Source organism: Paraburkholderia sp. A3BS-1L (assembly GCF_051125215.1).
Taxonomy (GTDB): domain Bacteria; phylum Pseudomonadota; class Gammaproteobacteria; order Burkholderiales; family Burkholderiaceae; genus Paraburkholderia.
Genome location: NZ_CP120443.1, coordinates 1,996,386 through 2,177,893 on the forward strand (window position 1 = coordinate 1,996,386; position 181,508 = coordinate 2,177,893).

General features: G+C 63.7%; 186 protein-coding genes, 1 tRNA gene and 7 pseudogenes (1 of these 194 only partly in view). 55 read left to right on the forward strand and 139 right to left on the reverse strand.

Features of this window, described 5'->3' with window-relative positions; all coding sequences use genetic code 11:
• The 7 genes and pseudogenes from P5W99_RS24155 to P5W99_RS24185 all read right to left on the reverse strand — a co-directional run.
• Positions 1–1,271, reverse strand: the 5' portion of a protein-coding gene (locus P5W99_RS24155; RefSeq protein WP_421025901.1) for a purine-cytosine permease family protein. 88 nt of this gene lie to the left of the window's left edge; the window shows 1,271 of its 1,359 coding nt (coding positions 1–1,271); its start codon is at positions 1,269–1,271; the stop codon falls past the left edge of the window.
• Positions 1,272–1,373: 102 nt separating this feature from the next.
• Entirely contained in the window at positions 1,374–3,473 is a 2,100-nt protein-coding gene (gene capA, locus P5W99_RS24160) for a caprolactamase subunit alpha (protein WP_421025902.1), read from the reverse strand.
• 21 nt (positions 3,474–3,494) lie between these two features.
• A complete protein-coding gene (gene capB / locus P5W99_RS24165; protein WP_434663363.1) occupies positions 3,495–5,246 on the reverse strand; it encodes a caprolactamase subunit beta in 1,752 nt (583 codons plus the stop codon).
• Between the two features lie 254 nt (positions 5,247–5,500).
• Complete coding sequence (glaH, locus tag P5W99_RS24170; RefSeq protein WP_434663365.1) at positions 5,501–6,445, reverse strand: glutarate dioxygenase GlaH; 945 nt, start codon at positions 6,443–6,445, stop codon at positions 5,501–5,503.
• Between the two features lie 245 nt (positions 6,446–6,690).
• Positions 6,691–7,053 (reverse strand): DUF3870 domain-containing protein, encoded by a 363-nt coding sequence (locus tag P5W99_RS24175; RefSeq protein ID WP_421025905.1) that lies wholly within the window; start codon positions 7,051–7,053, stop codon positions 6,691–6,693.
• Positions 7,054–7,261: 208 nt separating this feature from the next.
• Positions 7,262–7,669 carry a chemotaxis protein CheB gene (locus P5W99_RS24180; RefSeq protein ID WP_421025906.1) on the reverse strand — a complete coding sequence of 136 codons (408 nt, stop codon included), beginning with the start codon at positions 7,667–7,669 and terminating at the stop codon, positions 7,262–7,264.
• Between the two features lie 44 nt (positions 7,670–7,713).
• A pseudogene (locus P5W99_RS24185) lies at positions 7,714–8,118 on the reverse strand (chemotaxis protein CheB); the annotation flags it as partial.
• A 404-nt stretch (positions 8,119–8,522) separates the two neighbouring features.
• Here P5W99_RS24185 and P5W99_RS24190 point away from each other — a divergent pair.
• The 7 genes from P5W99_RS24190 to P5W99_RS24220 all read left to right on the forward strand — a co-directional run bounded on the left by P5W99_RS24190 (position 8,523) and on the right by P5W99_RS24220 (position 15,086).
• On the forward strand, positions 8,523–10,028 hold the full coding sequence (locus P5W99_RS24190; protein ID WP_421025907.1) for a toluene monooxygenase: 1,506 nt from the start codon (positions 8,523–8,525) through the stop codon (positions 10,026–10,028).
• 24 nt (positions 10,029–10,052) lie between these two features.
• Positions 10,053–10,313 carry a toluene-4-monooxygenase system B family protein gene (locus P5W99_RS24195; protein ID WP_421025908.1) on the forward strand — a complete coding sequence of 87 codons (261 nt, stop codon included), beginning with the start codon at positions 10,053–10,055 and terminating at the stop codon, positions 10,311–10,313.
• 7 nt (positions 10,314–10,320) lie between these two features.
• Positions 10,321–10,656 (forward strand): Rieske 2Fe-2S domain-containing protein, encoded by a 336-nt coding sequence (locus P5W99_RS24200; protein WP_421025909.1) that lies wholly within the window; start codon positions 10,321–10,323, stop codon positions 10,654–10,656.
• Between the two features lie 19 nt (positions 10,657–10,675).
• A complete protein-coding gene (locus P5W99_RS24205) occupies positions 10,676–10,990 on the forward strand; it encodes an MmoB/DmpM family protein (protein WP_421025910.1) in 315 nt (104 codons plus the stop codon).
• A gap of 12 nt (positions 10,991–11,002) precedes the next feature.
• The gene (locus P5W99_RS24210; RefSeq protein WP_434663369.1) at positions 11,003–11,989 is read left to right on the forward strand and encodes an aromatic/alkene monooxygenase hydroxylase subunit beta; all 987 of its coding nucleotides are present in this window, start codon (positions 11,003–11,005) and stop codon (positions 11,987–11,989) included.
• Positions 11,990–12,063: 74 nt separating this feature from the next.
• On the forward strand, positions 12,064–13,065 hold the full coding sequence (locus P5W99_RS24215; RefSeq protein ID WP_434663371.1) for a 2Fe-2S iron-sulfur cluster-binding protein: 1,002 nt from the start codon (positions 12,064–12,066) through the stop codon (positions 13,063–13,065).
• 242 nt (positions 13,066–13,307) lie between these two features.
• The gene (locus P5W99_RS24220) at positions 13,308–15,086 is read left to right on the forward strand and encodes a sigma 54-interacting transcriptional regulator (RefSeq protein WP_421025913.1); all 1,779 of its coding nucleotides are present in this window, start codon (positions 13,308–13,310) and stop codon (positions 15,084–15,086) included.
• 71 nt (positions 15,087–15,157) lie between these two features.
• On the opposite strand, the gene P5W99_RS24225 is transcribed toward P5W99_RS24220, so the two are convergent.
• The 20 genes and pseudogenes from P5W99_RS24225 to P5W99_RS24320 form a co-directional block, all read right to left on the reverse strand.
• On the reverse strand, positions 15,158–16,537 hold the full coding sequence (locus P5W99_RS24225; protein WP_421025914.1) for an OmpP1/FadL family transporter: 1,380 nt from the start codon (positions 16,535–16,537) through the stop codon (positions 15,158–15,160).
• A 129-nt stretch (positions 16,538–16,666) separates the two neighbouring features.
• A pseudogene (locus P5W99_RS24230) lies at positions 16,667–17,189 on the reverse strand (alpha/beta fold hydrolase).
• 59 nt (positions 17,190–17,248) lie between these two features.
• Positions 17,249–17,440: a 2-hydroxymuconate tautomerase gene (locus tag P5W99_RS24235; protein WP_421025915.1), complete on the reverse strand. Its 192-nt coding sequence runs from the start codon at positions 17,438–17,440 to the stop codon at positions 17,249–17,251.
• A 13-nt stretch (positions 17,441–17,453) separates the two neighbouring features.
• Positions 17,454–18,242: a 2-oxo-3-hexenedioate decarboxylase gene (gene dmpH, locus P5W99_RS24240; RefSeq protein WP_434663375.1), complete on the reverse strand. Its 789-nt coding sequence runs from the start codon at positions 18,240–18,242 to the stop codon at positions 17,454–17,456.
• Positions 18,239–19,285: a 4-hydroxy-2-oxovalerate aldolase gene (dmpG, locus tag P5W99_RS24245; protein ID WP_421025917.1), complete on the reverse strand. Its 1,047-nt coding sequence runs from the start codon at positions 19,283–19,285 to the stop codon at positions 18,239–18,241. The genes dmpH and dmpG overlap by 4 nt, the downstream gene beginning before the upstream one ends.
• A 58-nt stretch (positions 19,286–19,343) precedes the next feature.
• Positions 19,344–20,267: an acetaldehyde dehydrogenase (acetylating) gene (locus P5W99_RS24250; RefSeq protein ID WP_421025918.1), complete on the reverse strand. Its 924-nt coding sequence runs from the start codon at positions 20,265–20,267 to the stop codon at positions 19,344–19,346.
• Between the two features lie 31 nt (positions 20,268–20,298).
• Positions 20,299–21,081: a 2-oxopent-4-enoate hydratase gene (gene dmpE / locus P5W99_RS24255; protein ID WP_421025919.1), complete on the reverse strand. Its 783-nt coding sequence runs from the start codon at positions 21,079–21,081 to the stop codon at positions 20,299–20,301.
• Between the two features lie 38 nt (positions 21,082–21,119).
• Positions 21,120–21,380, reverse strand: a pseudogene (locus tag P5W99_RS24260) (aldehyde dehydrogenase family protein); the annotation flags it as partial.
• Positions 21,340–21,666 carry an aldehyde dehydrogenase family protein gene (locus P5W99_RS24265; RefSeq protein WP_421025920.1) on the reverse strand — a complete coding sequence of 109 codons (327 nt, stop codon included), beginning with the start codon at positions 21,664–21,666 and terminating at the stop codon, positions 21,340–21,342. The pseudogene P5W99_RS24260 and the gene P5W99_RS24265, both read right to left, overlap by 41 nt.
• A 41-nt stretch (positions 21,667–21,707) precedes the next feature.
• Positions 21,708–22,162 (reverse strand): annotated as a pseudogene (locus P5W99_RS24270) (GlcG/HbpS family heme-binding protein).
• 40 nt (positions 22,163–22,202) lie between these two features.
• A complete protein-coding gene (locus P5W99_RS24275) occupies positions 22,203–23,147 on the reverse strand; it encodes a catechol 2,3-dioxygenase (RefSeq protein ID WP_421025921.1) in 945 nt (314 codons plus the stop codon).
• An 18-nt stretch (positions 23,148–23,165) separates the two neighbouring features.
• A complete protein-coding gene (locus P5W99_RS24280; RefSeq protein WP_421025922.1) occupies positions 23,166–23,522 on the reverse strand; it encodes a 2Fe-2S iron-sulfur cluster-binding protein in 357 nt (118 codons plus the stop codon).
• A gap of 1 nt (position 23,523) precedes the next feature.
• Positions 23,524–24,606 (reverse strand): NADH:ubiquinone reductase (Na(+)-transporting) subunit F, encoded by a 1,083-nt coding sequence (locus P5W99_RS24285; protein ID WP_434663379.1) that lies wholly within the window; start codon positions 24,604–24,606, stop codon positions 23,524–23,526.
• A gap of 92 nt (positions 24,607–24,698) precedes the next feature.
• Positions 24,699–25,055, reverse strand: coding sequence for a phenol hydroxylase subunit P4 (locus P5W99_RS24290; protein WP_434663382.1), 357 nt, complete (start codon positions 25,053–25,055; stop codon positions 24,699–24,701).
• A gap of 27 nt (positions 25,056–25,082) precedes the next feature.
• Entirely contained in the window at positions 25,083–26,630 is a 1,548-nt protein-coding gene (locus tag P5W99_RS24295; protein ID WP_434663385.1) for an aromatic/alkene/methane monooxygenase hydroxylase/oxygenase subunit alpha, read from the reverse strand.
• A 37-nt stretch (positions 26,631–26,667) separates the two neighbouring features.
• A complete protein-coding gene (locus P5W99_RS24300; protein WP_434663388.1) occupies positions 26,668–26,937 on the reverse strand; it encodes an MmoB/DmpM family protein in 270 nt (89 codons plus the stop codon).
• A 40-nt stretch (positions 26,938–26,977) separates the two neighbouring features.
• Positions 26,978–27,973 (reverse strand): aromatic/alkene monooxygenase hydroxylase subunit beta, encoded by a 996-nt coding sequence (locus tag P5W99_RS24305; protein WP_434663389.1) that lies wholly within the window; start codon positions 27,971–27,973, stop codon positions 26,978–26,980.
• Complete coding sequence (locus P5W99_RS24310) at positions 27,970–28,221, reverse strand: phenol hydroxylase subunit (protein ID WP_434663391.1); 252 nt, start codon at positions 28,219–28,221, stop codon at positions 27,970–27,972. The genes P5W99_RS24305 and P5W99_RS24310 overlap by 4 nt, the downstream gene beginning before the upstream one ends.
• A gap of 337 nt (positions 28,222–28,558) precedes the next feature.
• Entirely contained in the window at positions 28,559–28,705 is a 147-nt protein-coding gene (locus P5W99_RS24315; protein ID WP_434663394.1) for a hypothetical protein, read from the reverse strand.
• A 500-nt stretch (positions 28,706–29,205) separates the two neighbouring features.
• A pseudogene (locus tag P5W99_RS24320) lies at positions 29,206–29,769 on the reverse strand (IS6 family transposase); the annotation flags it as partial.
• Between the two features lie 359 nt (positions 29,770–30,128).
• Between P5W99_RS24320 and P5W99_RS24325 the strand changes: the two are divergent.
• The 4 genes and pseudogenes from P5W99_RS24325 to P5W99_RS24340 all read left to right on the forward strand — a co-directional run bounded on the left by P5W99_RS24325 (position 30,129) and on the right by P5W99_RS24340 (position 33,342).
• Positions 30,129–30,558 (forward strand): annotated as a pseudogene (locus tag P5W99_RS24325) (hypothetical protein).
• A 60-nt stretch (positions 30,559–30,618) separates the two neighbouring features.
• Entirely contained in the window at positions 30,619–30,864 is a 246-nt protein-coding gene (locus tag P5W99_RS24330; protein ID WP_434663397.1) for a hypothetical protein, read from the forward strand.
• Between the two features lie 90 nt (positions 30,865–30,954).
• A complete protein-coding gene (gene narL, locus P5W99_RS24335) occupies positions 30,955–31,614 on the forward strand; it encodes a two-component system response regulator NarL (protein ID WP_434663399.1) in 660 nt (219 codons plus the stop codon).
• Between the two features lie 1,044 nt (positions 31,615–32,658).
• The gene (locus P5W99_RS24340) at positions 32,659–33,342 is read left to right on the forward strand and encodes a DUF4145 domain-containing protein (protein WP_434663400.1); all 684 of its coding nucleotides are present in this window, start codon (positions 32,659–32,661) and stop codon (positions 33,340–33,342) included.
• Positions 33,343–33,368: 26 nt separating this feature from the next.
• Here the strand turns inward: P5W99_RS24340 and P5W99_RS24345 are convergent, their stop codons facing one another.
• The 10 genes from P5W99_RS24345 to P5W99_RS24390 form a co-directional block, all read right to left on the reverse strand.
• The gene (locus tag P5W99_RS24345; RefSeq protein ID WP_434663402.1) at positions 33,369–34,049 is read right to left on the reverse strand and encodes an SOS response-associated peptidase; all 681 of its coding nucleotides are present in this window, start codon (positions 34,047–34,049) and stop codon (positions 33,369–33,371) included.
• Between the two features lie 623 nt (positions 34,050–34,672).
• A complete protein-coding gene (locus P5W99_RS24350; RefSeq protein WP_434663405.1) occupies positions 34,673–35,254 on the reverse strand; it encodes a lipase family protein in 582 nt (193 codons plus the stop codon).
• A complete protein-coding gene (locus P5W99_RS24355) occupies positions 35,251–35,709 on the reverse strand; it encodes a hypothetical protein (RefSeq protein ID WP_434663407.1) in 459 nt (152 codons plus the stop codon). Before P5W99_RS24355 ends, P5W99_RS24350 begins: the two co-directional genes overlap by 4 nt.
• A gap of 8 nt (positions 35,710–35,717) precedes the next feature.
• Positions 35,718–36,026, reverse strand: a complete 309-nt coding sequence (locus tag P5W99_RS24360; RefSeq protein WP_434663410.1) for a hypothetical protein — start codon at positions 36,024–36,026, stop codon at positions 35,718–35,720.
• A complete protein-coding gene (locus P5W99_RS24365) occupies positions 36,023–36,238 on the reverse strand; it encodes a hypothetical protein (protein ID WP_434663412.1) in 216 nt (71 codons plus the stop codon). Before P5W99_RS24365 ends, P5W99_RS24360 begins: the two co-directional genes overlap by 4 nt.
• Positions 36,235–36,783, reverse strand: a complete 549-nt coding sequence (locus P5W99_RS24370; protein ID WP_434663415.1) for a hypothetical protein — start codon at positions 36,781–36,783, stop codon at positions 36,235–36,237. Before P5W99_RS24370 ends, P5W99_RS24365 begins: the two co-directional genes overlap by 4 nt.
• Positions 36,784–36,843: 60 nt before the next feature.
• Entirely contained in the window at positions 36,844–37,395 is a 552-nt protein-coding gene (locus tag P5W99_RS24375) for a glycoside hydrolase family 19 protein (protein ID WP_434663417.1), read from the reverse strand.
• Complete coding sequence (locus P5W99_RS24380; RefSeq protein WP_434663420.1) at positions 37,392–37,793, reverse strand: hypothetical protein; 402 nt, start codon at positions 37,791–37,793, stop codon at positions 37,392–37,394. Before P5W99_RS24380 ends, P5W99_RS24375 begins: the two co-directional genes overlap by 4 nt.
• 62 nt (positions 37,794–37,855) lie before the next feature.
• Positions 37,856–38,740: a phage antirepressor N-terminal domain-containing protein gene (locus tag P5W99_RS24385; protein WP_434663421.1), complete on the reverse strand. Its 885-nt coding sequence runs from the start codon at positions 38,738–38,740 to the stop codon at positions 37,856–37,858.
• A 23-nt stretch (positions 38,741–38,763) separates the two neighbouring features.
• Positions 38,764–38,958, reverse strand: coding sequence for an Arc family DNA-binding protein (locus P5W99_RS24390; protein WP_434663424.1), 195 nt, complete (start codon positions 38,956–38,958; stop codon positions 38,764–38,766).
• A gap of 80 nt (positions 38,959–39,038) precedes the next feature.
• On the opposite strand from P5W99_RS24390, the gene P5W99_RS24395 reads away from it, so the two are divergent.
• The 4 genes from P5W99_RS24395 (at position 39,039) to P5W99_RS24410 (ending at position 41,626) form a co-directional block, all read left to right on the forward strand.
• Positions 39,039–39,290, forward strand: a complete 252-nt coding sequence (locus tag P5W99_RS24395; RefSeq protein WP_434663427.1) for an Arc family DNA-binding protein — start codon at positions 39,039–39,041, stop codon at positions 39,288–39,290.
• 140 nt (positions 39,291–39,430) lie between these two features.
• Complete coding sequence (locus P5W99_RS24400) at positions 39,431–39,724, forward strand: XRE family transcriptional regulator (RefSeq protein ID WP_434663429.1); 294 nt, start codon at positions 39,431–39,433, stop codon at positions 39,722–39,724.
• A gap of 2 nt (positions 39,725–39,726) precedes the next feature.
• Positions 39,727–40,374, forward strand: coding sequence for a hypothetical protein (locus tag P5W99_RS24405; protein WP_434663431.1), 648 nt, complete (start codon positions 39,727–39,729; stop codon positions 40,372–40,374).
• 76 nt (positions 40,375–40,450) lie between these two features.
• Positions 40,451–41,626, forward strand: coding sequence for an acyltransferase family protein (locus P5W99_RS24410; RefSeq protein ID WP_434663433.1), 1,176 nt, complete (start codon positions 40,451–40,453; stop codon positions 41,624–41,626).
• Positions 41,627–41,668: 42 nt separating this feature from the next.
• Here the strand turns inward: P5W99_RS24410 and P5W99_RS24415 are convergent, their stop codons facing one another.
• The 40 genes from P5W99_RS24415 to P5W99_RS24610 form a co-directional block, all read right to left on the reverse strand.
• Positions 41,669–42,181, reverse strand: a complete 513-nt coding sequence (locus P5W99_RS24415; protein WP_434663435.1) for a DUF4376 domain-containing protein — start codon at positions 42,179–42,181, stop codon at positions 41,669–41,671.
• 8 nt (positions 42,182–42,189) lie between these two features.
• Positions 42,190–43,155, reverse strand: a complete 966-nt coding sequence (locus P5W99_RS24420) for a hypothetical protein (RefSeq protein WP_434663437.1) — start codon at positions 43,153–43,155, stop codon at positions 42,190–42,192.
• A gap of 8 nt (positions 43,156–43,163) precedes the next feature.
• A complete protein-coding gene (locus tag P5W99_RS24425) occupies positions 43,164–43,760 on the reverse strand; it encodes a YmfQ family protein (RefSeq protein WP_434663440.1) in 597 nt (198 codons plus the stop codon).
• Between the two features lie 6 nt (positions 43,761–43,766).
• Positions 43,767–44,888 carry a baseplate J/gp47 family protein gene (locus tag P5W99_RS24430; RefSeq protein WP_434663443.1) on the reverse strand — a complete coding sequence of 374 codons (1,122 nt, stop codon included), beginning with the start codon at positions 44,886–44,888 and terminating at the stop codon, positions 43,767–43,769.
• Between the two features lie 43 nt (positions 44,889–44,931).
• Positions 44,932–46,164: a phage GP46 family protein gene (locus P5W99_RS24435; RefSeq protein WP_434663446.1), complete on the reverse strand. Its 1,233-nt coding sequence runs from the start codon at positions 46,162–46,164 to the stop codon at positions 44,932–44,934.
• 3 nt (positions 46,165–46,167) lie between these two features.
• Positions 46,168–46,731 carry a phage baseplate assembly protein V gene (locus P5W99_RS24440; RefSeq protein ID WP_434663448.1) on the reverse strand — a complete coding sequence of 188 codons (564 nt, stop codon included), beginning with the start codon at positions 46,729–46,731 and terminating at the stop codon, positions 46,168–46,170.
• On the reverse strand, positions 46,731–47,882 hold the full coding sequence (locus tag P5W99_RS24445; protein WP_434663450.1) for a phage baseplate assembly protein: 1,152 nt from the start codon (positions 47,880–47,882) through the stop codon (positions 46,731–46,733). The genes P5W99_RS24440 and P5W99_RS24445 overlap by 1 nt, the downstream gene beginning before the upstream one ends.
• Positions 47,882–49,579 (reverse strand): phage tail tip lysozyme, encoded by a 1,698-nt coding sequence (locus tag P5W99_RS24450; protein ID WP_434663453.1) that lies wholly within the window; start codon positions 49,577–49,579, stop codon positions 47,882–47,884. The genes P5W99_RS24445 and P5W99_RS24450 overlap by 1 nt, the downstream gene beginning before the upstream one ends.
• Positions 49,580–49,594: 15 nt before the next feature.
• Complete coding sequence (locus P5W99_RS24455) at positions 49,595–51,019, reverse strand: DNA circularization protein (protein WP_434663455.1); 1,425 nt, start codon at positions 51,017–51,019, stop codon at positions 49,595–49,597.
• Positions 51,020–51,182: 163 nt separating this feature from the next.
• Entirely contained in the window at positions 51,183–51,743 is a 561-nt protein-coding gene (locus P5W99_RS24460; RefSeq protein WP_434663457.1) for a phage tail assembly protein, read from the reverse strand.
• 3 nt (positions 51,744–51,746) lie between these two features.
• A complete protein-coding gene (locus P5W99_RS24465) occupies positions 51,747–52,121 on the reverse strand; it encodes a phage tail tube protein (protein WP_434663458.1) in 375 nt (124 codons plus the stop codon).
• A gap of 67 nt (positions 52,122–52,188) precedes the next feature.
• Positions 52,189–53,679, reverse strand: a complete 1,491-nt coding sequence (locus P5W99_RS24470; RefSeq protein WP_434663461.1) for a phage tail sheath subtilisin-like domain-containing protein — start codon at positions 53,677–53,679, stop codon at positions 52,189–52,191.
• Positions 53,676–53,864, reverse strand: a complete 189-nt coding sequence (locus P5W99_RS24475; RefSeq protein WP_434663464.1) for a DUF2635 domain-containing protein — start codon at positions 53,862–53,864, stop codon at positions 53,676–53,678. The genes P5W99_RS24470 and P5W99_RS24475 overlap by 4 nt, the downstream gene beginning before the upstream one ends.
• A gap of 11 nt (positions 53,865–53,875) precedes the next feature.
• The gene (locus tag P5W99_RS24480; RefSeq protein ID WP_434663466.1) at positions 53,876–54,475 is read right to left on the reverse strand and encodes a hypothetical protein; all 600 of its coding nucleotides are present in this window, start codon (positions 54,473–54,475) and stop codon (positions 53,876–53,878) included.
• On the reverse strand, positions 54,468–54,806 hold the full coding sequence (locus P5W99_RS24485) for a head-tail joining protein (RefSeq protein ID WP_434663469.1): 339 nt from the start codon (positions 54,804–54,806) through the stop codon (positions 54,468–54,470). Before P5W99_RS24485 ends, P5W99_RS24480 begins: the two co-directional genes overlap by 8 nt.
• Positions 54,806–55,870: a major capsid protein gene (locus P5W99_RS24490; protein WP_434663471.1), complete on the reverse strand. Its 1,065-nt coding sequence runs from the start codon at positions 55,868–55,870 to the stop codon at positions 54,806–54,808. The genes P5W99_RS24485 and P5W99_RS24490 overlap by 1 nt, the downstream gene beginning before the upstream one ends.
• Before the next feature lie 92 nt (positions 55,871–55,962).
• Positions 55,963–56,892 carry a head decoration protein gene (locus tag P5W99_RS24495; RefSeq protein WP_434663474.1) on the reverse strand — a complete coding sequence of 310 codons (930 nt, stop codon included), beginning with the start codon at positions 56,890–56,892 and terminating at the stop codon, positions 55,963–55,965.
• A 29-nt stretch (positions 56,893–56,921) separates the two neighbouring features.
• A complete protein-coding gene (locus P5W99_RS24500) occupies positions 56,922–57,593 on the reverse strand; it encodes a hypothetical protein (protein ID WP_434663477.1) in 672 nt (223 codons plus the stop codon).
• 28 nt (positions 57,594–57,621) lie between these two features.
• Positions 57,622–58,410: a S49 family peptidase gene (locus P5W99_RS24505; RefSeq protein WP_434663479.1), complete on the reverse strand. Its 789-nt coding sequence runs from the start codon at positions 58,408–58,410 to the stop codon at positions 57,622–57,624.
• 74 nt (positions 58,411–58,484) lie between these two features.
• Positions 58,485–60,173, reverse strand: coding sequence for a phage portal protein (locus P5W99_RS24510; protein ID WP_434663482.1), 1,689 nt, complete (start codon positions 60,171–60,173; stop codon positions 58,485–58,487).
• Entirely contained in the window at positions 60,173–60,418 is a 246-nt protein-coding gene (gene gpW / locus P5W99_RS24515; RefSeq protein ID WP_434663484.1) for a gpW family head-tail joining protein, read from the reverse strand. Before gpW ends, P5W99_RS24510 begins: the two co-directional genes overlap by 1 nt.
• A 7-nt stretch (positions 60,419–60,425) precedes the next feature.
• Complete coding sequence (locus P5W99_RS24520) at positions 60,426–62,585, reverse strand: phage terminase large subunit family protein (RefSeq protein WP_434663485.1); 2,160 nt, start codon at positions 62,583–62,585, stop codon at positions 60,426–60,428.
• The gene (locus tag P5W99_RS24525; RefSeq protein ID WP_434663487.1) at positions 62,521–63,114 is read right to left on the reverse strand and encodes a hypothetical protein; all 594 of its coding nucleotides are present in this window, start codon (positions 63,112–63,114) and stop codon (positions 62,521–62,523) included. Before P5W99_RS24525 ends, P5W99_RS24520 begins: the two co-directional genes overlap by 65 nt.
• Positions 63,115–63,290: 176 nt before the next feature.
• Complete coding sequence (locus tag P5W99_RS24530; protein WP_434663488.1) at positions 63,291–63,968, reverse strand: hypothetical protein; 678 nt, start codon at positions 63,966–63,968, stop codon at positions 63,291–63,293.
• A gap of 7 nt (positions 63,969–63,975) precedes the next feature.
• Complete coding sequence (locus P5W99_RS24535) at positions 63,976–64,362, reverse strand: hypothetical protein (RefSeq protein WP_434663491.1); 387 nt, start codon at positions 64,360–64,362, stop codon at positions 63,976–63,978.
• A gap of 351 nt (positions 64,363–64,713) precedes the next feature.
• A complete protein-coding gene (locus tag P5W99_RS24540) occupies positions 64,714–65,814 on the reverse strand; it encodes a tyrosine-type recombinase/integrase (RefSeq protein ID WP_434663493.1) in 1,101 nt (366 codons plus the stop codon).
• Positions 65,815–65,824: 10 nt separating this feature from the next.
• Entirely contained in the window at positions 65,825–66,385 is a 561-nt protein-coding gene (locus tag P5W99_RS24545; protein ID WP_434663496.1) for a hypothetical protein, read from the reverse strand.
• Between the two features lie 29 nt (positions 66,386–66,414).
• Positions 66,415–66,669 carry a hypothetical protein gene (locus tag P5W99_RS24550; RefSeq protein WP_434663498.1) on the reverse strand — a complete coding sequence of 85 codons (255 nt, stop codon included), beginning with the start codon at positions 66,667–66,669 and terminating at the stop codon, positions 66,415–66,417.
• Entirely contained in the window at positions 66,669–66,920 is a 252-nt protein-coding gene (locus tag P5W99_RS24555) for a phage portal protein (RefSeq protein WP_434663501.1), read from the reverse strand. The genes P5W99_RS24550 and P5W99_RS24555 overlap by 1 nt, the downstream gene beginning before the upstream one ends.
• Positions 66,917–67,240, reverse strand: coding sequence for a hypothetical protein (locus P5W99_RS24560; RefSeq protein ID WP_434663504.1), 324 nt, complete (start codon positions 67,238–67,240; stop codon positions 66,917–66,919). Before P5W99_RS24560 ends, P5W99_RS24555 begins: the two co-directional genes overlap by 4 nt.
• Positions 67,237–67,572: a hypothetical protein gene (locus P5W99_RS24565; protein WP_434663505.1), complete on the reverse strand. Its 336-nt coding sequence runs from the start codon at positions 67,570–67,572 to the stop codon at positions 67,237–67,239. Before P5W99_RS24565 ends, P5W99_RS24560 begins: the two co-directional genes overlap by 4 nt.
• Positions 67,560–67,997 (reverse strand): hypothetical protein, encoded by a 438-nt coding sequence (locus P5W99_RS24570; RefSeq protein ID WP_434664482.1) that lies wholly within the window; start codon positions 67,995–67,997, stop codon positions 67,560–67,562. The genes P5W99_RS24565 and P5W99_RS24570 overlap by 13 nt, the downstream gene beginning before the upstream one ends.
• On the reverse strand, positions 67,994–68,530 hold the full coding sequence (locus P5W99_RS24575) for a hypothetical protein (RefSeq protein WP_434663507.1): 537 nt from the start codon (positions 68,528–68,530) through the stop codon (positions 67,994–67,996). Before P5W99_RS24575 ends, P5W99_RS24570 begins: the two co-directional genes overlap by 4 nt.
• Positions 68,531–68,556: 26 nt before the next feature.
• On the reverse strand, positions 68,557–68,970 hold the full coding sequence (locus P5W99_RS24580) for a DUF1064 domain-containing protein (protein ID WP_434663510.1): 414 nt from the start codon (positions 68,968–68,970) through the stop codon (positions 68,557–68,559).
• 139 nt (positions 68,971–69,109) lie between these two features.
• Positions 69,110–70,165, reverse strand: a complete 1,056-nt coding sequence (locus P5W99_RS24585) for a helix-turn-helix domain-containing protein (RefSeq protein WP_434663513.1) — start codon at positions 70,163–70,165, stop codon at positions 69,110–69,112.
• Positions 70,122–70,283, reverse strand: a complete 162-nt coding sequence (locus tag P5W99_RS24590) for a hypothetical protein (RefSeq protein WP_434663516.1) — start codon at positions 70,281–70,283, stop codon at positions 70,122–70,124. Before P5W99_RS24590 ends, P5W99_RS24585 begins: the two co-directional genes overlap by 44 nt.
• Positions 70,280–70,552 (reverse strand): hypothetical protein, encoded by a 273-nt coding sequence (locus tag P5W99_RS24595; RefSeq protein WP_434663517.1) that lies wholly within the window; start codon positions 70,550–70,552, stop codon positions 70,280–70,282. Before P5W99_RS24595 ends, P5W99_RS24590 begins: the two co-directional genes overlap by 4 nt.
• A 109-nt stretch (positions 70,553–70,661) precedes the next feature.
• Positions 70,662–70,862 (reverse strand): hypothetical protein, encoded by a 201-nt coding sequence (locus P5W99_RS24600; protein ID WP_434663518.1) that lies wholly within the window; start codon positions 70,860–70,862, stop codon positions 70,662–70,664.
• Positions 70,859–71,083, reverse strand: a complete 225-nt coding sequence (locus tag P5W99_RS24605) for a hypothetical protein (RefSeq protein ID WP_434663520.1) — start codon at positions 71,081–71,083, stop codon at positions 70,859–70,861. The genes P5W99_RS24600 and P5W99_RS24605 overlap by 4 nt, the downstream gene beginning before the upstream one ends.
• An 82-nt stretch (positions 71,084–71,165) precedes the next feature.
• Complete coding sequence (locus P5W99_RS24610) at positions 71,166–71,489, reverse strand: transcriptional regulator (RefSeq protein ID WP_434663523.1); 324 nt, start codon at positions 71,487–71,489, stop codon at positions 71,166–71,168.
• A 114-nt stretch (positions 71,490–71,603) separates the two neighbouring features.
• Between P5W99_RS24610 and P5W99_RS24615 the strand changes: the two genes are divergently transcribed.
• Positions 71,604–72,524, forward strand: a complete 921-nt coding sequence (locus P5W99_RS24615) for a helix-turn-helix domain-containing protein (RefSeq protein WP_434663526.1) — start codon at positions 71,604–71,606, stop codon at positions 72,522–72,524.
• Positions 72,525–72,955: 431 nt separating this feature from the next.
• A complete protein-coding gene (locus P5W99_RS24620) occupies positions 72,956–73,414 on the forward strand; it encodes a hypothetical protein (RefSeq protein WP_434663528.1) in 459 nt (152 codons plus the stop codon).
• A 97-nt stretch (positions 73,415–73,511) separates the two neighbouring features.
• On the opposite strand, the gene P5W99_RS24625 is transcribed toward P5W99_RS24620, so the two are convergent.
• Complete coding sequence (locus tag P5W99_RS24625; protein ID WP_434663530.1) at positions 73,512–73,700, reverse strand: hypothetical protein; 189 nt, start codon at positions 73,698–73,700, stop codon at positions 73,512–73,514.
• 39 nt (positions 73,701–73,739) lie between these two features.
• Here P5W99_RS24625 and P5W99_RS24630 point away from each other — a divergent pair, with 39 nt between their 5' ends.
• On the forward strand, positions 73,740–73,904 hold the full coding sequence (locus tag P5W99_RS24630; protein WP_434663531.1) for a hypothetical protein: 165 nt from the start codon (positions 73,740–73,742) through the stop codon (positions 73,902–73,904).
• A 5-nt stretch (positions 73,905–73,909) separates the two neighbouring features.
• Positions 73,910–74,200, forward strand: a complete 291-nt coding sequence (locus P5W99_RS24635; RefSeq protein ID WP_434663533.1) for a hypothetical protein — start codon at positions 73,910–73,912, stop codon at positions 74,198–74,200.
• Positions 74,201–74,337: 137 nt separating this feature from the next.
• Here P5W99_RS24635 and P5W99_RS24640 read toward each other — a convergent pair whose 3' ends face one another.
• Entirely contained in the window at positions 74,338–74,571 is a 234-nt protein-coding gene (locus P5W99_RS24640) for a hypothetical protein (RefSeq protein ID WP_434663534.1), read from the reverse strand.
• A gap of 1,010 nt (positions 74,572–75,581) precedes the next feature.
• On the opposite strand from P5W99_RS24640, the gene P5W99_RS24645 reads away from it, so the two are divergent.
• From P5W99_RS24645 to P5W99_RS24680, 8 genes are all read left to right on the forward strand, one after another.
• The gene (locus P5W99_RS24645) at positions 75,582–76,505 is read left to right on the forward strand and encodes a hypothetical protein (RefSeq protein WP_434663537.1); all 924 of its coding nucleotides are present in this window, start codon (positions 75,582–75,584) and stop codon (positions 76,503–76,505) included.
• Between the two features lie 449 nt (positions 76,506–76,954).
• Complete coding sequence (locus tag P5W99_RS24650; protein WP_434663539.1) at positions 76,955–78,127, forward strand: hypothetical protein; 1,173 nt, start codon at positions 76,955–76,957, stop codon at positions 78,125–78,127.
• Positions 78,127–78,390, forward strand: coding sequence for a hypothetical protein (locus P5W99_RS24655; RefSeq protein ID WP_434663541.1), 264 nt, complete (start codon positions 78,127–78,129; stop codon positions 78,388–78,390). The genes P5W99_RS24650 and P5W99_RS24655 overlap by 1 nt, the downstream gene beginning before the upstream one ends.
• A gap of 224 nt (positions 78,391–78,614) precedes the next feature.
• Positions 78,615–78,980: a hypothetical protein gene (locus tag P5W99_RS24660; RefSeq protein WP_434663544.1), complete on the forward strand. Its 366-nt coding sequence runs from the start codon at positions 78,615–78,617 to the stop codon at positions 78,978–78,980.
• 230 nt (positions 78,981–79,210) lie between these two features.
• A complete protein-coding gene (locus P5W99_RS24665) occupies positions 79,211–79,333 on the forward strand; it encodes a hypothetical protein (protein ID WP_434663546.1) in 123 nt (40 codons plus the stop codon).
• The gene (locus P5W99_RS24670; protein ID WP_434663549.1) at positions 79,330–79,872 is read left to right on the forward strand and encodes a DUF1643 domain-containing protein; all 543 of its coding nucleotides are present in this window, start codon (positions 79,330–79,332) and stop codon (positions 79,870–79,872) included. The genes P5W99_RS24665 and P5W99_RS24670 overlap by 4 nt, the downstream gene beginning before the upstream one ends.
• Positions 79,872–80,108 carry a DUF4224 domain-containing protein gene (locus P5W99_RS24675; protein WP_434663552.1) on the forward strand — a complete coding sequence of 79 codons (237 nt, stop codon included), beginning with the start codon at positions 79,872–79,874 and terminating at the stop codon, positions 80,106–80,108. Before P5W99_RS24670 ends, P5W99_RS24675 begins: the two co-directional genes overlap by 1 nt.
• A 21-nt stretch (positions 80,109–80,129) precedes the next feature.
• Positions 80,130–81,182 carry a tyrosine-type recombinase/integrase gene (locus P5W99_RS24680; RefSeq protein WP_434663555.1) on the forward strand — a complete coding sequence of 351 codons (1,053 nt, stop codon included), beginning with the start codon at positions 80,130–80,132 and terminating at the stop codon, positions 81,180–81,182.
• Positions 81,183–81,235: 53 nt separating this feature from the next.
• On the opposite strand, the gene P5W99_RS24685 is transcribed toward P5W99_RS24680, so the two are convergent.
• The 3 genes from P5W99_RS24685 to rpoD form a co-directional block, all read right to left on the reverse strand.
• Positions 81,236–81,994 (reverse strand): hypothetical protein, encoded by a 759-nt coding sequence (locus tag P5W99_RS24685; RefSeq protein ID WP_434663558.1) that lies wholly within the window; start codon positions 81,992–81,994, stop codon positions 81,236–81,238.
• 321 nt (positions 81,995–82,315) lie between these two features.
• Positions 82,316–82,403, reverse strand: a tRNA-Ile gene (locus tag P5W99_RS24690).
• 126 nt (positions 82,404–82,529) lie between these two features.
• Positions 82,530–84,788 carry an RNA polymerase sigma factor RpoD gene (gene rpoD / locus P5W99_RS24695; protein WP_421025948.1) on the reverse strand — a complete coding sequence of 753 codons (2,259 nt, stop codon included), beginning with the start codon at positions 84,786–84,788 and terminating at the stop codon, positions 82,530–82,532.
• A 46-nt stretch (positions 84,789–84,834) separates the two neighbouring features.
• On the opposite strand from rpoD, the gene P5W99_RS24700 reads away from it, so the two are divergent.
• A complete protein-coding gene (locus P5W99_RS24700; RefSeq protein WP_421025949.1) occupies positions 84,835–85,023 on the forward strand; it encodes a hypothetical protein in 189 nt (62 codons plus the stop codon).
• Between the two features lie 36 nt (positions 85,024–85,059).
• On the opposite strand, the gene dnaG is transcribed toward P5W99_RS24700, so the two are convergent.
• The 5 genes from dnaG to P5W99_RS24725 form a co-directional block, all read right to left on the reverse strand.
• Entirely contained in the window at positions 85,060–86,958 is a 1,899-nt protein-coding gene (dnaG, locus tag P5W99_RS24705) for a DNA primase (protein ID WP_421025950.1), read from the reverse strand.
• Between the two features lie 109 nt (positions 86,959–87,067).
• Entirely contained in the window at positions 87,068–87,514 is a 447-nt protein-coding gene (locus tag P5W99_RS24710; protein ID WP_413188047.1) for a GatB/YqeY domain-containing protein, read from the reverse strand.
• Between the two features lie 286 nt (positions 87,515–87,800).
• A complete protein-coding gene (gene rpsU / locus P5W99_RS24715) occupies positions 87,801–88,013 on the reverse strand; it encodes a 30S ribosomal protein S21 (protein ID WP_035531398.1) in 213 nt (70 codons plus the stop codon).
• 216 nt (positions 88,014–88,229) lie between these two features.
• Entirely contained in the window at positions 88,230–89,213 is a 984-nt protein-coding gene (locus tag P5W99_RS24720; RefSeq protein WP_421025951.1) for a universal stress protein, read from the reverse strand.
• Between the two features lie 136 nt (positions 89,214–89,349).
• Positions 89,350–90,576 (reverse strand): NAD(P)/FAD-dependent oxidoreductase, encoded by a 1,227-nt coding sequence (locus P5W99_RS24725; protein WP_421025952.1) that lies wholly within the window; start codon positions 90,574–90,576, stop codon positions 89,350–89,352.
• A gap of 202 nt (positions 90,577–90,778) precedes the next feature.
• Between P5W99_RS24725 and tsaD the strand changes: the two genes are divergently transcribed.
• Positions 90,779–91,807, forward strand: a complete 1,029-nt coding sequence (gene tsaD, locus P5W99_RS24730; RefSeq protein WP_421025953.1) for a tRNA (adenosine(37)-N6)-threonylcarbamoyltransferase complex transferase subunit TsaD — start codon at positions 90,779–90,781, stop codon at positions 91,805–91,807.
• Positions 91,808–91,822: 15 nt separating this feature from the next.
• Here the strand turns inward: tsaD and P5W99_RS24735 are convergent, their stop codons facing one another.
• The 5 genes from P5W99_RS24735 to P5W99_RS24755 all read right to left on the reverse strand — a co-directional run bounded on the left by P5W99_RS24735 (position 91,823) and on the right by P5W99_RS24755 (position 97,437).
• Entirely contained in the window at positions 91,823–92,938 is a 1,116-nt protein-coding gene (locus tag P5W99_RS24735) for a porin (protein ID WP_421025954.1), read from the reverse strand.
• A 300-nt stretch (positions 92,939–93,238) separates the two neighbouring features.
• Positions 93,239–94,039: a GTP cyclohydrolase FolE2 gene (gene folE2 / locus P5W99_RS24740; RefSeq protein WP_421025955.1), complete on the reverse strand. Its 801-nt coding sequence runs from the start codon at positions 94,037–94,039 to the stop codon at positions 93,239–93,241.
• A 187-nt stretch (positions 94,040–94,226) separates the two neighbouring features.
• The gene (dxs, locus tag P5W99_RS24745; RefSeq protein WP_421025956.1) at positions 94,227–96,134 is read right to left on the reverse strand and encodes a 1-deoxy-D-xylulose-5-phosphate synthase; all 1,908 of its coding nucleotides are present in this window, start codon (positions 96,132–96,134) and stop codon (positions 94,227–94,229) included.
• Between the two features lie 86 nt (positions 96,135–96,220).
• Positions 96,221–97,102 (reverse strand): polyprenyl synthetase family protein, encoded by an 882-nt coding sequence (locus P5W99_RS24750; protein ID WP_421025957.1) that lies wholly within the window; start codon positions 97,100–97,102, stop codon positions 96,221–96,223.
• The gene (locus P5W99_RS24755) at positions 97,099–97,437 is read right to left on the reverse strand and encodes an exodeoxyribonuclease VII small subunit (RefSeq protein ID WP_421025958.1); all 339 of its coding nucleotides are present in this window, start codon (positions 97,435–97,437) and stop codon (positions 97,099–97,101) included. The genes P5W99_RS24750 and P5W99_RS24755 overlap by 4 nt, the downstream gene beginning before the upstream one ends.
• A 309-nt stretch (positions 97,438–97,746) precedes the next feature.
• On the opposite strand from P5W99_RS24755, the gene P5W99_RS24760 reads away from it, so the two are divergent.
• On the forward strand, positions 97,747–98,853 hold the full coding sequence (locus tag P5W99_RS24760) for an aromatic ring-hydroxylating oxygenase subunit alpha (RefSeq protein WP_421025959.1): 1,107 nt from the start codon (positions 97,747–97,749) through the stop codon (positions 98,851–98,853).
• Between the two features lie 171 nt (positions 98,854–99,024).
• Positions 99,025–99,894 (forward strand): sulfurtransferase, encoded by an 870-nt coding sequence (locus tag P5W99_RS24765; RefSeq protein WP_421025960.1) that lies wholly within the window; start codon positions 99,025–99,027, stop codon positions 99,892–99,894.
• Positions 99,895–99,918: 24 nt separating this feature from the next.
• Here the strand turns inward: P5W99_RS24765 and P5W99_RS24770 are convergent, their stop codons facing one another.
• The 3 genes from P5W99_RS24770 to polA form a co-directional block, all read right to left on the reverse strand.
• On the reverse strand, positions 99,919–100,791 hold the full coding sequence (locus tag P5W99_RS24770) for a dienelactone hydrolase family protein (RefSeq protein ID WP_421025961.1): 873 nt from the start codon (positions 100,789–100,791) through the stop codon (positions 99,919–99,921).
• Between the two features lie 75 nt (positions 100,792–100,866).
• The gene (locus tag P5W99_RS24775) at positions 100,867–102,213 is read right to left on the reverse strand and encodes an NAD(P)/FAD-dependent oxidoreductase (protein WP_421025962.1); all 1,347 of its coding nucleotides are present in this window, start codon (positions 102,211–102,213) and stop codon (positions 100,867–100,869) included.
• Positions 102,214–102,480: 267 nt separating this feature from the next.
• Complete coding sequence (gene polA / locus P5W99_RS24780) at positions 102,481–105,273, reverse strand: DNA polymerase I (RefSeq protein WP_421025963.1); 2,793 nt, start codon at positions 105,271–105,273, stop codon at positions 102,481–102,483.
• Between the two features lies 1 nt (position 105,274).
• Here polA and P5W99_RS24785 point away from each other — a divergent pair, with 1 nt between their 5' ends.
• Complete coding sequence (locus P5W99_RS24785; RefSeq protein ID WP_175194496.1) at positions 105,275–106,030, forward strand: TIGR00730 family Rossman fold protein; 756 nt, start codon at positions 105,275–105,277, stop codon at positions 106,028–106,030.
• Here the strand turns inward: P5W99_RS24785 and P5W99_RS24790 are convergent.
• Entirely contained in the window at positions 106,021–106,953 is a 933-nt protein-coding gene (locus P5W99_RS24790; protein WP_434663569.1) for a transcriptional regulator GcvA, read from the reverse strand. The two genes, P5W99_RS24785 and P5W99_RS24790, sit on opposite strands and share 10 nt — an antisense overlap.
• 95 nt (positions 106,954–107,048) lie before the next feature.
• Between P5W99_RS24790 and P5W99_RS24795 the strand changes: the two genes are divergently transcribed.
• Together P5W99_RS24795 and P5W99_RS24800 are read left to right on the forward strand one after the other, a co-directional pair.
• Positions 107,049–107,660, forward strand: a complete 612-nt coding sequence (locus P5W99_RS24795) for a chromate transporter (RefSeq protein WP_421025965.1) — start codon at positions 107,049–107,051, stop codon at positions 107,658–107,660.
• Positions 107,657–108,184, forward strand: a complete 528-nt coding sequence (locus tag P5W99_RS24800; protein ID WP_421025966.1) for a chromate transporter — start codon at positions 107,657–107,659, stop codon at positions 108,182–108,184. Before P5W99_RS24795 ends, P5W99_RS24800 begins: the two co-directional genes overlap by 4 nt.
• A gap of 39 nt (positions 108,185–108,223) precedes the next feature.
• Here the strand turns inward: P5W99_RS24800 and P5W99_RS24805 are convergent, their stop codons facing one another.
• Complete coding sequence (locus tag P5W99_RS24805; protein ID WP_421025967.1) at positions 108,224–109,750, reverse strand: AMP nucleosidase; 1,527 nt, start codon at positions 109,748–109,750, stop codon at positions 108,224–108,226.
• A 182-nt stretch (positions 109,751–109,932) separates the two neighbouring features.
• Between P5W99_RS24805 and P5W99_RS24810 the strand changes: the two genes are divergently transcribed.
• The 3 genes from P5W99_RS24810 to P5W99_RS24820 all read left to right on the forward strand — a co-directional run bounded on the left by P5W99_RS24810 (position 109,933) and on the right by P5W99_RS24820 (position 112,303).
• The gene (locus tag P5W99_RS24810; RefSeq protein ID WP_421025968.1) at positions 109,933–110,340 is read left to right on the forward strand and encodes a hypothetical protein; all 408 of its coding nucleotides are present in this window, start codon (positions 109,933–109,935) and stop codon (positions 110,338–110,340) included.
• Positions 110,341–110,486: 146 nt separating this feature from the next.
• Positions 110,487–111,509 (forward strand): homoserine kinase, encoded by a 1,023-nt coding sequence (locus P5W99_RS24815; protein ID WP_421025969.1) that lies wholly within the window; start codon positions 110,487–110,489, stop codon positions 111,507–111,509.
• On the forward strand, positions 111,500–112,303 hold the full coding sequence (locus P5W99_RS24820; protein WP_421025970.1) for a BPSS1780 family membrane protein: 804 nt from the start codon (positions 111,500–111,502) through the stop codon (positions 112,301–112,303). The genes P5W99_RS24815 and P5W99_RS24820 overlap by 10 nt, the downstream gene beginning before the upstream one ends.
• A 104-nt stretch (positions 112,304–112,407) precedes the next feature.
• Here P5W99_RS24820 and P5W99_RS24825 read toward each other — a convergent pair whose 3' ends face one another.
• Both P5W99_RS24825 and P5W99_RS24830 read right to left on the reverse strand, forming a co-directional pair.
• Complete coding sequence (locus P5W99_RS24825) at positions 112,408–112,587, reverse strand: DUF3563 family protein (protein WP_434663573.1); 180 nt, start codon at positions 112,585–112,587, stop codon at positions 112,408–112,410.
• Between the two features lie 104 nt (positions 112,588–112,691).
• Complete coding sequence (locus tag P5W99_RS24830) at positions 112,692–113,906, reverse strand: extracellular catalytic domain type 1 short-chain-length polyhydroxyalkanoate depolymerase (protein ID WP_434663575.1); 1,215 nt, start codon at positions 113,904–113,906, stop codon at positions 112,692–112,694.
• A gap of 275 nt (positions 113,907–114,181) precedes the next feature.
• Between P5W99_RS24830 and P5W99_RS24835 the strand changes: the two genes are divergently transcribed.
• On the forward strand, positions 114,182–114,892 hold the full coding sequence (locus P5W99_RS24835; protein ID WP_421025972.1) for a phosphatase PAP2 family protein: 711 nt from the start codon (positions 114,182–114,184) through the stop codon (positions 114,890–114,892).
• A 62-nt stretch (positions 114,893–114,954) separates the two neighbouring features.
• On the opposite strand, the gene P5W99_RS24840 is transcribed toward P5W99_RS24835, so the two are convergent.
• Both P5W99_RS24840 and P5W99_RS24845 read right to left on the reverse strand, forming a co-directional pair.
• Positions 114,955–115,899 (reverse strand): TOBE domain-containing protein, encoded by a 945-nt coding sequence (locus P5W99_RS24840; protein WP_434663578.1) that lies wholly within the window; start codon positions 115,897–115,899, stop codon positions 114,955–114,957.
• 83 nt (positions 115,900–115,982) lie between these two features.
• Positions 115,983–117,584: a CHAD domain-containing protein gene (locus P5W99_RS24845; protein ID WP_421025974.1), complete on the reverse strand. Its 1,602-nt coding sequence runs from the start codon at positions 117,582–117,584 to the stop codon at positions 115,983–115,985.
• Between the two features lie 289 nt (positions 117,585–117,873).
• On the opposite strand from P5W99_RS24845, the gene P5W99_RS24850 reads away from it, so the two are divergent.
• Complete coding sequence (locus P5W99_RS24850; RefSeq protein WP_421025975.1) at positions 117,874–118,092, forward strand: YdcH family protein; 219 nt, start codon at positions 117,874–117,876, stop codon at positions 118,090–118,092.
• Between the two features lie 122 nt (positions 118,093–118,214).
• Positions 118,215–119,333, forward strand: a complete 1,119-nt coding sequence (gene ppk2 / locus P5W99_RS24855) for a polyphosphate kinase 2 (RefSeq protein ID WP_421027034.1) — start codon at positions 118,215–118,217, stop codon at positions 119,331–119,333.
• A 6-nt stretch (positions 119,334–119,339) separates the two neighbouring features.
• Here ppk2 and P5W99_RS24860 read toward each other — a convergent pair whose 3' ends face one another.
• Positions 119,340–119,723, reverse strand: coding sequence for a tautomerase family protein (locus P5W99_RS24860; protein ID WP_421025976.1), 384 nt, complete (start codon positions 119,721–119,723; stop codon positions 119,340–119,342).
• 117 nt (positions 119,724–119,840) lie between these two features.
• Between P5W99_RS24860 and P5W99_RS24865 the strand changes: the two genes are divergently transcribed.
• Entirely contained in the window at positions 119,841–120,704 is an 864-nt protein-coding gene (locus tag P5W99_RS24865) for a LysR family transcriptional regulator (protein WP_421025977.1), read from the forward strand.
• A gap of 41 nt (positions 120,705–120,745) precedes the next feature.
• Here P5W99_RS24865 and P5W99_RS24870 read toward each other — a convergent pair whose 3' ends face one another.
• The 5 genes from P5W99_RS24870 to P5W99_RS24890 form a co-directional block, all read right to left on the reverse strand.
• The gene (locus P5W99_RS24870; protein ID WP_421025978.1) at positions 120,746–121,225 is read right to left on the reverse strand and encodes a hypothetical protein; all 480 of its coding nucleotides are present in this window, start codon (positions 121,223–121,225) and stop codon (positions 120,746–120,748) included.
• Between the two features lie 132 nt (positions 121,226–121,357).
• The gene (locus P5W99_RS24875) at positions 121,358–122,101 is read right to left on the reverse strand and encodes a metallophosphoesterase (RefSeq protein WP_421025979.1); all 744 of its coding nucleotides are present in this window, start codon (positions 122,099–122,101) and stop codon (positions 121,358–121,360) included.
• Between the two features lie 82 nt (positions 122,102–122,183).
• On the reverse strand, positions 122,184–123,605 hold the full coding sequence (locus P5W99_RS24880; protein WP_421027035.1) for a c-type cytochrome: 1,422 nt from the start codon (positions 123,603–123,605) through the stop codon (positions 122,184–122,186).
• Positions 123,606–123,622: 17 nt separating this feature from the next.
• On the reverse strand, positions 123,623–125,227 hold the full coding sequence (locus tag P5W99_RS24885) for a GMC family oxidoreductase (RefSeq protein ID WP_434663585.1): 1,605 nt from the start codon (positions 125,225–125,227) through the stop codon (positions 123,623–123,625).
• A gap of 16 nt (positions 125,228–125,243) precedes the next feature.
• On the reverse strand, positions 125,244–125,930 hold the full coding sequence (locus tag P5W99_RS24890) for a sugar dehydrogenase complex small subunit (protein ID WP_421025981.1): 687 nt from the start codon (positions 125,928–125,930) through the stop codon (positions 125,244–125,246).
• A gap of 482 nt (positions 125,931–126,412) precedes the next feature.
• Between P5W99_RS24890 and P5W99_RS24895 the strand changes: the two genes are divergently transcribed.
• From P5W99_RS24895 to treY, 7 genes are all read left to right on the forward strand, one after another.
• Positions 126,413–129,949 (forward strand): maltotransferase domain-containing protein, encoded by a 3,537-nt coding sequence (locus tag P5W99_RS24895; RefSeq protein WP_434663588.1) that lies wholly within the window; start codon positions 126,413–126,415, stop codon positions 129,947–129,949.
• Positions 129,946–133,422, forward strand: coding sequence for a maltose alpha-D-glucosyltransferase (gene treS / locus P5W99_RS24900; protein WP_421025983.1), 3,477 nt, complete (start codon positions 129,946–129,948; stop codon positions 133,420–133,422). Before P5W99_RS24895 ends, treS begins: the two co-directional genes overlap by 4 nt.
• Entirely contained in the window at positions 133,415–135,637 is a 2,223-nt protein-coding gene (gene glgB / locus P5W99_RS24905; RefSeq protein ID WP_421025984.1) for a 1,4-alpha-glucan branching protein GlgB, read from the forward strand. The genes treS and glgB overlap by 8 nt, the downstream gene beginning before the upstream one ends.
• A 78-nt stretch (positions 135,638–135,715) precedes the next feature.
• Positions 135,716–137,974, forward strand: a complete 2,259-nt coding sequence (gene glgX / locus P5W99_RS24910) for a glycogen debranching protein GlgX (RefSeq protein WP_434663591.1) — start codon at positions 135,716–135,718, stop codon at positions 137,972–137,974.
• A gap of 13 nt (positions 137,975–137,987) precedes the next feature.
• Positions 137,988–139,886 (forward strand): malto-oligosyltrehalose trehalohydrolase, encoded by a 1,899-nt coding sequence (gene treZ, locus P5W99_RS24915; RefSeq protein ID WP_421025986.1) that lies wholly within the window; start codon positions 137,988–137,990, stop codon positions 139,884–139,886.
• On the forward strand, positions 139,883–142,123 hold the full coding sequence (malQ, locus tag P5W99_RS24920; protein WP_421025987.1) for a 4-alpha-glucanotransferase: 2,241 nt from the start codon (positions 139,883–139,885) through the stop codon (positions 142,121–142,123). Before treZ ends, malQ begins: the two co-directional genes overlap by 4 nt.
• A complete protein-coding gene (gene treY, locus P5W99_RS24925; RefSeq protein WP_421025988.1) occupies positions 142,120–145,002 on the forward strand; it encodes a malto-oligosyltrehalose synthase in 2,883 nt (960 codons plus the stop codon). Before malQ ends, treY begins: the two co-directional genes overlap by 4 nt.
• A gap of 18 nt (positions 145,003–145,020) precedes the next feature.
• Here the strand turns inward: treY and P5W99_RS24930 are convergent, their stop codons facing one another.
• Both P5W99_RS24930 and P5W99_RS24935 read right to left on the reverse strand, forming a co-directional pair.
• Entirely contained in the window at positions 145,021–146,460 is a 1,440-nt protein-coding gene (locus tag P5W99_RS24930; RefSeq protein ID WP_421025989.1) for a hemolysin family protein, read from the reverse strand.
• 272 nt (positions 146,461–146,732) lie between these two features.
• Positions 146,733–147,494 carry a sensor histidine kinase gene (locus P5W99_RS24935; protein WP_421025990.1) on the reverse strand — a complete coding sequence of 254 codons (762 nt, stop codon included), beginning with the start codon at positions 147,492–147,494 and terminating at the stop codon, positions 146,733–146,735.
• 254 nt (positions 147,495–147,748) lie between these two features.
• On the opposite strand from P5W99_RS24935, the gene P5W99_RS24940 reads away from it, so the two are divergent.
• Entirely contained in the window at positions 147,749–148,090 is a 342-nt protein-coding gene (locus P5W99_RS24940; RefSeq protein ID WP_035531324.1) for an FKBP-type peptidyl-prolyl cis-trans isomerase, read from the forward strand.
• A gap of 26 nt (positions 148,091–148,116) precedes the next feature.
• Positions 148,117–148,914, forward strand: coding sequence for an AraC family transcriptional regulator (locus tag P5W99_RS24945; RefSeq protein WP_421025991.1), 798 nt, complete (start codon positions 148,117–148,119; stop codon positions 148,912–148,914).
• 49 nt (positions 148,915–148,963) lie between these two features.
• Here the strand turns inward: P5W99_RS24945 and P5W99_RS24950 are convergent, their stop codons facing one another.
• The 19 genes and pseudogenes from P5W99_RS24950 to leuC all read right to left on the reverse strand — a co-directional run bounded on the left by P5W99_RS24950 (position 148,964) and on the right by leuC (position 167,850).
• A complete protein-coding gene (locus P5W99_RS24950; RefSeq protein WP_434663595.1) occupies positions 148,964–149,824 on the reverse strand; it encodes an MOSC domain-containing protein in 861 nt (286 codons plus the stop codon).
• Between the two features lie 42 nt (positions 149,825–149,866).
• A pseudogene (locus tag P5W99_RS24955) lies at positions 149,867–150,242 on the reverse strand (PLP-dependent transferase); the annotation flags it as partial.
• 175 nt (positions 150,243–150,417) lie between these two features.
• Positions 150,418–151,962 carry an amidophosphoribosyltransferase gene (gene purF / locus P5W99_RS24960; protein ID WP_421025993.1) on the reverse strand — a complete coding sequence of 515 codons (1,545 nt, stop codon included), beginning with the start codon at positions 151,960–151,962 and terminating at the stop codon, positions 150,418–150,420.
• 72 nt (positions 151,963–152,034) lie between these two features.
• A complete protein-coding gene (locus tag P5W99_RS24965) occupies positions 152,035–152,529 on the reverse strand; it encodes a CvpA family protein (RefSeq protein ID WP_421025994.1) in 495 nt (164 codons plus the stop codon).
• Between the two features lie 6 nt (positions 152,530–152,535).
• Complete coding sequence (locus P5W99_RS24970; RefSeq protein WP_421025995.1) at positions 152,536–153,465, reverse strand: SPOR domain-containing protein; 930 nt, start codon at positions 153,463–153,465, stop codon at positions 152,536–152,538.
• Between the two features lie 48 nt (positions 153,466–153,513).
• On the reverse strand, positions 153,514–154,824 hold the full coding sequence (folC, locus tag P5W99_RS24975; RefSeq protein WP_421025996.1) for a bifunctional tetrahydrofolate synthase/dihydrofolate synthase: 1,311 nt from the start codon (positions 154,822–154,824) through the stop codon (positions 153,514–153,516).
• Positions 154,825–155,012: 188 nt separating this feature from the next.
• Complete coding sequence (accD, locus tag P5W99_RS24980; protein ID WP_421025997.1) at positions 155,013–155,885, reverse strand: acetyl-CoA carboxylase, carboxyltransferase subunit beta; 873 nt, start codon at positions 155,883–155,885, stop codon at positions 155,013–155,015.
• Between the two features lie 116 nt (positions 155,886–156,001).
• Positions 156,002–156,817: a tryptophan synthase subunit alpha gene (gene trpA, locus P5W99_RS24985; RefSeq protein ID WP_421025998.1), complete on the reverse strand. Its 816-nt coding sequence runs from the start codon at positions 156,815–156,817 to the stop codon at positions 156,002–156,004.
• Between the two features lie 60 nt (positions 156,818–156,877).
• Entirely contained in the window at positions 156,878–157,804 is a 927-nt protein-coding gene (locus P5W99_RS24990) for a DNA-methyltransferase (RefSeq protein ID WP_421025999.1), read from the reverse strand.
• A gap of 21 nt (positions 157,805–157,825) precedes the next feature.
• Positions 157,826–159,019 carry a tryptophan synthase subunit beta gene (trpB, locus tag P5W99_RS24995; protein WP_421026000.1) on the reverse strand — a complete coding sequence of 398 codons (1,194 nt, stop codon included), beginning with the start codon at positions 159,017–159,019 and terminating at the stop codon, positions 157,826–157,828.
• Positions 159,020–159,080: 61 nt separating this feature from the next.
• Positions 159,081–159,767, reverse strand: a complete 687-nt coding sequence (locus P5W99_RS25000; RefSeq protein ID WP_421026001.1) for a phosphoribosylanthranilate isomerase — start codon at positions 159,765–159,767, stop codon at positions 159,081–159,083.
• A 46-nt stretch (positions 159,768–159,813) separates the two neighbouring features.
• On the reverse strand, positions 159,814–160,623 hold the full coding sequence (gene truA / locus P5W99_RS25005) for a tRNA pseudouridine(38-40) synthase TruA (protein WP_421026002.1): 810 nt from the start codon (positions 160,621–160,623) through the stop codon (positions 159,814–159,816).
• Between the two features lie 10 nt (positions 160,624–160,633).
• On the reverse strand, positions 160,634–162,715 hold the full coding sequence (locus tag P5W99_RS25010; RefSeq protein WP_434663601.1) for a FimV/HubP family polar landmark protein: 2,082 nt from the start codon (positions 162,713–162,715) through the stop codon (positions 160,634–160,636).
• Positions 162,716–162,954: 239 nt separating this feature from the next.
• Positions 162,955–164,076, reverse strand: coding sequence for an aspartate-semialdehyde dehydrogenase (gene asd / locus P5W99_RS25015; protein ID WP_421045229.1), 1,122 nt, complete (start codon positions 164,074–164,076; stop codon positions 162,955–162,957).
• A gap of 82 nt (positions 164,077–164,158) precedes the next feature.
• Positions 164,159–164,332 (reverse strand): hypothetical protein, encoded by a 174-nt coding sequence (locus tag P5W99_RS25020; protein ID WP_421026005.1) that lies wholly within the window; start codon positions 164,330–164,332, stop codon positions 164,159–164,161.
• Between the two features lie 104 nt (positions 164,333–164,436).
• Positions 164,437–165,504: a 3-isopropylmalate dehydrogenase gene (gene leuB, locus P5W99_RS25025; protein ID WP_421026006.1), complete on the reverse strand. Its 1,068-nt coding sequence runs from the start codon at positions 165,502–165,504 to the stop codon at positions 164,437–164,439.
• A gap of 35 nt (positions 165,505–165,539) precedes the next feature.
• Positions 165,540–166,190 (reverse strand): 3-isopropylmalate dehydratase small subunit, encoded by a 651-nt coding sequence (gene leuD / locus P5W99_RS25030; RefSeq protein WP_434663604.1) that lies wholly within the window; start codon positions 166,188–166,190, stop codon positions 165,540–165,542.
• Positions 166,191–166,270: 80 nt separating this feature from the next.
• A complete protein-coding gene (locus P5W99_RS25035) occupies positions 166,271–166,411 on the reverse strand; it encodes an entericidin (RefSeq protein WP_421026008.1) in 141 nt (46 codons plus the stop codon).
• Between the two features lie 29 nt (positions 166,412–166,440).
• Positions 166,441–167,850: a 3-isopropylmalate dehydratase large subunit gene (gene leuC, locus P5W99_RS25040; protein WP_421026009.1), complete on the reverse strand. Its 1,410-nt coding sequence runs from the start codon at positions 167,848–167,850 to the stop codon at positions 166,441–166,443.
• A gap of 481 nt (positions 167,851–168,331) precedes the next feature.
• Between leuC and P5W99_RS25045 the strand changes: the two genes are divergently transcribed.
• Positions 168,332–169,138: a MipA/OmpV family protein gene (locus tag P5W99_RS25045; RefSeq protein WP_421026010.1), complete on the forward strand. Its 807-nt coding sequence runs from the start codon at positions 168,332–168,334 to the stop codon at positions 169,136–169,138.
• A gap of 9 nt (positions 169,139–169,147) precedes the next feature.
• On the opposite strand, the gene P5W99_RS25050 is transcribed toward P5W99_RS25045, so the two are convergent.
• Both P5W99_RS25050 and P5W99_RS25055 read right to left on the reverse strand, forming a co-directional pair.
• A complete protein-coding gene (locus P5W99_RS25050; protein ID WP_434663607.1) occupies positions 169,148–169,504 on the reverse strand; it encodes a hypothetical protein in 357 nt (118 codons plus the stop codon).
• A 100-nt stretch (positions 169,505–169,604) separates the two neighbouring features.
• Entirely contained in the window at positions 169,605–170,369 is a 765-nt protein-coding gene (locus P5W99_RS25055) for a M48 family metalloprotease (RefSeq protein ID WP_421026012.1), read from the reverse strand.
• 245 nt (positions 170,370–170,614) lie between these two features.
• On the opposite strand from P5W99_RS25055, the gene P5W99_RS25060 reads away from it, so the two are divergent.
• The 3 genes from P5W99_RS25060 to P5W99_RS25070 all read left to right on the forward strand — a co-directional run bounded on the left by P5W99_RS25060 (position 170,615) and on the right by P5W99_RS25070 (position 172,523).
• On the forward strand, positions 170,615–171,634 hold the full coding sequence (locus P5W99_RS25060; RefSeq protein ID WP_421026013.1) for a TerC family protein: 1,020 nt from the start codon (positions 170,615–170,617) through the stop codon (positions 171,632–171,634).
• 132 nt (positions 171,635–171,766) lie between these two features.
• Positions 171,767–172,066 carry a zf-TFIIB domain-containing protein gene (locus P5W99_RS25065; RefSeq protein ID WP_421026014.1) on the forward strand — a complete coding sequence of 100 codons (300 nt, stop codon included), beginning with the start codon at positions 171,767–171,769 and terminating at the stop codon, positions 172,064–172,066.
• A gap of 46 nt (positions 172,067–172,112) precedes the next feature.
• Complete coding sequence (locus P5W99_RS25070) at positions 172,113–172,523, forward strand: TerB family tellurite resistance protein (protein ID WP_421026015.1); 411 nt, start codon at positions 172,113–172,115, stop codon at positions 172,521–172,523.
• Between the two features lie 153 nt (positions 172,524–172,676).
• Here the strand turns inward: P5W99_RS25070 and P5W99_RS25075 are convergent, their stop codons facing one another.
• From P5W99_RS25075 to P5W99_RS25085, 3 genes are all read right to left on the reverse strand, one after another.
• The gene (locus P5W99_RS25075) at positions 172,677–173,333 is read right to left on the reverse strand and encodes a response regulator transcription factor (protein ID WP_421026016.1); all 657 of its coding nucleotides are present in this window, start codon (positions 173,331–173,333) and stop codon (positions 172,677–172,679) included.
• Between the two features lie 3 nt (positions 173,334–173,336).
• Entirely contained in the window at positions 173,337–174,710 is a 1,374-nt protein-coding gene (locus tag P5W99_RS25080) for a sensor histidine kinase (protein ID WP_421026017.1), read from the reverse strand.
• Between the two features lie 105 nt (positions 174,711–174,815).
• The gene (locus P5W99_RS25085) at positions 174,816–175,664 is read right to left on the reverse strand and encodes an alpha/beta fold hydrolase (RefSeq protein WP_434663613.1); all 849 of its coding nucleotides are present in this window, start codon (positions 175,662–175,664) and stop codon (positions 174,816–174,818) included.
• A 281-nt stretch (positions 175,665–175,945) separates the two neighbouring features.
• Between P5W99_RS25085 and P5W99_RS25090 the strand changes: the two genes are divergently transcribed.
• Complete coding sequence (locus P5W99_RS25090) at positions 175,946–176,410, forward strand: VOC family protein (RefSeq protein ID WP_421026019.1); 465 nt, start codon at positions 175,946–175,948, stop codon at positions 176,408–176,410.
• Positions 176,411–176,517: 107 nt separating this feature from the next.
• Here P5W99_RS25090 and gltA read toward each other — a convergent pair whose 3' ends face one another.
• The 6 genes from gltA to sdhC all read right to left on the reverse strand — a co-directional run bounded on the left by gltA (position 176,518) and on the right by sdhC (position 181,497).
• On the reverse strand, positions 176,518–177,819 hold the full coding sequence (gene gltA / locus P5W99_RS25095) for a citrate synthase (RefSeq protein WP_421026020.1): 1,302 nt from the start codon (positions 177,817–177,819) through the stop codon (positions 176,518–176,520).
• 88 nt (positions 177,820–177,907) lie between these two features.
• On the reverse strand, positions 177,908–178,174 hold the full coding sequence (locus P5W99_RS25100) for a succinate dehydrogenase assembly factor 2 (RefSeq protein WP_027797784.1): 267 nt from the start codon (positions 178,172–178,174) through the stop codon (positions 177,908–177,910).
• 24 nt (positions 178,175–178,198) lie between these two features.
• Positions 178,199–178,900 carry a succinate dehydrogenase iron-sulfur subunit gene (locus tag P5W99_RS25105; protein ID WP_035531265.1) on the reverse strand — a complete coding sequence of 234 codons (702 nt, stop codon included), beginning with the start codon at positions 178,898–178,900 and terminating at the stop codon, positions 178,199–178,201.
• Between the two features lie 29 nt (positions 178,901–178,929).
• On the reverse strand, positions 178,930–180,705 hold the full coding sequence (gene sdhA, locus P5W99_RS25110) for a succinate dehydrogenase flavoprotein subunit (RefSeq protein WP_035531261.1): 1,776 nt from the start codon (positions 180,703–180,705) through the stop codon (positions 178,930–178,932).
• A 4-nt stretch (positions 180,706–180,709) separates the two neighbouring features.
• A complete protein-coding gene (gene sdhD, locus P5W99_RS25115) occupies positions 180,710–181,078 on the reverse strand; it encodes a succinate dehydrogenase, hydrophobic membrane anchor protein (RefSeq protein WP_035531259.1) in 369 nt (122 codons plus the stop codon).
• A 2-nt stretch (positions 181,079–181,080) separates the two neighbouring features.
• Complete coding sequence (gene sdhC / locus P5W99_RS25120) at positions 181,081–181,497, reverse strand: succinate dehydrogenase, cytochrome b556 subunit (protein ID WP_421026021.1); 417 nt, start codon at positions 181,495–181,497, stop codon at positions 181,081–181,083.
• Positions 181,498–181,508: the final 11 nt, after the last annotated feature.

A 181,508-nucleotide genomic window follows, 5' to 3' on the forward strand; every position in this document is an offset into this window, starting at 1 on the left:
GGAGCAGAGAATGTCGCGACGGCGCCGCCGCATTCGAGCAGCGCGATGCCGATCGCGGTTGCTGCGAGCCACGCGCCGAGCCCGCACAGATTGAGCGCGACCACGCGCTCGCGCCGATATTCGATCGCTCCACCGAAAATCGCGTTGTAGTGCGGCGACACGATATGCGTGACGGAGATCGCAACCCACGCAACGACGAAGATCCCCTGATACGCGAGCGCCTGCAGGATGAAGCTGAAGACGTTCGTGAGCATGAGCGCGTAGACGAGCGCGCCAACTATGATTGACCAGACGAATTCCGGCAAATGCAGCCCGATCGCACTTTGAAAAAATGCGTGCATGTTCGTCGACGCGAGATAGAAGTTCGCCGTGTTAATGCGCGTCTGGGTGACCCAGACGAACAGCAGCCCGCCGAAACCCATGAGTTTGAGCAACGCCATGACAACCGACACTTCGCTCAACGCGCCTTGGGTCGCAAGCGTGCCAGCGAGAAAGATGCCCGCCACGCCGTTGCAGAGGAACGTGAACGTGTAGAAGATCCAACCGAAGTTCAGGTTCGCGTGATAGGCGGCGTCCTGCTTCTTGCCGAAGCGCGCGTAGTCCCACGTGTACATCATGAGAATCCAAACCCCCATGAATGCGGTGAAGCAGTTCCACCACCCATTTGCCGGCGCGCCGCCGGACGGCCCCAGATGCAGCCAGGCGCTGTGGTCGCCGCTCGCGGAGAATGCGGCGATCAGCGCTGCCACGAGACCGATCAGGTAAAACGGCAGCAGCACGCCGTTGAACTTGTCGAGCCAGCGCTGCACGCTGCCGAACACGAGCAGCACACTATAGGTCACGACAAACAGGTAGGCCAGATGCAGCGAGATGGACGGAAAGTAGGCGTTGATCGCAATGGCGATCACCGAGCCTTCGAATAGCGCATAGTAGATCGCCGTTGCGAAGAAAATCAGGGTCGCCAGCGGCGCGCCGAAACTGCCGAACACGACGCGCGAAAACAGCGCAACCGACAATCCGCTCGAGATCGCGAAGCGCACGATCACCCGATTGATCACACTGTAGACGGCGACCGAAAGCGCAAGCCCGATCAGCGCATTGACAGTGCCGAAATGGATAGCGAGCGTAGCGGATACCACCAGCCAGAACATCGCGCTGCAGATCGCCCACCACGCCATGGTCAATGAGCCCCGCGACATGCGTGCGTCGTCAGGAACCGGGCTTGCGGCATAGCTGCTGTCGTGCTTGTCCGCATTGGCATCAATCTCCATAAGTCCTCCGAAATAATTTTGGTGTAATCAAGCGCCAGGAATCCTGCCTGCTTCATCGTCGGGCGAGCCGTGCGACGCACGGCCCGCCACACCGATTCAGCGTCAGGCCGCTTCGCCTTCGTCCGTCAGCACGTAGACGCCCGTTGCGTCAAGGCGCGCGCTCCATTGCGGCGGCAACACGATCGAGGTCGTCACCTCCTCAATGACCGCAGGGCCGGCAACCACGTCGCCCGCACCCAGCAACGTGCCGTCGTATACCGGCGCATGCACCGTCTCGACGTCCTGCCCTCGCCCGAAGATCATGTTGCGCCGCTCCTTGATCGCAATCTCCACTTCGCCAGATCCCGCGTCGATGGTCTGCGCGGGCGGCTGCTCGAGCACGCCGTACACGGTGCTTTCGATGTTCACGATCTCCACCTGGCTTTCCGGCTCCGCGTACGTGAAAAGCTGCTTGTGGCGCTCGTCGAACAACTCGCGAATTTGGCCGATGGTCTCCCTGCTGACCTCCATGGCGCCGATGTTCACCGAGCACTCATGCACTTGGCCGCAATAGCGCATGTCGAGCTGGCGCTCGACCTGGATGCGCTCGCGCGGGAAGCCCTCGCGTTCGAGCGCCGCCACCGCGTCGGCCTCGAGCCGGTCGAACTGCCGCTGCACGCGCTCGAACGACGTGTGCGGCTCGATGCGCATCGGGCACGCGGCCATGTAGTTATACTTGACATCGGAAAGCAGTTGCCCGAACGCACACAGCCCCGAGGCCAGCTTGGGCACCAGCACCGTCTTCACGCCAATCTCGCGCGCGAGGCCCGCGATGTGCAGCGAGGTTGCGCCACCGGCAGCGATCAGGACAAAGTCGCGAGGATCGTAGCCGCGCTCGATCGAAACCCGCCGGATGCCGTTGATCATGTTCACGTTGACGATGTTGTAAATGCCGTATGCCGCCTTGCCAACACCAAGCCCGAGCGGCTTCGCGATGTGCGTTTCGATCGCAGCCTGCGAAGCCTTTCCGTCAATCTTCACCCGGCCGCCGAGCAACGACTCCGGATTCAGGTAGCCGAGCACGACGTTTGCGTCGGTCACCGTCGGCTCCGTACCGCCGCGCATATAGCACACCGGCCCTGGCACGGCGCCGGCGCTCTGCGGCCCGACCTTCAGCAGCCCCATCGCGTCGATCCACGCGATCGAGCCGCCGCCCGCACCAAGGGTCTCCACCTGGATCATCGGCGTGCCGATCCGGTAGCGCAGGAAGTCGATATCCTTGTTCACGTTCGTCACGCCGTCCTTGGTCAGCGTGATATCGAACGACGTCCCGCCCATGTCGACGGTAATCAGATTGCGATAGCCAAACGGCTTTGCGACGAACAGCGCCGCGCGCGGCGCGGACGCCGGCCCCGAGTTGATCGCATTGACGGCGCGCGAGGCCATCGCGGCAGGCGACGCCATGCCGCCGTTCGACTGATAGAAGCGCACCGGCGACTCGACCCCGTTGTCGAGGTAGAAGCGTTCGATACGGCTCACGTAGCGTGAGAGCACGGGGCCGAGATACGCGTTCACAACGGTCGTCGAGGTGCGCGTGTATTCGCGCATCTGCGGAAACACTTCGAGACCCACTGACACATACACATGCGGCAGCATCTCGCGCACGATCTCTGCGGCGCGCCGCTCGTGAGCGCCGTTGGCAACGGACCACACGAACGAGACCGCGACGGCCTCCACGCCTTCGCGGCGGAACAGTTCGCACGCGGCGCGCACGTCGTCCTCGTTCAGCGGCGTGTGCACCGTGCCGTCGGCCAGAATGCGCTCGCGGATCGGTCTGCGCAAATAGCGCTCGACGAGCATTTTCGCGGCCGGATAGCAGGCGTCGTAGCGGTGTCCTTCTTCCTTGTGCCCGAGGCGGATTTCGAGCGAATCCTCGTGGCCGGCCGTGCAGATGAGGCCTGTCTTCACACCCTTGTGCTGGATCAGCGCGTTCAGCGCGACAGTCGTGCCATTGACGCACAAGTCCAGATTCGAAAGGATTTGCCCGACCGGCTGGCCAAGCGCCTGCGCAATCTGTCCAAGCCCGTCCGCGATGGCGCGGGTGCCGTCCTCGGGCGTCGAAGTGGCCTTGAAGAGGCGCATCTGGCCTGCGCCGTCCGCGAGAACGAAATCGGTAAATGTGCCGCCTGCGTCAACGCCCAGGCGATATTGCTTGCTGTTCATGGTGTCTCCTTCGTCTTGCGGTTAGCGGCGGCTGGCGCGCAGCACATCGGTAGCGGCGCGGTCCACGCGCAGGCTTTCTTCGTCGATTACCACCCCATACTCGGCGTGCGCCGCACCGATTGAAACAATGCCGTTGCGCACGTCTCTCGCCACCTGCTCAGGATCGCGCAACAGTGGCGATCCCCAACCTCCGCCGCCTGGGTTGTACGTGGCGAGGCAATAGCCGTCGCGCACCGTCATAACCGAGTTTTCCTGATGCGATTCGATCACCTTGCCGTGGCGCTTCAGGTCGACGCGGCCGAGTTTCGTCTCCGGCAAGGCGCTCGACGCGCCGTTGGCGCCGATCGCGGGCAGCTTGCGTCCCTCTCCGAAACTCACGACCGTCATTTCATGGCCGATTGGCTCGACTTCCCAGACCGTGCCGCTGCCACCGCGATACTGGCCCGCTCCTGCACTGTCCGTGACCAGCCCGTAACGATGGATCAGGATCGGATACGAATATTCGAGCGTCTCGATGTCGCCCGAATACAGCGCTCCGAAACAGGACTGTGGCCCGCACGCATGCCAGCCATCCATGTAGCCGGTTGCGCCCGCGCCCGATACGAGCGACGCCAGCACCATCGTGACGTATTCCTCATCGTTTCTTTGATCGTGTCCTGCGATATTCACCCCGCTCGAGTGGCCCCATGAGCCGACTGCACGCTCGGGCTGCGCCTTTTCCAGTGCGAGGCGCACCGCGTCGGCGAGCGTTTCCATCGGTGTCGTCGTGCAGTTCACGTGCGGCGCGGGCTCGCGCGCGTTGCACAGTGTCCCCTTCGGGCCAAGGTCGACGCTCACACAGCGGTACAAGCCCTCGTTATACGGTGGATCGAGCTGGGCGAACATCATCAGGCCGAGGTAGACGCCCGAGATCGAATTGCCTTCGTAGGAGTTAATGAAGTAGGGAATCTGCGGCGGACTCTCGATACGGATGCGGCACGAATCCGCTGCGATGTCCACGGTCGCCTTGATCTCGATCTCGCCGAAGCCGTGGCCCGAATCCTCCAGTATCGCGCTCGCCTCATAGGTGCCGTCCGGTACCGCGCGGATGATCTGGCGCATATGTCGATCGGCCATGTCCATCAGCTCGTCGATACATGCACGCACCGTCTCGACACCGTATTTGTCGAGCAGCGCGATCAGGTTGCGCGCGCCAACGTTGACCGCGCCAAGCTGCGCCTTCAGATCGCCCTCCTGGTCGCGGCGCGAGCGCATGTTGCTCAACATGAAGTTGACCATGTCGTAACGCTCGACGCCACGGTCCCAGAGCTTCACAGGCGGAATGCGAAGACCCTCTGCGTAGATCTCCTTCGCATCCGGGTTATAGCCCGCGGGTACCGGGCCACCAATGTCGGTCACGTGGCCCTTGCACACCGTCCAGAACGCCAACTCGCCCTTGTAAAACACCGGCTTGTACATGCAGCAGTCGACGATATGGCTGCCTTTGTAGACCGGGTCGTTGTGGTAAATGATGTCGCCGTCGTGGAGATCATCGCCGAAGAAACGTGCGACCTCTTTCATGGCCGGAATCAGCCCGCCCAGGTGGATAGGAATATCCTGGCCTTGCAGGACCATCTCAGGCCGTTCGTTGAAGATCGCATTGCTGTAGTCGTGCGCAACGTTGAATACACTCGAGCGTGCGGTCTTCTCCAGCGTCATGGTCATCTCGCGCTGCGTGGTTTCGAGCACGCCGCGCACGACGGCAAGCGTAATCGGATCAACATCTCGTGCCATTGCTGTCTCCATCTGATAAGTGTTTTTCCGGGCTCCCGATGAGGAGCCCGATCCGAAGCGGATAGAACGAGAGTAGAAAGGCAAAATTGGCCCAACAATGCACAGCAGAGCGGCTTCGCACCCATGCTGTGTTGCCGCTGCGAGCCATACACGCGCACTGTGCGGCTAGCGCATCCCGTACGCCCCACGGGCGCGCTCAGGCACGGCGCCGCCCCCGATCGCAAGCTCGTATGTGGTGGCCGTCGCCACCTTCTTCACCGCGATGAAAAGCGGCCACGCTGGCGCATCAATTCCCGATGCAGTTGCGCATCGGGTTCGAACGGCGCCCGGCCATGCAGCCAGAACTGATTGTTCAGCACAATCAGGTCCCCCGCCGGCAACGGCAGTGCCGAGGTGCCAGCAGACGCCTCCATCGAATCGGAAAGCGCCTGCAGCCACGCGGCATGCTCGATGCTTTCTGGACAAACGAACTGGTCGATATAGCAGATGCACTCGCGGTCATTGACCTTGAAAAACGTCGGCCGCGCCACGCATTGCGTGATGTTCTTGCTCGCAGGTGAGCGGTAGGTAAACGGATACGCGCCGAGCGGATGCTCGCTGAAACGTTTGAGCTCCTCCCAGTCGTCGAGATGCAGCAGTCTCGATTCGCCACCGCGTGCGTGATGCTCGGAGAACTTCATCATCAGCAGCCAGTCCGTTGCTTCGTCGACGAACGTACCGTCCGTATGCAGCGTGAAGCGACGATACGCCTGACGCAGATACGAATCGCTGGCATCGGTGGCCTCGACCACGAAGCGCGCATAAAACGCCCCGGACATTGCGTCGTGGTTCGCTGGCCCGATGAGATGGCCGATGGCCGTGCCGAATTTCACGTAATCCTCATGATCCGATGTGACGCCCTGAACCCCAATCGTAAAGCCGCCACTATCGCGCTCATGCAGGATCGCGCGCAGCGTCTGCCTGAAGCCGGCACCCAGGCGCTCGTCCAGCGCCTTGGCGAGCATGAAGCGCGCGGTCGGCACATATTCCAGATGCTGGCTGCTCATCGAGCGGAGCGATTTGAAGAAGTCGGCAAGCGCGTGCTCGTCGAGCTCGATGTGATAAAGCCGCTGATGGTCCACGTGCGGCTGGACGCGAAACCCGGCGTCGCCGGCAACATTAGTGAACGCGGGACGTGCGAAAAGCTGCTCTCGTTGCATGATCTGTCCTTGAGTGACTGTGCTGGATGAGAGCGGGCGCCTTGGCGCCCTCGACGGCGTGTCGGTCCTGCCGGCCCACGCCGCATGGCGCGTCGCGACAGCTCGCAGCGAATGGCAATCGGGGAACCTGTGCTGTCGCTGCAGGCGTCATCCTGCGCGGAGCAAGGTGTAGAGGCGGCGCCGACCCGTTTCGCATGGGTGCGAAACGAGCCGGCGCGGCACAGGCCTGCGCCTGGTGAACCGCGTTACATCCCTCTGCGCGAAATATTGCCCGGGCGCGTGTCTGGCGCTTCGGACAGACTGCGTTCGTACTGGAGATGCAAGTCCTTGAGCGCCGCAACGAGCGCGAGCCCGGCGCGGCCAATGTAGCAACGCTGCACACGGTCGATGACCGGCGCCGCGCCGTCGCGCAGGCTGTGTCCTCGCAGCAGGTCGCCAATGAAGGTCCGCCCATGCTCCGTGACCAGTGTGCATGAAGCCTCGAGGATAACCGCGTATTTCGCGTCGATCTCCACGGTGACCGCCAACGACTCGAACAGATGCTGAGCAGCCATGCCCTGGGGCAGCCGCGCGTGTCCCGCCACGAACAGCGTTTGAGCGCGGTTCATGATCGGGTGCACCACGTCGCGGCGGCAAGGCTGCGCAGTTGATGGGTCTGCATCGTTCGCTCCCGTTCGATATCTGGAGTCCAGTTTAGGAACGGCGATATCACGCGGCAATGTACAGCCCACTGCGAGCGATCCACGTACTGTCCTGCTTCCGCCGGCAGTACACTGGCGGCCCATCATTGAAAGAATTTTGCCGCGGGAAGGCTGATCAGACCGATAAATTGGGCTGTGAATGGACCCACGCGGCGCGGGCCTTAAAAGCGCTCCGTTTCGGAGGAGGTGCATGACTACCCTGGCCCAATTGATTCCTCCAGGCGCCGAGCCAGGCGAATTTCGCGTCATTCGGCTCCTGTGCGATCGTTATCCCGCCGCGCTCCTTGATGCGGCCAAATCCCAGCGCGCCGTCCGTCCCCGTCCCCGACAAACCAATGCCCACGGCGCGCGTCGTTTGTGCAGCCGCGAGCGTGCGGAAGAACTCGTCGATAACCGGAAAGGCTTCGTTCGGCGCTTCGATCTCGCCCGCGTACAGACGACCATCCGATATGCACAGATGCTGATCATGCGAAAGCAGATAGACATGGTCTTTCTGAATCGCCGTTGTGCCAACGTCCGGCATACGGGCATTGCAGTCGCGCGTTGCAATACCTGGACTGCGTGGCTGTCGTCCGTTGCGCACTGATGCAGAATGACCACGAACGCCATATCCATTGAAGCCGGCGCGTTCTCGATGAAGTTCACCAGTGCCTGCAAGCCACCCGCGGATGCGCCGACACCCAGCACCAAAAATGGCAATGTCCCATCCGTCGCGCAAACGCCGATTTCCGCGCAGGTGCCCTGCGAAGCGCTAATAGTCATTGCAAAGCCCTCGGTTCTGGCTCTCCGTTGCGCGGACGGCAGGCATGTGTTCATACGAAACCATGCGGCACGTCGACCATCGCGACAGCACGCCAAGCCGGCGAGGCCCACGTTCGTGTGGATATGAAGCTCATCCTGGTGAGCAACCCCACGGCCCAATTGATACGGATCAACGGAACCCATCGGCCGGCTTTGTCGAGCGCGAAGCATTTCATTCGATATCCAAACTAATTGCCAATTTTTTACGCCGGTTATCGATTCACGACAGACGATTCCGCACCGCACGTCTAACTCATTCTGGAATTTACGTTTTTAGTGCTCACTGAATAAATATCGATATTTTCACCAATTGATCAAGTGCTGCCCGTTCACGATTACCGCCCGGATTTCAGCAGAACATCAAAACAATGCCGCAGTCATTGGAAAAACGGCCGGATCGTGTACCACAACCACGTCTAACCCAATGTCCGGCGCCACAAAATCTCGGGATTTTCCCTCATCAACACGACAACGCCCTGCTCCCTGGCATCGACCTTGCTCTGAGAGGAACCGCCCGGTGCGACAGATGTTGTGCCGGGGCAGGCGCAATTCCCATCCCAACAAGGAGACATCACATGGCGTTACTGGAACGCGCGGCCTGGTACGACATCGCCCGTGCCACCAACTGGACCCCGACCTACGTCACCGAGTCCGAGCTCTTCCCCGATCTCATGTCCGGCGCTCAGGGCATTCCCATGGCGAGTTGGGAAACCTATGACGAGCCGTACAAGACGTCATATCCCGAGTACGTCCGCGTTCAGCGCGAAAAAGACGCCGGAGCCTATTCCGTGAAGGCGGCGCTGGAGCGCAGCCGCATGTTCGAGGACGCCGATCCCGGCTGGCTTTCCATCCTGAAGTCCCACTACGGCGCCATTGCGCTCGGCGAGTACGCTGCCATGAGCGCCGAAGCACGCATGGCGCGCTTCGGCCGTGCACCCGGCATGCGCAACATGGCCACCTTCGGCATGCTCGACGAGAACCGTCACGGCCAACTGCAACTCTATTTCCCGCACGATTACTGCGCGAAGGACCGCCAGTTCGACTGGGCGCACAAGGCCTATCACACGAACGAGTGGGGTGCGATTGCCGCTCGCAGCACGTTCGACGATCTGTTCATGTCGCGCAGCGCGATCGAGATCGCCGTCATGCTCACGTTCGCGTTCGAAACCGGCTTCACCAACATGCAGTTCCTCGGCCTCGCGGCCGACGCGGCCGAAGCGGGCGACTTTACCTTCGCAAGCCTGATTTCCAGCATCCAGACCGACGAGTCGCGCCATGCGCAAATCGGCGGCCCGGCGTTGCAGATCCTGATCGCCAATGGCCGCAAGGAAGAAGCCCAGAAGCTCGTGGACATCGCCATCGCACGCGCGTGGCGCCTCTTCTGTCTGCTCACGGGCTCGTCGATGGACTACGCGACGCCGCTCGAGCATCGCAAGCAGTCGTTCAAGGAGTTCATGTGCGAGTGGATCGTCGGCCAGTTCGAACGCACGCTGATCGATTTGGGCCTGGATCTGCCGTGGTACTGGGACCAGATGATCAACGAGTTCGACTACCAGCACCACGCGTACCAGCTCGGCATCTGGTTCTGGCGCCCCACGGTCTGGTGGAACCCCGCCGCCGGCATGACGCCCGAGTGCCGCGATTGGCTCGAAGAAAAGTACCCCGGCTGGAATGACACGTTCGGCAAGGCATGGGACGTCATCATCGAGAGCCTGCTCGCGGGCAAGCCCGAGCTCACCGTGCCCGAGACGCTGCCGATCGTCTGCAACATGAGCCAGTTGCCCATCTGCGCCATTCCGGGCAACGGCTGGAACGTGAAGGATTATCCGCTCGATTACAACGGACGCACGTATCACTTCAACTCCGAAATCGACCGCTGGGTATTCCAGCAAGACCCAGTGCGCTACCGCGATCACCTCACGCTCGTCGATCGCTTCCTCGCGGGCCACATCCAGCCGCCCAATCTGCAGGGCGCACTGCAGTACATGGGTTTGGCACCGGGCGAGATCGGAGACGATGCGCACAAGTATGCGTGGGTCGAGGCATACCGCAACACCCGTTACGGCCAAAAGGCCGCCTGAGGCGGCCAGCAGAAGGAGGACGACATGGCACTTTTCCCTGTGATTTCCAATTTTCAGTACGACTTCGTATTGCAGCTCGTGGCAGTGGACAGCGGCAACACGATGGACGAGGTTGCCGCCGCTGCGGCTCACCATTCGGTGGGGCGGCGCGTGGCGCCGCGCCCCGGCAAGGTCGTGCGGGTGCGCCGCCAGGGCGGCGAGCAGTTCTATGCACGTAGTGCGAAGCTCGAAGAGACCGACATCAAGCCGATGGAAACACTCGAGTTTATCTTTTGCGACGAATGAGGCGGTTATGAAGTACCAGAAAGTTTGCACGCTCGACGAGCTGTGGGAAGGCGAGATGACCGAGGTGGAAGTGGACGGCCACGTGATCGTGCTGGTGCGCCCCGAAGGCGGCGAGCCGCGCGCGTTTCAGGGCATTTGTCCGCACCAGGACATTCCGCTCGTGGAAGGCAAGTTCGACGGCCGCGTGCTGATGTGCCGCGCGCACCAGTGGACCTTCGACGCGAATACCGGTGAAGGGATCAACCCCGGCAATTGCCGTCTCGCGGAGTACGCCGTGAAGATCGAAGGCGACGATGTCTTCGTTGCCGTGGGCGATGTCGAACCGCTCTTTGCCCAATCCTGAAGTTACCGGAGAACACACCATGACCATCGACAACACCGCCGAGGCCTACCGCAACAACCGCGTGGGGCCCGTGCTTCGTGCGGGCAGCATTACAGCCGGCGTCATCGAAGCCGCGCACGAGGACAACCCGGGCAAGGCGATTCGCGTCGACGACAAACTGGCGTACGTGCGCATCGACACGGACGGCGAGTTGATCCTGCGCCGCACCACGCTGGAGGAGACGCTGGGCCGGCCGTTCAGGATGTCCGAGCTCGAAGTCAACCTCAGCTCGTTTGCGGGCCGCATCGAGACGACCGACGACTATGTGCGCTTTTACTACGAAAAAACGCTTTAACCGGAGACGAGCATGACCCAACCCGAAGTCCTCAAGCCACTGAAAACGTGGAGCCATCTGGCCGCCCGGCGGCGCAAGCCGAGCGAGTACGAGATCGTCTCGACCAATCTGCATTACACGACCGACAACCCCAACGCGCCCTTCGAGCTCGACCCGAACTTCGAAATGGCGCAATGGTTCAAGCGCAACCGCAACGCATCGCCGTTGGTGCACCCCGACTGGAACGCGTTTCGCGACCCGGACGAGCTCGTCTATCGCACCTACAACATGTTGCAGGATGGTCAGGAAACCTATGTTTTTGGGCTGCTCGACCAGTTTTCCACACGCGGCCACGACACCATGCTCTCACCGGCATGGGCAGGCACGCTCGCACGTCTCTATACGCCTGCGCGCTTTCTGTTTCATGCACTGCAAATGGGATCGGCCTATCTGACCCAGATGGCGCCCGCTTCCACGATCTCGAACTGTGCCGCGTACCAGACTGCGGACTCGCTGCGCTGGCTCACCCACACGGCGTATCGCACCAAGGAGCTGTCACAGACCTTCGCCGACCTGGGTTTCGGCAGTGAAGAACGCGGCGGCTGGGAGCGCGACCCGGCATGGCAAGGCTGGCGCAAGCTCGTCGAGCAGGCGCTCACCGCGTGGGACTGGGCGGAATGCTTCGTAGCGCTGAACCTCGTCGTGCGCCCCGCCGTGGAAGAAACCCTCTTGCGCGGGCTCGGAGTCGCGGCGCGTCAGAACGACGACACCCTGCTCGGGCTCATCACCGACGCCCAGCTCATCGACGCGCAGCGGCACCGGCGTTGGGCCAGCGCGCTGGTCCGGATGGCGCTCGAGCAGGAGGGCAATCACGCCGTGCTGAGCGCGTGGGTGAGCAAGTGGGAGCCGCTCGCCGACGACGCCATCGAGGCCTGGTGCGCCGCCCTGCCCGACGCCCCCGCTGCAAGCGCTAGCGCGAAGGAGGCCACGCGCGAGTTCAGGCGCGCGATCGGTCTCTGAAACCCAACCTGCGAAGCATCGAGCAGTAAAGCAAGTGCCGGCGCAAGCCGGCCACGAAACTTTGGACGCATGAAATGGAACATCGGATTACGATCGAGGGCGGCGCGCAGTTCCGCGTTTGCGCGGAGGAAGACACCCTGCTGCGTGGGGCGTTGCGCGCCGATGTCGGCCTGCCGCACGAATGCAGTGTCGGCGGATGTGGCGCGTGCCGCTTCGAGCTAGTCGAAGGCGAGATGCAGACGCTCTGGGCGCAAGCACCGGGGCTCAACGAACGCGAGCGCAAGCGCGGCAAACGCCTCGCCTGCCAGTCGCGGCCGCTGGGCGACTGCACGATACGCGTGCGCTGCGACGACAGTTATCTTCCTGTCGTGGCGCCCACCCGCTTGCGCGCAAGACTCGAGGCCCGCCGGGCGCTCACGCCGGACCTGAGCGAATTCACGTTTCGCATTCCCTCGCAAGCGCAGTTCCGCGCGGGACAATACGCGCTGCTCTACCCCTCCCAGACGCAAGGCGCCCGGGCCTATTCGATGTCCAACCTGCCCAACGGCGAGGGGCTGTGGCAGTTCATCATCCGGCGCGTGCCTGGCGGCTCGGGCAGCAACGCGCTCTTCGACGCCCTCCGGGTCGGTGACCAGATCGCGTTGGACGGGCCCTACGGCCATGCCTGGCTACGCGACGACAACGCGCGCGACGTCGTATGCATTGCGGGCGGCTCGGGTTTCGCACCCATGCTCTCCGTCGCACGCGGTGCGCTTGCGCAGGCCGACGAGCGGCGCGTGTACTTCTTCTATGGTGCGCGCACGCAGGCCGATCTCGGCGCAGCCGCGGAACTCGACGAGCTTGCGCAAGAGCGTCTGAGCACTTCGATCGTGCTTTCGTCCCCGGAGGCCTCGCTACCCTGGTCGGGCGCGACCGGCTTCGTGCACGCGGAGGTTGAACGCGCGCTCGACGTACCACTCGATCAGTATGAATTCTATTTTGCAGGGCCGCCGCCCATGATAGAGGCCGTGCAGGAAATGCTGATGCAAAAATATCGCGTGCCGTACAACCAGATTCACTTCGACCGATTCGTTTGAACCTGTCCATCCGACCGTCCAGCCGACAGCCCAGCCGCGCGAGCCGGGCGGTCGGGAGATATGCCGCCGCGGCGCTCAGGATCGCGTATTAACACCAATCGCCACTGCAAAAGTGGTGGAGTAACCTGATCCGGTTATTGCCCAATTTTCAGCTCCCGGCGCAGGCAGCGCATCCTCCGCGCGGCGATTCCGCCACTTCGCGCGTGGCCTCGGGCGCCACTCCGGTAGCCATCGAGGTCAGCATGCCCAAGAGAAGCACGCGCGGAGCCACCCGGGCTCCCGCTCGCACGGATACCCACGGCCGGCTGGCAGAGCGCCAGCGGTCCAGGGAGATCCGCGTTCCCGCCATCCACGATCTGGCCAAGCGGCTGCGCTTCGCGCCGCAGCAGGGCCGCATCTGGCTCGACGACCAGCGCATGATGCTCATGCACATCAGCTCGCTTGGCGCCCTGCGCCAGGAGCTGATCGAGAGCCTCGGCAAGGAAACAGCTCGCGGGCTCGTGACGCGCATCGGCTATCAGGCCGGTTCGCATGACGCCGCGATGACGCGCAAGGTACGCGCGGGCTCCAACCGCTACGACGATTTTCTCGCGGGTCCGCAACTCGTATCGCTCGAAGGCATCGTACATTGCGAGCCGATTGCGCTCGATATCGATGTCGAGCGCGGCCACTACTTCGGCGACTTCTATCTGATCGACTGTGCCGAAGCCGAAGCCCACATCGCGAGCTACGGCATCGGCAACGAATCGGTATGCTGGATGCTGATCGGCTATGCCTGCGGCTATACGAGCGCTTTCATGGGGCGCCCGATTCTCTGGCGCGAAATCGAATGCCGGGGAATGGGCCACGCGAAATGCCGGGTGGTTGGCAAGCCGGTGGAAGATTGGGACGACCCGCAGGACGACCTGCGCTTCCTGCAGATCGGCGACTTCGTCAAATGGTCGCTCGCGCCGCAGGCGGTGCTGCCCGCCACGAGCCGCATTGCCCAGCGGCTCGCAAACGCCCCGGAAAACAGCTTTGGCGTCGTGGGCATCTCAGCGGGTTTCAACACGGTCTGCCACATGGTCAACAAGGTCGCCCCTACCGAGGCAACGGTGCTTTTTCTCGGTGAAAGCGGCGTGGGCAAGGAAGTCTTCGCCAACAACCTGCATCGCCTCAGCAGGCGCGCGGACGGGCCGTTCGTGGCCGTCAACTGCGCGGCGATTCCCGAGCATCTCATGGAATCCGAATTATTCGGCGTGGAGCGCGGCGGCTATACAGGCGCGACGTCTTCGCGCCCGGGGCGCTTCGAGCGCGCCAACGGCGGCACACTCTTTCTCGACGAGGTCGGCACGCTGAGCTTCACGGCCCAGGGCAAGCTGCTGCGCGCGCTGCAACAGGGCGAACTGGAACGGGTAGGCGACACGCGCACGCGCAAGATCGACGTGAGAGTCGTGGCGGCGACCAATGTGAATCTGCGCGAGGCCGTGAAGGCGGGACAGTTCCGAGAGGACCTGTTCTTCCGCCTGAACGTCTTCCCGATTCAGGTGCCGCCGCTGCGCGACCGGCGCGACGACATTCCGTTGATGATGAACTGGTTTTTGCAGCGCCTCGCCAAGAAACACGGCAAGCAGATCACGGGCTTTCGCGAGCGCGCGGTGGACGCCCTCTTCAACTATGAATGGCCCGGCAACGTGCGCGAACTCGAAAACATGATCGAGCGCGCCGTGATTCTTGCCGAAGACGGCGGTGCGCTCGACCTGTGCCACCTGTTCACCACGGGCGAGGAAATCGACGTTTCGTCGTTCATGCTCAAGCGTAGCGGCAATATCGCGCCGCTTGGCGAACCGGCCGAGGCGAACCCGCCCCCCACCCTTGGCGCCGGAATTCCGGGGCTCGCCGAAACCGAAGCCGCCATGCTGCGCGCGGCCGTTGCCGAAGCCAACGGCAATCTTTCGCTTGCCGCCCGCGTGCTCGGCATCAGCCGGCCCAAGCTGGCCTACCGCTTGCGCAAATACGGCATCCCCATCGAGCGCGGCTGATCCGGGCCGTTCGCAGCCCCAGGGTAACGAGGCAGGCACTCGCGCGCCGCGCCTCGCCCCTGCCGAACGCCTTAGAAGCGCTTCTGATACGAGATCGCCGCGTTCAATTGGGAATGGGTCACCTTGATAGGCACAGAAGTGTTCGGCAGGCTCGTGTTGGTCAGTGCCTTCTGGAGTGCGTACGATACGCCCAGGTCGATCACATCGTTCTTGCTGAACGCGTACGAGACACCGCCGGTGACCGTCGTGGTCGGAATGCCTGGAATGACCGCGAACAGCATGTTGTTCGGCACGGCTTCCTGTGCGTAGTGGAAACCCGCGCGCAAAGCCAGGCTGGAGTTGTAGCGATACTCCGCGCCAATGGCAAACACGTTGATGTCCCGGTAGTTCTGCGGCAGAGACAGATTGAGGTTCGCGCCAGTGCCCGATTGCACGAAGCTCACGTTGATATCCCTGAACACGCTCGCCAGAAATACGCGCTGATAATCCGCCGAGACGCTCCAATGCTCATTGAACGTGTGGCTGATCCCCACCGTGAACTGCGCGGGCATCTCGAAGCTATGGACGGTAATGTTGCCATTGAGCGGAATGTTGCCCGCCACGGAGCTCACTGCGGTCAAGCTCGCGTGCCCGCCCAGGTCGCCCACGTGCGTCTTGAAGTTATACGCGAGACCGACGCGCGTGTTCGGCGTGAGCTGGTAAGTCAGGCCAAGCTTGCCGCCGATTCCCCAGGCATCCGCCCCTCCGCCCACCATGCCATTGTGCGCGAAGTTGACGTATCCGCCGGAGAGGCCGGGCACGCTCACCAGCGTGGGAACTAATGAGCCGGACACACGGTGCTGGCTCGCTAGCGAGCCGATCTGCGACGCATCCAGCAACATGCCCAGATTCAGGGAGGTCCAGACGGCATCGAGGGAGCCACCCACCGTCAGCTTGTCGGTCACGTTATAGGCAACGGCGAACGGGATACGCAGCACCAGGAGTCTAGAGAAATTGTCGAGGCCGGTGTCGATGCTGTTGGTGGTCGTACGCGAAAGAGAGCTGCTGCCGCCGTACTGCGTGCCGAGTCCGCCTTCGGCAAACGCGCCCACCCCAAAGGCGTACTTGCCCTGCCGATAGACGAATGCCGCTTCGGGCGCGAAGTACGGGCCATTGTTGTTGCCGTGATTCCCCGAGCTCACCGACTCGCCGCTTGCCGTATTGGTCACCCGGATATCCGTGGTTACGACATCGAGTCCGAAATTGACGTATTTCCCGTCGCTCATCAGCCCGAGTGTAGCCGGGTTCAGCATCATCGCCGCCGGCCCGACGTTATAGGCAACCCCGCTTCCCCCCATCGCGCGGGAGATCGGCCCGTATCCCTCGAGATTGAACACGTCGGTCGCGTATGCCTGCCCCCCCCATACCGCCGCGCAAAGCGCCACCGCCCCACGAATGCAATTGCCTTTCACATCTGTCTCCTGACATGTGTTTAATACTACTTATTGATGTACTCAATGCATGAATTCGAATACCGAAAGCCCCGTTGTGTCGATGCGCAAAAAAGCACGCTCTTGCGCGTCCACCCAGCTTGCGCTCGACTAGCCGTTCGTCTCGCCGAAATCCTCCGTCGCCAGCTTGTTGAAGCGAGCGGCGTGCTCGATCTGCGTCCAGTGCCCACATTGGCCGAAGACGTGAAACTGCGCCCGCGGAATCAACTCCAGCAGCCGGAGCGAACCTGAAAGCGGAATCACCCGGTCTTCACGCCCATGCACGATCAGCGTATCGTGCGGGATCGCGCGAATCGCCTCGTCTGGGCTCGCCAGCGAATCGACCCAGCGTTGCCGCGGCGCCGGACACATCTTTGCGAACGCTTCCTGGTAGCCCGGGCGCACGCTCGCGTCATAGCGCAGCTTCGCTAGCTCATCGTTCACCAGCGTGCGGTCGAACGCGAATACATCGAGCAGCCAGTTCCGGCATGGTGAGCCGCCAGTTCGCCGACGCCGTCACGCGCGGCCCCGAGCCGTGGATCAGCAATACGGGCGGTCCTTCGCCAAGATCGTGATAGTTGGTCCGGATGCCATTGGCAAGAATGCTCCTGCCGATTTCGGGATTGGTCTGCACGATTCGATGTTTACCTGGTTAGACAATCTATCGGGTTCTCCACGGCTTTCACACAAGCACTACCGTCCACGCTTTTTCGCGCTTTGTCCGGCAATGCCGAAATGCGCCTTCGGCATCTCGGTGATGATCACGCGCACCGAGTCGATCGGTGCGTCGATGGCGCGATGAATCGCTTCGCTAACCTCAGCGATCAAGCGCTCTTTCTTCTCGTCGTCTCGACCTTCCAGGATATAAAGATGAGCAATCGGCACGGCGTTCTCCTCGTCAAATGAAGCGCAACCCAGTGGACCCCATGCCCTGGACGCGCAACGTGATGCTGTCCCCGGCTTCGACGGCAACCGCTTCCGTGATGCCGCCCGAGAGAATCAGGCTGCCGGCAGGAATCGACTCGCCGCGCTCGCCAAGATGGTTGGCCAGCATCGCCACCGCCGCCGCCGGATGCCCGAGCACGGCGGCGCCCGCACCGAACGAAACCGGCTGGCCGCTCTTCTCCATGACAATGCCGATCGTGCGCAGGTCCACGCCGTCCACCGACATCGGCTGGCCGCCCACCACGAAGCGCGCTGCCGAGGTGTTATCGGCCACCACGCTCTTCAGGTCGAACTTGAAATCGCGGTAGCGGCTGTCGATCACTTCGATGCCTGGGATGACGAAGTCCGTCGCGGCCAGCACGCTGCCGATATGGCAGCCCGGCCCCTTCAATTCGGCTTTGGTGACGAACGCGATCTCGGGCTCCACTTTCGGGTGGATGAGCTCGCTGGAACGGCAAGCACCGCCGTCTTCGAGCGAGTACGCATCGACGAGATAGCCGAACACGGGCGTATCCACGCCCATCTGGCGCATCTTTGCGTGCGAGGTCAACCCAGCCTTGTAGCCGACGAGCCGTGCCCCGCGCCGCAACTGCCGCGCGCGGATCGCGTCCTGCACGGCATATGCGTCGTCCCAGTCCATCTCAGGCCACGTGTCGGTGATCTTCACGGTGTCGCGCGCGTGCAGCGCGCACGCATCGAGCTGCTCGGCAAGCGAGTGGATGATTTCAGTGGAAAGGTTCATGCTGCTTCCTTGCTGACGATCTGCTGGCGCGCCTTCTTCAAGGTGAGCGCGGTGTCTTCGATCATGTCTTCCTGGCCACCCACCATGCCGCGCCGGCCGAGCTCGACGAGAATGTCGCGTGCAGGCACGCCGTACTTTTCGCCGGCGCGCTTGGCGAACAGCAGGAACGAGCCGTAAACGCCGGCATAGCCGAGCGTGAGCGAGTCGCGGTCAATGCGGATCGGGAAATCCATCATCGGCACCACGAGGTCTTCGGCCACGTCCTGGATCTTCCACACGTCCACGCCCGTCTCTATGCCCATGCGATCGCACACCGCGATGAACACTTCGAGCGGCGTGTTGCCCGCGCCGGCGCCCAGGCCCGCGGCCGCGCCGTCGATGCGGTTGGCGCCGCACTCGATTGCGGCAAGCGAGTTCGCCACGCCCATCGCGAGGTTGTGGTGGCCGTGAAAGCCCAGCTCCGTTTCGGGCTGCAGCGCTTCACGCACCGCGCTCAGGCGCGCCCTCACATCCTCGGGCAGCATGTAGCCTGCCGAGTCGGTGATATAGATGCAGTTAGCGCCATAGCCCTCCATGAGCTTCGCCTGCTTCACGAGACCCTGCGGGCTGTTCATGTGGCTCATCATCAGGAAGCCCACCGTGTCCATCTCCAGCTTGCGTGCGAGCGTGATGTGCTGCTCGGACACGTCGGCCTCGGTGCAATGGGTCGCCACGCGAATCGTATGAACGCCCAGTTCGTGGGCCATCTTCAGGTGGTCGACGGTGCCGATGCCGGGCAGCAGCAACGCCGATACCTTCGCGCGCTTGAGCAGCGGAATCACGGCGCCGAGATATTCCTCATCGGTGTGAGCCGGAAAGCCGTAGTTGACCGACGAGCCGCCGAGGCCGTCGCCGTGCGTGACTTCGATAAGCGGCACCCCGGCTTCGTCGAGGCCCTGGGCGATGCTGCGCATCTGGTCGAGCGTCATCTGGTGGCGCTTCGGATGCATGCCGTCGCGCAAGGTCATGTCGTGGACGGTAATGCGTTTGCCTGGAAGATTCATGATGTTTCCTTCGATATTCGGGTAAATCGGCAGCAGGCCCACACGGCGGCCACGCTCCTCAAGCCGTTGCGCTCTCAACTGGCGCGAGCGAGATGCGGCCCGCAAGCAGCTCCTCGGCAAACATCTCGGCCGTGCGCGCGGCCGCGGCGGTCATGATGTCCAGATTTCCCGCGTAGCGCGGCAAGTAGTCGCCCAGGCCCTCCACTTCGAGATAGACAGTCACACGCTTGCCGTCGAACACGGGGCCGTTCACGAGCTTGTAGCCCGGCACGTAGCGCTGCACCTCGGCGATCATCGCGTGAATGGATTCGGTAATGCGTGCTTCGTCGGGCTCGCCCTCGGTCAGGCAGTGGACGGTGTCGCGCATGATGAGCGGCGGATCGGCGGGATTGATGACAATGATCGCCTTGCCCGCTTTCGCGCCGCCCACCTTCGCCACGGCCGCCGAGGTGGTGCGCGTGAACTCGTCGATGTTCTTGCGCGTGCCGGGCCCTGCCGAGCGCGACGAAACCGCCGCGATGATTTCCGCGTAATCCACCGGCTGCACGCGCGAGACGGCATGCACCATCGGAATCGTTGCCTGACCGCCGCAGGTGACCATGTTGACGTTCATCTCGCGCTTGCCGATGTGCTCCTTGAGGTTCACCGGCGGCACACAATACGGCCCGATAGCGGCGGGCGTGAGGTCGATCATCATCACGCCCAACTCGTTGAGCTTGCGGCTGTTTTCCGCGTGAACGTAGGCACTCGTCGCATCGAAGGCGATCTGCACGTTGTCGGCCTTCACATGGGGCACGAGGCCGTCCACACCTTCGGCCGTCGTCTTGATGCCCAGCTCGCGAGCGCGCTTGAGGCCGTCCGATTCGGGGTCGATGCCCACCATCCAGACGGGCTCCAGCACCGGGCTGCGCAGCAGTTTGGCGAGCAGGTCGGTGCCGATGTTGCCGGGCCCGATCAACGCGCAACGAATTTTCTGTGTCATGGTGAAATGTCCTTCTGAATGTCGATGATGTTCAACCAAAGCGCACCGAGCACGCGCCGATGCCGCCGATGGCGACGCGGAAGCTGTCGCCGGCCTTCACCGCCGCCATGGCCGCGAGCGCGCCGGAGAGCACCACTTCGCCAGCCTTCAGGCCAATGCCGAGACGCCCGAGCGTGTTGGCTAGCCTGGCCACCGCGTTGACGGGCGAGCCCAGCGCCGCCGCGCCCGCGCCACTGCCGATCACTTCGCCGTTTCGCTCGAGCACCATGCCGCAGGTGTTCAGGTCCACGTTGCGCGGGCTCACCGCACGATCGCCCAGCACGAACACACCACACGAGGCGTTATCCGCTACGGTGTCTTGAATCTTGATCTTCCAGTCGCGGATGCGCGAATCGACAATCTCGAAGCACGGCATCACGCATTCGGTCGCGGCAAGCACCATGGCGTTGGTGATGCCGGGGCCCATCAGGTCCTTCTTGAGCACGAAGGCGATCTCGCCTTCGGCTTTGGGCTGGATCAGCGTATCGAGCGCGATGCTCTCGCCTTCGCCGTACACCATGCCCGAGAGCAGATAGCCGAAATCGGGCTGATAGACGCCCAGCATGTCCATCACCGCCTTCGACGTCACGCCGATCTTCTTGCCCATGACCGTCTCGCCGGCGTCGAGCCGGCGCTGCACCATGCGCTGCTGGATGTGGTACGCATCGTCGATCGACATTCCCGGGTGGCTGTCGGTCAGCGGCGCCAGCGTCTCGCGCGCAGTGAGTGCGCCGTAGAGTCTGTCGCCCAGTTCAGTAATCAAGGTGGATTCCATGAAGCTTCCCAATGGCAAAATTGAATCGATGCGGTCATTCAAAGCTTGACGCACACGTTCTTGAGCTCCGTGTAGAACTCGAGCGAATGCACGCCGCCTTCCGGGCGGATGCCCGACTGCTTCGCGCCGCCGAACGGCGCGCGCAAGTCACGCAGGAACCACGAGTTGACCCAGGCGAGGCCGACTTCGATGGCCGCGGCCACCCGATGTGCTCGCGAAAGGTTCGTTGTCCATACCGCCATGGCGAGACCGCAGTCGTTATCGTTGCCGCGGCGAATGACTTCCTCTTCGGTGTCGAACCACGCGCTGCGGCACGGTCATCGTCCCCCAAGGGCCTTTGAGCGCCGCCCTTGCGGCACGCACCGCCGCATCGACTTCTTCGCGGCCCGCTTCGGCCACCTGAGCGATAACGGCGTTGTTCAGTGGCGAGCGTTTTTCGAACCAGCGCTGGCCGTCGAGGTATTCGCCGTCGATGAAGTTTCTGACCAGCCGGATGCCGCTGCCGGGTGCATGGGCGGCGCCGAGCGGCCCGCCGTTGGGTTCTGTCTTCAGCATGATGGTCTCGACGATGTGTTCGTGTTCCATGAAATGTGTGGTGCCGCATTGCGATGCCGCGCTTGCGGACCTCACGTATCGGCTAGGCCGAGTACGCGCAATCCGGCCTGGGCGCAGGGCCGTCCTGCTCTTCGCTGCCGCCCGATACGCCTATGCCGCCAATGCGCTGCCGGTCCTCGGCGAACGGCAAACCGCCACCAAAAGCGATAAAGCGAGGGCGCAGCGCGATGCCTTGCCGCACCGCCTCCGAATGCGCTTGCAGCGCTTCACCCCAGCGTCCCGTGGGCAAGCCGAAGCTGACCGCGGTGTACGCCTTGTCGATCGCGATCTCGATCGAGTGCAACGGCGCGCCCGGCATCCGCACAAACGCCGCGAGGTTCCCGCCCGCGTCGACCACGGCAACGTTTACGCACACGCCTAGCTGCTGCGCTTTGCGGGCGGCGGCTTCGGCTGCGCGACTGGCCGCGGGCCAGTCGATCGTGCGCGCCTCGACGCTATTGGATGCGGCATTGAGTGCGCTATTCATGCCCTCGCTGGCCGCCGGCGCGCGGGATTCGGCTGCCATGTCAGGTGTACACCGTGGTGAAGGCTTCGTTGATCTCACCCGAGTGGAAGAAGATGCCGCGCCCCAGGTGGTCTTCGGTCCAGGTGGTCACGGGCCGGTCCGGCTGCGCCATGTATCCCAGGCCCGCGAACGTCTCGTTGCGGTTGCCGCTCGGATCGAAGAAGTAGATGGTCGTGCCGCGCGTGATGCCGTGACGCGTAGGCGCGACGTCGATCTTCACCTTGTTCTTGGCCATCACGTCGGCCGACTTCAGCACGTCGGCCCAGTCGTCGAGGAAGAACGCGATGTGGTGCAGGCCGTTCTTCGCGCCGCCGACGAATGCAATGTCATGCGGCGTCGAGCTGCGGAACATCCACGTGGCGGCCTGAATGCTGTTGCCCGGTCCCACCATCACCTGCTCGGCAAGATGAAAATCCATGCACTCCTGCATGAAGCGTGTGTTCTCGGCCACGCGATTGACGCCGGTTTCCGGATTGAGCTCGCACATCAGCAGGCAATGGTCGAGCCAGTGAACCGCCGAGCCCTTCACGTCGTCGGGCCACGGATCGGGATTGAGCGTGCCGACGTCGGTACCCAGTTGCTCCTTGTACGCATACAGGCGCATCTCGTGTCCGCTCGGCAGATTGAATTTCAGCATACGGCCGGTTGCGGGCAGGGTGCCTGGCGGCAGCATCTGCGTGCTTATGCCGTAGGCCTCGATGCGTTCCTGCAAGGCGTCGAGATCGGCGTCCTTCTCCACCTTGTACGCGACGTGGTTCAATCCTGCCTGATCCGCCGGGCTCAGGATGAGCGAGTACTTGTCCCACTCGTCCCAGCATTTCAGATAGACGTTGCCTTCGCTGTCGCGCAGCGTTTCCTTCAAGCCCAGAACATTTTTGTAATGCTTGAGCGCCGCATCCATGTCCATTACCCTCAGATTGGCATGGCCGATTCGCATCACACCCATGATTGCTCTCCTCCTTCTCTATTCGGTATAAGTTAGGGATGCATGGCAGGCGAATCCCTTGAAAAACGGCTTTTGCATCCTGCCGGCCACTTCCAGCGCCACATCGCCTTGCGGGGCGACCCGGCACGCGAGCGAATAGCCAGCCGCTTCTTCCTCCACGCTCACGTGCGCGCGGCTCACCGGCCCGAGCTTGCGAACCTCGCCCTCCAGCACACGTACCTTGCACACACCACAGCCGCCGTTCAGGCAGCCGACGGGAATGCCCCGGCGCCCAAGCCGCGCCATGCCGGCAAGCAATGACTCCTCGATCGAGCAGCGATAGCGCTCGCCGGTCTGCGTGATCGTCACACTCACGCTGCGCTCACTCGCGTCCACGTCAAACCCTTCTGAAGAGCGGGCTGCGCACCTGCTGAACGTCCGCCGCCGAGATGAACTTCTCGTGGTAGATGTCGCTTTCGAAAAGCCGCCCCTGCATCAGCGTGGTGATGCACGCGTCGATCATCGCGGGCGGCCCGCACAGGTACGCCTTGTGCCCGGCAAAGTTGTTGTCGAAATGGGCCTTAGCGGCTTCGTGAACGAAGCCGTGTGCGACGGGCTCGCTCGTGCCGTTGGTGCCATTGGTGTCGTTGGCGCGCTCAGACAAGGCGGGCACGTAGGTGAAGTTCGGATACTCGCGGCTCAGCTCGCGAAACGCCTTGTCGTAGTACAGCTCCGCCGCGTTGCGCTGGCCGTAGACCAGCGTGATCGGCTGCTTGCAGCCGCTTCGCAGCAGATCGAGGATCATCGAGCGTGGGCTCGAGAGCCCCGAGCCGCCGGCCATGAAGATCATCGGCGCCTGCGCCGACTTGCGCACGAAGAACCGCCCGTAAGGGCCGGACAGGTTCACCTTGTCGCCCACCGCGAGCTTCTCGTGCAGGTAGCCCGTGCCCGTACCGCCGGGCACCTGCCGCACGTTGAGCTCGATCTCTCCCGTGGCCGCCGCATCGGCCGGGGCATTGGCGATGGAAAACGCCCGGCGTTCGTGCATGCCCGGAATCTCGAGCTGCACATACTGGCCTGCCTGGAAATGCAATGGCTCGGCCAGCCGCAGGTGTATCGCCTTGATCGTGGGCGTGAGTTGCTCGATGCGCGCAACCTCCGCCGTGAAATCCTTCACCGGAATGATTTCGGCGTCCGGGTCTTCTTCCACGTCCGCTTCGATTGCCGTATCCGCAATGAGCGTCGCGCAGCAGGCGAGCGCCTTGCGCTCCTCGCGCTCGAAGTCCATTAGCGCGAACGGATTGGCGTCGCCCAGATCGACCTCGCCTTCGAGGATCTCGATCTTGCAGGTCCCGCACAGGCCGTGACAGCACGCGTGCGGAATATAGATGCCCTGGCGCAGCGCCGCATCGAGAATGGTCTGTCCTTCCTCGACTTCGATGGTGGCGCCCAGGGGCTCGATGGTCAGTTGATGGCTCATGGTCGATCCGTGCTTCAAACGTCAATTTCTGCCGCAATGGCTTTTCGCAAACCGGGCCGCTGCAAGCGGCCCGCAAAAACGTAAGCTGCCGCTCAGCTAAAGGATCCTTTTATGCCGGTCAGGCCCGGCGTACGAAAGCGGATCAGGTCCTTGTGGCCAATGCCGTTTTCGGCGAGCGTTTTCGCGAATTCGGGCTGAAACGGCTTGCCGGACTTGAACCACTGCACCGCGCTCCAGTCGATCTTCGCGAAGTCGGGGTGATAGCCGTAGATGCCCGGCAGGATCTCCCCGGCCAGCGCGCCGAAAGGCGTCTGCGGCGGCAGCGGCAGGCAGAACGGCGCCGGGAACATCAGGTGGTCTTCCCAGCCGACATAAAGCAGCGGAGCGGGAAACTTCTCCGCCGTGTCCTGCAGCGGGAAGCGGTAGGGTTGGGTTGCAATGACGGTCACGGTTCTCTCCTGCAATGCGTCGTCAAATCAGTTGCTCGTGGCCTGGCCACGCCAGGCTGCAAAGTTCTTCTGGTCTTCCGATCCTTCGAAGTCCATACTGTCGCGCGGGCTCACCTCGTAATAATCGAGTACGGCCGCGAGAGGATCGAAGCCCTCGCTCGTGGGGTCGGTGCCGGGCTTGAAGCAGTTACCCTGATAGATCTGGTGCACGGGCAGCCACGACTGGGTGAACTTCTCGGGTTCGTGATCGAAGATCTCCTTGCAGTGATCGCTGCAGAAGTGAAAGCGATTGCCCAGATATTCCGACTCGCGCCCGCAGGTCTTCGTCGCGTCGCCAGGCTCGGTGAAGAACATCGGGATCTGGCAGGTCTGACACAGCATCGGCAGCGTCTTCACATAGAAGCGCTCGTCCGCCCTGGCGCGTTCGCCCCAGTGCTCGAAGCGCGGCCGGTAGAGCGCGTCGAAGCTCTCCGGGTACTTCGCGGAAAGCCACGCCATTTCATCCTCCCGCGGCAGCCATGTGTGGAACGGAGCCGCCGCGCCGAAGCTGTAGAAGGTGGCCCACGCCTGGTGGCTCAGGTGGTCCTTGCCTTCGCACGCGTCCTTCCAGCCCTTCGGCTCGCGAATGCCGTAACGCGCGAGATCCTTGAACAGCGCGCCGCCGTTTTGCTCCGCATACATTTCCCACGCTTCCTTCCAGCTCATCACGCGCTTGGGCTGCATGTAATCCATCATCATCGCGACCAGCGTAAGCAGCCTGTAGCCGCGCCAGAACCACTTGTCGATCCAGCGCTGCACGATCGGCACGTTGTCCGGATCCTGCTCGAGCATGAACTTGATACACTCGATGCCAAGTGTCATGTGGCGCGACTCGTCGGACTGCGCGGAGAAGCCGAACGTGACGGTCGACATGTCCCCGTTGTACGCGGCGCCCGACATGAACGGCACGAACAGCAGATTGGTCAGCACGTACTCGAACGAGAAGCTCACCGCGGTGAGGAACTCGAACGGCCCGGACGTGCAGGCGTCCTCGAAGAACGACTTCGGCACCGAGAGATACCAGACGCGGTCGAACCAGTGGTTCGAGTGATGCATGCCGTTGAAGAACTTGTTGTACGTCGACATGGCATGCGTTTCGGTCTGGTAGTGACGCAGTTCGTCGATCGACTGCATCTGGCACGCGACGCGCGCGCCCTCACCTGTGAAGTGGCGGCCGACCTGCGCAAAGCCGCGGTGCGCGTAATACTCGAGCGGCGTCACGCCTTGAATGAAGAGCTTCAGCGCGTTGATGTAGCGTGCGTCCGTGACGCCGAGGAACGCGTTGTTCTGCGTGAATGCGTCAATCACCGCATAGAGCTTCTTTTCCTTCTCGCCCTGGTATTTCCAGTACGCGTCCATCGTCAGACGGAACGGGTCGACCCATTTGTCCCAATCGTGAATCTTGATGCCTTCGTAGCGATCAAACGGGAAAACCTTCTCCATCGGCTGATAGGAGGTCTCCCAGCCGAGGCCGCGTGTCATGGCCGCATATCGCTCCTTCAGGCCGAGTTTCTTTTTCAGCACAGGCGTGTCCATTCGTGTCTCCTTCCTGGTAGTGTCCGTGTTGCGTTGTTCAGTGTTTCCAGCTCAGCGTGAACTGGTCGTCGTCTTCGTCGAGATGCCCGGACAACGTGATGAGATTGACCTGCAACTGCTGCAAATCGAAGCGCGTGCCGATGAGGTTCTCGATGGTTTCCCGCCGAATCGTGAGACGCCCGGGGGCATCGATCTTCACCATGCCCGGAGACTCGACCGCCACAGCCTCGGGGTTGTCCGCGAGGATTGCCTCGATCACTGGTCTGGACTCCTCATTGGCCTGAAAGGCAATGAATACGTTGGACATGAATATTTCCTGAATGGGTTAGCCGGTTAGCCGGCGGGATTCAATAGTCGATACCGAGCTTGGCCAGCCGCGCGCGCAATTGCTGGCGCGTCTCGTCGAGCGCACTATGGCCGCTCGCCGGGAAGGCCAGCTCCGCGAGCGGGAGCAGCGCCGTGGCCGCCTGCTCTTCCCAGTTGCGCAGCCATTGGGTCAGCACGGCCTTGTTGTCCTGGGATTCGGCTGCCATGGTCTTCACGACCGCGTCGACCCAGCGGATAGTCTCGTCGTGCCATTCCGGCATGAAGGCCGTGAGCATTGCCACTGCGCTGCCGCCGGCAAGCGCCACGCGTTCGTCGACGTAGCGCTCGTACACGAGCGGATACAGCAGGCCGTCGAGCGCGAGATTCTGCGCGACGAAGAGTTCCACCGGGTCCTGGAGCACCAGCGTGTCTTCCACATAGCGGCGCAGCGCTTGCCACGTGGGGTCCAACATCCAGGCTTGCTTCGCCTCGTCCAGGCGCTCGGGACCCGACATCGAGAGCGCAAGCCGCGTGAGGTATTGGGCAATGCCCAGATGGTCCATCGCGTGGAACATCGCCGGCGCGGTGAACGCCGTGCCGTAGCCGATCGCGCAGATCTGCGAGTTGTTCATGTTGCCGCCCCACGCGACGTGGCGCAAAGGCACGAGCACCCGCAAGGCGTGATTGACGAGTTCGTCGGACATGAGTCCAACCATGCCGCGCGATTCCACGAACTCGAAGTTCGCCTCCATGGTGTCCTGCTGGCGCGCGCGCGTCATGGTCCACGACGCGTAGTAGAACTGGCGCGGGTCCCTCAGTGCATACCAGTTTTGCAAACGAATGGCGGTGCGCCCGGTGTCGAACAGCTCGTGCTCCGGGTCCCACGTGGGACGGTAGTGGAAGTTCGTGCTGGGCTGGGCACCCATGATGCCTTCCTGATAGCGCGACGCCGTCTTGTCTCCGCCGATGTGCTGCGCCACGTGGGCATACGTGTGCCGCAGCGGCTTGATATCCACTGTCTTTAGATCGATGGTCACTGCTTGCTCCTGCTGGTCATGGGTTCGTCTTCGGTCGCAAGCCGCACGGCGTTCTGCGCGACGCAGAACTCCTCGAATGCCTCTTGCGGCAACATCAGTTCGACGCAAAGCTCCGGAATGCCGACCGAAAACTCGAACTCGACGAACCCTCGCGGGTTGATTCCGGTGACCCGAACGAACTTGCGGGTCGTATTGAGCGCGTCAATCGAGTCGGTATCGGCTTGTGCTGATGCCGGTTGTTTGTGCATGGTGGGGGTCTCCTTCATGCCCGGACTTCAATGCAGCATCCGTGCCATACGGTGGCCGCGACGGCAAAAATCTCGAGAATTAAGGATAAACACTTAGGCACGACGGCTGGTTTACAGTCAGAATCGAGGTAAACCCGAGGCTCGAATAGCGCTTAACGAAGGCCCAATCGAATCATCAATGCATTAATTTTTTTGTTGTTTTTATGATTTGATAAAAGCACTCACTCACGAGCATTTGATGAACTCATGAAATCGGCGCCTGTCACGCGCCCGGACGCGTAAAAGCGAAAATCTCGACAGAGGACATGATGGCGCCCCAACCGTCCCGCGGCCGGACTCACGGCCCGCGCCCTTTCCCGCAGACGCCGATCTGCGGCAACTGATTCATTTTTCGACCAGCGACGGACACATCTCCGAAGTCGCCGTACTTGACGCTGCCATCCTTGGACAGCCGCTTACACTCACGGTAGAAGTGCACGTTCATGACGAGCGCCCGTCCTGCACTGTTCAGCTGAGACAACGCTTTGCTCTCGAGCCAGCTGTACAGCAGTGCTACGTTATAGCGACAGGCTGATTATTTATTGGTAGTCACTGCGTAATCGATGAGCAATTATGAAGCCCTTTGCGACCGGCTTTTCAGTGGGGACGACAACATTCGCCATGTCCGAACTTCAGTCGTTGTCGGATGTTTCAAAGCGGGGCTGCAGGTGCCACTGTCGACCGAGGCCGTTTGATCCTACCTAGAATTCATGTACAGCAACTTATACGACAATCAACCTATGTTCCTGCGGTTAGCATGGTCGGCCGCAGTGGTCAGCGCACGCTTCTGTTCTTCGATATCGGTAATTGTCCCGACCCGTTTGACGACGCTCCCTCTGCATCTTTCACCGGCGATGCCCGCTCGATAGGCTTTGTCGCAATAAGATTGAAGGTGCCAGCGGTGTTGGGATTCCAAGTACTGCTTATGTTACGAGATCGCAGAATCTGATCGGCAGAAGATGGATGGGTTCCGCGAGCACACTTCATCTGTCCTTTCCCGATCATATGTGCATCACTTCAATGCCGGCCAGAAGGAAAGATCCGAGCGCACCGAAAAGTCTTGAACCCCAGCATGGGACGCGTGCGTCGCTTGATCGCCCGATGGTCTTGCTCCACCAGGTTATTGAGATATTTGGATTGACGGATCTTGAGGGGCGTTTCACGATCGGCATTGATCGCTTCGAGCGCGGCGAGATTGGCATTGCTTTTGTCGATGGTTACCGTCTCAGGCACGCCGCCGTTGGCGATCGATTTTTCAAAGTAACGCCGGGCAACCGTCTTGTCCCGATGCGCGCACAGCAGAAAATCAATGGTGTTGCCGTCCCTGTCGACGCCTTCTCCAGCACCGGCAACAGCTTGATGGCCCAGCGATGCACAGTCGAGTGATCGACCGAAATGCCGCAAGTTCAGCGGATAGGCCACGTACCAAAGCACGCAAGTCAGGATCACTTCGAGCGGGTAATGCAGGCGTTTGAGCACTCGGGCTACCGCCGGATTCAACGTCTTTATCGAGCTTTCTGTCAATCATGTCGTTCCCCACATCATAGGGGAGCGCCTTATTGCAACAGACACTTCGTGCTCGTTGTCACTCACAGAGCGGCCCCCTCACCCGGCGGCGAGGTTTCATATGCGCCAATCAACCGTATGCTCAACGACGCCAACGACCCACGCTGAAGTACTCGCACGAGTGCCCCGGCGATTGCCTCAGCCACCTTCAGTCAACGCAACTCACGCATCCCCATCGTGGCTTGCTGGGTAGATTGCACCCAATACGCCCAAAGGGGGAGCCCACTCTGGCAGATTTCAAGACGCTGTCGACCGGCCATACTAGAGACACGCATCATTGCAAGATTTGGCGGAGCAGCATCGTGAAGAGCCGTGATTTTCTCACCTGTCAACAGATCTTCGACCAGGCCGTGGAGCACCCCCTTCCGCCAGGGTCGCGCGGCGCTTCTGCCACAGGGTAGCGGGGCCTATCGCGGCAACTACGGTGGATGTCCTGTCGGCAGCTTCATCAAGCCTTCCGATTACGCGAGCGCGATCGAAGGGGTGCCGGTGCGCTACATCGGCAAACAGTCATTGGAGGCGATACCCGCCTACATGGACGCCGGCGTCGCCGCGTTGCGGAGGGCGCTGCTTCGCTCGCGGATCAACATCTACGACCCGGTTGTGATCGAACTGCTCAGTTGTCTGCAGAATGTCCACGACGTGTTCGGCAAGTGGGAGTGGCGCGAGCGGCTTCTGACGATCGCGCGCCAGTTCGGGCTGTCCGACGAGCTCGTCAGGGCGGCCGCATGAGCAACGCTGCGCCGTGAGAGGATGCAGCAAGACCTCAACGAAGCAAAACGGACGCAAGAGATGAACACCCTGAAACGAGGCCTGCACGGGCTGGTGGAGAAATGGCTGGCGCCGACCCCGGCAGCGCCGGCCCACGTGACGCAGTTCAGCCGCACGGCGGCCGGCAACAGGCGGTTCGTCTGCGTAGAGGTCTCGCATCCGACCAATCCTCGAGCACTTTTCTTCTTCCGGCACGACGACGGCTTCTGGCGGGTCTTCCCGCCACCCGGCGAACGGCCGGCGATGGGCTATCGGCAAGCGGCGTAACGACCGCGCGATTGCACCGGTGGCCTATTATTAAAATTAAAGCCACAGATGGATCCTCGGCTTGTCGTCGTTATGTATGAGGAAAAGGCCATGGAATCGGTCAGCACGGTTCTTCTCATCGACGATCATGCGCTGTTCAGGCGCGGCGTAGCACAGCTCATCCAGATGAATCCGGGCTTTGAGGTTATCGGCGAAGCGTCGTCGGGGCGCGAAGGTGTCCGACTTGCGCTCAATCTCAAGCCGGATGTGATCTTGGTCGACCTCAACATGCCTGAGATGAGCGGGGTCGAAACAATTGCGCTGCTGCGCGAGAACGGGGTCGACGCCCGCTTCATCGTGCTGACCGTCTCCGACAACGAACGGGACGTCGTGGCCGCGCTACGCGCTGGCGCGCACGGCTATCTGCTCAAGGACATGGAGCCTGAGGAGCTGTGTCTGAACCTGCACAAGGTGCTCAGGGGCACCGCAGTGCTTAGCGAGTCGGTGACTGGTAACCTCGTTCACGCGCTCTCGGGTGGCCAACCGCTTCACGCCAATGAGGGCAATCTCTCGGCACGCGAGCAGGAGGTGCTCGAATATCTCGGCGAGGGCCTGTGCAACAAGGCCATTGCACGCAAGCTCGACATCAGCGTTGGTACGGTCAAGGTCCACGTCAAGCACCTGCTGCACAAGCTCGATCTTCATTCGCGGCTTGAAGCCGTCGTCTGGCATCGCGAGCACGTCATGCGCCCCCGTCCGCCGCGCATGTGATCTCCAGCTTCATGCGCATCGCGCGTTGCGTACGACGCGAGGCTGGTCCGTTCCCTGGAGCGCTCATCAGGCTCTGCCCGACAGGGCTCTCGTCGAGCTGCCATGCGCGTTCAAGTACGATCTCGCCTGTCTGTTTCTGAACATACTTGAAGCGTCCATGAAAGCGCCCAAAGATTGCACAGATGCGTGCATGGGCGCACGTATCCACCGAAACACGACGCACAATTGCGCTATTACGATAACTATTCTTACCTCTGCGTAGCTAGCAAATCTTTACGACTTCCGTCGTAACGTTCCCATCATTGCGAGTAGCCATGCAAAAACTTCGGACTGCTTTTCAATTCCTGCGTACCTAATCACTACCGCGTGACAGCCTTCATACTTGACATGGCTTTGCGGATTGAGGTCTCGGTGGGGACACTGGGGTATCTTGCTTCGTAGTTTGCGATCTACCCCAAAAGTTACCCCCAAGACTCCGTGGCAGTCAACGGAATGAAGCGGCTACACGGGGACGTCCGGGAAGACCGGCGTCCCTATCCAATCTGGACCGAGGGTGAGAAAAAACGTAACGTCCAGGAACTCCCTGGAACGCTTTGGAATGGTGGGCCGGGTCGGGTTCGAACCGACGACGGGATTTCTCCGGCGGATTATGAGTCCAGGGTAAACGCTATGCTTTTCAACGGCTTGCGCTCAAAATCTTTCCGCAATCGAGGTATACCGAGTAGCCGAAACGCCTTATCCAGCAATGCTCCGGAGAAAATTGCGGAAAATTTTTGAAGCCCTCGCGCCCTGGAAGGTAGAATCTCCAGATGGATAGATCGCGCCTCGGGGCCAAGGGCGATCTAGTGGCTGCGTAGAGTCTCGGATTGTGATTCCTGTTGTCGTGGGTTCGAGTCCCATCAGCCACCCCAAGAAATTCAGCAATATCAAGCGCTTAGGCGCTGCCGAAGATTTCGCATAGAGAAATTCGGAACGAAAATCAGAATTTCGGAATCGAGCCCACGTCATTGCGTGGGCTTTTTTGCGTTCAAACTGGACACAAGAATGACCGCATTTAATTGGCTTTGCCCCTTCTGCGGTAAGCACTCGACGATTACCGAACAATCGATCGTAAATGGCAACACAACGTTTACGATGAATGCGAGCACGCCGAAATTCGTTATCTCCAATCGCTTTACGCTGTGCCCAAATCCAGAATGCGCGGAAGTCACGATCGACATTGAAAAGTTCGACGTCATCGTGACGAACGTGGGCATTAGGAGGGGGCAAAAGACGGACGAGTGGCGGCTGCGCCCTTTCGGTGCGGCGAAGCAATTCCCTGCATGCGTGCCCGAAGTGCTACAGAGGGATTACCGCGAAGCCTGCCTAATCTCGACACTCAGCCCCAAAGCATCCGCAACACTTTCTCGGCGCGTATTGCAGGGGATGATTAGAGATTTTTGGAATGTGACGATTGAAAGGCCAACCCTTTGGGCTGAGATCAAGGCAATTGAAGACAAAGTCGATCCCGAGACTTGGGCGGCAATAAAGGCTGTGAAGGACATTGGCAACATCGGCGCCCACATGCAGCAGGACATCAATGTGATCGTCGACGTCGACCCAAGCGAGGCCCGATTGCTCATTGAATTGACAGAGACTCTTTTCGAAGAGTGGTATATCGCGCGTGAAAATCGCAAGGCTAAGATGGCGGCTATTGTCCAAGCTGCAGCAGGCAAGATGAGCGGCTAACTGCCGTCGGCTGGCAGGGGCGCCACTTATGACGAGCCTGCCTCTCCAGCGCGATTTGCCGGCGCCTTCATTGCGCGCGGCGGCGCCGGGAATGCCTCCGCATGCATCTTCGACGCCGGGAAGAGATTCAGGAACGAGCGCGCCTCGTCCATCGAGCCGCTCGCGAGCCAGCCTTCGTATTCCGAGAGCGGCAGGATCACCACCGAGCGCTTCTCGTCGCCCGGCTTGTGGAAACGGCTCATCAGCGGATGCTCGTCCGAGTTGACCGTCAGCATGGTGAATGACAGCGCCAGCCCTTCTGGCTCGCGCCACTCGCGCCACAGCCCGGCAATCGCAAACGGCGCGCCGTCGGCCATGCCAATGCGCCACCGCACCGCCTTCCCGCTCTCGTAGTTTGGCTCGTAGAACGCCTCGGCAGGAATCAGGCAGAGCTGCTGCTTTTTCCACGCGCCACTGAAGCTGCGCTTCTCGCCCACGGTCTCAGAGCGAGCGTTCATCGTGTCGAAGGGCCTCACACCTTCGGGGATGTGCTTGCGCGGCACGATGCCGAACGTCGCCACGTCGGCCCGCTGGGACCCATTCACGCGCCGGATGATCGGCGCGGGATAGTCCTTGTAGACCTCATCACGCCATGGGCTGTCGGGTGGCTCGATCCCGAAGTGCTTGAAGAGCTGGTCGCGGCGCGCGGCGGCGTAGTTCGTGCACATGAGCTGCTCCAGGTGGCGAGCCCTCATGATAGCCAAGAGCGCGCGAGCCCTGGCTATACTGTATATTCATACAGGTGTTCGGGGCGCAAAAATGGCAGACGATCGTCCATGCGAGAAATGCAGGCACTACGGCGGGCTAGCTCGTGGCGGCCCGCATGGATGGTGTTTCCACCCCGGCGTTGGTCGGATGCTCAAGGCGCGGCCAGAGCAGGGTTGCGCATTTTGGGCGCGTGCATATGACTCGGTTGAGGCGAGGCTAGCGAGACTGCGGAAGCGATGGGGGAAATGAGCGGCCGCACGAGGGATGGCGGTGCAGCCACATGCCGCTCGGTTGCTGCGTTGTGAGCATGGTTTCGGGGTATAGACAAACGACTATCGCCCTGATAGCTTACAAATTGGTTGCATCGGCACTCTGCAACCACCATGCAAAGGCCCTTCGCCGCCGTATTCCGTCCGGATGCGGCGGCTTTTTCATGGCACTGCGTAGCGAATGCCGCAGTGGCCCGCCCGAAGGCACCCGTCTTCTTGCAGGCGCTTGCGATAGCACGGTGATCGCGCCCGAAAGCGCTTCCTAACGACCTACAACCTATATCCTGTATCCGCACAATACAGCCTATAGGCTGTTAGGCAGCCGATAGAGACCGGATTACCCTCGCGATCAAATGGTCTGGCACGTTGGGAAGTGCTGGCTTGCCGATGTGCGTAAGGAGTGCCGCGTGACTCCAGCCGAGCGGCAGGTCCGGCACCAGATCGCCGCCATTCTTGAACAGACTCACGCGCACGTTAGCGAGCAGCGTGCGCACGCCGATACCCGGACTTACGCGCGGAGGCTCGAATCCGTAGACGGCGGAGGGCGCCCTCCCGGCAAGCGTCATATCCACCGCTGCCATGATGGCGATCGCCGCCCCCAGCGAATGACCGACTAGCGTCACTGGCTGCCCTCCGATCGCAGAAGTCACAGGGGCGCTAATCGCCTTCCATGCATCCCAGAACCCCCGATGCACGTCGCCCGCCCCCGCAACCGCCATGAGCGCGATATTAATGTCCGCGCCCACGCAAGGCAGGTTGTCCGTACCCGGGAATGCTACGACGAGCCCCGCCGCGGTCTGCCGCACGATGGCCCGGGAGGCGCTGCCGGCCGCGCCGATGTCTGGCTTGGCCGAGTACGCCTCCTGGGCGAGCAAAGCGTAGTCGTGGGCGTTCATTGCAGCGCCGCCCCGGCTAGTGGTGTGGAGGCGGGGGTGGGTGCCGAAGCCGCAGGCTGAAGGAGAATGGCCGTATTGATCGCCGCCGCGGTCAGGTCGATAGCCGTCTTCGCGTCGTTCTTCGCTTGCGGAGCCAGGCTGGACGCATCGACCACCGACTTGAGCAGCGGCAGCGCGGTCTTGCTCAGTGCCTGCAGGTTCGGCGTGGTGACGGTGGCGCCAGCCGCACAGACCTTGCCGATTGCAGGCTTGACGTCGGTATTGAGCGTGTTCAGTGCGCCGCCCGTGAACAGGCCGTCATCGGTCATGATGGTGACCGCCGTGTCGGCGTAGTTGCAGGCGAGGCCGACCTGTTGAGCGAAGGTCAAGGGCGGCAGCGTAGGCGCGGAGCCATTGCACGCAGAGAGAGCGAGCACGGCAAAGCCTGCCGCGAGCAGCATGAGTTTTCGGAGCATGGGGAACCTCAGGGTTTGAGCGAGAACTTGGCCGCAGTGACAGCGACGTTTGAGACGGCTGTAGCGACAGCGGTAGTGGCTTGAGACTGGGCGGTTATCGGTGCGGTAGCGCCGACGCCCGTTTCGGAGAAGTCCAGCGTGTAGCCGTCAGGCGTTTTCTGGACATGGACGTTGACGCTCGAGATGTCCTTGCCGTTCGTGATCGACGCGGCACAACACAGGACTTGCTTCGATGCTTCGTCATAGAAAGGGCGCACATCGTAGGTCGCCTGACCGGCACATCCCGTCAGGCAGAGCGCCAACAGGGCGGCTTTCATTGAGCGGGCGTGACGGGTTGCTTGGCGGCAGCGCGAGCCATCAGGTAGTTGTAGACAGCGTGTGCGCCGGTGATGATGAAGGCCGAGATCTGAAGCTGGGCCTCCATCGGGATCGTGACGTGAGCCGCCTGCGCAGCCCAATCGATAATCGGCACGAGGGATGCGGCAGTAAGGGTGATCGCGCCGGTTTGAATGCTCGAGGTTGGATTCACGAATGCTCCTGGTGAAGTTGCTTGAGTTCGTCGGGCGAGTACACGAAGCCCTTGACGAGGAATGCCTGGACGTTCCAGACGGGATCGCTCTCTTCGTGGCGGCCGTGACCCTTGCCGCGGTGATGCAGCTCGCAGAGAGGCAATTGGTTGTAGACGGAGTCGACAAACGTCTCGGGCTTGGCGGGATCGAACGCCTCCCAGTCGAAGCCCTGCGTCAGTCGGATGAGGTCCCAGATCGGATGCTTCTTCGGGATCGGCACGACACGCTGCAGCTTGTGCGACCACATCGTGTCGACCTGATTGAGTGCCACGCCTCGGATCCATGCGAAGTCGATTGCGTGGCTGTAGGCCCACTCGAAGAATCGGTGATGCGACTCGACCGACTCTTCGTCTCCGCATACCGCGCAGACATAGCCGCCCTCCTTCTTCATCTCGCGCTTGCTAGCGCGAAAGATGGCCGACTCAGTGCGTGGCTCGTGACCCGGATAAAAGACGTCTTCGGTGAGCGTGCGATGCGTTTCATGCGTGTCTTGTGCTTTGGTCATGGCGTAAAAAAGGCCGCTCGTGGCGGCTATTTGATAGTCATTTGACGGGTATTTGATCGGCTATTCGATACCGAGCGCTTTCTTCGCGGCGCCATACAGCGCCTGCCGTGCGGCTAGGCCATTCGTGCCGCCGTTGATGAGCTCCGTGAGCGTCGTGAATCTTCCGGCCGTCGCGAGCGCGCTAAGCTTGTTGTTCCACCAGAACCAGCCGGCGGACATCGCGGCGTGCTCGGGTTGCTCGAGCAGCTCGGGGTGGTTGATGAGGTCCAGGTCGAGACCAACGCCGGCGAGCGTGTAGTTGCGTCGCCCGGTGATCTGGATGAGGCCACGCCCACAGAATCGGCGGCCGTCGCCTGGCTGCGTGTTCCCGAGGCCTTTCGCCTTCTGCGACGGTGGCTCGTAGAGGCGCTGCGCGGGCGTTGGCCCCCAGATTTCCTTCGTATAGACCAGGTTCTCCGACTCATGCCCGGTTTGCGCGAGGAAGGCGGCGACGTCGCGCGGATCGAGGATGTGATACGTCTCGCACGCGGCCTGGATGAACGGCGCGAACACCGTTGCGCGCGCCAGCGTCGCGCCGGTACCAGCGGCGATGACCTCTGCTGTGAGGTTCATACGATCGCGAGAATGAGTTTGACGGTATCGGCAAGCCACGGCGGGAAATGGCCGTGAGCCGCGTAATACAGGCCCGCGTATGCGGCAAACAGGGGAATCACAACGGGGATCGCGACCTGTCGAAGCAGGAAGCGCCACGCTTGCGCAAGCCGGCAGAAAAACCGCACTGCGCGTGCGCCGTCATTCCACGTCTCGACGATCGAGCTCGTGTTCTGGTCGATTCGAGCAACGATGGCCTTGATTGTCTCGATCTCGCCGTCTTGCTGCTGCAGATGTCTCTTCGTCGATGCATCGCTCTGCTCGAGCCGTTGCTCCAACTTCGAGAAGCGGCGGTCACCCGCTTTCAGTCGTTCTTCCACGCTCGCGCGCGGAGACACATCGGCCTGATGTCCTTGCATTCGATCCCCGGAAATAAAAAAGCCACCCGAAGGTGGCTTTTGTTGTTGAACTTCAAGGCTCGCTAGAGCATTCGCAGGCCTTCGGCTACCGGCCGAAAGACGGTTTTGTTGTCGTCGAGGATAGCGCTCAGCCTGTTCTTGGTGCGCGCGAGGTCTTCGCTCAACGCAAGCATCTCGAGCTGCAGACGCTTCGCTTCGTCGTTCGCAATAATGCGGAAGCCGCCAATGCTATAGACGTATGAGCCGAGTTCGCTCGCAACCACAACGTACCGACCAAAGCCGGGAACTGCGAAGTGAATGCCGGGAGCCAACTCCGGCTCAACGACTTCCCATTCCGCTGCCGTGCGAGTCACGATGCTCACAGCCTCCGTGAATTCGACCTGCGGAATTTGCCGATACGGCACCTTGAAGTGCGCCTTCAACTTCGACCAGACACGTGTCGCTGCGCCACCCTGCTTGGACTTCGGCAAGCGCTCAACGAGCGTCTTGACCATCAAGCGCAATGTCTCCTGCTGATCGCCAGTCAGGATGTCGCCAGGGTTCACCGAAAATGCCATGCGGGGATTCACGGCGATGCCATCGTTCCAGTATTGCCAAAGCGCGTCGTCGCATTCACTCTGAAAGCGAAGCACCCGTTCTCTGACATCTATATCTTTGACCTTACCGGGCTCGATCGACATCAGCCATCCAGGCAGCTTGCGGAGCGCCATGCAAACCACCTTCCGCTGCTTGCCGTCTTGAGCAACCATCACCAATTCGGTGATGGTTGATTGAAACCGGCTCTCGGTCAATTTACGGTGCTGCGGTTGCCATGCCAGCCCCATGCCCTCAACAACGGGCTTCATGGGTACATACGGCTGGCCGTTGTGCTCAACGACATAAAGCTCAGCCCCGTGAAACGGCACTTTGACCTGGCGCGCCGCCAGCGATGTGCTACTATCTTTCATGATGTGTGTTCCTTGCTATGGGTTCACTGCGTCACCAACGCCCGACCGGTTGCAGCCAGTCGGGCGTTTTCTTTTTCTGCTGCTCTCGCCTCTTCCATCACGGCTAGCAGCTCGCTATTCGCGCTTCTTCGGTTGCGCCCCGCGCGCTCTTTCAGCCACTCCTTCAGATCGGCGGGCATCCGGACGCCGAATGGGGCAATCGTTCGTGTTTGCATCATCTCCCTCCGTTGGCTACATGATGTAATCATTACAGCGTGTAGCTATTGCGTCAAGCTCTTTTTGACTACACCATGTCGCCATGACAACACGCCCACCCACATCCCACATTCCGCCATTCGGCCTGCGCATGCAGCCGGATCTGAAAATTCGGCTCGAGGAGGCTGCGAAGGCAAACAGCCGCTCCTTGAATGCAGAGATCGTCGCGCGACTCGAAGCAACATTCGCTCCAAACGCGGATCATTTTTTGAATATGCAGCGCTACAACGAGCTCAAACAGGAAATACTTGAGTACGTGCTCACCTCCATCGAGGCGAAGAAGAAAGCCAAGTAGTCGGCCGACAAATTCTTGACACCTAGGCCCAAACGTCCTACATTCGGAACCGTTGGAAGCGCAAACGCGCGGCCCGTCTATCCGAAAGGACACTGCCATGAAGCTCTGCTTTCGCACCCGCCTGGGTGCTGGATCCCCTCATGCTTTACGACCCACCCTCTCCACAGGATCTCGACCGATTGAAGGGCGAGTTGGGCCTGTCGGCCTCCAAAATGGCCGCCCTGTTTGGGGTGTCGAGCGGGCGCCAATGGCGGAATTACACCGGAGGCGAGAAGCCGCGGGACATGAATCCGCACATGCTGTTCTTCGCCGCAGCCAGACTAGAACTGGACGACGCAACGATCGAGCGCGTCCTGCAACGCATGCGCCACATCGGAGCGACGATCGATTTGAACGCCGACTCCCCGGCGCACGATGGAGAGCCGCAGCCGTAGCGATGACGCTCGGCTGCGCAGCTGCTACGCAGGCCCATGCAGAGGACTTCCTCCATGCTGAAATCGGTCTCGGCTTCGGCGTGGCGAAGGACATGGGCAACGGAACCTGGATTCAGGACGGCCTCCCCGACAATCGCGAGAAGCTGACCTTTCCAGCAGTGCAGGCGGGCATCACCGGCACGATCTATCAGCGCGGTCCGTGGGACCTGCGCTACCACGCGAGCTACGTCTATCTCGGAGAGCAGAGCGCATCGGTGAACGGCGTCCCTGATGACCAGTACAACCCGACGACGCATCAGGTCGACATGCCCGCGGGCGAGCGTCTCTCACCCTTCAATGGCCACGGCCATGTTCAGGGCATCCCGCTAACTCTTGATGCCGGCTACACCTACAGCAGCTGGCGCTTCGGCGTCGAGGCTGGCGCATGGGCTTACTGGCAGACCTGGCATGAATCGCTCTACAACCTCGACGACCAGTGGCAAGACCTCTCTCACAAGACGGTCATGCAGATTGGATATGTTGTCGGCGCATCCGTTGGACGCGGACCGTTCTCGCTGTCGTACCGCTATTACGGCATGAAGGCGAACTGGAATCCATACCCCGGGCTTGCGACTGGTGCCCATGTCGTCATGATGCGCTATCGGTTCTGACGAATAGAAGGTCCGGTATCATATGGGCCTTCCCGAACCTCGAAGACTATTGCTGACACGAAGGCGCATCAAGGACATGACAAGTTCAAATGAAAAAAACGTGATGACTAGGCTTCCGGAGCTGGATGCCTTGCGCGGGCTTGCCGCGATGAGTGTTGTCATATTTCATTCTAAAAATAATTTATACCCAAATGCATCTTGGTGGAGTTGGGGGTATCTATGTGTTGACTTGTTTTTCATTATTAGCGGGGTGGTGCTGACAATTACCTATGAAAACAGGATTTTGACGCGAGAGACGGGATTTGCCAGGTTTCTCCGGGCTCGTTTTGCCAGAATGGCTCCAATGCATTGGGCTGTTCTTCTAGCCACAGCCGGGTGTTACTTCTACATCCTGGACTTCAGTGTCCATGCGCGTGCCATTTTCCCGTGGGATGCAACACTTTACGGCTTTGTGCTTAGCGCTTTATTCCTGCAGGGTGTCGGACTAATACAGCACCACACATGGAATGCTATCGCCTGGTCAATATCGGCTGAAATGATCGTCAACGTACTTTGGTTCTCTCTGCTGCGTAGCGGGAAATCTTCGACGCGAGTCATCGCGGGAATTGTCGCGGTGTCTACGGTCGTATTATTTGAAGGCTGGGGGAAAAGCCACGAATATAGGATTGATACGTATTACGATGTTATCTATAGCTTCCTGAGTACAGGAATACTTAGATGCATTATTGGATTTTGTATTGGAATTCTCATCGCGCGCCACCTCATAAATGGATCAAAGATTCGCGACCTAGGCTTGCTGGTGGCGAACATATTGAGTGTTTCCGTGATTGGAGCGATGACAGTGTTGATTTGTTACCATGACGATCCGGCTTTCTCGGCTATAGACTACGTTGCTATCATATTTATCCTGCCATCGCTTGTGATTTCCTGCCTAGCGAGAAGGTCGCTCATCCACAGAATTCTTCAATTGAGGGTATTGATGTGGCTTGGAACGCGATCGTATTCTCTGTATATATTGCATGGGCTCGTAATATTAATGACTCCATTCGTCTTGTACTGGTTTGGAATAACAAGAATTTCCTCTCCATGGCTCGGAGTTATCGATATTGGTGCCGCCCTAGTTTTGTCTGAAATCACCTACCGGACAATCGAGATGCCATTCCGGTCTCTATTTCGCGGCGACCTCGGGAAAAGATCCTGGATGCATTCTTCCCAAGGGTCACAAAAAAATCATGAAACCGCTCGATTGTAGTTGTCGTTCGTGCCTTATGAGTAGGCAACCGCAGCCCAACTATTAAGGCCAATCGATAGTCTGCACGGCGGCGACAGTCGCCGCAGCGTTTACCTTGCCCCTCAACGTCTGCAGTTGTTGAAATGCCGCCGCGCCTTGGGTGCCGAGCGCATTGGCCAACGCCTGCATATCGGCATACGAGAAAGGCACCTGCGTGTTATCCAGACTGACCCAGTAAAACCCAACAGGAACCGTCTGGCTTGATTGGAATGCAAGCAGCATCTGGGTCAAGTTCGCGATGCTCCCAGCGTCAGCCTGGTACGTCTTAGTCGCGCCACCCTTGCTCGTATAGCTGACAGGTTGCTGAATGGCTGCTTGATAGGCGGCCGTCAGCGCGGCAATCTTGGCGGATTGCGCGCCGGCCAAAGTTGATGCTGGATTGATGAATGCCTGATACCGCGCATCGCTCGAATCAATCGTTGCCTGATTCGGGAAGGCGGCCGAGCTTTGCGGGCAACCGAAAGATGCAATGATGGTCGTTTCGGTTGCGTCGCTAAATTGTACGTAGACGTTCATTTAGTGTCCTAGATCGTGTAGCCAGTGACGAAGATGTTGAACGTTACTGCGCCACCGCCTGAAGTCGTGCTGTAGCCAATATTCTGAGAAGTAACGACGCCATTCTCGAATGGCGTGATAGTCGCGACGTTCGCCAGAACGTAAGCGTCAAACGGATGAGTGATGAAACCCCCACTGCTAGCCGACCAGAGATTGATCGACATGCCCACCGTTGAGGTCGACAATAGACCTGTATATCCAGAGAAGTATTTGGCGTTTAACGGTACGGCGGACGCAATCGATAGAGCCGTCTGGCTTTGCGCCGTGGTGGTATTCAGTACCTGGACGGAACTCTGCAGGAACTTTCGGTCACGCTGCACACCCGGGACGAACTGCCCACTCCCATTCGTCGGCCAAACACTCACCAGCGCACTAGCCGTGTAGCCGCTAGGCATGTTCGCGCCACCGTAGATGTTCGATGCCAGGCTCGATGTCGCATTCGTCGCCAGCAGCGCACTCGCCCCCGTCGTCGGGTTATAGATCGCATACAGCGCGACATAGCCAGATACCGGAGCCGCCCCCGTGTCCATCCCGCCCGCCCCAGTCGTTGCGAGATTGATGGTCTTGTTGAAGCTGGACAGCATGTACTTCTGGCCGCCAAGCGCCGCACCGATAACAATTTCATCTGCCGTGAGCGTAGCGGACGCAGATGCGGCCGAAACACTCATCGCGATGTTGCGCCCGCTTCCGATGACAGGGGAATACAGCTTTTGGAGGGCCAGATTCACCTGGTTGTAAGTCGTCTTCGAGCGCGCAATGCCAGCTGCCGCAAGGATCGCGCACAGCTCTTCCTGGATCATGTTCAGCCACGAGCCGCGTACCTTCGTCGCCGGCGTACCGGTGGCCGGATTTCCTTCCGTGAAATACCCTTCGGTCCCGGCAGTTTCCGGAGCCGGCAGCGAAGTTGCTGCGGTTGCATCATCAATGCGATACATGTGGCCTCTTATGAGTAAGAGAAGATTGGAATCGTGTGCGCAGGCATCACTGCCTTCATCTCGCACTCAAGAACTGCATTGCCCCACGATGCGAGCGGATCACCGGCCGCCATCGCTCCAGCCGTAGCAATCGTGACTGTGTTAAGCGGGGCATTTACCTGCCACGCGTATGACCAAGCCGTCCCGTTGCAAGCATCACCTGCTCGCATCTGACCCGCCCTGGCCTCCACGAACTGTGTGATCGTGACCGTGTAGCCGAGGTTTGCCGCGAACGCCGTCAGGCTCTGAATCGTCGGGCCGCCCACCCCAACGAATCGCGCCAGCACTTGCGCCTGACGCTGCGCAATTGTCGGCGCAACGCCAGCACATGGATCCGGAAGGCCGAGCGTTGATTCCCATTCGGGAAGCAACTCATATGTCGTCGCCGGGAACGCGTCGACGAGCAGGTAATTCGCGCGCGCCGTCGAGCGCTCGTAACTCGGCGCCAAACCGGATAGAACATGCGTTTGCACCGCGTCGGGATCGCGCGGCCAGACTCGACCGCGCGGCATCAGCCCCTGCAGCGCCTTGAGGAAGTCGGCTGCCTTGTAATTCGGTGCGAGCATGGAGCCTCAGACGTAAAGCACGCTCGCGAGCACAGGAAGCTGCCCGAAGCCACTGGTGATGTTGCCGGTGTAAGTCGTGGTCGTGACGCCGACGACGCCTTGAATAAGCGTGATCAGGAAGCCGCTCGTACCAGACACAGAACGGATCGCCGCCGAGATGTCATCTCGATTGATGGTTCCCGCGCGAGGATCACCGTTGCGGAACAGCACATCGGCAATGGCTGCGGAGATCGCATTGCGTGTCGCTGTCGTCGCTGACGTCAGACCTGAAAGCGTGATCGTCAGGTTGTTGGCGATTGGAGCGCACGAATAAACGAGCGCCGTTACCGGCTGCTTCGTTACGATCGAATCCGCGACGACAAGCTGGTCGCCCGTCGCGACGGTTCCCCGCGGCAAGCCGCCCGGCCCTTTATCGTTTTGCGAGACGCCATCGGTGCCCTGCGGAAACCCGCCATGCGCCGCTTCCGCGTTGTCCCACATCGTGTAGACAACGACGGTTCCGGCGCCGAAGCCATTCGGCGCACACCACGCGCGCGTGACGCCCGCGACCGCCAGCGCCCACTCAACATAGTCCTCGACGTCGCCGCCCTGAGGAGTGCTCTGGTACGCGTCAAGCATTCGACTGCGCAAGTCGTCGTTGCTCTCAATGTCTGCGCCTGCCGCAACGGTTCCCGTGATCGTCCCGCCCTGCTGGATTCCGTCGACAGCGATGCTCAGTGATACGACCGTACCAGCATCCGCATTGCCCGCGGAGCCCGCCACATCGGCGACGATGGTCACCGACACATTGCCAGTCCCGTCCACCGTCCCCGTCGTCGACGTCGTGTACGTCACCCCGTCACCGCGTGCGACCGCTGTGCCCGCGCTGAGCACTTTCCCCGTCGTTCCCGGGAATTGCGCGGTCAACTGAGACTGCGTCGCCGCCTTCCGATAGACGTCTTTCAGCGCAGCCCAGCCTTCAAGATATTCATCCTCGGCGGTGAATGGCACGGCCATCCGCGCAATCCAATCGAGATAGGCAAACTGAAGATTGCACAAGCCCGCCTGGATCTTGCCGATGATCTTGAGAACGGCAAACCGCAACAGCGCATCGGCACCCTGCAGCGCCGACGAAATGTCTGCTGCCACCTCAGAGATCAAGGTGGTGAGCGTCTTTCTTTGGAATGGCATGTCAGGAGAGCTGTTGCCAGGCCCACGCGTACGTCATGTTGATCTGCGTGCCTGTCGGTTGATAGAGCGTGATTTGCGCGCCGAGGAACGTATCGCGCACCCACTGCGTCTGCACATCGATACTCGCGACAACGCCATCATCAATAAGCCACTGGAGGGCCTCGTTGATGTAGTCACGAGCATTGTTCAGCACTTCCTGCGTCTGCTTTGAGCGATCGAGCAGCCATAGCCGCGAGCCAATCGGTTTCTCTTCGCCGATGTCGCCCCACCAGCCGCGCGGGTCGCCAGTCCCATCGGGAATCACATCATCTGGATTTGCAGCGCGATCAGTAAATAGACTGAGCAGAACAGCAGTCTCAAGATCGTTTCCGCGCGCGAGATCCCCGCCGCTCACCGTGCTCGAGATGTAAGCGCCAGTCCATGTCAGCGCCGCGCCAACTGCCGGCGTAGCGGCAAGCGCCACGAGTCCAACAGACGTCAGTGTGTAATCCGTCACCGTCACCGCAGCGGTGGTGGTGGGGATGTAAGCACCTGTGGTTGTACCCTGAACGTGCATTGCGCCGAACATGAGAATATCGGCTGATTGCGAAGTACCAGAAGCGCCCCGCAGGTTAAAGCGGAAATTGCGGGATGTATCTTGAGCGCTTGGGTCAAGATTAGAGAATAGCGTCCATGTTGGCCCGACTGTTATGACAAGCGGACTTTGGCCATTAAAACTCATCTCCAACTGATAGCTCGACACGCCATCAGTTGATCGTGCCCATACGCCCTGCGCGTATGGCAATCCGGCGACAGTGGTACGGTTCTGCGTTAGCCGGCTGTAATCGCTCGTCGTATTGCCGCCATTGAGCGAGAACTGGACGCGCGAGGCGAGTGATACCCCGTCCGGCCCGGTGGCGTAGTTGCCCGTAACCACCGGAATCGTGCCGACCCCGCCAGACTGCTTGGCCCAGACCGATTGCGTGAAGTCCTGCGACCACAGCAGTCCATTCGTCCGCGCCGTCACATACAGCAGCTGGTTGCCTTGCCAGTCGTTTCGGTAGATCTGCGCGGAGATAATTCCGCTAATCGCTCCTCTGATGGCCGACAACTGAAATTGCGCGGTCACTCCATCGCCACTACCGAACGGCAATGGGTTTGAGACCGTGATCTGTTGACCTGCAACGGTTAGTGGCTCAAACGACCAGTCGCCGCGGCTGTTGTCGACGTCCCAGACGACAGAGATGTCGGACATGCGTTACTCCGGTTGTGTAGGCGGCTGCGTGTTGATGGTGCTGCCGCCCGTCTGAACGTTGTTAATCGGGTGCGTATGCAGGTTCGCTACCTGGCGCATCCCCGCAACCGTTCGTGTGTTCGTCTCGTAGTTGTCCAGGATGTCGCCCTTGCATTTCAGCAGCGGCGTGTCTGCGATCACTTCCGGCGCGTTCGTGAACGTGATTGGATTGCCACCGCCATTCACGACGATGCCGGATGCCGTCAGATAGACCGACTGCCCGCGGCTGTCGTGGATCGCAACCTCTCCGGATGCGAGCCCGGTCATGCGGTACTTTGCGTTGGATGTCGCAATCACGAACCCATCATTGCGATCGCCGTTCTTGAAGGCGATGAGCGCCTGCGTTCCCGTCGGTGGATTCGATGTGAAGCCGTATTCGGCATAGCGCGGCACATCGGGAATCAACTCGAGCGCGTTCAGCCGTACCTGCAACGTCTGCACGCTCTTCGTGTCGTCGACGAGCGCGATCGCGCCGCGCGCCATCAACAGCAGGATCCGACGCGCCAGCCTGTTCAAATCGCTCAGCACTATTGCTCCGCAGGTGTTTGCGTTGATTCGTCCATCGGAAGGACATCAAGCGCGATTGGCTCCGGCAGGAACCCTTGACGCGGCCCGAAGACCAGCTCCGCGTGCGTGCCCCCCTCATTGAGGATGAACGTCACCTCGGCGAGTAGCAGGATCGTGTTCGCTGGGATGCCCGCAGCGTTTGCCGACACCGGATAGTTGACGTTCACAAGCCACGGAGATCCGCTCGCGTCGCGCCAGTTATCCACCAGCGCGCGAACGCGCCGAGAGCGACCGTACGCGCGAGATGCCATCCAGTTCACACGCTTCGTGACGAAATCGCGGTCCGTCGCGCTCTGTTCAGACACGAAATACGTCGGTCTGAATCGCAGCGCATTCGCCGTTGTCGCGTTGTTAACGACGGTCACGACCGGCAGATTCGGAATGCTTTCGTCATCCGCGCCAGCGCTGTACGCGCTGAGCACTGCGTTATATGTGCTGTACGTGCCAAGCGTGCTCTTCGTACAGACCAGCGCCTCGACGTTGCTGCCGAGCGCAACACCCGACGCGCCGAGCTCCGTTCCGGCCTGAGAGATCGTCAGCTCACCCTCTTCACTCTCGAAGACTAGCAGCCCGCAATAGCGCGCATAGCGCTCGATGACTTCCCACGCCGTTTCCGTGATGCTGATGATCTGGCGAGGCAGCGGAGCCAGGGCGTCGAGCGCAGCCTGCGTGCCGTTCGGCGGAATGAACACATCGATCGAATACTGACTCGCAATGCTCTTGCACAAGTCGAGCAGGCCGACGTTCGCATTCACGCGATCGATACGGCATGAGCAGTCGACCAGATCGGCCACCTTCCCCCGCCCGGAGATCGTGATGTCATGCGAGCGCGGCGTCAGAATCGTCTCGATGGTCTCGACATAGCCCGACAGCACGACCGAGTCGCCGATCGAGATCTGGACCGGCGCACCCTCCTTCGAAACCAGCTTCAGCGTGTTCGCATCAGCCGAGCACGTCAGGATGAACGAAGACGTCGCCACCTCAATCGATCGCGTGATGCGCACCTCCTTCCAACCGGTAAGCACGAGGCCGTCCTGCGTCATCAGCACACGCACTTCATCGGCGCCGGGCTTAGCACCTACGGCGTCGACAATGCGATCTGCATTCGGCATCAGAAGTTACCAGGTGAAAAGGCGTATTGATCGCCCAGCGAGGCCCGTTGGCGATCGGTTTTCAGTTGCGTGTCCACGTTCGGCGACGACGTCACGTTCGTGCTCGTACCCGGTGGCGCATTCTTGTGGACAATCTCGACCCGGACTTTCCCTGCCTCAGCGGTCTCCTGTCCGGGCTGCTCATCAAGACGCTGAGCGGCTCTGGCGCGCTGGCTCGTCTCGCGGGGCTCCATCGGCCGCTCGTACAGTGATGGGACCCGCGCCGCAGAATCATCGGCACCCTGCCCGAGACGCTTATCGAGATCGCGCGCGATGCCTGCGCGCAAAGCCGCCTCGCCGGGATCCTTTGGCCGCTCATAAAACGATGAGACTCTCGCTGCAGAATCATCGGCGCGCGACGAAGAAAGCAGCGCCTTCCCGGCCACCGATTCATTGTTCTGGAGTTCCCAGAGCGAGAATCCCATCTGCTCTTCACGCGTCGCCAATGACAGAGGCCGACCGAATGTGCGTTCGTACAATGCCTGTCTATCCGGATGCCATTGATACAGACCGACGGCCTTTCCGTTGTCGCCTACCGCGCGGTCGTCCAGCCCGCTCTCGCGACTGGCGTTCGCCACCATGCCGATCGACTGCGCGCGCGAGAGGCCATGATTCATGTACCACTCGACCATCGAACGCGCTTTGTCAAGCGGTCCCGGAGACGAAAAATTCTGCGAATCCGGCTGACCGTCAGCACCTTTACCTGCGTCACGATCCACGTTCGTAATTGCACCGTTGCCGCGCAGAAAGTTACCGGCTCGTTCGAACCCGCTCCAAATCCGCTGCTCGCTGCTGTCCGAGCCGTTCGGTTGCGCCTTTGGCCTGCCGCGCCCGCTCGCCGCATCGAAAAAGAACTGAATTCCGTTGAGCAGAGAATTCAATGCAGGCTCGACGCCGCTGAGAACCGTCATCTTGAGTCGGTCATACGTGATGCCGAGCTTTGCTGACGCGTCCGCATATTCCTTGGCACGCTGAACATCCTGCTCGTCCGGGATATACGCCTTCGCGGTCGCAAGATCAGCGGCCACTTGCGCAGGCCCGCGATTCAGAAAATCGATGAGCGAGCCCGCACCGGCCGCATTCAGGAAGTTCTGCGCGCCGCCATACTTGCCGCCCTGCCGCAGCGCATCCGCGTACGCTGCAAGCTTCGTCAGTACCGACTCAATCGATTCCAGCCGGTTCGGATCGGTCGAGATGCCCGCAGCCTGAAAGCGCTTGAGCGCCTCCGGATTGCGGTTGTTGATGGCGTCGCTGTACGTCTGACGCACTTGTTCAATGCCCGCATTCGCCTGCTCGGGCGACAGTCCCGCGAGACGCCCAGCGTACTGCACGCCGAACGCGCTTGTCGTCGACAAACCGCTCCGCACTGCGAGATTGCTCATCGAGCGCACCGATGATGCCCACTGCGATTCCATCTGCGCAATCTTCACCGTCAGCGCAGTGATGCCGCCGACGATCCCCGCTTTGCCGACGAAGCTCGCGATCTCGGAGATCGCGCCGCTGTTGGAATTGAAGCCAGCAGCAATCGAACTGCCGAGGCTACTCAACTTGCCCTTATTCGCCTGCGCCTGCAGCTTCGACAGGCTATTCGTCACCTTCCCAATCGGGCCGGATGCCTGATTCTTCGCGGTGATCGCAATGGAAATTTTGCTGGCCATGAAACCGCTCGAAGATCAGTTCGCCAATGCCTTGAAGGTCGTGGGCATGAAGGCTGGGTGCGCAGGATTCGCCTGCGCAACGAGTTCGTCAGCACGCGTCGGATCGCGGTATAGCCGCGTCGCGATGGCGAGAGACGGCATCGGCGCCGGCAGCTCGAACACCTTGATCGACGACAGTCCCGCGCCGCGCTTGTTCAGGTCCGCAACAACCGCCGCGCGCAGTGTCGATAGCGCCTCATACGTCTCGTCTTCGCCTTGATCACCAGCAACCGACATCTCTGCGTCGATCAGATCGGTCACGAGATCGCGCACGCGTGCCGCGTCGTCGCTGGACGTCGGCTGATATGTCGATGAGGCCTGCGCGACCGCGCCGATCGAGGTGCGCCGAAACAGATCGCCGCACGCTGACTGCATGTCGCCCATCGCCGTGCCGATCACCGAGCTGGTCGTGCCTGCATCCGGGGCGAACGTCGCGAGCGACGACAGCAGGCGAATCGAGTCGTTCGGATCGTTCGTCGCCGCCAAAACTGCGGACGTCACGCCTTGCACTGACGCGGTGAACGTGTCGACCGTCGTTGCATCGAACCCCGCCGCAGCGGCCGCCATCGTGTCGGCCGCCTTGCTGACAGCCGCACGCGCCGTCGTCGCGGCCTCTATCATTGACTGCGTCGTCTGGTTCGACTGCACTGACGAACTCGGGTACTTGCTGAACGTCGGCACCGTCGCGCTGCCCGCGAAGCGACCGAAGTCACCCGGCAGGTTGAACAGCAGCTGAAACAGGTTTCGCGCGTCGCCGACGATGTTCGTTGCGAATGTGTACCAGCCGAGCGCGGTATTCACGACCGTGCCGAGCACGGCTGCACCATACGCGATCGCATTCAGTGCGGTCTTTGCGAAATTCAGCGCGGCTGAGGCGTTCAAACCGGCCACCGCATTAAGCACCGACTGCAGCGTCGCCGTTTCGGCCGTCGGATACGTGCGCTGTCCAGCCTCGATGAATTCAAACTGGAATTCGAAATACCGGCCGCGTTCCCAGTGCTCGATGCTGCGGAAGCCGTCCAGGTTTACGTTGAGCCGCCCGAGCGTCGGATGGATCAGTTCGCCGTCCCCAGCAGTCTCGACGGCGGCGATCATGATGTCGCGCTGCATGATGACGTCGTCGCCAATGACGAAGCCATACATACGGATGCGCCGAGCGCCGCGGCCGAGATCCTCAATCCACGGCGTGTCACGCTGCGGATACTGGTGGACCTGATTGCGCCGCCCGAACGCCGATTCGCTGCCGAGAGAAACGAACGGCACGCCGCGATACGATGCCGGCCGCAGCTGATCGAAATACGAGGCAGCCGACCCGCCGAGCCGCGCAGCGAGCGAACTCGCCAGATTGCCAATCCCCTTGGCGGTGCTGAGCACGGCGCCTGCGCCGCCACCGATGTTCATGCGACCACTCCAATGCGTTTGCCCAGGCGACGCGCTCTTTCGAGCCAGTGCAGGGTCTCGGTTTCTGTCATCTGCTCGACCCGGTCAGGATCGAAACGCATCATGTGCGTCAGCTCGGTGAGACGGTCATCCCACCATTCCGGGATCGAGATCTGCGCGGCGATCAGTCGTCCGAGTCCGTTGATCGCCGAACCTGAAAACCGTTGAAATACGCTACGGCTTCGAGGAAATCGCGAGCGCACAGCGCGCGCACGGAGCTTTTCGGCACCTTGCCGATCAGGCTGATCAGCGCGACCATTCGCGCGAACGGACCGCCCGCCGCTTCGGCTTTGCGCTTCTGCGCATTCGTCGGCTCGCAAAGCGACAGCGACGCGAGATTGAGCGCGCTGTCGTCTTTCGTGAGTTGGACGGGCTTCGTCAACTGGATGATGATCTCGTCCGGGCTGCGGTCCGGATTCCGCGCGGCGTCGTGACCAAACGATGCAATGAAGTCCTCGGCCTCGTCGATCTGGCTGCCGTACATCTGGTCGATCACGTCGACGGGCACGCCGCTTAGGAGCGCGATCAGCGCGATGGACGTCCCATAGACGCCCGCCGACTGCTCGGCCTTCTCGTAGTCGCCCGCAAGCGGCTCGCGCAGCGTGATCTCCGAGACCGTCGTTTCAGCGTCGGCCTTGCCATGCTTCAACGGCTTGCGCAGGACGATCATTTTCGTATCGCTCATCGCTTACTGCTCCGTGATCGCGTTCTGCAACCCTTCCCATCGGCACGTGAACTTCGCTTCGACCGTGTCGACTTCCTGCGCTTCCACCGTCCACATGTTGCGGCCGATGACCGTCTTGCCGTTCGCGAGCTCGAGCACGAGCGTCACGTTGCGCATCGCGTTGAACGCCGCGAGGCTGAGACCGCCAGAATCGCGGATCGACGCACTGATGTACGGCGCTTTCGGCATTTCGCTGAAGCCGTGCACGGTGTCCTGGCCAGACTTCGACTCGCGCGTCACGCTGCCGACGTCGTACTTCAGCTCACCTTCGAGCTGGTAATTCACCCCGTCTGCCGTCAGATACGCGGTGCCGGCAATGAGGCCTGTGTTGTTCGCCATCTAAGGCTCCCAGAAATGACAACGCCGCCCGAATCAGCGGGCGGCGCTATGCGTTGTGACGGACAGATCAGGACTGCGTGGTCGACAGGCGGAACTGCGCCAGCAGCGCGAAGATGCGCAGCTGATTAATGAGAGTGCCCGGCCACAGAACATCCACCCGGTTAGGATTGGAGGCGTTCTGTTCCACGATGATCGACTGCGCGAAGATGTCGCTTCCCTGCACATAGCCTTCGTACTCCATCGCGCGGTATTCCGCGATCTGGTCGGCCTTGATGATCTTCGGCGTCACGATGCCGGAACCCGGCGCGAAGCGGGTGCCGTCTGCCGCGAGCTTCACGCGCGCGTACTTCGTCGTGACCATCGTGCGCAGGCGACGCAGCACGTAGGTCAGCAGGAACATCGTCTCGATTTCGAGATAACTGTTGTCCGGCTGGCCCGATGCGTTCGTCTGGTACGTCGTGATCAGATTCTCGATCGCTACCGTGCCGTCGTCGGCGACGGTGAACGTCGAGATGCCGTCATAGAGCAGCGTGTTGCGCTGGCTCAGGTTGAAGCGTGATTGCAGCGGCGGCGCCAGCACGCCCGTCAGTGCGACCGTCTGCATCGGAATGCCGGGGTCAGCACGGACGCTCACGGCGGTAACCGCCGCGATCGCCGAGGCCCACTGCCATGCAGGCGTCGGCGAATCATTGAAGCCCATCACCGTCTCATGCTGGTTGTTCCGAGCCGTGCCGAACGTCGTCTGGTTCGCCCAGGTCGCACGGTACGCATAGAACGCATGCCCGAACACCTGCTGCTGCCAGCTCCAGCGCCCCGTCGAGTCGTCCAGGAACGCCTTGATCGCATCCATCGACGTCGTGTCCGTGAACGCGCACGCGATGAAGTCGAACGGCATGTCGAGCAAATTGCCGAGTGCCGTCGTCAACGTCGGGTTTGTCGCGCCACCTGTCATCGCCGTGATCGTTGCGGCAAAGCCAACAGGAAAGACCTCGCCATTCGCCGCGCCTTGATAGTTGAAGCGAATATCGATGTCGTTGCCGACGAGGCCCTTGTTGTCAGCCGTCAGGTTGACCGTGCTGGTCGACGCAACAGCGGTGGCAGGCATGCCCGGAATCGCGTTGATCGCCGAAGCGAGCGCCGTCGCGACTTGCGCTGTCGTCTGACCCGACGTAACCGCAACCGATACCAGCTGACCGGCGATGTACAGCGCGAGCGTGCCGTTCGCCGTCGGAGCGCCAGTGATCAAGATCGAACCGGTTGCCGCAGTCGAGCCGGCCGCGTCAGCGAGCGGCAGACACCAGAGTTCGCCGAACTGGTCGTTCTGGCGATATGCGGCCGTCATCAGCGCGAGCACGGAGTTCGCGCCGAACTGCGTGTTCGCGTCGCCCGTGCCTGCCGATAGCAGCGGCACGTTCGCGGCGGCCGAGCCCGTCGTCATCGGGCCGATGAGCAGAGCGCGCTGATTGGCGACTGCCGTGTTCGCATGCGAATTGTCGATTTCCGCGAAGAACAGCGGCGTGCGCAGGTTCTGCGGAATCTGTTTGAACGGGACGGTCATTGCGCGTCACCCCCAGCCTTCTTCAATGCGGTTGCGGGCGCCGGCGCTTCGATGACGACATCACCGTCGTTCGCCACGCGCGTCCAGAAAATATCGCCATCCGGCACTTCGATGCCTTCGGGCGGCAGAAACTGCTTCGTGACCGGATGCCGCACTTTGAGGCCCGGTGCAGGTTTGACGATCATTCGTCACTCCTTTAAGTGAATGTGGCCTTGACGAAGCCTTCAGCCCGGCCATCGGGCCCCTGCGTTCGCGGTGCCGGCGTTACTGCGTCAGGGAAAGGCGGATTCGGATACGTGCCCGTCGGGTCATAGACGTTCACCAGGTCGGCAGTCAAATCGATCTCGGCGAGTTGCGCCGTGACATCCGGATAGAACGTCTCGTACATCTGCACGCCGAGCGAAATAAGCATCCCGCCGATGTGCGTCTCACCGTCAGCGCTCACATCCGTCTGCGTGCGGATGAACGGGAAGTCCTGCGCGAGGTTGCGTAGCGTCACGCTCTTGAAGATCGCCGCCTCGATGTCGGCCTGGAGCCCTTCGAGCGCGAGAAGCGCTGCCGGACCCGAGATAGCCGATACCTCGACGCGGACCTCGAAGACGCTCGTCGTATTGAATGCCGTCTGGCCAGCATTGCCGAGCGACTTCTTCTCTTCGCCGCCATACCGGACCTTGATTGCCGGCAGCTTCGACGCCGTCACGTTCCAGTCACCGGGCGAATACAGATGTGCGCTCACCATGCCAAGCACGGACAGCAGCGCCGCGCGAAATTGAGCGCGCGCAGTCTGATCAGACATCGGTTTGCCCCAGTATGTTGAGCATCAGGCGGGCGCCGCCCTTGCCGTCCGAATGCACCTCGCGCACTTCCCACTGCTCACCCGTTCCGATGATCAGAGCCTGATCGCCTTGCTGGGGTAGATAGTTAGACGGGAATTGCGAAAGCTGCACGCCGAGCGTCGGCTGAGATGTCGAGACCAGCGATCCGGTCTCGACGTTGACGGCAAAGAAAGCCTTGTCGTAGACGCCTGTGATCTGGAATGACGCGCCGAGGATCGACGTGTATGACACCGGCTCGCCGAAGACGCCCTGCAGCGGGCCGATGACCGCAGCATTCCAGTCGATGGGCATTACGCCTCCGAGCGGCCGCCGACGAGGACTTCCGGACGCGTGCACATGTACAGCGGGTATGCGTACGCTTCCATCTTCCACCACATGCGGCGATCGCGGTCGGGGATCGGCAGCACATAGACGGGCGCCCCCGGCTGATTGACGAACTCAGCCGATTCGCCCGGCGCCATGACTTCCTGGAAGATGCCAGGGGCATCCGTCGGGAAGAACTTGACCTTATCGTCCGGAATCTTGACGGTCGTGTTGTCATCCGAGCCGCGGTAGTTCACCCACGTGATCCCGGCGAACTCGAAGAAGTTGAAGGCGTCGCCGAACGCGTCGTTTCGGATGTCCACAGCACCTTCCCAGTTCAGGAACGTGCGGATCACGTCCGGGTGGTTCCCGAACTGGTCGTAGAACTCGTCGCCGCAGAGCGCCATGATCTTCGTCTTGTTCGTGAACGCACCCTGTGCCTTGCGCGCCATGTACCGCTTGATACCGTTGATGATCGGGCGAAGGGTGTTCGCGGCTGCGGCTGGCAGATTGAAGCCGACTTCCGTTGCCTGCGTGATCTGGAACTCGTCGAACCAGTTGTAGAGGACACTGCCGTCCTTCGGATCGAGAACCATGCCCTGAACGGCGGCCAGACGCAGATACTCCTTCGTGTATTCGACGCTCGCCAGCAGACCGGTTGGGCCCGCGAGGCGACGCGCGACTTCGCGCTCGAGCTGCATCGGCACGGTCACGATCTGACCCGTCGGCCCTTCTGGAAACTCACGGATGTTCTGGATTTCGTGCGTGAAGATCGTGTCGTCGTGCATCAGACGCGGAACGTCGAAGTAGCGCATCTTGCGCTTTTCGGTCGTGCGTTGCGTGCCTTCCGTGCCACGCTCACTGAAGCCGATCAGCTTCAGCGTACCCGTGCGCTCTTCGACCGACACAGCCGTCGTGCGAATCGGATTCGGATCGAAAATGTTCAGTTGACCCAGCGCGCTCGGCTGGTAGGGGTTGCGTTGCACACCCTGCGTGAGGGTCAGCGCGCTGAATGCGTCGCCGTTAAAAATGTCGATAATTTCGCCAGCCATGGCTTATTCCTTAGAAAAGAAAAGCCGCCTTGGTGGCGGCCTCAATGCATTCACGAAAAGTCGCCCGAAGTCGGCGTCCGGTCAGGTATCTATCAACGCGGGATTATCGTCAGCGCCTTCAGCTGTGCGAGCGCGGCGGTGATTGCGGCGGCGCTCATGCCCGTCGGCCACACCAGTTCCGAAGCATTGACTTCTGCGAGGCGCACCACCACCGCGCACGGCTTGTCCGCGCTCGTGACGTCCTTCGTCGCGAACAGGATGCCGCTCGGCACCTGCGAGCCGTCGACGTTGGCAGGATCGAACGGCTTGTATTTGCTCGAACCAGCCGCGACCGTGATCGTGAAGCTGTCGCCAGGCACGAAGGCGGTGCCACCGGCGGTGATCGTGAACGAGAGACCACCTGCCTTGAAGGCAACGCCCGTCGTCCCGTGACCGACTTCGGCGCCCGTCGGATCGGACACGACGAAGTGCGTTGCATCGTCGAATTCGACCGAGTAGACGCCGGCCTTCGCCGCGTAGCCCTGGACACTCAGCGAGCCGATAGTGCCGTTGCCGGTATTCGTGCCGGCCGCCGATGCGATCGTCGGATTGCCAGGCGTCGCGGTGGTCGTGAGCGTGAACGAGTCGCCTGCCGCGAACGGCGTGCCGCCGGCCGTGATCGTGAATCCGATCCCGAGACCACTGAATGCGCTGCCGACGGCGCCTGTAGCCGTCTGACCATCCGGTGCAGTGACTGCGAAGGCCGAAGAGCTCGTGAGCGCCACGTTGTACGTGCCGATCATCGTCGCGGGCGCAGCCTGCGGCGTGATTGCGCCGAACGTGCCATTGCCGGCGTTCGTGCCGAGCGCTGCGGCAACCGCGGTCAGTGCCGACAGAACAGTGCCAAGCACCGTGCCAGCCAAGACCTTGACGCCGCCGGTCAGCGTGCCTTGTTCCATCGATTGGTGGCCGTTCGCCCACGAGACGAGAAAGCCACCGTTGTGCCAGTTTTCCTGAAACGGCGCGTAAGTCGGGTTACCCATGGTTCAGTTCCTTTGGGGCAGATGGTTGATTAACGGCGGGACGGGTTTGCAGCCTTGAGGTTCTCGTCCCAGCGTGCCGCCAAAGCCTGCTGACGAGACGGCTTGGTGCCGCCATCGGCGCCAAGGTTCGGGTTCCGCGCTGCGCGGTTCGAATGGGCCGCCGACGCCGGAGCGGGCGTGCCCTCCAGCGTGGCAATCGCTTCGTCGCGCGTCATGCGGGTCTTGAACGCGAGGTTCGCAGCGAGTACCGGGTTGCGGGCGGCAGCCTTCGAACCCATGATCGCGGCGCAACGCGCTTGCTCGCGACGACGCGCGCGAGCTGCAGCGCTCTTGCCTCGCATCTCACCTTCGTCGTCTTCTGCATCGGGATCGCTGTCGTCGTCTTCTTCAGCGTCCGGATCCTTGTCGTCGTCTTCGGCGCGCTGACTCTTCTTGCCTTTGCCCGAGTCTTTTTCGACTTCGCCGTCTTTATCGTCCTCGGCATCGGGTTTGCCGTCATCGCGCTCTTCGGCGCGCCGACCTTTCTTTCCCTTCGAATCTCCGCTGTCGCGGTCGTCGCGGTCCTGCTCGTCCATCTCGTCATCTTCCGCGCGCTCATTGTCGTCGCGACGATCGTCGTCTTCGGCTCGCGCGCTGCGGGATGTGATGCCGGCGAGATGGGCGAACGAAAGCCCGCGCGCCGCGAGGGTGCGAATGCTCATGTGAAAAACCTCTTGGGGTTGGGGAATGTCAGCCCAGCTCGGCGAGCAGGGAGCGAAATGCTTCGTCGGGCGCCATGACAGCGTCGGCAAAGCCTATCTCGACGCCATCGGCACCAAGAAAGGTAGTCGCCTGCGTGCCACGCACAGTGGCAACAGGCAGTTTTCGATTGCGCGCAACCGTCTTCACGAAGAGCTCGCCCATCGCATTGACGTCTGCCTGATAGCGCGATAGCGCTTCGTCGGAGAGCGGATTGAACTCGTTGCCGTCGGCCTTACGCGCACCATAGTGAATTATCGTGACTGCGATGCCTTCCTTGGCCAGAGCCTTGGAGAAATCGACGTGAGCACAGATAACCCCGACCGATCCTGTTCCGCCCGTGCGCGGCACCGTGATCTTGTCGGCCGCGCTCGCGATCGCGTATGCAGCCGAGTAGGCGCTCTCCGAGAGCACCGCCCAGATCGGCTTCTTGCCGCGCGCACTGTAGATCGCATCGACCATGTCAAAGCATCCCGCGACCTCACCGCCTCCGCTGTCGATGTCGAGCATGACTGCGCGCACGGCCGGATCCTCGAGCGCCATGCTGAGATTCGCGCGAATCCCGTCGTAGCCCGTCATCCCGCACGTCGGTCGCATATACCCCGACTTCTGAACCAGCGTGCCGTAGATCGGGATGATCGCAACACCATGCACGACGTCGTAATAGCGATAGTCGGGCTCGTCATCACCTTCATCGAGGCCGAACTCGCTGATTGCCAGCGTCTGCCCGTTTGCACGGAAAAGTTTCGTGATGCCGAACCGGTCGGCGAGCGCCGCCATCACAATTTCGGCCTTCGCGGGCGTGATGGCGAGCGGCGTATTGAATAGCCGCTGCGCGAGAAAAGGCAAATTGTTCATTGGGGTTGGGGTTCCTCTTCCGGCGTAGCCGCCTCAGTCGCACTCTCCACGCCCGACCAGCTGGGCGGCTTCATGCCGAGCCGTTCGAACGCCTTAAGTTCGATTGCCCGCTGAGCCAGAACTTCTTCCCAATCAAGGCCTTGCTCCGCGCACTCCCGCTTTAGCGTCGACAGACCGGCATCCATGCCGAGCACCGCGCCCTGCTTTTCCTTCACAGGATCGACCCATCCGCGCGCGACGCCGAGCCAGTCACAACGCGAATACGCAGTGGCGGCTTCGATAAAGTCAGGCGCGCCCGTCGGCAATACATCGTCGAGATCGCCGCGCTCCATCGCTTCCTGCAGCCAGGTCGCGAATAGCGGCGTCGCTACACCGACCTTGAATTCAGCATTGCGCCGGCTGAGCGTCTTCCAGCTTTCGAGCAGCGCAGCGCGCGCGCTCGAATAGTTGGTCTTGCTCCAGTCCTGGGTGATCTGTTCAGCAGATACGCCGAGCGCCGCCGCGATCGAGCGGAGCATCTCGTGCGCAAACTCACCGAAGCCACTGTGCGGATGAGCCGCGGCAACCTGCTTGATTTCTTCGCCGGGCGCCAGCGTCGGAACGCGAACACCATTGAGCATTGCGGGCCGCTCTTTCGCCCAGTCAGCGCGCAGCTCCTGGTAGTAGCCCATCTCCTGTTCGCCGCCGTCAGAATCCATCGCGGCTTCGATCATCGCGGGATCATACGGGCTCGTGACGTACGTGCCGAAAATCGTCGCGACTGTCGCTGCCTGCAGTTCGACGCCGTAATACCGTGCAAGCATCTTCGCGTGCGCGAGCACGGGCGTGAACACGCCGATGCCGCGGTTCTGGCCCGCTCGATCGCGCTCGAAGTCGTGGATTACTCGACGCCAACCGTCCTCATCCTCGCGCTCGACGCGCTCCCATACCATCGACTCGGGCGCGTTATAGGTATCGTTCTGATGCGCCTTGCGGATGTGGTATGCGAGCGGCACCCCGTCGTCATCGATCTCGACGCCGCCTCGCAGATATTTCGTATCGACCATCTGATACGGATTCGACAGACGGTCGGGGTCGACAACCAGGAACGACGTTGCGTACTGAGCACCACCCCTTCCAATGCGCTCCGGCTTCCAGTAGGAAACGAGAAGCGCCTCGCCGTCCACCAGCTTGTGACGCAACGCGAGCCGCAGTTGCTGCGAAACGGTAAGTTGCCTCGATACGTCGTTGTAGCGCCCTAGGTCTTCAGAATACAGGCGCCACAAAGCTTCGACAGCCTGACGAAAATCATCAGCCCAACTCGCGTCGAAACCCCTCGCGAATCGGCGCAGCACACGCCAGTCCGGGCTTGCCGACAAGCGCAGGTGTGCGCCGACGGTGTTGTCCAGAATCCGCGTGACGCCGCCGCTCGACCAACCATCATTCCGCGCAAGATCGCGCGAACGAGCGACCATGCGGTCGCGCCAATAATTGATTTCCGAGTCCGGCGAGCGGATCCACGGATACCAATTGCCCATCTCCGGCGTATCAACACGCGACGCCTCATAGGGGAAAGCGCTCCCATATGGTTGCGTCACGCTGCCTGGAATGGTCAGCGGAGTGCCCGATCCAGAATCCGCGCGCGCACGTCCGCCGGCTGGCATGTCCGCAAACGGCTTGCCAGTCGAATCGACGATGAGTGACATCAGAAATAAATCCTGCGAGCGCGTGGATAATGGCAAATGATCCCGAGAGCCTTTTGAAGCATCAGGATGCTGCGTTGAATCTGTGCAATGTCGCTCTGCTGATACGTGACCGACTTCGTGCCGTCGCCCTGGTTATAGGTGGCCGTCACGATCTTCGCGCCCGACGACAGGTCGAAATAGGCCGCCTGCAAAGCGGTCAACCTCGCCTGCATGTCCGCAGTGCTCATTCCGTCCGTGATAGCCATTTCGTTCCTAAGCGAGTCGCCCTGTCAGTTTCTTTCGGGCTGGTTTAGCGCCAACCGGTTCCGGTATCGGCAAAGGCTGAGCCACTGGCTGCGCCGCGGGTTGCGGCACCCATCCCTGCTGCGCCGCGTCATAGTCGAGCGGTTGCGCAACGAGATCCGCGCGCCGGTTTAGCTTCAGGCCCAGATGCGTCAAACCGCAAAGCGCCGCGTACGCGTACACGCGGCAGTCGAGCGCTTCGTTCGCGCGCCCCGCCGGCAATTCCCAGACTCGATACTTCTGGCCACCAGATACCTTTACGACGGAACGCTCCGATGTGAGCTGCTCGAAATAGCCAATATCGCGATCGCTCGGGAAGTGCATGAAGCCCGCACCAGGCTCTTCGACGTGCAGCCGGTTCCGGATGGTGTCCTTCGCCGCGTTGACGCCGATGATCACCGGCCGGAAAGACGCTTTCGTCTTTCGCGTCGGCCTCTTCACAGGCCAGATCGGATTGCGCTTACCGCTGACCGCCGACTCACCCTTGATAGCCCAGACCTTTCGGCCGAGACGCGCCTTCGAAAAGTCGTAGACCTTCTGCGTGTGGTGGCCGCCGGAGTCGATACACACTGCCATCGCTTCGAACGGTCGGCCGTCCGCGCGATGCCAGATTCGATTCAGCAGCGCATCGAGTCGATCCCAAGGATCGGGCGTTTCCATGTCGCCCTCGATCACCTCATAGGCAATCGACCAGCTTTCTTCGTTGCGCCCCCAACCCACGACTTCGACTTCGAAGCGATAGTCCTGCGTGTCGACGCCGATCGTGATCACCGCGACGCCGTCAGGCACTTCTGCAGCCCAGCGCTCACCACGCGCGACGAGCGCGTCCAGCTTCAACACCTTTCCGGAATTCGGCCGATACGGCATTCCGGCCTGCGTGTTCCACCAGGTCTGTTTCTTCTCTTCGTCGTCGTGCGCCTTCAGCCACTTCGCTGCAATGTCTGAAGGCCTGTCCTTCTGCCACGGGCTATAGAGCTTGCTCGCCTGGAATCCAGCGTGCTCGTTGTCGACCTTCCATTCGCCGCATTCAGGGCACTTGGCGCGATACACCGCGTGGCGGTCACTTTCCCACCAGTCCCACACCTCGGCGATTGCGGCGTCGGTCATCGCCTCGCGCGAGTCTTCTGGGCCGCGCCACGCGCGCTCATAGGCATCGAGCGGAATGTGCCGCGATCCGCAGCACTCGAAAGGCCTCGTCTGATGCCATCGCGCTGTCTGCAGCGCTCGCAGCCGATCACCTTCTGACCAGATCTCGCCGCACGATTCACACGCGATCCGCGCCGTCTTCGGGAAATGCTCGACGACGTTGCCGCTTTCGTCGCGACGCTTGTCCCAGTCGACGTGCTTGAAGAAGTCAGGGAACATGCGATGCCCGCAATGCGGGCATGCGATCGACGCGCGGCGTTGATCCGATTCCTTATAGCTTGCCTCGATCCGGCTCTCATCCTCGACCGTCGGCGAGCACGCGCGGATCGACAGCCAGTTGACGCCGAACGTTGCCGTCCGCTCTTCAGCCAGCGCGATCGGCTCGCCCTCGCGCGTCACCGGATACTTGTCCACCTCATCCGCGAGGATGACGCGCACCGGGCGACGAGCAAGATTGTCAGGGCTACCGGCGCCCGCGAGCGCGAGAAAGCCGCCGGGAAACGCCTTGAACAGCAGCGTCTCATCGGCATTGCGTGTCTTGCTCGTGCCCACCAGTTCACGCAGCGCGGGCGTCACGCGGATCAGCGGGCTGATACGTTCCTTGCTGAACTGCTCGGCAGCGTCCTCTTTCGGCTGAAGCAGCAGAATCGGGCACGGATCGAGGTGCGCGAAGTACCCAAAGACGTTTTCGAGCAACGCAGTCTTCAGCAGTTGCGTGCTCACCATCGTGGTAATGATGTGCACACCGGGCTCTGTCACTGCGAGCATCGGCCCGCGCGCGACTTCGACCGTCGATGTTTCCCAGTTGCCGGAGGTGCTCCCGGCCTCCTTCGCCAGCTTGCGGAACTCGTCGGCCCATGCCGGCACGCTTATCCGCGGCGGGGGCGTCCACGCGCGCCGAACAGACGCACGGAGCCTGTCAGCCTTCTCTTTCGGAAAAGTTGGCTTCGGGTTCGCCGAGCTGGGCGATTTGCTTGTGGACATGCGCGGTTAGAGCCTCGACAACTCGGTCGGCCTCGACGCCTAGATCGGCCGCCAAGATCGGTCCAACTCTGGTCGGCCAGTTAAGCCACGCATCGCGCTGCGCCCGGAACTCCTCGAAGAGGATTGCTGTTGCGGTGTCCAGCTCGACGAGCGACCCGGACTTGCGTTCGTACTCGAGCTGAGCCATCAGTCCGAGATAGTTCTCTTTGAAGCAGCGAGCCTCGTCGAAATCCATCAATTCGACATTGCCGGAAAGGATCTGCTTAGCCACGTCGCCGGCGCTTTCACCAGCTTCGAGCGTTACCCCTTTCGCTGCCTGGGTAACAGGCTGCCGCTTGTTACCTTTTGGCGTTTTCGCTGCTGGCCCGGTAACAGCGGGCACGCCGTCGCGGCGATAGCGCTTCAGCAATTTGTTCGAAGCCTCGACGTCGACCTCATCGCCCGCAAACACAAGCCAGCCGCGCTCCTTCCACTTCGTGACCGTCTTTCGACTGACGCCATGGAGTGCTGCGAACTCGCTCTGATTCATCGTGCGATCTGTTACCTGTTACCCAATTTTGAAAGTTCAGCGCTGGTCGAAAAACGCGGTGCGCAGTGCCCGCGCATCCGGAAGGGCGCCGGAAGGACCCGTCGGGCCCCTCTCCAGCCCCTTCTCGTTGCTTTTTCGCAACATTTGTATCATTTCGTTGCCAATTCACAACGTCATCAGAGTTTCGCGGTTGCGATCGCCTCTCGCATCGCCGTTTCGAACTCACGCTCGAACGTTGCATCTACAACCTCGAAAGCGCGCTCACCGAATTCCATGTGTTGCCGCACCGGACGGGCATCGCCGAACCGGACGAGGAGTTTGAGATGCCCTCGCGGACTGCCTTGCACGACCGAGCCACGCTTGCCTCGCACCTTCGTCACGCGAGCGGATGGAGGGCGACGCCAAACGCCGCCGATCGTCTCGCCGGACGATGTCTTAACGTTGCCGATGAAGATGTCTGGTCGGGCCTGCAGCCGTTTGAGTGCAGTCTTGCTGAAGTTTCCATACTGGTTGAGCAGCGTCTTGTCTTTCGGGTTGAGCCAAGTCCGACCCGATCCGAGCAGCTTGTGATTGCCACCGAACTCAAACGGCTCGAGGTAAGCCGCGGCGATGTCCTTGATGAACACGCGCGCTTCTAGGTCGCTCTTGCGGGCGCCCTTCACAGCAACCGAATTGACGGTGAATGGCGTTGGCCGGTCGAACACTTCCGGCATCACCTCTTTCTCAGCTGCCTGCGCATTCTTCGCAACGGCAGTCAGCGCCTTCGCTGTAGCGAATGGCAGTTGCTGCTTCTCCAGATCAATTAACGACTTCCTCAATTTCTTGATGTCATCGGCGACGCTGATCTGGAACACTCGAACCTCAACCTTTGAGCCATGCGGCCGGAAGCGTCGCGCCATCCTGCGGACCGCTATACAACGGCACATCGAGCATCAAGCGCGAAGGCGCGCCGGCAGGAAAAGCAGTCAGCGAGACTAGCGCGATCGCCTTGTCGGGCAATAGCGCTGCATCGTTCGTCGCTTCCGTGACGATGGCTGCGACGACAGCGCGGCCGTTCTGCCAGATCGCCGCGCGCACAAGCGCGGTTTCACCGATGAGCGCCGCCGCGTCGATCTTCTTTGTCGGTCGAGCCATTCGTGCACCGGAATAAAAAAGCCCGCTGGAGAAACGGGCTAACTCGCGATTTTCAATCGCAAGGAGGAGACAACGTAACGGCGACGTGCCGATGGTTAAAGCTTCATCATCCAAAGCGCCCAATCGTCGAGCCAGCGCGACCAAAGCCACGCGGCGCGGGCGCAATCATTCAGATACCGGCCAGCCAGACAGTTTAGGTTCATGGAGCGCATCCCGTTTTCAATGCCCGATGCTTGCGCGCTGAGCGAAGCGGCCAACCCGTTCGCCGCGTGGGCGCGCTTGGCCAGTCTCACCGGCAGTCTGCCGCTTCGCTCAGGACGCAGAAATGCAAAAAGCCCGCGGTCTCTCGACTCGCGGGCTTCGTTTGGACGCACTGATCCGGGGAGAATCTTCCGTCAAAAAAAGCGGGGTTGCAAGAACTATTTGAACGCGCCCGCGCGCGAGGGCCGCTCACGATGAGCCTTTTTAATCCTGCACGTCATATTCCACGCGGGTTTCGGGCGCGTCGTTCGCCCCTTTTTCGCCCAAAGCTTCGGGTTTTTCAGTTGCCATCAGGCCTGCATTCTGCGCGATTCGATGCTGCGCACGAGCGACGAGATCCATGTTCGTTTCGAGATAAGCCATCGTCGTGTTGATGCTCTTATGACGCAGGGCCTGCTTGACCATATGGATCGGCGCGCCCTCCTCGGCCAGCAGCGTGGCAAACGTGCCCCGTAGTCGATGGGCGGTGACATGCCCTATGCCACATGCGGAGTTGGCAGCCAGCATCGCCCTGCGCGTGAATCCCGAATGGCATGCCGCGCCATCCTGTCGGTGGACAATCAGGCCAGACGGCTTGCGCAGTGGCGCGAGATAGTCACATAGCCACGCCGGCAACGGGATCGCATCAGCCTCACGCCCCTTGGTGATGCCAGGTGTGTATGTGCGGCGCTCCCAGTCCACCCATCCCCATTGGGCAGTGATCGTCTCGACTTCACGAAGGCCGATGCCAATCATCAGGCGCACCGCGATGGCGACAGGGCCTCGCGCTCCGTCGAGCTCGTCGATAGCTGCGAGCCACTTGGTCAGCAACGGCACGGGCAGCATCGGGCGCGGGCGCTTCTGGACCTTGAGCAGTTTCACCGACCATGGCAGCGCGGGAATCATCTTGCGACGGATCGCCCACCGGCACAGCAGCTTGAGCACGTTGAGCCACTGATTCGCGCTGGCCGGCGCATGCGCCTTCAGATATTCGAGACGCGCTTCCTCGACCAGCTCGGTGGTCAGATCGCAGATCTCGACGTCGGCCAACTCAAAGAGGTGCAGACGCCCGAATGTCTCGACGACCTTCGCGTGCGAAACGCTGACCGTCGGCGTGTGCACATCGAGCCATTGGACGACGAGTTCGCGGAGAGTGGGAGTTGGCTCGTCACCCCGAGCCCAAAGCTTCGCGCGGTTGTATGCCTTTCCCGCGACCGCATCAGCCTTGTGTTTGACGGTTTCCCGGGTGCTTCGCTGCACCCGGGCGCCATTGATCCGGAATCGGTAATGCCAGACCTTTCCGACCTTAAAAAGTTGATAGCTCAAACTCGCCCCCTCAAGCCGGCGACATGATCCTGATCAGATGGCGGGCGACGAGAAGAGGAAGCAGGCATTCCTTCGCAGCCTGATACGTTGCATGCTGGTCGCCCGCGCGCCCGCTCGCCCAAACGGAGCGGCCGCATTCCTTGTTGCGCATGCTCACCGAAATTGCCGCGCGCTGGTCAGGCGCAAGGCGGTCCACACAGAGCTGGACCTGCTCGGACTGCTTATCGTCCGCCCATTGATATGCGTCTTCGTCTTCCTCTTCCGCGCTCGCCGGCGTGACATAGCCGCGGCACGTACGGTCCTCTGGGCGGTAGTAATGCGCTAGCGTCTCAGCGTGCGACTGGCGAATCTGCCAGCGATACCAGGTCAGCAGGATCTCTTCGATTTGTTGGCTCTGTTCTGGCGTCATTTTCATCCTGTCAACATATTTTCTGCACCGCCGCATCTCATAGACATCCAGTGCGGCTTTCTGGACGCCCCTCAAACACACGAACTTCGTTGCGCCAGCGAACCGGTTGCGCTCGAGTTGCGCGCAGCCGAGGCAGGTGCGCTCCTGGCGCTCTTCGAGCACGATCGCCGGATCGCGGAAATCGCCTCTCCTCATACGCACCCCGCCGACGCCCGATATTTCGCGTAAGGCGCGATCACGCGGCTTTTGAATCGCGCCTTGGCCACGGGATCGTGATCGAGCAGCGCGCGGCTCTCGACACCCGCGGCGCGCCGCATGAATGCAGCCGCGTCAGCCGGCGAGCGCGCGGGCTGGCCGATCGCGCTGAGCCATTCGAGGAATGCTGGTTCGTTCGCCCACCGGCCGGCGAGTTTCGCGAGCGCTCCGCCCTTCACGTGGGCCTGCATCACATCACCACCGTGAAGTGGATACCGTGCTCGGTGAACCAATCGTCGAGCGCATGCCGCAGTTCCGCCAAGCGCGGCCATGAGAACTCGACCTGCACGCGGCCTCCGCTCGTCACTTCGATCTGGCCAGTCAGCGGGCAGCCGGCAAGCGAAATCAGTTTCGCGCCGGTTTCGCCCTCAATGCGTTGGCGGCTTGATTCGATCAGCACATCTGGAATGTCTGCGTACCGGATATATGCGTGTGCGCTCATACCACCCCCATCTTCCATTCACGATCACCGCTAGCGAGGAACGGCGCCAGCGACTTTCTGTTGTCTTCGAGCATTGCGACGCACCAGGCGCGCTCACCATCGATGAGTCGCCCCGTTTCGCGCATGTGGCGCCGAAACAGCTCTGGCACGAACGCGCGCACCAACACGCGGTCTTGCGCAATCACGCCCTTGAACTCCGAGCGACGCAGACCATCGACCATCGTCTCAACGAGCTGCTCGACCTCGCCGACGGCTGATCGTCCCTTGATGCTGAAGACGCCGATCGTCGGCATCTTGACCTGCAGGCGGATGGGCTTCATGCGGGCACCTCGGCACGCCATTCGTTGTCGCCGCTCGCGAGGAACGGCCGGAATGCTGCATCATTGAGCGCAACCAGCGCATCCAGCCATGCCAGATCAGCCGACACCCATTGCGAGCGCTTCACGAAACTCCGATAGCCGCTCGGCACTCGCGCGAGCACGTGAACGATGTACTCGTTGCCAAGCGGATCCTTGGCGCGGCAGCGACGGAACCCGAACACCAACATGCGAATTTGCTGCTTGATGCGCCCGCTGATAAACCGGCCATTCGACCAGCGCTTGCTCATTGCCGCCGGCATTGGAAGATTCACTTCGATCTCTACTGGCTGCATTCACCCTCCGCATTACCCATCTTTCGCGCGCGCCGCGGCTGCCAGCGCGCGAGTGCGGCATCGAATACCGCGCATTTCTCCGCCCACGGCGCCGGCCCAAAATCGAGCCAGTAATGACAAGCTGCGCAGCCCGGCACCGTGAATTCGTGATCCGCCTTTCGCGCGCCGGCCTTTCCATGTTTCGCCTGGTTGCTATGGCAATCGACTACCGTTGGATCCGCCCAATCTGTCCACGGGCATTTGACGTTCAGGTAGCACGGCTCGCCTCGGCACGCCGCCAGATAGTTCGATCCTTCCGCCGCCGTCGGCTTCTTGACGCGGCGCTTCATCGTCGAGCGCTGCTTCAGCGTGGACGCCGTCGGTGAGGTTTTCCAGGAGCCGCGCGACATCGGCTTCTTGCGCGGGCCGAATCCCGAACGCTTCAAGCCGCCACCCTCCCAACGCTCACCATGCTGTGCATCGCGCTCACGACCGTCTGGTCTGCGGATGGCCACCATGCGCCCGCCAATTGCTCGGGCCGCTCGCGCTTGATACGAGAAGTCGAGCCGGCGGTCTTCGCTTTCGGCGCGCGCGGAAACAGCTTGCGTGCGAGCGTCGGGGCCATCGGCAGCGGCTTTGGCACGTCTTCGCCCTCACCCCAGACGTAGACGCGCTCGCTGTAGGGCTCGCGGTATTCCGGGATGTGCATGGCGCGCTCTTCATGCAGGATCGACGACTGAGCGCGAGCGGTCTTGATCGAAAATCCGGTTGCTGCTGCGATCTCTGCGACGGAGCGGCGCTTCCCGTCGGACATCAATGCGATGATCATTCCCCGGCATGACGTGTCTGGGCGCACCTGCTTCACCAGCTTCAGGCGATCCGCCATCTTGTAGACCGAGAGGGTCGTTCTGCCGGGGAGCCGATGCAGCTGCTTCGCTAGGGCATCAGGCGATGCCCAGATCTCCCGCACGATTGCCATTTCGGCTTCCGTCCAATGCGATGCCATCAGAATTCCTCCACCTGCCAGCCGCCGCCGGCCTTCTTGGTTTTCGCCGTCACGGCGATGAATCGAACCGGGTGTTGATAGGCCGCGACCTTGATCTTTACGCGGGCGTCGTCCTGCCAGTGGCCCTTGACCTCGTGGCATTCGAGGCGCCCGTCGGCGAGCATCACGGCGAAGTCGGGTGTGTAGAACGTGCTGTCGGCCAGCCGGAACTTCCACGCCTCGAAGCCGTACCAGGCGATCTCGCCCGCCTGCTTGCGTTGCTCGAGGTGCTTGGCGTAGCGCTGCTCGGTCTGGTTCATGGCGCCAGCCTTCAGCCGGCCGAGCGCCTGCACCGCCCTTTTCGCTGCCGCACGCGCCGCCTCGTTCCACTCTTCCGGCGTTGCGTTATCGATGCTCATTGCTTCGGCGTCCATTTGATTGGGTTGAGGGTGCATGCCTGATGACCGGGGGCGAATACGTATTCGGGTTTCAGCGCGCAGTTCCGATAGCCAAGCCGATACATCTTTTCGTGGCCGGGCTTCGTCGTCGCATGGACGCAGTCGCGGCAAGCGCTCATGCGGCCTCCGCGTTGCCGTTCTTGTCGCGCGGGATGTCGTTGAAGTAGGCGTACAGGGCCTCGTAGCGCTCCTCACTCTCGCGGCCAACGGTGCGGAGCATGTCCTCCATCCACTCCCCCGGGCCCGCGGCCTTGAACACCTTCGCCTTGAACTGCTCGAGGACCTGATTCGGCTTGCGCTCGATGCCGAGCTGCTGAGCGCGCGCAACGATGCCGCTCTCGGTCTTCCACCAGTCGGCCGCAATGGCAGCCCCTTGCGTCGCGCCCGCCGCCATCGACTCCGCCTTGACGGGAAACAGGCCAGTCCAGCCACGCAGCACGGCCTCTTCGACGGTTGCCTCTGGGCTCTGGCCGCTAGCGAGCAGCAGTTCGAGCTTCTTGATCGACACCCTGGCCGCAGGGCGCGTCCACGGAGCGTCCTTGTGCTTCGCCTCGCGGTGCTCGCACCACATGTCCCAAACCTCGAACGGAATCGACGGGGGAAGCTCGATGTTCAGAAGTTCGGCATGCAACGCAACTCGCGGCGCACGCCGCGCGGGTTGATGGTTCTCTGATGGTTCTGATGGTTCATGGTGAATCGGGTGCAACCCATTGCACCCTTTCGCGTCACCCATTGCACCCTTTACGCCGTTCGTTGCACCCTTTTTGCTGCCCGTTGCACCCTTTTTAATGGGTGCATTCTTTGCACCCTTTGGGGAAACGGAAATGGGTGCAATCTCTGCACCGTTTATCCATTCCGGGCTGATTCGATATTCACAGGCACGGCCACGGCCGCCGCCGGCATTTGCAACCAGGATCAACCACCCGCGCTTCACCATGTTCTGGATCTGGTACTGCACGGCACGCGGCGAGCGACGCGTCTTTTCCGCCATCGTTTCGATGCTCGGGAAAATGTGCTCGCCGTTGTCGTCGCAGAAGTCAGCAAGCTTTAGCGCGAGCAGAAGCTCGTGATCCTCGCCGGGGTAGCGATCCCAAACCATCGTTTGGATCTTGATGCTCATGCTGTCCTCAGTGACCGCAAGGAATCGAACCGTCGAGGTGCTGCTTCGCACCGCACGAGAGGCAAGTGAGTTGCTCGGATTCGAGCGCGCTCCAGCCTGCGATCTCGATTTCGAAGCGGTCTTCTGACGTGTCGCGTGCGACCGCCAGGACGTGATGGTTGTCGTTCATGCAGTCTTCCGACGAACGGGGTTGATGGTGATGCCGCTGATGCGACACTTGCGCTCCGGTCCGTACTCGAGGACGCCGTCCGCGCGCATCTTGTTCAGACGGGCGGAAATGGAGCTTTTTTGGAATCCCGTCATTTCGACCAGCTCACACATCGAGTAGTCGTGACCGGGCTGGATCGCGTCATAGATCACGCCGCGTTGTGTCGCCGCAACTGCGGGAACGCGCTCGTGAAATGCAGCGACGGCAGTTTCCTGCTGAGCGATTTTCAATTGATCGACCTCCTGTAGGAGTCCTAATCGGAAACAGGAAGTGGCTCATTGGAACCACCTCTTGTTACTGATCAGCTTCGATCAAAGCAGGCCGACGGCTGCGTGCGGCCTACTCTTTCCCTGCCTGTCCCTTTTTGGGCCGCGTTTCGAATGCCACGACAAGGGGGTGAAGTGCACCGTAGGCGCCCTTCAGCACGTGATAACCCAGCAATTCGGGCGTCGAAACACCCTCGACTGCTGCACGCACCGCCAGATCAGCCGCCTCCGGTGCCGGAAGCTCAACAAAAAGGCTGGTCTTGCGATCCGTCATGCGGCCACCATCGTCCCGTTCTGGGCCGTGTTGGCACTGCGCTCAAGCAGGTTCACTGGCAAATTTCCAACCGTGCCAAACAACAAAAGGTCTGTGATGCGTGCCAATGCAGCCGAGTCGCTTTCGATCCCATGCAACGCCTTGAATGCCTGCATTCCCTCGTACGCGCGGTCCGACAACCGCGTCTTCACCTCATTGCGGTACTCCGTGCGACGTGACATGTTTCTCTCCTTTCTTGCTGTCAAAACTATGAGCGTTGAACTGCCGGATAGCCGACGGCCCGACGCTCACCCCGAGGGCAAATCAGGCACTGATGCTTGCGCCCGCGCGCGCTTGCTTCGTGCCTTTGTTGATGCCGCCGACCGGCGGCTGAACGTCGTCGGATGCGTCCGGCGAATTGGGCTCGGTCAGCTCAGGCCAGATCGACTTCCAGTCTTCAGGCCGAAGCATCTGGCGCGTCACGACACCGCGCGTCGCCGCTTCGATCGGTGCGCAATGCTCGATCGGCACTCGGCGCCCAGCTTGCATCCACTGATGCACGGCACCCTTGGTGACGCCGAGGATTTCCGCCAGTGCACGGTAGCTGCCTACAATGGCTGCGGCGGTCTCGATGGGATGCTTGCTCATGCGGAGGGTCGCTAAATGGTTGCGGTCGGCCCAAGTATAGATTCCCTAGACCTCAAAAGTAAAGAAAATCTAGATACAGCCCGTTTAGATTTCCTATACCCTCCGCGCATGGAAATGAAACTCTGGATCCGCGCCGCCCGGAAGAAAGCCGCCCTAACACAGGAGCAGCTCGGGGAAAAGCTCGGAGTAACGAAAGGAAACGTGTCTGCTTGGGAAAATGGGCGGCACGAACCCAGCTATGCTCAGATCCAAGAGATGGCCGTTCTGGCAAACCTTCCGCTCCCCGAGACCGAGGGGACGTCCAGAGCCGCGCCCATGCTCGGAAGGCCTATTCGCGGACGCTTAGAGGAGATGCTCCAGGAGAATGGCCTGGATACCCGGGCCTTCGCGGAACGTCTGAAGTTGCCTGCCGAGCGCGTTGAAGGATGGCTGCAGAACGGGGTAGCGAGCGTCGAAGACGCTGTGGCGATCCAAAACGAATTCGGCTACAGCGTGGCCTGGATTCTCGCCGGCATTGGCGAAAAGAAAGCCGTCCCTCAACATCCCGAGGAAGAGAGCCCGGCGCCCGAAGGCGATCCGCGAGCGATTTCGGCATACAGCCATGACTACCAGCCTAAGCCGGTGGGCAAATGGCGACGACTGGCAGTGGTGGGAATGGCGCAACTTGGGGATAACGGCTTCTGGGCAGACATCGAATATGCCGTCGGTCATGGGGACGGGTATGTGGATTGGCCGACAGCGGACCCCGATGCATACGCCCTTCAGTGCGAGGGAGAATCAATGCTCCCACGTATTAGACCAGGCGAGTTTGTAATCATCGAGCCGAACCAGCCGATCCAGCCGGGCGACGAAGTGATGGTCAGGTCGACGGATGGTCGCGTCATGGTCAAAGAATTCCTCTACAAGGCCAATGGGCGGTGCCATCTCGCATCCGTCAATGCGTCGCATGGCCGGATCTCGATCCCCGTCGACGAAATTGAAAAAATGCATTACGTCGGCGGCATCGCCAAGCCTTCGAAGTGGCGACCCGACTAACGGCAGTGCCGACTGAGCCCCCTCCCTAAAAGCCCGCTTGAGCGGGCTTTTTCTTTGGCTGTTGTTACAAATTCGTCGTATAGATTTTCTTGACTTCTGAAGTCATGTTTTTCTATACTTCTCTCAAGCGCTCCCCGAGAGCGTCCAGCGTCAGAAGTGGGCTAAGCGGAGAGCATTGCCGCGCAGTGCTCTGTACTTAGCCCACCTCTCACCACATCCCGCTTGATCGCTGGAGTGAGAGATGAATGCTCGAAAAGCCCTTCGTCGTGCAGCTGCCAAGTCCCTCGATGGACACTGCCGCTTTGTCGCGCACGTTGGCCCTTCCGTAGTAGTCCTCACCCTCAGAGATCTCGCTATGTGCCCTCGGGCACGAATCTATGCGGCTTTTGCGAGTGGCAAGCTCGTCGCGCCGCGTGGTCTGGAGAGCTGAGATGTCTACCAATCAACAACAGCAGCCGGCCGCCCGGTACGGCTACGCGCGCAGCGAAGACTCGGAACGCTGGGGCGGCAATGAAGACTCGATCACTGGCGCGATCCTCGAAGCGCTCACGCGCGATGACATCGAATCGCCTGCGCCGGTGTTCGTCTGCGAGTGTGAGGCGCCCAGCATCGGATACGACACGCTCGCGGAGATCGTGATCGAAAACGCCGAGGAGCAGCTTTACGACGAGGTTGGCGAAGTAGCCGACACGCTGGGCCCGTTCGAAAAGGACGAAGTCGACGAGCTCGCAGCGCTCATTAAGAGCTGGTTCGACAAGCGCGGCGCGATCTCGTGCTGGAAAGCAGTGAACATCAAGCGCTATGCGCGAGGCGATGCTGAATACGATGCAGCGCTCGAGCGACTCGTCGCGGCCCAGAAGGCATTCGCTGACTTCACTGGTACCGTATGAACCGCGCCGCTTGCGACAACGAACTGCTCGCTTATGGCTGCCGTCCAGTCAACACGCGCACGCGCCGTGGCATCGAAGCGGCCGCATGGATTCTGGCTTATGGCGCCGCAATCGCTGCGATCTGGTACGGCGCCGTCGCAGCGCGCGCAAACGGGTGGCTGTAATGAAAACGCTCAAGCTCGTCGCCCGCCTCTGCATCGCTGGTGCCGTCGCAATCGCCCTGCTCGCTTTGCAGGCTCAGATGCACGAGCGCGAAGCGGCTTTTGAGGCCCACTGCAGCAAGCATCGCTGCACCTGATCCCGTAAAAGCTCACCGGAGATTCTGATGTTCATCTGCTTAGTAGTCCTGCTTGTATCAATTGCTGGCTTCTCAGCCGGTTTCATCGCGGGGTCTGCGTGGGCCGCGATCGGGATGATGGACAAGCGCCAGCGCGAGATTGCCGAGAGCGTGGGCGCTGATGTCGCGCCCTACCCGCGCGCGTGGGACTGACTCCGATGCGCTGCCACGTCCGCTGCCGCCACTGCGCCACGCGCCGCTGCCTGAAGCGAAAGCTGTCCGAGTACCTGCGGGTGCCTGCTTGTGAAGTCTGCGGCCAGCGCAACTGGCGCGTAGACCGCTGGATGAATCGCCGCAACACGACGCGCGTGACGTGCACGTGCGCCGGCTACTGGTTTCCGCACCGCCAGGGCTCGCTGTTTTGCTGGCAGCGCGCCGATGGCACGCAACGCTATCCCGGCGATCCGGATTTCGCGGATCGCGAATACGGCGGCCTCGCAGCTGCGTAGAACAGGTTCCACGGCGCAGGGAGGCTCCTTCGCTGTGGCGTGTTTGGCCGGCGCCCGTATGGGCCGGTCCTTTTTAAAGGACAACGCAAGTGAAAATTCTCAGGTCGCCTCGTCCAGGATCGCAACCGAACGTGGACTCAGTTGTCGGGACCAAGGATCACATCGATTGCTGCCTGACCAGCAATCTCGCCAATGAGGTAAGCCCATCTTTGGCTGAAGGGACCGCGGCGGACGTTGACGACTGCGCCGTCCACACTCAAGCGACCTATGTTATGTCCAGTGATCTGGAACGTAACGCTATACATGTCTTCTGCTACGGGGCTAAGCGTGATGTGGATTTCGAAACCGCGATAGGTGACTACTCGATTCATGACCGCCTTTTCAAGGATGCGGGAAACGGAGGCTGGCTAGCGAAGATGCCGGAAGCCCCGCAATTTAATCGCGCTGCCAATGGCAAACCGACAGCTCTTGAACGCAGCATCGAATGCGGCGTCGGAGCTACAAAATGGTCCATGCGTGCCGCGCGGGTCTGCTTGAACACTGCCGTTGCTCAAAAATTCTCTATATGTGATCGGCTCAATAATGTAGTACTCCAACCCGCCAGTAGGACAAGGCCTGCTTTCGACTGCCACTCTCATTTGCCAGCCGTTGAAAGTTTCAAGTCGCGTTTCCATAGATCCTCCCAGGGAGAATTGGGAAGACGATCGCGAGATCGAAAGTACGATTCCCGGCCTGATAGTGCGCCGAATGCTGCGCATGCACAAGACATATGTGTGAAGCGTGAAAGCCGAGGTCCAGGCATGCCAAAGAGGACCTTACCGGCAGTCGCGGCGACCGTGACTGCAGCCTGTAACCCCGCTTGTTGCCAGTTCACGTCTGAGCTGCCTTCCTTTTCGAATCGGCCGATGACTGCAGCTTTATCAATGTCGCGTAAGCTGCTGCCGCCTCATCATTTCATCTGCGATGCAATGTCTGCAGTCGCTGAAGGCTGCTTCGAACGCCTCCTCCACGTCATTAAAAGCGCCACCGGCATGGCCGTGCATGTGCGGTCGTCGAGGAGTGAGAGAGGGTTGATCGGTGTACCCATAGGGCAAAACGATGTAGTACTTCCGCCGACCCATTCCGTCAATTCGAGCCTCGGTCGTAGCCGTCATAAGCCAACCTTCAAAAATCTCGGTACGCGTTTCCATGGATCAGCCCCTTTGTGCGCGGAAAGTCCGTCGAGCACCCGAAAGCCCGTTTACAGAATTCATCCTGCGCCCGACGGCGTTCTTCTGCAAGTGAATTCGAGCCAACGGAATCAGGCGTCGCCATGCCAGTGAGAGCGCTTGCCGCATCGCTCGCAGTCGCGGCTACTGTGACTGCTGCGTGCCTCTCGATCATGGCTGGCTGGCAGCGTGGCGGGCTCCTCGCCGAGCGCGTGCTGTGGATCGCCGTCGGCGTCGTGCTGGTCGTCGCGGCGCATCTGCTGCCCGCGCTGGTCCGCCCGCACGGTTTGCGTGTGCGCGCCGCCGGCGCCCTGCTCTGGATAGGCTGCATCGCCGCGACGTGCTACGGCCATGCCGTCTTCTTTCTGATGGCGCAGAAGCATGCGGGTGAACTGCGCGCCGCCGCGGTGCCGGCAGTCACGGCAAAGGGACGCGGTCTGGCCGAGATCGCACGTGACCGTGCGGACGCACTAACGCGACTGGCCCGCACCAATGCGCGTCGCTGCGTCGAGCCGTGCCCGGTCCTGCGCGTCGAGCGCATCGCCCTCGCCGCCAAGCTCGAAGCGCTCGACGCCGAGAAAGCTGACGCGCTCCGCGTCGAGGCCGCGCAGGACCGCGCCAGCGCCGCGCGCGCCGCCGCGCTGGCTGATCCGGTAACGGGCGCGCTGACCGCCTTCGGACTGCCCGCCGCCCGTGCCGACCTCTTCGCCGGGCTCGCCTTCGCAGGAGTGCTTGAGGCTGTCGCCTGCTTCGCCTGGCTGCTCGCGCTGCGCCCCGCTGCCGTGACTGAAATCCCGGTAACCCCCGCCACACAGGGCAGTCACGCCGAAGTAGTAACGCCAGTCACGCCCGAAAGTAACGCCGTCGCGCCGGTCGTAACGGTCACACCGCCAGTTGCGGATACCGCCGCCGAGCCCGCGCCGATGCTCCGCTTGCCCGTAGTCGAGCAGACCGACGACGTGACGCGAGTCATGACCGCAGTAGCAGCCGGCCAGTTGCGCCCGACCGTGATCGAAATCCGCAAGTTTCTGGGCTGCTCGCAGTCACGCGCCGCAGCAGTCCGGAAGCAGCTTGAACCCTCAACCCTTCAATCGTGAGATGAGCATGCGCAACGCGCCATCCACTCAGATCGAAGGCGGCGGCAAGTTACCGCGAGTCGTTGCTTGCGGACCGAGCGCGCACTTCTTCCAAGTGAATAAATACCTTGGCTACATCGAAGCAGAGGTCGGCGACCTCCCTCTCCGAGAGTTCAGTGGATTTAATACTTTCTGGCGCGCCCCACTGAGCAGGCGACAGTACACCCTCAGTGAGCGGACTAGTGGGAATCACCTTCCACTGGGCCGACGTTCCGCCATCAGGGAGCTCCGCGCCTGTCACCTCGATAAAGAAGCTTCCGAACAACTCTACACGTCTCCACATGACGCACCCCAATTAACTTGTCCGACGATTTCAGTATGAGCGCAATCGTCGGCCGCTGCTACATATCCACGCAGCAGCGCACCGATCCCTGACCCATCACGTAGCCGCCTAACGAATCGAGGAAACGATGGATACTAAACAAGCACTCGCCACGGCGCGCGCCGCGCTCTACGGCATCGCAAAAACCTACGACGACACCGAACTGCGCCAGCGCGCCAACGAGGCGTACGAATCGACTAGCACCGCTCTCGCCCATTCCGATGCAGCGGGAGCGCCGACCGTGCCGCAAGCAGTACTCGACGCGCTGCGCTTCTATGGGCGCGGCTACCACTACAACATCGACGAGGACCAGCAGCAGTTCGACACCGTGAGTGGCGAGCCGCAGAACTGGCTTTTCAGCGAGCGCGATGACGACTGCACCATGATCGAGGACGGCAGCATTGCTAGGGCCGCTCTGTGCGGCTGCGCCCAGGGCTTCGAAGAACCGCCCGAACCGCTCGAAGGCGAAGTGCTTCTCGCCGCTCCCGTCGCCCCTGCTGCGCCGAAAGACATGCTGCCGAACGCGCTATGGACGCGCCATGGCTCGGGCGGCTCGTTCGAGTGGTGGTCGTTCAAGGGCTATGAGGCCCGCAAGGATAGTGCCGACCAGTGGGTGCTCCGCAAAGCAGGCGAGGAACTGTATCGGCACACGTACCTGCAAGTCGTCATGGCGCACGCCGAGCGCGCCATCCTTGCCACCGCTCCTGACAGTACCGTCGCCCCTGCTGCGGTAGCGCCGACTAACGCTGCCCACGTAATGCGCCGCATCCGCCGCTGCGAGAACGAGACGGCCGCGCAACTCGTGCTGGAGCACTTCGCCCGCGAGCACTCCCGCAGAGCGCTTGAGGAGGCAGCACGCCTGGTGGAACTCAACGGGTACGACGGCGCAGCAGTCGACATCCGCGCGCTGTTCGCCGCCCCTACGCCTACCGTCGCCGCAGATGCGGCAGCGCCTAGCGAGCGGCCCGACGTGAAGCCATTGAATGGAATCCCTGCGACGCTTCAGCATGACGAAGGCGCAATTGCCCGTTGCTCCTACCGCGGCAGGTATTCGCTCGACCCTAAGACATTGAGCGACCGTCAGCCGAAATGCGACTGCGGCGAGCGGTATGGATGGCGCGGCAGTTTCAAGAAGCCTGACCATGACGCGAAATGGAGCGGATCAGCACCGCAGGCAGCGCAGCCCGTCGATCCGTTTCGCCAGCGCGTCGAGCGCCTTTTGGTCGAGCTCCACAACGAGGACCGCCTGAGCGAAGGCTAGTGCGCGATGCGGAAGATACGGCCCGTCTCGACTGGATGATCGAGCCGCATGTATGGGTGCAATGGACGACACGGAACGACTCGATACGGCAATGCCAGATCTACGACCAGGAAGAAACCGTGAAGTACTCCATCCGGTCTGGCGAGAATCGCTATTTCAACACGCCGCGCGAAGCCATCGATGCCGCCCGCAAAGGTAACAACTCTGCGTTCGACGGCAACCAAACGAGCAGAAGAAGATGGATTCAGCAGTGGAGAAGGTAATCGACACCACCCGCAAATATTGGCGCATCTGACCGGGCACCAAGACAAGGGCTGGCATGTGTTCTCAGCACGCTCAAGGTGATCGCCGACGTCACGATACGGGTCATGCGAGACGCGGGTTGCGCGGCGTTGCGGACAACGTACACCCGGAGACTCGGGCTAGATGGTGCGCGTCGGAATGTCAAGAACGCGAGTTTGAAAATTCAATCTGGCGCGGTTTCTGTATGAAAAAAAAATGGAAAAGGATTAGGATGAATTCAAGGCGCAACGATTTTCAGCCGCTGAAACAAAGCGCGACCCATCTCTCAGTGTCCAGCCGGAAGATGGGCCGCGCTTCCTATAACTCCCCGCAAGGAGCCATACATGGGCGCCGTGTTGTGCTGGGCGATGTCGTCGATTTATTTCGCGGCATCATTGGTGTACGCCCTCAAGGCGTACTTCAACCTTTAACCAACCGGCCCGCTTTCGAGCGGGCCACACAAGACGCTCACTACCAGACTACCACCGATAATCGGCGAGTCAATAAAAACCCGCCATCATCCGCGGCTTCTGCCCGGCAGATCGCGGATGCATTGTTGCGCCCCTGCTAACCGTACTTTCACCTGAAACGGATGAAGAACGGCAAAGGTCGACTTGCGCTCCCTCAGGAACGCGAATCAAATTGGAGCAACAATGGCAGTCAATACAAAATCGCGCAAACCTCCCTACTGGTCGTGTGCTGAATCTGGAGAAAGGTCGATCACGAAGCGCCGCAACCTCATGAGGACCGGCACGATGATCCTCGCCGAGATAGAGCGCATCGAACGCTCAGGAGGCTCCGATGCTCGCTGATCTCATGCTCGTTACCTACTGGTTCTCTGTAGCTTCCTTTTTTCAGAAGGCGTGGGAAATGGCTGCGCCGGTGTGGGCGGCGGGCGCCGATCGCGCGGGAGGTGAAGCATGAGCGCAATCATCAGCCAGTGCGGCCAGTACCGCTATCGCCTCGACCGCGAGGTGCCGCGCGATCGGCCCGTGAACGGCTCTCTCGTGTTCGCCTACTTCGGCGTCAACCCTAGCACCGCCAATGCGTCGATCGACGATGCCACCGTGCGTAAGTGGCGCGGCTTTGGCAAGCGCTGGGGCGCGACCCGATTCATTGTCGGCAACGCGTTCGCGTATCGCGCCACCGATGTCCGCGCGCTCTCTACCGTGCAGGCTGTCGGCCCCGAGAATGACCGCTACCTCGCGGAGATCATCGCCGAGGCGGACATCCTGGTGCCGTGCTGGGGCGACCGTGGCAAGGTGCCGGCCCACCTGCGCAATCGCTTCGATGCCGTGCTAGCTGCGCTGAGCGCGAGTGGCAAGCCCGTCGTGACGTTCGGATTGACGAAGGGTGGCGATCCGAAACACCCGCTCATGCTTAGCTACGAAACGCAGCTTATCCCTTGGAGAGCGGAAGGTAACCGCGCACCCATAGACGTGCACCAACAGGAGGGAAGCTGATGATCGCATCGATGTTCCTGACGCCTGAAGAGGTCTGTGAGCTCACGGGCGTGCGCGTCGGTCGCGCCGGCAAGACGCGAGAGCAACTTCAAGTCGCATGGTTGCGCACGTCGGGGATCCCGTTTTGGACCAATGCCCGGGGGCGCCCGATCATTGCGCGTGCCGCGATCGAGGGACAGCGCGCCACCGAGCAACCGCGCCAAAAGTGGCAACCAAATTTCTCGGTATCGGGGTGACGAATGGGCAGAAGACCAACGGTGAATCTCCACTTGCCGCGCCGCATGCGCGCGCGGCGCCGCGGCAAGATCACATACTACTTCTACGACTGGGGCGGCAAGCCCCGGCGTGAAGAGTCACTTGGTACGGACTACATAAAGGCCGTAAGCCGGTGGGCTGAGATCGAGCAGGACCAGACGCCGCGCGAGGCGGTTGCAACTTTCGGCGCCGCGGTGACCGCATATCTGCGCGACGTGTTCCCCCTTAAAGCGCCGCGCACGCAGATCGACAACGAAAAGGAGCTCGCCTTCCTTCGCAAGGTGTTCGTCGACTCTGCGCCGCTCGAGGACATCGAGCCGCAGCACGTGAAGCAGTACATGCGCTGGCGCCACGAGGTTGCCGTCGACTGGTTCAGGAAGAAGGGGCAGCAAGTGCCGCAGAACGCCGGGCACGTACGCGCAAACCGGGAGATTGCGCTGTTCAGCCATATCTTCAACCACGCCCGGGAGATCGGGCTGACGAGCGCGCCGAACCCGTGCGCGGGCGTGCGCAAAAACTCGGAGAGTGGGCGCGACGTCTACGTCGAGGATGACGTGTTCCAGCGCGTGTATGCCTGCGCAGACCAGCCGACGCGAGATGCAATGGACCTCGCCTATCTTGCCGGCCAGCGCCCGCAGGACACACTCAGCTATGACGAGCGGGACATTCGTGATGGCTTCATAGCCATCGGCCAGGGTAAGACCGGGCAGAAGCTGCGCATCGAGGTGGTGGGCGAGCTGAAGGATGTCATCGACCGGATTCGAGCGCGGAAAGTCGGGCTCAAGGTGGTGAGCACGGCACTCGTCATCAACGAGAAGGGCGAGCGGATGACGCTCGGTACCCTGCAGAAGAGATTCAGCGCGGCACGGGCGCGCGCGGGTGTCCCGGTCGGTGATTTCCAGTTCCGCGATCTTCGCGCGAAGGCTGGCACGGATAAGACGGATTCGTCGGGCGATATTCGCCAGGCACAGCGGCAACTGGGCCACAAATCACTAACGATGACCGAGCACTACGTGCGGAAAAGGCGAGGGGAAAAGGTGGGGCCCACGCGATAGGCTGGCACCCAGCATATCGATTGCAGTCGCAGGGAGGTAACACACTTCTTCGGCTACGGTCTTCCGCCACTTCGCTTGTTGGGCTTCACCCACTCAATTGTGTACTCCCAGCCCGGGTCGGGGTCGCACAGTTGGTAGCTGTATGATCGCGTGACGGCGTCAAAATTGACCGTCCCCAGATCCTCAACGGAAGCAGTTGGCTTCAGTAGTGAGCGGCGAGTAATCGTTGCAGCCTTACCATTCTGGGTCTTAGTCGCATGCAGCAACTCCACCCGAAAATTGAGTAGGCGCAACGGTTGCTCAACCTTCATGCTCAGAAAAGGCGACGACTTCTGATCGGAATCATCGATTTCCATGCGCATATGCAGGACTTCAACGTCGTTGAACATGCGCACCCGGGGAAAGGTCAACGTGACCTCTTTCGTTGTCTCACCGGGCAACGACCGAATCGCAGATACTGATTGAAGCTCAGACTTGATAACTGGATCCTTTGATCCAGACCAAAAGAAACGGTGGATGAACGTCTTTTGATAAGCAGTCTTTACTTGTATGTGACGAAATATTTCGTACGTGACGCGGCCGCCATCGGGCGTCGAAAACCTAACCAAGGCCGAGAGAGGAAGGTAGCCGTGTGGGTAGTGTTGTTTGGAAAGCCGATCGAATGCCTTGCGAATAAGCCACGCGGCGTAACCCATTGTGCATAGGAATGCAGTTAGAGCCACCCACTCCATCCACTTCTGATCGAGCAAACTACTTAAACTTATGCCTGCTATCCCCGCCAACGAGGCCATGTTGCCAATCAGCTGCCACATACACTCTTGATTGCGTTTTAATTGGTATGAAAACAATAAGGGCGCCGATGGCGCCCCTACGAAGTTCCAGTACGTGGGAAACGATTACGAAGCATCTCCACCCATATCACACCTCCGCTTCAATGTACTTACGCTAGATTCACAAGGACTGCGGACGCCGAAAAGCAATCGCAACATCACTGTCGAAATGATAAATCAACCGACTCGTCGATGTGATTGTGTTTGACTATCGAAAGCATAGCGCTATCAGCGGCACAGTATTTTTGCGGAAAACTCCAGTTTTTGCGGAAAAGTCAAGGGTGCAAAAACCGCTGAAACCCTTGGTGGGCCGGGTCGGGTTCGAACCGACGACGGGATTTCTCCGGCGGATTATGAGTCCGCTGCCTGCAACCAACACGGCGTCCGGCCCACGAAGCTACAACGAGGGGAAGTCAACAAAAAAGCCCGGTCTACACAGAGGCCGGGCTTTTCGACGGCAGGCCGACATACTACACGAACCGCTCCGGCCTGACCATCCTCACCTCTCAAACAAGCATCAGTTCCCTTCCAGGAACGACTTGAGCTTGTCCGAGCGGCTCGGGTGACGCAGCTTGCGCAGCGCCTTCGCCTCGATCTGACGAATCCGCTCGCGCGTGACGTCGAACTGCTTGCCGACCTCTTCGAGCGTGTGGTCCGTGCTCATCTCGATGCCGAAGCGCATGCGCAGCACCTTCGCCTCGCGCGGCGTGAGCGAGTCGAGCACGTCCTTCACCACGTCGCGCATCGAGGCATGCAACGCAGCGTCCGCGGGCGCGACCGTGTTGTTGTCCTCGATGAAGTCGCCCAGATGCGAATCGTCATCGTCGCCGATCGGCGTTTCCATGGAGATCGGCTCCTTCGCGATCTTCATGATCTTGCGGATCTTGTCCTCCGGCATTTCCATCTTCTCGGCGAGCGTGGCCGGATCCGGTTCGAGGCCGGTTTCCTGCAGGATCTGCCGCGAAATACGGTTCATCTTGTTGATCGTCTCGATCATGTGAACCGGAATGCGGATCGTGCGCGCCTGGTCCGCAATCGAGCGCGTGATGGCCTGGCGAATCCACCACGTTGCGTAGGTCGAGAACTTGTAGCCGCGCCGATATTCGAACTTGTCTACCGCCTTCATCAGGCCGATGTTGCCTTCCTGGATGAGGTCGAGGAACTGCAAACCGCGATTCGTGTACTTCTTCGCAATCGAGATCACCAGACGCAGGTTCGCCTCGGTCATCTCACGCTTGGCCTGGCGCGCCTTCAACTCGCCCGCCGCCATCTGGCGGTTGGTTTCCTTCAGGTCCTTCAGCGGCAGCACTACGCGCGCCTGCAAATCCAGCAGGCGCTGCTGCTGCTCGCGGATGGCCGGAATGTTGCGCGAGAGGATCGCGCTGTACGCGTGATTCTCGGCCACGATCTTGTCGGCCCATTCGAGGTCGGTTTCATTGCCTGGGAAGCGCGCGATGAACTCCGAGCGCGGCATGCCGCACTTGTCCACGACCGTGTGCAGGATCTGGCGCTCGACCTGACGCACTTCATCCACTTGCGCGCGCAACGTGTCGCACAGCCGCTCGACGGTACGCGCGGTGAAGCGGATCGACATCAGCTCGTTCTGGATCGTTTCCTGCGCCTTGAGGTAGGACTTCGACTTGTAGCCCTCCTTCTCGAACGCACGGCGCATCTTGTCGAACCACTCGCTGATGAGCGAAAACTTCTCGAGCGAGGCCCGCTTGAGCGCTTCGAGCTGTGCCGCGTTGGCCGTGGCCTGAGCCGTGCCGTCGTCCTCTTCTTCTTCCTCTTCTTCCTCTTCCTCTTCTTCGTCGTCTTCCGTCTCGTTCTCGATCTCTTCGGCTTCCTTCGCATTGAAGCCGTCGGTGTCCTCGGCGTTCGGATCGATCAGGCCGTCAACGAGCTCGTCCACGCGGCTCTCGTCGTTCGCGACGCGCTCGGCCATGGAGAGAATGTCGGCGATGGTGGTCGGGCAAGCGGAAATTGCCATCACCATGTGCATGAGGCCGTCTTCGATGCGCTTGGCGATTTCGATTTCGCCTTCGCGCGTGAGCAGCTCGACCGTGCCCATTTCACGCATGTACATGCGCACCGGGTCGGTCGTGCGGCCGAATTCGGAGTCGACGGTGGAGAGCGCGACCTCGGCTTCTTCCTCTACTTCGTCGTCCGAAGAAGCATTGGGCGCGTTGTCGTTCAGAAGCAGCGTTTCGGCATCGGGGGCCTGCTCGTAGACGGCCACGCCCATGTCGTTGAACGTGCTGATGATGCCTTCGATCGCCTCGGTCTCGGTGAAGTTGTCGGGGAGGTGATCGTTGATTTCGGCGTAGGTGAGGTAGCCGCGCTCCTTGCCAAGCTTGATGAGCGCGCGCAGCTTGTTGCGCCGCTCCTCGAGTTCCTCGACGGTGCCGGGCTGCGATGACGCGAATGCGTCTTTCAGCAGCGCCTTTTCCTTCGCTCGCCGGTCGCGCGCACGGGTGGTTTTCTCACCCTTGCCCGCGGTGGGCGTGCTTTCCTCGCTCTGGTTTGCGTCGTCATCGACGGACACTTCATTCAGCTTTTTCGTCATGGAGTTCGCCGTACCGGCTGTAGTCTCGACTCGCGGCTGTTGGACATCAGCCTCTTGAACCGTGGATACTGGAGCCTCGCGCTCTGCCGCATCGTCCGCAACGGCAGGCACTTGCCTTGCACTACTCGGACCACCGGACCGCTTCGTTGCCGGATGCGTAGAGGCTTTCGCCGCGCGTGCTGGCGCCGCTCGCGCGGCCGAAGCAGCCATTGCTTTCTTCCGGACAGCGGGAACTTCATGACTGGCGCTCGCCGCCTTGCGGCGCGAACTGGCGGATGGTGCATCTTGGGTCTTTGTGACCTTGCTGGTCGAATCCGTCGAACCCTTGCCTGTCGCCTTTTTTCCGCCTGTAGTCTTTGCCATTGCCATTCCGCCCTTGCTGGAAACCGTCCGGAAAAAACAAAACAAACAACAAAAACAAACCGCTGAAAACCTTTTATTGTAGCACGCAGGGTAACAATCGCCCGCGCGCGTTCCTCCTCTACAGCCCGAGCTGACGTTTCATGTCAGCCCGCGTCTGATTCAGTTTCACATATTCGGCTAGCTCCTCGGGCGTGTGGCGCGACTGCCGCGAAAGCACGTCCAGCCGCCCGCTGCAGGCGTCGAAGCGCATTTTCAGGATCGCCGCCGCCATCTCCTCGCCCACGAGCCGCTCCTGCTCGCGGCGCTCCTCCAGCACGGCGCCATCTTCTGGATTTTTCATCAGCAAATCCCGGACGTTTTCATCATAGTCCAGAATTTCGCGAAAAATCTCCTCGAAGGTGGGGGCGTTCGCACCGTTTCGCAACAGGTCCGAAAGCAACTGGAATTCGGCTGCGTCTCCCAGTGCACGCGCGTGCGTGGTCACCTCCTCGAACAGTTCGCCGTGCCGCGTGAGCCCGATGAGCGCCTGCTCGGCCTCTTCGTCGAGTTGCGCCACGATGCGCGGATGCATCACCAGGTTGCGCAGCGCCTTGCGCTCGATTCCGGTCACGAGGTGCCGGTCCTTGCGCGCGGGCGCCTGGCGCGCCGCCTGGGCAATGCGGGCGTCGACCTCGCAGAGCGCCGCGACTTCCTCGAACGGCACGTCGAGGCGGTCGGCGAACATGTGCATGATCTGGGCGCGCAGCGCATTCGCCGGTAGCGCCTGCAACAGCGGCTTCGCATCGAACAGCGCGCGGGCGCGCCCTTCGGGCTGGTCGAGTTCCTTGCCCACCAGCACTTCGTTCAGCATGAACTGCGAGAGCGGCATGGCCCGGTCGACCTGCTCCTTGAACGCCTCGGCGCCGTACTCGCGCACATAGCTGTCCGGGTCGTGCTCCGAGGGCAGGAACAGGAAGCGGATCGTGCGGTTGTCCGCCGCATGGGGCAGGCACGCATCTAGCGCACGCCGCGCCGCGCGACGGCCCGCCGCGTCGCCGTCGAAGCTGAAGATCACCGTGTCGGTCTGGCGCATCAACTTTTGCACGTGGATGGGCGTGCACGCGGTGCCCAGCGTCGCCACCGCGTTCTGGAATCCGAGTTGCGCGAGCGCCACCACGTCCATATACCCCTCGACCACCAGCACGTAGTGCTGTTCGCGAATCGCCAGACGCGCCTCGAACAGCCCGTACAGTTCGCTGCCCTTGTTAAATAGCGGCGTTTCCGGGGAATTCAAATACTTGGGCTCGCCGCCGTCGAGCACGCGCCCGCCAAAGCCGATCACCTGCCCCTTCACGTTGCGGATGGGGAACATGACGCGGTCGCGGAAACGGTCGTAGCGGCGCGCCTGGCCCTGCACATCCTGCTTTTCACTGACGATAACGAGGCCGGCTTCGACCAGCGCGTCGTCGCGATAATCGGTAAACGCGGATTCGAGGTTCTGCCATCCATCGGGCGCGTAACCGAGGCCGAAACGGGCCGCGACTTCGCCGGTGAGGCCGCGCTTTTTCAGGTACTGGATGGCGTTCGGTGCGCTGCGCAGCTGCTTGCGGTAATAGTCGCAAGCCGTCTGCATGAGGTCCGAGAGCGCAATGGAGACGGCCTTCGAGACACCTGGCGCGTAGCCGCCTGCCCCGCCGCTCGCGCCCCCTCCACTGCCGCCATAGGCGCCGCCACGCATTGGCGACGGTTCCTGGGGCACGCTGAGGCCGACCGACTGCGCGAGCTCGTTGACGGCCTCGGGAAACGTGAGGCCCGCATGCTCCATCAGAAAGCCGATGGCCGTGCCATGCGCGCCACAGCCGAAGCAGTGATAGAACTGCTTCGTTGGACTAACGGTAAAGGAAGGGCTCTTTTCGTTGTGAAACGGGCAGAGGCCCATGAAATTCGCGCCGCCCTTCTTGAGCTGCACGTAGCGCCCCACCACGTCGACGATATCGACGCGGTTGAGCAGATCCTGCAGGAACGAATGCGGAATCATCAGGGCTCGGTCGCTCGGGTAACAGGGGCTGGGCGCGCGCATTCGCGCGGCCTGCGGCAAACCTCGCAACGACGCACGGCAACAGCCGGCGCCGCGCGAGGCGCGGCCCTCACTTCGCGAGCGCGGCCTTGACGAGCCCGGACACCGCCGTCATGTCGGCACGTCCCGCCAGCTTGGGCTTGAGCACGCCCATCACCTTGCCCATGTCCTGCGGACCGCTCGCGCCCACCTGAGCGACCGCCGCCTGCACTTCGGCGGCGATTTCCGCCTCCGACAACTGCTCCGGCATATAGGCGGACAGGATTTGCAGCTCGGCGTTTTCCTTCTCGACGAGGTCCGCACGGCCTGCCGCGTCGAACTGGCTGATCGAGTCCTTGCGCTGCTTGATCATCTTGTCGACGACCGCCGTGATGCCGGCGTCGTCGAGCGTCACGCGCTCGTCGACTTCACGTTGCTTGATGGCGGCGAGCAGCAGACGAATCGTGGCGAGGCGTTCGCTTTCGCGCGCGCGCATCGCAGCCTTCATGTCGTCGTTGATCCGGTCTTTGAGACTCATTACTCACCTGAAATGCGTTGGGGTTGCACAATCCCCGGGAGAACCCCCGGGCAGCGCGGCCACCGCGCTCACCTATACGCCAAACCCTCGCACCGAAACATCACAAGAATGCAAAAACCCGCCTGGAAACGTTTCCAGGCGGGCAGGTGCGGGTTCGATACGGCTGCGGCCACACCAAATAGACAGCGCAGGCTTTGTTGCCGGTCCGGCCCGGGTTACCCCTGAACTGGCCGGCGGCAGTGCCGGCTGCTCGCGTGCCACGGGGTTGCACCATGGCACGTCGGAATCAGTACATTTTCTTCGGCAGCATCTGGCTGCGTATGCGCTTGAAGTGGCGCTTCACCGCCGCAGCCTTCTTGCGCTTGCGTTCAGCCGTCGGCTTTTCGTAAAACTCGCGCGCACGAAGCTCAGTCAGGAGACCATTCTTCTCGATCGTGCGCTTGAAGCGGCGCATGGCCACTTCAAAGGGTTCGTTTTCTTTTACGCGGATGGTCGTCATTTTCCAATAACGGATCGTGAGGTAAAGAGAATCAAGTATAGCAGTTCCATGTCGGGGGATCGCAGGCCGCCTCGGAGGAAAACCCGAACCCTTGCGGCCTGTTCCACCCGCACTCGCCGCTTCGTTTATGGCCCGTCAAGCAGCCTCTGGTGAAGCGAAATCCCAGTGTGCCCCAAGAACCGGATACGGGCGGCGAGTGTGGCCAGCCCCGGCGAATCAGCCTTCGCAAGGCCCGACCAGCAATAGCGGCAAATGCGTGACCTCGACGGCGCGCTGGGCCACGCTGCCGAGCAGCCAGCGCGCAACGCCCCGGCGGCCGTGCGTGCCCAGGACGACGAGATCGGCGTTCCACTCGTTCGCATCGCGCAGGACCGTGTGGGCGATGTCGTCGCGCATGAGGCCGGTCGCCACGAGCGCCGTTTCGCAGGTGCAGCCCGTCGGCTCGAGTCGCTTTTGCGCTGCCGCGAGCGCCCTGCGTCCGAGCCCGGTGAGCGCCTCTTCCAGCCCCGGAGCGGCCACCGGGCCGCCAGTCACGCTGCCGCGGTCAACCACGTAGATCGCGCGTAAGGCAATCTGCGGCTCGACGAGCCGCATGGCCGCCTCGATCGCCTGCGTGGAAGCCTCGCTGCCGTCCGTCGCCAGCAGCATGCGTGTAAAGCGCGGCTCGTCGCATGCCTCGTACTCCGCGGGCACCACCAGCAGCGGGCAAGGCGCCGACACGGCCAGCGCGGCCGACACCGAACCGTCGACCCAGCGTTTCACGCGCCCTTGATGACGGGCGCCGACCACCAGCAGGTCGGCGCGCCATTCGCTGGCCGCCGCGCTCAGCGCGTGCACGACCGCGCCGGACTCGCCGGTCAGATTGAGCACATGCCCCGAAACCGAGGCAACTTGTCCGTCGAACGCCGCCACCGCCTGCTCGAGCGTGTTCTCGGCCTCCTGCCGCAACTCGCGGCGCGCGGCGGCAAGCGACTCCCTCAACCAGGCATCGCCCGCGGTGTAGGCGCCGCCGGCCTGCCAGGAGCGCGGCTGCCCGGCGGCGCAGACGATGCGCACATCGGCGTCGCGCGGCGCTACGCGCGCAGCGAACCGCACCGCCTGCTTCGAAGCATTCGAGTCGTCGACGGCAATCATGATCCGCCGTAGCGGCACACCGTGCTGCGCCGGCTCCTGTTTCACCTGCTCTGCTTGCTGATTCACGTTTCACACCTCTCCACAATGGATCAATGTTCGAGCGTGAACCTCCTCAGCCGGCCGAACAATGACGAGCATCAACTCGTCGAGACTCGATGCGACGGGCCAGCCCAAAATCGCAACCGATCGATACGATTGGGCTTCAGGCCCTGGCCGCCACCGCCGTGAACTCCGCCGCAGCCTCGCCGGCGGCGACCCCCGAAGCCCATGCCCACTGGAAGTTGTAGCCGCCGAGCCAACCCGTCACGTCCACCGCTTCGCCCACGAAATACAGGCCCGGCACGCGCTGGCTCATCATCGTCGCGGAGGAGAGCTCGCGCGTGTCCACGCCGCCGCGCGTCACCTCGGCCTTCTTGTAACCCTCGGTGCCGGTTGGTGTGAGCGACCATTGCACAAGTCCCTCGCCGATGCGGCGCAACGTCTTGTCGGGCAGATCGGCAAGCCGCGCCTCGTGCGGCACCTGATGCGCCTCGAGCCAGGCATGCGCGAGACGCGTCGGCACCCACTCGGCCAGCAGATTGCCGATCTGGCGCTTCGTCGCGCCCTTCGCCTCGATCAGCGCATCGCTTGCGGATCGCTCGGGTAGCAGATTCACGCGAATGGGCTGCCCTGGCTGCCAGTAGCTCGAAATCTGCAGCACGCCGGGGCCGGAAAGACCCCGGTGCGTGAACAGCAGATCCTCGTCGAAAGCCCCGGCGCTCTTGCGCTCGCCGGTTGCCACGTGCACTTCGAGCGAGACGCCCGCGAGCGACACGTAGGGCGCCCAGTCCTGCGGCGCGAACGTGAGCGGCACCAGCGCGGGGCGCATATCGACGAGCTTGTGGCCGAACTGCTTCGCAACGCGGTAGGCGAAATCGGTGGCGCCGATCTTCGGAATCGACAACCCGCCCGTGGCAATCACCAGCGCTTTCGCGCGAATCTCGCCCTGCGGCGTGCCGAGCGTGAAGCCCGCGCCGTCGGCATGGCTCACCGCCTCGACGGGCAGCGGACGCCGCCACGCCACACTGCCGGCATCGCATTCGGCGCGCAGCACGTCGATGATCGCCTCGCTCGACTGGTCGCAAAAGAGCTGGCCCTTGTGCTTCTCGTGCCACGTCACACGATGCTGGCGCAGCAGCGCGAGGAAGTCGCGCGGCGTATAGCGCGCAAGCGCCGAGCGGCAAAAATTCGGGTTGTTCGAGAGATAGTTAGCGGGGCTCGCATGCAGATTCGTGAAGTTGCAGCGTCCACCGCCCGAGATGCGGATTTTTTCCGCAAGGCGCGGGGCGTGATCGATCAGCGCCACGCGGCGGCCCTGTTGGCCGGCTACCGCCGCGCACATCATGCCGGCCGCGCCTGCGCCGATCACGGCGATGTCGAAAGATTCCATGGCGCGCATTCTACCCGCGCCGGACGCGGCGATGGCGCCCCGGCGGCGCCGAAGCGGCGGCAAGAGAGTGCGCCCGCGCGCCGGATGCCGTCAAACGGGTCGTGCCCGCACTGCTATACTTTTAGACTTGCCTATCACTTTGATCTAGCGACGGTTTTCGCCCGGACAGCCGTGTCCCGGCAGGGCCGCCGCCCGCCATACCATGCTTGTTCTCGGCATCGAAAGCTCCTGCGACGAAACCGGCCTCGCGCTCTACGACAGCGAGCGCGGCCTGCTCGCCCACGCGCTGCATTCGCAGATCGCCATGCACCGCGAGTACGGCGGCGTCGTGCCCGAGCTCGCGTCGCGCGACCATATCCGCCGCGCGCTGCCGCTGCTCGAGGAAGTGCTCGCGAAAAGCGGCGCGGCGCGCAGCGACATCGACGCCATCGCGTTCACCCAGGGGCCGGGGCTCGCCGGCGCGCTGCTGGTAGGCGCGAGCATCGCCAACGCGCTCGCCATGGCGTGGAACCGACCGACCGTCGGCATCCACCATCTCGAAGGGCATCTGCTCTCGCCGCTGCTCGTCGACGCGCCGCCACCCTTCCCCTTCGTCGCGCTGCTCGTCTCGGGCGGCCACACGCAGCTCATGCGCGTGACCGACGTGGGCGTCTACGAGACGCTCGGCGAAACGCTCGACGACGCCGCGGGCGAAGCCTTCGACAAGACCGCCAAGCTGCTCGGCCTCGGCTATCCGGGCGGGCCGGAAGTCTCGCGCCTCGCCGAGTTCGGCACGCCAGGCGCCGTCGAGCTGCCGCGTCCGATGCTGCATTCGGGCGACCTCGATTTCAGCTTCAGCGGCCTGAAGACCGCCGTGCTTACGCAGGTGAAGAAGCTCGGCACGAACATCTGCGAGCAAGGCAAGGCCGACATCGCGCGCGGTTTCGTCGATGCTGCCGTCGAGGTGCTCGCCGCCAAATCGATCGCCGCGCTCAAGCGCACGCAAATGAAGCGCCTCGTGGTCGCAGGCGGTGTGGGCGCGAACAAGCAGCTACGCGAAACGCTTTCGGCCGCGGCGCAAAAGCGCGGCTTCGAAGTCCATTACCCCGATCTTTCACTGTGCACCGACAACGGCGCGATGATCGCGCTCGCGGGTGCGCTGCGCCTCGCGCGCTGGCCCGAGCAAGCCACGCGGGACTACGCGTTCACGGTGAAGCCGCGCTGGGACCTCGCGTCGCTCGCGCAGCAATAGCGGAACGCTTGCGCATCAGAAACGCTGCGTGATGCCAACGGCCCCGAGCGTTTGCCCCGTGCCCGGGGCCGTCACGGGAACGCCAGACCAGCTCATCGTGGACGAACCGTTGTTCTTCATATAGCCCGCGCGCGCATAAACGGCGGTCCGCTTCGAAAGGCTGTGGTCGACGCCCAGTTGCACCGCCCACATGTTGTCATGCACGCCACGCACGGCGCGTTGCAGAGCCACGATCTCGATCGTGTCCGCGACCGTTGCCTGAATCGTGGCGCCTGCCTGCATCAAGCTATAGGCGTGCACGGCCGAGAGCCTCGATGCGAGCGGACTCGAATCGTCGTGCTTCGGACGGTGATATCCGTAGATGAACTGAAGATTGACGATCCCGATCTGATAAGCGAGCGCGCTATTGAAGTGCTCGGTTCCAACCGTATTGAGAACGGACGGCAAGCTGGCCAGGGTCTTCGTGCCCGGATGCTGGTACTGGTACGCGAGTCCTGCATAAAGACCGTAGCCCGACCAGGTTGCGGCAATATCGAGAATATTGCCGTTCGTTTGCGGCACCGGCTGCGTCACACTGGACTGAAACGCGTACATGGCCATCAGTTGCAGCCCCTTGAGCTTCGGTGACCTGTACACGAGCGAATTGTTCGACCGCCCGCCGCTGGTCTGCATGCCGATCGTATTGCGATCGACGACATTGCCCGCCGCGGCTAGCGGCGAAAGCACTTCATTCGCGAAGAAGGGATCGCCCGGGTAGAGCACCCAGAAAGTCGGCTGATACTGGCGGCCTAGCGTGAACGTACCGTATTTCTCGTGCGAAAGTCCCACCCATGCCTGGCGATAGAACATGGCGCTCGCATCGCCAAAGCCGGTGCCATTGTTGACGTTGAAACCGTTTTCTAGCGTGAATGCGGCCTTCAGGCCGCCGCCGAGATCCTCGGTGCCTTTCAGGCCAAAGCGCGACGGCGCGCTTCCGCCACTGCGCTGCGACCAGGATTGCTTGCCGCCGTTATTGAGGAACTGAACAAACGTATCTGCGATGCCATACAGCGTAATGCTCGATTGAGCATTCGCACCACCCGCAGCCAGCATCAATGCCGTGCTGCAGATGCCCTTTCTGCAAAAGCGCATTATGTCTCCTTCGTCATCTTTTTACGGATGGATCGCTCGTCGTCCGCAGGGAACGCGCCGACTCGTTATGACGTTGTGATACGTTTTACTTATAACGGCGAAGGTAGACTGCAGTATTGCCACACCTCAAATAACGGCGATATCGCGGCTTGTCCGATGGAGAGTGGAAGGAAATAACATCAGGATTACCAGGCAAAACGGGTATACCCCAAGCCGTTTTTCCAGCACCGCGTATTCAGAAACGAAAATGATAAGGGCCGCTTCTTGAGCGGCCCCAATCTGCCTTGCTCAATCACCACATCAACGCTTGTCGTGCTCGATCACGGCATACGCGCTGTGATTGTGAATCGACTCGAAATTCTCGGCTTCGAGCGTATAGGCCATCACGCGCGCGTCCGCGTTCAGGCGCACCGCCACGTCGCGCACCAGATCCTCGACGAACTTCGGATTCTCGTATGCACGCTCCGTCACGAACTTCTCGTCCGGACGTTTGAGCAGGCCCCAGAGTTCGCACGACGCCTCTTCTTCGGCAATGCGAATGAGATCTTCCACCGGCAGGTCGCCAGCGAGCTCGGCATCGATCGTCACATGCGAGCGCTGATTGTGCGCACCGTACTGCGAGATCTTCTTCGAGCACGGGCACAGGCTCGTCACCGGCACGAGCACCTTCAGGAAGAGACGCGTCTCGCCGTTGCGCACCTCGCCGGCGAGCGTCACTTCGTAGTCCAGCAGACTTTCCACGCCCGACACCGGCGCAACCTTCTTCACGAAATACGGGAACGAGACCTCGATGCGGCCGGCCTGCGATTCGAGCTTTTCGAGCATCGCGGCCAGCATCGCGCGGAACGTCGCCGCTTCGAGCGGCGCCTTGTTTTCTTCGAGCAGCGCCACGAAACGCGACATGTGCGTGCCCTTCTGGTCCGCCGGCAGATGAACATCGAGATTCCACGTGCCGACGCTCGGCTGGACGTCGCCCGCGCCGGTCTTGACCGTCAACGGATGGCGCACGCCCTTCACGCCCACGCGCTGGATCGGAATCTGACGGGTATCGACGGAGCTCTGGACGTCCGGCATCACGAAAGCCGGGTTCATCTGATTCATGTTCTTGTCCTCAGGCCGCGCCGGCAAACTTGCGGCACGCAAATGGCAAGCGCCGGCAAGAGCCGGCGCTTGCTGGCGATGCCGGGTGTACACCCAGCCGCCGGTTCAATTTTGAAGTGGATTGCCGCGGCTTGCTGGCCGGCCTGGTGCTTACGAGGCCAGCCGCGCCGCGAGGCGCGAAACCGGGTCAGGCGACGCGCATCACCGACTTGCCGGATACGCTCGCGGCCTTGTCGAGGAAACGCCCGCGAATCGACTTCGCGATCCCTGCCGCGTCGAGGCCGCAGCTGGCCAGCAGCTTGGCCGGGTCGCCGTGGTCGATGAAGCGGTCGGGGAGGCCCAATTGTAGTACGGGCTTGATAACCCCACTTTCAAGCAGGGCTTCCACGCAGGCCGAGCCCGCGCCACCCATGATGCAGCCTTCCTCGACCGTCACGAGGTAATCGTGCGTCTCGGCAAGCTGGCGCACCAGCTCCGCGTCGAGCGGCTTCACGAAGCGCATGTTCGCCACGGTGGCGTCCAGTTCCTCGGCAGCGGCCAATGCCGGCGCAACCATCGTGCCGAATGCGAGGATCGCGATGCGCTTGCCTGCAGACGCTGCGCTCTCGCGGCGAATCTCGCCCTTGCCCACCGGCAGCGCGACCATCTGCTTGACGGTCGCGACGCCCGTGCCCGCGCCGCGCGGATAGCGCACCGCCGTCGGGCAGTCCTGCTGGAGCGCCGTGTAGAGCATCTGGCGGCATTCGTTTTCGTCCGATGCGGCCATCACCATCATGTTCGGGATGCAGCGCATGAACGCGAGGTCGTACGCACCCGCGTGCGTCGCGCCGTCCGCGCCGACGAGGCCCGCGCGGTCGATCGCGAACACGACCGGCAGGTTCTGCAGCGCCACGTCGTGGATCAGCTGGTCGTAGGCGCGCTGCAGGAAGGTCGAGTAGATCGCGACCACAGGCTTCAGGCCCTCGGCGGCGAGGCCGCCCGCGAACGTCACCGCGTGCTGCTCGGCAATGCCCACGTCGTAGTAGCGGTCCGGGAAGCGCTTCTCGAACTCGACCATGCCCGAGCCTTCACGCATGGCCGGGGTGATGCCCACCACGCGCGCGTCGAGTTCCGCCGCGTCGCACAGCCATTCGCCGAACACCTGCGTGTAGGTCTTCTTCGCGGGCGTCGTCGATGGCTTGATGCCCTCGGCGGGATTGAACTTGCCGGGGCCGTGGTAGAGGACAGGATCGGCTTCGGCGAGCTTGTAGCCCTGGCCTTTCTTCGTGACGACATGCAGGAATTGCGGGCCGCGCAGTTCCTTGATGTTCTGCAGCGTGGGAATCAGCGAGTCGAGATCATGGCCGTCGATCGGCCCGATGTAGTTGAAGCCGAATTCCTCGAACAACGTGGCCGGCACGATCATGCCCTTCGCGTGCTCTTCGAGCTTGCGCGCGAGATCGAGCACGGGCGGCGCATGACGCAGCACGCGCTCCACGCCGGCGCGCGCGGCGGCATAGAAGCGGCCCGACATCAGGCGCGCGAGATGGCGATTGAGCGCGCCCACCGGCGGCGAAATCGACATGTCGTTGTCATTGAGGATGACGAGCAGCGGCACGTCGTCTTCGACGCCCGCGTTATTCATCGCCTCGAAGGCCATGCCGGCCGTCATCGCACCGTCGCCGATCACGGCGATGCCCATGGCGTTCTCGCCCTTGAGCTTGCTCGCGATGGCCATGCCGAGCGCCGCCGAGATCGAGGTGCTCGAGTGGGCGGTGCCGAACGTGTCATACGGCGACTCGTCGCGCTTCGGAAAGCCCGAGATGCCGCCGAGCTGACGCAGCGTCTGCATCTGGTCTCGGCGACCCGTCAGGATCTTGTGCGGATAAGTCTGATGGCCCACGTCCCAGACGATGCGGTCGCGCGGCGTGTCGAACACGTAGTGCAGCGCGATCGTCAATTCGACCGTACCGAGGTTGGACGACAAGTGGCCGCCCGTCTGCGAGACGCTGTCGAGGACGAAGGCACGCAGTTCGTCGGCGAGCGGCTGCAACTGGCGGCGATCGAGGCGGCGCAAATCCGCCGGGTCGTCAATGGTTTTCAGCAAGTCGTACATCGTCGTTCCATTGTAGGAAATCGAGCGCTCCCGCACTTCTGTCCGCGCATGACTTCCCGTTCATGCGCGCGGGCGGGTTGGCGCAATCAGCTCACCCGGTTCACAACCAGATCAGCAAGTTCGGCGAGGCGCTGCGCGCGCGCGCCGAACGGTTCAAGCGCCGCGTGGGCATCGGCGCGCAGTTGCTGCGCGAGCGCCCGCGAGGCATCGAGGCCGATGATCGACACGTAGGTCGGCTTGCCGTCCTTCGCGTCCTTGCCGGCGGTCTTGCCCAGCGTGGCCGAGTCGGCCGTGACGTCGAGAATGTCGTCCACGACCTGGAACGCAAGGCCCACGGCGGCCGCATACTTGTCGAGCGCAGCGAGCGTATCCGCCGAGGGCGTTTCGCCCGCCAGCGCGCCCATGCGCACCGCGGCACGCAGCAGCGCGCCCGTTTTCAGCCGGTGCATCGTTTCGAGTTCGGCACGCGTGAGCGCATGGCCCACGCTCGCCAGATCGATCGCCTGGCCGCCGGCCATGCCGATCGAACCACTCGCCAGCGCGAGTTCGCGCACGAGCGATGCCTGGCGCTGTGCGTCGAACACGTCCGACGTCAGCGTTACGAAAGCTTGCGACTGCAGTGCGTCGCCGACCAGCAGCGCCGTCGGTTCGTCATACTTGACGTGTACGGTGGGCTTGCCGCGGCGCATGTCGTCGTCGTCCATGCAGGGCATGTCGTCGTGCACGAGCGAATACACGTGGATCATCTCCAGCGCACAGGCCGCCGCGTCGAGCGCCTCGGGCGCCGCGTTCGTCAGTTCACCCGCGGCATGGCACAGCAGCGGGCGCACGCGCTTGCCGCCGCCGAGCACGGCATAGCGCATGGCGTCGTGCAGCGGCGCGGGCTGCACATCGGCAGCCGGCAAATAGTGATCGAGCGCGCTTTCGACCCGGTCGAGCACCTGCCGGGTCCATTGGTCAAATGTCATAGATCGTCGTCTCCGCCAGCGGCGGAACTGCCTGTCGTATTGAGGGGCACGGGCCGCAGCGTTTCGCCGTCGAGCACGCGCACCTGTTGTTCAACTTTTTCGAGCTGCTGCTGGCAGAACCTGACCAGCACGGCGCCGCGGCGGTAGTCGGCCAGCGATTCCTCGAGGCTCAAGCTGCCGCCTTCCATGCGCGCCACCAGTTCGTCGAGTTCCGCGAGGCCCGCCTCGTAGCTCTGCGGCAGATCGGCCTGGGCCGTTCCGTCCGCGCCTGGCTCCGTGCTTTTGGCCGCGTCCTTGTCCGTTGCGGCGCAGTCTTTCGATGCGGATTTCGCCATGGATGGTCGCCAAAATGAAACAAGGCGGACATTCTACGGCAAAAGCCCTCTCGCCGCCCCGCTCGCGGGTTCGTGTCCCTTCCCGGCCACATGGCTGGGGCTTGCCTGAATCGGTGCCGGAAGGCCGAATCCCACGCGCCATTGTCGCGGTTTATACCGCATAACAACCGCCCTGTTGACGCAATTCCTGCAAAAATCAGCAACTTAGCTAGCCCGCCAGGGGCAACCAGGATATAATGCCCGGCTCCCTAAATCGAATCTTCGATGGTTGGGTTGTTCACTGCTTTCACGTCTTCATCGGGAGTGGGAATGTCCAATCTGAGCAATGCATTGCAGCTGAAGTCCGTTCACAGTCAGTTGCCAGTCACGGCTTACTTTGACGAAGCGCTTCTCAAGCGCGAGATCGAAACGCTTTTCCAGAAAGGTCCTCGCTACGTCGGCCACGAATTGATGGTGCCCGAGGCGGGGAATTATTTTGCGCTGCCCAGCGAGAAAGAGGGTCGCGTGCTCGTTCGCAACCAGAGCAACGAGATCGAGCTGCTCTCGAACGTCTGCCGCCACCGTCAGGCCATCATGCTAAACGGTCGCGGCACGGCAGACAACATTGTATGTCCGCTGCATCGCTGGACCTACGACCTCAAGGGCGAACTGCTCGGCGCACCGCATTTCGCGGACAAACCCTGCCTGAACCTGAGCAGCACACCGCTGCAAAAGTGGAACGGCCTGCTGTTCGAGTCGGCCGGGCGCGACGTCGCGCGCGACCTTGCACGCCTTGGGCCGGCAAAACATCTCGACTTCACGGACTACATGTTCGATCACGTCGAGGTCCACGAGTGCAACTACAACTGGAAGACCTTCATCGAGGTCTATCTGGAGGACTACCACGTCGTGCCGTTCCACCCGGGCCTCGGCAACTTCGTGTCGTGCGACGACCTGCAGTGGGAGTTCGGCGAGTGGTACAGCGTCCAGACGGTGGGCGTGCACAACCATCTCGGCAAGCCGGGCAGCCCGATCTATCGCAAGTGGCACGACGAGGTCCTGCGCTTCCGTAATGGCGTGCCGCCCGAGTTCGGCGCGATCTGGATGGTGTACTACCCGGGTCTCATGATCGAGTGGTATCCGCACGTGCTCGTCTGCTCCTGGCTCATTCCGCAGGGCACGCAGAAGACCACGAACATCGTCGAGTTCTATTACCCCGAGGAAATCGTGCTGTTCGAGCGCGAGTTCGTCGAGGCCGAACGCGCCGCCTATATGGAAACGGCCATCGAAGACGACGAGATCGCCGAGCGCATGGATGCCGGCCGCCGCGCGCTGTTCGAGCGCGGCGTCTCGGAAGTCGGTCCGTACCAGAGCCCGATGGAAGACGGCATGCAGCACTTCCACGAGTTCCTGCGGCGCGAGCTCGGCACGATCTGAGTGCGGCCTTTGCAGATCCACGCAGATCCCTCTACGCAGATTCGACGCTTCACGGAAAGACGGGCTTAGGCCCGTCTTTTTGTTTAGACTGACGGCACCGGGCCAGCACTTTGCGCGCGCTGTGCAGGTGCACTCGCGCGACACCGGCCACGCACGATTCAAGGAGCCGTCATGCCCCACACGCACTACACCACACTGATCTCGGCCGGCAACCTGCACGAGCGCCTCACCGCAGCGCCAGGCAGCGTGCTTGTCTTCGACTGCCGCTTCGACCTCGCGAATCCCGCCGCGGGCGAAACCGCCTACGCCGCCGGCCATCTGCCGGGCGCGCGCTACCTCCACCTCGAGCGCGACCTCTCGGGCCCGAAAACCGGCAAGAATGGCCGCCACCCGCTGCCCGACCGCGCCTCGCTGGTCGCCACGCTCATGAGCTGGGGGCTCAACGCGGGACAACAGGTGGTCGCCTATGACGCTCAGGGCGGCATGTATGCCGCGCGTCTGTGGTGGCTGCTGCGCTGGCTCGGCCACGACTCGGTAGCCGTGCTCGATGGCGGCCTGCAAGCCTGGGAGACTGCCGGCTTTCCGCTCTCGAAGGACGTCCCCGCCGCCGCGCAAGGCACGTTCAAAGCCGGCGCGCCCCTCCAGGTGACCGTGGATGCGCAAGCCCTCGAGCGCAATCTGTCCACCCACGAACTCACCGTCGTCGACGCACGCGCCGCCGACCGCTACCGCGGCGAGAACGAGACGATCGATCCGGTGAGCGGCCATATCCCCGGCGCGCTCAACCGCTTCTTCAAGGACAACCTCGCCGACGACGGCCGCTTCAAGTCCGCGCATACGCTGCGCGACGAATTCGGCGCGCTGCTGCCGGGCAAGACACCCGAGCACGTGGTGCTGCAATGCGGCTCGGGCGTGACCGCCTGCCATAACGCGCTGGCGATGGAGATCGCCGGCATGCATGGCGCTGCGCTTTATGCGGGGTCGTGGAGCGAGTGGTGCTCGGATCCGTCGCGACCCGTGGCCACGGGCGCGAACCCCTGAGCCTGTCCCACCGCGGCGCCGGCCTCAGCCGACGCCGTGATCCTTGAACCAGGCAAGCGCGCGCTTCCAGCCGTCCTCCGCATCGGCCTTGCGATAGCTCGGCCGATAATCGGCGAAGAACGCGTGGCCCGCATCGTCGTACACGACGAACTGCGAGCCGCGCCCGCCCTGCGGCCCCTGCGCGATCGCCGCCTTCATCTGCTCGAGCGTGTCCTGCGGAATGCTGTTGTCCTCGCGACCGTACAGCCCGAGCACCGGCACCTGCAGCGTGCCCGCGAGATCGAGCGGATTTTGCGGCGTGTTTTCGGTATGCGCGCCCGCCACGCGCCCATACCACGCCACCGCCGCCTTCACGCGCGGATTGTGCTCCGCATAGAGCCACGCGTACCGGCCGCCCCAGCAGAACCCGTTGATCCCCGCGCGCTCGAGATCGCCGCCGTGCTGGCCAGCCCAGACGAGCGCCGCATCGATATCGCCGAGCACCTGCGCATCGGCAATCTTGCTCACAATGTCCTGGTCGATCTGCTGAACGGTCGGATACACGGACGCATCGCCCTCGCGCTCGAACAGATCCGGGGCAATGGCCAGATAGCCGAGCTTGGCGAAACGCCGGCACACATCGGCGATATGCTCGTGCACGCCGAAAATCTCGTGAATCACGATGATCACCGGCAGATGCGTCCTGCCTTTCGGCTGAGCGCGATACGCCGGAATCAGCGTCCCGTTCGACTGGAACGCGATTTCGCCGGCTTCGAGGCCTTCGCTGCCGGTATGGATGGTTTGCGCGGAGACCGGCAGCACCGCAGCGGCAAAGCCGCTGCCCAGTGCTGCCTTGATGAAGGTGCGCCGATCGAACGGCACGTGTGGGACGAGGCTGTCGATTTCAGGTTTAAGCATGCAACGCTCCTTGCGAAAAGAACGACGCAAGAGGCTGCACTCTCACGAGCCCGCACGACGCCCCGGTGAAACGCTTCAGTGCAGCTTCACGCGCGGCAGCGTCGTGCGCCGCAGCCAGTGCGCGAAGGTGTCGAGCACCATGCGTGCATAGCCATGCAGCGCCGCGATATGCAGCCGGTACAACGACATGTACATGAACCGGGCGAACAGCCCTTCGATCAGCATGCTCCCGCCGATCAATCCGCCCATCAGATTGCCGACCGCGCTGAAGTGGCCGAGCGAGACGAGCGAGCCGAAGTCGCGATAGGTGAACTCGGGCAGCGGCTTCCCCGCAAGCCGCTCGCCCATCGACTTGAACAGGAACGATGCCTGCTGGTGTGCGGCCTGCGCGCGCGGCGGCACGCCCCGCTCGTTGCCGGGCCACTCGCATGCGGCACAATCGCCGAGCGCGAAGACGTTGTCGTCGACTTCCGTTTGCAGCGTGCGCCGCACGATCAGCTGGCCAAGCTTGTTGACGGGCAGGCCGTCGAGCTGCGCAAGCACCGCCGGCGCCTTGATGCCCGCCGCCCAGACGGTGAGGTCGGCGCGCACGGATTTGCCGCTCGCGGTCCGTATCACCCCGGGCGCCACCTCGGTCACGCGCTCGCCGGTCATGATCCGCACGCCGAGCTTGCGCAGCAGTTCGGCAGTAGCCGACGAAACGCGCTCGGCCAGAGCGGGCAGAATGCGCGGCCCCGATTCGATCAGCACGATGCCCACGTCGTGACTCGGATCGAGCTTGTGCAAGCCATAAGCCGAAAGCACCTGAGCGGTGTTGCGCAATTCGGCGGAAAGCTCGACGCCCGTCGCCCCCGCGCCGACGATCGCAACCTGCACGCGCGGCACTTCGTTGCCTTCATGGTCGCGCGTGACGGGCTCCGGCTCCTGATGTTCGGCGCGCATGCACGCCGCGATGAGGCGCTTGCGAAAACGCTCGGCCTGCGCGACGGTATCGAGCGCGATGGAGTTTTCCGCCGCGCCCTGCACGCCGAAAAAGTGCGTCGTGCTACCGATCGCGAGCACGAGCGTGTCGTATTCGAGCACGCGCTCGGGCAGCATTTCACCGCCGTCTTCATCCTGCACCGCGCCGAGCGTAATGCGCCTCGCCGCGCGGTCGAGCCCGACCAGTTCGCCCTGCTGGAACTCGAAGCCATGCCAGCGCGCTTGAGCTGCATACTCGAGCTCCTGCGTGAAAGGATCCATGCTGCCCGCCGCCACTTCGTGCAGGAGCGGCTTCCAGATATGCGTCGGATTGCGATCGACCAGGGTGACCGAGGCTCTTGGCTTGCCGCGCTTCGCACGCGTTTCGCCGTATCGGTCGCCTAGCCGGGTTGCCAGCTCGAGGCCCCCGGCGCCCCCTCCCACAACGATAAAGCGGTGCATAGACTCTCCGTGCATGTCGTCAGGCAATAGATCCTCCGACGCTTATCCGATACTTGATATCGGCGCGCATTCGCTGCGGCGCGGCGTCGGTCGTCGGCTCATTGTCGGCTGATGCGGCGCAGCACGGCAAGACGCACGGTGCGCATTAACGACATCTGTACCGACCGCTTGCGTAACGGCTCGGCTGCGGTTACAGGCTGGCTGCGACGCGCACGATCGTTCGACGCGACGCGCAAGCGGCGTACTCGCGCGTCTTCAGTCAGTACTTCAATGCGCTTCTTCCCAGTTCGCGCCCACACCCACTTCGGCCACGAGCGGCACCTTCAGCTTCGCTACCGAGCACATCAGTTCCGGCAAACACTTGCGCACTTCGGCGAGCTCTTCGTCAGGCACTTCGAGCACCAGTTCGTCGTGAACCTGCATGATCATCTTCGTGCCAATCTTGCGTTGATCGAGCCACTTCTGCACGGCGATCATCGAGAGCTTGATGAGATCGGCGGCCGTGCCCTGCATCGGCGCATTGATGGCGGCGCGCTCGGCGGCCTGGCGGCGCGGACCGTTGCCGCCGTTGATCTCGGGCAGCCACAGACGGCGGCCGAACACGGTCTCCACATAGCCGCGCGATTTCGCGTCCATGCGCGTCTCGTCCATGTAGCGCTTGACGCCCGGATAGCGCGCGAAATAGCGGTCGATATAGAGCGTGGCCGCGTCGCGCGTGATGCCGAGATTCGACGCGAGCCCAAACGCGCTCATGCCATAAATCAGCCCGAAATTGATGACCTTCGCGATGCGCCGCTGATCGTTGCTCACCTCGAGCGGCGTGATGCCGAACACTTCGGCCGCCGTGGCGCGGTGAATGTCGTCGCCGCGCTTGAACGCCGCGAGCAGCGATTCGTCGCCCGAGATATGCGCCATGATGCGCAATTCGATTTGCGAATAATCGGCGGACACGATTTTGCAGCCCGGCGGCGCGATGAACGCCTCGCGAATGCGCCGGCCTTCGCCCGTGCGCACCGGAATGTTCTGCAGATTTGGATCGTTCGACGCGAGCCGGCCCGTCACGGCCACGGCCTGCGCATAGTTCGTGTGCACGCGGCCCGTTTGCGCGTTGACCATGCGCGGCAGCTTGTCAGTGTACGTGGACTTGAGCTTGGCAAGGCCACGATGTTCGAGCAGCAGCTTGGGCAGCGGGTAGTCTTCCGCGAGCTTTTGCAGCACTTCTTCGTCGGTGGACGGCGCGCCGCTCGGCGTCTTCTTCACGACCGGCAGTTGCAGCTTCTCGAAGAAGATCTGGCCGATCTGCTTGGGCGAGCCGAGATTGAATTCGCCGCCCGCGAGCGCATAGGCCTGCTGTTCGAGTTCGACGAGCCGCACCGCAATCTCGGCGCTCTGCTTTTCCAGACGCTCCGTGTCGATCAGCACGCCATTGCGCTCCATCTTGCGCAGCACGCGCGAGGTGGGCATCTCGATCTCGCGATACACGTAGTCGAGACCCTTCTCGGGCGCAATCTGCGGATACAGCGCGAGGTGCAGTTGCAGCGTGACGTCGGCGTCTTCGGCCGCGTATTCGGCGGCCGTTTCGAGCGGCACTTCGTCGAAGCCGATCTGCTGCGCGCCCTTGCCCGCGACCTCCTCGTACTTGATCGTCTTGATGCCGAGATGGCGCAGCGCGAGGCTGTCCATGTCATGCGTGCGATGCGATTCGAGCACGTACGATTCGAGCAGCGTGTCGTGTTCGACGCCGTTCAGCTCGATGCCGTAATTCGCGAGCACCTGCTCGTCGTACTTCATGTGCTGACCGACCTTCTTGTGCTGCACGCTTTCGAGCCACGGCTTCAGGCGCGCAAGCACTTCGTCGAGCGGCAACTGTTCAGGCGCGTCGGGCCCGCGATGCGTGAGCGGCAAGTACGCGCCGCTGCCCGCTTCGGTCGAGAACGACATGCCGACGAGCTTTGCAACCATCGGATCGAGCGCGGTGGTCTCGGTGTCGAACGCGGTGAGTGGCGCGGCCTCGATCTTCGCGCGCCATGCATCGAACTGCTCCCACGTCTGGATGGTTTCGTAGTGGCGCGGCGCGTCGATGAGCAACGCGGGCTGCACGTTCGCGTCTTGCGCGGGTGCGTCGCCGGTCGTTGCAGCCGGCACGGTCTGATCGGCTTCGTTGATTTCACGCAGCCAGGTCTTGAAGCCGTGACGCGCGAAGATATCGCGCAGTTCCTCGCGCGCCTCGCCTCGCGTGGCGAGCGAGCCTGCGATCGACTCCAGGTGCGGAGAAAGATCGCACGACGTTTCGACGGTGACGAGCTTTTTTGCCATCGGCAGGAAGCCGAGTGCATCGCGCAGATAGCCGCCAACAGCGCCTTTGACTTCATCGGCATGCTCGACGATGCCATCGAGCGAACCATATTGCGTGAGCCACTTTACTGCCGTCTTCGGGCCGCACTTGTTCACGCCCGGCACATTGTCCACGGTGTCGCCGATCAGCGAGAGATAGTCGACGATGCGCTCCGGCGGCACACCAAACTTCGCGATCACGCCTTCGCGATCGAGCATCTCGTTGGTCATCGTATTGATGAGCGTGACGTGATCGGTCACGAGCTGCGCGAGGTCCTTGTCGCCGGTGGACACAATCACCTTCATGCCGTGTTGTTCCGCCTCGCGTGCGAGCGTGCCGATCACGTCGTCGGCCTCCACGCCTTCGATCATCAGGAGCGGCCAGCCCAGCGCGCGCACGGCTTCGTGAATGGGCTCGACTTGCGCCGCGAGCGGCTCGGGCATCGACGGCCGGTTGGCCTTGTACTCGGGATACCAGTCGTCACGAAACGTCTTGCCCTTTGCATCGAACACGCACGCGCTATACTCTGCCGTAACGTCCTTGCGCATGCGACGCAGCATGTTGATGATGCCGTATAGCGCGCCCGTCGGTTCGCCGTCGGGGCCGCGCAAATCAGGCATCGCATGGAAGGCACGATAGAGATAGCTAGAACCATCGACCAGCAGCAAGGTCTTTCCTTCCAGCTCAGTTTGTAGCTTGGTTTCCACGCGAAGTTCTTCAGGCATTATGGACAAGAGAAAAGTGATTCCGAGTCTGCGTTCACTCGCAGATCAAGAGCGCGCAACGGCCAAGAAGGCGCGCGCATCGTGGCAAATGTTCACGATTATGGCAGAGTTTATCGAGGCGACCGAATACCTGTCCGAGATCCGGCCAGCGGTCAGCATCTACGGTTCTGCCCGCCTCAAACCGGACTCGCCGTACTACCAGCTCGCCAAAACCATCGCGCGCAAAGTATCGGACGCGGGCTTCGCCGTGATCTCCGGCGGCGGCCCCGGCATCATGGAAGCCGCCAACCAGGGCGCGCACGCCGGCAAGTCGCCTTCGGTGGGCCTGAACATCGAGTTGCCGCACGAGCAATCGGGCAACCAGTGGCAGGACATCTCGCTGCGCTTTCGCCATTTCTTCACGCGCAAGGTCACCTTCGTCAAGAACTCGGACGCCGTGATCGTGATGCCCGGCGGCTTCGGCACGCTCGACGAACTGGCCGAGGTGCTCACGCTCATCCAGACCAAGAAGTCGCGTCACGTGCCCATCATTCTGGTGGGCGCGGAGTTCTGGAAGGGTCTGCTCGAGTGGTTCCGTGCCGCGCTCGTGCCGATGGGCCTCATCAATCCGGAAGACATGGACCTGATGCAGGTGATCGACGATCCGGACCAGGTGCTCGAAGCGGTGCTGAAGTTCTACGAGGACAGCGGCGAAGAACCCGAGCAGGAACATCCGGCCCGTCCGGAATCCGACGACGACCGCATGTTCTACCTTTGAGGTTCGATGTAGCCCGTCGGCACGCTGGCCTGCTCCGCCTGTTCCGCCTGTTCCGCCTGTTCCTCTAGCCAGCGGCAAAACTGCGCGACGACGGGCACGTCCGCCACCTCGCGCCGCGCGACCCACCAGTAGCCGCGCGCATCGAGGTGCGGGCCTGCGAGCGGCGCGACCAGGCGCCCCGAAGCCAGCTCGTCGTCGAGCAGTGGCAGCGGCCCGAGCGCCACGCCAAGCCCGTCCTCGGCGGCCTGCAAGGCCAGATAAAAATGGTCGAACGACTGCTTCTTCCTGCACTTGGCCTTCACGCCCGCAGCGGCCAGCCACGTGCGCCACGCATCGGGACGCGTATCCGAGTGCAGCAGCACATGGCGCGCGAGATCGTCGGCGCAATGAATCGGCGAGCGCTTCAATAGCGCCGGACTGCACACCGGCAACTCCGTTTCATCGAGAAAATAGCCGCTCGCGCAATCGGGCCAATTCGCCGGCCCGCGCCGCACCGCAACGTCGAACGCATCGAGCGTCTCGACAGGCACGTTCGATGTGGCGAGGCGCAACTCGACGTTAGGCGCCAGACGCTGGAACTGAGAAAGACGCGGCAGCAGCCACTTCATGGCAAACGTGGGCAGCGCATTCACGCGCAGCACGTGAACGACGCCTGTGTCGCGCAGCTCCGCCGTGGCGCGCGCAATGCTCTCGAACGCGCCCTGCACGGCCCCGAGATAGCGCCGCCCGTCCTCGGTCAAGGCAACCCGCTTGCCGTGCCGATGAAACACCTGCACCCCCACCCATGCCTCCAGCGCCGCCACCTGGCGACTGATTGCACCATGAGTCACATGGAGCTCCGCCGCCGCGGCACTGAAACTGTTGTGCCGCGCCGCGGCTTCGAACGCACGCAGTGCGGGAAAGGGAGGAAGGAAGCGAGCCATGCTTGTGATTCTAGATCACAAGAACCCGGCCGAGAAATCGTTTGGTGCGGGAGGGGTTCGGCGCTACGCTTTGACCTTGCCACCCAGGTCTTCGCATGAAACGAAATCCCGCCTCTTCCCCGTCCGAAGCGAACCTCGTGCCCGACCACGAAGCATCCGGCGCACCCAGCGTGCGCGATCTGTTCCTCGGTTTTCTCGGCCTTGGCCTCACCTCCTTCGGCGGCGCACTGCCGCTTGCGCGCCGCGCCATCGTCGAGCAGCGCCGCTGGCTTTCGGCTGCGGAATTCACCGACCTGCTCGGACTGTGCCAATTCCTGCCCGGCGGCAACGTCATCAATCTTTCGGTGGCGCTCGGCATGCGCTTTCACGGCTGGCGCGGTGCGCTGGCCGGACTGCTCGGGCTGATCGCGGGGCCGTCGCTCGTCGTGATCGGGTTGGGCGTGCTCTACGAGCGCACGCAAAACGACCCGCACGTCCGGCATCTGTTCGTCGGCCTCGCCGCCGCTGCGGCGGGAATGCTGATCGCCATGGCCGCGAAGATCATCCTGCCATTGCGCCGCGACCCGGCCGCCGCCGCAATCGCGCTGCTCGGCTTCATCGCCATTGCCCTGCTGCGCCTGCCGCTGCTGCCCACCATGCTCGTGCTCACGCCCATCGGCATCGCGGTTGCGATCCGCGCCGCCCGCCGCTCGGGAGACGCGCAATGAGCTCTACCCTGCTTGCGCTCGCCACCATCTTCAGCCAGCTTTCGCTGCTCGCGTTCGGCGGGGGCAACACGATCCTGCCGGAGATGCAGCGCCAGGTCGTGGACGTGCACCACTGGATGACCGCGAGCGAGTTCAGTTCGCTCTTCGCACTCGCGCAGGCCGCGCCTGGACCGAACATGATGATCGTGACGCTGGTGGGCTGGCATGTGGCCGGCTGGGCCGGCACGCTGGTGACGTCGGTGGCGAAGTTCGGGCCGTCCTCGCTCGTGACGGTGGCCGCGCTTCACGCGTGGGACCGCTTCAAGGACCGGCCGTGGCGACGCAGCGCGCAGCGCGGGCTCGTGCCGGTGACGGCAGGGCTCCTGGCCGCGAGCGCGATGGTGATATCGAGGGCGTCCGATCACACGTTGATCGCGTGGGCCATCACGGGCGTGTGCGCAGTACTCGCGTTGCGCACGAAAATCCATCCGCTGTGGCTGCTCGCGGCGGGCAGCCTGATCGGCTTGACGGGGTTGGGGCAGTAGCCATGCCGCGTCCCATTCGTTCGGATTACAAAATTTACCTCACTGAAACGCCACTTCGGCAAAGCTGCGCAATTTCCGGCTATGAAGCTTGTGCAGGCCGTTGGTACGCAAGATTTCCATCGCCTTCACGCCAATCTGCAAGTGCTGATCCACCTGCGCGCGATAAAACGAATCGGCCATGCCGGGCAGCTTGAGTTCGCCATGCAACGGCTTGTCGGAGACGCATAGCAAGGTGCCGTACGGCACGCGAAAGCGAAAGCCGTTCGCCGCAATCGTCGCGCTCTCCATATCGAGCGCAACCGCACGGCTCTGCGAAAGACGCTGCACCGGCTCGCGATGCTCGCGCAATTCCCAGTTGCGATTGTCGACGCTTGCCACCGTGCCCGTGCGCATCACGCGCTTGAGCTCCACACCGTCGAGCTGCGTGATCTGCGCGACCGCACGCTCGAGCGCCACCTGCACTTCGGCCAGCGCAGGGATCGGCACCCACAGCGGCAGGTCGGCGTCGAGCACGTGATCCTCGCGCACATAGCCGTGCGCCAGCACATAGTCGCCGAGACGCTGCGTGTTGCGCAGCCCCGCGCAATGGCCGAGCATGATCCACGCGTGCGGGCGCAGCACCGCGATGTGGTCCGTGATGGTCTTCGCGTTGGACGGCCCCACGCCGATATTGACCATCGTGATGCCGCTGCCGTCCGCGCGCTTGAGGTGATACGCGGGCATCTGCGGCAGGCGCGCGGGCGGCGTGCCCTCGTCGTCCTGCTCGCCGAGATTCGCGTTGTAGGTGACCACGTCGCCCGGCTCCACGAACGACGTGTATTCGCTGCGGTAATTGCGCAGGTCGGCGTCGTCGGTGCGCGCCATCATGGCACGGCCGAGCTTCACGAATTCGTCGATATAAAACTGATAGTTCGTGTAGAGCACGTAATTCTGGACGTGCGTGGGCGAGGTCGCCGTGTAGTGCTTCAAACGATGCAACGAGAAGTCCACGCGCGGCGCCGTGAAAAGCGCGAGCGGCTGCGGCTCGCCCGGCGCCGGCTCGTACGTGCCGTTCACGATGCGATCATCGAGTTCGGCCAGGTCGGGTGTATCGAATATGTCGCGCATGGCGAAAAGCCGCTCGCGGTCCAGGTCGCCTTCGAGGTGGATGCCCTCGGCGAATGCGAAATGAATCGGAATGGGCTGCTCCGAGACCCCGACTTCGATCGACACATGATGGTTCTTCGCAAGCAGCCGCAATTGCTCGCGATAGTAGTTGCCGAACAGGTCCGGGCGCGTGATGGTGGTCTCGAACACGCCGGGGCCGGCGACGAAACCATACGAACGCCGCGAATCGATGTGCGTATTGACTTCCGTGTGTACGCGCACGAACGGATAACAGGCGCGCACGCGGTGGCCGAACGCCTCGCCGCGCCGGTAGCGTGCGAACGCATCGCGCAGAAAGGCCGTGTTCGCCTCGTAGATGGCGGAGAGGCGCGCGACGGCGTCGGCGGCGTCCTCGAAGGCTTCGGCGGGAAAATCGTGCGGGGGCATCATGAAGCTGCGCCGGTGAATCTCGTTGTTCATGTTCGTTCGCCTCGGTTCATTTGGAACCACATTAGCACGGAAGAACGACATTCTGACAACGCCCTTCACACGCCCGGGAGATTCGGCCGGCGCCAGCTGCGGCGCGCCCCCGCCACCTCCCGCCGCTGCGGGGAGCGGGACGCGGATTTGCTAGAATCAGGCAATCGAATTGGAGAATCACCATGAAGTCGCACCTTCTAGCCGCCTTCGCCGCAATGCTCGCGTTCAGCGGGTTCGCCATGGCCACGCCAGCCGACGACGCGAAGACCGCCGTTGAAGCCCAGTCGGCCCAGTCCGCCAACGAGCGGGCGGGCTTGCCCGATCTGGCTGCGATCAACAACAAGCCTGCTGCGCGCGTCACCTCGAAGGTCAATATCAACGACGTGCCGCGCACGCCGAGCTTCCACGAAGTGAGCCCGAACGGCACCGAAGTCACCGAATACCGCGACAAGGGCAAGCCCGTCGAGATCAACGTGCATTCGAACTTCGGCACGCGCTACTCGATGAGCTCGAATCCCGACACCTCGCCGCAAGTGCGCCCGAACGGCCAGGCCAGCACGCGCCTGCCTTCGATCAACCTGCATTACTGATTCACCCCTTTTCGCGCGCGGGCGGCGTGCGCTGTCCCGCGCCGCCTCCTGCACGAGCGTGAGAAGCCGCGCCGAAGCGGCTTCCGCCAAGCGGCCTCGCCTGCGAGCAAGGCTCCCGATTACGATAACCCCACGACCTCTCTGGCATGGCCGTCTTCACCGCTGTCACCGAACCCCAGCTCGTTCAATGGATGCGCGACTACGATCTTGGCGACGTAGTCGATTTTCGCGGCATTCAGTCGGGCATTGAAAATAGCAACTTCTTCCTGACGACGACGCGCGGCGAATACGTTCTGACGATCTTCGAAAAGCTCACGGCAGAACAGTTGCCGTTCTATCTCGAGCTGATGCGCCATCTGGCATCGCACCGCGTGCCGGTGCCCGACCCGATGCCGCGCGCCGACGGCGCCCTGTTCGGCTTGCTGCATGGCAAGCCGGCGGCCGTCGTCACGAAGCTCGACGGCGCGCCGGAACTCGCTCCGGGCGTGGAGCACTGCACGGAAGTGGGGCAGATGCTCGCGCGCATGCACCTGGCGGGCCGCGACTTCACGCTCGGCCAGCCGAATCTGCGCAGCCTGCCGTGGTGGGAAGAAACCGTGCCCACCGTGCTGCCGTTCCTGGACGACGCCCAGCGCGAGCTGCTCACGACCGAACTCGCGCACCAGCAGGCATTCTTCGCCAGCGACGACTACGCGGCGCTGCCCGGCGGCCCGTGCCACTGCGACCTCTTCCGCGACAACGCGCTGTTCGCGCACGTCAGGCCGGAAACGGGCCATACGGTGCGCCTGGGCGGCTTCTTCGATTTCTATTTCGCCGGCTGCGACAAGTGGGTATTCGACGTGGCGGTGACGGTCAACGACTGGTGCGTCGACCTTGCGACGGGCAAGCTCGACGCGCCGCGCGTCGAGGCACTGTTGCGCGCCTACCAGACCGTGCGGCCGTTCACGCCCGCCGAGAGCCGGCACTGGGTCGACATGCTGCGCGCCGGCGCGTACCGCTTCTGGGTATCGCGCCTGTACGATTTTTATTTGCCGCGCTCGGCCGAGTTGCTCAAACCGCACGACCCCGGCCATTTCGAGCGCATTCTGCGCGCGCGCCGCGCGGGCAGCGCGGCCGGCACGCCGGGCGCCTTCCACGCACTCTCCGACCTGCACCGCCCATGCAACTGATCGAAGTTCCCGCGAAGCAGGGCTACGTCTGGTTCCGCCAGGGCATCTGGCTGTTCCGGCGCAACCCGCTAGCGTTTCTCACGCTGTTTTTCTCGTACCTGCTCGCCATGACGCTGATCTCCGCCGTGCCGGTGATCGGCGGCGTGCTGCCGCTCATCTTCGTGCCCGGCGTGGCGGTGGGCTTCATGGCCGCGTGCCGCGACACGGTGGCGGGCAAGCCGGTATTCCCCACCATTCTCGTCGATGGTTTCCGCTCATACGGGCAAACCGTCACGAAGCATCTGTTCGTGCTGGGCGGGATTTACGTGGTGGCGATGACGATAGTGCTCGCGGCGTCGGCGCTGGTGGACGGCGGCACGCTGTTGCGTCTGATGACGCTGGGCGGCACGCTCGATACGGAGGCCGTTGCGGACGGCAACGTGCCGCTCGCCGTGCTCGCGTCGCTCGCGTGCTACGTGCCGGTTTCGATGATGTTCTGGTTCGCGCCGGTGCTGACCGCCTGGCACGAGGTGCCGCCGGTCAAGGCGATGTTCTTCAGCATCGTGAGCTGCTGGCGCAACAAGGGCGCGTTCGTGGTGTATGGCGCGCTGTGGTTTGCGGTGTCGATCGGCGTATCGCTGGGACTTTCGACGCTGTTGCGCGCGATGGGTGCGGGCGAGTATGCCCTGGCGATCCTGATGCCGGCGCTGATTCTCGTGACGACGATGCTCTACTGCTCGTTCTACGCGACGTATCGCGGCTGCTACGGGGTGCAGGAAAAGACCGACGCCGACACGCCGGGCTCGGGGCGCTGACCCGCCAGTATTTCCCGCGAGCAAATCGTACGAATATCCACAAACACCAACGGGCGCTTCTGTGCGCCCTGTTGTCTGTCTAGACTGCGTGAACCTTCAGCTGCTTAGCTGTAGTGATTCATCCACGACGGGTTGCGGCCCGCCTTCTCGCGATCGAGCTTGAGCATGCGGAATTCGAGGTCATAGATATCGGCCGATTCGGCCAGATAAGCTTCCTCGCGCTCCTTTTGAGCGGTTTCGTACGATTTCGTGAGGAACAGGAAAAGTCGGCTGAGCAGGTACATGGTCTGGCTCCGGTAAGCGGGCGCATGCCCTCGGAATGAATGAAACCATTATAGGGTAAACCCTTATTAAGGTAAACCCCTAGTCATGCTCCGCCGAGGCGCGCTCAGCCCGCGCCCACAGCCAGTTCGCCGCCCAAAGCGTCGTCGACCGCTTCGCGCTGCTGATTTTCGAAGAATTCCCAAATCATCGCGCTGGCGTCCGGCCCAATCGCGGAGTGGAACGGCACGGCATCGTCGCCGCCGCTCCATGCATGATCCAGCGCGCTCACGCGGCACAGGCGCACCACGCTCCTGCCGTCACGCGCGTAATTCCGAACCGCATAGCCGTCGCTGTCGTGCTCGTGCGAAACCACACCCCGGCGCACGCCCTGGGCATCGGCGAGGCCGTTCAGACGCAGAAACTGCGTCTCGAGCTGCTCCGCGTTGACCGGCGCGACCACCGCATCGGCGTCGCCCTGCATGATGAGCGCCGGCATGCCGGGATGCGCGCGGCCCGCCAATGCGCGCTCGACAAGCGCCACCGCGTCATGATGCAGACCGCGCCGCATGACGTCGAGCGCCGCAACCCCCGAGTGCGCCTCGCCAAATGCCGGCCCCGAATGAAGCGCAACCGCCGCGAAGCGGCCCGGCGCATGCACCGCCAGCATCGAGGCCAAGCCCGCGCCCGCCGAAAGTCCGGCCAGATAAATGCGCGACCGGTCGAAACCGTGCTCCTGCACGAGCGTGTCGACGAGCGAAACGATCGCCGCAGCCTCACCGCCGCCCGCTGGCCGGCGGGCGTCGTACCAGTGCCAGCACTGGTGCGGATGCGCCTGCGTCGATTGCTCCGGGTAGGCCACCGCAAAGCCGTGCTTGTCCGCGAGCAGGTTCATGCGGGTGCCTTCGGCGAACGAATCCATCGTTTGCTTGCAGCCATGCAGCATCACGACCAGCGGCATGTCGGTAGTAGACCAGCCTGGCGGCATGTAGAGCCCATAGGCGAGGGCGCGCGATGCGCCCGGCGCCAGATGCTCGGCGCGCAGCCATTCGCCTGCCGCCCAGGCGGCGGCGCGCGGCCCCACACGCGACTCGCGCACTGGCGGACCGCTGCGCGCGGCGGGCGTCCGCACATCTTGCGCCTCATGCACTTCGCTAGCGGCAGGCGCGGCTGCAGTGGCCGCGGCAGCCTGCGCAACGGCGGTCTTGGCGTTCCGCCACAGGGCCTGCGCTTCGGGAGGGCGGCGGCCGGCCTCGCGCAGGGCCAGATGAGCAACGCGATTCTGGATGGAGAGCAGACGCTGCATGCCACCCGCCCATAGCTTCGTCAGATTTTTCGTCATCAGGGGCCTCGTGAAAGGGGGTCGAATACACCGGGACACGGGCCACGGCGCTGTTCATTGTGCGACGCACAATAACATCAATCATCGAGCGCTGCTGTTACGAGATCTGGTTCCTGTAACGAATTTCAACCGGGCCGGCCGCGTATGGCGCATCGCATTAATCGGCCCCGAACACCGCTATACTGGAAGATCCGACGATGCTCCTGCCGCCCCATCGGGGCGCCCGGGCGCCAATCAAACGATGCTTTTGGAACGCGCCCCAGCGGCGCCAAGTCATGCCTGATTTACCGCTCCACCTCTGGTATTCGATCACCAACCTCGGCAGCGCGGGCCTCACACTGCCACTCGCGCTCGCCATCGCGTTATGGCTCGTGACGGGCTATTCCTGGCGCATGGCAGCAAGCTGGCTGCTGCTGCTTGGCGCGGCAATTTGTCTCGTCACGCTCACCAAAATCGCCTTTCTCGGCTGGGGCGTCGGCGTGCGGTCTTACGATTTCACGGGTCTGAGCGGACATGCCATGCTGTCCACGGCCGTCTATCCGGTGGCGTTTTTCCTGATGCTGCAAGGCGTGCGGCCTGCAGCCCGCGCCGCAGGCGTCGTCATCGGGCTGGCCATCGGCATCGCAGTCGGATGCTCGCGCGTCGTGCTCGAGGCCCATTCGCCGTCGGAAGCCGTCACGGGCTGCATCGTGGGCGCACTCACGGCGCTCGTGTTCGTGCGCTACTGGTGGGAAGCGCAATCGGGCCGGCTATCGGCGGCCGTGGTCGCACTCAGCCTCGCGGCGCTCACTTTTGGCTTGCACGACGTGCGCGTGCCCACCCACCGTTGGGTAACGAATCTCGCGCTCACTGTTTCGGGGCACGATCAACCCTATATCCGCGCCAAGTGGAAGGCCAACCGGCCGGTGCGCAAGCCGGGCACGATCACCGCGCCGGTTTCGCAAACCCGCAACACGCTCGCGCCCACGCGCCGCCAGCACGCTTGAACACCGCGCGTTCCGGGCACAGCGATGCCGCTTGCGGCCGCCCGCGGGGCTGAACATGTTGGTCAGCCGCCTACCCCAAGCAGCACGCTCGACGCCTTGAACACCGCCGTCGTGCTCGCGCCCGCTTCGAGGCCGAGCGCATCGACGCTCGCATCCGTCACCACGGCCGCAATCACCGTGCCGCCGGGCAACTCCAGCACGACCTCCGCATTGACCTCGCCGCGGCGCACGCTGCTCACCACGCCGCTCAAGCGGTTGCGCGCCGAAAGCCGCGCCGCGCAATCGGATGAATGTCCCGACGCCAGCGCCCCGCCCGCCACCAGCACGACTGACGAGGCCTTGACGAGCGCCACCACCGCCCTGCCCACCGCGAGCCCCAGCGCCTCGGCGCTTTCGCGCGTGACGACTGCAACAAGCTGCTGTCCGCCCGGCAGCGCGATCGAGACTTCGTCGTTGACGGCCCCGCGCGCCAGCGCCGTGATGGTGCCGTAGAGCTGATTGCGCGCGCTCGTGCGCAGCGCAAAGCGTCCGAGCACGGCGAGATCGTTGCCGAGGCTGCCCGCCGTGTCCGCGTCGGCTTCCCCGTGCGCTTCGCCGCCAAGGGCGCGTACCGCCAGGGCGGCGTGCGCGAGAAAATGCCGATGCTCGCGCTCGATCGCGCCGAACGTGGCGATGAGGCGTTGCGCGCGCGGCGTGAGCGTGGTCCCGCCGCCGCCCTTGCCGCCCGTCGCGCGCACCACGAGCGGTTCGCCAGCTAGATTGTTCATGGCGTCGATGGCATCCCATGCGCCCTTGTAGCTCATGCCGACCGCCTTGGCGGCGCCGGTGATCGAGCCGGTTTCGCGAATCGCCGCCAACAGTGCAATGCGGGCCGCGCCGCCCAGCACCTGCGGGCCGGCCTGAAACCAGACCGAGCCGCCCACGCCCAGTGCGGCCGCTTCCGCGCCGGCGCTTTGATCGGCAACGGCCACGCCGCGCGGGGAAGAAGTCGAGGGAAGAGTCGTCATTGGGCAGTGCCTGGACCGATTGCAAACGATGACGACGATTATAGAGACGGGGACGCGCGAAATACGCCGCGTTCGAGCTCGATTCAAACGGCGCGCGTGATCTTCGGCGGATGCAATTCGCGCAGGAGCCGTTCGCCCTCTTTCGCCGTATAACGCTTCATCGCCTCGCACCATCCGCGTGCGAAACCGAGCTGATAGGGTTCTGCATCCATGCGCTCGAGATAGCGCAATGCCACGGCGGCATCGTTGCCGTCGCCCAGCACGCCCTGAAGGCGCGTGAGCGTGCGCACCGTGTCCTCGCGCGTGCGGCGCGAGGCGATAGAGGTGAAAAACTCGAGCGTGTAACGCAGGTGCTTCGCGTTGATCCGCACACGATGGCGGCCCGCATCGTCGATGGCGGTGAGCTTTTGCGCCTGCGCAAGCTGCTGATAGTAGCGGCGCACACGTTTGTTAGCATGCCGATGCAAGGCGCGAGCGTCGGCGGCGTCGGCGCGCGACCTGCGTGCGAGCGCCTCCAGCCACTGCAGCCATGCGAGCGCGACGTGCGCATAGCGCGGCGCCGCCAGGGCCTCGCGCAACCGCGCACGCGCCACGAGCCGCTGCGCCTCTGCCTCGTCGAGCACGGCGCGCCAGCGCGCGGGCTCGTCGTCGGCGGCGGCGAGCGCGGGCAGCGTGGCTTCGACGAACACATCGCGGTCGCGCGCCTCGCCAAGCAGCCCGCCAAGCCAGTCGAGCTCGGGCTTGATGCGCTCACACCACGTCTCATCCTGACAATGCGAAAAGATCCGCATCGCGGTGCGCAGGCGCCGCTGCGCCACCCGCATCTGATGAATGAACTCGGTGCTCACTGCATTGGCCCTGCTCGTCGAATCGCGCACGCCCCAGTCGTTACCGAACCAGTGCGCGCTGATGTTGGCGCCGATTGCCACCAGCGCCTCAGCGGCGGTGCACGCGCCGCCCAGATCGACCGGCTCCGCGCGCACCGCACAAGCGGTGCCGGCCATACTGCCGGCCGCCGCGCGTTCGAGCGCATCGCTCAGGCGTACAAACGCGGGGAGCGCCCCGGCCAGTTCGTACGCGCAGGCGAACAACGCATCGACGAGCGGCGCGGCGTCTTCGCCCCCGGTCCACGGCACGCTCACGCGCAGTTCGTGCAGGCCTGCGAGCGCATCCTGCGGCGCGCCAGCATCGGCATCGAGCACGATCTCCACATCGACGCCATCGCGCGGCCAGTGCCAGCGGCTGCGCAGCGCCGACAGCGACGCCGACGGTTCGAGCGGCCCGGCTGCCGCGAGCACCTCGCGAAATGGCTCGGGTGCGGCATCGACGAGAGCGGCATCAAGACCGTTGGTGTCGAGGCACGCCGTGAATATCGGTTCGACAACGACGATGCCCGGCGTCCAGGAGCGCCGGCTGGAAACGACGACACAATGCGCGCCGCCGCACGTCTCGACGCCGACGCGCCAGCCCGCCCGCGCAAGCGCGCCGGCCCCGTCGAACATGACGGTCGCAACCGGCTCGCCAGCCTCGGTTTGAGGCACGAGCTGCGGCACGAGTTGCGGCAAAACCGCACGCATGGCCGCCGCGAAATCGGATGGAGTCTGCCCGGGCGGGACAACGGCCTCGGTCGAGGCTTGCGGCGTGACGCTCACGACATCCAGCACGATTTCCAGTACGCGGTTCATGAACGCTCCGAGGGGGTCGGTGGGGCGGCACAAAGCGGTGAAAACGGCAAAGAGTTGGGGTGAGATCAATCTGAAACAGCGCTGGCAATAATGAGCCCGCTGCACTCGATAGTACACGCCCGATCGCACCGGCGCTCTCGGGAGCAGCCCGATATGAGCCAGCCCGACAGGGGCCTGCCCGCACCCACTTGGTCCGAATGACCACGATCAAAACCGTAGCCTGGCGGAAGTGGAAAAATGAACGCTTACACATCGGCCCGGTGTGTCGTACTTCTGTAAGGAGTGTTGAGTGTTCCCAGAATTCAGAGACCTGATCTCGCGCCTCAAAACGGACGACGATCATTTCGCACGGCTTTTCCATCGCCACAACGCACTGGATCAGCAAATCAAGAACATGGAAGCGGGCATCGTCCCCGCGAACGGCATGGCCATCGAGCAACTCAAGAAAGAGAAGTTGCAGCTCAAGGATTCGCTCTACCAGATCCTGCGCAAGGCCGAAAGCGTCTAAGCATCGGCGCCAACGCCGGAACGTGCCGCATGGCGCTGCGCGCGATGCGGCGCCGTGGCACCCCTCAGCCACGGCACAGCCGCCGTAGCAAATAAGTAGCGAAAACCACTCCCATGCCCAAGATGGTCACTCCCCCTGCCTCCCCGAGTCCCTCGCCCGACACTCAAACCCCGCCTCGCGAGCACGACACGTCCGCCTATCAGACCGAGCTCACCGCGCGCAGCGCCGAGTTGCACGCCGTCAACGACGCTGTCGAAGCAGCCTCCGAAGTCATTGCGGAGGCGATGCATGACCTCGTCGCCGCCAGCGGCGCGGCGCCGGGCGAATCACCCGCTTCGCTGTTCGATTCGGTCGCCGCGCTCATGAAAGGCCTGTCACCCGATGAAGCCGCGCAATTGCGCAGCCTCATCCTCGAAGGCAATCCGTCGGACTGGCGCAAGACGCGCCCACGCCATCCCGACGAAGAGCTCGCGCCGGGCTGGCGCGACGGCGAGTATCCCTACCGCAACCTGATGTCGCGGCGGGCGTACGAGCGGCAGAAGTACCGGCTGCAGGTCGAGTTGTTGAAGCTTCAGGCGTGGGTGCGCGAGACCGGGCAGCGGGTGGTCATCGTCTTCGAGGGGCGCGACGCCGCGGGCAAGGGCGGCACGATCAAGCGCTTCATGGAGCACCTGAACCCGCGCGGCGCGCGCGTCGTGGCGCTGGAGAAGCCCACCGAGGTCGAGCGCGGCCAGTGGTACTTCCAGCGTTATGTGCAGCACTTGCCTTCGGCGGGCGAGATCGTGCTGTTCGATCGCTCCTGGTACAACCGCGCAGGCGTCGAGCGCGTCATGGGCTTTTGCTCGCCCGAGGAGTACGCGGAATTCATGCAGCAGGCACCGGAGTTCGAGCGCCAGTTGATCCGCAGCGGCATCCACCTCATCAAATTCTGGTTCTCGGTGAGCTGCGCCGAGCAGCGCCGGCGCTTCAAGGAGCGCAGCGCGCATCCACTCAAACAGTGGAAGCTGAGCCCTGTCGACCTCGCCTCGCTCGACAAATGGGACGAATACACGCAGGCCAAAGAGGCGATGTTTTCCCAGACCGACACCGCCGACGCCCCCTGGACCGTGGTGCGCTCCGATTGCAAGAAGCGCGCACGACTGAACGCCATGCGCTACGTTCTGCACAAGCTGCCTTATGCGCGCCGCGATACGGCCGCGATCGGACCGATCGACCCGCTGCTGGTGAGCCGCGCGCTTTGAGCGGGTTCAAGTCGCGTACTGGGCGATTCCATTGCCGAACGACCAGTTCTCGCGCGCGACATCCACGAGATTGACGAACACATCCTCGCGCCGCACGCCCGGGTCGCGCGCGAGGTTTTCGGCGATCTGCGCGAATAGCGCCTTCTTCTGATCCTGCCCGCGCGTATTGCTCACGGCGATCTGGATGATCACGAGATCGTCGCTGCGTTCGATGCCCAGGTAGTGCCGTCCAAAGACGAAATTGTTGGCATCGTGTTCAGTGACGATCATGAACTGATCGTCCTCCGGCGCATTGAACACTTCCATGAGCGCGAGGTGCACGCCCTGCATGAGCGCCTTTCGATAGGCCGCGGGCTTGCCCGCGCGTACGGCGATTCGGGTGAACGGCATGTCGAGCTCCTTCAGCGTAGTTGGATGACCCGTGATTGATGGGCCATGACAACAGCTTAGGCCGGTCGTATCATAATGAAAATATATCGCTGAATATTTTATTTATTTTCATTTGAAATGAAAACCCTCGATCTCGATGCCGTGCGCGCGTTCGTCCTGGTCGCCGAACTGCACAGCTTCACGCGCGCCGCCGATGCGCTCGATACCACCCAATCCGCCGTGAGCCTCAAGCTCAAGCGGCTCGAAGCCCATCTCGGCCGGCAATTGCTCGAGCGCACGCCGCGCGTCGTGCGGCTCTCGCCGGATGGACGCGCATTTCTCGGTGCGGCGCGCGAGTTGCTCGGCGCGCATGAGCGCGCGCTCGGCACGCTCGCGGGCGACTCGCGACGTCTCTCGCTGGGGTTGAGCGAGCATGTCGCCGACGCGCAGCTCCCCCGCCAACTCGCGCTCCTGCGCGATCACGATCCGGGCCTCGTGATCGCGCTGCATCTCGGGCTTTCAGCGCAGTTGCTCGCGCAGTTCGACGAGCGCCGGCTCGACGCCGTGATCGTGCGCCAGGAAGCCGGCTATGAAGCCGACGCGGCGTCGCGCGGCAACGCACGCCCGCTCTTCGACGAGCCGCTGGTCTGGCTCGCCGCGCCCGAATGGCGCTGGGAGCCGGGCACGCCGCTGCCGCTCGCCCTGCTCGCGGGACCGTGCGCGGTCCGTGCGGCAGCGATCGGCGCACTCGATGCGGCTGGCATCGCATGGCAGGAGGTGTTCGTGGGCGGCGGCGTGGCAGCAGTGGGCGCCGCGCTGGAGGCAGGGCTTGCCGTATCCGCGCTCGCACGGCGCGTAGCGCCGCGAGGGCTCGTCGACGTTGGCGCGAGGCACGCGCTGCCGCCATTGCCGGCCTCGCGGGTGACGCTGCATTCGCGCGTGCGCGAGCCGCGGTCGGCAGCAACGCTGCAGTTGCTTGCCTCGAGCCTTGGCGCTGCTTGAAGGGTGCTGCGGGGGAATGAAAGCCGGGATGGCTGCGTGAATCAGCTCAAGATCGGCGGAAGTTCGTGCGGCTGCGGAATCGCGCGCCGCGACTGGGCTGAGCGCATATCGACCATCAGCTTGTGATTCGACGCCGGATGCGCCACGGCAGGCTTGGCCGGCGTGGCCGATCTGGACGGATGCGCGCGAGCGCTATTCGCCTGTTGCGAGGCCCCCGACGCACGGTGCGCCGCCGACTTAGTCGGGGTTTTGCCGTGACGCTGGGCATGGGCTGCCTTCGCGGTCTTCGTTGGCTTCCTGGAATTCCCGGATCGTGCCGCGTGTGATGCACTTGCGGCACCCTTCGCGTGCTTCGCGCCATGCTGCGCCCCGGTCTCGGCCTGCTTCCCCGCCTTCGCGGCCTGCCCGCGCGCCGTCGTGCCGCCGCCCGGTCTGCCGTGCTGCGTCACCGCCGGCGCGACGGCCCATGCCATCGACGTCGATATCCACCATGCCGCGACCATCACCGCCACTGCCCGCACGCCGCCCCCTCTCTCGAATAACCGTTCCGGTCCCGCCGGATCGGCTCGCGATTATATCGAACCAAAATTGGTAAAAATCCGGCACGAAAAGAGAACGGAAAGCGAGAACGGAAAGCCGTCAGCGGACAGCCCTCAAGGCAGCGCCATCGCGGCCGCGCCCATCGCGCGCGCCGCCTGCACGGAGATCGACCAGCGCCTGGACGTGAGCGCCTCGACCATCGTGAGACGCCCCTCGGGAATGAACGCCCCGGTGTCGATGAACATCTGCGAGCCAATCTGGCGCAGCTCGCGCATGGGCGTGTGCCCGCAATAGGTCAGCGAAAGCGCGGCATGCGCGGGTGGTGGATGCATGGCCGTATTCAGCGCCAGCTCGCGCCCCCACAGCATGCGCTCGCGCACTTCGGCATCGAACTGGCCGGCGTCGAGTGCGGCGTCGTCGCCGAAGAATTCCGCGTGCAGCACGTTAAAGCGCGTCGCGCCCTCGCCCACCACGCGCACGAGCGGCAGCTCGCGCAACCGCCGCGCGTGCGCGGCCAGCACGTGGTCGGGCAGCCCCTGCGCCCAGCCCCCGCCGATGCCGTACCAGCGGAACCGCGCGAGCCGTCCTTGCGCGACCGCGCACAACATGTCTTCGTGATTGCCGAGCACGGCGTGGAACCAGGGCTTGTCGAGCAGCGAGAGCGCTTCCTCGCACTGATCGCCGCGATCGACGAGATCGCCCACCGAAAACAGGCGGTCGCGCGTGCCGTCGAATCCGACTTGGTGGAGCAGATAACGCAAGGCATCCACGCAGCCGTGCAGGTCGCCGATCACGAAATCGCGACCGGCCGCATTGGCAGCGTGATGCTGGACGACAGGAGCAAGAGTGGGGGTCATCGCTTCATCATAGCGCTGCGTGTCCGCAGCGTATGCGGGCCAATGATCGTTTCGCGAGCGGTTTTCGCACAGCCGCCGCGCGTCATTGCGGTTGCGCGCGCAGCGCCGCCACCTCGTCCGGCGTGATGCTCGCCCGAGGGTCGCCGAACTGCCTCGTCACGTAGTTCGCAATCGCCGCGACCTGGTCGTTGCTCAGCGCGTCGCCGAATGCCGGCATCAGCACGTCGGCGCCCCGGGTCTGGCGTCGCACGCCGTGCAGGATCGTCATCGTCAGGTTGCTCGGGCTCGGCGCGCCCGTCACGCTGTTGTGGATGAGCGATGGATAGGCGAGCGGCGCGCTCGCGCCCACGCCCGCGCCGGTCCAGTTGTGGCAGCTCGCGCAGTTCGCCACGAATAGCTGCGCCCCGTTCACGCTCGTGATGGTGGCGCCACGCAGTGCGGTGACGTCGTCGTTGGCGGGCTTGCCGAACGAATCGCGCGAGCGCGTCACGCCGCCCGCTACCGGCCGTTGCCCGCGCAAATAAGCGGTGATCGAGCGCTGGTCCTCGGCGCTCAGGTACTGCGTGGAGTTCTGCACGACCTCGGCCATCGGCCCGGCGGCGTTCGCGTGGCCGGCGGCCACGCCGGTGACGAGATAGCTCACGAGCGCCTCGTCGCTCCAACCGCCGATGCCGGCCGCGCGGTCCGGCGTGATGTTGTACGCCTGCCAGCCCGCCTGCGTCGCGCCCGAGAGGCGCTCGCCCGTTTTCAGGCCCTGCATGAAATTGCGCGGCGTGTGGCACTCCTCGCAATGCGCGAGCCCTTCGACCAGATAAGCGCCCCGGTTGTATTCGGCGCTCTTTTTCGGATCGGGCACGAAGCGGCCTTCGTCGAAATTGAACAGATTCCAGAACACCAGCAGCCAGCGCTGGTTGAACGGGAACCCCAGCTCGTTGGCGGGCGGCTTGTAACGGATCGGCGCGAGCGTGTTCAGGTACGCGCGGATCGCGAGCACATCCTGCTCCGTCAGGCGCGTGAACTCCACGTAGGGAAACGCGGGATAGAGGCGCTCACCGGCCTTGCCAACGCCCTCGTGCATCGCGCGCATGAAATCGGAGTCGGTCCATTGGCCGATGCCGGTATCGGGATCGGGCGTGATGTTGGGCGTGTAGAGCTTGCCGAACGGCGTGCTGATCGCGCGGCCGCCCGCGAAGGGCCGGCTCGCGTCGGCGGTGTGGCACGCGGCACAGTCGCCCATACGGGCGAGGTACTCGCCGCGCTTGACGAGCTCCGGGCGCGCCGCGGCGTCGTCGGGGGCCGCCGGGCCTTCGCCGCGCGCGGTCGGCAGCAGCATTTCGTCGACGCCGCGTGTCTCGCCGTCATGCGCGGCGTGCCACGCCATGTAAAGCGCAAACCCGCAGAACAGCATCGCCGCCAGCGTGGCGCGCGCACGTTGGGCGCGATGAGCACGATCGGCGCGCGGAGTGTGATGGGGGCGATCGGCGGGAGGCTTGCTTGCGTTCATCGTCGGTCTCTGTCGCCTCACAGCTCGCGGCGCAGCTTGTCGGCCAGCTTGAGCGCCAGCGCGGCAATGGTCAGCGTGCAGTTCACCGAGGCAGCCGTCGGCATCACCGCACTGCCGGCGACGAACAGGTTCGAATGGTCGTGCGTGCGGCTGTCGGCATCGACCACCGAATCGGCCGGGTTCGTGCCCATGATCGTCGTGCCCATGATGTGATTGTTGGGCGCGAAAGTGTCGTCGAAGGCGATCTCCGTGCCACCGAAAAGCTCGGCGATCTTCGCGTAGAGATCGTGCGTGTTGGCGGCGCTCTTCTTCACGTAGTCGTTGATCGAGTAATGGATCTCGGGCTGCGGGATGCCAAGCGCATCCTTGTGCTCACTCGATGGCAGCACGCGGTTTTGCGGCTCGGGCAAATGCTCGTGGAAGCTGTTGATGGTCAGCGTGCGCGCGGCGCGGTCACGGATCTCACGATCGAGCTCCGCGCCCGTCAAGCCGTTCTTGATGAGCGCGGCAGTCACGGCCGGCGTGGACACGCCGTTCGAGAGATGCAGCTTCTTGGCGGCGTACTCGGAACGGAATGCGCCGTCGCGGAAGTTCACCACCGAGGTCATCTCCATCGGCCCGCGCCCCGGCCACAGCGGCTCGTTGGCGAGGAACGTGACGCCTGTGCCCGGATGATCCATGAGGTTGCGGCCCACCTGGTCCGAGCGATTGCCGATGCCGTGCGCGAACGCGTCGCTCGTGGACATCAGCATGAGCTTGGGCGTCTCGATGCCGTTGGCGGCCAGCACGAAAAGCTTGCCCGTCACGCGCGTGCTGTTGCCGTGCGGGTCCTTGTAGTGCACGGCCGTGACGAGGCCTTTGTTGTCGGCCTCGATGCGATACACCACCGCCTCGGCGATGAGCTGGGCGCCCGCGCGTTCGGCCTTGTCGGCGTGGACGATGCCGCCGTACATCGCCGCAATCGGGCAGATCGGCATGCAATTGTTGTTGCCGCAGCAAGTCGGGCGCGCATCGTAAGGACGGCTGTTGCGCGCCACCGGCTCGGGCACCACGTGAAAGCCGTTCGCATTGAGCACGTCGCTGAAGCGCTGATCCATGTACGAGAGCGGCAGCATGTCCATCGGATAGGGCTTCGCGCGCGGCGAGCCGAGGTCGTGCCGCGCCGGGTCCGGGCCCGAGACGCCCAACTCGATTTCGGCGGCCAGATACCAGGGCTCGAGCGTCTCGTACGGATACGGCCAGTCGCGGCCCACGCCGTACTGCGTCTTCAGGCGGAAGTCGGCGGGCAAGAGACGCCAGGCCGCCGCCGCCCAGTGCCACGTGGTGCCGCCCACGAGCCGCAAGTATTGCGAGTTGTAGGGATGGTCGCCCTTCTGCACGAGGTAGTCGTTGGGCGGCGAGTACTGCGGATGCGGCGCATAAGGCATCGAAGGATACGGCGTCGCGAAGTCGGCTTTGGCCGGCGAGTTGCGGAAGTTCTCGACGATCTGCCAGCGCGCTAGACGCGGCCCCGCTTCGAGCAGGATCACCGATGCGCCCGCTTGCGCCATCTGGTACGCAACCAGACTGCCCGCCACACCGGAGCCGACCACGACCACGTCGGCAGAATGCTTGATCGCCATTGTCGTCCCTCGTTGCCTACGGCCTGGCCGATGCGGAGGACAGCGCTGCCACCGTGGCGGCCGGCATGTCAGCGGGTTTCGTTGTCCAGTAGAACGGCACGTCGCGGCAATACGACGGGATCGTCAGCACGTCGCTGACCGGATCGAACATCAAGGCTTTCTCGTAGGCCACCACCTGCACCTTCGGCATGTCGCCCACGAGCCCGAGATACCACGCGCGCACGATGTCGCCGACGGTCGCCGCAAGCTCTGGCCGATCGATCCTGAGCGCGGCCGTGACGGTGTCCGAGGGCACGCCGCCGTGCCCCTTGATCCACGTGTTGAGCGCGCCGACGTTCTGCTCGAACGTGCTGCTCGCGCGCGCAAGCGCAGCGTGAATGCGCTGGCCGAGCACGGCGTCGAAGCGCGTGCGGCCGGTAAGGGACTGAGAGAGTGCGATGAAGGCCTGGTAGCCGCTGTCCGCGGGCATACCGGCAGCGGGCACACCGGCATCGGGCGCGCTGGCTGAACCGGCCGCCGCTGCATCGGCAATACCGAAGGCATACTGCGCGCCACGCCGGCCGGCCAGCGCGAAAGCGAGCGTCGCGGCGGCAGCGCACGCGCCGGTCACGAACCGGCGCCGGCCAGGGCGTGCGATGCGCCGATCGCGCGATGCACGAGCATGGGGCAAATGAACGGTCCCGTTCTGCGTCACATCGGTCATGGATACTCCAGACGAAGGGTCTATCCCGCGCGAGCGGGGCTACACACTTGCCGCCAATGCCGGCGACGATGCATACGGGAAAAGTTTGCAATCTTGTCCAAACATGCGCGTACCGGACCGATCCACGCATGAAAGGTACGGATGACGCGCTGCGCCTGCAATATAGCGTTTCCTGACCCGGTTCGACAAACCGTGCGTTGCGATGCCCGGCATAACACGCGGCCGACGAGCCTGCGTGGTGGCGGCCAACCGGTCGAGCGGCGGCCTCGGGCATACGCCTTGCTGGATCTCCCCCGTGCCTGGTTCCGGCGGATTTCTGTCTGGCTCCTGTTTGGTTCCGGCCGGCTCTTGCACTACTCTGAACAGGGCGTGCCGCTCGCATGGCTTGTGCGGTTCGCTCCGGCAGCCCACGGGCAACGTGATCGCATCCGGTGTTACATCGGCTTTGCATCCACGTCGCCCGACGAATCTGGATAAGACCGATGGAAGCTCCCCACGCCTATGCGCCGCGGATCTATTTCGTTCATTCCGTCCTGGTCGGAGCGCTCGACGCGTGGCCCGCGCAATTCGCGCACGCCGCCTCGCTAGGCTTCGACCATGTTCTGATCGGCGCCTTGTTCGCGCCGGGCGTCGCAACGTCGGGCGCCACGGGCGATGACCGCATCGTCGCCGACCATACCCGCTTGCATCCCGCCTTCGGCACGCACGAGCGCATGGACGAGACGCTGCGCCTGCTCGCGTCCACCGCGCGCTCGCGCGGCATCACGCTGCTCGCGGACCTCACGCTCGACCGCACCGCTGCCCATGGCGCGCTCCACACCGCGCATCCCGAATGGTTCCATCCGTTCGAGCCCGAAGACGCGCGGCTCGATCCGCGCCATGGCCATCGCGACGCCAACGTCGCCTATGCCGACTTCGCGCGCGCGGGTGCGCCGCTCGCGGTGTGGTGGGCGCAACTCGCGAGTCGTCTCGCCGATGCAGGCATCGGCGGTTTTCGCATCGATTCGCCGCATCGGGTGCCGGCCAACGTGCTGCGCGCGATCTTCGACGCGGTGCGCGCGAGCCATCCGCAAACACACTGGCTCGCGGCCACGCCAGGCCTCGCGCGCGACGAACTCGCGCAACTCGAGCATGCCGGCTTCGACGCCGCGTTCACGTCGCTGCGCTGGTGGGATTTCTCGTCGAGCTGGCTCGCCGAGGAGCACGCGGTCATGCGGCGCGTGGGCTCGCCCATCGCGTTTCCCGAGGCACCGTATGGCCCGCGCCTCATTCATGAGCTGCGCGACCGGGAAGGCGGCGCGGCGTTGGACATGCGCACCGTCGAGCGCGCCTGCAGCCGCATGCTGCGCGCGGCGGCCTCGCTCGGCACGGGCTGGCTCGTGCCGATGGGCTTCGAATACGGCATCGACGATGCGATCCGCCACGACACGCAAACGCTGGACGCGCACGCATGGGAAGCCGCGAAAAAGCGCGCGCCGTTCGACCTCAGCGCCGATATCGCGCATGCCAACGCATTGCAGCGCGAAACCTGGACGCTCCAGACCAACGGCGAACTGCGTGCGCTCAACGGCCCCGGCGCGCCCGTGGCCGCGCTGCTGCGCGGCGACCACGCCGATCTGCGCGAGTCCGGCGAAGCGCTGCTCACGCTCGTCAATCCTTCGCTCGATGCGCCCGTGCGCGTGAACATGGCGCATCTGCTCGACGGCGTGCCCGGCAACTTCACGCGTTTCACGCCGCTCGACGCGCAGACGCTGCGCGGCGCGCGCACGAGCGCGCCTCACGACGCGAGCGCCGTGCCCGAAACCTTCGCACTGCCCGCGGGCGCTTGCTGGATGTTCGGCGCGCTCGCGAGCCCGATGGTCACGCTCGCGCCGCCCGAGGATCTCGCGAAGTCGCCCACGAGCGGCCACAGGAGCGTGCTCGAAGCGATCGCCGCGCCGCGCCTCGCCATCGAGAGCGTGCAGCCCTCGGTCGATCATGGCCGCTTCGTCGCGAAGCGCGTGGTGGGCGAGCGCTGCGAAGTGCGCGCGGCGATCTTCGCCGAAGGCCACGACCGCATCGACGCCGCCGTCCTCTGGCGCGCCGCCGACGAAACCGCGTGGCACGAAGCCCCGATGACGCCGCTGCCGCCCGCCGGCACCGATCTATGGAGCGGCCACTTTCCGCTCGAACGCGTGGGCCGCTACGAATTCGTCGTGATCGCGTGGCGCGACGATTTCGCCTCGCTCGCCGATCATCTGCAGAAAAAGCGTGCGGCCCATCAGCCCGTGGATCTCGAGCTCGAAGAAGCGAGCCGCCTGCTCGCACTCGTGCTCGCGACGGCGCGAACCTCGGGCGAGAACGAACCAGGCGGCCTCGCGCATGCGCACGATGCTCTCGATGCGCTCGTGAAGCGCTTTATCAGCGCCGACACGGATACGCGTTGCGCGATGCTCGCCGCGCCCGCCACGGCCGCCGCCGTGCGCGCGGCCCGTCATCGCCCGTTCCTCGCGCGCGACGCCCAGGTGCAACGCGTGGACGCCGAACGTGGCGCCGCGCGCTACGCAAGCTGGTACGAGATCTTTCCGCGCTCGATGAGCGACGACGAAACGCGCCACGGCACCTTCGACGACGTGATCGCCAAGATGCCGCGCATCCGCGAGATGGGTTTCGACGTGCTGTACTTCCCGCCCATTCATCCGATCGGGCTCGCGAACCGCAAGGGCCGCAACAACGCGCTCACCGCGCAGCCCGGCGACGTGGGCAGCCCCTACGCGATCGGCGCGGCCGAAGGCGGCCACACCGCCGTGCATCCGCAGCTCGGCACGCTCGACGACTTCCGCCGCATGGTAAGCGCCGCGCATCGGAACGGCCTCGAAATCGCGCTCGATTTCGCGATCCAGTGCTCGCCCGATCATCCGTGGCTCAAGGCGCATCCGGGCTGGTTCGCGTGGCGGCCCGACGGCACGCTGCGCTACGCGGAAAATCCGCCAAAGAAGTACCAGGACATCGTGAACCCCGAGTTCTACGCGCACGATGCGAAGCCCGACCTCTGGCTCGCGCTGCGCGATGCGATCCTGTTCTGGGTGAACCACGGCGTGCGCAACTTCCGCGTGGACAATCCGCATACCAAGCCGCTGCCGTTCTGGGAATGGATGATCGCCGACGTGCGCGCGCGGCATCCCGACGTGATCTTTCTCTCCGAAGCCTTCACGCGCCCGCGCCTGATGTATCGGCTCGCCAAGATCGGCTTTTCGCAGTCGTACACGTACTTCACGTGGCGCGAGTCCCGGCGCGATTTCATCGACTACCTCACCGAGCTCACACAGACGGCGGTGCGCGACTTCTACCGGCCCAACTTCTTCGTCAACACGCCCGACATCAATCCGCGCTATCTGCAAAGCGGCGCGCGTTCGAGCCATCTGATCCGCGCGGCGCTGGCCTCGCTGCTCTCGGGCCTGTGGGGCGTCTATAGCGGCTTCGAACTCTGCGAGGCGCGCGCATTGCCCAACAGCGAAGAATATCTGGACTCCGAAAAGTACCAGCTGCGCGCCTGGGACTGGGACCGGCCCGGCAACATCGTGCCGGAGATCACCGCGCTCAACCGCATCCGCCGCGCAAATCCCGCGCTGCAGACGCATCTGGGCATCACGTTCCTGCCCGCGCGCAACGAAGCCATGCTGTGCTTCGAGAAAGCCACGCCCGCGCGCGATAACGTGGTCGTGGTGGCGATCAACCTCGACCCCCACGCCGAGCAAGGCGCCGACTTCGAGCTTTCGTGGTCGACCTTCCAGCACTGGCAGATCGACGATCGGGCGCGCCTTGCCGTGGTCGACGAAATCACGGGCGAGCGCTTCGAATGGCAAGGCCGCTGGCAGCATGTGCGGCTCGATCCGCACGCGCGGCCGTTCGCGATCTGGCGCATCGCGCCCATCGACGGACTGCCGCGCGAAACCCCAACCCTGGAGACGGCAGACGAGCCGCATATCGAAGGTCACCCCGAACTGGACCAGGACTTCCCGCCCGGAGGAGCGACATGAAACGCGATCCCGCCTCCCACGAGACGCCGCCGCACGCAGAAGCGCCGCTCACGCATGACCCGACCGCCACCGAGGCCGACGCTCATGCGGAGCACGAGCGCCATGGCACGCAAAAGCGCGGCAAACCCTCGCAGCTTTCCGACGATCCGCTCTGGTACAAGGACGCGATCATCTACCAGGTGCATGTGAAGTCGTTCTACGACTCGAACAACGACGGCGTAGGCGACTTCCCGGGCTTGCTCGCGAAGCTCGACTACATCGCGGGCCTGGGCGTGACGGCGATCTGGCTGCTGCCGTTCTATCCTTCGCCGCGCCGCGACGATGGCTATGACATCGCCGACTACCGCAACGTGCACCCCGACTACGGCCAGCTCGCCGACGTGCGCCGCTTCATTCAGGAAGCGCACGCGCGCGGCATCCGCGTGATTACCGAGCTCGTCATCAATCACACCTCGGACCAGCACCCGTGGTTCCAGCGCGCGCGGCGCGCGAAGCCCGGCTCGAACCACCGCAACTACTACGTGTGGTCGGACACCGATCAGAAGTACCAGGGAACCCGCATCATCTTCATCGACACCGAGCCGTCGAACTGGACCCACGACCCCGTCGCGGGCGCCTACTACTGGCACCGCTTCTACTCGCACCAGCCCGACCTCAATTTCGACAACCCGGCCGTGCTGCGCGAAGTGCTGCACGTGATGCGCTTCTGGCTCGACATGGGCATCGACGGGCTGCGCCTCGATGCGGTGCCCTACCTCGTCGAGCGCGAAGGCACCAACAACGAGAACCTGCCCGAGACGCACTCGGTCCTCAAGCAGATTCGCGCGACCATCGACGAGCATTACCCGAACCGCATGCTGCTGGCCGAGGCGAACCAGTGGCCCGAGGACGTGCAGGAGTACTTCGGCCAGGAAGACGAATGCCATATGGCGTTCCACTTCCCGCTGATGCCGCGCCTGTATATGGCGATTGCGAGCGAAGACCGCTTCCCGATCATCGACATCATGAAGCAGACCCCGGATCTGCTGCCGAGCTGCCAGTGGGCCGTGTTCCTGCGCAACCACGACGAGCTCACGCTCGAAATGGTTACGGACTCCGAACGGGACTATCTCTGGAACACCTATGCGAGCGACCGGCGCGCGCGCCTGAATCTGGGCATACGGCGGCGCCTCGCGCCGCTCATGGAGCGCGACCGCCGCCGCATCGAGCTCATCAACTCGCTGCTGCTCTCAATGCCGGGCACACCCGTGATCTATTACGGCGATGAGCTCGGCATGGGCGACAACATTCACCTCGGCGACCGCGACGGCGTGCGCACGCCGATGCAGTGGTCGTCCGACCGCAACGGCGGCTTCTCGCGCGCCGACCCCGAGCAACTGGTGCTGCCGCCGCTGATGGGCTCGCTCTATGGCTACGACGCCATCAACGTGGAGGCGCAAACGCGCGACCCGCATTCGCTACTCAACTGGACGCGCCGCATGCTCGCCACGCGCCGCGCGAATCAGGCGTTCGGGCGCGGCTCGATCCGCTTCCTGCGCCCCGCCAATCGCAAGATCCTGGCGTATCTGCGCGAGATGCCGGGCGAGCCCTCGATCCTGTGCGTGGCGAATCTCTCGCGCGCGCCGCAGGCGGTCGAGCTCGATCTCTCCGAATTCGCAGGCGCAGCGCCCGTGGAAATGACCGCCGATTCGGTGTTCCCGCCCGTCGGCCAGCTGCCCTATCTGCTCACGTTCCCGCCCTACGGCTTCCTGTGGTTCCTGCTGTGCCCGGGCGATCAGCGGCCCTCGTGGAGCCAGCCGACTTCCGAGCAGTTGCCTGAATTCGTGACCGTCGTGATTCGCGAAGGCCAGACCGGGGCCACGCCCGAGAACGTGCGCCTGCTCGAATCCGAGGTGCTGCCCTCATGGCTGTCGCGGCGGCGCTGGTTCGCCTCGAAGGACAAGGCGCTGCGCGCCGTGCGGCTCGCCGCGCTCACGACCATTCACGGCGCCGGCTTCGCCTTCACCGAGATCGAGGCCGAACTCGCCGACGGCACGAGCGAGCGCTACGTGCTGCCCATCGCCATCACCTGGGGCGCGGACACCACCACGCCGCTGCATATCCAGCTCGCGCTCTCGCGCGTGCGGCGCGGGCGCACGATCGGCTACCTCACCGACGCGTTCTCGCTGCCATGGTTCGCCCATGGCGTGCTGCGCAAGCTGCGCGAGCACGCAGCCGTGCCCACGGTGCAGGGCAGCACGATCCGCTTCGAGCCCACCGACCGGCTCGACGAGATCGATTTGGGCGAAGCGCCCGAAGTCCGCTGGCTCGCCGCCGAGCAGAGCAACAGCTCGCTGATCGTGGCGGAAACCATCGTGCTCAAGCTCGTGCGCCGCCTGATCGCCGGCGTGCATCCCGAAGCGGAAATGAGCCGTTACCTCACGCAGCACGGCTACGCGAACACCGCGCCGCTCTACGGCGAAGTGGTGCGCGTGGATCCGCAGGGCGTGCCGCATACGCTCGCGATCCTGCAAGGCTATATCGACAACCAGGGCAATGCGTGGGACTGGGCGCTCGATTATCTGCGCCGTACCGTCGACGACCTCGCGCTCGCCGCCGACGACGGCGACACCGGCGACCAGGCGCATGAAGAAGAAGTGATGCAGAACTATGCGTCGGTGATCGGTGCGATCGGCAAGCGTCTGGGCGAGCTGCACGCCATACTCGCCGCGCCGAATGACGACCCGGCTTTCACGCCCGAAGCCGCGACGCGCGAAGACGTGGGCCAGTGGATCGCCGATACGAAAAAGATGCTGGCCGAGGCGCTCGACATCGTCGCGCAGCATACTGGCGAGAAAGTTCACACGCTCGACGACGACGCGCGCGAGCTCGCACGCAGTCTGGTCGAACACCGCGAGCAACTGATGGCGAAGATCGACGAGCTCGTGCCGCTCGACGCGTCGACACTGCGCATCCGCATTCACGGCGATTTCCATCTCGGCCAGGTGCTGATCTCGCAAGGGGACGCCTATTTGATCGACTTCGAAGGCGAGCCCGCGCGCTCGCTCGAATACCGCCGTGCGAAGCAGTGCGCGCTGCGCGACGTCGCGGGCCTGCTGCGCTCGCTCTCGTATGCGGGCGCGGCGGCCCAGTCGACCACCGAAAGCGCCCCGCAGCGGATTGCCGAGCGCAAGCACGCGCTGTTCGAACGTTTTCGCAACCATGCGGCCGAGACGTTCCTGAGCCAGTATCGCGCGGCCGTCTCGCAAGCCCCGCTCGCGCTCGTGAGCGCCACCCACGAGCAGGCGCTGCTCGACCTGTTCCTGATCGAGAAGGCCGCCTACGAAATCCGCTATGAGGCGGCCAACCGGCCCAGCTGGCTCGCGCTGCCGATCCGCGGGCTTGCCGCGATCGCGAACCGCGTGCTCGGCCTCGCGCCCGCGCAAGCGCCAACCCACACGCACCCGCACGCGGGAGGAAGCGGACATGGCTGAACGCAAACCGGACGCCGGCCTGTATCAGCACGACATCGACGCGCTCCTCGCGGGCCGCCACGCCGATCCATTCGCGCTGCTCGGGCTGCACTGGGTCGATGACGCGCCGTACGTGCGTGCATGGCTGCCGAACGCGGCGCAGGTACGCGTGCTCGCGCGCGACCGCGCGCAGACGCTTGCAGAACTCGCGCTCGTGCATCCCGCAGGACTCTTCGCCGGGCCGCTCACGCAGGCTGTGCCGTACCGGCTTGAAATCGACTGGCACGGCGTCACGCAGGAAACAGAGGATCCCTACTCATTCGGCCCGCAGCTTGCGCAAGACGCGCTGCACCGGCTCGCCGACGGCGATCCCTACGCGGTGCTCGAATGCCTCGGCGCACGGCCGCTGACCTGCGAGGACGTGCCCGGCGTGCGCTTCGCGGTATGGGCGCCGAATGCACAGCGCGTTTCCGTGGTGGGCGACTTCGACGCGTGGGACGGACGCCGCCATCCGATGCGGCTGCGCCACGAAGCCGGCGTATGGGAACTGTTCATTCCGCGCTTGGCCGCCGGCGCGCGCTACAAGTACGAGATCCTCGGCGCGCGCGGCGAGGTGCTGCCATTGAAGGCCGATCCGTGCGCGTTCCAGACCGAAGCGCCGCCTGCCACGGCTTCGGTGGTCGCGCCAGTGGACGCGCTCGACGGTTTCGCTTGGCGCGACGGCGAATGGCTGCAAACACGCGCGCAAAAACAAAGCGCGCGCGCGGCCATGTCGATCTATGAAGTGCATGCGCCCTCGTGGCTCCCCACGCATGGCGCAGATGCGCCCACCCCCTCGCCCGACTGGCAGGCGCTCGCGGAGCGCCTGATTCCCTACGCGCAAGGCATGGGCTTCACGCATCTCGAGCTGCTGCCCATCGCCGAGCACCCGTTCGGCGGCTCGTGGGGCTATCAGCCGCTGTCGCAATTCGCGCCCACGGCTCGCCTCGGCTCGCCGCTCGACTTCGCGGCCTTCGTGGATCGCGCGCACGAGGCCGGGCTAGGCGTGATCCTCGACTGGGTGCCCGCACATTTCCCGAACGATGCGCACGGCCTGATCGACTTCGACGGCACCGCGCTCTACGAGCACGCGGACCCACGCGAGGGCTATCACCCCGACTGGAACACGATGATCTACAACCTCGGCCGTCGCGAGGTGAGCGCGTTCCTGATCGCTTCGGGACTCGCGTGGCTGATGCGCTATCACGTCGACGGCCTGCGCGTCGATGCCGTCGCTTCGATGCTCTACCGCGACTATTCTCGCGCGCCCGGCGAATGGGTGCCGAACATCCATGGCGGCCGCGAGAATCTCGAATCGATCGCCTTCCTCAAGCGCCTCAATCACGAAACGCAGTACGTGCCGCAGCGCCCCGGCGTGATCACCATCGCAGAGGAATCGACGGCCTGGCCCGGCGTGACAGCGCGCCCCGAGGACGGCGGCCTCGGCTTCCAGTTCAAATGGAACATGGGCTGGATGCACGACACGCTCCATTACATGCACGAAGATCCGGTGTATCGGCGCTATCGCCATCACGAAATGACCTTTGCTATGGTCTATGCATGGTCCGAGCGCTTCGTGCTGCCGCTCTCGCACGACGAAGTCGTGCACGGCAAGGGGTCGCTGCTCGGCAAGATGCCCGGCGACCGCTGGCAGCGCTTTGCGAACCTGCGCGCGTACGTCGGCTTCATGTGGGCGCACCCGGGCAAGAAGCTGCTGTTCATGGGCGGCGAGTTCGGGCAGATGGCGGAGTTCGACCACGACGGCACGCCGCACTGGGACCTGCTCGACGACCCGCTGCACCGCGGCGTGCAAACGCTGGTGCGCGACCTCAACCGGCTCTACGCAGACGAGCCTGCGCTCCACATGCTCGACGCGGAACCGGGCGGCTTCGAATGGCTCGTCTCCGACGACACCGAAAACAGCGTGCTCGCGTGGCGGCGCGTGGACGGCTCGGGCCGCGAGATCGTGGTGGTCTGCAACTTCACGCCAGTACCGCGCCACGGCTACCGGATCGGCATGCCGCAGCCCGGCGAATGGGAGGAAGCGCTCAACACCGACGCCGGCATCTACGGCGGCTCGAACATGGGCAACGGGGGCCTCGTATGCACGGAGCCCGTGCAAAGTCACGGCAAGCCGCAATCGGCAGCCCTCGTGCTGCCGCCGCTCGGCACGCTGATACTGCGCTTGCGCCGCTAATCCTTTGCACGCGCCGCGGCCGCCACAAGACCATCAGGAATCCGATGCAATACAAGAAACACGAGAAGGAGCATCGACATGGCTAACGGCCTGCCCGAGCCACTGCTGCCCGGCGCGCCCTACCCGCTCGGCGCGACATGGGACGGGCTCGGCACGAACTTCGCGGTGTTCTCGGCGCACGCGTGGCGCATCGAGCTGTGCCTGTTCGACCCGACCGGGCGCAAGGAGCGCACGCGCTACACGCTGCCCGAATGCACCGACGAAGTCTGGCACGGCTATTTGCCGGGCGCCCATCCCGGCACGGTGTATGGATTGCGCGCGCACGGCCCCTATCAGCCGCATCTGGGCCACCGCTTCAATCCGTACAAGCTGCTGCTCGACCCCTACGCGAAGCGGCTGATCGGCCAGTTCCGCTGGTCGGACACGCTGTTTGGCTACCGCGTGCATTCGAACCGCGCCGACCTCTCGTTCGATCGCCGCGACTCGGCGCCCGCCATGCCCAAGGCCGTGGTCAGCCACGACGCGTTCGACTGGTCGCGCGACGTACGGCCAAACACGCCGTGGGGCAAAACCGTGATCTACGAGACCCATTTGCGCGGCATCTCGATGCTGCGTCACGAGCTGCGCTCGCACACGCGCGGCACCTTCGCGGGACTCGCCTCGCCGCGCTTCATCGAGCATCTGCACAAGCTGGGCATCACCGCCGTGGAGCTGCTGCCGATGCAGGCCCTGCTCACCGAGCGCTTTCTGTTCGAGCGCGGCCTGCGCAACTACTGGGGCTACAACCCGGCCGCGTACTTCGCGCCCGAGCCCTCTTATCTCTCGGGCCACGATCCCGACGAAATGCGCATCGCTGTGCGCCAGCTTCACGCGGCCGGCATCGAAGTGATCCTCGACGTGGTCTACAACCACACCTGCGAAGGCAGCGAAGGCGGGCCGACGGTCTCGTGGCGCGGGCTCGACAATGCAAGCTACTACCGCTGCGTGCCGGGCGACGAGCGGCATCTCATCAACGACACAGGCTGCGGCAACACGCTCAACCTCACGCATCCGCGCGTGCTGCAGATGGTGACCGATTCGTTGCGCTACTGGGTCACCTCGTACGGCATCGATGGCTTTCGCTTCGACCTCGGCGTCACGCTCGGGCGCGAAGCGCACGGCTTCGATCCCGCCAGCGGGTTTTTCGACGTGCTGCGCCAGGACCCCGTGCTCTCGCGCGTCAAACTGATCTCCGAGCCGTGGGACGTGGGGCCGGGCGGCTATCAGCTCGGCCATCATCCGCCGGGCTTCGCCGAATGGAACGACCGCTTTCGCGACAGCGTTCGGCGTTACTGGCGCGGCGACCCCGGCCAGCGCGCCGATCTCGCCGCGCGCCTCACCGGTTCCGCCGATCTCTTCGACAAGCGCACGCGCCGCCCCTGGGCGTCGCTCAATTTCGTGACCTCGCACGACGGCTTCACGCTCGCCGATCTCGTCGCACATGAACACAAGCACAACGAAGCAAACGGCGAAGACAACCGCGACGGCCACAACGAGAACTGGAGCGCGAACTGGGGCGCGGAAGGCCCAACCGACGATCCGGCGATTCTCGATACGCGCGCACGCGTCGCGCGCTCGATGCTCGCGACGCTGTTCGTCGCGCTCGGCACGCCCATGCTGCTCGCCGGCGACGAGGCGGGCCGCACGCAGCTCGGCAACAACAATGCCTACTGCCAGGACAACGAGCTGTCCTGGCTCGACTGGACGCTTGCCGCAACGCCGCAAGGCGAAGCGATGAGCGCGTTCGTCGCGCGCGCGATCGCGCTGCGGCGCGACCATCCAGTGCTGCGGCAGACGCATTTCCTGTTCGGCGACCGCGACGTGCTGCCGGACGTGCACGACGTGGACTGGTTCGACGAGCACGGCGCGCCGCTCTCGCCCGAGGCGTGGCAGGACCCCGAGGCGCGCGCGTTCGCGATGCGGCGCGCAGGGCCAGGACTCGACGGCGAAATAGAAGTATTGTTAATGATGCTGAACGCCTCCGCGCAGGCGGTGACGTTCACGGCCGCCGCGCCGCCTTTCGCATGGTCCGTGCTGCTCGACAGCGCGCGCCCCGCAGAACCGCCGCACGCCTTGCCAGGCACGAGCGTGGAAGTCGCCGCGCACACGCTCGTGGTGTTGGGCGCACGGCCTGCGCGTCATGGCGAACCCGGCGCGGCGCAAGACATCGAGGCGCAGGCGAACGGCCAGGAAAGAAGCGCGGCGCAAGGCAGCGAGACGCCGCCGCCCGACCCGCGCCAGCCAGGCGCAGCGCCTGCCGACGAAGACGCAGAAGCAGGCCCAGACGACGACCGCTGAACAGGAATCAGCCATGGCCACGCTATCGCATGATCCGCACGTCCGCCATTACATGCACTGCCTGCCGTTCGGCGCGCAGTTGACGGGCGCCGCGCACGCGCAGCCGCACACGCGCTTTCGCTTCTGGGCGCCCTCGTGCGACAAGGTGCAGGTGGTGTTCGAAGACGGGGCCTGCGCGCCGATCGACATGACGCCCAGCGGCAACGGCTGGTACGAAGCGCAGGCGCCGTGCGGCTCCGGCACGCTGTACCGCTACCGCATCGGCGAGAGCCAACTCGTACCCGACCCCGCTTCGCGCTTTCAGCCCCAGGGCGTGCATGGACCGAGCGAAGTGCTCGACGCGCGCGGCTACGCCTGGCAGCACGCGCACTGGCGCGGACGCCCCTGGGAAGACTCGGTGCTATACGAGTTGCACGTGGGCGCGCTGGGCGGCTATCGCGGCGTCATGAAACGCCTGCCCGCGCTCGCCGACATCGGCATCACCGCCATCGAGCTGATGCCCCTGAACGACTACCCCGGCGAGCGCGGCTGGGGCTACGACGTGGTGCTGCCCTATGCGCCGCACGCGGCCTACGGCACGCCCGACGAACTCAAGGCGCTCGTGGACGCGGCGCACGGCCTGGGCCTCCAGGTGTTCCTCGACGTGGTCTACAACCACTTCGGCCCGGACGGCAACTGGCTCGGCCACTACGCGAAGCCGTTCTTCAAGGCGGGCAAGCGCACGCCCTGGGGCGACGCGCTCGATTTCGCGCGCCCCGAGGTGCGCGACTTCTACAGCGACAACGCGCTCTACTGGCTCACCGAATATCGCTTTGACGGCCTGCGCATCGATGCCGCGCACGCCATCGACGACCCCGAGTGGCTGCGCGAGCTCGCCGACCATGTGCATGCGCGCGTGGAGCCCGACCGCCATGTGCATCTCGTGCTGGAAAACGAGCACAACGAAGCCAATCTGCTCGAAGCGCATTTCGACGCGCAGTGGAACGACGACGCCCACCACGCGCTGCACGTAATGCTGACCGGCGAATCGGAGGGCTATTACCGCGCTTTCGCCGACCACCCGATCCGCCACCTCGCGCGCGTGCTCGGCGAAGGCTTTGCCTACCAGGGCGACCCGTCGCCGATACATGCCGGCGCGCCGCGCGGCGAGCCTAGCGCGCACCTGCCGCCCACCGCGTTCGTGATGTTCCTGCAGAATCACGACCAGATCGGCAACCGCGCGCTGGGCGAACGCCTGCGCGCGCTCAGCGACGACGGCGCGCTGCGCGCGGCCACGGCGCTGCTGCTGCTCTCGCCGCAGATTCCGCTGCTGTTCATGGAGGAGGAATACGGCTCGACGCAGCCGTTTCAGTTCTTCACCGCCTTCGAAGGCGAGCTCGCCAAAGCGGTGCGCGAAGGCCGCCGCAAGGAATTCGCGGCGTTCAGCGCATTCAGCGACGCGGCGCAGCGCGCACAGATTCCCGATCCGAACGATCCGCAAACGTTCGTGAATTCGTCGCCGCCGGCGGACGCGCCGCTCGACGACGAACGGCGCGCGTGGATGCACTTCTACAAGTCCGCGCTCGCCGTGCGCGCGCGTCTTTTGATACCGCGTCTGCACGATGCGCGGCCGCTCGGCGCGACCGTGCTCGCCGACGACGCCGGCCACGCGCTGAATGCGCTCGTCGCGCGCTGGCGTCTCGCCGACGGCGAGACATGGACGATCGCGCTGAACCTCGGCGCGCAAGGCGCGCCGCTCGGCGCACAGCCCGACGGCATGGTCGTCTTCGAGACGCCTGAGCGCGCGCGCGATATCACCGACCGTGGCGTGCTGCCTGAGAGCTCGTGCGTGGCATGGCTCACCGGCGCCGTGCCCGAGTACGCGCTCCATCACGACGCGCGCGTGGTGCGGCTCGAGGAACCGCTCACATGAGCACCGCGCGCCGCAGCGAGACGCTCGCCCAACTCGCGCAACGCGCGGGCTTTGCGGTCGAGTGGACCGACGCGCGCGGCATCGCGCAGCGCGTGCCCGACAGCACGCTCGCCGCGCTGCTCGAATGCGCGGGCCTGCCCTGCGCGAACGCCACGCAGATGCGTCACAGCGCTTCCGCGCTGAACGCGGAGCAGTCGTCGCGGCGCCTGCCGCCGCTGATCACCGCCGAATTCGAGAGCGCGATCGAATTGCCCGCTTCGGCGGTGCGCACGGGCAGCCACTATCGCATCGATCTGGAAAACGGCGAGCATATCGAAGGCCGCTTCACCGCGCCGCGCGACGCGCCCGCGTTGCTCGCGCCGCTTTCCGAGCCCGGCTATCACACGCTCTCGGTCCATGATCACCGCCTGACGATCGCCGTCGCGCCGCCGCGCTGCCACACCCTCGACGACGCCTGGCGCGCGCGGCACGGCGACACGGCGCGCGTGCCTCCGCTCTGGGGTGTCGCGGCGCAATTATATGGACTCCGACGCAATGGCGATGGCGGCATCGGTGATTACAGCGCGCTGGCCACGCTCGCCACTCAGAGCGCGCGGCACGGCGCGCATGCGCTCGCGGTCAGCCCCACGCATGCGATGTTCAGCGCCGAGCCGGGCCACTTCAGTCCGTACTCGCCTTCCTCGCGGCTCTGGCTCAATGTCGCGCATATCGATCCGGCCGCCGTGTTCGGCGCGCAGGCCGCGCATGAAGCCATGCGCAAAGCCGCGCAATCCAGCGACACAGGGCGCGAATTCGAAGCGCTGCCGCTCATCGACTGGACCCGCGCGCTGCCGCTCAAGCTCGCGGTGCTGCGCGTGCTCTTCGATCGATTCGACGATACGGAACGCGCCAGCGATTCATCGCGCGCCAAGGCATTCGAGGCGTTCTGCGCGCGCGGCGGCGAGGCGCTCGAAGACCACGCGCGCTTCGAAGCGCTCCATGCCGCGATGCTCAAGGAGCCCGCCGGCGCCCGTCACTGGCGCGACTGGCCCGCGCCCTTGCGCGACCCGCGCAGTGAAGACGTCGCCCGCTTCGCCGCGGCGCACCGGCGCGAAGTGGACTTTCACCGCTTCCTGCAATGGCTCGCGGCAGAAGGCCTCGCGCGCGCGCAACGCGAGGCGCGCGAGGCCGGCATGGCAGTCGGGCTGGTCGCGGATCTCGCGGTGGGCTGCGATGGCGCGGGCTCGCAGGCATGGGCGCAGCCCGACGACATGCTGCAGCGCGTTTCCGTGGGCGCGCCCCCGGACCTTTTCAACCAGGCCGGGCAAAGCTGGGGTCTCACCACGTTTTCGCCGCGCGCGATGCACAACACCGGCTTTCACGCGTTCATCGCCATGCTGCGCGCCGCGTTCGCGCACGCGGGCGGCGTGCGCATCGACCACATCCTGGGGCTGCGGCGCCTGTGGCTCGTGCCCGAAGGCGAAAGCGCGCAACATGGCGCGTATCTGCGCTATCCGTTCGACGACCTCGTGCGGCTCATCGCGCTCGAGTCGTGGCGGCACCGCGCCATCGTGATCGGCGAGGACCTCGGCACCGTGCCGCCGGGCTTGCGCGAGCGGCTCGCCGCGCATGGGCTCTACGGCATCCGCGTGCTGTGGTTCGAGCGCGAGGGCAGCGCATTTCTCGCGCCAGGACGCTACGCCACGAACTGCGTGGCCACCCCCACCACGCACGATTTACCGACCATCGCGGGCTGGTGGAGCGGCAGCGACATCGACTGGCGCAACCGCATCGGCCAGACACTCGCGCGCGCGGACGGGCGCGACCCCGTCGCGCTCGAACACACCCAGCGCGCCGCCGACCGCGCGGCGCTGTGGCGCGCGTTGCAGGACACCGGCTTCGCGCCGCACGATGCCGCCGAGCCTGAGGCATCGCCTGAGAATGCGCCCGTGGAGGGCGCGCTCGGCTACGTGGCGGTGAGCGCGAGCCCGCTCGTGACCTGTCCGCTCGAAGACCTGCTCGGCCTCGCCGATCAACCGAACCTGCCGGGCTCGATCGACGAGCATCCCAACTGGCGCCGCCGTCTGCCGCTGCCCGTCGACGCCCTGTTCGACGATCCCGCGTTCGCTGCGCGCGTGCGGACCGTCGTGCGTGCGCGTGCGCTGGCCGCAGGCATGGAAAGCGAAGCAGCAGCAGGCGACACCTCCGCGAGCCCGGACAATGCGCCGGCCGCGCCCTCGATGCGTTCCGTGCCATGACACGCCCGCGCGCCACGCTGCGCATGCAGCTCCATCAGGGCTTCACGTTCGACGACGCGCTCGCGCAGCTCGACTATTTCGCCGCGCTCGGCGTGAGCCATCTCTATCTTTCGCCCGTCACGACCGCGCAGCCTGGCTCGCTGCACGGCTACGACACGGTCGACTACGGCACGGTGAGCGAGGAACGCGGCGGCGAAGCAGCGCTGCGGCGACTCGCCGATGCGCTGCACGCGCGCGGCATGGGTCTGATCGTGGATCTCGTGCCCAACCACATGGGCGTGGGCGGCGCGCACAACGCGTGGTGGCTCGACATCCTCGAATGGGGACGCCACAGTGCCTTCGCGCGCTACTTCGACGTCGACTGGCATTCGCCCGACCCGGTGCTGCGCGGCAAGGTGCTGATGCCGTTCCTCGGCGCGCAATACGGCGACGAACTCGCAGCAGGCCGCATCGCGCTGAAGTTCGACGCGGCGCTCGCGCGCTTCTATGTGCAATACGGCCCGCACGTCTGCCCGATCTGCCCCGCCGATTACGCGACGCTGCTGCATGCCGCCAGCGACACGGATCCCAACCTGCTCCAGACGCTCGCCGCGCCGTTCCAGGGCCTCACCACGCAGCCCGACGACCAGGCGCGCGCCGCCACCGCGCGCGCGGCGCTGCGCGACTTCGTCGAGCGCGAAGGCAGCGCCGCCATCGACGCTGCGCTGCAGGCGCACGCGGGCAACCACCCCGCCACGCGCGAGCGCCTGCACCGGCTGCTGGAGCGCCAGCACTTCCGGCTGGCGTGGTGGCGCACCGCCGCGGACGAAGTGAACTGGCGGCGCTTCTTCGACGTGAGTGCGCTCGCGGGCGTGCGCGTGGAGCGCCACGACGTGTTCGAGTCCGTGCACAAGCTCGTATTGCGCCTTTACGCCGATGGCGTGATCGACGGCCTGCGCATCGATCATATCGACGGCCTCGCTGACCCGCGCGAGTATTGCGATCGACTGCGCCAGCGGCTCTGTTCATTGCGCGCGCAACCGCCTTATATCGTGGTCGAGAAGATTCTCGCGCATGGCGAACCGTTGCGCGAGGACTGGGCCGTTCAAGGCACGACCGGCTACGACTTCATGAACGACGTGGGCGCGCTGCTCCACGACCCGGCGGGCGCTGCGCCGCTCGCTGCAAGCTGGGCCGCGATCTCGGGGCAGGACGTCCCCTTCGCGCGCGTCGCGCTCGATGCGCGCCGCGAAGTGCTGGCCGCGTATCTCGCGGCGGAGCTCGATCACGCGGCGCGCGCACTGCACCGCATCGCACGCGAGCAGCCCGCCACGCGCGACTTCACTTACGCGAGCGTGCACCGCGTGGTCGCGCAGCTGGCGATGCACTTTCCGGTCTATCGCATCTACCCGGTGAATGGCCTGCGCGGCCCCGCGGACAACCGCTATTTCGATCTCGCGCTGCAAGCGGCCCGCAAGGCGCTGCCGCGCGCGAGCCTCGCCGCGCTCGATCAGGTCGACGCGTGGCTTGGCGCGCATGCGCCGCCTACGGCTGCAACGAATGGCAACAGCAACGGCGCGAGTGCGGCCAGACACACCGCACAGAGCCCAGCGCCGCTGAGTCATGCGCTCATCGCACAGCGCACCGCGCTGACGCTGTTCTCCCAACTCACCGCGCCGCTCGCGGCGAAAGCAACCGAGGACACCGCGCTCTACCGCTACGGCAGACTGCTCTCGCGCAACGAAGTCGGCGCGGACCCGGACGACTTCTCACGCAGCCTCGATGACTTCCACGCAGCCAATGCGCTGCGCCAGCGCCGCTTCCCGTTCGCCTTGCTCGCCACCGCCACGCACGATCACAAGCGCGGCGAAGACGTGCGCGCGCGGCTCGCGGTGCTCAGCGAAATCGCCCCCGAATGGAGCGCGACGCTGCGCGCGTGGTCCACGCTGAACCAGCCGCAGCGGCGCAGCGACGCGTCGCCTTCATCGTCATCGTCGGGCACGAAGGGAGAATGGGCGCCGGGCCCGGCGGCCGAAGCCATGCTCTATCAAACCCTGGTGGGCTGCTGGCCGCCCGATCTCGACGCCGGCAACGAAGTGCGCGTGCGCGAACTGGCCGAGCGCGTCGCGCAATGGCAAACTAAGGCGCTGCGCGAGGCGAAGCAGCGCACCAACTGGCTCGTTCCTGACGAGGCCTACGAATCGGACTGCCAGGCATTTCTCTTCGATATTCTCGCGCCCCAGCGGCGCGACGGCTTCCTGCATGCACTCGCCACCTTCGTGGCGCGCATCGCGCCGGCCGGCGCCATCAATACGCTGCTGCAAACCGTGCTGCGCCTGAGCTCGCCCGGCGTGCCCGATCTCTATCAGGGCGCCGAGCTATGGGATTTCAGCCTCGTCGATCCGGACAACCGCCGGCCCGTGGATTTTGCGTTGCGCGCGGCGGCGCTGGATAGCCGCGCGCCCGCCGCAAAACTGGCGCACTGGCGCGATGCGCACGTGAAACAGGCCATCATTGCGCGTCTGCTCGCGCTGCGCGAGCGCGTGCCGGCATTGCTGAGCGAGGGCGAGTACTGGCCGCTCGAAGTACGCGGCGCGCAGGCCGCGCACGCGATTGCCTTCGCGCGCCGGCACGGCGAGACGTGGGCTGTGGTGATCGGCACGCTGCATGCAGCGGCGCTGCTCGAAGGCGACCTGCCGCTCGTCGAACCCGCGCGCTGGGACGATACGGCGGTCGTGCTGCCCAAAGCACCGACAGCGTGCCCGGCAACGGCCCTGCACGACTGGCTGAGCGACGCGACCCGCGCCGCGACGCGACACGATCAGGACAACGTGCTGTATCTGCGCGACGTGTTGAGCGCGCTGCCGGTCGCGGTGCTGTCGACCCTCGCGCCAGCCTGAGCCCAAGAAAAGGCAAGCTCAGCCGCCCTCGTCCTCCAGATCCTTCGGATACACGCGCACGAGCACGATGCGCGGCCCTTTCATCTTCTTGACGACGATGTCGAAGCGGTCGAACTCGACCCGCTGCCCCTCCGAGGGCAGATCGTTGAGCGCATGAATCACGAGGCCGCCCACCGATTCCGCACGCCCTTCGTCGATATCGATGCCGAGCGCCTGCTCCAGCGATACCACCGGCAAGCTGCCGCGCCCCATCAGCGTGCCGTCGTCCATGCGGGTCCAGTCGGTGTCGGCCTGATGAAATTCGTCGTGGATCTGGCCCACCAGCGCGCCCAGCATATTGTCGAGCGTGAGAAAACCGCCCGGCCGCATGCCCTTGCGCCCGACCAGCGCGAAGTGCGGCGCGCCCTTGCGAAAGCGCCGGAACAGCGCGAGCGCGGGCGTCTCGGGCTTCACGTACTGCACGGGACGCACGAACTTGCCGAGGTCATCGAGCGCGTGGCCCGCCTCGCGCGCGAGCAGCAGATCCTTCAGGTGAATGAGGCCCGCCACGCGCTCGCCCGAGGCGTCCTCGAAGAGCGGATAGCGGCTGAAGCGATGGCGCGCGACGATCTGCATGTTCTCAGCGAGCGAGAGGTCGCGGCGCAGGCCGACCATCTCGTGCGCGGGGCGCATGAGGTCCGAGACGGTCAGGCGCGAAAAGTCCAGCGAATGCGCGAGCGCGTTCCATTCGTCGGCGCTGTAAGTGTCGGCGGTATGCGCTGCGCCTGCCGCGTTCCCGGCATGCCTCGCACGTTGAGCGATACCGCTGGCGCGGCCGTCCACCCGCGCGCTCGCATCGGCTTGCGCGCGCTCCTCGGCCTGCGCCTCTGCCGCCGAGCGGCGGCTGCGCAGGATCAGCTTGAGTTCGTCGGTCGAGTAATGGGTCTCGGTGCCGTGCTCCGCCGAGAGGCCCACCAGTTTCAGCACTGCATTCGCGCTCGAATTGAGCACCCAGATGGCCGGATACATCGTCCAGTAGAAGCCGTACAGCGGCGCGGCGGCCCATAGCGAGATCTTCTCGGCTTCGCGAATCGCGAGCGACTTGGGGGCGAGTTCCCCCACCACAATGTGAAGGAACGAAATCACCGTAAAGGCGAACGCGAGCGAAATGGCGTGGATCAGTTCCGGCGAGCGCACGCCCACGAGATCGAACACCGGTTCGAGCAACTGCGCGAAGGCCGGCTCGCCGATCCAGCCAAGGCCGAGCGAAGCGAGCGTGATGCCGAGCTGGCACGCGGAAAGATAAGCGTCGAGCTGCCCGTGGACCTTGGCGAGCAGCCGCCCGCGCAGGCCGTGCTGGGTCGCCAGGCTTTGCACGCGCGTCGCGCGCAGCTTGACGAGACCGAACTCCGCCGCGACAAAGAAACCGTTGAGGGCAACAAGCAACAGCGCGCCGGCGAGAGCGATAAGCTGACTCAAGAGAAAGGGCTCCGGAAAACGAATCGCTCAGTATAAGGGTGAAAGAACCCTGTAAGACCTGAACGGCTGGCCGGATGGCTCACACGGCACGACCTGTGCCCCCGGCGCGACACGCTTGCCGCCCGCCTGCGTCGCGAGGCCGATGCCCATGCGGGCTGACGGCGCGCACGGATCTCACGAATCGCGAGGGTTCGCGCGGGTTCGTTTTTACGCCCGCGCGGGAACGCGCGCCGAAGCCCGCTACACCCCCTTTTACGCGCCTTTACGCGCTTTTACGCGCCACCGATCGGCACGTTGAGCATGAGCGAGGCCGCCTCGCCCTCCACCAGCGGCCGCGCCTCGAAGCGCCCGCCATGCGCCTCAGCCACGCGCTGGCACAGCGCTAGCACCCACGGAGAGCGGCCCGCCTCCTGCGGCTCGCGCGCCTGAGCCCGGGCGAATGCTTCGAACAGATGGGGCAGCGCCTCGTCGGCGAGCGCCGCGCCGTTCGCCTGCCAATGCGCCTCGAATTGAGCGGCCGTGGCCGTCATGCTCACGTCCAGCGTGACCGCCGCGCCCGGCGTGCTTGCCTCCGTCGCGAACGCCAGCATGAGCCAGAGCGCCTGCCCGATGCGCTCGCACGCGGCGTCGAGCGTCGCGCCGGTGGGCACGCCCCGCACGGCAAGGCTCACGCCGCGCGCGTCGGCGAGCGCGCGGCGCGCCTCGTCCACGGTCTCGCCGATCAGCGCGTCGAGCGCGAACGGCGCGCGCTCGATATGCAGCTTGCGCGTTTCGGCGCGCGTCGTATCGACGAGCGTTTCGAGCAGATGCACCTGTTGCTCGACGCCCGTGCGGATGCCCACGAGCGCGCGCTGCGCGGCGGCATCGGCGCCGTCGATCTTGCGCTCGAGCACATAGGCCCAGCTATGGATTGCGTTCAGCGGACTGCGCAAGTCGTGCGACACGCGCGAGAGCACGTGATCGCGCATGAACAGCGCGGCTTCGGCGCACAGACGTGCCGTGCGCTCGCTCGGGGTGGGAGTGGTGGACGCCATCGGATTCCTTTTCTTTCGCTCGCCGGGGGCGGGCCGGCCCCAATTATAGGCAGCGGCGACACTCTGGCTTCGCTGCGCCTTCGTCTCATGCGGCTCGCACCGCCGGGAAGCCCACGCGCCGCACATGACGTGCCTGCAAATGCACCCGCAGACGAAGCACCCGCAGACGAAGCACGCGCGGGGGGGCGCGTCTCGCGCGCCCTGCAAAGCGCCTACAATAACGCTTTTCCCTTTTTCCGATTCAGGAGTGTTCCATGTCCATCGTGACCACCGCATCCGGCCTCAAGTACGAAGACCTGACCGAAGGCAGCGGCGCCGAGGCGAAGGCCGGCCAGACCGTCAGCGTGCACTACACCGGCTGGCTCACGGACGGCCAGAAGTTCGATTCGAGCAAAGACCGCAACGACCCGTTCGCCTTCGTGCTGGGCGGCGGCATGGTCATCAAGGGCTGGGACGAAGGCGTGCAGGGCATGAAGGTCGGCGGCGTGCGCAAGCTCACGATCCCGCCGCAACTCGGCTACGGCGTGCGCGGCGCGGGCGGCGTGATTCCGCCGAACGCCACGCTCGTGTTCGAAGTGGAACTGCTCGCCGTCTGAGCATTGCGCTCCACGCATCGTTCGTCATGAATCCGCATCACGCCTCATCGGCCGCCGCGCCCGGCATCGCCTTGCGCTGCTACGGCGCAATCGAGGAAACCGACGTGCACGATTTTCATCAGATCGTGCTGGGGCTCGACGGCGAGATGGAGATGACGGTGGACGGTGTCGGCGAGCGCATCGACCCGCGCTCGGCCTGGCTAATTCCGGCCGGCGCGCGGCACGACTACGCGGGCATCGGCGAGAACCGCCAGCTCGTGCTGGACTTGCCCGCCGCCGCACTGGCGGTGCCCGAGCGGCTCTTCGATACGGCGCGCGCCGTGCGCATCGACCCCGCGCTCACGCAGCTCGTGCGCGAGATCGCCTCGCAAGCACAACGTAGCGCTACGCCGGTAACCGGCACGCGCACCCGCCGCTTTCATTGGGACGCCTCGGCGCAATTGTGCGCGGCCGTGCTCGCGCAAACGGGCATCGCCAGCAGCGACGCCTTCGAAGCCGCGGCGGGCCTCGACTTCGCGCGCGTCGACCGCTGGCTGCGCGCGCATCTCGCGGAACCGTTGCGCATCGCCGATCTGGCCGCGCATTGCGGCTTCGGCATGCGGCGCTTTCATCAGCTCTTTATCGAAGCATTCGGCGAGACGCCGCATCGCTATTTGCAGCGCCTGCGTCTGGACACCTCGCTCATGCTGCTCGCGGATCCCCGCCTCTCGCTCACGCACATTGCGCTGGAAGTGGGCTTCGGCGACCAGAGCGCATTCACGCACGCGTTCACGCGGCGTTTCGGGTTCGCGCCCGGGCAGTGGCGCGCGCTGCCTTCGCACTGAGCGCCGGCTCGACGCGGCTCGACATCAACCCACGCGCGCCGCTGCGCCATCACTCCTCGAAGCGGTATTCCCACTGCGCCCGCGCGCCCACCGCGACCCGCTCGCCCGCGCCCGCGATCACCATCGCGTTTTGACCGAACGTGAGCCCGCCGTCCACGCGCGGATCGGCGCGGAACGCCGCGAGCGTGTCGAGCGGCTCGGCGGGCCACTCTCCATCGCGCTCGCCCGTGCGCTGATCGATCGTCGTGATCGGGCAGCGCGCACACGGCTTGGCGAAGCGCAGCACAATGCCGCCGCCCTCGATCGACAGCGTGTCGATAAAGTCTTCGTCGAACGCATCGACGTCATCCACGACGATGTTCGGGCGGAAACGGCTCATCGGCACCGGCGTTGCGCCCTTCGCCGCCAGCCGCGCGTTCAGGTCCGCCAGCGACGCTTCGCTCGTGACGAGCAGCGGAAAGCCATCGGCGAACTGTGTGGGCACGTCCTCGTCGTTCGTCCACTGCTTGCTCGCGAGGCGCGTGACGTCCGGCGCGAAACGCACGAGGCGCACCGCCACGCCCAGCGCCTGCGAAAACCACTGCGCGGCTTCATCGCCTTCGTCGAGCGCTTCGAACGTGTCCTTCCAGACCGTCACCTGCACGTGCGCTTCGTTGCCGTGCGGCGTGAAAGGCAGGTCCAGCGGCGTGTCCAGGTCCGTCATCGTGAGACGCACGCCGCCCTCGACGAACGCGGGCACGATGCGCGCCATCGCCGCGATTTCGCGCTGCGAGACGAAGCGGCCGTTCTCGTCCACCACCATCCAGTGACGGTCCCACGGCAGCCCCTTTGCGTCGAGTTGCGCGTGATTGAGCGCGATCGCGCCGCAGGATTTCACCGGATAAACGAACAACGCACGAATGACGGCCATGACGAACTCACGAACAAGAAAAGCGTAGTTGGAATGCGAAGCTTACTGCGCCGCGTCGAGCCCGTGCGCGAGATCGCGGCGCACGTCGCGCGGGTCTTCGAGGCCCACCGCGAGCCGGATCAGCCCTTCGGTAATGCCCGCCGCCGTGCGCGCCTCGGGTGTGATGCGGCCCATGCGTGGTGGTGGCCGTGATGGTCGTGCGCGTGTCGCCGAGATCGCCGGTGATCGAGCAGATTTTCGTGCCGTCGATCACGCGCCACGCGTTCGCGCGCTGCGCCTCGGGCGTGTCGCCCTTGAGCTCGAACGAGACGATCACGCCGCTCGGCTTCTGCTGACGCATCGCGAGCGCGTGCTGCAGATGCGATTCGAGCCCCGGATAAAAGACGCGCTTCACAGCGGGATGCGCCTCGAGCCAGCGGACCCGCCATTGAAGCCGCCATGCCTGCAGCGTATCGCGTATCCATTTCATCCGTACACACGGAGCACAGGCGCAAAAAAGCCCGCTTCTGCGTAGGCAGAAGCGGGCTCGCTCGACATGCGCGGAATTCAGCACGTCAAGAGCGCGCCATGCACGCGCGCCACGTTCGCTTCGCTTACTCCACCGAGAGCTGCAGATGCAGCTGCGAGCGCGTGCCGCCGTCCATCGCGTCGCTCGCGGCGTCGCGGTCGGACTGCGCCTGGGGCGCCAGACGCGCCAGCTCGATCTTGTCCAGATACGCGCTCGTGATGTCGCCGGTGATGTAATCGCCGTCGAAGCACGAAGCTTCGAACTCCGTGAGCTCGGGATTGATGTCGCGCACGGCCTGCTTGAGCGCCTCCACGTCCTGATACACGAGATGATCCGCGCCGATGATGCGTGCCACTTCTTCGTCGGTGCGGCCATGCGCGACGAGCTCGCCGCGCGTGGGCATGTCGATGCCGTAGACGTTCGGGTACTTCACGGGCGGCGCCGCCGAGGCAAAGATCACCTTGGTCGCGCCGGCGTCGCGCGCCATCTGCACGATTTCCTGCGAGGTGGTGCCGCGCACGATGGAATCGTCGATGATCAGCACGTTCTTGCCCTTGAACTCGATGCCCATGGCGTTGAGCTTCTGGCGCACAGACTTCTTGCGCATGGCCTGCCCCGGCATGATGAAGGTGCGGCCCACGTAACGGTTCTTGAAGAAGCCCTCGCGGTATTCCACGCCGAGCTTGTTCGCGACCTGCATGGCCGCCGGGCGCGACGAGTCGGGAATCGGCATGACCACGTCGATCTTCACGTCGGGCAGCTCGCGCTTGATCTTCTCGGCGAGATAGTCGCCCATGCGCAGGCGCGCGTTGTACACCGGCACGCCATCGATCACCGAGTCCGGACGCGCGAGGTACACGAGCTCGAAAATGCAGGGGTTCAGCTTGGGCGCCGCCGCGCATTGCTGCGCGTGCAGTTTGCCGTCGAAGTCGATGAACACCGCCTCGCCCGGCTGTACGTCGCGCACGAACTCGAAGCCGATGCCTTCGAGCGCGACCGACTCCGAAGCGACCATCCACTCGGTGCCTTCCGGCGTCTCGATCTTGCCGATGCACAGCGGACGAATGCCGAACGGGTCACGGAACGCGAGCAGGCCGTAGCCGGCGATCAGCGAGACGATCGCGTACGAACCGCGCACGCGGCGGTGCACGCCCGAGACGGCCTTGAAGAGCGCGGCCGGATCGAGTTCGAGGCCCGAGCTCGCGAGCTGCACTTCGTGCGCGAGCACGTTGAGCAGCACTTCGGTATCGGAATTGGTGTTCACGTGGCGGCGGTCCACGCGGAACATCTCTTCCTTGAGCTGCTGCCAGTTGGTGAGATTGCCGTTGTGCGCGAGGATCATGCCGAACGGCGCGTTCACGTAGAACGGCTGGGCCTCCTCTTCGCTCGACGCCGAGCCGGCCGTCGGGTAGCGCACCTGGCCGATGCCGCTGGTGCCGGGCAGGCTGCGCATGTTGCGCGTGCGGAACACGTCACGCACCATGCCGTTGGCCTTGTGCATGTGGAACGTGTTGCCGTTCGCGGTGGCAATGCCGGCCGCGTCCTGACCACGGTGCTGCAAAAGCAGCAGCGCGTCATAGAGGAGCTGATTGACGGGGGAGCGGGAAACTACGCCTACGATGCCGCACATGGCAGGTCCTTCAAAAAAGCGAAATCAGCAGTGACATTGACGGCGCGGTAACGACAGCCGACCAGTTTCTGGTCAGACGTGAACGTAGGCCGCGAGCGTCTCGGGCAAAAACGGTTTGAGTTCGAGCACGCCCTGCACGGCATAGGGCCGCAGCAGCGCCTTGCGCCAGAAGTCTTGCTGGGGCAGCTCCGTCAGTCCCGCGAGGACGACAAGAATCAGCACCAGCACGACGCCTCGCACGAGGCCGAACATCATGCCAAGCGAGCGGTCCACACCGGACAATCCGCTCACCTGGACCAGCCGGCCGAGCAGCGCATTCGCCACGCCGGCCACGAGCACCACGCCGATCACGATCAGCGCGAAGGCGATCAGCCACTGGGTCAGCGCCCCGCCCGGCCAGTTCGCCGGAATGAAGGGCACCACGCGATCCACGTAGCGGCACGCCACGATGAGCGCCGCGATCCAGCCAATCAGCCCGAAAATTTCGCCGATGAGCCCACGCCACGCCCCGCGCAGTGCGGACAAACCGATCACCGCCATTACAGCGTAGTCGAATGCCGTGAACATCGGGCGCTATTGTGCAGAGCCGTTCGAGCCCGTCATCAGGCCCGCGCCGCGCACCTTCGCGATCGCCTCGGTGGCGGAGGCGCGGTCGGGGAACGGACCCGCGCGCAGCAGCGTGCGCGTCGTGCCGTCGGCTTCCTTGCGTTGCTCGGTATATGCAGGCACGCCTGCGGCTTTCAACTTCGTGACCCATTTATTCGCGGTGGCGTCGCTGCTGAACGCGCCCAGCTGCACCGCGAAGCGCGCACCCGACGGCGCGGCGGCCGTGCCGTCGCCTTCGGCTGCGTTGGCATTAGCCGCTGCCGAGGTGCCCGTCTTGCCGCGCGACGCGACAGCCGAACCCGAAGACGGCGCAGCCGGCTTCGCGGCGGTGCGCGGCGCCTGCGCGGCTTCGGCCGATTGATTCGCTTGAGCTTGAGCTTGAGCTTGAGTCTGGGTTTGGGCTTGAGCCGCCGGCGCGGACCTGGCCGGCGCAGCGGGCTTCGCTTGCGCAGTCTGTGTCGGCGCTGCGCCCGAGGCTGCCGAGAGCCCCGAAGCGCCGGGCGTTGCTACGCCCAGCCCGGCTTCCGCCGCAGCGGGATTGTCCGGAGCGACGCCCGCCTGGGTGTCCTCGTGGCGCGCTTCAGCCTTCGAGGCCGGGCGGCTAGGAATATCGATGGAGATGTCGTCGGTGACCGGCTTGGGGTGCGAGTCGAGCACCATCGGCAGGATCACGATGGCGGCCAGCACCAGCGCAATCGCGCCGACGAGGCGCCGGCGCGCGCGCTGCTTTTCCGGCAGGGTGGGATCGAGCAGCATCGCCTCGGCGTCGCCGGAGCGGGCCGGCCGGCGGCTGCGCCGCTCCACGCGCGTGTTCTGACTGCTCCGGCGGCGGGAGCCAGCCTCAGAGTCGCGTCGGCTGGGCGCGTCGTCTTTCTTGCCGAACGAGAAAATTCCCATGTATGGCTGCTGTTGGCCTCTGCGTAGCGGCTGTGATGAACCGCGCAATCAGTGCTGCTGCGACTTTCGCCAGGCCATGACGCCGGCAACCGTCAAAAAACTTCCGAAAACGAGAATTCTATCATTTTCGGACGCCCGTTTTAGCGCATCTTGAAACGCCGCGGCGGGCGTTTCGTAGCGCGTAATGCTGCTGTCAGGGCCGTCTTCCACTCCGGCCTCGCGCAGCACTTCTTCAAGCTGTAGCGCCGAAGCCGCGCGCGGCAACGGCAAATCGGTCACGCACCAGTGGTCGATCTCGCCCTTCAGGTGCGCGATCACGCCGGCGAGGTCCTTGTCGCGCATCGCGCCGAACACCGCGTAGGTGTACGGAAAGTACCCCATGCCAGATAAATTTTGCCCGAGGACCGCTGCGGCGTGCGGATTGTGGCCCACGTCGAGGATGATCGACGGCTTGCCCGGCAACACCTGGAAGCGACCCGGCAACTCCACGTTGGCGAGGCCGAGGCGAATGTCCTGCGCCGACACCGGCAGCCGGTCGCGCAGCGCTTCGAGCGCGGCCAGCGCCGCCGACGTATTGATCAGCTGATTCGCGCCGCGCAGCGCCGGATAGGCCAGCGCCGAACGGCGCAGCGAGCGGCCCACGTAGTTCCATTGCTGACGCTCGCTGCCGGCCTGGCCTTCATAGCGGAAATCGCGGCCGAACAGCCACAGATCGGCGCCGATCGCCTGCGCATGGTCGATGAGCGACTGCGGCGGCAGCGGGTCCGCGCAGATCGCGGGCGCGCCGGCGCGGAAGATGCCGGCCTTTTCGAAGCCGATCTTTTCGCGCGTGTCGCCGAGGTATTCGGTGTGGTCGAGGTCGATGCTCGTGACGATCGCACAGTCGGTGTCGAGTACATTCACGGCATCGAGACGCCCCCCGAGGCCCACCTCGAAGATCACGGCGTCGAGCCCGCGCGACGCGAACAGATGCATGATCGCAAGCGTCGTGAACTCGAAGTACGTGAGCGAGACCGGCGTGGCGAAGGTGTTGCGCGCGGCCTCCACGGCCTCGAAGTGCGGCAGCAGGTCAGCGTCGCTGGCCTCGACGCCGTCGATGCGCGCGCGCTCGTTGAACGACAGCAGATGCGGCGACGTGTGGCAGCCGACGTGGTAGCCGGCCTTGAGCAGGATGGTTTCGAGAATCGCGCAGGTAGAACCCTTCCCGTTCGTGCCGCCGACCGTGAACATCGGGCAATCGAACTTCAGGTTCAGCGCGTCCTTGACCTTGCGGATGCGCTCGAGGCCCATGTCGATGCCGACCGGATGCGCAGTTTCGAGATGCGTGAGCCACGCGTCGAGGGAGGGAAAAGTACTCATCGGGACGATTCAGGGAATTCCATGCACAGCGGGCGGCCAAGCATCGAGACGTCGATCTGGCGCGCATGAGCCGCTGCAAAAAAACGGCATTATCGCGGAAATGACAACGCGCCGCTTGCTTTCGCTTGCGGCGCGTCTGACAAGGCGCGAAACCCGCAAGTTCCGCGCGCGTGCAAGGTCCGGTGCGCTCAGGCCACCGCGTCGGCGGGCTGGCGCTGCAGCAGCGCCATCAACTGGGCGATTTCCTCGCGCATCTTGCGGCGGTCGACGATCATGTCGATCGCGCCCTTTTGCATCAGGAACTCCGCGCGCTGGAAGCCTTCGGGCAGCTTCTCGCGCACCGTCTGCTCGATCACGCGCGGACCGGCGAAGCCGATCAGCGCCTTCGGCTCCGCGATCACGACGTCGCCGAGAAACGCGAAGCTCGCCGACACGCCGCCCATGGTGGGGTCGGTCAGCACCGAGATGAACGGCAGTTTGGCTTCCGAGAGCTTCGTGAGCATGGCCGTGGTCTTGGCCATCTGCATCAGCGAGAGCAGGCTTTCCTGCATGCGCGCGCCGCCCGAGGCCGTGAAGCAGATGAACGGCACTTGCTGCTCGAGCGCGTTCTGCGCGCCGCGCGCGAAGCGCTCGCCCACCACCGAGCCCATCGAGCCGCCCATGAACGCAAACTCGAAGCAGGCGACCACGCACGGCAGCGTGTGGATCGCGCCGCCCATGACGACCATGGCGTCGGTTTCGCCGGTGTCGTCCATGGCCTCCTTGATGCGGTCGGGGTACTTGCGGCTGTCCTTGAACTTCAGCGCGTCGACCGGAACGATTTCCTGGCCGATTTCATAGCGGCCTTCCGGATCGAGCAGCCCGTCGAGGCGCTCGCGCGCGTTGATCCGCATGTGGTGATCGCACTTCGGGCAGACGTGCAGATTCGCTTCCACGTCGTTGCGGTACAGGACCGCCTCGCACGACGGGCACTTGATCCACAAGCCTTCCGGAATGCTCTTGCGGCTTTTCGGATCGGTTTGCTTGATCTTGGGCGGCAGCAGTTTGTCGAGCCAGCTCATTGATGTTCTTTCCTTGATCGTGATGCGCGGGCGCGGACGGCGTGACGTCGACCCGGTCTCGATGACCGGGTTCCGACCCCGACCGCGCATGGCGAAAAAGCGATTTTACAGCAGTCTTATTTTGCGTTGTCCGCAACCGCATCCAGCGCTGCCCGAATATCGGACACGAATTGCGTCAGCGCCTCGGCGGCGGTGTCGGCCGGCGCCTTCTCGAGCAACTGCACGATGCGGCTGCCGATCACCACGGCGTCGGAGACTTGCGCCACGGCGGCGGCCGTTTGCGCGTCGCGAATGCCGAAGCCCACGCCGACCGGCAGCGGCACGCGCGCCTTGATCGCCGGGATCTTGCTCGCGATGCTCCCGACGTCGAGGTGCCCCGCACCCGTCACGCCCTTGAGCGAGACGTAATAAACATAGCCGCTCGCCGCGCGCCCCACTGCGGCGATGCGCTCGTCGGTGGAGGTGGGCGCGAGCAGGAAGATCGGGTCGATGCCCGCAGCCTTCATCATCGAGGCGAACACCACCGACTCCTCGGGCGGATAGTCGACTACCAGCACGCCGTCCACGCCGGCATCCTTCGCAGCGGCGGCGAACGCATCGGCGCCCATGCGCTCGATCGGGTTCGCGTAGCCCATCAGCACGACGGGAGTTTGCGTATCGGATTCGCGGAAGCGCTTGACGTCGGCGAGCACGCTCTTGAGCGTCACGCCCTTCGCAAGCGCGCGCTCCGACGACTGCTGAATCACCGGGCCGTCGGCCATCGGGTCCGAGAACGGCACGCCAAGTTCGATCACGTCCGCGCCGCCAGTAACGAGCGCATGCATGAATTCGACCGTGCGCGCTGGATCGGGGTCGCCGGCGGTCATGAACGGGATCAGGCCTTTCTTGTTGGCGGCGGCAAGCGCCGCGAACGTGGTTTTGATGCGGGACATAGCAGGGTCCTCAGATTCGGTCGTTACCGCGCGGCGCGAGCCAGTGGCGGCGCAAGCGCATCATGCGCCGGCCGCAACAGCCGCGGACACCGCGGCAGACGCACGTGCGCAAGCGTCAATTGCAGCCAGGCCGACGCGTTCGTGCGCGATCGCGCAGTAACTTTCATTAATTTCATAGCCGACGAATTCGCGCTGATGACGCGCGCAGGCGACTGCCGTAGTGCCGCTGCCCATGAACGGGTCCAGCACGCGGCCGCCCGGCGGGCAGCTCGCGAGCACCATGCGCTCGACGATCTCAAGAGGCTTCTGGGTGGGATGATCCACGCGCTCCGCGTGCTGACGGTGCAGCCGCGAAACGGACCAGACGTCCTTGGGGTTGTAGCCGAGCTCCAGCCACTTGCTGCCTTCGAACAACTTGCGCGAACGCGCCTTCTTCGTGACGGCATCGTATGGGATGCGGACGGGATCGAGATCGAAGTAGTAATCTTTCGAGACCGCGAAGAAACCGATGTTGTCGTGCACCGAGGTGAAGCGGCGGGTCGTGCCGCCCATGCTGGGCACGCGACGATCCCAGACAATCTCGTTAATCATCGTCATTTTCGACTTCAGATAAACGAAGATCTCGGGCGCGTACTGCCAGGTGCAGAACACATAAAGCGAACCGCTGGCTTTGAGCTTGGGAATCGCAAGGTCGAGCCACGCATACGTCCAGGCGAGGAAATCCTCGCCCGAGCGCATGTCGGAGTCGTTGCCGTAGTCCTTGCCGAGCCCATAAGGCGGATCGGCGACGATCAGATCGATCGAGGCGTCGGGCAGGTTCGCTGCATCGGTCAGGAAGTCGCGGTTCAGGAGCCGGATGCTGTCGGGCACTGCGGGCACCGAGGGCAAGGCGGCGGGCGCTTCGGCGGCTGCCACGGGAGCAGCCGTCTCGGCGCCGGCCTCGCCTTCAGGCACCGGCAGTTGCGGCTCGTCGAACTCGTCACGCATCGCGGGTATCGCTCCGGGCGCTCAGAACTGGATGCCCGATCGCTCAGCGACCGTATGCATGTCCTTATCGCCGCGGCCCGACAGGTTCACCAGCAGAACCTTGTCTTTGGGCAGCGTCGGCGCGAGCTTCGCCGCGTACGCAAGCGCGTGACTCGATTCGAGCGCGGGAATGATGCCCTCGATGCGGCAGCAGTCGTGGAATGCCCTGAGCGCTTCCTCGTCGTCGATGGTCACGTACTGTGCACGGCCGCTGTCCTTGAGCCAGGCGTGCTCGGGACCGACGCCGGGGTAGTCGAGACCCGCCGAAACCGAATGCGTTTCGATGATCTGGCCGTTTTCGTCCTGCAGCAGGTAGGTGCGGTTGCCGTGCAGCACGCCCGGCGTGCCGGCCGCGAGCGAGGCCGCGTGGCGGCCCGTCTCCATGCCGTCGCCGGCGGGCTCGACGCCGATCAACTGCACCGAAGTGTCATCGATATATGGATAAAAGATGCCCATCGCGTTCGATCCGCCGCCCACGCACGCGATCACGGCGTCGGGCTGGCGGCCCGTCATTTCCGGCATCTGCACGCGGCATTCGTCGCCGATCACGCGCTGGAAGTCGCGCACCATCATCGGATACGGGTGCGGGCCCGCCACCGTGCCGATGATGTAGAAGGTGTTTTCGACGTTGGTGACCCAGTCGCGCATGGCTTCGTTGAGCGCGTCCTTGAGCGTGCGCGAGCCCGATTCCACCGGCACGACGGTCGCGCCCAGCAGCTTCATGCGATAGACGTTGGCAGCCTGGCGGCGCACGTCTTCCGCGCCCATGTAGACCACGCATTCCATGCCAAAGCGCGCCGCGATCGTGGCCGTCGCCACGCCGTGCTGGCCCGCGCCGGTTTCCGCGATCACGCGCGGCTTGCCCATGCGTCTCGCGAGCAGCGCCTGGCCGATCACGTTGTTCACCTTGTGCGCGCCGGTGTGGTTCAGGTCTTCGCGCTTGAGATATACCTGCGCGCCGCCCAGCAGCTCGCTCCAGCGCTGCGCATGATAAATCGGCGACGGACGGCCGACAAAATGCTTCAACTCGCGCTGATATTCGGCGACGAAGTCGGGATCGTCCTTGAATTTCGCGTAGGCGTCGCGCAGCTCGTCGATCGCCTGCATCAGGGTTTCGGCAGCGAATACGCCGCCATAAGGGCCGAAATGGCCGCGTTCATCGGGCAAATTGTACATAAGTCACTCGCTCGACCAACCGGGGGCCCCGCATTGCGCAAGGGCTGGCTGGTCCAAGAAATTATCCCGCGTCCGCTTCGCGCACTGCGCGCACGAACGCCGCCATACGGGCGTGGTCTTTCACGCCCTTCGCGCCCGGGACCTCGATGCCACTGGAGACATCGACGGCGAACGGACGCACCTGGCGAATCGCATCACTGACGTTTTGCGCGTTCAAGCCACCACTTAAAACGGCCCGACGCGCGAGCCCTGCGGGGATAAGTGACCAATCGAAGACCTTCCCGCCGCCGCCGTAACCTTCGACATGGGTGTCGAACAGCAGGCCGCTGGCTGATGAATAACGATTTGCCCATTCTATCAAATCGGCTTTGCGAGTATCGGCCGCCACCCGCAATGCGCGCAACCAGGGCAAACCGGCAACCGAGGCCAGCGATTCGCATTGGTCGGAGGTTTCGTCGCCGTGAAACTGCAGTAGCGTTAGCGAGACGTTGCTCGCGACCTCGCCGACCCATTGCGGCGTGGCGTTCACGAACAGGCCCACCACCGAGACGAACGGCGGAATGTCGTGGGTGAGCTCGACCGCCTGCGCCACGCTCACCGAGCGCGCGCTCGGCGGATAAAACACGAGGCCGATGGCGTCGGCGCCCAGGTCGATGGCGTGCGCGATCGCCTCGGGTGTCGAAAGCCCGCACAGCTTGATGCGCGTGCGGTGCGTGGCAGCGATGGCGGGGTGTTCTGCTGACGTCATGAATCGAGACTCGATGGGCGGTTGGGGTGTTTCGCGTTTTGCGGGCTCACGTCGGGCTGGCGTCGGCCCAGACGGTGCTCCACGGCACGCTGGCCGTATGCGCGGCGGGGACGGCGAACTCTTCAGGATAGCCTACTTGCGCAAGATACAGGCCATCGGGCATGAAGGTCGGCGCAGCCTTGGTGCGATCGAGCCCGGCCAGCACCTCGGCCATCCATGCGGCCGGGTAGCGGCCGCGCCCCACGGCCACGAGGCAGCCCATCAGGTTGCGCACCATGTGGTGGAGAAACGCGTTCGCGCGAAAACGGAAGTGGATGAAATCGCCCAGCGGCCGGATATCGATCTGATACAGGTGTTTCACGGGCGTCTTCGATTGACACTCCGACGAGCGGAACGCCGAAAAATCATGCTCGCCGATCAGGCAGGCGGCCGCTTCGCGCATGGCGTCCACGTCGAGCGGCGTGTGGATCCAGCCGGCCCGCCCCGCCAGCATGGGCGAGCGCACCGGGTTCACGTAGAGCGCGTAGTAATACGTGCGCTCGAACGCCGAAAAGCGCGCGTGGAACGCCTCGGGCATCGGCTGCGCCCATTGCACGGCCACCGTCGGCGGCAGAAACGCATTGGTGCCGCGCACCCACGAGAACGGCGCGCGGTCGAGGTCGGTGTCGAAGTGCACGACCTGGCCGAGGCCGTGCACGCCCGTATCGGTGCGACCCGCGACCACGGTGGGCAGCGGCACGGTGGCGAACTCGCGCAGCGCGCGCTCGAGCGCGTCCTGCACCGTCTTGCCGTGCGGCTGCGATTGCCAGCCGCAGTAGGCGGCCCCGTCGTACTGGATTCCTAGCGCGATACGCATATGGCGGGCGTCAGGAAAGCGGCGAGAGCGTCGACAGCAACGCCTGCGCATCGGCGCGCGTGGCGTGGTCGTTCGACTCGATCACCTCGTTGATCAGCGAGCGAGCGCCGGCCAGGTCGCCGAGCGCGATGTATTCGTGCGCGAGGTCGAGCTTGTTGCGGGCGATGCGCGAGAGTTGCTCCGGCGTGAAGACCGGCAGCGGCTCGGCGGAATCGGCCGGCAGATTCAGGTCGAAATCGAGCGTGAGCGGGCCGAAGCGCGGCGCGCCCAGCCCGGCGATCGACCCCGCGCCCGCAATGCCCACTTCGATGGCCTCGCCGGCAGGCGGCACAGGCGGCTGGCCGAACGGCAGCGCCTGGCGCGCGGTCGTCTCGGGGGTGGCGACTGGCTCCGTCGAGAGCGGGACGCCCGGCATGGGCTCGGGCGTTTCGACGCGCGGCGGCAGCGGCATGTCGAGGCCGCCCAAAGCATCGACGGCGGACTTCGGAAACTCTTGCGGGACTTCCACGTGTGGCATTGCGACTTCTGCTTCTTGTTCTGATGGGACAGCGGGTGTGGAGTGATCGCCCGGCATCGCGAGTTCATGCGGAGGCGGCGCGGCGGATTCGGCGGGCGCGGCCGGGGCCTGGGCCTCTGCCCTGTGCGCATGCGGTTCGGGATGCGGTTCGGGATGCGGTTCGGGATGCGCTTCGGCCTGCGCGCCCGGCATCGTCAGCTCGATCGGACGCGGCTCGGCACGGCTTGCTTCGTGCGCGGCGGCGCTCGATTCGTCGATGTCGGCTTCGGCGTGATGCGGCGTTTCGGGTTGATGGGCCGGCTCAATCGTTTCGCCCAGCGTGGGCAACTCTGCCAGTTCGTGCGGCGACGGCGCCTCGTCGCCGGGTTCGGCGTGCTCGCCGTGTTCTTGCGCGGCGTCGCGCAGCGGCTCTTCCGCCGACTCTTCCGCCGACTCTTCCGCCGACTCTTCCGCCGACGCTTCGGCTTTCGCCTTCACGACAGCAGCGGCTGCGCCGGTCGCCAGCGGCGCTGCGGGCGCTACCGGCGCTGCGGGTTCTGCCGACGCATCGTCGCGCCCGGTCGGGCGCGTAGCAGCGGGCGGCTCAACCGCGCTTTCTCGGGCCTCCGGCGCAGGCTTGCGACGTTTGCGCATGAGCACACGCACGACCAGCGCGACGAATGCCAGCATTACCGCGGCCACGCCGCCAAGCGTGATCGGAGAGACCTCGGGCTGCGCGCCGTTCGCGCCCGGCGCCGCACCTCCGGCAGCGGCGTTCCCTTGCGTACCGGCCGGTGCGCCAGCCACCGGCACGGGCTTGCCGATGCCGTGCTGTTGCAAGGCCATTAGCACACGATTCTTGAGAGCAAGCAGTTGTTGCAGGCTCGACACCGTAGGTGTCGACGCCGCCGAACCCGGTATAGCGGACGCCGCCGCGGCGGGCGGTGCCGCCTGGACTGCGCCGCTCCACGAATGAGGGTCGCTGGCCGGCGCGGGGACTGCACTCGCGCTCGCTTCGGCGGAAGCAGCGGACACAGCCGGCGCACTCGCAACGCTTGCGCCAGCCGCGCCACTCGTTGCCATCGCACCGGCATTGGTGCTCGCGCTTGCGCCTGTAGCAACGGCAGTCGTAGTCGAAGCCGGAGCCGCCGCCTCGGCCGCTGAACTCGCGCCCGCAACAATGGCAGCCGAAGCACCGGGTGCACTTGCCGCGCCGGCAACCGGCGCCGAAGCACCGGCTGCTGCGCTCGCCATATCGGGCGTTCCCGGCACGTTCAGCACGGCGCCCACCTTGAGGCGGCTCGGGTCGCGTTTCATGAACGCCGAAGGGTTCGCGTCGAACAGCGCCTGACTCGCGCGCGCGATCACCGCTTTGTCGTGCGACTGCGTGACGTCGACCGCCACATCGTGCAGCGACTGCCCCGGGTGGATGGTGTATTGCCCCACGATGGGCAGCGCCGCCGCAGGAGCGGATGCCCCCGCAGCACCCGATGTGGCGGCGGCAGCCGCCGCGCCGCTTTGCGCATGAACCATACCGGAAGCGCCGGCCATGGCGACCAGCAGCGCCGCGGACACCGCAACGGCAGTCCGCCGCATTTTCATGGCTGGATTGACTGAATCGGAAACGGCTTCAAATCGAACGATCATCAGATGCCCTGGCACACCGCTCGCGCGGCAGTCGATGAAACGGGGTTTGTTGTGGGTGAACCGGCCAGTTGTGCCCGGCGCACGGAAGCCCGCCGCACGGAAACCGCCCGGAAATAAAAAAGCGCCGCGACTGGCGCGGCGCTTTTATCACCCTGTCTACGCGTCATTAGGCGCGTAGTTTAATTCATTCACTTGTCGAGCAGAATGCGCAGCATACGGCGCAGCGGCTCGGCGGCGCCCCACAGGAGCTGGTCGCCGACCGTGAAGGCGGACAGATACTCGCCGCCCATCGCGAGCTTGCGCAGACGGCCGACCGGCACCGAAAGCGTGCCCGTGACGACTGCCGGCGACAGATCGCGCATCGAAGCTTCGCGCTGGTTCGGCACGACCTTGACCCAGTCGTTGGCCGAAGCGAGGATGCCGTCGATCTCGTCGAGCGGCACGTCCTTCTTGAGCTTGATGGTGAGCGCCTGCGAGTGGCAGCGCATCGCGCCGATGCGCACGCACAGACCGTCGACCGGAATCGAGCCCGGCTCGCCCATGGCAGGCTTGCCGAGGATCTTGTTGGTTTCGGCGCCGCCCTTCCACTCTTCCTTCGACATGCCGTTGCCGAGGTCCTTGTCGATCCAGGGGATCAGCGAGCCCGCGAGCGGCACGCCGAAGTTCGCCGTGGGCATGGCGTCGCTGTTCATGGTGGCGAGCACCTTGCGGTCGATGTCGAGAATCGCCGACGACGGATTCGCGAGGTCGCTGGCCACGGCGGCGTTGAGCGCGCCCATCTGCGAGAGCAGTTCGCGCATGTTCTGCGCGCCTGCGCCCGAAGCAGCCTGGTACGTCATGGCCGTCATCCAGTCGACGAGGTTTTCGCGGAACAGGCCGCCCAGTGCCATCAGCATCAGGCTGACCGTGCAGTTGCCGCCGATGAAATCCTTCTGGCCCTTGACGAGTGCGTCTTTGATGACGTCGAGGTTGACCGGGTCGAGCACGATGACCGCGTCATCCTTCATGCGCAGCGAGGAAGCCGCGTCGATCCAGTAGCCGTTCCAGCCAGCCGCGCGCAGCTTCGGATAGACCTCATTGGTGTAGTCGCCGCCCTGGCACGTGATGATGATGTCGCACTTCTTGAGCTCATCGACGCTGTTCGCGTCCTTGAGCTTCGTCTCGTTTTTGGCGAACGACGGCGCTGCGCCGCCTGCGTTGCTGGTGCTGAAAAACACCGGTTCGATCAGGTCGAAATCGCGTTCTTCCTGCATGCGCTGCATCAGCACGCTCCCGACCATGCCGCGCCAACCTACGAGACCTACGTTCATGATTAACCCTTGAAATGGACAACTTCCCCGCTTCGCTCGCCCGGCGTGGCCGCGCGGGGAATTGAGCGGGCACGACGAGCGATCAACGAGTGATGATCGTTTTGGTAATAATCGTTTTCGTGGTGTTTTGCGTGGCGATAGCGAGCGAAATCGCACGGGCCGTGCCGTGGATTTTCGAAACAAAGGTGATCTGGGGGATCGTCGCCATCGGAGCAATATACACGAAAACCGCAATTTCGCGCGGGGCTACCCGCATTTTCCACTATTTTCGATGCGCCTTATCGGCGCTGCCGTTTTAAACCCGCGCCTCGAAAAAAGGGCACGCCTGATTCAACCGAGGCATGCCCTTTCGCGATGGCTTTACAGCGCCGCGACCACCGCGTCGCCCATTGCGGCCGTGCCGACCTGCTTGCAGTCCGGCGTGACGATATCGGCGGTGCGATAGCCCTGCTCGAGCACCTTCTTCACCGCATTCTCGATGCGGTCCGCCTGTTCGGCGCGGCCCAGCGAGTAGCGCAGCATCATCGCGGCCGACAGAATGGTCGCGAGCGGATTGGCAATGCCCTTGCCCGCGATGTCCGGCGCCGAGCCGTGCGAAGGCTCGTACAGGCCCTTGTTGTTCTTGTCGAGCGAGGCCGAGGGCAGCATGCCGATCGAGCCCGTGAGCATCGCGGCTTCGTCCGAGAGGATGTCGCCGAACATGTTGCCGGTGACCACCACATCGAACGCCTTGGGCGCCTTCACGAGTTGCATGGCGGCGTTATCGACGTACATGTGCGAGAGCTCGACGTCCGGGTATTCCTTCGAGACATCGATCATGATGTCCTTCCAGAACTGCGAGGTCTCGAGCACGTTAGCCTTGTCGACCGAGGTGAGCTTCTTCTGGCGCTTTTGCGCGGCCTGGAAGGCCACGTGCGCGATGCGGCGCACTTCGGGCTCGGCGTAGCGCATCGTGTCGAAGCCTTCGCGCGCACCCTTGAAATTGCCGTCCGGCGCTTCGCGCGTGCCGCGCGGCTGGCCGAAGTAGATGTCGCCATTCAGCTCGCGCACGATCAGGATGTCGAGGCCCGAAACGATTTCCGGCTTGAGCGACGAAGCGCCCGTCAATTGCGGATAGCAGATCGCCGGACGGAAGTTTGCGAACAGCTCCAGATGCTTGCGCAGGCCCAGAATGGCCTGCTCGGGACGCAGCGCGCGCTCGAGCTTGTCGTATTTCCAGTCGCCCACGGCACCGAACAGGATCGCGTCGGCGGCCTTCGCCAGCGCGAGCGTAGCCTCGGGCAGCGGATGGCCGCTCGCCTCGTAGCCCGCGCCGCCAACGGGCGCTTCTTCGAGCTCGAACTTCTCGCCCAGAGCGCCCAGCACCTTGACGGCTTCCTTGACGATCTCGGGACCAATGCCGTCGCCCGGCAACACTGCAATCTTCATCCTGTGATTCCTCGTTGTATGTCGTTCTGCGTTGATCAGATGACGCGGTTCTTCAGCCACGGCTGCCGCGCGAGGCGATCGGCTTCGAACTGGCGGATCTTGTCGGCGTGGCGCAGCGTGAGGCCGATGTCGTCGAAGCCGTTCAGGAGGCAGTAGCGGCGGAACGCGGCCACTTCGAACGGGTATTCCTTCGCGCCGTCCACCGTGCGCACGACCTGCTTGTCCAGATCGACGGTGAGTTGGAAGCCGTTGAACGCATTCGTTTCGTTGAACAGATGATCGACGTCCGACTCGGAGAGCACGATCGGCAGCAGGCCGTTCTTGAAGCAGTTGTTATAGAAAATGTCGGCGAAGCTCGGCGCGATGATCGCGCGGAAACCGTACTGATCGAGCGCCCACGGTGCGTGCTCGCGCGAGCTGCCGCAGCCGAAGTTCTTGCGCGTGAGCAGAATGGATGCGCCCTGATAGCGCGGCTGGTTCAGCACGAAGTCCGGGTTCAGCGGGCGCTTCGAGTTGTCCTGACCCGGCTCGCCGTGGTCGAGGTAACGCCATTCGTCGAAGGCATTCGGGCCGAAGCCGGTGCGCTTGATCGACTTGAGGAACTGCTTCGGGATGATCGCGTCGGTGTCCACGTTCTCGCGATCGAGCGGCGCCACGACGCCGGTGTGTACGATGAATTTTTCCATGATCCGTGATCCTGATGGATGCTGATCGCGCCAGGCGCTTTCAGGACGAAGCCGAAAGCGCCGGCAGCAAGCCAGGCGGGTTAGAGCTTTTTCTGCACTGCGCGCGACGCGCCGCTGATGTCCTCGCCCACGCCGGCCACGGTGTTGCAGCCGGCCAGCGCGAGGAGCCACCCCGCCATGGCGAATAACGCCGCGCGACGCGCGAGTGCAGAGACCTTCATCGCTCTTTTCCTTGTTCCTGGTTCAGTGCTCAAGCCAGCTTGCGAATGTCGACGAAATGCCCTTCGATTGCCGCTGCGGCGGCCATGGCCGGGCTCACGAGATGCGTGCGTCCGCCCGCGCCCTGACGACCCTCGAAGTTGCGGTTCGAGGTGGACGCGCAACGCTCGCCCGGCTCCAGGCGGTCGGCGTTCATCGCGAGGCACATCGAGCAGCCCGGCTCGCGCCATTCGAAGCCCGCTTCCGTGAACACCTTGTCGAGGCCTTCGCGCTCGGCCTGCGCCTTCACGAGGCCCGAGCCCGGCACGACCATCGCGAGACGAATGTTCGACGCCACGCGGCGGCCGAGCTTCTTCACGACGTAAGCGGCCGAGCGCAGGTCTTCGATGCGCGCGTTGGTGCACGAGCCGATGAAGATCTTGTCGGGCTTGATCGACTCGATCGGCGTGTTCGGCTCGAGCGCCATGTACTGGAGCGCGCGTTCCATCGCGTCGCGCTTGACCGGGTCCTTTTCGCGCTCGGGATCGGGCACGCGGCCGTCAATCGAGGTGACCATCTCCGGCGACGTGCCCCAGGTAACCTGCGGCACGATGTCGGCGGCGGTGAGCTCGACCACGCGGTCGAACTGCGCGCCGTCGTCGCTACTGAAGGTTTTCCAGTACTCGACGGCCTGATCCCACTCCACGCCTTGCGGCGAGAACGGGCGGCCCTTCAGGTAGTCGATCGTAGTGTCGTCCACGGCGACCATGCCCGCGCGCGCGCCGGCTTCGATCGCCATGTTGCACACGGTCATGCGGCCTTCCATGGAGAGACCGCGGATCATCGAGCCGCCGAACTCCATGGCGTAGCCCGTGCCGCCCGCCGTGCCGATCTTGCCGATGATGGCGAGCACGATGTCCTTCGCGGTGCAGCCGCGCGGCAGCTGGCCCTCGACCTTCACGAGCAGGTTCTTGCTCTTCTTCTGCAGGAGCGTTTGCGTGGCCAGCACGTGCTCGACTTCCGAAGTGCCGATGCCATGTGCAAGCGCGCCGAACGCGCCGTGCGTGGAAGTATGCGAGTCGCCGCAAACGATGGTCATGCCCGGCAGCGTCGCGCCCTGCTCCGGACCGACGATGTGGACGATGCCCTGGCGCTGGTCGTTCATCTTGAACTGCGTGATGCCGAAGGCGTCGCAGTTCGCGTCGAGCGTGTCGACCTGGAGCTTCGAGACCGGGTCGGCGATGCCGTGGCTGCGGTCCGTGGTGGGCACGTTATGGTCGGAAACGGCCAGGTTCGCGCTGATGCGCCACACCGGGCGCTCGTGCATCTTCAGTCCTTCGAATGCCTGCGGACTGGTGACTTCGTGCAGCAGCTGACGGTCGATATAGAGGAGCGTCGTGCCGTCGTCTTCCGTGTGGACCACATGGGAGTCCCACAACTTGTCGTAGAGCGTCTTTGCCATGATATGCGGGGATTGAATGACTGCGAGTGACCGCGGGGATGGTGCGTTATGAATCGATGTTGTGAACCGATTATGCCACGCGAAACGCGCCGCCCGCATCGCCGCGGGCGAAAAAAAGCGATAAAAAACAGTGAGTTGGGTGGTAGTGACGATACCTGTATCGATGTTACCCGGCGAGCGGCGCCAGCCGTTCACGGCTGCGCCGTTGCGTACGCGCGCCGGGAAACCCTTGTTTTTCCGGTTGTTTTTCCGAAGGCTGTGCGGGCCGGCACGCCGATTGCGTGACGCGCGACGCCGCACGGACGGCGAGAATATGGTTCCATCACACTGAATGAACAGACACCGCGCGCCTGTGGTCTGCTCACTCCAGGAACAGGTCCCATCAGGCAATCACGGAGGCCCAATGCTTTTCGCACCTCGCATGCCCCGAAGGAAGTCCCCTTGCGCTCTGCAGAGGGCGCCGCTCGCCGCCGCGGCCTGCATGCTCGCTGCCTTCGCGCCGCACGTCATGGCGCAAACGCCTTCGCCGCTCGGCGAGTGGCAGTATTCCGCCGGCATCCCGCTGGAAAAGCTGTTCGAGCCCGACCGGCCGCCCCTGGAGGCGCGCCTTGGCGTCGGCGCAACCTTCCAGCCGCGCTACGACGGCTCGGAGCGCTATCACATGCTCGTCGGGCCGAGCATCGACATCCGCTACAAGGACCTCCTGTTCGGCTCCACCGGCGAAGGCTTCGGCGTAAACGTTCTGCAGGGCCAAAACTGGCGCATGAGCGTGGCCGCCGCCTACGATCTCGGGCGGCGCGGCCACGACGACCCCGAGCACCTGAACGGTCTCGGCAACATCAACCCGGCGCCCGAAATGAAACTGGCTGCGGAATATGTCGTGTCGAAGGAATTTCCGCTGGTATTTCGCGCGGCGTTCACGCGCAGCTTCGGCGGCTCGAACGGCTGGACCGCCGACCTGGGCGCCTATATGCCGCTGCCTGGCAGCAACGAGACGTTTTACTGGTTCGCCGGCCCCTCAGTGACCTTCGCCGACTCGAACTACATGCAAAGCTGGTTCGGCGTGACGCCGCAGCAAGCTGCCGCTTCCGGCTACCGGCAGTACAGTGCCAGCGCGGGCCTGAAGTCGGCGGGTTTCGGCATCACGATGGTGTATTTCGTGAACAAGCACTGGTTCGTCAGCGCCGATGGCGCCCTGCGGCGCCTGCTAGGCAGCGCCGCAGACAGCCCGATCATCCAGAGCAAAACCGATGGGGTCTGCGATATTTCGATTAACTATCAGTTCTGAGGCCGGCTTTTATCGGCAGCCGGCGTCGCGAAACGCCTTCTCGGCATCCTGTCGCTGGTGGTATGCCTGCATGGTATTGATCTGCTCGCCGCTCTCGCCGTAGTTCGGAACAACCGCGTTTGACTGGGCCGGACCCGGCGACCTGAACGACTCGCTATAGGAATCGGCAAGATCCCGGCAGCGCTTGTCGAACCTCGACGGGTTCGTTGCAGCCGGTGCGATCGCAGTGTTGAGGTTCTGCTGGAGTGGGCCGCCGTATTGCCGGACTGGCGTATCGAGCGGAATCGGCGGCCCACCGGCCTGAGCATGAACACTGCCCGTCAATGCGGCAACACACAGCGGGACGAAGAGAAAGCGGGCAATCATGTGTGGCGCCGGAGCAAAGTGAAAGCAGGCATCGTAGCGATGAAGTCCGGACGCACACCTGACACGCATCAAACTCCGTTCGATGCATGTCTGCCCCCCATCACCCTTCCTTATTGATCCGGTTCTGAATGTGCTCGGCACGGCTTGGCGAGGACGGATGCGAACTCATCATCGAATTCTGGCCACCGTCGAGCGTCGCCAGCTTCTGGAACGCCGTGACCAGTCCGCGCTCATTCATGCCCTTCTTCTTCAGCAGATCGAAGGAATAGTCGTCCGCCGCGCGCTCCTGGGACTGAGAGAACTGCGCGTTGATGAACTTCTCGGTCAGGTCGCCGAGCTGTGACGAGCTCAACGCCGCCGCGCCCGAGATGCCGGTGGCGCCCACGGCTGTTCTGGCCGCGCTCACGGCCCAGGCAGTCTGCATCGCCTTCTTCGAATGGCCCAGCGCGACGTGCCCCATCTCGTGCCCGATTACGCCGCGCAGTTCGTCGTCGCTCATCATCTCCATCAGGCCGCTATAGACACGCACGCAGCCGTTCGCCATGGCCCATGCGTTGACATCCTTCTGCATGTAGACCTTGTAGTCGATCTTCTGCCCGTTCAAGGCCATGTCGCCGAAGCCGCTCATCACGCTCGCGAGCCGCTTCGCATAGGCGCTGCCGGGCGCCGCGACCGGAGACTTCGCATCGCTCGCCTGGCACGCCTCGACCGAGACGGTCATCACGTCGTTATCCGAAAGGCTCGCGGCTTTGAGCAGCGTCGATCCGGCCGAAACCGCGGCATTGGGGTCGATATTCTGAAGACCGGCGCAGGCACTCAATGCCACCGCAAGACCGCAGACCATGCCCGCTCTGATTGGCGTCATTCTTGTCATTCCTCGTTGTTTTCAAAGCCGACAAATTTAGCACCGCATTTTTCGGGGATAAGCGAAGCGCGAAACATAAGTCTCTTCGCTGGATCCATGTCAAACATCGAGCCTCCTATGCCAAAGCGCTCGCATTCGCCTCCCTCATTCACGCCTCATTCTTCGTCGTTACGCTGACGTTTGGGCCGAGGCCCGAACGCGCCCCATGCAGCACGGCATCACACCATCACGATAAGGACCGCCCCATGCTCCCGCCGCTTTTCACTGCCAGCTTCCTCGAACAGCCTGCCTGGCTCTGGGCCGCCTTCCTCGCGGTGGTGATCGTGTTGCTGGCGCTCGATCTGGGCGTGCTCCATCGCGACGACCGCGAGATCGGCATCCGCGAAAGCCTGTGGCTCTCGCTCGGCTATATCGCAGTGGGCGTGCTGTTCGGCGGCTTCATCTGGTGGCAGCTTGGCGCCGCGCCGGCCACCGAGTACCTCACCGGCTACCTCATCGAAAAATCGCTCTCGCTCGACAACGTGTTCGTGATCGCGTCGATCTTCGGCGCGCTCGCGGTGCCGCGCGTGTATCAGCATCGCGTGCTGTTCTGGGGCATCGTCGGCGTGCTGGTGCTGCGTGCGATCATGGTCGGGCTCGGCGCGGCGCTGGTCGCGCAGTTCGAGTGGATGCTGTTCGTGTTCGGCCTCTTTCTCGCCGTGACCGGCGTGAAGATGCTGCTCGGCTCGAAGGAAGAGGCAAGCGGGAAGGCCAGCGAAAAAAACGGCGTGGAAGACAGCAAGATCCTGCGCCTGATCCGCCGCGTACTGCCCGTCACGCCGCAGCTCGAAGGCGGCGCGTTCATCGTGCGGCGCGCGCATCCGTCGACCAGCAAGCTCAAGCGTTTCGCCACGCCGCTGCTGGTGGCGCTGCTGATGGTCGAGTTCGCCGATCTGATCTTCGCCGTCGATTCGATCCCGGCGATCTTTTCGATCACCACCGATCCGTTCATCGTCTACACGAGCAACATCTTCGCCGTGCTCGGCCTGCGCGCGCTGTTCTTCGCGCTCGCGGCCATGGCGCACCGCTTTTACTACCTCAAGCATGCGCTCGCGCTCGTGCTGGTTTTCATCGGCGCGAAGATCTTTCTGGTGGGCATCGTGGGCAAGATTCCCGCGCTGCTGAGCCTCGGCGTGACGGCGGCGCTGCTCGCGGGCGGCGTGGTGGTGTCGCTCATCAAGACCCGGCCGCATGACCACGAGGGCGGCAGTCTGGAAGCACGGTAAGCGGATCGAAGGCAAAAGCGCCGTCCTCATTTTTCGCTCATTTTTCTCTGCGAGGATGAATTCCATCGCAGCCGCGCCGGCCCGCAGCACCGGGTCCACCGGCTGCGACTGTCAATCTCTTTGGAGCGCATCATGAAATGCCCGAACTGCCCTGACACCACGCTCGCGATCTCGGAACGTCAAGGCGTCGAACTCGACTACTGCCCGCAATGCCGCGGCGTCTGGCTCGATCGCGGCAAGCTCGACAAACTGATCGACCGCGCAGCGGCATCGCGCGCCGTCTCGCCGCAATATCTCGACGACGGCTACAGTGCGCAGCAAGGCTCGCATCACGGCAAACGCCTCGACGATCACGGGCAGCGCCGCGCGCACGAACGTCAAGGCGGCCATGGACGCCGCCGCAAATCGTGGTTCGGCGACCTGTTCGACTGAACGGCCGCGCCTCGATGCTTCCACCTCTCTTCAGGGACACCCGACCATGCGAACCTACACCAGCAACAGCCCGCAGGCTGCGGGCCGGATCGTCGCCATCGCCCTGCTTGCCGATGGCCATCTCAGCGCCGACGAACTCGCGGCCGTGCATCACGCGCGCATCGCGGACCGGCTCGGCCTCGCGCCCGGTGAATTCGGCACGATCCTGCAAGACCTTTGCGAAGATCTGCTCACGAACGCGCACCTGAACTGGAGCGACGCCTGCAAGCTCGACTCCGGTGTGATGCAGCAAGTCATGCGCGAACTCGAAGATCCGGCGCTGCGCGCCGAGGTGCTGAGCCTGTGCCTCGTCGCGATCCATGCGGACCGCCATCTCGCGCAGAACGAAGCCGACTGGGTCGGCGCGCTCGCGACCGCGTGGCGCGCGCATCCGTGGCAGCGGCTGCTGGCCTCATGAGCGCCTCATCGCTACGATAGCGCCGCCCGCACTTCACCTTCATAGCCTCCGGTTTCGGCGTGCGCCCAGGCGCCTCCCCCGCTTCGCATGCCATTCGGCGAGCACCACGCTCGCCGTTTTTTTCTTTTTACGGCGGACGTCAAACGTCGACGATCAAACGCACACGGCCCAGCCCAGCCCGCGCACATTGCGAATGACAGCGTGGCCGAACTTGCGCCGCACGCTGTAGATCACGGCGTCGACGGCATTGCTCTCCACCTCCTCGCCCCAGCCGTAGAGTCGCTCTTCGAGTTGCTGGCGCGAGAGAATCGCCCCGGGCCGCTCCAGCAGCGCGAGCATGAGCGCGTACTCGCGCGCCGAAAGATCGTCGGTCCGACCGTCGAAGGCGAGACACCGCGCATTCATGTCGAGCGTCACGCGCGCACTGCCCATCGTCGACGAAGCAAAGCCCGACTTGCGCCGCACCACCGCGCGAATGCGCGCGAGCAGCTCCTTGCTCTCGAACGGCTTGACGAGGTAGTCGTCGGCGCCGAGGTCGAGGCCTTCGACGCGCGTATCCACATCGTCGCGCGCGGTGATGATGATGACCGGCGTGGCGTCGTTGGCTTCGCGCAGGCCGCGCAGCACGTCGAGGCCGTTCATGTCGCCCAGGCCCAGGTCGAGCAGCACGGTCGTGTACGAGCCGTCGCGGATGGCCGCGCGGCCGCTCTCGCCCGTGCGCACCCAGTCGACGCTATATGTGGCGTCCTTCAATGCCCGCAGCAGCGCCGGCCCGATCAGCAGATCGTCTTCGATCAGGAGAATCCGCATTGCTCAGTTTTCCTCAGTATCTGGTTGCGTCGGCGAGTGTGGTTCGCCTCCGGTCAGCGGCAGCTCGATGCGCGCGACGATGCCGGACTGCCCGTCACTGCGATTTTCCAGCGTCACGCGAGCGCCGTAACGCTGCGCCAGCGCCTGCGCGATCGCAAGCCCAAGGCCGCTGCCTTCGGCGTCGTTGCCGCGCGCGCGAAAGAAGCGGTCGAACACATGCGGCAGGTCTTCCACGGCAATGCCGGGGCCGTTGTCGGTCACTTCGATCGTGGCCGTTTGCGCATCGCGGCGCACCGTCACGTCGACGCGCCCGCCCTCGCGCCCGTAACGAACCGCGTTGTCGACCAGATTGCGCACCAGCATGCGCATATCTGCCTCGGTCGCCCGCACACTCGCGTCGTCCAGACGCTCGACGCCCAGATCCACGCTGCGCGCATCGGCGAGCGGCAGCAGATCGGCCAGCACGTCGGTCACGAGTTGCGGCAATGCGATGTCGGCGACCGCGCGCTGCGCGCCGCCGATCTCGGCGCGCGCAAGGCCGAGCAATTGCGACACCAGCGAACCCGTGCGCGCCACGCCGCGCCGCAGTTCTTCGAAGCGTTCGTGGTACTGATCGGGCGGCGCGGCGCGCAGGTTGTCGATCTGCAACTGCATCGCCGAAATGGGCGAACGCAGTTCGTGCGCAGCATCGGCGATGAACTTGCGCTCGGCGTTCAAGAGCACCGAAAGGCGCTCGATCATGCGGTTGATCGACTCGACGAAGGGTCGCAGTTCCACAGGCGCCTTCCGCGCATCGAGCGGCTTGAGTTCGTGCAGATCGACTTTCGCCGCGCGCCGCCCGACGCGCTCCAGCGGCCGCAGCGAAAGCCGAACAGTCACGGCGATCGTCAACGCGAGCAGCGGCAGCAGCGCGAGCACCGGCAGCAGGCTCCAGAACGCCACGCGCAGCGCATTGCGGTTGCGCATGCTGCGCGACTCCGCGACCTGGATCTGCTCGTCGCCGGTGGCGAGCGCGAAGACGTCCCAGGCCTCGCCATCGTATTGGAGCGAGGAGTAGCCCTTCGGCGCGCGCGGCAGCGCGATGTCGGGGTCGCTGGTGCGGCTGGGCGCGGTAGTGTCGTGGGCGGACCAGATCTGCACGACGAGGTCGTCGGAGGGAAGACGCACGCCGTTCGGCTCGCTGCTCGGCCCGGCATGACGGTGCGGCACGCCGGACTGCACGTGCGCGGCGGCATCGCGCAGGCTCGCGCTGAATTCGCTCGCGAGGCTGCGCACCACCAGGAAAGTGCCGAGCGAGCCCAGCAGGCCGACGAAAATCGCCAGCGTACCGATGGCGATGCTCAGGCGGCGGTGCAGGGAGTTCGCGGCAAAAAACATGGAGCGGCTCAGGAATTGGGGCGCGCTCCATCATAAAGGATTCGCCGTGGGCGGCTGTGGACGAACGGCGGCCAACCCGGCGGCCGCTCGCCCGGCATCGACAATTCACGCCGTGCAAAGGCGCGCGAAGGCAGCGATATCCGCGTTCACACGCGCAGCCTGGTTCAGGTACATGCCGTGCGTGCCGCCTTCGTAGACCTTGAGCGCGGCACGCACGAGCAGCGCCGCAGTGGGCCTGCCAGTCAACTCGAGCGGCGCCGATGCATCGCTATCGCCGTGCAGCACGAGCGCGGGCACGTCGATGCGCGCAAGTTCGCGGCGAAAGTCCGTCGAGGTCTGAATCCGGTTCAACTGCACCGCCGCGTGGAGCGAGGCGCGCAGCATCATGTCGGCGGTCCACTGGATCGCGGCGCGCGAAGTGCCGGGCGCGAAATACTCCAGCGCGCGCCGCTCGATCCAGTCGGGAAACGAAGTCAGGATCTCGTCGAGCGAGGCCGCGAACAGGCTTGCGTCGAGGCCGTTGGGGTTGTCGGCGGTCTTGAGCAGATAAGGCGTCGAGGCCGGCGCGAGCAGCACGATGCCCGCCACGCGCCGCGCGCCGTGACGGCTCAAATAGCGCACGATTTCGCCGCTCGCGAACGAGTGTCCCACGAGCGTCACGCCCGAGAGATCGAGCGCGTCGAGCACGGCCTCGAGATCGTCGGCGAGCGTATCGTAGTCGTAGCCTTGCCCGGGATCGTTCGAACGTCCGTGCCCGCGACGGTCGTACGCCACGCAGCGAAAACCGTCTTTCGCGAGCGGCACGCCCTGGTACTGCCACATGTCGGCGTTGAGCGTCCAGCCCGAAAGGAAAACGAGCGGTGCGCCCGTGCCCCAGTCGCGATAGTGCAGCGCAGTATGGTCGTTCACGCGGATAAAGCCAGGCAGGGTCGCAAGACGCGCATCGTGGTTCATGGTCGTCGCTCCTTTCGTTGATGAGATTGCTGCGTGGCAGATAACCTCATAGTCGGCGAGCGCACGAACGCTGGCGATTACCCCGCAGGTAATGACGGGTGCGCGCTCCACGGATGCTCGGATATCCGCAGCACAGCGGCAGAATGAGGCTACCACGCACACAAATTGCGCTGCTGCCGGATTCGCGGCTCGTGTACCCACGCGGTCCTCGCCCACCGCTTTGCATGGGACCGGACCCGGCACTCAAGCGTCAGGTCCGGTCACAACTCAAGGAGACAATCATGAACAGAACCTCTAAACGTCCGGCTTTCGGAGCAGCCCTCTACTACCGCGATCCGTTCGCAGCGCTCGACTGGCTCGAAAAGGCGTTCGGTTTCACGCGCCAGTTCGTCGTGACCTCGCCTGACGGCAAGCTCTGCCACTCGGAGATGCGCTTCGAAGACGGCTACGTGATGATTTGCGGCGAGTGGCCCGGCATGCCCGCCACGAGCCCCGCCGCGCTCGAGGGCAAGAACACGCAGTCGGTGCACGTGCAGCTGAAGAGCGAAATCGATACGCACTGCGAACGTGCACGCACGGCGGGCGCGAAGATCTTGCACGAGCCCGACGACCAGTTCTACGGCGACCGCGTCTACGTGGCGTGCGACCCGGAAGGCCATGTGTGGAGCTTCGGCCAGACCGTGCGCGAAGTCTCGCGCGAAGAGGCCGAGAAAGCGAGTGGGCTGAAGATCGATGGGTGGATTTGAAAGAGAAACTTTGAAAGAGAAACGCCCCGACCAGGCAAACCCGGTCGGAGCATTTTCGTTTCGCTCAGCTTGGTCTCACGCAGCGCGCCGCGTGAAAACCACTCGGCTTACCGTTGCGCGATCGGCTTCGCTTCGCGCGGCGTACTGCCGATGAAGAGCTGACGCGGACGGCCGATCTTCTGCTCGGGGTCGGCGATCATTTCGTTCCACTGCGCGATCCAGCCCACCGTGCGCGCCATCGCGAAGATGCAGGTGAACATCGACGTGGGGATGCCCAGTGCGCGCTGCACGATACCCGAGTAGAAGTCGACGTTCGGGTACAGCTTGCGCGACACGAAGTATTCGTCTTCCAGAGCGATCTTTTCGAGCGCCATGGCGAGCTTGAACAGCGGATCGTCGTGCAGGCCGAGCTCGTTGAGCACTTCGTGGCACGTTTCGCGCATGAGCTTCGCGCGCGGATCGTAGTTCTTGTAGACGCGGTGACCGAAGCCCATCAGCTTCACGCCCGAGTTCTTGTCCTTGACCTGCTTGATGAACTCGGGGATGTTGTCGACCGAGCCGATCTCTTCGAGCATGTTCAGCGCGGCTTCGTTCGCACCGCCGTGCGCCGGGCCCCACAGGCAAGCGATACCGGCAGCGATACACGCGAACGGATTCGCGCCCGACGAACCCGACAGACGCACGGTCGAGGTCGAAGCGTTCTGCTCGTGGTCGGCGTGCAGGATCAGGATGCGGTCGAGCGCGCGCACGAGCACGTCATTGATCTTGTACTCTTCGCACGGGTTCGAGAACATCATGTGCATGAAGTTCGCGCTGTACGAAAGTTCGTTGCGCGGGTACACGAACGGCTGGCCGATCGAGTACTTGTACGCCATCGCCACCAGCGTCGGCAGCTTGGCGATCATGCGGATGGCCGAGATGTCGCGGTGACGCGGGTTATTGATGTCGAGCGAGTCGTGGTAGAACGCCGAAAGCGCGCCCACCGCAGCGACCAGAATCGCCATCGGGTGTGCGTCGCGGCGGAAGCCACGGAAGAAGAAATGCATCTGCTCGTGCACCATCGTGTGCTGCGTGACGGTCTTCACGAACTCGGTCTTTTGCGCGAGGTTCGGCAGCTCGCCCTTCAGGAGCAGGTAGCAGGTTTCGAGGAAATCGGCGTTCTGCGCGAGGTTGTCGATCGGGTAGCCGCGATAAAGCAGCTCGCCCTTGTCGCCGTCGATGTACGTGATGGCCGAGTTGCACGCCGCCGTCGACATGAAGCCCGGGTCATACGTGAACTTGCCGGTCTGACCGTACAGTTTGCGGATGTCGATCACGTCCGGGCCCATCGAGCCCTTGTAGATCGGCAGTTCGACGCTCGGCGAATTATCGCTGAACGATAGCGTGGCTTTTACATCAGACGGGGTCATAGCACATCCTCAATCGAAGGTAAACACGGGATTCGATAGTGTCGTTCGGCGCGGCGCTCGCAGGCACACCTGCAAACGCCGCAGCATCTCAAACGTTGCGAAGCAGCTCCAGCACCCGCTTCACGTCCGGGTCGGCAAGGTCGCCTTCTGGTTCCTTGCGCGCAAGCAGCAAGTCCATCAGGTCGTTATCGCTCAGCTCGAGCAGGCGTGTGAGAGCACCCACGTCGGCGTCGCTGAGGTCATGCTCGTAGCGGTCGAAAAAACGCTCGAAAATCAGATCGTTTTCGAGCAGACCGCGCCGTGCGCGCCAGCGAAGGCGCGCGCGGCGATGGGGGTCAGACTGATGCGATTCCATTTCGCTTATTTCAGGTACGCAGCGTCAAACCGCGCGGCGAACCATCAGTTCCTTGATCTTGCCGATCGCCTTCGTCGGGTTCAGCCCCTTCGGGCAAACGTCGACGCAGTTCATGATCGTGTGGCAACGGAACAGGCGGTACGGGTCTTCGAGGTTGTCGAGACGCTCGCCAGTGGCTTCGTCGCGGCTGTCCGCGATGAAGCGGTAAGCCTGCAGCAGACCTGCCGGGCCGACGAACTTGTCCGGATTCCACCAGAAGCTCGGGCACGACGTCGAGCAGCTCGCACACAGAATACACTCGTACACGCCGTCGAGCTCGTCGCGCTGTTCGGGCGACTGCAGACGCTCCTTCTCGGGCGGCGGCGTGTCGTTGATCAGGTACGGCTTGATCGAGTGGTACTGGTTGAAGAAGTGCGTCATGTCGACGATCAGGTCGCGCACGACAGGCAGGCCCGGCAGCGGACGCAGCACGATCTTCTGCGGCAGCTCGTTCAGGTTCGTGAGGCACGCCAGTCCGTTCTTGCCGTTGATGTTCATGGCGTCCGAACCACACACGCCTTCGCGGCACGAGCGGCGGAACGACAGCGTCTCGTCCAGTTCCTTGAGCTTGACCAGCGCGTCGAGCAGCATGCGCTCGTGCGTGATTTCCAGCTCGTACGACTGCATGCGCGGCGCCGCGTCCTTGTCCGGGTCGTAGCGGTAGACTTCAAAAATACGTTTGGCCATTTCCAAATTCCTTTTGACTGGCGTGTGCCTTAGAACGTACGCGCCTTCGGCGGCACGGACTCGACGGTCAGCGGCTTCATGTGAACCGGCTTGTATTCAAGACGGTTGCCTTCGCTGAACCACAGCGTATGGCGCAGCCAGTTTTCGTCGTCGCGGTGTTCGTAGTCGCTTTGTGCATGCGCGCCGCGGCTTTCCTTGCGGGCTTCCGCCGACACCATCGTTGCTTGCGCAACTTCTACGAGGTTCGCCACTTCGAGCGCTTCGACGCGCGCGGTGTTGAACACCTTCGACTTGTCCTTCAGGTGGATATGCTTCGCCTGCTCGGTAACCTGCGCGATGTCCTTGACACCTTCCGCAAGCAGCGCCGAGGTACGGAACACGCCAGCGTGCTTCTGCATCGAGCCGCGGATCTGGTTCGCGACGGACTGCGCGTACTCGCCCGAGGTCGAGTTGTCGAGCTTCGCGAGGCGCGCGAGCGAGAAGTCGGCGGCATCTGCCGGCAACGGCTTGTGCTCCTTGAGCTCCTTCACGTGCTTGACGATGTGGTTGCCGGCAGCGCGGCCGAACACCACGAGGTCGAGCAGCGAGTTCGTGCCCAGACGGTTTGCACCGTGCACCGAGACGCACGAGCATTCGCCCACGGCGTAGAAGCCGTTGACGACTTCTTCGTGGCCCTTCGGCGTGCCGACGACCTGACCATTGATGTTGGTCGGGATGCCGCCCATCTGGTAGTGAATCGTCGGAACGACCGGGATCGGTTCCTTGATGCAGTCCACGTTCGCGAACTTGAGCGCGATTTCGCGGATCGACGGCAGACGCTTCATGATCGTCTCGGCGCCGATGTGCGAGAGGTCGAGCAGCACGTGGTCCTTGTGCGCGCCGACACCGCGGCCTTCCTTGATTTCCTGGTCCATCGAGCGCGAGACGAAGTCACGCGGCGCGAGGTCCTTGAGCGTGGGCGCATAGCGCTCCATGAAGCGCTCGCCGTTCGAGTTGCGCAGAATGCCGCCTTCGCCGCGCACGCCCTCGGTGATCAGCACGCCCGCGCCGGCCACGCCGGTCGGGTGGAACTGCCAGAACTCCATGTCCTGCAGCGCGATGCCCGAGCGGGCCGCCATGCCGAGGCCGTCACCGGTATTGATGAACGCGTTCGTGGAAGCTGCGAAGATACGGCCCGCGCCGCCCGTGGCGAACAGCGTGGTCTTGCCTTCGAGGATGTAGACGTCGCCCGTTTCCATTTCGAGCGCGGTCACGCCGAGCACGTCGCCTTCGGCGTCGCGGATCAGATCCAGCGCCATCCATTCGACGAAGAACGTGGTCTTCGCTGCAACGTTCTGCTGGTACAGCGTGTGCAGCAGCGCATGACCGGTACGGTCAGCGGCCGCGCAAGCGCGTTGCACCGGCTTTTCGCCGTAGTTGGCCGTGTGGCCGCCGAACGGACGCTGGTAGATCGTGCCGTCCGCATTGCGGTCGAACGGCATGCCCATATGTTCGAGTTCGTAGACGGCGTTCGGTGCTTCACGGCACATGAACTCGATCGCGTCCTGGTCGCCGAGCCAGTCGGAACCCTTGATCGTGTCGTAGAAGTGATAGTGCCAGTTGTCTTCGCTCATGTTGCCGAGCGAAGCGCCGATGCCGCCTTGCGCCGCAACCGTGTGCGAACGCGTCGGGAACACCTTCGAGAGCACGCAGACCGAGAGGCCAGCACGCGCCAGTTGCAGCGAAGCGCGCATCCCCGAACCGCCCGCGCCGACGATGACCACGTCGAATTTGCGACGCGGCAGAGAATTCTTGATTGCAGCCATTCTTTTACACTCTCCAGAGAATCTGAGCGGCGTAGCCGAGGCTGCCCAGCAGCCATGCGATCGTGAGGACGTCCAGCGTGATGCGCAGGCCGACCGGCTTGATGTAGTCCATCCAGATGTCGCGCACGCCAACCCAGGCGTGATAGAACAGCGCGAGCAGCGTGACGAACGTGGCGAGCTTCATCCACTGCGCGGAGAAGATCGAGGCCCAGCCGTCGTACGAAAAATCGTGTGCGCCGAAGAACAGCGCGAGCAGCACGACCGTGTAGATCGCCATGATCACGGCGGTGGCGCGCTGGGCAATCCAGTCGCGCAGGCCGTAGTGAGCGCCCACGACGAGACGCTTCGGACCGATACCGTTTTTAGCCGACATTATTAGAACGCTCCGAAGAGTTTGGCCGCGAAGGCGATCGTGAGAACCGTGGAGATGACAACGACCACGAGCGAGGTCGACTTGCCCTTTTCCTTGCTCACGAGGTCATGGCTGAAGTCCATGAACAGATGGCGTACGCCGGCGCAGAAGTGAAACAGGAACGCCCATCCGAGGACCAGCACGATGAGCTTGACGACGATGTTGGAGAGGAAGCCCTTGAAGACCTCGAAGCTGAGCTCCGAAGTGAGGCTCTGGTCAAACAGGAACAGCAGGAAAGGCAAGAACAGGAACAGCAGCGCACCGCTCACGCGGTGGCCGATCGACACGCGCCCCGCGAGTGGCAGGCGGTATGCGAACAATATTTGCCCAAGCCCGATGTTCCGGTATTCCGGCCTCGGTTTTTTTGTGGCTTCAGCCATGCTAGACCCCT

Coding starts and splice junctions, on each gene's coding strand:
- capA (WP_421025902.1), bottom strand. CDS start 3,473: ATGAACAGCAAGCAATATCGCCTGGGCGTTGACGCAGGCGGCACATTT.
- capB (WP_434663363.1), bottom strand. CDS start 5,246: ATGGCACGAGATGTTGATCCGATTACGCTTGCCGTCGTGCGCGGCGTG.
- glaH (WP_434663365.1), bottom strand. CDS start 6,445: ATGCAACGAGAGCAGCTTTTCGCACGTCCCGCGTTCACTAATGTTGCC.
- P5W99_RS24175 (WP_421025905.1), bottom strand. CDS start 7,053: ATGAACCGCGCTCAAACGCTGTTCGTGGCGGGACACGCGCGGCTGCCC.
- P5W99_RS24180 (WP_421025906.1), bottom strand. CDS start 7,669: ATGCCGGACGTTGGCACAACGGCGATTCAGAAAGACCATGTCTATCTG.
- P5W99_RS24190 (WP_421025907.1), top strand. CDS start 8,523: ATGGCGTTACTGGAACGCGCGGCCTGGTACGACATCGCCCGTGCCACC.
- P5W99_RS24195 (WP_421025908.1), top strand. CDS start 10,053: ATGGCACTTTTCCCTGTGATTTCCAATTTTCAGTACGACTTCGTATTG.
- P5W99_RS24200 (WP_421025909.1), top strand. CDS start 10,321: ATGAAGTACCAGAAAGTTTGCACGCTCGACGAGCTGTGGGAAGGCGAG.
- P5W99_RS24205 (WP_421025910.1), top strand. CDS start 10,676: ATGACCATCGACAACACCGCCGAGGCCTACCGCAACAACCGCGTGGGG.
- P5W99_RS24210 (WP_434663369.1), top strand. CDS start 11,003: ATGACCCAACCCGAAGTCCTCAAGCCACTGAAAACGTGGAGCCATCTG.
- P5W99_RS24215 (WP_434663371.1), top strand. CDS start 12,064: ATGGAACATCGGATTACGATCGAGGGCGGCGCGCAGTTCCGCGTTTGC.
- P5W99_RS24220 (WP_421025913.1), top strand. CDS start 13,308: ATGCCCAAGAGAAGCACGCGCGGAGCCACCCGGGCTCCCGCTCGCACG.
- dmpH (WP_434663375.1), bottom strand. CDS start 18,242: ATGAACCTTTCCACTGAAATCATCCACTCGCTTGCCGAGCAGCTCGAT.
- dmpG (WP_421025917.1), bottom strand. CDS start 19,285: ATGAATCTTCCAGGCAAACGCATTACCGTCCACGACATGACCTTGCGC.
- P5W99_RS24250 (WP_421025918.1), bottom strand. CDS start 20,267: ATGACACAGAAAATTCGTTGCGCGTTGATCGGGCCCGGCAACATCGGC.
- dmpE (WP_421025919.1), bottom strand. CDS start 21,081: ATGGAATCCACCTTGATTACTGAACTGGGCGACAGACTCTACGGCGCA.
- P5W99_RS24265 (WP_421025920.1), bottom strand. CDS start 21,666: ATGGAACACGAACACATCGTCGAGACCATCATGCTGAAGACAGAACCC.
- P5W99_RS24275 (WP_421025921.1), bottom strand. CDS start 23,147: ATGGGTGTGATGCGAATCGGCCATGCCAATCTGAGGGTAATGGACATG.
- P5W99_RS24285 (WP_434663379.1), bottom strand. CDS start 24,606: ATGAGCCATCAACTGACCATCGAGCCCCTGGGCGCCACCATCGAAGTC.
- P5W99_RS24295 (WP_434663385.1), bottom strand. CDS start 26,630: ATGGACACGCCTGTGCTGAAAAAGAAACTCGGCCTGAAGGAGCGATAT.
- P5W99_RS24300 (WP_434663388.1), bottom strand. CDS start 26,937: ATGTCCAACGTATTCATTGCCTTTCAGGCCAATGAGGAGTCCAGACCA.
- P5W99_RS24310 (WP_434663391.1), bottom strand. CDS start 28,221: ATGCACAAACAACCGGCATCAGCACAAGCCGATACCGACTCGATTGAC.
- P5W99_RS24315 (WP_434663394.1), bottom strand. CDS start 28,705: ATGAACGTGCACTTCTACCGTGAGTGTAAGCGGCTGTCCAAGGATGGC.
- P5W99_RS24330 (WP_434663397.1), top strand. CDS start 30,619: ATGAACACCCTGAAACGAGGCCTGCACGGGCTGGTGGAGAAATGGCTG.
- narL (WP_434663399.1), top strand. CDS start 30,955: ATGGAATCGGTCAGCACGGTTCTTCTCATCGACGATCATGCGCTGTTC.
- P5W99_RS24340 (WP_434663400.1), top strand. CDS start 32,659: ATGACCGCATTTAATTGGCTTTGCCCCTTCTGCGGTAAGCACTCGACG.
- P5W99_RS24345 (WP_434663402.1), bottom strand. CDS start 34,049: ATGTGCACGAACTACGCCGCCGCGCGCCGCGACCAGCTCTTCAAGCAC.
- P5W99_RS24350 (WP_434663405.1), bottom strand. CDS start 35,254: ATGAACGCCCACGACTACGCTTTGCTCGCCCAGGAGGCGTACTCGGCC.
- P5W99_RS24355 (WP_434663407.1), bottom strand. CDS start 35,709: ATGCTCCGAAAACTCATGCTGCTCGCGGCAGGCTTTGCCGTGCTCGCT.
- P5W99_RS24360 (WP_434663410.1), bottom strand. CDS start 36,026: ATGAAAGCCGCCCTGTTGGCGCTCTGCCTGACGGGATGTGCCGGTCAG.
- P5W99_RS24370 (WP_434663415.1), bottom strand. CDS start 36,783: ATGACCAAAGCACAAGACACGCATGAAACGCATCGCACGCTCACCGAA.
- P5W99_RS24375 (WP_434663417.1), bottom strand. CDS start 37,395: ATGAACCTCACAGCAGAGGTCATCGCCGCTGGTACCGGCGCGACGCTG.
- P5W99_RS24380 (WP_434663420.1), bottom strand. CDS start 37,793: ATGCAAGGACATCAGGCCGATGTGTCTCCGCGCGCGAGCGTGGAAGAA.
- P5W99_RS24385 (WP_434663421.1), bottom strand. CDS start 38,740: ATGAAAGATAGTAGCACATCGCTGGCGGCGCGCCAGGTCAAAGTGCCG.
- P5W99_RS24390 (WP_434663424.1), bottom strand. CDS start 38,958: ATGATGCAAACACGAACGATTGCCCCATTCGGCGTCCGGATGCCCGCC.
- P5W99_RS24395 (WP_434663427.1), top strand. CDS start 39,039: ATGACAACACGCCCACCCACATCCCACATTCCGCCATTCGGCCTGCGC.
- P5W99_RS24400 (WP_434663429.1), top strand. CDS start 39,431: ATGCTTTACGACCCACCCTCTCCACAGGATCTCGACCGATTGAAGGGC.
- P5W99_RS24405 (WP_434663431.1), top strand. CDS start 39,727: ATGACGCTCGGCTGCGCAGCTGCTACGCAGGCCCATGCAGAGGACTTC.
- P5W99_RS24410 (WP_434663433.1), top strand. CDS start 40,451: ATGACAAGTTCAAATGAAAAAAACGTGATGACTAGGCTTCCGGAGCTG.
- P5W99_RS24415 (WP_434663435.1), bottom strand. CDS start 42,181: ATGAACGTCTACGTACAATTTAGCGACGCAACCGAAACGACCATCATT.
- P5W99_RS24420 (WP_434663437.1), bottom strand. CDS start 43,155: ATGTATCGCATTGATGATGCAACCGCAGCAACTTCGCTGCCGGCTCCG.
- P5W99_RS24425 (WP_434663440.1), bottom strand. CDS start 43,760: ATGCTCGCACCGAATTACAAGGCAGCCGACTTCCTCAAGGCGCTGCAG.
- P5W99_RS24435 (WP_434663446.1), bottom strand. CDS start 46,164: ATGTCCGACATCTCTGTCGTCTGGGACGTCGACAACAGCCGCGGCGAC.
- P5W99_RS24445 (WP_434663450.1), bottom strand. CDS start 47,882: ATGCCGAATGCAGATCGCATTGTCGACGCCGTAGGTGCTAAGCCCGGC.
- P5W99_RS24450 (WP_434663453.1), bottom strand. CDS start 49,579: ATGGCCAGCAAAATTTCCATTGCGATCACCGCGAAGAATCAGGCATCC.
- P5W99_RS24455 (WP_434663455.1), bottom strand. CDS start 51,019: ATGAACATCGGTGGCGGCGCAGGCGCCGTGCTCAGCACCGCCAAGGGG.
- P5W99_RS24460 (WP_434663457.1), bottom strand. CDS start 51,743: ATGAGCGATACGAAAATGATCGTCCTGCGCAAGCCGTTGAAGCATGGC.
- P5W99_RS24465 (WP_434663458.1), bottom strand. CDS start 52,121: ATGGCGAACAACACAGGCCTCATTGCCGGCACCGCGTATCTGACGGCA.
- P5W99_RS24470 (WP_434663461.1), bottom strand. CDS start 53,679: ATGACCGTCCCGTTCAAACAGATTCCGCAGAACCTGCGCACGCCGCTG.
- P5W99_RS24475 (WP_434663464.1), bottom strand. CDS start 53,864: ATGATCGTCAAACCTGCACCGGGCCTCAAAGTGCGGCATCCGGTCACG.
- P5W99_RS24480 (WP_434663466.1), bottom strand. CDS start 54,475: ATGTCTGATCAGACTGCGCGCGCTCAATTTCGCGCGGCGCTGCTGTCC.
- P5W99_RS24485 (WP_434663469.1), bottom strand. CDS start 54,806: ATGCCCATCGACTGGAATGCTGCGGTCATCGGCCCGCTGCAGGGCGTC.
- P5W99_RS24490 (WP_434663471.1), bottom strand. CDS start 55,870: ATGGCTGGCGAAATTATCGACATTTTTAACGGCGACGCATTCAGCGCG.
- P5W99_RS24495 (WP_434663474.1), bottom strand. CDS start 56,892: ATGGGTAACCCGACTTACGCGCCGTTTCAGGAAAACTGGCACAACGGT.
- P5W99_RS24500 (WP_434663477.1), bottom strand. CDS start 57,593: ATGAGCATTCGCACCCTCGCGGCGCGCGGGCTTTCGTTCGCCCATCTC.
- P5W99_RS24505 (WP_434663479.1), bottom strand. CDS start 58,410: ATGGCGGCGCTCGCCGACCGGTTCGGCATCACGAAACTTTTCCGTGCA.
- P5W99_RS24510 (WP_434663482.1), bottom strand. CDS start 60,173: ATGTCACTCATCGTCGATTCGACTGGCAAGCCGTTTGCGGACATGCCA.
- gpW (WP_434663484.1), bottom strand. CDS start 60,418: ATGGCTATCACGGACGGAATGAGCACTGCGGACATGCAGGCGAGGTTG.
- P5W99_RS24520 (WP_434663485.1), bottom strand. CDS start 62,585: ATGTCCACAAGCAAATCGCCCAGCTCGGCGAACCCGAAGCCAACTTTT.
- P5W99_RS24525 (WP_434663487.1), bottom strand. CDS start 63,114: ATGAATCAGAGCGAGTTCGCAGCACTCCATGGCGTCAGTCGAAAGACG.
- P5W99_RS24550 (WP_434663498.1), bottom strand. CDS start 66,669: ATGCAGGCCCACGTGAAGGGCGGAGCGCTCGCGAAACTCGCCGGCCGG.
- P5W99_RS24555 (WP_434663501.1), bottom strand. CDS start 66,920: ATGAGCGCACACGCATATATCCGGTACGCAGACATTCCAGATGTGCTG.
- P5W99_RS24560 (WP_434663504.1), bottom strand. CDS start 67,240: ATGAAGCCCATCCGCCTGCAGGTCAAGATGCCGACGATCGGCGTCTTC.
- P5W99_RS24565 (WP_434663505.1), bottom strand. CDS start 67,572: ATGCAGCCAGTAGAGATCGAAGTGAATCTTCCAATGCCGGCGGCAATG.
- P5W99_RS24575 (WP_434663507.1), bottom strand. CDS start 68,530: ATGGCAATCGTGCGGGAGATCTGGGCATCGCCTGATGCCCTAGCGAAG.
- P5W99_RS24580 (WP_434663510.1), bottom strand. CDS start 68,970: ATGGACGCCGAAGCAATGAGCATCGATAACGCAACGCCGGAAGAGTGG.
- P5W99_RS24590 (WP_434663516.1), bottom strand. CDS start 70,283: ATGAACGACAACCATCACGTCCTGGCGGTCGCACGCGACACGTCAGAA.
- P5W99_RS24600 (WP_434663518.1), bottom strand. CDS start 70,862: ATGACGGATCGCAAGACCAGCCTTTTTGTTGAGCTTCCGGCACCGGAG.
- P5W99_RS24605 (WP_434663520.1), bottom strand. CDS start 71,083: ATGTCACGTCGCACGGAGTACCGCAATGAGGTGAAGACGCGGTTGTCG.
- P5W99_RS24610 (WP_434663523.1), bottom strand. CDS start 71,489: ATGAGCAAGCATCCCATCGAGACCGCCGCAGCCATTGTAGGCAGCTAC.
- P5W99_RS24615 (WP_434663526.1), top strand. CDS start 71,604: ATGAAACTCTGGATCCGCGCCGCCCGGAAGAAAGCCGCCCTAACACAG.
- P5W99_RS24620 (WP_434663528.1), top strand. CDS start 72,956: ATGTCTACCAATCAACAACAGCAGCCGGCCGCCCGGTACGGCTACGCG.
- P5W99_RS24625 (WP_434663530.1), bottom strand. CDS start 73,700: ATGCTTGCTGCAGTGGGCCTCAAAAGCCGCTTCGCGCTCGTGCATCTG.
- P5W99_RS24630 (WP_434663531.1), top strand. CDS start 73,740: ATGTTCATCTGCTTAGTAGTCCTGCTTGTATCAATTGCTGGCTTCTCA.
- P5W99_RS24635 (WP_434663533.1), top strand. CDS start 73,910: ATGCGCTGCCACGTCCGCTGCCGCCACTGCGCCACGCGCCGCTGCCTG.
- P5W99_RS24640 (WP_434663534.1), bottom strand. CDS start 74,571: ATGAATCGAGTAGTCACCTATCGCGGTTTCGAAATCCACATCACGCTT.
- P5W99_RS24645 (WP_434663537.1), top strand. CDS start 75,582: ATGGCTGGCTGGCAGCGTGGCGGGCTCCTCGCCGAGCGCGTGCTGTGG.
- P5W99_RS24650 (WP_434663539.1), top strand. CDS start 76,955: ATGGATACTAAACAAGCACTCGCCACGGCGCGCGCCGCGCTCTACGGC.
- P5W99_RS24660 (WP_434663544.1), top strand. CDS start 78,615: ATGAAAAAAAAATGGAAAAGGATTAGGATGAATTCAAGGCGCAACGAT.
- P5W99_RS24665 (WP_434663546.1), top strand. CDS start 79,211: ATGCTCGCTGATCTCATGCTCGTTACCTACTGGTTCTCTGTAGCTTCC.
- P5W99_RS24670 (WP_434663549.1), top strand. CDS start 79,330: ATGAGCGCAATCATCAGCCAGTGCGGCCAGTACCGCTATCGCCTCGAC.
- P5W99_RS24675 (WP_434663552.1), top strand. CDS start 79,872: ATGATCGCATCGATGTTCCTGACGCCTGAAGAGGTCTGTGAGCTCACG.
- P5W99_RS24685 (WP_434663558.1), bottom strand. CDS start 81,994: ATGTGGCAGCTGATTGGCAACATGGCCTCGTTGGCGGGGATAGCAGGC.
- rpoD (WP_421025948.1), bottom strand. CDS start 84,788: ATGGCTGCTTCGGCCGCGCGAGCGGCGCCAGCACGCGCGGCGAAAGCC.
- dnaG (WP_421025950.1), bottom strand. CDS start 86,958: ATGATTCCGCATTCGTTCCTGCAGGATCTGCTCAACCGCGTCGATATC.
- P5W99_RS24710 (WP_413188047.1), bottom strand. CDS start 87,514: ATGAGTCTCAAAGACCGGATCAACGACGACATGAAGGCTGCGATGCGC.
- rpsU (WP_035531398.1), bottom strand. CDS start 88,013: ATGACGACCATCCGCGTAAAAGAAAACGAACCCTTTGAAGTGGCCATG.
- P5W99_RS24725 (WP_421025952.1), bottom strand. CDS start 90,576: ATGGAATCTTTCGACATCGCCGTGATCGGCGCAGGCGCGGCCGGCATG.
- tsaD (WP_421025953.1), top strand. CDS start 90,779: ATGCTTGTTCTCGGCATCGAAAGCTCCTGCGACGAAACCGGCCTCGCG.
- P5W99_RS24735 (WP_421025954.1), bottom strand. CDS start 92,938: ATGCGCTTTTGCAGAAAGGGCATCTGCAGCACGGCATTGATGCTGGCT.
- folE2 (WP_421025955.1), bottom strand. CDS start 94,039: ATGAATCAGATGAACCCGGCTTTCGTGATGCCGGACGTCCAGAGCTCC.
- dxs (WP_421025956.1), bottom strand. CDS start 96,134: ATGTACGACTTGCTGAAAACCATTGACGACCCGGCGGATTTGCGCCGC.
- P5W99_RS24750 (WP_421025957.1), bottom strand. CDS start 97,102: ATGACATTTGACCAATGGACCCGGCAGGTGCTCGACCGGGTCGAAAGC.
- P5W99_RS24755 (WP_421025958.1), bottom strand. CDS start 97,437: ATGGCGAAATCCGCATCGAAAGACTGCGCCGCAACGGACAAGGACGCG.
- P5W99_RS24760 (WP_421025959.1), top strand. CDS start 97,747: ATGTCCAATCTGAGCAATGCATTGCAGCTGAAGTCCGTTCACAGTCAG.
- P5W99_RS24765 (WP_421025960.1), top strand. CDS start 99,025: ATGCCCCACACGCACTACACCACACTGATCTCGGCCGGCAACCTGCAC.
- P5W99_RS24770 (WP_421025961.1), bottom strand. CDS start 100,791: ATGCTTAAACCTGAAATCGACAGCCTCGTCCCACACGTGCCGTTCGAT.
- P5W99_RS24775 (WP_421025962.1), bottom strand. CDS start 102,213: ATGCACCGCTTTATCGTTGTGGGAGGGGGCGCCGGGGGCCTCGAGCTG.
- polA (WP_421025963.1), bottom strand. CDS start 105,273: ATGCCTGAAGAACTTCGCGTGGAAACCAAGCTACAAACTGAGCTGGAA.
- P5W99_RS24785 (WP_175194496.1), top strand. CDS start 105,275: ATGGACAAGAGAAAAGTGATTCCGAGTCTGCGTTCACTCGCAGATCAA.
- P5W99_RS24790 (WP_434663569.1), bottom strand. CDS start 106,953: ATGGCTCGCTTCCTTCCTCCCTTTCCCGCACTGCGTGCGTTCGAAGCC.
- P5W99_RS24795 (WP_421025965.1), top strand. CDS start 107,049: ATGAAACGAAATCCCGCCTCTTCCCCGTCCGAAGCGAACCTCGTGCCC.
- P5W99_RS24800 (WP_421025966.1), top strand. CDS start 107,657: ATGAGCTCTACCCTGCTTGCGCTCGCCACCATCTTCAGCCAGCTTTCG.
- P5W99_RS24805 (WP_421025967.1), bottom strand. CDS start 109,750: ATGAACAACGAGATTCACCGGCGCAGCTTCATGATGCCCCCGCACGAT.
- P5W99_RS24810 (WP_421025968.1), top strand. CDS start 109,933: ATGAAGTCGCACCTTCTAGCCGCCTTCGCCGCAATGCTCGCGTTCAGC.
- P5W99_RS24815 (WP_421025969.1), top strand. CDS start 110,487: ATGGCCGTCTTCACCGCTGTCACCGAACCCCAGCTCGTTCAATGGATG.
- P5W99_RS24820 (WP_421025970.1), top strand. CDS start 111,500: ATGCAACTGATCGAAGTTCCCGCGAAGCAGGGCTACGTCTGGTTCCGC.
- P5W99_RS24825 (WP_434663573.1), bottom strand. CDS start 112,587: ATGTACCTGCTCAGCCGACTTTTCCTGTTCCTCACGAAATCGTACGAA.
- P5W99_RS24830 (WP_434663575.1), bottom strand. CDS start 113,906: ATGACGAAAAATCTGACGAAGCTATGGGCGGGTGGCATGCAGCGTCTG.
- P5W99_RS24835 (WP_421025972.1), top strand. CDS start 114,182: ATGCCTGATTTACCGCTCCACCTCTGGTATTCGATCACCAACCTCGGC.
- P5W99_RS24840 (WP_434663578.1), bottom strand. CDS start 115,899: ATGACGACTCTTCCCTCGACTTCTTCCCCGCGCGGCGTGGCCGTTGCC.
- P5W99_RS24845 (WP_421025974.1), bottom strand. CDS start 117,584: ATGAACCGCGTACTGGAAATCGTGCTGGATGTCGTGAGCGTCACGCCG.
- ppk2 (WP_421027034.1), top strand. CDS start 118,215: ATGGTCACTCCCCCTGCCTCCCCGAGTCCCTCGCCCGACACTCAAACC.
- P5W99_RS24860 (WP_421025976.1), bottom strand. CDS start 119,723: ATGCCGTTCACCCGAATCGCCGTACGCGCGGGCAAGCCCGCGGCCTAT.
- P5W99_RS24865 (WP_421025977.1), top strand. CDS start 119,841: ATGAAAACCCTCGATCTCGATGCCGTGCGCGCGTTCGTCCTGGTCGCC.
- P5W99_RS24875 (WP_421025979.1), bottom strand. CDS start 122,101: ATGACCCCCACTCTTGCTCCTGTCGTCCAGCATCACGCTGCCAATGCG.
- P5W99_RS24880 (WP_421027035.1), bottom strand. CDS start 123,605: ATGAACGCAAGCAAGCCTCCCGCCGATCGCCCCCATCACACTCCGCGC.
- P5W99_RS24885 (WP_434663585.1), bottom strand. CDS start 125,227: ATGGCGATCAAGCATTCTGCCGACGTGGTCGTGGTCGGCTCCGGTGTG.
- P5W99_RS24890 (WP_421025981.1), bottom strand. CDS start 125,930: ATGACCGATGTGACGCAGAACGGGACCGTTCATTTGCCCCATGCTCGT.
- P5W99_RS24895 (WP_434663588.1), top strand. CDS start 126,413: ATGGAAGCTCCCCACGCCTATGCGCCGCGGATCTATTTCGTTCATTCC.
- treS (WP_421025983.1), top strand. CDS start 129,946: ATGAAACGCGATCCCGCCTCCCACGAGACGCCGCCGCACGCAGAAGCG.
- glgB (WP_421025984.1), top strand. CDS start 133,415: ATGGCTGAACGCAAACCGGACGCCGGCCTGTATCAGCACGACATCGAC.
- glgX (WP_434663591.1), top strand. CDS start 135,716: ATGGCTAACGGCCTGCCCGAGCCACTGCTGCCCGGCGCGCCCTACCCG.
- treZ (WP_421025986.1), top strand. CDS start 137,988: ATGGCCACGCTATCGCATGATCCGCACGTCCGCCATTACATGCACTGC.
- malQ (WP_421025987.1), top strand. CDS start 139,883: ATGAGCACCGCGCGCCGCAGCGAGACGCTCGCCCAACTCGCGCAACGC.
- treY (WP_421025988.1), top strand. CDS start 142,120: ATGACACGCCCGCGCGCCACGCTGCGCATGCAGCTCCATCAGGGCTTC.
- P5W99_RS24935 (WP_421025990.1), bottom strand. CDS start 147,494: ATGGCGTCCACCACTCCCACCCCGAGCGAGCGCACGGCACGTCTGTGC.
- P5W99_RS24940 (WP_035531324.1), top strand. CDS start 147,749: ATGTCCATCGTGACCACCGCATCCGGCCTCAAGTACGAAGACCTGACC.
- P5W99_RS24945 (WP_421025991.1), top strand. CDS start 148,117: ATGAATCCGCATCACGCCTCATCGGCCGCCGCGCCCGGCATCGCCTTG.
- P5W99_RS24950 (WP_434663595.1), bottom strand. CDS start 149,824: ATGGCCGTCATTCGTGCGTTGTTCGTTTATCCGGTGAAATCCTGCGGC.
- purF (WP_421025993.1), bottom strand. CDS start 151,962: ATGTGCGGCATCGTAGGCGTAGTTTCCCGCTCCCCCGTCAATCAGCTC.
- P5W99_RS24965 (WP_421025994.1), bottom strand. CDS start 152,529: ATGTTCACGGCATTCGACTACGCTGTAATGGCGGTGATCGGTTTGTCC.
- P5W99_RS24970 (WP_421025995.1), bottom strand. CDS start 153,465: ATGGGAATTTTCTCGTTCGGCAAGAAAGACGACGCGCCCAGCCGACGC.
- folC (WP_421025996.1), bottom strand. CDS start 154,824: ATGAGTACTTTTCCCTCCCTCGACGCGTGGCTCACGCATCTCGAAACT.
- accD (WP_421025997.1), bottom strand. CDS start 155,885: ATGAGCTGGCTCGACAAACTGCTGCCGCCCAAGATCAAGCAAACCGAT.
- trpA (WP_421025998.1), bottom strand. CDS start 156,817: ATGTCCCGCATCAAAACCACGTTCGCGGCGCTTGCCGCCGCCAACAAG.
- P5W99_RS24990 (WP_421025999.1), bottom strand. CDS start 157,804: ATGCGTGACGAGTTCGACGAGCCGCAACTGCCGGTGCCTGAAGGCGAG.
- trpB (WP_421026000.1), bottom strand. CDS start 159,019: ATGTACAATTTGCCCGATGAACGCGGCCATTTCGGCCCTTATGGCGGC.
- P5W99_RS25000 (WP_421026001.1), bottom strand. CDS start 159,767: ATGACGTCAGCAGAACACCCCGCCATCGCTGCCACGCACCGCACGCGC.
- truA (WP_421026002.1), bottom strand. CDS start 160,623: ATGCGTATCGCGCTAGGAATCCAGTACGACGGGGCCGCCTACTGCGGC.
- P5W99_RS25010 (WP_434663601.1), bottom strand. CDS start 162,715: ATGCGGCGGACTGCCGTTGCGGTGTCCGCGGCGCTGCTGGTCGCCATG.
- asd (WP_421045229.1), bottom strand. CDS start 164,076: ATGAACGTAGGTCTCGTAGGTTGGCGCGGCATGGTCGGGAGCGTGCTG.
- P5W99_RS25020 (WP_421026005.1), bottom strand. CDS start 164,332: ATGCGGGTAGCCCCGCGCGAAATTGCGGTTTTCGTGTATATTGCTCCG.
- leuB (WP_421026006.1), bottom strand. CDS start 165,504: ATGAAGATTGCAGTGTTGCCGGGCGACGGCATTGGTCCCGAGATCGTC.
- leuD (WP_434663604.1), bottom strand. CDS start 166,190: ATGGAAAAATTCATCGTACACACCGGCGTCGTGGCGCCGCTCGATCGC.
- P5W99_RS25035 (WP_421026008.1), bottom strand. CDS start 166,411: ATGAAGGTCTCTGCACTCGCGCGTCGCGCGGCGTTATTCGCCATGGCG.
- leuC (WP_421026009.1), bottom strand. CDS start 167,850: ATGGCAAAGACGCTCTACGACAAGTTGTGGGACTCCCATGTGGTCCAC.
- P5W99_RS25045 (WP_421026010.1), top strand. CDS start 168,332: ATGCTCGCTGCCTTCGCGCCGCACGTCATGGCGCAAACGCCTTCGCCG.
- P5W99_RS25050 (WP_434663607.1), bottom strand. CDS start 169,504: ATGATTGCCCGCTTTCTCTTCGTCCCGCTGTGTGTTGCCGCATTGACG.
- P5W99_RS25055 (WP_421026012.1), bottom strand. CDS start 170,369: ATGACGCCAATCAGAGCGGGCATGGTCTGCGGTCTTGCGGTGGCATTG.
- P5W99_RS25060 (WP_421026013.1), top strand. CDS start 170,615: ATGCTCCCGCCGCTTTTCACTGCCAGCTTCCTCGAACAGCCTGCCTGG.
- P5W99_RS25065 (WP_421026014.1), top strand. CDS start 171,767: ATGAAATGCCCGAACTGCCCTGACACCACGCTCGCGATCTCGGAACGT.
- P5W99_RS25070 (WP_421026015.1), top strand. CDS start 172,113: ATGCGAACCTACACCAGCAACAGCCCGCAGGCTGCGGGCCGGATCGTC.
- P5W99_RS25075 (WP_421026016.1), bottom strand. CDS start 173,333: ATGCGGATTCTCCTGATCGAAGACGATCTGCTGATCGGGCCGGCGCTG.
- P5W99_RS25080 (WP_421026017.1), bottom strand. CDS start 174,710: ATGTTTTTTGCCGCGAACTCCCTGCACCGCCGCCTGAGCATCGCCATC.
- P5W99_RS25085 (WP_434663613.1), bottom strand. CDS start 175,664: ATGAACCACGATGCGCGTCTTGCGACCCTGCCTGGCTTTATCCGCGTG.
- P5W99_RS25090 (WP_421026019.1), top strand. CDS start 175,946: ATGAACAGAACCTCTAAACGTCCGGCTTTCGGAGCAGCCCTCTACTAC.
- gltA (WP_421026020.1), bottom strand. CDS start 177,819: ATGACCCCGTCTGATGTAAAAGCCACGCTATCGTTCAGCGATAATTCG.
- P5W99_RS25100 (WP_027797784.1), bottom strand. CDS start 178,174: ATGGAATCGCATCAGTCTGACCCCCATCGCCGCGCGCGCCTTCGCTGG.
- P5W99_RS25105 (WP_035531265.1), bottom strand. CDS start 178,900: ATGGCCAAACGTATTTTTGAAGTCTACCGCTACGACCCGGACAAGGAC.
- sdhA (WP_035531261.1), bottom strand. CDS start 180,705: ATGGCTGCAATCAAGAATTCTCTGCCGCGTCGCAAATTCGACGTGGTC.
- sdhD (WP_035531259.1), bottom strand. CDS start 181,078: ATGTCGGCTAAAAACGGTATCGGTCCGAAGCGTCTCGTCGTGGGCGCT.
- sdhC (WP_421026021.1), bottom strand. CDS start 181,497: ATGGCTGAAGCCACAAAAAAACCGAGGCCGGAATACCGGAACATCGGG.